The organism is Escherichia albertii (genome assembly GCF_028622335.1).
Classification (GTDB): domain Bacteria; phylum Pseudomonadota; class Gammaproteobacteria; order Enterobacterales; family Enterobacteriaceae; genus Escherichia; species Escherichia albertii.
Map to the genome: position 1 here is coordinate 4321886 of NZ_CP117568.1, position 230686 is coordinate 4552571.

The 230686-nt window shown below is 48.8% G+C and carries 237 protein-coding genes, 12 tRNA genes, 4 pseudogenes and 1 riboswitch (2 of these 254 cut by a window edge); of the genes and pseudogenes, 139 read left to right on the top strand and 114 right to left on the bottom strand.

What is annotated here, in order from left to right; translation table 11 throughout:
- The 7 genes in view from citT to citC are tightly spaced (at most 49 nt apart) and all read right to left on the bottom strand, a layout consistent with a single transcriptional unit that may run on beyond the window.
- On the bottom strand, nucleotides 1–339 hold the 5' end (the start) of the coding sequence (citT, locus tag PS053_RS20780) for a citrate/succinate antiporter CitT (protein ID WP_000050330.1). Its footprint begins 1125 nt before the window's first position; 339 of the gene's 1464 nt are visible here — the first part of the coding sequence; it begins with the start codon at nucleotides 337–339; its stop codon lies off the left edge, out of view.
- Between the two features lie 49 nt (nucleotides 340–388).
- Nucleotides 389–1267 carry a triphosphoribosyl-dephospho-CoA synthase CitG gene (gene citG, locus PS053_RS20785; RefSeq protein ID WP_256879115.1) on the bottom strand — a complete coding sequence of 293 codons (879 nt, stop codon included), beginning with the start codon at nucleotides 1265–1267 and terminating at the stop codon, nucleotides 389–391.
- Nucleotides 1242–1793, bottom strand: a complete 552-nt coding sequence (gene citX, locus PS053_RS20790) for a citrate lyase holo-[acyl-carrier protein] synthase (RefSeq protein ID WP_256879114.1) — start codon at nucleotides 1791–1793, stop codon at nucleotides 1242–1244. The genes citG and citX overlap by 26 nt, the downstream gene beginning before the upstream one ends.
- A 3-nt stretch (nucleotides 1794–1796) precedes the next feature.
- Nucleotides 1797–3329, bottom strand: coding sequence for a citrate lyase subunit alpha (gene citF, locus PS053_RS20795; protein WP_059217332.1), 1533 nt, complete (start codon nucleotides 3327–3329; stop codon nucleotides 1797–1799).
- A 10-nt stretch (nucleotides 3330–3339) separates the two neighbouring features.
- The gene (citE, locus tag PS053_RS20800; RefSeq protein WP_002430219.1) at nucleotides 3340–4248 is read right to left on the bottom strand and encodes a citrate (pro-3S)-lyase subunit beta; all 909 of its coding nucleotides are present in this window, start codon (nucleotides 4246–4248) and stop codon (nucleotides 3340–3342) included.
- Nucleotides 4245–4541, bottom strand: a complete 297-nt coding sequence (gene citD, locus PS053_RS20805; RefSeq protein ID WP_000695077.1) for a citrate lyase acyl carrier protein — start codon at nucleotides 4539–4541, stop codon at nucleotides 4245–4247. Before citD ends, citE begins: the two co-directional genes overlap by 4 nt.
- Before the next feature lie 14 nt (nucleotides 4542–4555).
- On the bottom strand, nucleotides 4556–5614 hold the full coding sequence (citC, locus tag PS053_RS20810) for a [citrate (pro-3S)-lyase] ligase (protein ID WP_000467726.1): 1059 nt from the start codon (nucleotides 5612–5614) through the stop codon (nucleotides 4556–4558).
- Between the two features lie 370 nt (nucleotides 5615–5984).
- On the opposite strand from citC, the gene dpiB reads away from it, so the two are divergent.
- Nucleotides 5985–7643: a sensor histidine kinase DpiB gene (gene dpiB, locus PS053_RS20815; protein ID WP_000938915.1), complete on the top strand. Its 1659-nt coding sequence runs from the start codon at nucleotides 5985–5987 to the stop codon at nucleotides 7641–7643.
- On the top strand, nucleotides 7612–8292 hold the full coding sequence (dpiA, locus tag PS053_RS20820; RefSeq protein ID WP_000126508.1) for a two-component response regulator DpiA: 681 nt from the start codon (nucleotides 7612–7614) through the stop codon (nucleotides 8290–8292). The genes dpiB and dpiA overlap by 32 nt, the downstream gene beginning before the upstream one ends.
- Nucleotides 8293–8333: 41 nt before the next feature.
- On the opposite strand, the gene dcuC is transcribed toward dpiA, so the two are convergent.
- Nucleotides 8334–9719: an anaerobic C4-dicarboxylate transporter DcuC gene (gene dcuC, locus PS053_RS20825; RefSeq protein ID WP_000955048.1), complete on the bottom strand. Its 1386-nt coding sequence runs from the start codon at nucleotides 9717–9719 to the stop codon at nucleotides 8334–8336.
- A gap of 571 nt (nucleotides 9720–10290) precedes the next feature.
- Between dcuC and pagP the strand changes: the two genes are divergently transcribed.
- Nucleotides 10291–10851: a lipid IV(A) palmitoyltransferase PagP gene (pagP, locus tag PS053_RS20830; RefSeq protein ID WP_010341819.1), complete on the top strand. Its 561-nt coding sequence runs from the start codon at nucleotides 10291–10293 to the stop codon at nucleotides 10849–10851.
- 174 nt (nucleotides 10852–11025) lie between these two features.
- Nucleotides 11026–11235: a transcription antiterminator/RNA stability regulator CspE gene (gene cspE, locus PS053_RS20835; protein ID WP_000034825.1), complete on the top strand. Its 210-nt coding sequence runs from the start codon at nucleotides 11026–11028 to the stop codon at nucleotides 11233–11235.
- 53 nt (nucleotides 11236–11288) lie between these two features.
- On the opposite strand, the gene crcB is transcribed toward cspE, so the two are convergent.
- The gene (crcB, locus tag PS053_RS20840) at nucleotides 11289–11672 is read right to left on the bottom strand and encodes a fluoride efflux transporter CrcB (protein ID WP_000939756.1); all 384 of its coding nucleotides are present in this window, start codon (nucleotides 11670–11672) and stop codon (nucleotides 11289–11291) included.
- A gap of 92 nt (nucleotides 11673–11764) precedes the next feature.
- Here crcB and PS053_RS20845 point away from each other — a divergent pair, with 92 nt between their 5' ends.
- Together PS053_RS20845 and tatE are read left to right on the top strand one after the other, a co-directional pair.
- Entirely contained in the window at nucleotides 11765–12553 is a 789-nt protein-coding gene (locus PS053_RS20845) for a deaminated glutathione amidase (protein ID WP_000959112.1), read from the top strand.
- Between the two features lie 128 nt (nucleotides 12554–12681).
- A complete protein-coding gene (gene tatE / locus PS053_RS20850; protein WP_000503930.1) occupies nucleotides 12682–12885 on the top strand; it encodes a twin-arginine translocase subunit TatE in 204 nt (67 codons plus the stop codon).
- Between the two features lie 98 nt (nucleotides 12886–12983).
- On the opposite strand, the gene lipA is transcribed toward tatE, so the two are convergent.
- From lipA to PS053_RS20935, 17 genes are all read right to left on the bottom strand, one after another.
- Nucleotides 12984–13949: a lipoyl synthase gene (lipA, locus tag PS053_RS20855; RefSeq protein ID WP_000042623.1), complete on the bottom strand. Its 966-nt coding sequence runs from the start codon at nucleotides 13947–13949 to the stop codon at nucleotides 12984–12986.
- A 208-nt stretch (nucleotides 13950–14157) separates the two neighbouring features.
- Nucleotides 14158–15111 carry a YbeF family transcriptional regulator gene (locus tag PS053_RS20860; protein WP_001063765.1) on the bottom strand — a complete coding sequence of 318 codons (954 nt, stop codon included), beginning with the start codon at nucleotides 15109–15111 and terminating at the stop codon, nucleotides 14158–14160.
- 253 nt (nucleotides 15112–15364) lie between these two features.
- On the bottom strand, nucleotides 15365–16006 hold the full coding sequence (gene lipB / locus PS053_RS20865) for a lipoyl(octanoyl) transferase LipB (protein WP_000284046.1): 642 nt from the start codon (nucleotides 16004–16006) through the stop codon (nucleotides 15365–15367).
- 99 nt (nucleotides 16007–16105) lie between these two features.
- Entirely contained in the window at nucleotides 16106–16369 is a 264-nt protein-coding gene (gene ybeD, locus PS053_RS20870) for a DUF493 family protein YbeD (protein WP_000850550.1), read from the bottom strand.
- Between the two features lie 108 nt (nucleotides 16370–16477).
- Complete coding sequence (gene dacA / locus PS053_RS20875) at nucleotides 16478–17689, bottom strand: D-alanyl-D-alanine carboxypeptidase DacA (RefSeq protein ID WP_001092088.1); 1212 nt, start codon at nucleotides 17687–17689, stop codon at nucleotides 16478–16480.
- 139 nt (nucleotides 17690–17828) lie between these two features.
- A complete protein-coding gene (gene rlpA, locus PS053_RS20880; RefSeq protein ID WP_256879113.1) occupies nucleotides 17829–18917 on the bottom strand; it encodes an endolytic peptidoglycan transglycosylase RlpA in 1089 nt (362 codons plus the stop codon).
- Nucleotides 18918–18927: 10 nt separating this feature from the next.
- Nucleotides 18928–20040: a peptidoglycan glycosyltransferase MrdB gene (gene mrdB, locus PS053_RS20885; RefSeq protein WP_000131720.1), complete on the bottom strand. Its 1113-nt coding sequence runs from the start codon at nucleotides 20038–20040 to the stop codon at nucleotides 18928–18930.
- Between the two features lie 2 nt (nucleotides 20041–20042).
- Complete coding sequence (mrdA, locus tag PS053_RS20890) at nucleotides 20043–21944, bottom strand: peptidoglycan DD-transpeptidase MrdA (protein WP_000776186.1); 1902 nt, start codon at nucleotides 21942–21944, stop codon at nucleotides 20043–20045.
- 30 nt (nucleotides 21945–21974) lie between these two features.
- Nucleotides 21975–22442, bottom strand: a complete 468-nt coding sequence (gene rlmH, locus PS053_RS20895; protein ID WP_000776104.1) for a 23S rRNA (pseudouridine(1915)-N(3))-methyltransferase RlmH — start codon at nucleotides 22440–22442, stop codon at nucleotides 21975–21977.
- Between the two features lie 3 nt (nucleotides 22443–22445).
- Nucleotides 22446–22763 (bottom strand): ribosome silencing factor, encoded by a 318-nt coding sequence (rsfS, locus tag PS053_RS20900; RefSeq protein ID WP_001161664.1) that lies wholly within the window; start codon nucleotides 22761–22763, stop codon nucleotides 22446–22448.
- A 259-nt stretch (nucleotides 22764–23022) separates the two neighbouring features.
- Nucleotides 23023–23634 carry an adenosylcobalamin/alpha-ribazole phosphatase gene (locus tag PS053_RS20905; protein ID WP_256879112.1) on the bottom strand — a complete coding sequence of 204 codons (612 nt, stop codon included), beginning with the start codon at nucleotides 23632–23634 and terminating at the stop codon, nucleotides 23023–23025.
- Nucleotides 23635–23656: 22 nt separating this feature from the next.
- Nucleotides 23657–24298, bottom strand: a complete 642-nt coding sequence (gene nadD / locus PS053_RS20910) for a nicotinate-nucleotide adenylyltransferase (RefSeq protein WP_025237398.1) — start codon at nucleotides 24296–24298, stop codon at nucleotides 23657–23659.
- 1 nt (nucleotide 24299) lies between these two features.
- The gene (gene holA, locus PS053_RS20915) at nucleotides 24300–25331 is read right to left on the bottom strand and encodes a DNA polymerase III subunit delta (RefSeq protein WP_000620508.1); all 1032 of its coding nucleotides are present in this window, start codon (nucleotides 25329–25331) and stop codon (nucleotides 24300–24302) included.
- Nucleotides 25331–25912 carry an LPS assembly lipoprotein LptE gene (lptE, locus tag PS053_RS20920; RefSeq protein WP_044708600.1) on the bottom strand — a complete coding sequence of 194 codons (582 nt, stop codon included), beginning with the start codon at nucleotides 25910–25912 and terminating at the stop codon, nucleotides 25331–25333. Before lptE ends, holA begins: the two co-directional genes overlap by 1 nt.
- A 14-nt stretch (nucleotides 25913–25926) precedes the next feature.
- Nucleotides 25927–28509 (bottom strand): leucine--tRNA ligase, encoded by a 2583-nt coding sequence (leuS, locus tag PS053_RS20925; protein ID WP_256879111.1) that lies wholly within the window; start codon nucleotides 28507–28509, stop codon nucleotides 25927–25929.
- Between the two features lie 127 nt (nucleotides 28510–28636).
- A complete protein-coding gene (locus tag PS053_RS20930; RefSeq protein WP_000415276.1) occupies nucleotides 28637–29647 on the bottom strand; it encodes a LacI family DNA-binding transcriptional regulator in 1011 nt (336 codons plus the stop codon).
- Between the two features lie 138 nt (nucleotides 29648–29785).
- Nucleotides 29786–30838, bottom strand: coding sequence for a mannitol dehydrogenase family protein (locus PS053_RS20935; protein WP_149477305.1), 1053 nt, complete (start codon nucleotides 30836–30838; stop codon nucleotides 29786–29788).
- 243 nt (nucleotides 30839–31081) lie between these two features.
- On the opposite strand from PS053_RS20935, the gene PS053_RS20940 reads away from it, so the two are divergent.
- From PS053_RS20940 to PS053_RS20955, 4 genes are all read left to right on the top strand, one after another.
- Entirely contained in the window at nucleotides 31082–32842 is a 1761-nt protein-coding gene (locus PS053_RS20940) for a class I mannose-6-phosphate isomerase (protein WP_256879110.1), read from the top strand.
- Nucleotides 32836–33960, top strand: coding sequence for an AGE family epimerase/isomerase (locus PS053_RS20945; protein ID WP_256879109.1), 1125 nt, complete (start codon nucleotides 32836–32838; stop codon nucleotides 33958–33960). The genes PS053_RS20940 and PS053_RS20945 overlap by 7 nt, the downstream gene beginning before the upstream one ends.
- A 47-nt stretch (nucleotides 33961–34007) precedes the next feature.
- Nucleotides 34008–35618 (top strand): alcohol dehydrogenase catalytic domain-containing protein, encoded by a 1611-nt coding sequence (locus PS053_RS20950; RefSeq protein ID WP_131109376.1) that lies wholly within the window; start codon nucleotides 34008–34010, stop codon nucleotides 35616–35618.
- A gap of 83 nt (nucleotides 35619–35701) precedes the next feature.
- On the top strand, nucleotides 35702–37579 hold the full coding sequence (locus tag PS053_RS20955; protein ID WP_085456086.1) for a PTS fructose transporter subunit IIABC: 1878 nt from the start codon (nucleotides 35702–35704) through the stop codon (nucleotides 37577–37579).
- 41 nt (nucleotides 37580–37620) lie between these two features.
- Here the strand turns inward: PS053_RS20955 and PS053_RS20960 are convergent.
- Nucleotides 37621–37887 (bottom strand): annotated as a pseudogene (locus tag PS053_RS20960) (HPr family phosphocarrier protein); the annotation flags it as partial.
- Between the two features lie 190 nt (nucleotides 37888–38077).
- On the opposite strand from PS053_RS20960, the gene PS053_RS20965 reads away from it, so the two are divergent.
- Together PS053_RS20965 and PS053_RS20970 are read left to right on the top strand one after the other, a co-directional pair.
- Entirely contained in the window at nucleotides 38078–38560 is a 483-nt protein-coding gene (locus PS053_RS20965; protein WP_024164991.1) for a zinc ribbon-containing protein, read from the top strand.
- Nucleotides 38561–38649: 89 nt separating this feature from the next.
- Nucleotides 38650–39609 (top strand): hypothetical protein, encoded by a 960-nt coding sequence (locus PS053_RS20970; protein ID WP_137651202.1) that lies wholly within the window; start codon nucleotides 38650–38652, stop codon nucleotides 39607–39609.
- Nucleotides 39610–39677: 68 nt separating this feature from the next.
- Here the strand turns inward: PS053_RS20970 and PS053_RS20975 are convergent, their stop codons facing one another.
- Complete coding sequence (locus PS053_RS20975) at nucleotides 39678–40661, bottom strand: tetratricopeptide repeat protein (RefSeq protein WP_256879108.1); 984 nt, start codon at nucleotides 40659–40661, stop codon at nucleotides 39678–39680.
- Between the two features lie 162 nt (nucleotides 40662–40823).
- Between PS053_RS20975 and PS053_RS20980 the strand changes: the two genes are divergently transcribed.
- Both PS053_RS20980 and PS053_RS20985 read left to right on the top strand, forming a co-directional pair.
- Nucleotides 40824–41531 (top strand): DUF1266 domain-containing protein, encoded by a 708-nt coding sequence (locus tag PS053_RS20980; protein ID WP_256879107.1) that lies wholly within the window; start codon nucleotides 40824–40826, stop codon nucleotides 41529–41531.
- Nucleotides 41528–42955 (top strand): J domain-containing protein, encoded by a 1428-nt coding sequence (locus tag PS053_RS20985; protein ID WP_059256992.1) that lies wholly within the window; start codon nucleotides 41528–41530, stop codon nucleotides 42953–42955. The genes PS053_RS20980 and PS053_RS20985 overlap by 4 nt, the downstream gene beginning before the upstream one ends.
- Before the next feature lie 10 nt (nucleotides 42956–42965).
- On the opposite strand, the gene PS053_RS20990 is transcribed toward PS053_RS20985, so the two are convergent.
- Nucleotides 42966–43520, bottom strand: a complete 555-nt coding sequence (locus PS053_RS20990) for a tetratricopeptide repeat protein (RefSeq protein WP_059218899.1) — start codon at nucleotides 43518–43520, stop codon at nucleotides 42966–42968.
- 103 nt (nucleotides 43521–43623) lie between these two features.
- Here PS053_RS20990 and PS053_RS20995 point away from each other — a divergent pair, with 103 nt between their 5' ends.
- Both PS053_RS20995 and PS053_RS21000 read left to right on the top strand, forming a co-directional pair.
- The gene (locus PS053_RS20995) at nucleotides 43624–44331 is read left to right on the top strand and encodes a DUF1266 domain-containing protein (RefSeq protein ID WP_000356527.1); all 708 of its coding nucleotides are present in this window, start codon (nucleotides 43624–43626) and stop codon (nucleotides 44329–44331) included.
- The gene (locus PS053_RS21000; protein ID WP_256879106.1) at nucleotides 44328–45779 is read left to right on the top strand and encodes a J domain-containing protein; all 1452 of its coding nucleotides are present in this window, start codon (nucleotides 44328–44330) and stop codon (nucleotides 45777–45779) included. Before PS053_RS20995 ends, PS053_RS21000 begins: the two co-directional genes overlap by 4 nt.
- Before the next feature lie 92 nt (nucleotides 45780–45871).
- Here the strand turns inward: PS053_RS21000 and hscC are convergent, their stop codons facing one another.
- The 6 genes and pseudogenes from hscC to gltI form a co-directional block, all read right to left on the bottom strand.
- The gene (gene hscC / locus PS053_RS21005; protein WP_256879105.1) at nucleotides 45872–47542 is read right to left on the bottom strand and encodes a molecular chaperone HscC; all 1671 of its coding nucleotides are present in this window, start codon (nucleotides 47540–47542) and stop codon (nucleotides 45872–45874) included.
- Between the two features lie 84 nt (nucleotides 47543–47626).
- Nucleotides 47627–48562, bottom strand: a pseudogene (rihA, locus tag PS053_RS21010) (pyrimidine-specific ribonucleoside hydrolase RihA).
- Between the two features lie 117 nt (nucleotides 48563–48679).
- Complete coding sequence (gene gltL, locus PS053_RS21015) at nucleotides 48680–49405, bottom strand: glutamate/aspartate ABC transporter ATP-binding protein GltL (protein ID WP_000631374.1); 726 nt, start codon at nucleotides 49403–49405, stop codon at nucleotides 48680–48682.
- Nucleotides 49405–50079 (bottom strand): glutamate/aspartate ABC transporter permease GltK, encoded by a 675-nt coding sequence (gene gltK / locus PS053_RS21020; protein WP_000272828.1) that lies wholly within the window; start codon nucleotides 50077–50079, stop codon nucleotides 49405–49407. Before gltK ends, gltL begins: the two co-directional genes overlap by 1 nt.
- Nucleotides 50079–50819, bottom strand: coding sequence for a glutamate/aspartate ABC transporter permease GltJ (gene gltJ, locus PS053_RS21025; protein WP_000020943.1), 741 nt, complete (start codon nucleotides 50817–50819; stop codon nucleotides 50079–50081). The genes gltK and gltJ overlap by 1 nt, the downstream gene beginning before the upstream one ends.
- Before the next feature lie 169 nt (nucleotides 50820–50988).
- A complete protein-coding gene (gltI, locus tag PS053_RS21030) occupies nucleotides 50989–51897 on the bottom strand; it encodes a glutamate/aspartate ABC transporter substrate-binding protein GltI (protein WP_002430214.1) in 909 nt (302 codons plus the stop codon).
- A gap of 456 nt (nucleotides 51898–52353) precedes the next feature.
- Here gltI and PS053_RS21035 point away from each other — a divergent pair, with 456 nt between their 5' ends.
- On the top strand, nucleotides 52354–54231 hold the full coding sequence (locus PS053_RS21035; protein WP_256879104.1) for a rhomboid family intramembrane serine protease: 1878 nt from the start codon (nucleotides 52354–52356) through the stop codon (nucleotides 54229–54231).
- Between the two features lie 126 nt (nucleotides 54232–54357).
- On the opposite strand, the gene lnt is transcribed toward PS053_RS21035, so the two are convergent.
- From lnt to miaB, 5 genes are all read right to left on the bottom strand, one after another.
- Nucleotides 54358–55896: an apolipoprotein N-acyltransferase gene (gene lnt, locus PS053_RS21040; RefSeq protein ID WP_059270442.1), complete on the bottom strand. Its 1539-nt coding sequence runs from the start codon at nucleotides 55894–55896 to the stop codon at nucleotides 54358–54360.
- 24 nt (nucleotides 55897–55920) lie between these two features.
- Entirely contained in the window at nucleotides 55921–56799 is an 879-nt protein-coding gene (gene corC / locus PS053_RS21045; RefSeq protein WP_001278609.1) for a CNNM family magnesium/cobalt transport protein CorC, read from the bottom strand.
- 89 nt (nucleotides 56800–56888) lie between these two features.
- The gene (gene ybeY / locus PS053_RS21050) at nucleotides 56889–57356 is read right to left on the bottom strand and encodes an rRNA maturation RNase YbeY (protein ID WP_256879103.1); all 468 of its coding nucleotides are present in this window, start codon (nucleotides 57354–57356) and stop codon (nucleotides 56889–56891) included.
- Nucleotides 57353–58393 (bottom strand): PhoH family protein, encoded by a 1041-nt coding sequence (locus PS053_RS21055; protein WP_002430212.1) that lies wholly within the window; start codon nucleotides 58391–58393, stop codon nucleotides 57353–57355. Before PS053_RS21055 ends, ybeY begins: the two co-directional genes overlap by 4 nt.
- A gap of 327 nt (nucleotides 58394–58720) precedes the next feature.
- The gene (gene miaB / locus PS053_RS21060) at nucleotides 58721–60145 is read right to left on the bottom strand and encodes a tRNA (N6-isopentenyl adenosine(37)-C2)-methylthiotransferase MiaB (protein ID WP_000162730.1); all 1425 of its coding nucleotides are present in this window, start codon (nucleotides 60143–60145) and stop codon (nucleotides 58721–58723) included.
- 145 nt (nucleotides 60146–60290) lie between these two features.
- Here miaB and ubiF point away from each other — a divergent pair, with 145 nt between their 5' ends.
- Nucleotides 60291–61466, top strand: coding sequence for a 3-demethoxyubiquinol 3-hydroxylase (gene ubiF, locus PS053_RS21065; RefSeq protein ID WP_204628675.1), 1176 nt, complete (start codon nucleotides 60291–60293; stop codon nucleotides 61464–61466).
- Between the two features lie 153 nt (nucleotides 61467–61619).
- Here the strand turns inward: ubiF and PS053_RS21070 are convergent.
- From PS053_RS21070 to PS053_RS21100, 7 genes are all read right to left on the bottom strand, one after another.
- A tRNA-Gln gene (locus PS053_RS21070) sits at nucleotides 61620–61694 on the bottom strand.
- Nucleotides 61695–61726: 32 nt separating this feature from the next.
- Nucleotides 61727–61801: transfer RNA gene (locus PS053_RS21075), tRNA-Gln, on the bottom strand.
- 48 nt (nucleotides 61802–61849) lie between these two features.
- A tRNA-Met gene (locus PS053_RS21080) sits at nucleotides 61850–61926 on the bottom strand.
- Between the two features lie 15 nt (nucleotides 61927–61941).
- A tRNA-Gln gene (locus tag PS053_RS21085) sits at nucleotides 61942–62016 on the bottom strand.
- A 34-nt stretch (nucleotides 62017–62050) separates the two neighbouring features.
- Nucleotides 62051–62125 (bottom strand) — tRNA-Gln (locus tag PS053_RS21090).
- 104 nt (nucleotides 62126–62229) lie between these two features.
- Nucleotides 62230–62314, bottom strand: a tRNA-Leu gene (locus PS053_RS21095).
- A gap of 7 nt (nucleotides 62315–62321) precedes the next feature.
- Nucleotides 62322–62398 (bottom strand) — tRNA-Met (locus PS053_RS21100).
- A 320-nt stretch (nucleotides 62399–62718) separates the two neighbouring features.
- Here PS053_RS21100 and PS053_RS21105 point away from each other — a divergent pair.
- On the top strand, nucleotides 62719–63156 hold the full coding sequence (locus tag PS053_RS21105; RefSeq protein ID WP_137650016.1) for a hypothetical protein: 438 nt from the start codon (nucleotides 62719–62721) through the stop codon (nucleotides 63154–63156).
- A 41-nt stretch (nucleotides 63157–63197) separates the two neighbouring features.
- On the opposite strand, the gene asnB is transcribed toward PS053_RS21105, so the two are convergent.
- The 5 genes from asnB to nagB form a co-directional block, all read right to left on the bottom strand.
- The gene (asnB, locus tag PS053_RS21110) at nucleotides 63198–64862 is read right to left on the bottom strand and encodes an asparagine synthase B (RefSeq protein WP_000337077.1); all 1665 of its coding nucleotides are present in this window, start codon (nucleotides 64860–64862) and stop codon (nucleotides 63198–63200) included.
- Between the two features lie 402 nt (nucleotides 64863–65264).
- A complete protein-coding gene (gene nagD, locus PS053_RS21115) occupies nucleotides 65265–66017 on the bottom strand; it encodes a ribonucleotide monophosphatase NagD (RefSeq protein WP_000153134.1) in 753 nt (250 codons plus the stop codon).
- A gap of 47 nt (nucleotides 66018–66064) precedes the next feature.
- Nucleotides 66065–67285 carry a DNA-binding transcriptional regulator NagC gene (gene nagC, locus PS053_RS21120; RefSeq protein WP_059214634.1) on the bottom strand — a complete coding sequence of 407 codons (1221 nt, stop codon included), beginning with the start codon at nucleotides 67283–67285 and terminating at the stop codon, nucleotides 66065–66067.
- An 8-nt stretch (nucleotides 67286–67293) separates the two neighbouring features.
- Complete coding sequence (nagA, locus tag PS053_RS21125) at nucleotides 67294–68442, bottom strand: N-acetylglucosamine-6-phosphate deacetylase (RefSeq protein WP_256877958.1); 1149 nt, start codon at nucleotides 68440–68442, stop codon at nucleotides 67294–67296.
- Nucleotides 68443–68504: 62 nt separating this feature from the next.
- Nucleotides 68505–69305 carry a glucosamine-6-phosphate deaminase gene (nagB, locus tag PS053_RS21130; RefSeq protein ID WP_001237072.1) on the bottom strand — a complete coding sequence of 267 codons (801 nt, stop codon included), beginning with the start codon at nucleotides 69303–69305 and terminating at the stop codon, nucleotides 68505–68507.
- A gap of 332 nt (nucleotides 69306–69637) precedes the next feature.
- Between nagB and nagE the strand changes: the two genes are divergently transcribed.
- The 4 genes from nagE to PS053_RS21150 all read left to right on the top strand — a co-directional run bounded on the left by nagE (nucleotide 69638) and on the right by PS053_RS21150 (nucleotide 75758).
- Nucleotides 69638–71584: a PTS N-acetyl glucosamine transporter subunit IIABC gene (gene nagE, locus PS053_RS21135; RefSeq protein ID WP_256921746.1), complete on the top strand. Its 1947-nt coding sequence runs from the start codon at nucleotides 69638–69640 to the stop codon at nucleotides 71582–71584.
- A gap of 266 nt (nucleotides 71585–71850) precedes the next feature.
- A complete protein-coding gene (glnS, locus tag PS053_RS21140) occupies nucleotides 71851–73515 on the top strand; it encodes a glutamine--tRNA ligase (RefSeq protein WP_001287168.1) in 1665 nt (554 codons plus the stop codon).
- A 454-nt stretch (nucleotides 73516–73969) separates the two neighbouring features.
- Entirely contained in the window at nucleotides 73970–75376 is a 1407-nt protein-coding gene (gene chiP / locus PS053_RS21145; protein WP_001258858.1) for a chitoporin ChiP, read from the top strand.
- A 49-nt stretch (nucleotides 75377–75425) separates the two neighbouring features.
- Nucleotides 75426–75758 carry a ChiQ/YbfN family lipoprotein gene (locus tag PS053_RS21150; protein WP_000733570.1) on the top strand — a complete coding sequence of 111 codons (333 nt, stop codon included), beginning with the start codon at nucleotides 75426–75428 and terminating at the stop codon, nucleotides 75756–75758.
- Nucleotides 75759–75856: 98 nt separating this feature from the next.
- Here PS053_RS21150 and fur read toward each other — a convergent pair whose 3' ends face one another.
- The 5 genes from fur to ybfF all read right to left on the bottom strand — a co-directional run bounded on the left by fur (nucleotide 75857) and on the right by ybfF (nucleotide 78459).
- A complete protein-coding gene (gene fur, locus PS053_RS21155; RefSeq protein WP_000131702.1) occupies nucleotides 75857–76303 on the bottom strand; it encodes a ferric iron uptake transcriptional regulator in 447 nt (148 codons plus the stop codon).
- On the bottom strand, nucleotides 76296–76382 hold the full coding sequence (gene uof / locus PS053_RS21160; protein ID WP_001406816.1) for a fur leader peptide: 87 nt from the start codon (nucleotides 76380–76382) through the stop codon (nucleotides 76296–76298). Before uof ends, fur begins: the two co-directional genes overlap by 8 nt.
- A 209-nt stretch (nucleotides 76383–76591) precedes the next feature.
- A complete protein-coding gene (gene fldA / locus PS053_RS21165) occupies nucleotides 76592–77122 on the bottom strand; it encodes a flavodoxin FldA (protein WP_002430210.1) in 531 nt (176 codons plus the stop codon).
- A 139-nt stretch (nucleotides 77123–77261) separates the two neighbouring features.
- Nucleotides 77262–77555 carry a LexA regulated protein gene (gene ybfE, locus PS053_RS21170; protein WP_002430209.1) on the bottom strand — a complete coding sequence of 98 codons (294 nt, stop codon included), beginning with the start codon at nucleotides 77553–77555 and terminating at the stop codon, nucleotides 77262–77264.
- Nucleotides 77556–77694: 139 nt separating this feature from the next.
- A complete protein-coding gene (ybfF, locus tag PS053_RS21175; RefSeq protein WP_059226940.1) occupies nucleotides 77695–78459 on the bottom strand; it encodes an esterase in 765 nt (254 codons plus the stop codon).
- A 184-nt stretch (nucleotides 78460–78643) separates the two neighbouring features.
- On the opposite strand from ybfF, the gene seqA reads away from it, so the two are divergent.
- Together seqA and pgm are read left to right on the top strand one after the other, a co-directional pair.
- The gene (seqA, locus tag PS053_RS21180) at nucleotides 78644–79189 is read left to right on the top strand and encodes a replication initiation negative regulator SeqA (RefSeq protein WP_002430208.1); all 546 of its coding nucleotides are present in this window, start codon (nucleotides 78644–78646) and stop codon (nucleotides 79187–79189) included.
- 28 nt (nucleotides 79190–79217) lie between these two features.
- Nucleotides 79218–80858 carry a phosphoglucomutase (alpha-D-glucose-1,6-bisphosphate-dependent) gene (gene pgm / locus PS053_RS21185; protein ID WP_025237380.1) on the top strand — a complete coding sequence of 547 codons (1641 nt, stop codon included), beginning with the start codon at nucleotides 79218–79220 and terminating at the stop codon, nucleotides 80856–80858.
- Nucleotides 80859–80915: 57 nt separating this feature from the next.
- On the opposite strand, the gene potE is transcribed toward pgm, so the two are convergent.
- The 9 genes from potE to kdpF all read right to left on the bottom strand — a co-directional run bounded on the left by potE (nucleotide 80916) and on the right by kdpF (nucleotide 92866).
- Entirely contained in the window at nucleotides 80916–82235 is a 1320-nt protein-coding gene (gene potE, locus PS053_RS21190) for a putrescine-ornithine antiporter (RefSeq protein WP_000075813.1), read from the bottom strand.
- Nucleotides 82232–84430: an ornithine decarboxylase SpeF gene (speF, locus tag PS053_RS21195; RefSeq protein ID WP_256879101.1), complete on the bottom strand. Its 2199-nt coding sequence runs from the start codon at nucleotides 84428–84430 to the stop codon at nucleotides 82232–82234. The genes potE and speF overlap by 4 nt, the downstream gene beginning before the upstream one ends.
- Before the next feature lie 307 nt (nucleotides 84431–84737).
- A complete protein-coding gene (gene speFL, locus PS053_RS21200) occupies nucleotides 84738–84842 on the bottom strand; it encodes a leader peptide SpeFL (protein WP_107164369.1) in 105 nt (34 codons plus the stop codon).
- A 258-nt stretch (nucleotides 84843–85100) separates the two neighbouring features.
- Entirely contained in the window at nucleotides 85101–85778 is a 678-nt protein-coding gene (gene kdpE, locus PS053_RS21205) for a two-component system response regulator KdpE (RefSeq protein ID WP_000186095.1), read from the bottom strand.
- Nucleotides 85775–88459: a two-component system sensor histidine kinase KdpD gene (gene kdpD / locus PS053_RS21210; RefSeq protein WP_059218905.1), complete on the bottom strand. Its 2685-nt coding sequence runs from the start codon at nucleotides 88457–88459 to the stop codon at nucleotides 85775–85777. Before kdpD ends, kdpE begins: the two co-directional genes overlap by 4 nt.
- Nucleotides 88452–89024: a K(+)-transporting ATPase subunit C gene (gene kdpC, locus PS053_RS21215; protein WP_059225210.1), complete on the bottom strand. Its 573-nt coding sequence runs from the start codon at nucleotides 89022–89024 to the stop codon at nucleotides 88452–88454. Before kdpC ends, kdpD begins: the two co-directional genes overlap by 8 nt.
- Before the next feature lie 8 nt (nucleotides 89025–89032).
- Complete coding sequence (gene kdpB / locus PS053_RS21220; protein WP_256879100.1) at nucleotides 89033–91081, bottom strand: potassium-transporting ATPase subunit KdpB; 2049 nt, start codon at nucleotides 91079–91081, stop codon at nucleotides 89033–89035.
- Nucleotides 91082–91103: 22 nt separating this feature from the next.
- The gene (gene kdpA / locus PS053_RS21225; RefSeq protein WP_256879099.1) at nucleotides 91104–92777 is read right to left on the bottom strand and encodes a potassium-transporting ATPase subunit KdpA; all 1674 of its coding nucleotides are present in this window, start codon (nucleotides 92775–92777) and stop codon (nucleotides 91104–91106) included.
- Complete coding sequence (gene kdpF / locus PS053_RS21230) at nucleotides 92777–92866, bottom strand: K(+)-transporting ATPase subunit F (protein WP_059217307.1); 90 nt, start codon at nucleotides 92864–92866, stop codon at nucleotides 92777–92779. The genes kdpA and kdpF overlap by 1 nt, the downstream gene beginning before the upstream one ends.
- A 310-nt stretch (nucleotides 92867–93176) precedes the next feature.
- Here kdpF and PS053_RS21235 point away from each other — a divergent pair, with 310 nt between their 5' ends.
- The 7 genes from PS053_RS21235 to phrB all read left to right on the top strand — a co-directional run bounded on the left by PS053_RS21235 (nucleotide 93177) and on the right by phrB (nucleotide 97782).
- Nucleotides 93177–93383 (top strand): YbfA family protein, encoded by a 207-nt coding sequence (locus PS053_RS21235; protein WP_000424924.1) that lies wholly within the window; start codon nucleotides 93177–93179, stop codon nucleotides 93381–93383.
- Between the two features lie 176 nt (nucleotides 93384–93559).
- Entirely contained in the window at nucleotides 93560–94003 is a 444-nt protein-coding gene (locus PS053_RS21240; protein ID WP_059234206.1) for a hypothetical protein, read from the top strand.
- Between the two features lie 128 nt (nucleotides 94004–94131).
- Nucleotides 94132–94854 carry a hypothetical protein gene (locus PS053_RS21245; RefSeq protein WP_256879098.1) on the top strand — a complete coding sequence of 241 codons (723 nt, stop codon included), beginning with the start codon at nucleotides 94132–94134 and terminating at the stop codon, nucleotides 94852–94854.
- A gap of 2 nt (nucleotides 94855–94856) precedes the next feature.
- Nucleotides 94857–95324 carry a hypothetical protein gene (locus tag PS053_RS21250; RefSeq protein WP_001188052.1) on the top strand — a complete coding sequence of 156 codons (468 nt, stop codon included), beginning with the start codon at nucleotides 94857–94859 and terminating at the stop codon, nucleotides 95322–95324.
- A 41-nt stretch (nucleotides 95325–95365) separates the two neighbouring features.
- Nucleotides 95366–95773, top strand: a complete 408-nt coding sequence (locus tag PS053_RS21255) for a contact-dependent growth inhibition system immunity protein (protein WP_059251773.1) — start codon at nucleotides 95366–95368, stop codon at nucleotides 95771–95773.
- Between the two features lie 84 nt (nucleotides 95774–95857).
- Nucleotides 95858–96367 carry a YbgA family protein gene (locus PS053_RS21260; RefSeq protein ID WP_001076026.1) on the top strand — a complete coding sequence of 170 codons (510 nt, stop codon included), beginning with the start codon at nucleotides 95858–95860 and terminating at the stop codon, nucleotides 96365–96367.
- Nucleotides 96364–97782: a deoxyribodipyrimidine photo-lyase gene (gene phrB / locus PS053_RS21265; RefSeq protein WP_256879097.1), complete on the top strand. Its 1419-nt coding sequence runs from the start codon at nucleotides 96364–96366 to the stop codon at nucleotides 97780–97782. Before PS053_RS21260 ends, phrB begins: the two co-directional genes overlap by 4 nt.
- 147 nt (nucleotides 97783–97929) lie before the next feature.
- On the opposite strand, the gene dtpD is transcribed toward phrB, so the two are convergent.
- The gene (gene dtpD / locus PS053_RS21270) at nucleotides 97930–99411 is read right to left on the bottom strand and encodes an MFS transporter (protein ID WP_204619325.1); all 1482 of its coding nucleotides are present in this window, start codon (nucleotides 99409–99411) and stop codon (nucleotides 97930–97932) included.
- 271 nt (nucleotides 99412–99682) lie between these two features.
- Between dtpD and ybgI the strand changes: the two genes are divergently transcribed.
- Genes ybgI through nei form a run of 5 tightly spaced genes read left to right on the top strand, consistent with a single transcriptional unit; the run spans nucleotide 99683 to nucleotide 103582 of the window.
- Nucleotides 99683–100426 (top strand): radiation resistance protein YbgI, encoded by a 744-nt coding sequence (gene ybgI / locus PS053_RS21275; protein ID WP_000798860.1) that lies wholly within the window; start codon nucleotides 99683–99685, stop codon nucleotides 100424–100426.
- A 22-nt stretch (nucleotides 100427–100448) separates the two neighbouring features.
- On the top strand, nucleotides 100449–101105 hold the full coding sequence (gene pxpB / locus PS053_RS21280) for a 5-oxoprolinase subunit PxpB (RefSeq protein ID WP_001188363.1): 657 nt from the start codon (nucleotides 100449–100451) through the stop codon (nucleotides 101103–101105).
- Complete coding sequence (gene pxpC / locus PS053_RS21285; RefSeq protein ID WP_207610475.1) at nucleotides 101099–102031, top strand: 5-oxoprolinase subunit PxpC; 933 nt, start codon at nucleotides 101099–101101, stop codon at nucleotides 102029–102031. Before pxpB ends, pxpC begins: the two co-directional genes overlap by 7 nt.
- Complete coding sequence (gene pxpA, locus PS053_RS21290) at nucleotides 102021–102755, top strand: 5-oxoprolinase subunit PxpA (RefSeq protein WP_000687105.1); 735 nt, start codon at nucleotides 102021–102023, stop codon at nucleotides 102753–102755. Before pxpC ends, pxpA begins: the two co-directional genes overlap by 11 nt.
- Nucleotides 102756–102790: 35 nt before the next feature.
- Nucleotides 102791–103582: an endonuclease VIII gene (gene nei, locus PS053_RS21295; RefSeq protein WP_025237366.1), complete on the top strand. Its 792-nt coding sequence runs from the start codon at nucleotides 102791–102793 to the stop codon at nucleotides 103580–103582.
- On the opposite strand, the gene PS053_RS21300 is transcribed toward nei, so the two are convergent.
- From PS053_RS21300 to PS053_RS21325, 6 genes are all read right to left on the bottom strand, one after another.
- A complete protein-coding gene (locus PS053_RS21300; RefSeq protein WP_059274877.1) occupies nucleotides 103579–104625 on the bottom strand; it encodes an AbrB family transcriptional regulator in 1047 nt (348 codons plus the stop codon). The genes nei and PS053_RS21300 overlap by 4 nt on opposite strands.
- 148 nt (nucleotides 104626–104773) lie before the next feature.
- Nucleotides 104774–105835: a fimbrial protein gene (locus PS053_RS21305; RefSeq protein ID WP_099588143.1), complete on the bottom strand. Its 1062-nt coding sequence runs from the start codon at nucleotides 105833–105835 to the stop codon at nucleotides 104774–104776.
- On the bottom strand, nucleotides 105832–106563 hold the full coding sequence (locus PS053_RS21310; protein WP_000222976.1) for a fimbrial biogenesis chaperone: 732 nt from the start codon (nucleotides 106561–106563) through the stop codon (nucleotides 105832–105834). Before PS053_RS21310 ends, PS053_RS21305 begins: the two co-directional genes overlap by 4 nt.
- Before the next feature lie 13 nt (nucleotides 106564–106576).
- Nucleotides 106577–109018: a fimbria/pilus outer membrane usher protein gene (locus PS053_RS21315; protein WP_370649603.1), complete on the bottom strand. Its 2442-nt coding sequence runs from the start codon at nucleotides 109016–109018 to the stop codon at nucleotides 106577–106579.
- Between the two features lie 56 nt (nucleotides 109019–109074).
- The gene (locus tag PS053_RS21320) at nucleotides 109075–109644 is read right to left on the bottom strand and encodes a fimbrial protein (protein ID WP_001275018.1); all 570 of its coding nucleotides are present in this window, start codon (nucleotides 109642–109644) and stop codon (nucleotides 109075–109077) included.
- Nucleotides 109645–109931: 287 nt separating this feature from the next.
- Nucleotides 109932–110636 (bottom strand): FadR/GntR family transcriptional regulator, encoded by a 705-nt coding sequence (locus PS053_RS21325; RefSeq protein ID WP_000004199.1) that lies wholly within the window; start codon nucleotides 110634–110636, stop codon nucleotides 109932–109934.
- Nucleotides 110637–110863: 227 nt separating this feature from the next.
- Between PS053_RS21325 and PS053_RS21330 the strand changes: the two genes are divergently transcribed.
- The 9 genes from PS053_RS21330 to PS053_RS21365 are packed head-to-tail and all read left to right on the top strand — an operon-like array spanning nucleotide 110864 to nucleotide 117679.
- On the top strand, nucleotides 110864–111550 hold the full coding sequence (locus PS053_RS21330; protein WP_044713556.1) for an RraA family protein: 687 nt from the start codon (nucleotides 110864–110866) through the stop codon (nucleotides 111548–111550).
- Between the two features lie 12 nt (nucleotides 111551–111562).
- Nucleotides 111563–112576: a zinc-binding alcohol dehydrogenase family protein gene (locus tag PS053_RS21335; RefSeq protein WP_000646086.1), complete on the top strand. Its 1014-nt coding sequence runs from the start codon at nucleotides 111563–111565 to the stop codon at nucleotides 112574–112576.
- An 11-nt stretch (nucleotides 112577–112587) separates the two neighbouring features.
- A complete protein-coding gene (locus PS053_RS21340; protein WP_256879094.1) occupies nucleotides 112588–113343 on the top strand; it encodes an SDR family NAD(P)-dependent oxidoreductase in 756 nt (251 codons plus the stop codon).
- Between the two features lie 14 nt (nucleotides 113344–113357).
- Entirely contained in the window at nucleotides 113358–113669 is a 312-nt protein-coding gene (locus tag PS053_RS21345; RefSeq protein ID WP_054412717.1) for a UxaA family hydrolase, read from the top strand.
- Nucleotides 113669–114139 (top strand): UxaA family hydrolase, encoded by a 471-nt coding sequence (locus tag PS053_RS23095; RefSeq protein ID WP_337960444.1) that lies wholly within the window; start codon nucleotides 113669–113671, stop codon nucleotides 114137–114139. The genes PS053_RS21345 and PS053_RS23095 overlap by 1 nt, the downstream gene beginning before the upstream one ends.
- The gene (locus tag PS053_RS21350; protein WP_337960445.1) at nucleotides 114064–114852 is read left to right on the top strand and encodes a hypothetical protein; all 789 of its coding nucleotides are present in this window, start codon (nucleotides 114064–114066) and stop codon (nucleotides 114850–114852) included. The genes PS053_RS23095 and PS053_RS21350 overlap by 76 nt, the downstream gene beginning before the upstream one ends.
- 27 nt (nucleotides 114853–114879) lie before the next feature.
- Complete coding sequence (locus PS053_RS21355; protein WP_044714287.1) at nucleotides 114880–115848, top strand: C4-dicarboxylate TRAP transporter substrate-binding protein; 969 nt, start codon at nucleotides 114880–114882, stop codon at nucleotides 115846–115848.
- A gap of 59 nt (nucleotides 115849–115907) precedes the next feature.
- Nucleotides 115908–116369, top strand: coding sequence for a TRAP transporter small permease (locus PS053_RS21360; RefSeq protein WP_054412727.1), 462 nt, complete (start codon nucleotides 115908–115910; stop codon nucleotides 116367–116369).
- Nucleotides 116369–117679, top strand: coding sequence for a TRAP transporter large permease (locus PS053_RS21365; protein ID WP_054412714.1), 1311 nt, complete (start codon nucleotides 116369–116371; stop codon nucleotides 117677–117679). Before PS053_RS21360 ends, PS053_RS21365 begins: the two co-directional genes overlap by 1 nt.
- Before the next feature lie 45 nt (nucleotides 117680–117724).
- On the opposite strand, the gene gltA is transcribed toward PS053_RS21365, so the two are convergent.
- Both gltA and PS053_RS21375 read right to left on the bottom strand, forming a co-directional pair.
- Complete coding sequence (gene gltA / locus PS053_RS21370) at nucleotides 117725–119008, bottom strand: citrate synthase (RefSeq protein WP_000785819.1); 1284 nt, start codon at nucleotides 119006–119008, stop codon at nucleotides 117725–117727.
- Nucleotides 119009–119213: 205 nt separating this feature from the next.
- Nucleotides 119214–119321, bottom strand: a complete 108-nt coding sequence (locus tag PS053_RS21375) for a hypothetical protein (RefSeq protein ID WP_123057725.1) — start codon at nucleotides 119319–119321, stop codon at nucleotides 119214–119216.
- A 381-nt stretch (nucleotides 119322–119702) separates the two neighbouring features.
- On the opposite strand from PS053_RS21375, the gene sdhC reads away from it, so the two are divergent.
- From sdhC to sucD, 8 genes are all read left to right on the top strand, one after another.
- Nucleotides 119703–120107 (top strand): succinate dehydrogenase cytochrome b556 subunit, encoded by a 405-nt coding sequence (gene sdhC, locus PS053_RS21380; RefSeq protein ID WP_000263355.1) that lies wholly within the window; start codon nucleotides 119703–119705, stop codon nucleotides 120105–120107.
- Nucleotides 120101–120448 carry a succinate dehydrogenase membrane anchor subunit gene (sdhD, locus tag PS053_RS21385; protein WP_054412709.1) on the top strand — a complete coding sequence of 116 codons (348 nt, stop codon included), beginning with the start codon at nucleotides 120101–120103 and terminating at the stop codon, nucleotides 120446–120448. Before sdhC ends, sdhD begins: the two co-directional genes overlap by 7 nt.
- A complete protein-coding gene (sdhA, locus tag PS053_RS21390; RefSeq protein WP_000775547.1) occupies nucleotides 120448–122214 on the top strand; it encodes a succinate dehydrogenase flavoprotein subunit in 1767 nt (588 codons plus the stop codon). Before sdhD ends, sdhA begins: the two co-directional genes overlap by 1 nt.
- A gap of 15 nt (nucleotides 122215–122229) precedes the next feature.
- Nucleotides 122230–122946 carry a succinate dehydrogenase iron-sulfur subunit SdhB gene (gene sdhB / locus PS053_RS21395; RefSeq protein ID WP_001235263.1) on the top strand — a complete coding sequence of 239 codons (717 nt, stop codon included), beginning with the start codon at nucleotides 122230–122232 and terminating at the stop codon, nucleotides 122944–122946.
- 455 nt (nucleotides 122947–123401) lie between these two features.
- The gene (gene sucA, locus PS053_RS21400; protein WP_001181485.1) at nucleotides 123402–126203 is read left to right on the top strand and encodes a 2-oxoglutarate dehydrogenase E1 component; all 2802 of its coding nucleotides are present in this window, start codon (nucleotides 123402–123404) and stop codon (nucleotides 126201–126203) included.
- 14 nt (nucleotides 126204–126217) lie between these two features.
- Nucleotides 126218–127432, top strand: coding sequence for a 2-oxoglutarate dehydrogenase complex dihydrolipoyllysine-residue succinyltransferase (gene odhB / locus PS053_RS21405; protein ID WP_054412706.1), 1215 nt, complete (start codon nucleotides 126218–126220; stop codon nucleotides 127430–127432).
- 275 nt (nucleotides 127433–127707) lie between these two features.
- Entirely contained in the window at nucleotides 127708–128874 is a 1167-nt protein-coding gene (gene sucC / locus PS053_RS21410) for an ADP-forming succinate--CoA ligase subunit beta (RefSeq protein ID WP_001048618.1), read from the top strand.
- Nucleotides 128874–129743: a succinate--CoA ligase subunit alpha gene (gene sucD, locus PS053_RS21415; protein WP_000025461.1), complete on the top strand. Its 870-nt coding sequence runs from the start codon at nucleotides 128874–128876 to the stop codon at nucleotides 129741–129743. The genes sucC and sucD overlap by 1 nt, the downstream gene beginning before the upstream one ends.
- 97 nt (nucleotides 129744–129840) lie before the next feature.
- Here sucD and PS053_RS21420 read toward each other — a convergent pair whose 3' ends face one another.
- A complete protein-coding gene (locus tag PS053_RS21420) occupies nucleotides 129841–130617 on the bottom strand; it encodes a hypothetical protein (protein WP_059218915.1) in 777 nt (258 codons plus the stop codon).
- Between the two features lie 962 nt (nucleotides 130618–131579).
- The gene (locus tag PS053_RS21425; RefSeq protein ID WP_256879093.1) at nucleotides 131580–132524 is read right to left on the bottom strand and encodes a hypothetical protein; all 945 of its coding nucleotides are present in this window, start codon (nucleotides 132522–132524) and stop codon (nucleotides 131580–131582) included.
- Nucleotides 132525–133328: 804 nt separating this feature from the next.
- On the opposite strand from PS053_RS21425, the gene cydA reads away from it, so the two are divergent.
- The 17 genes from cydA (at nucleotide 133329) to pnuC (ending at nucleotide 145287) form a co-directional block, all read left to right on the top strand.
- The gene (gene cydA, locus PS053_RS21430) at nucleotides 133329–134897 is read left to right on the top strand and encodes a cytochrome ubiquinol oxidase subunit I (RefSeq protein WP_010331061.1); all 1569 of its coding nucleotides are present in this window, start codon (nucleotides 133329–133331) and stop codon (nucleotides 134895–134897) included.
- Between the two features lie 15 nt (nucleotides 134898–134912).
- Nucleotides 134913–136052: a cytochrome d ubiquinol oxidase subunit II gene (gene cydB / locus PS053_RS21435; RefSeq protein WP_000568264.1), complete on the top strand. Its 1140-nt coding sequence runs from the start codon at nucleotides 134913–134915 to the stop codon at nucleotides 136050–136052.
- A gap of 14 nt (nucleotides 136053–136066) precedes the next feature.
- Nucleotides 136067–136180: a cytochrome bd-I oxidase subunit CydX gene (cydX, locus tag PS053_RS21440; protein ID WP_000270282.1), complete on the top strand. Its 114-nt coding sequence runs from the start codon at nucleotides 136067–136069 to the stop codon at nucleotides 136178–136180.
- Complete coding sequence (ybgE, locus tag PS053_RS21445; protein ID WP_000034600.1) at nucleotides 136180–136473, top strand: cyd operon protein YbgE; 294 nt, start codon at nucleotides 136180–136182, stop codon at nucleotides 136471–136473. The genes cydX and ybgE overlap by 1 nt, the downstream gene beginning before the upstream one ends.
- Nucleotides 136474–136622: 149 nt before the next feature.
- Nucleotides 136623–137027: a tol-pal system-associated acyl-CoA thioesterase gene (gene ybgC / locus PS053_RS21450; RefSeq protein ID WP_001098384.1), complete on the top strand. Its 405-nt coding sequence runs from the start codon at nucleotides 136623–136625 to the stop codon at nucleotides 137025–137027.
- Nucleotides 137024–137716, top strand: a complete 693-nt coding sequence (gene tolQ / locus PS053_RS21455) for a Tol-Pal system protein TolQ (RefSeq protein ID WP_000131314.1) — start codon at nucleotides 137024–137026, stop codon at nucleotides 137714–137716. Before ybgC ends, tolQ begins: the two co-directional genes overlap by 4 nt.
- Nucleotides 137717–137719: 3 nt before the next feature.
- Nucleotides 137720–138148, top strand: coding sequence for a colicin uptake protein TolR (tolR, locus tag PS053_RS21460; protein WP_000090089.1), 429 nt, complete (start codon nucleotides 137720–137722; stop codon nucleotides 138146–138148).
- A gap of 64 nt (nucleotides 138149–138212) precedes the next feature.
- Nucleotides 138213–139508: a cell envelope integrity protein TolA gene (gene tolA / locus PS053_RS21465; protein WP_149450681.1), complete on the top strand. Its 1296-nt coding sequence runs from the start codon at nucleotides 138213–138215 to the stop codon at nucleotides 139506–139508.
- A 108-nt stretch (nucleotides 139509–139616) separates the two neighbouring features.
- A complete protein-coding gene (tolB, locus tag PS053_RS21470) occupies nucleotides 139617–140909 on the top strand; it encodes a Tol-Pal system beta propeller repeat protein TolB (RefSeq protein ID WP_000806390.1) in 1293 nt (430 codons plus the stop codon).
- Between the two features lie 34 nt (nucleotides 140910–140943).
- Complete coding sequence (pal, locus tag PS053_RS21475) at nucleotides 140944–141471, top strand: peptidoglycan-associated lipoprotein Pal (RefSeq protein WP_002430199.1); 528 nt, start codon at nucleotides 140944–140946, stop codon at nucleotides 141469–141471.
- A 9-nt stretch (nucleotides 141472–141480) separates the two neighbouring features.
- A complete protein-coding gene (gene cpoB / locus PS053_RS21480; protein WP_000097556.1) occupies nucleotides 141481–142272 on the top strand; it encodes a cell division protein CpoB in 792 nt (263 codons plus the stop codon).
- Nucleotides 142273–142436: 164 nt separating this feature from the next.
- Nucleotides 142437–142512, top strand: a tRNA-Lys gene (locus PS053_RS21485).
- A 45-nt stretch (nucleotides 142513–142557) separates the two neighbouring features.
- Nucleotides 142558–142633: transfer RNA gene (locus PS053_RS21490), tRNA-Val, on the top strand.
- A 2-nt stretch (nucleotides 142634–142635) separates the two neighbouring features.
- Nucleotides 142636–142711 (top strand) — tRNA-Lys (locus tag PS053_RS21495).
- Between the two features lie 167 nt (nucleotides 142712–142878).
- Complete coding sequence (locus tag PS053_RS21500; RefSeq protein ID WP_000829609.1) at nucleotides 142879–143346, top strand: DUF5680 domain-containing protein; 468 nt, start codon at nucleotides 142879–142881, stop codon at nucleotides 143344–143346.
- A 140-nt stretch (nucleotides 143347–143486) separates the two neighbouring features.
- Nucleotides 143487–144530: a quinolinate synthase NadA gene (nadA, locus tag PS053_RS21505; RefSeq protein ID WP_059259065.1), complete on the top strand. Its 1044-nt coding sequence runs from the start codon at nucleotides 143487–143489 to the stop codon at nucleotides 144528–144530.
- A gap of 37 nt (nucleotides 144531–144567) precedes the next feature.
- On the top strand, nucleotides 144568–145287 hold the full coding sequence (pnuC, locus tag PS053_RS21510; protein ID WP_000345385.1) for a nicotinamide riboside transporter PnuC: 720 nt from the start codon (nucleotides 144568–144570) through the stop codon (nucleotides 145285–145287).
- Here pnuC and zitB read toward each other — a convergent pair.
- Nucleotides 145284–146219 (bottom strand): CDF family zinc transporter ZitB, encoded by a 936-nt coding sequence (zitB, locus tag PS053_RS21515; RefSeq protein WP_000951306.1) that lies wholly within the window; start codon nucleotides 146217–146219, stop codon nucleotides 145284–145286. The genes pnuC and zitB overlap by 4 nt on opposite strands.
- A 500-nt stretch (nucleotides 146220–146719) precedes the next feature.
- On the opposite strand from zitB, the gene aroG reads away from it, so the two are divergent.
- Nucleotides 146720–147772, top strand: coding sequence for a 3-deoxy-7-phosphoheptulonate synthase AroG (aroG, locus tag PS053_RS21520; protein ID WP_001109221.1), 1053 nt, complete (start codon nucleotides 146720–146722; stop codon nucleotides 147770–147772).
- Nucleotides 147773–147938: 166 nt separating this feature from the next.
- On the opposite strand, the gene gpmA is transcribed toward aroG, so the two are convergent.
- A complete protein-coding gene (gene gpmA / locus PS053_RS21525) occupies nucleotides 147939–148691 on the bottom strand; it encodes a 2,3-diphosphoglycerate-dependent phosphoglycerate mutase (protein ID WP_001295305.1) in 753 nt (250 codons plus the stop codon).
- A 477-nt stretch (nucleotides 148692–149168) separates the two neighbouring features.
- On the opposite strand from gpmA, the gene PS053_RS21530 reads away from it, so the two are divergent.
- The 7 genes from PS053_RS21530 (at nucleotide 149169) to PS053_RS21560 (ending at nucleotide 155480) form a co-directional block, all read left to right on the top strand.
- Complete coding sequence (locus PS053_RS21530) at nucleotides 149169–149483, top strand: PTS sugar transporter subunit IIB (RefSeq protein WP_001035187.1); 315 nt, start codon at nucleotides 149169–149171, stop codon at nucleotides 149481–149483.
- Between the two features lie 68 nt (nucleotides 149484–149551).
- The gene (gene chbC / locus PS053_RS21535) at nucleotides 149552–150910 is read left to right on the top strand and encodes a PTS N,N'-diacetylchitobiose transporter subunit IIC (protein WP_044716445.1); all 1359 of its coding nucleotides are present in this window, start codon (nucleotides 149552–149554) and stop codon (nucleotides 150908–150910) included.
- Nucleotides 150911–150989: 79 nt separating this feature from the next.
- Nucleotides 150990–151805 carry a transcriptional regulator ChbR gene (gene chbR, locus PS053_RS21540; RefSeq protein WP_000406937.1) on the top strand — a complete coding sequence of 272 codons (816 nt, stop codon included), beginning with the start codon at nucleotides 150990–150992 and terminating at the stop codon, nucleotides 151803–151805.
- Between the two features lie 61 nt (nucleotides 151806–151866).
- A complete protein-coding gene (locus PS053_RS21545) occupies nucleotides 151867–153210 on the top strand; it encodes a 6-phospho-beta-glucosidase (RefSeq protein ID WP_256879092.1) in 1344 nt (447 codons plus the stop codon).
- Nucleotides 153211–153221: 11 nt separating this feature from the next.
- Entirely contained in the window at nucleotides 153222–153980 is a 759-nt protein-coding gene (gene chbG, locus PS053_RS21550) for a chitin disaccharide deacetylase (RefSeq protein WP_044710173.1), read from the top strand.
- A gap of 449 nt (nucleotides 153981–154429) precedes the next feature.
- The gene (locus tag PS053_RS21555; protein ID WP_000564892.1) at nucleotides 154430–155017 is read left to right on the top strand and encodes a hypothetical protein; all 588 of its coding nucleotides are present in this window, start codon (nucleotides 154430–154432) and stop codon (nucleotides 155015–155017) included.
- A 4-nt stretch (nucleotides 155018–155021) separates the two neighbouring features.
- Nucleotides 155022–155480 carry a DUF3592 domain-containing protein gene (locus tag PS053_RS21560; RefSeq protein ID WP_107192153.1) on the top strand — a complete coding sequence of 153 codons (459 nt, stop codon included), beginning with the start codon at nucleotides 155022–155024 and terminating at the stop codon, nucleotides 155478–155480.
- 218 nt (nucleotides 155481–155698) lie between these two features.
- On the opposite strand, the gene galM is transcribed toward PS053_RS21560, so the two are convergent.
- From galM to modE, 6 genes are all read right to left on the bottom strand, one after another.
- A complete protein-coding gene (gene galM, locus PS053_RS21565; RefSeq protein ID WP_000931385.1) occupies nucleotides 155699–156739 on the bottom strand; it encodes a galactose-1-epimerase in 1041 nt (346 codons plus the stop codon).
- Nucleotides 156733–157881 (bottom strand): galactokinase, encoded by a 1149-nt coding sequence (galK, locus tag PS053_RS21570; RefSeq protein WP_000053404.1) that lies wholly within the window; start codon nucleotides 157879–157881, stop codon nucleotides 156733–156735. Before galK ends, galM begins: the two co-directional genes overlap by 7 nt.
- A gap of 3 nt (nucleotides 157882–157884) precedes the next feature.
- Nucleotides 157885–158931 (bottom strand): galactose-1-phosphate uridylyltransferase, encoded by a 1047-nt coding sequence (gene galT / locus PS053_RS21575; RefSeq protein WP_000191534.1) that lies wholly within the window; start codon nucleotides 158929–158931, stop codon nucleotides 157885–157887.
- A gap of 9 nt (nucleotides 158932–158940) precedes the next feature.
- Nucleotides 158941–159957, bottom strand: coding sequence for a UDP-glucose 4-epimerase GalE (gene galE / locus PS053_RS21580; protein ID WP_001265429.1), 1017 nt, complete (start codon nucleotides 159955–159957; stop codon nucleotides 158941–158943).
- 259 nt (nucleotides 159958–160216) lie between these two features.
- Nucleotides 160217–161689 (bottom strand): molybdate ABC transporter ATP-binding protein ModF, encoded by a 1473-nt coding sequence (gene modF, locus PS053_RS21585; protein ID WP_000096828.1) that lies wholly within the window; start codon nucleotides 161687–161689, stop codon nucleotides 160217–160219.
- Between the two features lie 67 nt (nucleotides 161690–161756).
- On the bottom strand, nucleotides 161757–162545 hold the full coding sequence (gene modE / locus PS053_RS21590) for a molybdenum-dependent transcriptional regulator (RefSeq protein ID WP_001147453.1): 789 nt from the start codon (nucleotides 162543–162545) through the stop codon (nucleotides 161757–161759).
- A gap of 128 nt (nucleotides 162546–162673) precedes the next feature.
- On the opposite strand from modE, the gene acrZ reads away from it, so the two are divergent.
- From acrZ to modC, 4 genes are all read left to right on the top strand, one after another.
- On the top strand, nucleotides 162674–162823 hold the full coding sequence (gene acrZ, locus PS053_RS21595) for a multidrug efflux pump accessory protein AcrZ (protein ID WP_000891515.1): 150 nt from the start codon (nucleotides 162674–162676) through the stop codon (nucleotides 162821–162823).
- Between the two features lie 166 nt (nucleotides 162824–162989).
- Entirely contained in the window at nucleotides 162990–163763 is a 774-nt protein-coding gene (modA, locus tag PS053_RS21600) for a molybdate ABC transporter substrate-binding protein (RefSeq protein ID WP_000113009.1), read from the top strand.
- On the top strand, nucleotides 163763–164452 hold the full coding sequence (gene modB, locus PS053_RS21605) for a molybdate ABC transporter permease subunit (RefSeq protein WP_000604028.1): 690 nt from the start codon (nucleotides 163763–163765) through the stop codon (nucleotides 164450–164452). Before modA ends, modB begins: the two co-directional genes overlap by 1 nt.
- A gap of 2 nt (nucleotides 164453–164454) precedes the next feature.
- Nucleotides 164455–165513 (top strand): molybdenum ABC transporter ATP-binding protein ModC, encoded by a 1059-nt coding sequence (modC, locus tag PS053_RS21610; RefSeq protein WP_000891703.1) that lies wholly within the window; start codon nucleotides 164455–164457, stop codon nucleotides 165511–165513.
- On the opposite strand, the gene ybhA is transcribed toward modC, so the two are convergent.
- Entirely contained in the window at nucleotides 165514–166332 is an 819-nt protein-coding gene (gene ybhA / locus PS053_RS21615) for a bifunctional pyridoxal phosphate/fructose-1,6-bisphosphate phosphatase (RefSeq protein WP_025237343.1), read from the bottom strand.
- Between the two features lie 154 nt (nucleotides 166333–166486).
- On the opposite strand from ybhA, the gene pgl reads away from it, so the two are divergent.
- The gene (pgl, locus tag PS053_RS21620) at nucleotides 166487–167482 is read left to right on the top strand and encodes a 6-phosphogluconolactonase (RefSeq protein ID WP_256879091.1); all 996 of its coding nucleotides are present in this window, start codon (nucleotides 166487–166489) and stop codon (nucleotides 167480–167482) included.
- Between the two features lie 48 nt (nucleotides 167483–167530).
- Here pgl and PS053_RS21625 read toward each other — a convergent pair whose 3' ends face one another.
- Entirely contained in the window at nucleotides 167531–168487 is a 957-nt protein-coding gene (locus tag PS053_RS21625; RefSeq protein WP_000679979.1) for a LysR family transcriptional regulator, read from the bottom strand.
- 195 nt (nucleotides 168488–168682) lie between these two features.
- Between PS053_RS21625 and PS053_RS21630 the strand changes: the two genes are divergently transcribed.
- The 3 genes from PS053_RS21630 (at nucleotide 168683) to PS053_RS21640 (ending at nucleotide 173687) form a co-directional block, all read left to right on the top strand.
- Nucleotides 168683–169735: a 4-oxalomesaconate tautomerase gene (locus tag PS053_RS21630; protein WP_054411110.1), complete on the top strand. Its 1053-nt coding sequence runs from the start codon at nucleotides 168683–168685 to the stop codon at nucleotides 169733–169735.
- A 74-nt stretch (nucleotides 169736–169809) separates the two neighbouring features.
- Entirely contained in the window at nucleotides 169810–171243 is a 1434-nt protein-coding gene (locus tag PS053_RS21635; RefSeq protein WP_059223656.1) for an anion permease, read from the top strand.
- Nucleotides 171244–171425: 182 nt separating this feature from the next.
- A complete protein-coding gene (locus tag PS053_RS21640; RefSeq protein ID WP_256879090.1) occupies nucleotides 171426–173687 on the top strand; it encodes a hydratase in 2262 nt (753 codons plus the stop codon).
- Nucleotides 173688–174385: 698 nt separating this feature from the next.
- On the opposite strand, the gene PS053_RS21645 is transcribed toward PS053_RS21640, so the two are convergent.
- From PS053_RS21645 to PS053_RS21725, 17 genes and pseudogenes are all read right to left on the bottom strand, one after another.
- Entirely contained in the window at nucleotides 174386–175669 is a 1284-nt protein-coding gene (locus tag PS053_RS21645; protein WP_054411105.1) for a putative acyl-CoA thioester hydrolase, read from the bottom strand.
- A 134-nt stretch (nucleotides 175670–175803) separates the two neighbouring features.
- A complete protein-coding gene (locus tag PS053_RS21650; RefSeq protein WP_124866297.1) occupies nucleotides 175804–176871 on the bottom strand; it encodes a tyrosine-type recombinase/integrase in 1068 nt (355 codons plus the stop codon).
- Entirely contained in the window at nucleotides 176849–177067 is a 219-nt protein-coding gene (locus PS053_RS21655) for an excisionase (RefSeq protein ID WP_032236770.1), read from the bottom strand. Before PS053_RS21655 ends, PS053_RS21650 begins: the two co-directional genes overlap by 23 nt.
- Before the next feature lie 105 nt (nucleotides 177068–177172).
- Nucleotides 177173–177517, bottom strand: coding sequence for a hypothetical protein (locus PS053_RS21660; RefSeq protein WP_001281192.1), 345 nt, complete (start codon nucleotides 177515–177517; stop codon nucleotides 177173–177175).
- A 118-nt stretch (nucleotides 177518–177635) separates the two neighbouring features.
- Entirely contained in the window at nucleotides 177636–177878 is a 243-nt protein-coding gene (locus PS053_RS21665; protein ID WP_000457736.1) for a DUF4222 domain-containing protein, read from the bottom strand.
- A 74-nt stretch (nucleotides 177879–177952) separates the two neighbouring features.
- Entirely contained in the window at nucleotides 177953–178303 is a 351-nt protein-coding gene (locus PS053_RS21670; protein WP_001345188.1) for a DUF551 domain-containing protein, read from the bottom strand.
- Nucleotides 178300–178974 (bottom strand): ead/Ea22-like family protein, encoded by a 675-nt coding sequence (locus PS053_RS21675; protein ID WP_273774459.1) that lies wholly within the window; start codon nucleotides 178972–178974, stop codon nucleotides 178300–178302. Before PS053_RS21675 ends, PS053_RS21670 begins: the two co-directional genes overlap by 4 nt.
- Nucleotides 178971–179447 carry a hypothetical protein gene (locus tag PS053_RS21680; RefSeq protein WP_273774460.1) on the bottom strand — a complete coding sequence of 159 codons (477 nt, stop codon included), beginning with the start codon at nucleotides 179445–179447 and terminating at the stop codon, nucleotides 178971–178973. Before PS053_RS21680 ends, PS053_RS21675 begins: the two co-directional genes overlap by 4 nt.
- Nucleotides 179444–179599 (bottom strand): annotated as a pseudogene (locus tag PS053_RS21685) (DUF2737 family protein); the annotation flags it as partial. The gene PS053_RS21680 and the pseudogene PS053_RS21685, both read right to left, overlap by 4 nt.
- 5 nt (nucleotides 179600–179604) lie before the next feature.
- Nucleotides 179605–179886 carry a DUF5405 family protein gene (locus PS053_RS21690; RefSeq protein WP_000773123.1) on the bottom strand — a complete coding sequence of 94 codons (282 nt, stop codon included), beginning with the start codon at nucleotides 179884–179886 and terminating at the stop codon, nucleotides 179605–179607.
- Between the two features lie 19 nt (nucleotides 179887–179905).
- Complete coding sequence (locus PS053_RS21695) at nucleotides 179906–180202, bottom strand: phage anti-RecBCD protein (protein ID WP_273774462.1); 297 nt, start codon at nucleotides 180200–180202, stop codon at nucleotides 179906–179908.
- Between the two features lie 13 nt (nucleotides 180203–180215).
- Nucleotides 180216–180722, bottom strand: a complete 507-nt coding sequence (ssb, locus tag PS053_RS21700; protein WP_000098523.1) for a single-stranded DNA-binding protein — start codon at nucleotides 180720–180722, stop codon at nucleotides 180216–180218.
- A complete protein-coding gene (locus tag PS053_RS21705) occupies nucleotides 180719–181186 on the bottom strand; it encodes an HNH endonuclease (RefSeq protein ID WP_000018646.1) in 468 nt (155 codons plus the stop codon). Before PS053_RS21705 ends, ssb begins: the two co-directional genes overlap by 4 nt.
- Nucleotides 181187–181894: a Rad52/Rad22 family DNA repair protein gene (locus PS053_RS21710; RefSeq protein WP_000365284.1), complete on the bottom strand. Its 708-nt coding sequence runs from the start codon at nucleotides 181892–181894 to the stop codon at nucleotides 181187–181189. It lies immediately after the preceding gene.
- Nucleotides 181895–182158: 264 nt separating this feature from the next.
- Nucleotides 182159–183250, bottom strand: coding sequence for an RNA-guided endonuclease InsQ/TnpB family protein (locus PS053_RS21715; protein WP_273774466.1), 1092 nt, complete (start codon nucleotides 183248–183250; stop codon nucleotides 182159–182161).
- Between the two features lie 26 nt (nucleotides 183251–183276).
- Nucleotides 183277–183447, bottom strand: coding sequence for a hypothetical protein (locus PS053_RS21720; RefSeq protein ID WP_001183771.1), 171 nt, complete (start codon nucleotides 183445–183447; stop codon nucleotides 183277–183279).
- A 239-nt stretch (nucleotides 183448–183686) separates the two neighbouring features.
- The gene (locus tag PS053_RS21725; protein ID WP_265450807.1) at nucleotides 183687–184136 is read right to left on the bottom strand and encodes a hypothetical protein; all 450 of its coding nucleotides are present in this window, start codon (nucleotides 184134–184136) and stop codon (nucleotides 183687–183689) included.
- Between the two features lie 140 nt (nucleotides 184137–184276).
- Here PS053_RS21725 and PS053_RS21730 point away from each other — a divergent pair, with 140 nt between their 5' ends.
- Complete coding sequence (locus PS053_RS21730) at nucleotides 184277–184441, top strand: hypothetical protein (protein ID WP_000129979.1); 165 nt, start codon at nucleotides 184277–184279, stop codon at nucleotides 184439–184441.
- Here the strand turns inward: PS053_RS21730 and PS053_RS21735 are convergent, their stop codons facing one another.
- Together PS053_RS21735 and PS053_RS21740 are read right to left on the bottom strand one after the other, a co-directional pair.
- The gene (locus PS053_RS21735; protein ID WP_039020496.1) at nucleotides 184442–184735 is read right to left on the bottom strand and encodes a hypothetical protein; all 294 of its coding nucleotides are present in this window, start codon (nucleotides 184733–184735) and stop codon (nucleotides 184442–184444) included.
- 311 nt (nucleotides 184736–185046) lie between these two features.
- A complete protein-coding gene (locus PS053_RS21740; protein WP_213091065.1) occupies nucleotides 185047–185754 on the bottom strand; it encodes a LexA family transcriptional regulator in 708 nt (235 codons plus the stop codon).
- Nucleotides 185755–185833: 79 nt separating this feature from the next.
- Between PS053_RS21740 and PS053_RS21745 the strand changes: the two genes are divergently transcribed.
- From PS053_RS21745 to PS053_RS21930, 38 genes are all read left to right on the top strand, one after another.
- A complete protein-coding gene (locus tag PS053_RS21745; RefSeq protein WP_001535911.1) occupies nucleotides 185834–186064 on the top strand; it encodes a hypothetical protein in 231 nt (76 codons plus the stop codon).
- A 121-nt stretch (nucleotides 186065–186185) separates the two neighbouring features.
- On the top strand, nucleotides 186186–186482 hold the full coding sequence (locus tag PS053_RS21750; RefSeq protein WP_273774476.1) for a CII family transcriptional regulator: 297 nt from the start codon (nucleotides 186186–186188) through the stop codon (nucleotides 186480–186482).
- A gap of 32 nt (nucleotides 186483–186514) precedes the next feature.
- Nucleotides 186515–186661, top strand: a complete 147-nt coding sequence (locus tag PS053_RS21755) for a DUF2740 family protein (protein WP_000166207.1) — start codon at nucleotides 186515–186517, stop codon at nucleotides 186659–186661.
- The gene (locus PS053_RS21760; RefSeq protein ID WP_000067065.1) at nucleotides 186654–187514 is read left to right on the top strand and encodes a replication protein; all 861 of its coding nucleotides are present in this window, start codon (nucleotides 186654–186656) and stop codon (nucleotides 187512–187514) included. The genes PS053_RS21755 and PS053_RS21760 overlap by 8 nt, the downstream gene beginning before the upstream one ends.
- A gap of 107 nt (nucleotides 187515–187621) precedes the next feature.
- Nucleotides 187622–190528: a toprim domain-containing protein gene (locus PS053_RS21765; RefSeq protein WP_273774490.1), complete on the top strand. Its 2907-nt coding sequence runs from the start codon at nucleotides 187622–187624 to the stop codon at nucleotides 190526–190528.
- Between the two features lie 77 nt (nucleotides 190529–190605).
- Nucleotides 190606–191046 (top strand): recombination protein NinB, encoded by a 441-nt coding sequence (locus tag PS053_RS21770; RefSeq protein WP_000736913.1) that lies wholly within the window; start codon nucleotides 190606–190608, stop codon nucleotides 191044–191046.
- Complete coding sequence (locus PS053_RS21775; protein ID WP_001254221.1) at nucleotides 191043–191225, top strand: NinE family protein; 183 nt, start codon at nucleotides 191043–191045, stop codon at nucleotides 191223–191225. The genes PS053_RS21770 and PS053_RS21775 overlap by 4 nt, the downstream gene beginning before the upstream one ends.
- Nucleotides 191222–191392: a protein NinF gene (locus PS053_RS21780; RefSeq protein ID WP_113369279.1), complete on the top strand. Its 171-nt coding sequence runs from the start codon at nucleotides 191222–191224 to the stop codon at nucleotides 191390–191392. Before PS053_RS21775 ends, PS053_RS21780 begins: the two co-directional genes overlap by 4 nt.
- Entirely contained in the window at nucleotides 191385–191597 is a 213-nt protein-coding gene (locus PS053_RS21785; RefSeq protein WP_001286917.1) for a hypothetical protein, read from the top strand. The genes PS053_RS21780 and PS053_RS21785 overlap by 8 nt, the downstream gene beginning before the upstream one ends.
- On the top strand, nucleotides 191590–191880 hold the full coding sequence (locus PS053_RS21790; protein ID WP_000002243.1) for a DUF1364 domain-containing protein: 291 nt from the start codon (nucleotides 191590–191592) through the stop codon (nucleotides 191878–191880). The genes PS053_RS21785 and PS053_RS21790 overlap by 8 nt, the downstream gene beginning before the upstream one ends.
- Nucleotides 191877–192401, top strand: coding sequence for an HNH endonuclease signature motif containing protein (locus PS053_RS21795; protein WP_059240179.1), 525 nt, complete (start codon nucleotides 191877–191879; stop codon nucleotides 192399–192401). The genes PS053_RS21790 and PS053_RS21795 overlap by 4 nt, the downstream gene beginning before the upstream one ends.
- Entirely contained in the window at nucleotides 192402–192764 is a 363-nt protein-coding gene (locus PS053_RS21800; RefSeq protein WP_016248923.1) for a RusA family crossover junction endodeoxyribonuclease, read from the top strand. It abuts the gene before it with no gap.
- A complete protein-coding gene (locus PS053_RS21805; protein ID WP_033555237.1) occupies nucleotides 192761–192949 on the top strand; it encodes a protein ninH in 189 nt (62 codons plus the stop codon). The genes PS053_RS21800 and PS053_RS21805 overlap by 4 nt, the downstream gene beginning before the upstream one ends.
- The gene (locus tag PS053_RS21810; protein WP_001535924.1) at nucleotides 192946–193464 is read left to right on the top strand and encodes an antiterminator Q family protein; all 519 of its coding nucleotides are present in this window, start codon (nucleotides 192946–192948) and stop codon (nucleotides 193462–193464) included. The genes PS053_RS21805 and PS053_RS21810 overlap by 4 nt, the downstream gene beginning before the upstream one ends.
- Before the next feature lie 194 nt (nucleotides 193465–193658).
- Nucleotides 193659–194171: an HNH endonuclease signature motif containing protein gene (locus PS053_RS21815; RefSeq protein WP_000658765.1), complete on the top strand. Its 513-nt coding sequence runs from the start codon at nucleotides 193659–193661 to the stop codon at nucleotides 194169–194171.
- Nucleotides 194172–194224: 53 nt separating this feature from the next.
- Nucleotides 194225–194299 (top strand) — tRNA-Asn (locus tag PS053_RS21820).
- A 5-nt stretch (nucleotides 194300–194304) separates the two neighbouring features.
- Nucleotides 194305–194380 (top strand) — tRNA-Thr (locus tag PS053_RS21825).
- Between the two features lie 118 nt (nucleotides 194381–194498).
- A complete protein-coding gene (locus tag PS053_RS21830; RefSeq protein WP_000839574.1) occupies nucleotides 194499–194714 on the top strand; it encodes a class II holin family protein in 216 nt (71 codons plus the stop codon).
- Nucleotides 194714–195211 carry a lysozyme RrrD gene (gene rrrD, locus PS053_RS21835; protein WP_256879313.1) on the top strand — a complete coding sequence of 166 codons (498 nt, stop codon included), beginning with the start codon at nucleotides 194714–194716 and terminating at the stop codon, nucleotides 195209–195211. The genes PS053_RS21830 and rrrD overlap by 1 nt, the downstream gene beginning before the upstream one ends.
- Nucleotides 195208–195645, top strand: a complete 438-nt coding sequence (locus PS053_RS21840; protein WP_273774500.1) for a lysis protein — start codon at nucleotides 195208–195210, stop codon at nucleotides 195643–195645. The genes rrrD and PS053_RS21840 overlap by 4 nt, the downstream gene beginning before the upstream one ends.
- A gap of 202 nt (nucleotides 195646–195847) precedes the next feature.
- The gene (locus tag PS053_RS21845; protein WP_262933659.1) at nucleotides 195848–196444 is read left to right on the top strand and encodes a Rha family transcriptional regulator; all 597 of its coding nucleotides are present in this window, start codon (nucleotides 195848–195850) and stop codon (nucleotides 196442–196444) included.
- Complete coding sequence (locus PS053_RS21850) at nucleotides 196441–196644, top strand: hypothetical protein (protein WP_054413177.1); 204 nt, start codon at nucleotides 196441–196443, stop codon at nucleotides 196642–196644. Before PS053_RS21845 ends, PS053_RS21850 begins: the two co-directional genes overlap by 4 nt.
- A gap of 129 nt (nucleotides 196645–196773) precedes the next feature.
- Nucleotides 196774–197016: a DUF2560 family protein gene (locus tag PS053_RS21855; RefSeq protein ID WP_000807788.1), complete on the top strand. Its 243-nt coding sequence runs from the start codon at nucleotides 196774–196776 to the stop codon at nucleotides 197014–197016.
- 79 nt (nucleotides 197017–197095) lie between these two features.
- Complete coding sequence (locus PS053_RS21860; protein WP_256879311.1) at nucleotides 197096–197521, top strand: terminase small subunit-like protein; 426 nt, start codon at nucleotides 197096–197098, stop codon at nucleotides 197519–197521.
- Entirely contained in the window at nucleotides 197518–198930 is a 1413-nt protein-coding gene (locus PS053_RS21865) for a PBSX family phage terminase large subunit (protein ID WP_000200764.1), read from the top strand. The genes PS053_RS21860 and PS053_RS21865 overlap by 4 nt, the downstream gene beginning before the upstream one ends.
- Nucleotides 198931–198932: 2 nt before the next feature.
- Nucleotides 198933–201059, top strand: coding sequence for a portal protein (locus tag PS053_RS21870; protein ID WP_000852334.1), 2127 nt, complete (start codon nucleotides 198933–198935; stop codon nucleotides 201057–201059).
- A gap of 13 nt (nucleotides 201060–201072) precedes the next feature.
- On the top strand, nucleotides 201073–201957 hold the full coding sequence (locus PS053_RS21875; protein WP_000426729.1) for a hypothetical protein: 885 nt from the start codon (nucleotides 201073–201075) through the stop codon (nucleotides 201955–201957).
- An 11-nt stretch (nucleotides 201958–201968) separates the two neighbouring features.
- A complete protein-coding gene (locus tag PS053_RS21880; RefSeq protein ID WP_273774517.1) occupies nucleotides 201969–203240 on the top strand; it encodes a P22 phage gp5 family major capsid protein in 1272 nt (423 codons plus the stop codon).
- A 42-nt stretch (nucleotides 203241–203282) separates the two neighbouring features.
- The gene (locus PS053_RS21885; protein ID WP_000375637.1) at nucleotides 203283–203468 is read left to right on the top strand and encodes a hypothetical protein; all 186 of its coding nucleotides are present in this window, start codon (nucleotides 203283–203285) and stop codon (nucleotides 203466–203468) included.
- On the top strand, nucleotides 203443–203925 hold the full coding sequence (locus tag PS053_RS21890; protein ID WP_256879307.1) for a packaged DNA stabilization gp4 family protein: 483 nt from the start codon (nucleotides 203443–203445) through the stop codon (nucleotides 203923–203925). The genes PS053_RS21885 and PS053_RS21890 overlap by 26 nt, the downstream gene beginning before the upstream one ends.
- Nucleotides 203926–203933: 8 nt before the next feature.
- Nucleotides 203934–205352 (top strand): packaged DNA stabilization protein gp10, encoded by a 1419-nt coding sequence (locus PS053_RS21895; protein WP_273774519.1) that lies wholly within the window; start codon nucleotides 203934–203936, stop codon nucleotides 205350–205352.
- Nucleotides 205352–206053, top strand: a complete 702-nt coding sequence (locus PS053_RS21900) for a phage tail protein (protein ID WP_273774520.1) — start codon at nucleotides 205352–205354, stop codon at nucleotides 206051–206053. The genes PS053_RS21895 and PS053_RS21900 overlap by 1 nt, the downstream gene beginning before the upstream one ends.
- Nucleotides 206053–206508, top strand: a complete 456-nt coding sequence (locus PS053_RS21905) for a DUF2824 family protein (protein WP_000627630.1) — start codon at nucleotides 206053–206055, stop codon at nucleotides 206506–206508. The genes PS053_RS21900 and PS053_RS21905 overlap by 1 nt, the downstream gene beginning before the upstream one ends.
- 2 nt (nucleotides 206509–206510) lie before the next feature.
- On the top strand, nucleotides 206511–207203 hold the full coding sequence (locus PS053_RS21910; RefSeq protein ID WP_047662489.1) for a hypothetical protein: 693 nt from the start codon (nucleotides 206511–206513) through the stop codon (nucleotides 207201–207203).
- 10 nt (nucleotides 207204–207213) lie between these two features.
- Nucleotides 207214–208488: a DNA transfer protein gene (locus PS053_RS21915; protein WP_256909637.1), complete on the top strand. Its 1275-nt coding sequence runs from the start codon at nucleotides 207214–207216 to the stop codon at nucleotides 208486–208488.
- The gene (locus PS053_RS21920) at nucleotides 208488–210599 is read left to right on the top strand and encodes a DNA transfer protein (protein ID WP_256909638.1); all 2112 of its coding nucleotides are present in this window, start codon (nucleotides 208488–208490) and stop codon (nucleotides 210597–210599) included. The genes PS053_RS21915 and PS053_RS21920 overlap by 1 nt, the downstream gene beginning before the upstream one ends.
- Nucleotides 210600–210694: 95 nt before the next feature.
- Nucleotides 210695–211114 carry a peptidase associated/transthyretin-like domain-containing protein gene (locus PS053_RS21925; RefSeq protein ID WP_000821345.1) on the top strand — a complete coding sequence of 140 codons (420 nt, stop codon included), beginning with the start codon at nucleotides 210695–210697 and terminating at the stop codon, nucleotides 211112–211114.
- Nucleotides 211115–211158: 44 nt separating this feature from the next.
- Nucleotides 211159–211344, top strand: a complete 186-nt coding sequence (locus PS053_RS21930; RefSeq protein WP_000151196.1) for a hypothetical protein — start codon at nucleotides 211159–211161, stop codon at nucleotides 211342–211344.
- Here PS053_RS21930 and PS053_RS21935 read toward each other — a convergent pair.
- Genes PS053_RS21935 through PS053_RS21945 form a run of 3 tightly spaced genes read right to left on the bottom strand, consistent with a single transcriptional unit; the run spans nucleotide 211319 to nucleotide 212003 of the window.
- Nucleotides 211319–211528, bottom strand: a complete 210-nt coding sequence (locus PS053_RS21935) for a hypothetical protein (protein ID WP_016049822.1) — start codon at nucleotides 211526–211528, stop codon at nucleotides 211319–211321. The genes PS053_RS21930 and PS053_RS21935 overlap by 26 nt on opposite strands.
- Nucleotides 211525–211758: a hypothetical protein gene (locus tag PS053_RS21940; protein WP_000437781.1), complete on the bottom strand. Its 234-nt coding sequence runs from the start codon at nucleotides 211756–211758 to the stop codon at nucleotides 211525–211527. The genes PS053_RS21935 and PS053_RS21940 overlap by 4 nt, the downstream gene beginning before the upstream one ends.
- Nucleotides 211759–211760: 2 nt before the next feature.
- Entirely contained in the window at nucleotides 211761–212003 is a 243-nt protein-coding gene (locus tag PS053_RS21945) for an Arc family DNA-binding protein (RefSeq protein WP_000113456.1), read from the bottom strand.
- A gap of 93 nt (nucleotides 212004–212096) precedes the next feature.
- On the opposite strand from PS053_RS21945, the gene PS053_RS21950 reads away from it, so the two are divergent.
- The 4 genes from PS053_RS21950 to PS053_RS21965 all read left to right on the top strand — a co-directional run bounded on the left by PS053_RS21950 (nucleotide 212097) and on the right by PS053_RS21965 (nucleotide 215924).
- The gene (locus PS053_RS21950) at nucleotides 212097–212255 is read left to right on the top strand and encodes an Arc family DNA-binding protein (protein WP_001161119.1); all 159 of its coding nucleotides are present in this window, start codon (nucleotides 212097–212099) and stop codon (nucleotides 212253–212255) included.
- Nucleotides 212252–212476: a hypothetical protein gene (locus tag PS053_RS21955; protein ID WP_000868958.1), complete on the top strand. Its 225-nt coding sequence runs from the start codon at nucleotides 212252–212254 to the stop codon at nucleotides 212474–212476. Before PS053_RS21950 ends, PS053_RS21955 begins: the two co-directional genes overlap by 4 nt.
- 62 nt (nucleotides 212477–212538) lie before the next feature.
- Nucleotides 212539–213474 (top strand): phage antirepressor N-terminal domain-containing protein, encoded by a 936-nt coding sequence (locus PS053_RS21960; protein WP_273774522.1) that lies wholly within the window; start codon nucleotides 212539–212541, stop codon nucleotides 213472–213474.
- Between the two features lie 122 nt (nucleotides 213475–213596).
- Nucleotides 213597–215924 carry a phage head-binding domain-containing protein gene (locus PS053_RS21965; protein ID WP_273774524.1) on the top strand — a complete coding sequence of 776 codons (2328 nt, stop codon included), beginning with the start codon at nucleotides 213597–213599 and terminating at the stop codon, nucleotides 215922–215924.
- A 322-nt stretch (nucleotides 215925–216246) separates the two neighbouring features.
- Here PS053_RS21965 and PS053_RS21970 read toward each other — a convergent pair.
- Nucleotides 216247–216530 (bottom strand): annotated as a pseudogene (locus PS053_RS21970) (tyrosine-type recombinase/integrase); the annotation flags it as partial.
- Nucleotides 216531–216891: 361 nt separating this feature from the next.
- On the bottom strand, nucleotides 216892–217692 hold the full coding sequence (locus PS053_RS21975; RefSeq protein WP_256879298.1) for an alpha/beta fold hydrolase: 801 nt from the start codon (nucleotides 217690–217692) through the stop codon (nucleotides 216892–216894).
- Between the two features lie 356 nt (nucleotides 217693–218048).
- Between PS053_RS21975 and nleH the strand changes: the two genes are divergently transcribed.
- The 3 genes from nleH to PS053_RS21990 all read left to right on the top strand — a co-directional run bounded on the left by nleH (nucleotide 218049) and on the right by PS053_RS21990 (nucleotide 220343).
- Nucleotides 218049–218936 (top strand): type III secretion system effector kinase NleH, encoded by an 888-nt coding sequence (gene nleH / locus PS053_RS21980; RefSeq protein WP_273774525.1) that lies wholly within the window; start codon nucleotides 218049–218051, stop codon nucleotides 218934–218936.
- A 44-nt stretch (nucleotides 218937–218980) separates the two neighbouring features.
- Nucleotides 218981–219607, top strand: coding sequence for a T3SS effector NleG family protein (locus PS053_RS21985; RefSeq protein WP_001122176.1), 627 nt, complete (start codon nucleotides 218981–218983; stop codon nucleotides 219605–219607).
- Between the two features lie 79 nt (nucleotides 219608–219686).
- The gene (locus PS053_RS21990) at nucleotides 219687–220343 is read left to right on the top strand and encodes a PipA/GogA/GtgA family type III secretion system effector (RefSeq protein ID WP_050544000.1); all 657 of its coding nucleotides are present in this window, start codon (nucleotides 219687–219689) and stop codon (nucleotides 220341–220343) included.
- A 57-nt stretch (nucleotides 220344–220400) separates the two neighbouring features.
- On the opposite strand, the gene PS053_RS21995 is transcribed toward PS053_RS21990, so the two are convergent.
- Together PS053_RS21995 and bioA are read right to left on the bottom strand one after the other, a co-directional pair.
- Complete coding sequence (locus PS053_RS21995) at nucleotides 220401–220877, bottom strand: kinase inhibitor (RefSeq protein WP_000767387.1); 477 nt, start codon at nucleotides 220875–220877, stop codon at nucleotides 220401–220403.
- Between the two features lie 61 nt (nucleotides 220878–220938).
- Nucleotides 220939–222225, bottom strand: a complete 1287-nt coding sequence (bioA, locus tag PS053_RS22000) for an adenosylmethionine--8-amino-7-oxononanoate transaminase (RefSeq protein WP_010342335.1) — start codon at nucleotides 222223–222225, stop codon at nucleotides 220939–220941.
- Between the two features lie 86 nt (nucleotides 222226–222311).
- Here bioA and bioB point away from each other — a divergent pair, with 86 nt between their 5' ends.
- The 5 genes from bioB (at nucleotide 222312) to uvrB (ending at nucleotide 228514) form a co-directional block, all read left to right on the top strand.
- Complete coding sequence (bioB, locus tag PS053_RS22005) at nucleotides 222312–223352, top strand: biotin synthase BioB (protein WP_000951219.1); 1041 nt, start codon at nucleotides 222312–222314, stop codon at nucleotides 223350–223352.
- On the top strand, nucleotides 223349–224503 hold the full coding sequence (bioF, locus tag PS053_RS22010) for an 8-amino-7-oxononanoate synthase (RefSeq protein WP_054411097.1): 1155 nt from the start codon (nucleotides 223349–223351) through the stop codon (nucleotides 224501–224503). The genes bioB and bioF overlap by 4 nt, the downstream gene beginning before the upstream one ends.
- Nucleotides 224490–225245 carry a malonyl-ACP O-methyltransferase BioC gene (bioC, locus tag PS053_RS22015; protein WP_256879297.1) on the top strand — a complete coding sequence of 252 codons (756 nt, stop codon included), beginning with the start codon at nucleotides 224490–224492 and terminating at the stop codon, nucleotides 225243–225245. Before bioF ends, bioC begins: the two co-directional genes overlap by 14 nt.
- Nucleotides 225238–225918 (top strand): dethiobiotin synthase, encoded by a 681-nt coding sequence (gene bioD / locus PS053_RS22020; RefSeq protein WP_001042906.1) that lies wholly within the window; start codon nucleotides 225238–225240, stop codon nucleotides 225916–225918. The genes bioC and bioD overlap by 8 nt, the downstream gene beginning before the upstream one ends.
- Before the next feature lie 574 nt (nucleotides 225919–226492).
- Nucleotides 226493–228514, top strand: coding sequence for an excinuclease ABC subunit UvrB (gene uvrB, locus PS053_RS22025; RefSeq protein ID WP_000042513.1), 2022 nt, complete (start codon nucleotides 226493–226495; stop codon nucleotides 228512–228514).
- A 191-nt stretch (nucleotides 228515–228705) separates the two neighbouring features.
- Here uvrB and yvcK read toward each other — a convergent pair whose 3' ends face one another.
- Nucleotides 228706–229614 (bottom strand): uridine diphosphate-N-acetylglucosamine-binding protein YvcK, encoded by a 909-nt coding sequence (yvcK, locus tag PS053_RS22030; protein WP_204628639.1) that lies wholly within the window; start codon nucleotides 229612–229614, stop codon nucleotides 228706–228708.
- 264 nt (nucleotides 229615–229878) lie between these two features.
- A riboswitch (molybdenum cofactor riboswitch) is annotated at nucleotides 229879–230023 on the top strand.
- Between yvcK and moaA the strand changes: the two genes are divergently transcribed.
- A protein-coding gene (gene moaA / locus PS053_RS22035; protein ID WP_002430185.1) for a GTP 3',8-cyclase MoaA crosses the window boundary here: on the top strand, nucleotides 230011–230686 show its 5' portion. Its footprint extends 314 nt past the window's final position; 676 of the gene's 990 nt are visible here — the first part of the coding sequence; the start codon lies at nucleotides 230011–230013; the stop codon falls past the right edge of the window. It overlaps the preceding riboswitch by 13 nt.

The following is a 230686-nucleotide window of genomic DNA, read 5'->3' on the forward strand; positions in this document are numbered from 1 at the left end:
AAAGATAAATGCGCCAAATACCAGCCAGACGGTGGTACTGGAAAAACCTGCCAGTCCCCATTTCAGCGCTTGTTTTTGCGCATTAAAAGCGGGGTCAGCTAATTCTTTGGCATCAAATAGCAGGTAATTACTGCCAATAACGCAAATAGTGACTGCAATAAAACTGATCGCCGTTGCCGGGATTGGTTCGAGGATCATTCCGACAATCATTGCCACAAACACAGCGAAGTAATGCCATGCCTGCGGCGGCATGCCGTCAGGTACAGGGATAAGAAACATGACGCCCATCACCACCAGGGGCGCCAATAATTTCCATATATTATCTTTTGCTAAAGACATACGGGTTCTCCGACAATTTATATTTCCAAATTTATCAAGTGCTTAATTTTTAAATCTGCGCTAAAAACCAGGTAAGAATCAGTAGGTCGGCGCTACCGCCGGGACTGAGATTTCGTTCGATACACTCCCTGTCGAACTGGCGGAGATAATCGAGATCGGCGGAGGTTCGGATGCCTCCATTGTTTAATAGTGTTTGTGCCCGGCGCTGGAGCCAGCGCAGGCCACTCTCGCCGCCGCGCGATGCAACGTTGGTATCGCCGTTCATCGCCATCAGCAGCAGTAAGGTATCGAGCAATGCCAGTTCAGGATCTATCCCCTGATCCAGCAGAGTGAGGTAGTGCGGCAGGGCGTGGTTGATCACCAGCGGGTAACCCGCTTCGGCTTCACCGCGTGCGCCGGTAAGACCAAGCTGCTGGTATAAACGCTGGCCTGCCGTCAACTGTTGATTGTTGGTACGCAGTTCGCGCTCGGTCAGACCGCAGCAGAAACTTGCCGCTGTCGAACAAACGGTTTTGGGTGTTACCGGCTGGTTGAGTTGAAGTAAACGGCCAATCGCCGCGCATATCAGCCCTAAAGAAAAAATGCTGCCTTTATGGGTGTTCACACCCGCAGTAGCACGGAACATATCGCCTTCACAGGCCATACCAATTGGGCGTAATCCGCTGAGTACTGCTTCTGGCGCCATCTCTGCGCTACAGGCGCCAAATTCAATAAAACGCGGTAACCAGCTCTGAATCGCCAGCGCGCTACGATGAAAATCTTCCAGCGCCATATCTTTGTGCGCGCCGCAGTTAATACGATCCACCAGGCCAGGTTTTGGTGACAGATTGACTTCAGTCAGCATGGCGCGCCAGCCGAGCAGGGCGTAATCATCGATTAATGACGCAGCAAGCTTTGTGGTTTTAGTTGACGTTGCAGGCATCGACATCGTTCAGCAGCGCCTCCATACGGTTGAGTAAATCGGTCAGTTGATGGGTTTTCCCGCGCGCGCAAATAGCCGCGCTTTGCTCGCATAACAGACAACGGCGAGCGGGCAGTGAATAATCGCGACGGGAGAGAATTTCGCCTTCGGGCGTCAGGACATCGATATCCCACAAACGCCCGAGAGGATGGCTATGCTCAAGTTCAATAGTTGCGAGCTTGAGTTCACGGGCCGGAGCGGCAACGCTTAATAAGCCCTCCGGTCCGCTAGCGGAAACCCGTGCAGCCTGCTCCTGAATTTGCCAACCCTGTTTTGCGGCTAAAGCACACAGGGCAGTTACGCCATGATTAAAAATTCGGCGTGTTATCTCGCTGTCTTTAATCGGCCCAGGCGCAACCACGGTAAAGGAGACCAGTGGAACAGGATTGCGTTTGAGCCAGGCGTTTTGCCGTGTTTGCCTTTCATCCCGGCTGACGAGCAGCTCGGGAATAGAAACCGCATGATGGCTGGCGAGTTCAGGGAGCAGGTGCATGGTTTATTCCTTCACCTGATGCACAACATCAATCACCGAACCATCGCGGTAACGCACGACGGCAACAACGCGGTCGGTGAATTCAATCGGCTGTGGTTCGCCGGTCAGCAGACGCGCACGTTCACGCAGCCATTCAATGGAAACCACTTTAATGCCTGCTTCTTGTAGACGTTCTGCCAGCTCCGGGCGTGCCGGGTTTACAGCGATACCGTGGTCAGTGACCAGAATATCGACGCTGGAGCCTGGGGTGATGCAGGTCAGCACGTTATCCACCAGTGTCGGGATACGGCCACGTACCAGCGGCGCGACGATGATGGAAAGGGCAGAGGCGATTGCAGTATCACAGTGACCGCCGGAAGCGCCACGCAGTACGCCATCAGAGCCGGTCAGCACGTTGACGTTGAACTGGGTGTCAATTTCCAGTGCGCTCAACACCACTACATCGAGACGATCAACTGATGCGCCTTTAGAACCCCAGTTGGCGTACTGGTTAGCGCTGATTTCGATATGATTCGGGTTACGTGCCAGCGACTGCGCGGCCTGACCGTCAAAACTCTGTACGTCCAGCAGCTTACGGATTAGCCCTTTTTCATGCAGATCAACCATGGTGGCGGTGATACCGCCGAGGGCGAAGTCGGCGTGAATGTCGCGGCTACGCATTTTGTCTTCCAGGAAACGGGTTACCGCCAGCGATGCGCCGCCAGTCCCGGTTTGCATGGAGAAACCTTCTTTGAAGTAGCCCGAGTTGACAATCACATCCGCGGCGCTGCGGGCGATCAGCAGTTCGCGCGGGTTAGTGGTCATACGGGTTGCGCCCGCACCGATTTTTGCTGCATCGCCCACGCGATCAACTTTGACGATCAGATCAACCTGATCCTGTTTGATGCTGGCAGGATTGTGCGGGTAAGGCAGCAGCTCTTCGGTGAGCATTACCACCTGTTTTGCATTATCGGCATCAACCATTGCATAGCCGAGAGAGCCGCAGCAGGCTTTGCCGGTATAACCGTTGGCATTACCGAATTCATCACAGGATGGGACGCCGAGGAATGCCACGTCGATGTTCAGTTCGCCGCTCTGTACCAGATGCACGCGACCGCCGTGGGAGTGGATTTGTACCGGTTCAGCCAGCAGGCCCCGGGAGATTTCTTCCGCCAGCGGGCCGCGCAGACCGGAGGTATAAATGCGGGTGACCACGCCCTGACGAATATGCTCTACCAGCGGCGCATGGCAATCGCTCAGGGAACTGGATGCCAGGGTCAGATTTTTAAAGCCCATCTTCGCGATGACGTCCATCACCATATTGACGGTCAGGTCGCCGCCGCGGAAAGCGTGGTGGAAAGAGACGGTCATACCGTCCTGTAAACCAGAGCGACGAATCGCCTCTTCCAGGTTGGCGCATAGTTTGCGATCACGCGTTCTTTCTGCTTGATAAGTTTTCTTTGGCGAATTCTGGAAAGCGGCAAGATTGCATTCAGCGTGACGATTCCAGGCTGCTACCCGTTCTTGTCGTTGAGATTGTTCAATTTTCTGCGTCATTTGGATTGCCTTATTCTTCGCGGATGCCGGAAAGTTCTGCACGGGAGAGCACCAGACGGGCGCGATCGATAACCGGACCGTCAACCATCTTGCCGTTCAGAGAAACGACGCCGAGACCTTCGCGAGCGGCGGCTTCAGCGGCGTCTACGACGCGACGTGCGTGATCCACTTCTTTCTGAGTTGGCGCGTAGAGGTTGTGTAGCAGATCAATCTGACGCGGGTTGATGAGCGATTTGCCATCAAAGCCCAGTTGTTTGATATGTGCCGCTTCTTGCAGGAATCCCGCTTCGTTGTTGGCATCGGAATAGACCGTATCGAATGCCTGAATACCGGCAGAGCGCGCGGCCTGCAAAATGGAACAACGAGCGAACAGCAGTTCGGTCCCTTCTGGGGAACGCTCAGTGCGCAGGTTGCGCACATAGTCTTCTGCACCGAGGGCAATACCGATCAAACGCTCGGAAGCGTGAGCGATTTCCACCGCGCGAGTAATGCCCAGCGGAGATTCGATCGCCGCCAGTAGCCCCGTGCTGCCTGCTTCGCGACCGCAGGCTTTTTCAATACGCAGGATCTCTTTTTCGATATCCAGAACGTCCTGAGCGGTGTCGGTTTTCGGCAGACGCACAATGTCCGCGCCGCCGCGAACGACGGCTTCCAGGTCGTTAACGCCCCATTCAGAATCCAGCGCGTTAACACGCACGATAGTTTCAATATCGCGATACAGCGGGTGTTGCAGCGCGTGGTAAACCATGCGGCGGGCGGTGTCTTTTTCACGCAGTGCCACGGAGTCTTCGAGGTCGAACATCAGGGCATCTGCCGGGTAAATGAAGGAGTTGCTGACCATCGCGGCATTGGCGCCAGGTACGAACAACATGCTGCGGCGGGTGCGAGTTTTACGTTGTTGCAGCGAAGCGGAAATCATTGGCAATCCTCCCATGGCAGAGCCGGGATACCGCTGGCGCGCGCCAGCAGGGCTTCCAGTCGTGCACGTAAAATGCAGTCCAGTGCGCCTTTGTCATCGACATTTAGCTGTACGCCACGCACGTTATAGCGGGCGAGAACGTCAAGAATGGTGGTGCGAATCGCATCGCCAAACTGTTTCTCAACGCTGCTGTTGATTTGCAGATCGATATCCTGCGTATCGAGTGGGGCGATGCGTATCATCACATCCCCAGACTCAAGGGTGCCTGCGACGGCGGGCTGCTTTATTTTCATTTTTCACCTGTTTCTTATGCGGGGGTCTTTTGACGAACTGCCGCGTCCTGGCGGGAGTGCTCAAGCAGATTCTGCAGGTAGTGCAGCGTGGCTTCCGGGACCAGCGGCGCGATAGCCGTGAGATCGTTTTTCACCAGCAATTGACGTACCCTGGAAGCGGATATCGGTAACTCCTGGTAACGCAGCCGCTCAATTTCAACCAGTTCGATGGGCGGTGCGGGAATAGTCGGTGTTTCCAGCCAGTAGCGCATATCCTGGTTGTACTGGGCGGTAACGCGACAAAAGGGTTCAGTACCGACAAAACGGTGAGTTACGCCCAGTGCGGGGGCGAGGTACTGACGGAAAATCTTCAGATCAATTTCGGTATAACAGTGGTTAATAACGCTCTGCTCTTTAATGAAGTAGCAGGGGAACGTGGCGCGGGAGATGATGTACTCGGAACCGCGATGCACGGTTAGACGCGGAATATCGGCGGTGCCTTTTACTACCAGATTCAACCGATCTTCATAGGGGAAACGTGAAGAATCTTCTTTGACTAAAAACAGATGCAGCCAGTCGCATTGCGCCGCCGCTTGCTGAATCAGATAACGATGGCCATTGGTAAAGGGATTGGCATTCATCACGATGCAGCCGATTTTGCTCCCTTCATGACGAAACTTTTTCAGTGATTCGGCGTAGCGTTTCAGACGCGTGGCGCTGTTTTCCATTAACACCATCACTCCAGGAACGCGGGTCAGCGTGGAGAAACCGCACTGGTGGAACAGCGCCTCGTATTCAGTTTTGGTATAAATAAACAGATGCGTACAGTGTCGTTCATAGGCGAGATTTATCAGTTCAGTGGCTAATTTCAGTGCCAGTCCTTCTCCGCGAACTGATTTACTGATAGCGACGCACTTAATAATATTCCCGGCAATTCCTCCACAAGCGATGAGCTTTTCATTACGAGTTACGGTAATAAATACTTCGACGGTGGTGTCAACGCTCAAATCATTTTCATGTAGAAATTGCGTGATTTCCGCCATTCTTTTATTTTCTGAACGTTTTACGTGGGAAAAAGTATCATTGCCGAACATAATAAATAGTTTCCTGGAGGCATCTGTTGTTATCAAGTTGCAATGAATGTTGCGCAATGTTGCAAATTGATAACTTTTTATTTTCAGTCAGGAGAAAGGATTGCAAGCGAGATATTTCTGTTTCTCCTTTTTCCATACATCCTAAGGAGTATTGCACCGTGAAATTTTGATTTATTTCACATAGAGTTAGTGGTTTTTTATTTATTTAATGGTTTTAAGTTTTTTAATTAATGTAATTGCGAAATGACCCGTAGGTTTAATTGATTTAATGAATGAAATTTGCCACGATCATATTTAATGTTTATGGGTTCCGACTCAACATTTTAATTACATACGTCAAAGCGGTTCGGGGTAGCCCACAAGGAAAACAATGTTGCAGTTTAATGAGAATAAACAATTTGCTTTTTTCCAACGGCTGGCCTTTCCGTTGCGTATCTTTTTGTTGATTTTGGTGTTCTCGATATTTGTTATCGCTGCGCTGGCACAATATTTTACTGCCAGCTTTGAGGATTATTTAACGCTTCATGTTCGTGATATGGCCATGAATCAGGCAAAAATTATTGCCTCTAGTGACAGCATCATCACTGCAGTGAAAACGCGTGACCGCAAACGCTTAGCAACGATCGCCAACAAATTGCAGAAAGATACTGACTTTGACTATGTGGTGATTGGTGATCGTGACTCGATCCGCCTCTATCACCCTAATCCCGAGAAAATTGGTTATCCGATGCAGTTCACCAAACCCGGAGCGCTGGAGAAAGGAGAGAGCTATTTCATCACCGGCAAAGGGTCTATAGGTATGGCAATGCGCGCTAAAACGCCGATCTTTGATGATGATGGCAAAGTTATCGGTGTGGTATCTGTCGGTTATCTTGTGAGTAAGATTGATAGCTGGCGGGCCGAATTTTTATTACCGATGGCTGGCGTGTTTGTCCTGCTATTAGGCATTTTGATGCTGTTGTCCTGGTTTTTAGCCGCGCATATCCGCCGCCAGATGATGGGAATGGAACCGAAGCAAATCGCGCGCGTAGTTCGCCAGCAGGAGGCGCTGTTTAGTTCGGTTTATGAAGGGCTGATTGCGGTGGATCCACAAGGGCATATTACCGCCATTAACCGCAATGCAAGAAAGATGTTAGGGCTAAGCTCCCCTGGGCGGCAATGGCTGGGCAGACCAATCTCTGCGGTGGTCAAGCCTGCCGATTTCTTTACTGAGCAGATTGATGAAAGGCGCCAGGATGTCGTGGCGAATTTTAATGGTCTGAGCGTTATTGCTAACCGGGAAGCTATTCGTTCTGGTGATGATTTACTCGGCGCAATTATTAGTTTTCGCAGTAAAGACGAAATTTCCACTCTCAATGCGCAATTGACGCAAATTAAACAATATGTCGAAAGCCTGCGTACATTACGTCATGAACATCTCAATTGGATGTCGACGCTCAATGGTCTGTTGCAAATGAAAGAGTATGATCGCGTACTGGCGATGGTACAGGGAGAATCGCAGGCGCAGCAGCAGCTCATTGATAGCCTGCGTGAAGCATTCGCCGATCGCCAGGTGGCGGGGTTGCTTTTTGGTAAAGTGCAGCGCGCCCGTGAACTGGGGCTAAAAATGACGATTGTTCCCGGCAGCCAGCTTTCACAACTACCGCAAGGACTGGATAGTACCGAGTTTGCGGCGATTGTGGGCAACTTACTCGACAACGCTTTTGAAGCCAGTTTGCGTAACGATGAAGGGAATAAGGTTGTCGAATTATACCTGAGCGATGAAGGCGATGATGTGGTGATTGAAGTCGCCGATCAGGGCTGCGGTGTTCCAGAAGCATTACGCGACAAAATATTTGAGCAGGGTGTCAGTACGCGAGCTGATGAACCTGGTGAACATGGCATCGGGTTGTATCTGATTGCCAGCTATGTAGCGCGCTGCGGTGGTGTTATCACACTCGAAGAGAATGCTCCCTGCGGTACCTTATTTTCAATCTATATTCCGAAAGTGAAATCTAATGACAGCTCCATTAACCCTATTGATCGTTGAGGACGAAACGCCGCTGGCAGAGATGCATGCGGAATATATTCGTCACATTCCCGGCTTTAGCCAGATATTGTTGGCGGGGAACCTGGCGCAGGCCCGCATGATGATCGAGCGTTTTAAGCCGGGGCTTATCTTGCTGGATAACTATCTTCCTGACGGTAGAGGCATTAATTTGCTGCACGAATTAGTGCAGACACATTATCCGGGCGATGTTGTTTTTACCACCGCGGCCAGTGATATGGAAACGGTGTCTGAAGCCGTACGCTGCGGCGTGTTTGATTATCTGATCAAGCCAATCGCTTATGAGCGACTGGGGCAGACATTAACCCGTTATCGCCAGCGTAAGCACATGCTGGAAAGTATTGATAGCGCCAGCCAGAAGCAAATTGATGAAATGTTCAATGCTTATGCTCGCGGTGAGCCGAAGGACGATCTGCCGACCGGCATTGATGCGTTGACGCTAAACGCCGTGAGAAAACTGTTCAAGGAACCTGATGTACAACATACTGCGGAAACGGTGGCGCAGGCATTAACCATCAGTCGCACCACCGCCAGACGGTATCTCGAATATTGCGCCAGTCGCCATCTGATTATCGCCGAGATTGTTCACGGCAAAGTCGGTAGACCACAGCGCATTTACCACAATGGGTGACGTGAACATTGCCGGAGGAAGTACGCCTCCGGCATTAGTATTTATTTGCCAGTAACTGCGGCGGCTGTTCCTGGCACCATTAACTCAGTCGCAACGATAACAATCACCAGTCCGACAAGCACTGGTACAGAGGTGCGTTTAACGACTTCAAATGGCGAGATTTTCGCCATCCCGGCAACCGCAACGACCACGCCAGAAACGGGAGAAAGGGTACGGCCCAGGTTGGACGCTTGCAACATTGGGATAGTTAAATACGCCGGGTTAATGCCGGAAGAGTGCGCCAGTTTCGGGATCATCTCAACAAACGCATAAAACGGCGCATTGCCTGAACCGGTCGTGACCGCCGCCAGCATTGTCAGGATCACCAATACCAGCATCAGGATGATACTCGCCGAACCAAACGAGGTGGCGATAGAAATCAGACTTTGAATAAAGCCGATGGTGCTAAGCCCCTGAGCGAATACCCCAGCGGCAACCAGCAGCATAACTACGTTAGCGAAGGCATCGGCCATGCCGCGATAAGCCACTTCAAGGCCGGAAAAGACTTTTTGCGTATTAAAGCTACGAATAAACTCCAGAATGGAGGCAATCAGCATACAGATCACCAGAATAGTGATGATGTGCAATTGCGGGCCCCATTTGCCGTCAAAGATGAGCACGCCAATAATTGGTGTGAACGGCAGAATGGCGTAAAACGCCGGAGCAGTGGTGGTGATTTCGCTGACATCTAACATTTCGTGAGAGATGTGCTCTTTTTTATCCAGATAACGTTGCCAGAAAAAGTGGGCAATCGCCATGCCGATAATCGCGGCAATCGAGATAGGCAGTGTCGTTTTGAAGGCGAAGTCAATCAGCGACATTTCGGAAGCCTGCGCCGCCAGTACTACGTCACCTGATGTCGGTGCAAGAATAATCGCCGCCGGTGAAGCGCAGATAGCAGCAGCGGCACCACGGCTGATACCAACGTTTACCATTACCGGGAACAGGGTTGCCATCAGTAAAACACCCAGGCCGGTTGCAGAAGAGACTGCCAGTGACATCAGACAGGCGACAAAATAAGCGGCAATCATCAGCAAATAAGGGGAATTGATGTATTGCAGCGGTTTTGACGCCAGCTTGACAACCATATCGTTCGCGCCGATATGGGTCATGTAAGCGGCAAAGCCACACAGCATCATGATCATCATGCCGAGGTCGCCGCCGCGGCTCATCAGTAATATTTTAACGTATTCAACGATGTCTGTGGCGCTGTAGCCCGTTGATTCCTGGCTGGCAGGGAGAACTTTGTGCCCCATGATGGCACTGATGATCAGTAATAACAAACCGCCAACGAATAATACTCCGGTGGCGGAATACCCTTTAATGATGTAGCGAGCTACACCCACAATAACCACAACTCCAATAAGGAGTTCAATGAATGTCAGCATAATTTTTCCTGTCTCCAGGCCCCAAAGTAAATAATAAAAAATTCCTAAAAATTAAAGAAAAAATATGCCGAATAAATCAACAGCGAATGCTGATTGAAATCAATAAAAACCACCATTAACACATTGATGTTGCTGTTTTTATACCTGGATAACAAAATTCATTTTTATAGTTAGCAATTACAGTGTAACGATGTATATAAAATGATGATTTATTGAAATGCTTTTGTTAATGGTTTTAATATGTGTTCAAAAAACGATCTCTCGTAGGTGTAAACTGATAATGTAGGAAATATTTATTTATTGGTTGATTATTATATCTGGTTAAAAAATAAGTGAATTTTTATTCTTGTCTGCTGTTTTTTGTATCAGTGGGTTTTTTAAGTCAAGTTGTTTATTGGCGGGAGATATCGCTTAAATTTCCAGAGTAATCTGATAATATTATCTCTGAATTACCTTGCATAAATATATCAAACATTCAGATTATTCCTTATATTGGGTGCTGTTAAGGTTATGTTTATTTTAGCCAGGCTATGCTAAGAGCGGTTTTTTGATAAATATTTCGTGGTTACTAATGGGCACTAGCAAATATATTCCCGCATTTCTCTTTGTTTTTACTCAATTAGTCGGCGTTGGAGCTGCTTCTGCAGATACACCTCAGTGGTTGTCGACATTTAAAGAGAATGTTGCAGAAACATGGCAGCAGCCACAACATTATGATTTGTATATACCAGCGATCACCTGGCATGCGCGTTTTGCCTACGACAAAGAAAAAATCGAACATTATAACGAGCGGCCGTGGGGCGGTGGGTTTGGTCAGTCCCGGTGGGATGAAAAAGGTAACTGGCACGGCCTGTATGCAATGGCATTTAAGGATTCATGGAATAAATGGGAGCCCATTGCTGGATACGGTTGGGAAAGCACCTGGCGACCACTGGCGGATGAAAATTTTCATGTAGGTCTGGGATTCACCGCAGGTGTGACGGTGCGTGATAACTGGAACTATATACCGATCCCGGTTTTACTGCCGTTGGCTTCTGTAGGGTATGGCCCAGCGACTTTTCAGATGACCTACATACCTGGTACTTACAATAATGGCAATGTGTACTTTGCCTGGATGCGCTTCCAGTTTTGAGACAAATGACTTTTTGAAAAATTCTTAAAAAACAGTAAGTAAAGTAATTAACATCAAAAATAACGCGACTTTTATCACTTTTTAGTAAAGTTGCGCTGGACAAAGCGTACCACAATTGGTGTACTGGTAACCGACACAGCATTTGTGTCTATTTTTCATGTAAAGGTAATTTTGATGTCTAAGATTAAAGGTAACGTTAAGTGGTTTAATGAGTCCAAAGGATTCGGTTTCATTACTCCGGAAGACGGCAGCAAAGACGTGTTCGTACACTTCTCTGCAATCCAGACTAATGGTTTTAAAACTCTTGCTGAAGGTCAGCGCGTAGAGTTCGAAATCACTAACGGTGCCAAAGGCCCTTCTGCTGCAAACGTAATCGCTCTGTAAGATACGTCAGCAAGAATTCAAAACCCGCCTAATCAGCGGGTTTTTTTTGTTCTTCAGTGTGCGGTTGATGCCGAAAACAGCCAAAAAGCCAGCGCCGTCATGGCAAAAGACCCCAGCAGGTTAACGAAGACATTCAATAATGCCCAGCCGAAGCGTCCCTCCTGTAACAAAAATACGACTTCTGCCGAGAATGTTGAGAAGGTCGTTAGCCCTCCGCAAAAACCCGTGGTAATTAACACTTTCCACACTGGATCGATGTTAGTCATGCGGCTGAACCAGGCAAATCCCATTCCGATGATGAATGCGCCAATCAGGTTTGCTGCAAGCGTCCCTAACGGAATAGTCTGATGCAATGGGTTAAACCGCATACTTAACATCCATCTCGCCACGCTTCCCGTACCACCGCCAATAAAAACTGCTAAAAGGAGTTGTAACACTGCAAAATCCTGCTATTTGATTTGTATGAGTGATGAGTGTAACTCTGAATAATCGTCGTTGGCGAATTTTACGACTCTGACGGGAGGTGGCAATGCTGGTTGCTGCAGGACAGTTTGCTGTTACATCTGTATGGGAAAAGAATGCCGGGATTTGCGCTTCGTTAATGGCGCAGGCGGCGGAAAATGACGCCTCGTTATTTGTCCTGCCGGAAGCTTTGCTGGCGCGCGACGATTATGACCCGGATCTTTCGGTTAAATCGGCGCAATTTCTGGAGGGGGAATTTCTTGCATGTTTACTGCGGGAAAGTAAGCGTAACATGATGACGACCATTTTGACGATTCATGTTCCGTCAACGCCAGGGCGCGCATGGAATATGTTGGTGGCATTGCAGGCAGGAAAAATCGTCGCCCATTATGCCAAGCTTCATCTTTATGATGCGTTCTCAATCCAGGAGTCGCGCCACGTGGACGCCGGGGAAATGGTTGCTCCGTTACTGGAAGTCGAGGGCATGAAAGTGGGACTGATGACCTGTTATGATTTGCGCTTTCCTGAATTAGCGATGGCGCTGGCGTTACAGGGGGCGGAAATCCTGGTGCTTCCGGCAGCCTGGGTTCGTGGGCCGCTCAAAGAACACCACTGGTCAACATTGCTTGCTGCGCGTGCTCTGGATACAACCTGTTATATGGTGGCGGCGGGGGAGTGCGGGAATAAAAATATTGGGCAAAGCCGGATTATCGATCCCTTTGGCATGACTATTGCGGCGGCGGCAGAAATGCCCGCGCTGATTATGGCAGAAGTGACGCCCGAACGAGTTCGTCAGGTTCGCGCGCAACTTCCCGTCTTAAATAACCGACGTTTTGCGCCGCCGCAATTATTATGACGTTTTTTTATTCGGTGCTTGATTCACCTTGTTACAGATTGCTATTGTGTGCGCGCGTCGAATGACCGTTAATATTCTCTGGTCTTTAAGGCGCGTTCTGTTGCCAGTTTTATGTCAAGAAGGTATCTATGGGTGAGATTAGTATTACCAAACTGCTGGTCGTTGCGGCGCTGGTCGTTTTGCTGTTTGGGACTAAGAAGTTACGTACGCTGGGCGGAGACCTTGGAGCGGCCATTAAAGGGTTCAAGAAGGCGATGAATGATGACGATGCTGCGGCGAAAAAAGACGCAGACGTGGATCTTCAGGCTGAGAAGCTCTCTCATAAAGAGTGACGTGGCGAGCAGGACGCTCCCTCATAATCTTGTTCGATAAAAAAACCCGCTCAGATAGCGGGTTTTTTATTGGACAGATGTAAGCAATTGTTACTTGATTATTTTACTTCTATCCCTTTGGCCTGCAAATCGGCATGGTACGAGGAACGGACGAAAGGCCCACATGCAGCATGGGTAAAGCCCATCGCCAGCGCTTCGGCTTTCATTTCGTCGAACTCATCCGGGCTAACGTAACGTTGGACCGGCAGATGATGGCGGCTTGGCTGCAAATATTGCCCCAGCGTTAACATCGTCACACCATGGCGACGCAGGTCGCGCATCACTTCAATAATTTCTTCATTGGTTTCACCCAGACCTACCATCAGACCCGATTTGGTTGGGATCTCTGGATGCGCTTCTTTAAAGCGTTCCAGTAGCTTTAGCGACCAGTTATAGTCGGCGCCCGGACGAACCTGACGGTAGATACGTGGCACGTTTTCCAGATTGTGGTTGAAAACGTCAGGTGGTGTTGCGGTCAGGATATCCAGCGCACGATCCATACGACCACGGAAATCGGGCACCAGAGTTTCAATTTTTATTTCCGGGCTTTTCTCCCGGATGGCAGTAATGCAATCCGCAAAATGCTGGGCGCCGCCATCGCGCAGGTCATCACGGTCAACGGAGGTGATAACAACATAACGCAGTGCCATATCGGCAATGGTTTGCGCCAGTTTCATCGGTTCATTGGCATCAGGAGCTATCGGGCGACCGTGGGCGACGTCACAGAACGGGCAACGGCGAGTACAAATGGCGCCGAGGATCATGAAAGTTGCTGTGCCGTGGTTGAAGCATTCCGCCAGGTTGGGGCAAGAGGCTTCCTCGCAGACAGAATGCAGGCCATTTTTGCGCATTGCGGCTTTGATGCCCTGGATACGTGTAGAGTCCGCTGGAAGCTTGATTTTCATCCATTCCGGCTTGCGCAGCAGTGCTTCGCGCTCTGTTGCTACGTTTTTAACCGGGATAAGGGCCATCTTATCGGCATCGCGGTATTTAACACCGCGTTCCATCACAATGGGTTTACTCATAGCGTGCGTGTTCCAGTTGCGAATTACGAAGGAAAGCGTTTCAATTCAATAGATTGTTGTAATTATCAACTATTTTTGAATTAACGACTGGCAGTATATCATTGAAACAGACCTGAAAGCAGCCAAAGTGGTCGCGAAAATGTAAAATTGTTGTTGGTTTGTGCCATTTTATTGTCCTGTGCTGTGAATTCGATGTAACACTACTTTTTCAAAACGCATTTCGTATTACATCAATAACGCCCTCAAGTATGGGATCGCGCAAGCTGAATTTGTTGTAATGGACTGAGAAATCAATGCGTTCTTCGTTAAGAGCGGGAAAGGGGAGTTTCTCCAGTGGCCAACAGCGACTGAAGAGGGTGAAAAAGCGGCTGGGGATCATCGCTAACATATCACTATTCGCCACCAGCGCCGTAATGGTTAAAATATTGTAACTGGTAAAATTGATTTGTCGCTCAGGAAACATACTTTGTATCCGCTGACGTAGAACGCTGAAATTTTCTCCTTCAGGCAGCAGAAGGATATGCGCGGCCTGTTGGATTTTGCTCATGTCGCCCGTCGCGGTAAGAAGCGGATTTTCCTTTCGGCAAATTAATGTCATCTCATCCGTGAACAGGACATGGTGTTGAATAGCCCGATTTGAATACATCATGTTATCGATAATCAGATCGGTCTGAAACTGACTAAGCTGAAGCTCGGCATCATTAATCGACTGATTACGCAGTAATAGATGTGGATAGCGTGATTTAATCGCCCGGTAGATGGTGGGTAACACCAGCGCGCCGACAGAGGGTGTAGTGGCAATGGTTATTGTGCGCTGTTTATCATAACAGCCGTCAATATCCAGTGCGCCGAGGATGGATTCCAGCCCCTGACTGATATATTCATGCAAATGCATCGCAAAGGCAGTTGGTGCAACGCCCTGGCCTTTACGAATAAACAGCGGATCAGGGAATATAATTCTTAATTTCTGAATAGACTGGCTGATAGCCGAAGGTGTCAGATTAAGTATTTTTGCGGCATTAACGATACCCTTGTGTACATATACGGCCTCAAAAATAGTCAGGAGATTAAGATCGATATTTCTTAATGTTTTAAAAATTTGTGGTTTTCCTTCCGACGCCGTTTCGTTTAAACGAAATTCGTTTGAGTTATTATTATTCACGCACTTACCCCATTTTTATTTATAAATAATTGTAAAGAATACATTTATCATGCTTATTATTTAACTGGAACGCGCTTGTTTTGCCATCATTAACCATTTCAATAGGTTAATCAATGGGGTGAGTTACGGAGCAAGGCATGCCAACACGTTTCAGCGAGTGAAGAAGAAAATATACAAAGGATAAGGCGTTGTAAAGTATTAGCGAAATTTATAAGTGATGACCCAGTGTATTTTGGGCCATTTATGAGTTTAATTAAGCAGGGATATATTCTACGGCAGGATTATTTAGCAGGGCTAAAATATTTTTCAGTAAATGTGGCGAAATATTATCAGGCGTTGCGTCGCTCTTCCATTGTGATATTTTAGCCATTTCCATCCCAGCATAACCACAAGGGTTAATACGTAAAAATGGAGAAAGATCCATATTGACGTTTAATGCCAGGCCGTGGAATGAACAGCCGCGACGAATCCGTAAGCCGAGAGAACAAATTTTCTTTTTCCCAACATAGACACCCGGAGCATCGGCGCGAGGATGCGCTTTAATATCCAGTTCAGCCAGGGTATTCACCACTGTTTGTTCGAGCAAAGTCACCAGCTCACGTACACCCAGTTTGCGGCGTTTAAGATTAAACAGAACGTACATTACCTGCTGACCTGGACCGTGATAGGTTACCTGGCCACCGCGATCGCTCTGAATTACCGGAATATCGCCTGGCATTAAGATATGCTCGGCTTTCCCTGCCTGTCCCTGAGTAAATACAGGGTAGTGCTCTACAAGCCAGATCTCATCCAGGGTGTTTTCATCACGAGTATCGGTGAATTCATGCATAGCCTGAGAAACAGGCTCATAGGGTTGAAGGCCGAGCTGGCGGACAAGAATTTTATCCTGATACAAAACGGCGTCTCCGTAGAGAATGAGTAAAAGTGGAGAAAAAGTATATCACAGCGGGGAAAGGGGAGTTACCCGACCAGGGCCGGGTAACGGAGAGGCAAATTACAGAACCATGCGGACGATATCAATTTTGCCCAGTTCTTCGTACAGTGTTTCAACCTGCTCGATATGAGTGGCGTTGATAGTGATAGATACCGAGTGGTAGTTGCCTTTGCTGCTTGGTTTTACCGTTGGGGTGTAGTCACCTGGCGCATGGCGCTGTACCACTTCAACCACCTGATCAACCAGCTCAGGTAACGCCTGCCCCATAACTTTGTAAGTAAAAGGAGTAGGGAATTCAAGCAGTTCGTTAAGTTTGGTTTTCATGTCAGCTCCGGCGTAACGTAATTAAATAGCAACTCCCGCCAGAGGGCGGGAGTTTTTACTGATGCTTAGTATATGGGGACGGAAATCACACTTTCAAGTGTTCGAATTTTAGCCAAACCAGTGATGGAACATTAGCTTGATGTAATCAATGATTTTGCCGAAGAAGTTGCCTTCCGGGATTTCCTGCAATACAACCAGGGGACGTTGTTCGATAGTTTTACCGTCAAGCTGGAAATTGATGGTGCCAACGACCTGATTTTTTTGCAGCGGTGCGTGCAGTTCGCTGCTGTTCAGCACGTAGCTGGCTTTCAGATCTTTCATGCGGCCACGTGGAATGGTCAGATAAACGTCTTTATCTACGCCCAGAGAAGCGCGGTCAGAATTGCCAAACCATACTGGTTCAGAGGCGAACTCTTTGCCGACTTTCAGTGGGTTAACGGTTTCGAAGAAACGGAAGCCCCAGGTTAGCAATTTCTTACTTTCGGTTTCACGACCTTTGAAAGTGCGTCCCCCCATGACCGCAGAGATCAGACGCATCTGACCTTCTGTCGCGGAAGCCACGAGGTTATAACCCGCCTTGTCAGTATGACCGGTTTTGATGCCGTCGACATTCAGGCTGTTGTCCCACAGTAAACCGTTACGGTTTAACTGGCGAATGCCGTTAAAGGTAAACTCTTTTTCCTTATAAATAGCGTATTCGTTGGGAACATCACGAATTAACGCCTGACCGATCAGCGCCATATCACGCGCAGAGCTGTACTGGCCGTCAGCATCCAGACCGTGAACAGTCTGGAAGTGAGTGTTTTTCAATCCCAGTGCATTAACATAACTGTTCATCAGGCCAACAAAAGCGTCCTGGCTACCAGCAGCAAAGTCAGCCATGGCGACGCAAGCATCGTTACCCGATTGCAGGTTGATACCGCGGATCAACTGTGAAACGGGTACTTGCATACCCGGTTTGAGAAACATCAGTGAAGAACCTCTGAACACCGGGTTACCGGTGGCCCAGGCGTCATTACCGATGGTTACTAAATCAGTTTCTTTAAATTTACCCGCTTTCATTGCCTGGCCGATGACGTAACTGGTCATCATTTTGGTCAGGCTTGCAGGATCGCGCCGAACATCCGCATTCTGCTCGGCGAGCACTTTGCCGGAGTTATAGTCGATCAGGATGTAGGACTCAGCGTCGATCTGCGGAACACCCGGGATCATAGTTTTGATATTCAGGTCATCGGCATGTGCAGCAGAGATAAAGGCTGTGCAAAGAGCCGTGGTGAGCGCCAGGCGCTTCATGATACGAGCGGAAAAAATGGTATTCATGGTCTGAACTACGACATCCGTGATGGAATTAAAAAAAGTGCCCTACTATAGCAAATGCACCACCGCCAGGCATCTGACTTTCCGCGTGACTTTGTTAACGTCATTTACAGAAATTGACACTTCAGATGCCTGCTTTACGCTACTGCGCGGTGGTAATAAATGACTGTAATTGGGCTTCGGTTTGTAAACGTTGCTGCAAGGTACTGGCTTCAGCTTTGCTGGCAAACGGGCCAAGTTGAATACGCCAGACCGCGCCGTTTTGGGTCACGCGACCGGGTACGCCAAATTTTTTCCCCAGTTGCTGTTGATATTGCTGTGCTCGCGCCTGATCGCTAACGGCCCCAACTTGCACCATAAAGTTACCGCCGGCGGCTGGCGTGGCAGTCTGCGGGGTTACCATTGCTGGTGTTGTTGCAGGCGTTGTCGCCGGAGCAGTAACAACGGGCTGTGGAGCAGGTGTCGGTTCGCTGCCTTCCAGTACACCAGGCGCTAACGTTGTTGGCGCACCGAGGAAGCCGCTGCTGGTTACCGGCGCTCCGGTCGGATCTTCGCTTTTTAGCGTTGAGTTACTGACCGGAAGAATATCGCCTTGTGGAATCGACGCTGAATTAGCACCGCTGCCGCCGTTTAAGTCAGGAGGCGCAGGCAGAACGTAAGTCTGTTTGGCAACGGTTGTACAGGCCATGCCGGGGCCAGAAAGCGAACCATCCTGCGCGACAATAATCGGATCGATACGGACTTTGGTGTTGTTCGATGTATTCAGACGGTCGGCTGCCGCGCGTGAGAGAGAAATAACGCGATCGTTACCATAGGGGCCGCGATCGTTAATACGAACGACAACCATCCGACCGTTAGCCAGGTTAGTGATTCGCGCGTAGCTGGGGATTGGCAACGTTGGATGTGCCGCCGTCAGTTGCGTCGGATCAAACGCTTCGCCAGAGGCCGTCAGGTTGCTCCCGGGTTCGGCGTCATAAATAGCAGCAAGGCCCGCCTGGCTAAAGCGTGAAGGGTCCTGAACAATTTTGTAGCTTTTGCCATCGCGCTGGTAGTCCTGATTTGCCGTCGCGTTTAGCGGTTCGAAACGCGGTTCTGCCCCGCTAATTTCAACGACCGGGCCGTTACATACCGCAGGTTGCGGCACGCTTACCGTCTGTTGCTGACCATCATCGCTTGTACATGCCGCGAGCATTCCTGCCGCGATGCAGATCCCGAGCCACTGCTTACGCATTGCGCACCTCTTACACGCTTTTCGACAACATTTTCCTGTGGGTGTGGATTGACATCACAATCCCAAACCCTGCCATCAGCACAATGAGCGCCGATCCTCCATAACTGACCAGCGGGAGTGGAACCCCTACAACCGGCAGAATACCGCTTACCATACCAATATTTACGAAGACATAAACGAATAATATCAGCATTAAACCGCCAGCCATGACGCGACCAAAGGTGGTTTGCGCTCTGGCGGCAATCCACAATCCGCGCATGATCAGCAGAATATACAGAGCGAGCAGAATTAAAATGCCCACTAATCCCAGTTCTTCCGCTAATACCGCAAAGATAAAGTCGGTATGGCGTTCGGGTAGAAATTCAAGCTGTGACTGGGTGCCGTGCAGCCAGCCTTTGCCGCGTAATCCACCGGAGCCAATGGCAATTTTAGACTGAATAATGTGATAACCCGCGCCAAGAGGGTCTGATTCCGGGTCAAGCAGCATCATCACGCGCTGGCGCTGATAATCATGCATCAGGAAGAACCACAGAATGGGGATAAATGCTGCTACCAGTACCACTGCAACGCCAATCAAACGCCAGCTTAGACCGGAGAGAAAGAGGACAAACAGACCGGAAAGCGCGACGAGGATTGATGTGCCCAGGTCAGGCTGAGCAGCTACCAGCAACGTAGGCATGAAAATCAGCACCAGTGCGATAGCTGTATTCTTCAGTGACGGAGGGCAAACGTCGCGATTGATAAAACGCGCCACCATCAGCGGCACGGCTATCTTGGCGATTTCAGAGGGTTGAAAACGAACGATACCGAGATCTAACCAACGTTGAGCGCCTTTAGAGATGGCACCGAAGGCATCTACCGCCACCAGCAAAATAATACAAAGGATGTAGAGATAGGGCGCCCAACCTTCATAAACGCGCGGCGGAATTTGCGCCATAACAACCATAATCACCAAACCCATTGCGATCTGGCCGATTTTTCGCTCCATCATGCCAATGTCCTGACCGCTGGCGCTCCAGATAACCAGGGCGCTGTAGACCAGCAATGCCAGTAAGATAAGCAGCATGGTGGGATCAAGATGGACTTTATCCCAGAATGTTTTTTTATTCGGATTATCCGTCATGATTAGTGGTCCTCCGCTGCCGCAACAGCCGGGTTTTCCGCAGGCAAATCGGTGTTGTTATCGCCAAGCATAATGTGGTCAAGGATTTGGCGCATCAGCGTGCCGACTGCCGGGCCCGCACCGCCGTTTTCCAGAATCATGGCGACAGCCACCTGTGGATTGTTATACGGCGCAAATGCGGTCATCAGTTTGTGGTCGCGCAGGCGTTCGGCAATTTTGTGCGCATTATAGGTTTCGTTCGCTTTCAGGCCGAAAACCTGAGCAGTACCGGACTTCGCTGCAATTTTGTACGGTGCGCTGGCAAAATATTTATGTGCTGTACCGTTAGGGCGGTTAGCAACACCATACATACCGTCTTTTGCCAGTTCCCAGTAACCAGAATGGATATCGCCTACCGGCGGTTCGTGTGGTTGTACCCACGGTATTTGTTTACCGTTTTCTGCGGTGCTCTTCAGCAAATGTGGAACTTTCACGATACCGTCATTAATCAGGATCATCAGTGCCTTACTCATCTGGATAGGGGTCGCCGTCCAGTAACCCTGACCGATACCGACCGGAATGGTATCCCCCTGATACCACGGTTTTTTAAAGCGTTTTAGTTTCCATTCGCGAGTCGGCATGTTACCGGAACGCTCTTCTGCCAGATCGATACCGGTGTAATGGCCATAACCAAATTTACCCATCCATTCGGAAAGACGATCGATGCCCATATCGTAGGCCACCTGATAGAAGAAGGTGTCCGCCGATTCTTCCAGCGATTTCGTGACATTCAGGCGACCGTGACCCCATTTTTTCCAGTCGCGATAGCGCTTTTCCGATCCCGGTAACTGCCACCAGCCGGGGTCAAACAGAGTGGTGTTGCGCGTGATGACTCCTGCGCTCAATGCAGAAACGGCAACATACGGTTTAACCGTCGATGCTGGTGGATAAACCCCTTGTGTGGCGCGGTTTACCAGAGGGGTATTTGGGTCGTTCAGCAGTGCGGAATAGTCTTTGCTGGAGATACCATCGACAAATAAGTTGGGGTCATAACTTGGCGTGGAAACCAGTGCCAGCACGCCGCCTGTGCGCGGATCGGTGACCACCACTGCCGCGCGACTACCCGCCAGCAGTGTTTCAATATATTGTTGAAGCTTGAGATCCAGTGTCAGGTAAATATCGTGTCCGGCCTGCGGTGGCACTTCTTTTAACTGGCGGATAACACGCCCACGGTTGTTAACTTCAACTTCTTCATAACCGGTCTGACCGTGCAGCACGTCTTCATAGTAACGCTCAATCCCCAGCTTACCGATATCATGTGTTGCCGCATAGTTGGCCAGTTTACCGTCATTATTCAGGCGTTCGACGTCTTTATCGTTGATTTTCGACACATAGCCGATGACGTGCGTCAGCGCTGAACCATAGGGATAGTAACGACGTTTATAGCCCTTAACTTCGACACCCGGAAAACGGTACTGATTGACGGCAAAGCGCGCCACTTGTACTTCGGTCAGGTTAGTTTTCACCGGAATAGAGGTGAAACGGTGTGAACGCGCGCGCTCTTTTCGGAATGCAGCAATATCGTCATCGGTCAAATCGACCACGCTACGCAGGGCATCCAGCGTTTGCTGCACGTTGTCGACTTTCTCCGGCATCATCTCTATCTGGTAGATAGTGCGGTTGAGCGCCAGAGGAATACCGTTACGGTCATAGATAATGCCGCGACTGGGCGCGATGGGCACCAGCTTAATGCGGTTTTCGTTAGAACGGGTCTGGTAATCGGTAAAACGAACAATTTGCAGATTATACAAGTTGGCGATGAGCACGCCGGTTAGCAGCAAAATCCCCAAAAAGGCGACCAGCGCCCGGCGCACAAACAGCGCGGACTCTGCCGTATAGTCGCGAAAAGAGTTCTGTAGTTTCATCCGCTGCGTTTTCTACTCAAAGCTCCCTTATCACTCACGGTGATAAGGATGGTTGGTGGTGATGCTCCACGCCCGGTACAGACTCTCTGCAACCAGCACGCGAACCAGCGGATGGGGAAGGGTAAGCGCCGACAGCGACCAGCTTTGTTCCGCTGCCGCTTTGCAGGCAGGCGACAACCCTTCCGGCCCGCCAATCAGCAGACTGACGTCGCGACCATCGAGCTTCCAGCGTTCCAGTTCAGCGGCTAACTGCGGCGTATCCCAGGGCTTGCCTGGAATATCGAGGGTGACAATGCGGTTTTTGCCTGCGGCAGCCAGCATCTGCTCACCCTCTTTGTCGAGTATGCGCTTGATGTCCGCGTTCTTGCCGCGTTTTCCGGCCGGAATTTCAATCAACTCAAAAGGCATATCTTTCGGAAAACGACGCAGGTACTCGGTAAAACCGGTTTGTACCCAGTCCGGCATTTTCGTTCCCACGGCGACAAGTTGCAGCTTCACGCATTAACTCCAGAGTTTTTCCAGCTCATACAGGCGACGGCTCTCTTCCTGCATAACATGGACAATCACATCGCCCAGATCGACGACAATCCAGTCGGCGCTGTTTTCACCTTCTACGCCGAGCGGCAACAGCCCCGCTGCGCGAGACTCCTGAACCACATGATCAGCAATAGACATCACATGACGGCTGGATGTCCCCGTACAGATAATCATGCAATCAGTGATACTGGATTTACCCTGAACGTCTAAGGCGATGATGTCCTGACCTTTGAGGTCATCAATTTTGTCAATAACAAAATCCTGGAGTGCTTTACCCTGCAAGTTTTCCCCCTGGGTGAATCAAAAAGATAAAAATGGTCTGTCAGTATACCTGAACCAGAGGCAATTTCGGGACAATTGTCGCCGAATCGGCTGTTGAAAGTGGGCTATCATCCCATCCCACGCCGCAGATTGCATCGCCATTTTTGTAAAACAATTTCTACAACGTCATGCGTAACGGAAAAAGTCCGGCTGCGGAGAATATCAGCCTGTCCGGGGCTGTCAATGGTCGTTGCGGCTCACCCGTAAAAAAACAGAAAAGTCATTCATCGGCGCGCCAGACGGCTCGGTTATTGAGGACGCGTAGAGTAGCGAATGCATCATTGATATCAATGGCGCTCCAGCATCCCTGGTCGACACGAAAATGCCACATCGCCTCGGCTGACATGCCCAGTAAACGGGCAATTAACAGACTCAGCACTCCCTGATGACTGACGATCAATATATTCCGGTATTGCTGATATTCACTAAGCGCGGTGATAAAACGTTCCACTCGTTGCGCAAACGTCTGAAAACTTTCACCGTTAGTTGGGGCCGCATGCAGCCAGTCATTGCACCAGGCGTTATAATTTTCGGAATCTTCTTGCATGAGCTCGCGATGGTGCCGCATTTCCCAGTCGCCAAAAAACATTTCGTTGAGTTCAGGAATGGTTTGTACGCAGAGCTGACGGGAATCAAGAACCAGCCGCGCGGTATGTTGCGCGCGCTCCAGTTCACTGCACAAAACGGTATCAAAGGGAACATTTCGCAGTAGAGTATGCAGGTTTTTCGCTTGCTCAATACCGCGTGCCGTCAGTGGTGTTGGTGCATGACCACTGTACAGACCATCGATATTCGCTTGCGTTTCGCCGTGACGAATTAACCACAGTCGCATTGTTCTCTCCGCCTCGCTCGATTCAGCGATATAAACCTTGCTGGTTGATATAAGTCAGCACTGATTCAGGCAACAGATCTTCACACGGTTCGCCTTTTTCCAGACGTTCGCGGATGACTGTTGCTGAAATGTTAAACCATGGCGTTTCGGCGAGATAAATTTTCCCCGCAGGATGAAGATGCAACTCTTCCGGGTTGTGCGTTAAATGATCTTCCAGCCACTGCTGGTACTGCGGTTGTGCCATTTCAAGCGGATAACCAGGACGCCGACAGACAATCAAATGTGCATTGTCGAGAATCGTCTCGTATTCGTACCAGGTCGGAAATGTCAGCAGAGAGTCCTGACCAATAATAAACGCCAGCGGCGTATCGGGCCCCTGTTCCTGTCGCCATTCTTTTAACGTTTGTGCTGTGTACGACGGGGCATTACGTTTTAATTCCCGTTCATCAAGGGTAAACAGCGGTTTGTCGGCAATAGCCAGTTCAAGCATGTGCTTTCGCTGCGCACTGTTCGCTTCCGGTTGCGGCCGATGTGGAGGGACGTTGTTGGGGATAATCGTTACCCGCGTCAGACCAATCAGATTCGCCAGAGTTTCTACGGGTTTAAGATGACCATAGTGCACCGGATCGAAGGTGCCGCCAAACAGAGCCTGTAAAGATTTCATATCAACCGTCGATAAAAACGTCTGCCAGTGGTTTATGGCATAACAGGAGGGATAGCCCTTCCAGCTCTGCCCACACCGACTGACCGTAATCTTGTTTGAGGGTGAGTTCCGTTCGTGTCAGGAGTTGCACGGCCTGACGTAACTGCGGCTGACTTAAGCGATTTAACGCTTCACCGATCATGCCCCGGCGGTTCTGCCAAACGCGATGTTTATCAAACAATGTGCGTAATGGTGTATGGGCAGACTGGCGTTTCAGGTTAACCAACAGCAGCAGTTCACGTTGTAACGTGCGCAATAAAATAATCGGTTCGCTACCTTCCAGACGCAGTTGCTGAATAATATGCAACGCGCGCTTACTTTTGCCCATTAACAAAGCATCAACCCAATGAAAAGGGGTGAAATGTGCAGCATCATTCACCGCTTGCTCAACGCGCGGGAGCGTCAGTTTGCCGTCTGGCCAGAGTAGAGATAAACGCTCCAGCGCCTGTGCCAGCGCCAACAGATTACCTTCATAGCAGTAGCAGAGCACCTGATTCGCGGCATCATCCAGCTCTAAGTTGAGCTGTTTTGCCCGGGCTGCAACCCAGCGAGGAAGTTGGGCTTGCTCTGGTGTCTGACAGGTCACCTGTACGCTACGATTGACAAGCGCGGTGAACCAGGCGGCGTTTTCCTGCGTTTTACTCAATTTATTACCGCGCACGATCAACAGAAGATCGTCATGCAGCAGTCCGGTAAGCGTGAGAAGTTGTTCATTGATCGCCGCATTTGGCCCATTTTCCGGTAATAACAGCAACAGGGTTTGTCGACTGGCGAACAAGCTCATGGCCTGGCATAGCGAAAAGATCGCATTCCAGTCGGTGTTGGGATCAATGGTAAAAGTGTGGTGCTCTTCGAATCCTTGTGCGGCGGCAACCTGACGTATAGCGTCCTGGCTTTCCTGCAGCAACAGGGGATCGTTACCAAGAAGAAGGTACGCCGCGCGCAGCCCTTCATTGAGCTGTGCGCGGAGTTGTTCTGGGTACAACCGAATCATCAGTTACCCAGTGTGGTGGAGACGCGCGCAGGTGTTGCTGTGGTATCAGTTTCCGTTGTTGATGTCTCTTCGTCGGAACGGATATCTGCAGCACGGATGCTTGGCAGCTTACGAATTAGCTGTTCGGCGGCACGGTCATACATCTCTTTAACGATCATGTCCTGCTCGTTATCTTTCGCCAACGCCATTTGTGGGTTATCGAAGAACGAACGGAAGACTTTGGCGCTAATCGGATAGATATCACGACCAGGTATCAGCACCGTCGCATTGACCGTCATGATCATCTGATACTCTGCCGTTTGGCCGTTACGGAATACCGAGGCGGTATCTTTCGCGATGCTCACTTTGCCCAGACGCAGCGATGGTACATCTTTACGCATGGTGCTTTTATCGAGCAGCTCAACGCCATTCAGGCGTAACTGATTACGCACTGCACGGCTTAATGGCCCGTTCGGGTCGCCAGAGTCCAGGATCATGATCTTCATAGTGGAAGGAACCTGCGTGGTATCACGCAGATGCCAGCCACACCCGGCGGTGATTAACACCGCCAGAGATAACAACAATGTTGCCAGATATCGCACGCTTCCTCCCGCGCTTAGCCAACGACCAGATTGAGGAGTTTACCCGGTACGTAAATCACTTTACGCACGGTAACGCCATCAAGATATTTTGCTACCAGATGCTCCTGGCCAGCACGTTCGCGAACCTGTTCTTCCGTTGCATTTACCGGAACGGTGATTTTGGCACGGACTTTACCGTTAACCTGTACCACCACCAGCGTGGAGTCTTCGACCATCGCTTTCTCGTCTGCAACCGGCCATGGTGCGTTATCGATATCGCCTTCGCCTTTCAACTCCTGCCACAGCGTGAAGCAGATGTGCGGGGTGAACGGGTTAAGCATACGGACAACCGCCAGCAGCGCTTCCTGCATCAGTGCGCGATCTTGCTCACTATCGGTCGGTGCTTTCGCCAGTTTGTTCATCAGCTCCATAATCGCCGCAATTGCGGTGTTGAAGGTCTGACGGCGGCCGATATCATCGGTCACTTTAGCGATTGTTTTATGCACATCGCGACGCAGGGCTTTCTGATCTTCCGTCAGTGCATCAACGTTCAGCGCCGGAGCATCACCTTTCGTTGTGTGCTCGTAAACCAGTTTCCAGACACGTTTCAGGAAGCGGTTAGCCCCTTCAACGCCAGACTCCTGCCATTCAAGAGTCATATCTGCCGGAGACGCGAACATCATGAACAGACGAACGGTGTCCGCGCCGTAGCGTTCAACCATTTCCTGCGGGTCGATACCGTTGTTCTTCGACTTGGACATTTTGCTCATGCCGGTATACACCAGCTCATGGCCTGCCGCGTCTTTCGCTTTCACGATACGACCTTTCTCGTCGCGCTCAACGATAGCGTCTTTCGGCGATACCCAGTTACGCTCGCCGTTTTCGCCAACGTAGTAGAAGGCATCTGCCAGCACCATACCCTGACACAGCAACTGTTTCGCGGGTTCATCAGAGTTCACCATACCTGCATCGCGCATCAGTTTGTGGAAGAAGCGGAAGTAGAGCAGGTGCATGATGGCATGTTCAATACCACCAATATAGATATCAACCGGCAGCCAGTAGTTAGCCGCGTCGGAATCCAGCATTCCTTCTTTGTACTCTGGACAAGTGTAGCGTGCATAGTACCAGGAGGATTCCATAAAGGTGTCAAAAGTGTCGGTTTCACGCAGTGCCGGCATTCCGTTAACGGTGGTTTTCGCCCACTCAGGATCTGCTTTAATCGGGCTGGTAATGCCGTCCATCACCACGTCTTCCGGCAGAATCACCGGCAACTGGTCGTCAGGAGTCGGCATTACAGTACCGTCTTCCAGCGTCACCATCGGAATCGGCGCGCCCCAGTAACGCTGACGGGATACGCCCCAGTCGCGCAGGCGGTAGTTCACTTTACGCTCGCCAACGCCCATTGCAGTCAGTTTGTCGGCAATGGCGTTAAAGGCCGCCTCATGGTCAAGACCGTTGAACTCGCCAGAGTTGAACAGCACGCCTTTTTCAGTCAGTGCCTGCTGGGAGAGATCTGGTTCAGAACCGTCAGCCGCCAGGATAACCGGTTTGATGTTCAGGCCGTATTTAGAGGCAAATTCGTAGTCACGCTGGTCGTGACCCGGAACCGCCATGACTGCGCCGGTGCCATATTCCATCAATACGAAGTTTGCTGCCCAAACCGGAATTTCTTCGCCGGTTAATGGGTGAACAGCTTTAAAGCCCGTATCGACGCCTTTTTTCTCCATCGTCGCCATTTCTGCTTCGGCAACTTTGGTGTTACGGCATTCGTCAATAAAGGCCGCCAGTTCAGGATTATTTTCCGCCGCTTTCTGCGCCAGTGGGTGACCTGCCGCTACCGCCAGATAAGTACAGCCCATAAAGGTGTCCGGGCGGGTCGTATAAACGGTCAGCGTGTTGTCATAGTCGTTAACGTTGAAAGTGATTTCCACACCTTCGGAACGACCAATCCAGTTACGCTGCATGGTTTTTACGGTGTCTGGCCAGTGATCCAGTTTATCCAGATCGTTGAGCAGCTCGTCAGCGTAAGCGGTGATTTTGATAAACCACTGTGGGATCTCTTTACGTTCAACTTTGGTATCGCAGCGCCAGCAGCAGCCGTCGATAACCTGCTCGTTCGCCAGTACGGTCTGGTCGTTAGGGCACCAGTTGACCGCAGAAGTCTTCTTATACACCAGACCTTTTTTATACAGTTCGGTGAAGAACTTCTGTTCCCAACGGTAGTATTCCGGCGTACAGGTTGCCAGCTCGCGGCTCCAGTCATAACCAAAGCCCAGCATTTTGAGCTGGTTTTTCATATACGCGATATTGTCATACGTCCACGGTGCTGGCGCGGTGTTGTTTTTCACCGCTGCGCCTTCCGCAGGCAGACCAAATGCGTCCCAGCCGATTGGCTGAAGAACGTTTTTGCCCAGCATGCGCTGGTAGCGGGCGATCACGTCACCGATGGTGTAGTTGCGAACGTGGCCCATGTGTAGTCGACCAGAAGGATAGGGAAGCATAGACAGGCAGTAATACTTCTCTTTGCTCTCGTCTTCGGTTACTTCAAATGTGCGCTTCTCATCCCAGTGAAGCTGTACTTTGGATTCTATCTCTTCCGGGCGGTATTGCTCTTGCATGGCAGCCAGTGGTCCTGTTTTCAATACGGCTACAAATGTAGCGCTAGAGGTGGTTTTTCAGATCCGCATAGCATAGCCCAAACGTCCGCGCCAAAACAGCCTTTCGCAGGACATTAAATCAAATCCTTCAAGCCATTTGGGTTGAGTGACGCCAGTGAATATGGGCATGAAGCAGCGTTGTAGTGGGTGGTGATAGCCTATTTTCCAGACGTTCAAGGAGACGAGAGACGATTTGGTTCGTCAGTTCCGTAATTTGTACTTCCGCAGTGGTTAATGACGGAAGCCAGCCTTCAGCATCACTAAGGCCATCAAATCCAGTGACGGCAATTTCAGCTCCGACTTTTTTACCGGCAAATTGCAGGGCATTCATCGCACCAAATGCCACGATATCCTGATAACAAACCAGGGCAGTCACTGCGCTGTCTTGCTGTAGTAACTGGGTAGTCGTTGAGGCGCCAGCAGTCATGCTGGATGCACATTCCAGAATCCGTGACTCTTTCCATTTGATGCCGGAATCGTGGTGTGCGTCTTTCCACCCCTGAAGCCGCTGATGGCGAAGGCGAGAGTGCTGGCGTCCGCCAATAAAAGCAATGTGTTGGTGGCCATCATCAATTAACTGCTTTGTCAGATCCCAGGCCGCCTGATAATTATCGATACCAATATAATCATTATTGTTATTTCTGACGGGCCGTAAAAAGGTAATCGTTGGGCTTGCTTTGCACCAGTCGTCGAGATGTTGTGCGGTGGTATCCCAGGTCGGACAAAGAAGCACAGCTATTGCATTATGCCTTTTCATTAAATGCAGATAGCTTTGTTGGTTTTCGAGATTTTCATCAGAACACGCAAGGATAGTTGCATAGCCTAATGTGGCAAGCTGCCGGGTAATTTTAGAAATTAATTCGGTATAATAAGGATTACTAAGATCGTGGATCACTAACCCAATTATATTGGATTTATTACTGCGTAATGTGGCTGCGTTTTCATTATAAGTGTAATTCAGTTTTTTTATGGCCTCGAGAACGCGTTGGCGGGTTTTGGCTGAAACTTTACCTTCCCGATTGCTGAGCACATTGGAAACGGTGGCCGAAGAGACCTTTGCTAGTGCGGCAACATCTGACACTGTGGCACGTTTTTCCATGCTGCTACTCCGCTAAAATACCCACAAAGGCGCCGGGCGATGAAAATTCATTAGCACGGCGCACAAACAAGGGGGAAACGGTAGCAAAGCCGATAAAATTACGTCAAGGGCATTTTAGCGCTTCTCAGAAGACTATGCTTACGATATTTGTGCGGGCTCTTCCTGTTCCAGACGCTCAACAATTTCTGCAACATTGAGACTCGCAAGTGCCCGCTGTCGCGCCAGCTGCGGTTCTGATTGCGCATTTGCCCAGCCATTAATTAGCACATTTAGAAATGAGATCGCAGGCTGAATATCAACCCCACGCTGCTGTAATACCGTCAGAGGATAAATAAACCTTTCTGTAGGGCCGATTTTTTGCAGGAAATTTCGTGCGACGCTCTCCAGTGAACGTTTTATATGCGGATTACATAAGCGCAGGCGATGTTTTTCTGCCATCTTTTCGAGATAGTTCGCGTCAAGATGACATTCCTGGCATAAATAGAGTTTCATTAGTTGCATGTAGTTGTCCATCGCCAGACGAATTTCCTCGCTTTCTGCCGCCTGATATAAATATTGTTTTCCTGCCGCTAATCCCAGAAAACTAATACCGTCAGCATAGGTATTCACCAGAATTCGTTTTTCCTGAAATCGTAGGGTAATATTTTCAACCTGTTCAAATTTTTGCACTGTTGTCGCACCCTCCAGCTTCTGGATGCAGACAGTACCCCAGGACTCCGCTTCAATCAGCGTCGACGCAGGCCAGCAGGAAGAACAAATACGATCGACCATGCAATCAGGCAACCGCCAGCCGTCAGGATTGACGCCGCCTTCTTGCATCAGTTCGGCAAAAAAGCGCCCGCTGTATTCGATATTTTCACAGCAAATTAGCGTTTTGGGCGGCACATTTTTGAGTTGCTTTACAATGCGATGCAAATTTTCTTTTCTGACAGAGGTAGTGATAACGCTGGCGTGCTGTAACCATCCAGTTAGCTTTTCATCTGCCGGATGGAGAATATCTCTCAGATGAATGTGCTGTGTTTCTCTGGTATCGGTGAGCAGGAGGTCATAACCCTGACGTTCCCTGATACTGGCGAGTAGTTTTTCGTCGCTATCTATTGCTATCACATCAAATCCGCTTTCAATCAAAAGTGGAACGACAAGACCTCGACCTAATGCCCCCGCACCAAAATGCACTGCTATCGGTTTCATCACAACTCCTCCATAACGTGTTTATCGAGGTTATTCGATTTACCTGTTTTTTGTCATAAGGTGATAGTTATTTTGCGATAATCCTCACATTCCAGAGATGAAAAATAATATGAATTTTATTAATTATTTGATTTTTATTGACTTTTGCAATTAGTGTTGTTTTCAGCAATATTGCAATATCAGGCGGGTAACGATACTGTCCTCATCATGATAAGGTTAATCGATTAACTTTGAGGGGTCAGGATGAGCTATCTTTCACACACTGCTAACTATGAAAAATTTCCGGCTGTCAATGTTCCCGGCGAGGTGCAGACGTACCAGGGATGGCAGGAAATTAGAACGCACCTGGCAATGTTCCTGCCGGCAGGAGAGCGGCAAATAGTCACCATTGATTGCTATCCAGGCGTGGATAAACAGCAAATTAAACAGGCTTTGTGTCAGCATGAAACGTTTTCTCATGCTTACTGGGTTGACGTCGATGCGTGTTATCTCAGCGGTAGCGCTCTGCAAAACCGCTTGGCTGATACCCTGACAGATGACCGGGTTTTCGGAGTGATGAGTTGTGCGACGTTGTCAGACTATCTTCTGGCGGAACGCGTAGCAGAACAACGTCAGCAAATTGTCAGCCAGCCGGGCATTGTTGTTGTCATCGGGACCGGAGCCGCGCTTCTGATGCCGCCCGATGTGCTGATCTATGCTGACTATCCGCGATGGCAGCGTCAGCTTGACTGGCGTGCAGGTTCCAGCAACTGGCTGGTTGACAACGCTGATGATGACATCCTCCGAAAATACAAACAGGGTTTTTTCTGGGAGTGGCGAATTGCCGATCGCCACAAACGCTCGCTTTTTGACAACATGGATTTCTGGCTCGACAGCCTGAGCACACCTGTGGTCATGGTGGATCAGGCGGCTTTTCAGGCTGGGCTGGATGCTTGCTTGTGTACACCGTTCCGCTTAAATCCGTTCTTTGACCCCGGCGTATGGGGCGGCAAGTGGATGGAGGAGGTTTGTGAACTTCCGCCATCAGAGAAAAATTACGCCTGGTGCTTTGATGGCGTGCCGGAAGAGAACAGCCTGACACTTGACTACAATGGCATCCGGTTGACGATGCCATCGATAAACCTGGTACTGGCGCGGCCTATCCCGTTGTTGGGTGAGCGCAACTATGTCCGTTTTGGCGCGGAATTCCCGATCCGTTTCGACTTCCTTGACACCATGTCGGGTGGCAACCTGAGTTTGCAGGTTCATCCCTCCACTGACTATATTCAGCAACATTTTGGCATGCACTACACCCAGGATGAGAGTTATTACATCCTTGATGCGGGAGAGGATGCGAGCGTTTATCTCGGGCTGAAAACTGGTATCAATAAGCAAACGCTGGTGGATGCCATCGCTCAGGCGCAGGAAACTGGCGAGCTGGATGCTGAAGCTCTGGTTAACCGTTTCCCGGTGAAAAAACACGATCACGTGCTGATCCCAGCCGGAACAGTGCACTGTTCTGGCAAAGATGCGATGATCCTCGAAATCTCCGCCACCCCCTACATCTTCACCTTCAAATTGTGGGACTGGGGGCGTCTGGGCCTGGATGGTCGCCCACGCCCGGTACATCTTGCGCACGGCAGCCAGGTGATTCGCGAAGAGCGCGATACCGAATGGTGCCAGCGGCAGCTGCTTAATACCATCACGGTGCAGGAAGAAAATGTGGCTTACCGCTGTGAAAGAACCGGTTTGCACGAACTGGAATTTATTGACACCCATCGCTACTGGATCAGCCAATCTGTGAACCTCTCTACCGGCGGCGAATTCCAGATGCTTAATTTGATTGAAGGTCAGGAAGCACTGATCGAAAGCCTGGATCGGCAATTTGCGCCTTTCGTCGTGCATTATGCCGAAACTGTCATTATTCCGGCGGCGCTGCACAACTATTGCATTCGTTCTCCTTCCGGCACTGAGATTGGCGTGATTGTCGCCAGCGTGCGTCAGCAGGGAGGTAAAATATGCTAAAGCAAGCACAACAATTCACCCACTGGATGCGCCACGATGCATTGCCATGTTTTCTGCAACAGGGCGTGGTGAACCGCGACGGCGAGCAGTGCTTTGCTGAAACCGTTCCCGTTGCGCCAGGTATTATCCGTGCCCGCGTACAGACGAGGCAGTTGTACGTCTTTGCCCATGCTACCCGCACCGGCTGGATTGTGGCGGGCGATACCATTAATCGTATTATGGAAACGGGGCTACAGCATTTTCATAATGCGCAAGGGGCGTTTTACTTTTCTGATGGCAGCGATTCGACAGCCGGAAAGCTGAATACCTACGAGCAGGCGTTTGCGTTGCTCGCTTTCTCTGAACTCTGGGCGTTGACTGGCGATATTAAGATTCGCCAGCGGGCTGAGCGTCTTCATGACTGGATGCAGCAACACCTGACGCTGGAAGAGGGCGGTTATGCGCTGAATACCGAACGTCCAACACTCCTCAGTCAGAACCCGCATATGCACCTGTTTGAGGCCATGCTGTCATGGTGGGCGGCGACAGGCGATGCGCGTTGGGAGCAAGAGGCGCACAGGCTTTTCAGATTGTTCACTAGCCGTTTTTTCAGCCAGCAACAGCGTTGCCTGGTGGAGTTTTTCGCATCGGGATGGCGTCCTGATTTGCCGGAGTCGCGGCATATCGATCCGGGTCATCATCATGAATGGACCTGGCTGCTGTACGCGTATGAGAAGATGTCCGGCATCAACACTCTGGAGTGGCGAACAGCGCTTCAGCATTTTATTGCCGGCTGTGGCGACAACGCGCAGACCGGAGCTGTGATGAATGAAATCAATTTAGATAAAAGCCGTCATCGCGCCGCCAGTCGCCTCTGGTGCCAGACTGAACGTATTAAGGCCGATGTCGTCAACTGCCTGACTGTCGGACAGGCGGCGCTACCGACGCTGGAGCAGCATATTGCCGATATGTTGCGTCTGTATATTGAGAACGAAACTGCCGGGTTGTACTGCGATGAAATCAGCGAAACCGGTGAACGTATTAAGGCCGCATCTCCTGCATCAACGTTGTATCACCTGTATGTCGCCAGCCGACAGGTTGGCGAGGTGTTGCAGAAATTTAACGTGGGGAGAAGTTAATGAACATACCAGAGAAAAATAATTGCTGGGTTTTCCACGGACACGGGATGAATTCTTTCGGTGTAAATAACCTGCCGACGACGCTAAATATGCCCCGACCGGGGCCGCGCGAAGTACTGGCGCGGGTCGACGCATTCGCCATTTGCGCCTCAGACGTCAAAATGATCTCGATGGGCAATGATTATCCGCTGTTTAAGGGCCGTGATTTCAGTGTAAATCCGGCCATTCTGGGGCATGAACTTTCGCTAACCGTGGTAAAACCCGGCTGTGAAATGGTCGACGCGTGGCCGACAGGAACGCGATTAGGCGTCCAGCCGGATGTCTATCTTAACAATGAACGCTTCTGTATTGGGGTTAATGTCAATGGCGGGATGGCGGAATATCTGCTGCTGGGGGAGGAAGTATTTAGTTCCGATCACGGTAGCTGTGCGTTTGCGGTGGATGAGCGCTTGAGTCATGCGGCGGTCGCGCAGACCGAACCGCTGGCCTGCGTAGAGGCGGCATTTGTTCAACATTCCCGTCCATCAATGAAGCCCGATGGACGCGTGCTTATCTGGCTGGATACCGGGATCAATCGTAACTTTACCCTCGATATGCCTTTTGTCAGCAGCGATATTATCGTAGTCGGCATACCGGAGGTTTATCAGGAATATATCAGTGGGTTAGCCAATGATGAGGTGGTTTTCACCAGCGATCTGCCAGAAACGCTATTCGATGACATTATTATCCTCGGCAACCCGGATGACGCGACGTTGACAGCTATCAGCGAAAGAATGGCCGTTAACGGCCTGTTGTGTTGGTTGCCGCAAAGCGAACCGCAAAAATATGTCGCGATGGACGTTGCCAAAATTCATTACAACAAAGTGAATTTACTCGGCAGTTCGCAGCGCCGGTTATCTGACGCCTTCCGCGAAGAGAAATACCGCTACGATTATCATCCCGGCGGCGTATTAATCATCTCTGGCGGCGGTGGAACGATGGGGCGTATTCATTTGCAGCGTGCGCTAAAAAGCCCGTGCGCGCCTGCGAAAATTATTGTCACTGGCAACACGCGTACCCGCCTTGACCAGATGGCGCAGGATTTTTCAGCCATTATCGCCGCCAGCGATATAGAGGTGAATTATCTGGCCTTACAGGACTGTGTCGATTTTCGCGGTCAGCTTCGTGAATTAGTGGGAGAGCATGGTGCAACGGATATTATCGTTAGTGCACCCGGTATTGAGCCGATTGATGCCGTGGTGGAGTTTCTGGCCGATGACGGCATCTTGATCCTGTTTTCTGGTACTCGTTATGGGCTGTTCGGGAAGTTACCTTTAGGGTGGGTCGCATCTCGTAATGTCAGTATTACCGCCAGTAGTGGTTCATCTGTTGCTGACCAACTTCAGGTACTGGCAAAAATGAATCGCAATGAAGCTCTGCCCGATTTTAACGTCGCAGCAATTGGTGGGTTAATGGCGACAAAATCCGGGCTGGAGGCAGTAAAAGCAGGACGTTTTACTGGCAAAGTGGTGATTTATCCGCAATTAAAGCATCTGCCTTTATTACCGCTTAATGAACTTGGCAACTGGGACAGGCAATTAGGAGACTATGTGGTCCAGAATGGTTGGTCCCGGACGGCAGAACGGATGTTAGAGCATATTTATCATGGTAAGGAATAGTGTTGTTTCCTGAAAATAAATATATCCCCCCGGCAATAAGAAAAAACTCCGGGGGATAAATCAAAATAACGAGGACGCACGTAATGACACTCCAGGATTTGTTGTCACCATCACATATTATTCTCAATAAAAGCCCCTGCGATAAACAAGAGCTTTTTCATCAATTAGCCGATAAAATGGCGGTTGAAGGTTATATTGAAAATCAGGATAGCAATGTATTTATTCGAGGATTAAATGAACGCGAAGCGCTGTCCACCACAGGAATTGGCGATGGCATCGCCATTCCGCATGTAAAAAGTAAATTGATCAGCAAACCAGTTATTCTTTTTTTACGTTCAGATAGCGGTATTCCCTGGGATTCTCTGGATGATGAGCCTGTTTATCTTGTCTTTATGATTGCAGTACCGGAAAATGCCGAAGCGGACCATCTCAATATTTTAACTCGCTTATGTCGCTGGTTGATGGATGATGATCTACGTCTGGCGTTAATGCAGGCGCAGAATGAAAAAGAGATTGTTATTCTGCTGAAAAATAAAGACGCAGAGGAAGACGACAAAAAATCTACAGTGGAAGATACGCCACCCAACCGTTTCATCGTGGCGGTAACGGCCTGCCCGACCGGTATTGCCCATACCTATATGGCAGCGGAAAATCTGGAAAAGGCGGCGGTAAAACTTGGCTATCAGATTAAAGTAGAAACTAATGGTTCAGTTGGCGTAGAAAATGCGCTAACGGCAGAAGATATTCAACGGGCCGAAGCGGTCATTGTGGCAGCGGATACCAAGGTTAATATAGATCGTTTTGCCGGAAAACCGCTATGTTATACCAGTGTTTCTCGCGGTATTAAAGAACCAGAAATATTAATTAAAACAGCATTATCCGCACCGTGTTATCAGCCCGATGAACAAGATAAAACGGGGAATGCGCCTTCAGCAACACCTGGTGTTTATGCTTCGTTGATGAACGGCGTATCTAATATGCTGCCATTCGTGGTGGCGGGCGGCATATTAATTGCGATCTCCTTTTTCTGGGGAATTAATTCAGCCAATCCTGACGATCCCAGCTATAATTACTTTGCCAAAATCCTCAGTTCTGTAGGTGGAGCGGCATTTACTTTATTTATTCCGGTTATGAGCGGTTATATCGCTTACGCCATCAGTGATCGTCCTGCTTTTGCTCCTGGTATGGTCGGTGGTTTTCTGGCCAATACGGGGGGGAGCGGTTTTCTGGGCGCGATTCTGGCTGGTTTTATTGCCGGTTACACTATCAAACTGCTACGTCATGGATTGCGTGGATTGCCCAAATCCTTTGAAGGGATTAAACCGGTTTTACTCTATCCGTTGCTCAGTGTATTTATCGTCGGTTTCATTACTGTGGCGGTTGTTGGGCCCGTAATGGGCTATATCAACACTGGAGTCGTACATTTTCTTAATGATATTGGTTCGGCAAATAAAATTCTGCTGGGTTTTGTTATTGGTGCGATGCTGGCGGCGGATCTGGGGGGACCCATTAACAAGGCGGCCTATCTCTTTAGCGTCGGTGTTCTGGCGAGTGGCAATTATTATGTAATGGCGGCAGCGGTTGCCAGTGGGATGGTGCCATCGCTGGCGGTGGCATTGGCGGCAACGCTGTCGCGCGATAAATTTACCCAGAGTCAATGTGAAGCGGCAAAAGCTAATTATATCTTAGGGCTATCATTTATTGCTGAAGGGGCAATTCCCTTTGCAGCCAGTAATCCGCTGGTAATATTACCCTCGCTAATGGTTGGGTCTGGTATTGCGGGTTCGCTGGCGATGCTATTCAATACTACATATCCGGCACCACATGGTGGGGTATTTGTGCTGCCAGTGGTTGGAAATCCGATATTGTTTTTACTATCGACATTAATTGGTGTAATAATATCAACGGCGTTAATCTTGATATTTAAGAAGAAGTTAACGGACGAAGAGCGGATAAAATAAGTATATTTTCGGCCATCGTTAATTGATGGCCGCAGCTCTGTTTATTCTCCCAATCCATTTTCGATTTCTTTAGCAATTGTCTCAATAGCCTGTTGTGCATCTTCGCCTGTAGCAGTAAAACGCATGCAGTGTCCTTTTTTAACGCCCAGTGCGACAACCTTCATCATGCTACGCCCGTTAACGTTATCACCGCTGCCATTAAGATTAGATATCATAATTTCACTGGTGAATGTTTTAATTAATTTTACCAGGGCGGTTGCCGGGCGGGCATGTAATCCATGTTCATTAGGCAATATTATGTCTTGAGTATAAGAGATTTGTGTGGGCAACTTAATTCTCCTGATGTTTACAAGGGGGATATTTTATAAATATTATGCGCTGTAAAATATTTATTTCTATATCTTTATATGGTTTTATAAAATTCTGTGGGCTACATTGCAAATTGATAAGAAAAATAGTCTATTATTATAGTCAGTTAACGACCCGGGAGATGAGATGATGAACAAGGTTGCTCAATATTACCGTGAACTGGTGGCGTCATTAAGCGAGCGTCTGCGTAATGGTGAGCGCGATATCGACGCACTGGTAGAACAGGCGCGAGAGCGAGTAATAAAAACAGGGGAGTTAACGCGAACCGAGATCGACGAACTGACGCGAGCTGTCAGACGTGACCTGGAAGAGTTCGCTATGAGCTATGAAGAAAGCCTGAAGGAAGAGTCCGATAGCGTTTTTATGCGGGTGATTAAAGAAAGCCTTTGGCAGGAACTGGCGGATATCACTGATAAAACGCAGCTGGAGTGGCGCGAAGTGTTCCAGGATCTCAATCATCACGGGGTTTATCACAGCGGGGAAGTGGTTGGGCTGGGGAATCTGGTCTGCGAGAAATGCCACTTCCATCTCCCTATCTACACACCGGAAGTGCTGACGCTATGCCCGAAATGCGGTCATGACCAGTTCCAGAGACGCCCGTTCGAGCCGTAATAGTCTGATTTCGTACGCCGGTAGCGTTTTCTGTCGGTGTCCGTTTCTGCTGGAATAGGGAGTAATGGAATACATTCAGGAAAATCGACATGGGAAGGTTTCTTACTGGCGTATCATTGTTGTTACTTATTATCGGTAATGCATTTACCGTCGCAGCAGCAGAGGGAGAGTCTGAAACTCTTCCTCCCGTAGATTTACAAGCCATCGAATCGCTAGTCGAACGCTGGGATGATGTTCTCAGTAAACGCGATAACGCACAGCCTCAGTCCTTATACATGCCGCAGGTTGAGTGGTATGGTCAATCACTTTCCGCCCAGCAGGTCCTTGCTAATGAACAGGCGTTCCTGGCAAAAAATACCGATTTTTGCCAGTCCATTGTCAGTACATTAAATATCCAGCGTTCTTACGAGGATAAAAATATTGTGTTAGTGAGTTTTGTTAAACGCGCTGGCCTGACATATGAAAATGAGCAAAATTACCCGCAGGAAATACAGGTCACGAAAAGCGCCCTGGGCTGGCGTATTGTGAGTGAAACCGACGGCATTACGCTTGCAAATCAGAGTAAAGAAAAAAGTACTGATGTCGCGCGGGGCAAATTTGACGGTAAAAATAAAAGTTATGTCTGGATGCGCGAGGCCGATCCTCGTACGGGAGGAGCATGTTTGCCATACAGTAAATGTGATTGTTCTTTGTGGAGTAGCGATCCCCGGGTTTCTCCAATAATAATCACGCAATGCCTTATAGGTAATGTTGAGACGATTTCTGGGCTGGATAATAGTGGGCGCGATCGCGTTGTTGTCTCGCCGGAGTGGTGGAGCAGTGCTGAACGCGTCGTTTATGTTTTTGATATCCAGCAATATCAGTGGATTCGGGTTATGCCGGGATTTATGAAAAATCTCAATATTCAGGAGACTGCAACGGCAGCCGATTTATTACAACCTGATCCGCAGCATCCTGGTCAGGTTAAAGTGACAACGGCGTACTGGGATCTGGAAAAAGATGAGCTTCTTACCAAAGTGATTAATAAAAAATTGTGGGTGTTGGATTAGTTTATGTGTTTACAGAAACGAGTTGCCGGATGAAGTCGTGCTGACAACTCGTTGTCAAACTAATGGGCTTATTTTTTATCCAGTAAATCGTCAATCTCCCGGATTTCCTTACTGACATTCCTTATGCCGGATGACTGAACTTTACGGTATAAGTCGAGAGCCTGTCGGAGATCGGCAGGTCTTCCTTCTCCATAGTGGTACATAATTGCCAGGTTATACCAGGCGGCGGCGTTATTGCGCTCAGCGGCTTTCATAAACCAGTCAAAGGCGGTCTGATAATCCTTCTCAACACCGTGCCCATGTTTATACATATAGCCAATGTTAACGTAAGCGCTGATGCTCTCCTGGGCCGCAGCCTTCAGATACCAATACATCGCTTGCTTATAGTCCTGATCTACCCCTTCGCCCTCATTATATTTCCACCCAGTCTGAAATTGTCCGTGGCGACTCCCTTGCCGGGCGCTTTTTAGGTACCAGAATGCAGCGAGGGAAAAATTTTGCGCGATACCCTTTCCGTCGTCATAGAGATCGGCCAAATTTGCCTGTGCGGTTGCATTTCCTTGTAACGCAGCCTGTTTGTACCAAAAGAAAGCTTGAGTGTAATCCTGCGCGACACCTGAACCATTCTCATACATACGACCCAGGTTATTTTGTGCAAACCTCTGGCCGCGTTCTGCTCCTGTGCGATACCAGTACACAGCTTTTTCATACTCTTTTTTTAATACTTCAGACCAAATCCAGCCTAACTCGTTTGGTGCAAACGGGTGACTTTGATTTGCGGCCTTTTCTAACCAAAACAGTGATAGCTGATAGTCTTTTTTGTTGCTGGTCGGGTTTTTAAATCTTAGCCCGAGAAAATATTGCGCCTCACAGTGCCCTTGCTCTGCTGCCAGTTTTAGCCAGTGGAAAGATTTTTCATCATCGGACTCCCCGGTACGGTCGTTATTATAATAAATACCAAGAATATATTGGGCTTCGCTGTCTCCATTTTCAGCACGTTCAATGATTTCATTATGCGAAAGATTGTCGCAGCTACTTGATGAGTAAATCATTATCATTCCTTTATTGTCTCGAGCGAATCATATTATATCTCTATACATTGGTTTTTTGCTTCTTATTTATTTTGTGCGTATTATAGCGTGTCAAATAAGAATAAAACTAACTTTTTCAAAGTTGATTAAATAAGTTTAATGAATGTTTAAGGATGAAATATTATGGACATGGAGTCGCAAAATATACTTTTTGCACTTTCTACGCCAATGGAAGTGCGTAATGAATGCTGTTTACCTTCGCATTCATCGCCAAAAATGTATTCAGGAACACGCTTTTTTGATCTTTCGTCATCCTGGGGAATTGATGACCGCGAAGACCTGCTGCGGACAATTCATCGAATGATCGATAACGGCCATGCTGCACAGCTGGCTGGTTTTTATCATCGCTGGTTTCGTTATTCTCCATGCGAATGGCGTAGTTATACCAATGAACTGAATGAACAAAGTCAGGCTTACGCTCAGTTTGTCGCCAGCACTGCCGAATGTTGCGGTGAAGGCGGAATTAAAGCGTGGGATTACGTCCGTATGGGGTTTTTAAGTCGGATGGGCGTACTCAATAACTGGTTGAGCGAAGAAGAAAGCCTGTGGATTCAATCGCGCATTCATTTACGGGCGCTACGTTATTATATCAACTGGCGGCAATACTTTGCCGGTTATACCTTTGGCCGGCAATACTGGCAGTCTCCTGAGGATGATAATCTGCCGTTATTACGCGAAATCTTAGCCCGTAAAGAATACGACGATTTCGGCAATGATATGTTTTATCAATTAATTGCCAGTGACGATGCATATTACCCAACCCTACCCTGGCAACCACTGACTTATTACCCTGTTTGCCCTGAAACGCTTAAGGATATGAGCGACATATGAAAAATTGCTGGCAGATCCTCGATATAGCAGAAACGACAGATGTCGATATTATCCGCCGCGCTTATCTGGCGCTATTACCTTCTTGTCATCCAGAAACCGATCCACAAGGTTTTAAACAACTGCGTCAGGCCTATGAGGAGGCATTGCGATTAGCACAATCACCGTTAAAAAATAGTGCTGAGCATGAAGAAAATTCAGTGGCTGAACATGAAATTTTGCTGGCCTTTCGTGCATTGCTCGCCTCTGATCGTGAACGGTTTCAGCCATCGGCCTGGCAGCGATTCATTCAACAATTAAATTATTGCTCGATGGAAGAGATTGACGAATTGCGCTGGCCGCTGTGCATCATCGCCATGAATACTGTTTATATTTGCTACGATTGCCTTTCGTTGTTAGCCAAAAGATTGTGTTGGCAGCAGGAAGATAGCCAGGGCGCTGTTCATGAAGAGCAACTGGAGTCGTTTTTAGGTTCTCTTGCAAAGGGCAATATTTTTGATTTCCAGTCTATTTTGTATCTCCCTGCTGCGGTACAAAATACGGCGATCGATTTTTATCAGATGTTCGAGAGAATTTGGTTTTACCATCCAGACTGGCTGCCATCTTTTCTGTCGCAACATCACACAATGATTGTTCCAGACGACGTTGAACTGCATAAGAAATTACTGCGCTGGTACAGTTCAAGCCGCCTGGGAATACCTGAACTCATGGAATATGCCAGAGCATGGCGTAGGGCTGAACCCGATAACGAAGATGCTCGTTATTATGAATACGCGCAACGCGTCTATTGTGGAGAAGGCGAAAGCCTGTTGGCAGAACTTTGTGACTACTGGCGCGAGACTCCCTCTACCCAGGCAGATACATTAATGTTGCAATGGTGCCGTCAGCGTCGGGTGGATCATTACCCTCTTGTGGTCATGATGATTGAGGCGCGCGAACTGGTTGACGATTGGGGAAAGCCGCTACTTTATGTTCCCGGCGACAGTGCGCGTACGCGTTTTCATTTATATGAAATATTCAACGATGACAAGCTTTTTGCACCGGGGCGCTCCCTGGTCGAGATGATTTTACTCAAAGGGCATAAACCGCGATTAGTGCTTGCTGGCGATACACAACATCGTTTATGGCCATTATATTTAGTGGCGGAACAACTCGTGCAGGCCAGCCAACCTCCAGAAGAGCTGTTATTACCGATTATTACCCGCCAGGATGCAGAAGATCGTTGTCCTTTAGAAGCATTAATTATCCGTAGATTATTAATTCAGTCAGCAAATTTTGCCGGACAAAACAATATCGAACCTGTGACACGAACTCAGTCAATGCCTGCTGATGATGGTGGCTCTGGCTGCTCTGGAATAATCAAAATTATTTTCTACATTTTTATCTTTGCTGGCCTGTTAGGGAAAATTTTGCATCTGGTTGGTTGAGCCAGAAACTTTAATGTATGGGAAGTTCAGCCAGTAATTTTTCCGAATTTTTATAATGCTGATCTGCCGTCAGTGTCAACCATTTGCGGGCTTCGTAATTGTTGACATTAATACCTGTACCATTTCTGTAGATTAAGCCCAGCGTATATTGGGCATGAATATCGCCTTGCTCAGCCGCAAGTTTATACCAGATGATCGCCATGCGGGTATCGGGCCTGACGCCCAACCCTTTCAGGTAGATCCAGCCGAGTTTGCTTTGCGCTCGTGGATTCCCCTGTTCCGCTGATTGCTCATACCAGTATCTGGCCTGCGTATAATCGAGTGGTTTGCCATCACTGCCATGAAGATAAAACCCGGCAAGGCTATATTGCGATGTTGAGTGTCCATGAATAGCGGAAAGCTCGGTTGCCGCGGTAGCAAACGGTATGCCACCCGGCGAACTTAAATAAGTAAAGACATAATGGGCCATGGTTTTATCACGCAACGTTGTTTTCTTTGGCTGACTAATACAGGTGATGAAAGCAACTATAAATATTGCGAATATATAAAAGATTTTTTTGTTCATTTATGAATGCTTCGATTTTCTTTCTGTTTTGAAAGTATCAAGTTTATACTTACCTGAAATAAAAAAGTAGTCAACTAATGTACTAAACACGGATTATTAACAAATGGATAAGGACGAACAATATCTTCTGTTTGCGCTTTCTGCGCCAATGGAAATACTCAATCAGGGATGCAAACCCTCCCATGACTCACCCAAAATGTATACCGGAATAAAAGAGTTTGATCTCTCATCATCCTGGGGAATAAATAATCGTGATGATTTAATTCAAACTATTTATCAGATGACCGATGAGGGGCACGCAAATGATTTAGCTGGATTATACCTGGCCTGGCATCGTTCTTCGCCTGAAGAATGGAAAACATTAATTTCTGACGGTGCCGGGAGAGAGTTGATTTACATCCAGTTTGTTGAGCAAACCGCCATGTGCTGCGGAGAGGCCGGAATCAAAGCGTGGGATTATGTCCGTATGGGGTTTTTGTCGCGTGTTGGCGTGCTCAATAACTGGCTGACGGAAGAAGAGAGCCTGTGGCTGCAATCGCGTGTTTATGTACGGGCTCGACATTTTTATAACAACTGGGCGCACTATTTTGCTGCCTATTCGTTAGGGCGGCTTTACTGGCAATCCTCGCAGTGTGAAGACGACACTTCTCTACGCGAGGCGCTAACCCTGTGCAAATACGATAGCGCCGGGAGCCGGATGTTTGAAGAGCTGGTGGCGGGACGCGATCGCTTCTATGCCACGCTGCCATGGCGGCCATTAACCGTTCAGCCTGAATGCCCGGCAACGCTTAAGGATGTGAGCGACCTATGAAAACATGTTGGCAAATACTCGAAATTGAAAGCACGACGCAAACAGAGATTATTCGTCAGGCTTATCTTGCTCATTTACCTTTGTATCACCCGGAAAACGATCCGCAAGGGTTTAAAGAGTTGCGTCAGGCCTATGAAGAGGCGTTGCGGTGGGCGGTAAATCCAGACGAAAAAAATGCTGACAACGAGGAGGATCTCGCAGAAGAGCACGAGATACTGAAAGCGTTCAGAACATTACTGGTTTCGGAAAGCGAACGTTTTCAACCATCGGCCTGGCAGAAATTTATTCAGCAGTTGAATACCTACAACATGGAGGATGTCGATCAATTGCGCTGGCCTCTGTGCGTAATTGCCATGGAGTCGCAATATCTGTCACTGAATTGTGCATCGCTGCTGGCGGAGCGTTTGAACTGGTACGCGTTCAATGATGGCGAAGAAATGGATGAGGAAGAGCGGGAGGCTTTTCTTGAGGCCATTCAGTCAGGTGATTGTTTCGATTTCCTGAGTCTTCAGGAGTATCCCGTCGCATTGCAAAACCAGACCATCGAGTATTACTTCGCGCTGGAACGTTGCTGTCGTTACCATCCAGAGTATGTGATTCCGTTTTTAGCGATAGAAGGCCCATGGTTTGTTCCAGATGATGCGAAATTGCATCGCAAGCTATTGCGCTGGTATAGCTCGGTACAAACAGGTATGGCGGAACTGCTTCCTGTTGCTGAACAGTGGCAAGTGGAAGCCCCCGACAATGAAGATGCTCGTTATTATTATTGCGCGCAACGGCTGTACTGTGGCGAGGGGGAAAGCCTGATTGCCGATCTTTGTGCGTACTGGCAGAGCCATCCCTCCACGCAAGCGGATAATCTATTGCTGCAATGGAGTCAGCAACATTGCCCGGACTATTTCGCCCTACTGGTGATGGTTATTGAAGCGCGGAGTATGGTTGATGAGCAAGGTAAGTCGCTGAAATATGTTCCCGGTGAGAGCGCCAGGACGCGGCTGCTGTGGGTGGAAATTTTGCACAGCGGTAAATTATCGCCGTTAGGGCAATCATTTATCGAATCACTGTTTTACAAGCGCAAAGCATGGGCGTGGTGGAAATCGCGAGTAAATAGTGAGACAGAGGACGATTCGCCGTTGTTGGATCTGTATCGGGTTGCCGAGCAGGTTGTGCTGGAAGCGTTTCCGAAACAAGAAATGTTGGCACGTTTGAACGCACGACGGGAGCACGGAGATGCACATCCGTTAGAAGCGATTATCACCCGTATGCTGTTGACGAAAGTGAAGCTGGAACCGACGGACGAAGATGGCGGGGAGCCAATAGCTGAAAAAGCTGAAGAGAAGAATGATGAGAGTGAAAAAACACAGAGCATTGCCAGCATCATCAAAGTCAGCTTAACGGTTCTGGTAATAGGTTACGCGATCGGTAAAATCGTTATGTTGTTCAGTTAGATGCGAATGTTTGATGCGATGCTGGCGTATCTTATCCGACCAGCGAGCGAGTAGGCCGGATAAGGCGTTTACGCCGCATCCGGCAGCCGTGTTTAAGGGATCTCAATGGCCAAATAATCGCTCGCCCGTCGACGAACTTCATCGACGCGGGCCATATCGTTTGATTGTAGCGCTGCATCAAAGTCGGTGATCACCTGGCCAATTTCTTCTCGCTCGTCACCCAGCGCCCGCGCCCATAACTCTTCCAGTTTGGCTTTAAAGGTGCGGTTGATGAGCATATCGCGCGGATAAATTTTTAATGCAGATAACCGCGTCCGACTCTCTTCAATCTGCTGTGTACTTAACGTCACCGGACTGTGGTTGATCACTCTTGACTTAACGCTCCCGTCTTCCAGCAGCACATCAACTTCAAGCAACCCGTTGATGTCATAGCTAAAGCGAATATCGATAGACTGATAAGCCCCGGTTTTCTTCAGCGGAACATCGAAGTATTCCACCAAAATATTATTCTTAACTTTGTGGTTTTCCCCCTGATAGACATTAACCGTAATTGAATCCTGCTCCGGGTGCATGGTCGAATAAGTTTCCACACGCGACACTGGCACAGTCGTATTGCGTTCAATAATCGGCGAGAAAATGCCAGAAACGCCCTGGCGGTTTACTTCAACGCCTAAAGAGTAAGGGCAGATATCGGTGAGGATGACTTCTTCTATATCTTCGCTGCGTAAGCGGCAGGCGGCCTGGATTGCCGCGCCAAGGGCGACAATGGTACTCGGGTCATAACTTTGATATGGTAATTTGCCAAACAGACGCACGGCGATTCGCTGTACCAACGGCATTTGCGACGCGCCGCCAACCAGGACCAGACTGTCAATTTGGCCTGGTTTCAGGCGTGCGTCGCGCAACGCCTGCTCAATGGGGACACGCAGGCGGTTGAGCAACGGTAACCACAAATCTTCCAGTTCGTTCTCGTAAAATTCGCATTCCCGCGTTTCATCCTGATACTGCCAGTGAATGCACAGTGGCGATTGGTTGCTGCATTTTGCTGCTTCCACACAGGCATACAGGGTTGCCAGCTCACTCTCATTGAGTGTGTTTTTTGCTATTGCGACGCGTTTTAAAACCTCATCTACAAGCATGTGGGTAAAATCTTCGCCACCGAGGAAGTTATCGCCCGCGGAGGCGTGAACTTCAATCACCGGAGTGGCGTATTCGAGAACCGTAACGTCAAACGTACCGCCACCAAGATCGAATATCAGTGAGCGGGTATTTTGTTGTGTGTGCAGACCATAAGCCATTGCGGCTGCCGTTGGCTCATTAATTAAACGCACGGCATTTAACCCAGCTAATTCGGCGGCTAAACGGGTGTGTTTGCGTTGTTCATCACTGAAATAAGCTGGAACAGAGATCACCACATTTTTAATTGGTTGTTGCAGGAATTCTTCGGCATCTTCTTTTAATGAGCGTAATACCAGAGAGGACAATTCCGGCGCATTGAATGTTTCACCGCCTAAACGCCAGTTGGTATTACTGCCCATCGCGCGTTTAAATAATGCTGCGGTTTTATCAGGATGCGACGTTCGCCGGGAGACTGCCGGCTTGCCGACCAGAATATGATTATTTTCATCCATGCTAATTATGGATGGCGTTAAATATTCACCGAATTTATTGGGAATTAATTGTGCAGCGCCGTCTTTCCAGACAGCAATTAAACTATTGGTGGTGCCGAGGTCGATACCAATGGCGAGTTCTGCATTATCCATTGCATTTACATCTTGAAGGAAAAAAGAGAGAACCAGAGTAAGACCACCACATTCTTATGTGGTGATCTTAATCAACTGCGGATATTAAGCGTAAAATTTCAGACGATCTGCCAGTAAATCAACAAAGCCCTGACGATCAACGTCGACCATTACGGTAGCATTCGGTTTATTGCCCGTCAGATAGTAATAATCAACAACCGTCATACCCTGGGTGTATTTACCTTGAGTTTCGACGCCGACCCAGCGTTCCACGGTCGTGAACAGTTCTGGTTTCAGCAGTCAGGCGATGGTGCATGGGTCATGCAGCGGTGCGCCGACAAAGCTCCATTTTTCGTCTTTGTGATATTCAAAGAAGAAATCCAGCAATTCGGCAACAATGGTTGAAATTGGGTTATCAATGGCGCGGAAACGCTCGGTATCTTCAACATAAATTTGCGCTTTGTGAGTAACATCCAGACCGGCCATCACCACCGGAATCCCGGACTGGAAGACAATTTCTGCCGCTTCCGGGTCCACGTAAATATTAAACTCAGCGGCTGGCGTCCAGTTACCGAGTCCCATTGCGCCGCCCATAATCACAATTCGGGCAATTTTGCTATGCAACTCAGGATGGCTATTAAGCAGTAAGGCGACGTTGGTTTGCGGTCCGGTAGAAACAATAGTGACAGGTTCAGCACTTTCGCGCAGTGTTTTTGCCATTAGTTCTACCGCCGTGCAATTTTGCGGTGCAAACGCCGGCTCCGGTAATGCCGGACCGTCCAGACCGCTTTCGCCGTGTACATTGTCTGCGATAATCAAATCACGCATGAGTGGTTTCACCGCGCCGCCAGCAACCGGAATATCGGTGCGGTTAAGTAAGGTCAACATGCGTAGAACATTGCGCAACGTCTTTTCAGGCGTCTGGTTTCCGGCCGAAGAGGTGATGGCTTTGACATCCAGTTCCGGTGAGGCGAGGGCGAGAACGATTGCGATAGCGTCGTCGTGACCCGGATCGCAATCCAAAATAATTGGCAGTGCCATTGTTGCTCCTTGTTGTGTGCTTCTTTGCGACAAGGGTAACGCCAGGATGTAACCGATACGAGGGGCGAAACGAGAAAGCGTGAGATGGCGCGCACTTGAGTATGCGCGCCAGAAGGATTAATGCAGTATTTTCGCGAGGAAGTCTTTTGCACGCTCCGATTTCGGATCATCAAAGAAAGCGTCTTTCGGCGAATCTTCGACAATTTTTCCCTCATCCATAAAGATAACCCTGTTCGCCACTTTGCGGGCAAAGCCCATTTCGTGGGTCACCACCATCATGGTCATTCCTTCGTTCGCCAGTTCGACCATCACGTCCAGCACTTCGTTGATCATCTCCGGGTCTAATGCTGATGTTGGTTCGTCGAACAACATTGCAATCGGGTCCATGCATAACGCGCGAGCGATCGCTACACGCTGTTGCTGACCACCGGAAAGCTGCGCCGGAAACTTATTGGCGTGTGCGGAAAGCCCAACGCGCTCCAGCAATTTCAGAGCCTTTTCGCGGGCGGGCGCTTTATCGCGTTTAAGCACTTTCACCTGTGCCAGCGTCAGGTTTTCGATAATCGACAGATGGGGGAACAGTTCAAAATGCTGGAACACCATCCCGACGCGGGAACGCAGCTTCGCCAGATCGGTTTTCTTATTGTTAACCATAATACCATCAACGGTGATTTCACCTTGCTGCACTGGTTCGAGACCGTTGACGGTTTTAATCAGCGTCGATTTACCAGAACCTGACGGACCGCAAACCACCACCACTTCGCCTTTTTTCACTTCGGTTGAGCAGTCGGTCAGCACCTGAAAGTGACCATACCATTTTGAAACATTCTTCAGGGTAATCATTATGCTGTCCTTCTTTTCAAGTAGCTGACCAACAACGATGCGCTAAGGCTAATAACGAAATAAACAAATCCGGCAAACAGGATCATCTCGACCTGCGTACCATCGCGCTCACCAATGGTTGAGGCGGTGCGGAAGAAATCGGCCAGAGATAACACATACACCAGCGAGGTATCCTGAAACAGTACGATGCCCTGAGTGAGCAGCAGCGGCACCATCGCGCGAAATGCCTGCGGAAGAATAATCAGTTTCATCGACTGCCAGTGGGTCATGCCGAGCGCCAGCGCGGCGCTCGACTGTCCACGGGAGATGCTTTGAATACCTGCGCGGATAATTTCTGAATAGTAGGCCGCTTCAAACATCGAAAACGCCACCATCGCAGAAATTAAACGGATATCGGTTTTTGGCGATAATCCCAGCACGTTTTGCAGAAAACCCGGCACAATCAGGTAAAACCACAACAGTACCATCACCAGTGGGATCGAACGGAACACGTTAACGTAGGCTTTGGCAAACCACGCAACGGGCGCAAAGCTGGACAAGCGCATCACCGCCAGCATCGTGCCCCACAAAATACCAATCACTACTGCCGTGACGGTGATTTTCAGGGTGATCACCAGTCCATCCAGTAGATAAGGAAGGGAAGGGACAATAGAACTCCAGTCAAACTCGTACATTATTTGCCTCCCATGTTGCCGGGCAGGCGAACTTTACGTTCAACCAGCGTCATCGCCAGCATGATAACCGCGTTAATCAACACATAAGCCAGTGTGATGGCGGTAAACGATTCCCAGGCGTGGGCCGAGTAATCGAGCAATTTACCGGCCTGCGCCGCCATATCCACCAGACCGATGGTTGACGCGATAGCGGAGTTTTTTACCAGGTTCATCATCTCGGAGGTCATCGGCGGGACGATAACACGATAGGCATTAGGCAGCAGCACGTAGCGGTAGGCCTGCGGCAGTGTCAATCCCATCGCCAGCGCGGCATTCTTCTGCCCTCGCGGCAGCGACTGAATTGCGGCGCGGACCTGCTCGCAAACACGGGCGGCGGTAAACAGCCCCAGACAGAGCATGGAAGAGAGGAAAAACTGAATATTAGGGTCCAGTTCCGCCTTAAACCACATGCCGATTTTTTCCGGCAGCAGCTCCGGGATCACCAGATACCAGGTAAAGAACTGGACGATCAACGGAACGTTGCGGAACAATTCGACGTACAACGTACCCAGACCGGAGAGAAAACGGTTAGGAACGGTGCGTAAAATGCCAAAAAATGAACCGACGAGGAAAGCGATAATCCAGGCGCAGATCGACAAAGCGATAGTGACCTGAAAACCGCTCCAGATCCAGCCGAGATAGGTGGTGTTGCCGAATGGGGCTTGTTGCAAAAAAATACCCCAGTTCCAGTCTATAGACATAAATCTACTCCAGAAAAAAGAGGGTAGCAGCGTTAACTGCTACCCTCGAAGATTGTTACTCAGCGTATTGCGGTTTTCAGGCCCGATGGGGAACGACCATCAGGCGTATAGTCTGTCCGTGCTACGTAACAATCGAGAGGGCTGGAATTTCCGCCCCTGGTTCTTGTAATTAATTCAGTGCCTTGTCATTCGGTTCTTTGAACAGCGCTTTCATTTCGTCTGACAGTTCGAAATTCATGTTCAGGTTTTTCGGCGGAATGGGGTTTTTGAACCACTTATCAAACCATTTTTCCGCTTCACCGGAGGTCTGCACCTGAACGATGGTGTCATCCATCAGTTTTTTGAACTGCGGATCGTCTTTACGCAACATGCAACCGTAGGCTTCCTGAGACTGCGGCTTGCCGACGATTTCCCAGTTACCCGGTTTCTTCGCTTTCGCCCGTTCACCGGCCAACAAGGCATCATCCATCATAAAGGCAACGGCACGACCGCTTTCCAGAGTGCGGAAAGAATCGCCGTGGTCCTTAGCACTGATAATGCGCATATTCATTTTTTGCTCTTCATTCAGTTTGTTGAGCAAAACTTCGGAGGTTGTGCCGGAAGTCACCACCACGGCTTTGTCTTTCAGATCAGCAAAATCTTTAATATCGCCGCCTTTTTTGGTCAGCAGGCGTGTACCGACCACGAAAATGGTATCGGAGAAAGCGGCTTGTTTCTGGCGCTCAAGGTTGTTAGTGGTAGAACCACACTCAAAGTCGAATGTGCCGTTTTGCAGTAGTGGAATACGGTTTTGTGAGGTGATTGGTATCAGTTTTACCTGCAGATCCGGTTTGTTGAGTTTCTTTTTCACTGCTTCAACAATGGCGTTGGAATAATCCTGCGAGTAACCCACCACTTTTTGCTGATTGTCGTAATAAGAAAAAGGCACCGAGGATTCACGATGCCCGACGACAATCACGCCGTTTTTGGCGATTTTGTCCAGAGTGCTGCCTGCTGCCGGGGCGGCATCTTCTGCCTGTGCCAGTCCTGCGGAAAGTGCCAGGGCCAGGATTGCTGTGGCAGGTTTACGTAATTGCATATCCAACTCCTTTATCTTCTGCGTTAATAACGCATGGATACCCGTTGTGAGTGTTTGTGTTGTTATCATCTGCAACTTTATTGTGCAGTGTTGTGTTTGCTAGGTAACATTTAGTTTGACTAAATGTAAAGATATTGCTGTTTTATTGTTTGGTTTTGCGAGATGCACCGCACCATTCCGAAGCAAAATTCTTAAAATGCACTCTTTTGGTGCTACCGATGGATTGTTATGGTGCAACCGGGTTGTACTTGCGGTTGATTTCATTGCTTACACAGTAAATAAAGCAACTTACATGCCAAAAAATACTTAGGGGTGGATTAATTACGATTGTAATTTCAGGCTGAAAAAGTCATATTTCGGACAGTGTTAGCTTTTCGGTATGGGACGTTTGCCGGGATGATAACTGCACACGGGAAAAATGCTTTTTTACCTGTCTTTTCAAGGAAGAATCACCTTATGTCTGCATCTTCGGTTAAGCCGTTAAATGTTCAATTACCCGCAATAACCCTGATCCTTTTTGCGCTGTGTGTTGGGATATTTTGTTACCTCGCACAATGGATGAGTTATGAAGAAGTCGATCAATCCGCACTCATCCATCTTGGTGCTAACGTTGCTCCTCTTACTTTGTCGGGTGAACCCTGGCGCTTATTGAGCAGCGTCTTTCTGCACAGTAGTTTTTCTCATTTGCTGATGAATATGTTTGCATTCCTGGTCGTGGGGGGAGTGGGTGAACGGATTCTGGGGAAATGGCGACTCCTGATTATCTGGTTCTTCTCCGGTATCTTTGGTGGACTCACCAGCGCCTGTTATGCATTGCGCGAAAGTGAGCAGATAGTCATCAGCGTTGGGGCATCCGGGGCAATTATGGGAATAGCTGGCGCTGCGATAGCAATACAGCTTGCTTCAGGTATGGGCACACACCATAAAAACCAGCGGCGAGTATTTCCTCTGTTGGGTATGGTGGCGCTGACACTGTTGTATGGTGCCCGGCAAACAGGAATAGATAACGCTTGCCACATTGGCGGCCTGATTGCGGGCGGCGCGTTGGGTTGGCTGAGTGCGCGTTTATCTGGGCAAAACCGGCTCGTTACGGAAGGCGGGATTATTGTTGTGGGCACTCTTCTTCTGACCGGGGCTATCTGGCTTGCGCAGCAGCAGATTGATGAATCAGTTTTACAGGTCAGGCAAAGCCTGCGTGAAGAGTTTTATCCGCAGGAGATTGAACAAGAGCGACGGCAAAAAAAGCAGCAGTTAGCGGAGGAACGAAATGCACTCAAAGAAACATTACCCGCTCCGGTAAGTCGTCAACAGGCCAGTGGTGATTTGCTCGCTGAGATTGCCGATATCCATGATATGGCGATCAGTCGGGATGGTAATACGTTGTATGCCGCAATTGAAGACACGAACAGCATTGTTGTTTTCGACCTTGGACAAAAGAAAATCCTGCATACCTTTACCGCGCCCATAGCGAAAGAAAAGTCAGTCAAACATTGTGGTGGCTGTAAAGATCAGGGCGTCAGATCGCTGACATTAAGCCCGGATGAAACGTTGCTTTATGCAACTTCATTTGAAGCGAATGCGTTATCGGTCATTAACGTGGCGACGGGCAAGATTATTCAGTCTATTACCACCGGCGCTCATCCTGACAGTCTCATCCTCTCACGCGATGGCACAAAAGCCTGGGTGATGAATCGCACCAGTAATAGTGTGTCAGCCATTGATCTGGTGGCTTATCAGCGTGTGGCGGATATCCCGCTGGAGAAATACGATGGGGCGGGGACGAGCGGTAAATTTGGGGCCTGGGTTATGGCACTTTCCCCGGATGAAAAAACATTACTGGTTCCGGGAATGGGCAGAGGTAACATTGCACGGATCAATACCATCACGCATCAGAACGAAGGCTTTCCCGCAGGTGATGCGCGTGGTGTCGTTTCTGCAATGGGATTCCGACCAAAAAATGGCGAGGTTATTTTTGCCGATAGCCAGGGGATTTCACGTATAAGCGTAGGGGATCAACAAGCCAGTGTTATGACGCAATGGTGTAGCAGGAGCGTTTATTCCGTTGAGGGTATTAGCCCGGACGGTCAGTATTTAGCGTTGGTATCATATGGCCTGGAAGGTTATGTCATCCTGCTCAATATTAATGCCGGACAGATTATTGGCGTTTATCCTGCCAGCCACGTTAATCATCTTCGTTTTTCAGCGGATGGTAGAAAGATATTTGTTATGGCGAAGAACGGGCTAATACAACTGGACAGAGAAAGCTCACTTGATCCCCTGGCAATTATTCGTCATCCCCAATATGGCGATGTGGCTTGTATCCCTGAACCGTAAGAAAAAGGGGCATGATAATCATGCCCCACAGCGTGTTGAGAAAGTACGCTTTATCCTACAAAATTACGTAAATTCAACATATTGCAAAAATTGCGTAGGCCTGATAAGCGTAGCGCATCAGGCACATTAACGTTTACGTGCTCGCAAACTCATCAACACAGCGGCAAAACCAAACAGTGCCGTCAGCACCCACAGCGGCCAGTTGCCGGTACGAGCGTACGGTGTGAGTCCGGTGGTCGGCGTCACGTTGGTGGTCAGTACCTGGCGAGTGAACTGCGGGATCATCGCCTGAATCTCACCCTGCGGACCAATCACTGCCGTAATGCCGTTATTGGTACTGCGCAGCAACGGGCGTGCCAGTTCCAGCGCACGCATTCGCGCCATCTGGAAGTGCTGCCACGGACCGATAGACTTACCAAACCACGCATCGTTAGAGATGGTCAGCAGATAGTCGGTATCCGGGCGGAAGTTATCGCGTACCTGCTCGCCAAGAATGATCTCGTAGCAAATCGCTGCGGTAAGCTGAATACCATTCAACGACAGCGGCGGCTGGATGTAAGGTCCACGGCTGAACGATGACATCGGCAGATCAAAGAACGGCGCTAACGGACGCAGAATTGACTCCAGCGGAACAAACTCGCCAAACGGCACCAGATGGTTTTTGTTATAGCGATCGGCTGATTCGTAGCTGTACGGCGCACCTTTACCCAGCGTGATGATGGTGTTGTAAGTATCGTAGCGGTTCTGCTTGTTGAGGCGCGCGTCGACAATTCCGGTGATCAGCGAGCTACCTTTCTCGCGCAACTCATTGTCCAGGGCTTTGAGGAATGGTTGCTGATTAATCTCCAGATCGGTAATTGCCGATTCAGGCCAGATAATCAGCGACGATTTGCCCATCAGCGGCGCCGTCGCGTTGTAGTAAATTTTCAGCGTATTAAGAAGCTGACCTTCGTCCCACTTCAGCGATTGCGGAATATCGCCCTGGACCATTGAGACCTGGATGGTTTTCTCCGGGTGTGGTGTAAACCACTGGATGTAACGCAGCGGGAAGGGGAGGACAAACAGGACAATGGCGGCGACCAGCGGACGCCAGTTGCGTTTTACCAGCGCCAGCGCCAGCAGGCCGCTGACCATCATCAGCAGGAAGTTAATGGCTTCCACGCCCATTATTGGCGCCAGCCCTTTTAACGGCCCGTCAATCTGGCTATAGCCGAACTGCAACCACGGGAAGCCGGTCAGCACCCAACCGCGCAGAAACTCAGTCATTTGCCAGAGAGCAGGGGCGGCAATCGCCACGCGTAGCCAGGTGGTTTTCGGCCATAGCCGCGCCAGCACGCCGGCAAACAACCCGGTATACAACGAAAGATATGCGGCCAGCAGTACCACCAGGAAGACATTAACTGGGCCGGGCATGCCGCCAAAGGTCGCGATACTGACATAGACCCAGTTAATACCAGTGCCAAACAGGCCAAATCCCCAGCAAAAACCGATAGCGGCTGACTGGAGCGGACGGCGGTTAAAGGTCAATGCCTGAAGCCCCATCAGCGAAATAATCGCCGCAGGCCAGACGTCGTAAGGAGAGAAGGCCAGCGTTCCGCAGGCGCCGAATAATAACGCCAGCAGCAGGCGAATGCGCTGGCGTTCAATTAATGAGGCAAAAGCCATGTAGTTTTATATCCAATATCGGTTTTATTCATCCAGCTTCGGCTGGGGTGAGTCATCCGGGATTTTGACATGAACCTGAATAATACGCCGACTGTCGGCCATCGCCACTTTGAACTGGTAACCGTCGATGTCGATGGTTTCACCGCGCGCCGGGAGATGCCCAAACGCCTGCATCACCAGACCACCGATGGTGTCAACCTCTTCATCGCTAAAGTGGGTGCCAAACGCTTCGTTGAAATCTTCAATGGAAGCCAGTGCGCGCACGGTCCAGGTGTGACGGCTAAGCTGACGGAAGTCGATATCATCTTCTTCGTCATACTCGTCCTCAATCTCACCAACAATCAGTTCCAGGATGTCTTCAATGGTCACCAGGCCGGAAACTCCGCCGAATTCGTCAATGACGATCGCCATGTGGTAGCGCTGAGATCGAAACTCTTTCAGCATCCGGTCTACGCGCTTACTTTCAGGAACGACAACTGCCGGACGTAACACTTTGTCCATGCTGAAGGCTTCAGCATCACTGCGCATAAACGGCAGCAAATCTTTCGCCATCAGAATCCCTTCAATGTGATCTTTGTCCTCGCTGATGACCGGGAAACGCGAGTGAGCGGACTCGATGATGACATCAAGGCATTCGTCCAGTGTCTGGTTGCGTTTCAGGGTAATCATCTGGGAGCGAGGGATCATGATGTCGCGAACGCGTTGGTCTGCGATGTCCATTACCCCCTCGAGCATATCGCGCGTATCTTCGTCGATAAGGTCGTTCTGCCCGGAATCACGGATCAGCGCCAGCAGTTCTTCACGGTTTTTCGGTTCACCGTGGAAAAGTTGGCTCAGTAACAGGGAGAAAAATCCCTTCTTGTTGCTTATCGTGTCACTACTGTGTGAATTGTCGTCGCTCATGGCGTCGTATGGGTTCTCATGTTAGTTAATCAAAACGCCGTTGTTAATCACCAACGGCAGGGACGTCTGCCAGTCAAATGTCTGGCAAGTTATTCTTTCTCGGCAATGTACGGATCCTCATAGCCCAGAGCAAGCATAATCTCTGTTTCGAGGGCTTCCATCTCTTCTGCTTCGTCATCTTCGATGTGATCGTAACCTAACAAATGCAGACTGCCGTGCACCACCATATGCGCCCAGTGCGCTTCCAGCGGCTTGCCTTGCTCCTGTGCCTCCTGCTCAACGACCTGACGGCAGATAACCAGATCGCCCAGCAGCGACATTTCCATGCCAGGCGGCACCTCAAACGGGAAGGAGAGCACGTTGGTCGGCTTATCCTTACCGCGATAAGTCAGATTAAGACAGTGGCTTTCGGCGGTATCGACCAGGCGAATGGTCACTTCCGATTCTTCCTGAAACTGCGGGATCACCGCATTCAGCCATGTCTGAAACTGGCTCTCTTCCGGCAGCCCGGAATTATCTTCACATGCCAGTTGTAAATCGAGGATCACCTGACTCATTTTTGTTCCTGTTCTTCGCGCTTGCGTTCTGCCGCCAGCGCCGCTTTACGTTTTTGTTCGGCTTCTTCCCAGGCTTCATAAGCGTTAACGATACGCGCCACCACCGGGTGACGAACCACGTCTTCGCTGTGGAAGAAGTTAAAGCTAATTTCTTCGACTTCAGCCAGCACTTCGATGGCATGACGCAGGCCTGACTTGGTGTTGCGCGGCAGGTCAATCTGCGTGACATCGCCGGTGATAACCGCTTTAGAGTTAAAACCGATACGGGTCAGGAACATCTTCATCTGTTCGATGGTGGTGTTCTGGCTCTCATCGAGAATGATAAACGCGTCGTTCAGCGTACGACCGCGCATATAGGCCAGCGGGGCGACTTCAATGACGTTGCGCTCAATCAGCTTCTCAACTTTCTCAAAGCCCAACATCTCAAACAGCGCGTCGTACAGCGGGCGCAGATACGGGTCTACTTTCTGGCTTAAATCGCCAGGCAGGAAGCCCAGTTTCTCACCGGCTTCGACCGCCGGACGGGTCAGCAAAATACGACGGATTTCCTGACGCTCCAGGGCATCAACTGCCGCAGCTACCGCCAGGTAGGTTTTACCCGTACCCGCCGGGCCAACGCCGAAGGTAATGTCATGGTCGAGAATATTGGCGATGTACTGCGCCTGGTTTGGCGTGCGCGGCTTAATTACGCCGCGTTTGGTTTTGATATTGACCGCTTTGCCGTACTCCGGCACGCTCTCCGCGCTTTGCTCCAGCACGCGCGCTTCTTTAATCGCAAGGTGGATTTGCTCAGGTTCGATATCCTGAATCTGACCACGCATCGGGGCTGTATCGACATACAGGCTGCGCAGAATGTCTGCCGCGGCGGTAACGCAAATCGGACGGCCAGTCAGCTTAAAGTGGTTATCGCGGCGATTGATCTCGATGCCGAGACGGCGTTCGAGTTGTTTGATGTTGTCATCAAACGGGCCGCACAGGCTCAACAGACGCGCATTGTCTGCTGGCTCCAGGGTAATTTCGCGAGTGTCTATGTTCAAACCGTTCCTCTTATCTGTATGCCGCCGGAAGCTGAACATTCACCGGCCTATAAGGAAATTATTCACGCCACAGGAAGAAGGCGCAAGCATTGCGATAAAGATGGGGATAACGAGAGAAAAAACAAGGCCCACCGGAACGGCGGGCCAGTGATTATTGACGAAGTGCGTGTTGTTCATGTCAGATGCGGCGTAAACGCCTTATCCGGCCTACAAATTCATGCGAATTCAATATATTGCTGGAATCATGTAGGCCTGATAAGCGTAGCGCATCAGGCAATTTGCGTTTGTCGTCAGTCTCAAAACTTACCAGATCGGCGGGCCTGAGAATTACGGCTGATAATAACCTACGCCGAGGTCGTTTTCTTTGCGAGTACGGGCAATCACCGATTCCGGTGTTTCTGCCACGCGCAGACCCATTTCATCTTCAGTACGCACCACTTTACCGCGCAGGGAGTTCGGGTAGACGTCGGTAATTTCTACATCGACGAATTTACCAATCATATCCGGCGTGCCTTCGAAGTTGACCACACGGTTATTTTCGGTTCGTCCTGAAAGCTCCATGATGTTCTTACGCGAAGTCCCTTCTACCAGAATACGCTGGGTGGTGCCGAGCATCCGGCGGCTCCATGCCATCGCTTGCTGATTAATGCGCTCTTGCAGAATATACAGACGCTGCTTCTTCTCTTCTTCCGACACGTCATCAACCATATCGGCGGCTGGCGTGCCCGGACGTGCGGAGAAGATAAAGCTGTAGCTCATGTCGAAATTGACGTCGGCAATCAGCTTCATCGTTTTCTCGAAGTCTTCGGTAGTTTCGCCAGGGAAGCCAACGATGAAGTCAGAACTGATTTGAATATCCGGGCGCGCCGCACGCAGTTTACGGATGATCGCTTTGTACTCCAGCGCCGTGTGGGTACGTCCCATCAGATTAAGGATGCGATCGGAACCGCTCTGTACCGGCAGATGCAGGAAACTCACCAGCTCCGGCGTGTCGCGATACACTTCGATGATATCGTCGGTGAATTCGATCGGATGGCTGGTGGTAAAGCGAATACGATCGATCCCGTCGATCGCTGCAACCAGACGCAGCAGATCGGCAAATGTTCCTGTGGTGCCGTCGTAGTTCTCACCACGCCAGGCATTCACGTTCTGACCGAGCAGGTTAACTTCACGCACGCCCTGAGCCGCAAGCTGGGCGATCTCAAACAGAATATCGTCGGAAGGACGGCTTACCTCTTCACCACGGGTGTAAGGCACCACACAGTAGGTGCAATATTTATTGCAGCCTTCCATGATGGAGACAAACGCGGTCGGCCCTTCGGCGCGCGGTTCCGGCAGACGGTCGAACTTCTCGATTTCCGGGAAGCTGATATCTACAACCGGGCTGCGGTTACCGCGTACGGAGTTAATCATCTCCGGTAGGCGGTGCAGCGTTTGCGGTCCGAAAATAATATCGACATAGTGGGCGCGCTGGCGAATGTGGTCGCCTTCCTGCGAAGCCACACAGCCACCGACGCCGATAATCAGGTCTGGATTCTTCTCTTTTAACAGTTTCCAGCGACCCAACTGATGGAAGACTTTTTCCTGAGCCTTCTCGCGGATTGAGCAGGTGTTCAGCAGCAGCACATCCGCTTCTTCCGCCACGTCGGTCAGTTGATAGCCGTGGGTGGCATCCAGCAGATCGGCCATCTTCGATGAATCGTACTCGTTCATCTGACAGCCCCAGGTTTTAATATGGAGTTTTTTGGTCATCGACTTGCTCTTGCGAAATAGTAGCCAGGAATGCAGGGCGCATAGTGTAATGCTTTGCTGCCGTTGTGACCAGTATGAGCGTTATCAGCCCTTGGGGGTAAAAATCCTGTAAACTTAAAGCATATTGCTAACAGGATGATTGACCATGACAAATCAACCAACGGAAATTGCCATTGTCGGCGGAGGAATGGTCGGCGGCGCACTGGCGCTGGGACTGGCACAGCACGGATTTTCGGTAACGGTTATCGAACATGCCCAGCCCGCGCCGTTTGTTGCTGATAGCCAACCGGATGTGCGGATCTCGGCGATCAGCGCGGCTTCGGTATCATTACTTAAAGGTTTAGGCGTCTGGGACGCGGTACAGGCTATGCGTTGCCATCCTTATCGCAAACTGGAAACCTGGGAGTGGGAAACGGCGCATGTGGTGTTTGACGCCGCCGAGCTAAAATTGCCGTTGCTTGGCTATATGGTGGAAAACACCGTCCTGCAACAGGCGCTGTGGCAGGCGCTGGAAGCGCATCCGAAAGTGACGTTGCGTGTACCGACTTCGCTGATTGCATTGCATCGCGACAATGATCTTCAGGTGCTGGAACTGAAGGGCGGTGAAGTGATCCACGCGAAGCTGGTGATTGGTGCCGACGGCGCAAATTCGCAGGTGCGGCAGATGGCGGGAATTGGCGTTCATGCCTGGCAGTATGCGCAGTCGTGTATGTTGATTAGCGTGCAGTGTGAGAATGATCCTGGTGACAGCACCTGGCAGCAGTTTACCCCGAACGGACCACGTGCATTTTTGCCGTTGTTTGATAACTGGGCATCGCTGGTGTGGTACGACTCACCAGCACGTATTCGCCAGTTGCAGAATATGAATATGGCGCAATTACAGGCAGAAATCGCCAAACATTTCCCATCACGTCTGGGTTATGTGACACCACTTGCCGCAGGCGCGTTTCCGCTGACACGTCGCCATGCGTTGCAGTATGTGCAGCCGGGGCTTGCACTGGTGGGCGATGCCGCGCATACCATCCATCCGCTGGCGGGGCAGGGGGTGAATCTTGGTTATCGTGATGTCGATGCCCTGATTGATGTTCTGGTGAATGCTCGCAGTCATGGGGAAGCATGGGCCAGTTATCCGATCCTCAAGCGTTACCAGATGCGGCGCATGGCGGATAACTTCATTATGCAGAGCGGTATGGATCTGTTTTATGCCGGATTCAGCAATAATCTGCTGCCGCTGCGTTTTGTGCGTAATCTCGGGTTAATGGCGGCAGAACGTGCAGGAGTGCTGAAACGTCAGGCGCTGAAGTATGCGTTAGGATTGTAGTTTCACAATATTGCCGGATGCATACCAACCGTAGGTCGGATAAGACGCGTCAGCGTCGCATCCGACATTGAAGGATAAGGCGTGTCAGTATCACATTCGACATTGAATATATGCAGAAAAGCAAAAAGCTCGCCGAAGCGAGCTTTTTTAATATGGCTGGGGTACGAGGATTCGAACCTCGGAATGCCGGAATCAGAATCCGGTGCCTTACCGCTTGGCGATACCCCAATTGTGCATTCAGCAAAGAACGCTTTTAAATTTGGCTGGGGTACGAGGATTCGAACCTCGGAATGCCGGAATCAGAATCCGGTGCCTTACCGCTTGGCGATACCCCAACAAATTGGTTTTTGAATTTGCCGAACTTGTTCGACACATTCAGAATTTGGTGGCTACGACGGGATTCGAACCTGTGACCCCATCATTATGAGTGATGTGCTCTAACCAACTGAGCTACGTAGCCAGATTGTTTCTTCGATGGCTGGGGTACCTGGATTCGAACCAGGGAATGCCGGTATCAAAAACCGGTGCCTTACCGCTTGGCGATACCCCAATAACCGGGCGGTGAACCGCTTACTCGAAGAAGATGGCTGGGGTACCTGGATTCGAACCAGGGAATGCCGGTATCAAAAACCGGTGCCTTACCGCTTGGCGATACCCCAACAAATTTCTTACAGAATGGAGAACTTCAAACTATATCATTGCCAGCCGAGGTGGCTAACTTACAGCCTGGAGATACCCCATCCGTACAACGCTTTCTGGTGAATGGTGCGGGAGGCGAGACTTGAACTCGCACACCTTGCGGCGCCAGAACCTAAATCTGGTGCGTCTACCAATTTCGCCACTCCCGCAAAAAGATGGTGGCTACGACGGGATTCGAACCTGTGACCCCATCATTATGAGTGATGTGCTCTAACCAACTGAGCTACGTAGCCATCTTTTTTTTCGCGATACCTTATCGGCGTTGCGGGGCGCATTATGCGTATAGAGCCTTGCAGCGTCAACCTCTTTTTCAAGGAAAATTGCGCGAAACTGACTGTTTGGTTAGGTTGCGAACAGCGTGGCGCTATATTCGTCAATTATTGTTTACTTTGTGTTTTTCTCTGCCGTTTCGTTGTGCAGGATGAAATTCGGAATTCAACAATGGTGCCGGGAAATTAATCTATGAAATACTGGCCCGTTGCAACAGGACAGGGCAGGGATCGCTACGCCTGCATCTCTGCCACCACTTCAGGCGATTTATTGAGGGAATAATATGCTGCGTTTTATAACTGCCTTGATGGGTGCTTTATTACTTATGCAATCTGCGTTTGCCGATACTACCCGACCAGAAATCGGTAAATATGTCTTTGGCTATCGTGGGCAGGAAGGGGCGATGGTGTGGGTGATGCGGATTGGTCCGAAAACGGCAAATGAAGCTCTCGTCCAGGTATCGCATGTTGATAATGACATTGATGGTCAGATTTTTCTCTGTAAAGTGAAAGCCTTACAGGAAGGTGAAAAATCCTATTCCACGGTAATTAAAGGTGAATCTTTTGAGTTGTTGCGTCTGAAAGGGGGGAATGGAAGCTTGCATATCCCTGATGAACAGGCAACCTGGTCAGTAGCTTACAGTAATGAGCTTTCTGACAGCGATGTGGCTAACCCGGAATATTTCCTCACTGCATATCAAAAGCAACTGGCGGGTAAATAATAGAAAATGCCCCAGATTTCTCCGGGGCAGTACCACTTTTCTTACTTATACGCCGACTGGTGAACACCAACCGCGCGACCAGATGGATCGTCCATTTTCTTGAACGCCTCATCCCACTCAATCGCTTTAGCGGAAGAACAAGCGACGGAAGGACCGCCTGGCACGCACTCAGCGGCGCTCGGAAGCGGGAACAGTTCTTCAAAGATCTCCCGGTACAGATACGCTTCTTTTGAGGTCGGCGTGTTGTACGGGAAGCGGAAGCGGGCAGTTTCCAGTTGCTGATCAGAAACCTGCTGCGCCGCCACTTCTTTCAGAGTGTCTATCCAACTGTAACCGACGCCATCGGAAAACTGCTCTTTCTGCCGCCAGGCCACGCTCGCGGGTAGATACGCTTCAAAACATTCACGCAGGATGTGTTTTTCCATCTTGCCGTTACCGCACATTTTATCCTGCGGGTTAATACGCATCGCCACGTCGAGGAATTTCTTGTCGAGGAACGGAACGCGCGCTTCCACGCCCCAGGCCGACATCGCTTTGTTGGCGCGCGCGCAGTCATACATATGCAGGGCCAGCAGTTTACGCACCGTTTCTTCATGCAGTTCTTTAGCGTTTGGCGCTTTGTGGAAGTATAGATAACCGCCAAACACTTCGTCAGAACCTTCACCGGACAGCACCATTTTAATGCCCATCGCCTTGATCTTACGCGACATTAAATACATCGGTGTTGAAGCGCGAATAGTGGTCACATCATAGGTTTCGATGTGGTAAATCACATCGCGGATGGCGTCCAGACCTTCCTGTACAGTGAAGTGAATTTCGTGATGCACTGTGCCCAGATGGTTTGCTACTTCCTGGGCTGCTTTCAGGTCTGGAGAACCCGGCAGACCTACAGCAAAGGAGTGCAGCTGCGGCCACCAGGCTTCAGAGCGTTCCTGATCTTCCACGCGACGGGCGGCATATTTTTTGGTAATAGCGGAAATAATTGAGGAATCCAGACCACCTGAGAGCAGCACACCGTAAGGCACATCAGACATCAGATGGCTTTTAACGGAATCTTCCAGTGCCTGACGCAGCTCGTTTTTGTCGGTCACGTTATCTTTCACCGCATCGTAGTCGAACCAGTCGCGATGATAATAAGAACGGATTTCGCCGTCCTGACTCCATAAATAGCTCCCCGCCGGGAACTCTTTAATCGTGCGGCATACTGGCACGAGGGCTTTCATTTCTGAGGCCACATACAGCTGACCGTGTTCGTCATAACCCATATACAGTGGGATGATCCCCAGATGGTCGCGACCAATCAGGTAGGCATCTTTTTCGCTGTCGTACAGGGCAAAAGCGAACATGCCCTGCAAGTCGTCGAGAAATTCCGGCCCTTTTTCCTGATACAGCGCGAGGATCACTTCGCAGTCAGACCCGGTCTGGAACTGGTAACGATCGCCATATTCGGCGCGTAAGGCCTGGTGGTTGTAGATTTCACCGTTTACCGCCAGTACGTGAGTTTTTTGTTGGTTGTAGAGAGGTTGCGCCCCCGCGTTAACGTCAACAATTGACAGACGTTCGTGGGCGAGAATGGCGTTATCGCTGGCATAAATACCGGACCAGTCCGGGCCGCGATGACGCATCAGGCGTGACAGCTCGAGCGCTTTCTTACGCAGCTCAACTGCGTCTGTTTTGATATCGAATACGCCAAAAATTGAACACATAACCTTCTCCGTTAACCTGGTATTTGTTGCTTGTTGTGTTTGCTTGTTTAAAAAAATGCCGCAAAGCAGCACTGTGCGCAAGCGATTTGGCGGTGGAAAAATAAAAAACGTAATGGCGATTGCTGATTGATGAAAAAGGATAGGGTGTGGTGGCGTATTTATTGATGGATCGATAATTTTTTGCGGGTTTTATTGAATGGATATATTTGGGGGGATAAGAAACCAAATTGCTGACAAAGTGCGCTTTGTTCATGCTGGATGCGGCATGAACGCCTTGTCTGGCCTACAAAAGCATGAAAATTCAATATATTGAAGGAGCTGCGTGGGCCTGATAAGCGTAGCGCATCAGGCTGTTTGGCGTTTGTCATCAATATCAACCACGCCCTGAGACGTGGTTGCTATTCAGATAACGTCGATTTCAGCGACCGACGGGTAAATCCAGCTGGGGCGGAACGGCATACTGTCGATATCGTCAAGCGACGAAACGCCGGAGAGTACCAGAATCGTTTCCAGACCGGCCTGGAAGCCCGCCAGAATATCGGTACGCAGGTTATCGCCGACAATCACCGTTTCTTCCGAGTGGGCCTGCATTTTGTTTAATGCCGCGCGGATGATCCACGGGCTGGGCTTACCAACATAGAACGGTTTACGCCCGGAAATTTTCTCAATGCCTGCACACAGTGCGCCACAAGCAGGATAAAAACCGCGTCCGTGGGTATCCGGGTTGGTCGCGATAAATCGTGCACCGTTAGCGACGAAATAGGCTGCTTTATGCATCATTTCCCAGTTATAGGAGCGCGTTTCGCCAACAATCACAAAGTCAGGATTCACATCGGTAATGGTGAAACCCGCTTTGTACAGCTCATGGATAAGCGCGCCCTCGCCCACCACATAGGCTTTCTTGCCTTCCTGGCGACGCAGGAAATCGGCGGTCGCCATCGCGGAGGTATAAAACACGCTGTCTGGCACATCGACACCAGCCGTGGCAAAGCGGTTCGCCAGATCTTGCCCGGTCTGCGAAGGATAGTTGGTCAGCAACACCAGCGGCAGGCCTTTATCCATAATCCCGTGCAAAAATTCCGCTGCACCCGGTACGGCGACATTATCGTGCATCAGCACGCCGTCGATATCGCAAATTACATTTTTAATGGTCATGGACTACCCAGAATATTGACAACAATAAGCGCCACTATAAAAGCACATTAATTTTCCAGCAAATGCTGGAGCAAAATACCGTTGAGCATGGCGCGTTTTACCAGCGCAAAAGCGCCGATTGCCGAGCGGTGATCCAGCTCAGAACGCACCACTGGCAGATTAGTGCGAAACGCTTTCAGCGCCTGGGTATTAATGCAGCTTTCAATAGCAGGGAGCAGCACTTTATCGGCTTCGGTTATCTCACCGGCAATGACAATTTTTTGCGGATTAAATAAGTTGATAGCAATGGCGATGGTTTTGCCCAGATGACGACCAACATACTCAATCACTTCCGACGCCAGGCTATCGCCTTTGTTCGCGGCTTTGCAGATAGTTTTGATGGTGCAGTCGTCCAGCGGTACACGACTCTGGTAGCCCTGCTTTAACAGATTCAACACCCGTTGTTCAATGGCAGCGTTGGCGGCGATAGTTTCCAGGCAGCCAAAGTTGCCGCAGTGGCAGCGTTCCCCCAACGGTTCGACCTGAATATGACCAATTTCACCGACGTTGCCGTTGCGACCGATAAAAATGCGCCCGTTAGAGATAATCCCGGCTCCGGTTCCGCGATGCACACGCACCAGAATGGAGTCTTCGCAATCCTGGCTTGCACCGAAGTAGTGCTCTGCCAGTGCCAGACTGCGGATATCGTGACCGACAAAACAGGTCACTTTAAAACGTTCTTCCAGTGCTTCTACCAGTCCCCAGTTTTCTACCTGAATATGCGGCATGTAATGAATTTTGCCGCTGTCCGGGTCAACAAGTCCTGGCAGGATCACGGAAATGGCGATCAGCTCTCGCAGCTTGCGCTGGTAGCTATCAATAAACTGAGCAATGGCATTCAGCAGGGCGTGTTCCAGCGTCTGCTGGGTACGTTCAGGCAGCGGGTAATGTTCTTCAGCCAGCACTTTGCTGCTGAGATCGAACAGGGTGATGGTGGCGTCATGACGACCAAGCCGTACGCCGATTGCGTGAAAATTGCGGGTTTCGGTGATGATGGAGATAGCGCGGCGGCCCCCGGTGGAGGCCTGCTGATCAACTTCTTTGATCAACCCGCGTTCGATAAGTTGACGCGTAATTTTAGTTACGCTGGCAGGGGCAAGCTGGCTTTGCTCGGCGATCTGAATTCGCGAGATTGGCCCGTACTGGTCAATCAGGCGATAAACCGCCGCGCTGTTAAGCTGTTTTACGAGATCAACATTACCTATCTGAGCTTGTCCGCCTGGTGTCATACTTTCTCTTATTGAGTTACGACCTCGTTGCCGTTAACGATGGTCTTAGTGATTTTAAAATCTGGTGTGAATGCGGTCAGGTTGGCCACTTTACCTTCGCCAAGAGTGCCGAGACGCTTTTCAACGCCAATGGCACGTGCCGGATAGAGCGTCGCCATACGTAAAACTTCATCCAGTGCGATACCGCAATGTTCGACCAGATTACGCACGCCTTCAATCATGGTTAAGGATGAACCGCTTAACGTGCCGTTCTCATCCACACAAAGCCCGTTACGGTAGTATATTGTTTTACCCGCAAAAATGAACTGTTCAATATTGGCCCCGGCAGGCGCAGTGGCGTCTGTAACCAGACACAGCTTGTCGCCTTTCAGGCGTTTGGCATTGCGAATATTGGCATAATCTACGTGCAGGCCATCGGCGATAATACCGCAATAAATGTCTGCCTCATCAAGAACTGCGCCCGCCAAACCCGGTTCGCGACCTGTAATATACGGCATCGCGTTGTACAGATGAGTGGCAAAGGTAATACCCGCGCGGAAACCGGCTTTTGCTTCTTTCAACGTCGCGTTGGAGTGACCGGCAGACACCACAATTCCGGCATTTGCCAGTTTGCTGATCACTTCTGCAGGCACCATTTCCGGCGCCAGAGTGACTTTGGTGATCACATCTGCATTTTCGCAAAGGAAATCAACCAGTGCAGCATCGGGCTTACGCACAAAATTCGGATTATGGGTGCCTTTTTTCACCAGATTCAGCCACGGACCTTCCAGATGCAGACCTAATGCCTGATTCGGATGTTTTGCCAGATACTCACGCATTACGTGCACGCCCTGTTTCATCAGGTCATCGCTGGTGGTGATGAGTGTCGGCAGATAGTTAGTACAGCCTGATTTCTCATTGGCTTTCTGCATGATTTCCAGCGTTTCCACGCTGACGGCTTCAGCGGTATCGTTGAATTGCACGCCGCCGCAGCCGTTTAGCTGCACATCGATAAAACCGGGGGAGAGAATGGCCCCGTTCAGTGAACGTTGTTCGATCCCTGACGGCAGTTCCGCTACCGGGCAGACGCTTTTAATTAAGCCATCAGCGATAACAACCGCATGGTCATCAAGAAATTCATGGCTGGTAAAAATCCGGCCCTGGGTTAATGCATACATTCCGACCCCCCGATTTCAAAAATAATATTGCCCTGAGCAAGATGTCAGGGCAGGGATAACAATTACAGACCTTTGATATTTTCTGCTTCTAATTCATTGAAATATCTTAAGGTCTTCACTTTCAGCTCCATGGTGGAAGGCTCATCGCATACCATGATGGCTTTTGGATGCAGTTGCAGGCAGCTAATGGTCCACATATGGTTAACACAACCTTCAACCGCAGCCTGTAACGCCAGCGCTTTCTGGCTGCCCAGTACCAGAATCATTACTTCTTCGGCATCCAGCAGTGTACCCACACCGACGGTCAGCGCATATTTTGGTACCTGATTTACGTCATTATCAAAGAAGCGAGAGTTAGCAACGCGGGTATCGTGGGTCAGGGTCTTGATACGGGTACGAGAGGCCAGAGAAGAAGCAGGTTCGTTAAATGCGATATGACCGTCGTTACCGACACCGCCCATAAACAGATGAATTTTTCCGTAAGAGCGGATTTTCTCTTCATACTGGCGGCACTCAGCGTCGATGTCCGGGGCATTGCCATTGAGGAGGTTAATGTTTTCTGCTGGAATATCAACGTGATCGAAGAAGTTACGGTGCATAAAGCTGTAGTAGCTCTCTGGATGCTCTTTCGGCAAACCGACATATTCGTCCATGTTGAAGGTGACAACGTGCTTAAAGCTGACCTGGCCTGCTTTATGCATTTCGACTAACGCTTTATAGGTGGTCATCGGCGTGCCGCCAGTCGGCAGGCCAAGCACAAACGGACGATCGGCAGTTGGTTTGAACGCATTGATACGATTGACGATATGGCGGGCAGCCCATTTGCCGACCTGTTCAGCGGTAGTCAGGGGGATCAGTCTCATTATTCACCTCAATAAGTAAAATGTAAGCCGTTGGCGGATTAGGCATCTTTAAGCGTAACCTGGATTTGCGCAGACAGGCGTCAATCCGACCTGATTTTTTGAATAATAAAATAAGTTTTCTGGTTTAGCCAGTAAAAGGGAGTGATGATAACGATATTTGGTGACAAAACTCACAAAAGACACGCGTTTAATTTGCGATACGAATTAAATTTTCACACACTCTGTAGCAGATGATCTAACAATCTGATTACAGAACATCGACAGTAAAAATTGCAGCAAAATAAAAAAACGGCTTTAAACGAGCCAAATAGGGGTCTCGTAGGGGGAATAAGATGAATATTTTAGGTTTTTTCCAGCGACTCGGTAGGGCGTTACAGCTCCCTATCGCGGTGCTGCCGGTGGCGGCGCTGTTGCTGCGATTCGGTCAGCCAGATTTACTTAACGTTGCGTTTATTGCCCAGGCGGGCGGCGCTATTTTTGACAACCTTGCGCTAATTTTCGCCATCGGCGTGGCATCCAGTTGGTCCAAAGACAGTGCAGGTGCGGCGGCGCTGGCGGGTGCAGTCGGTTACTTTGTGTTAACCAAAGCCATGGTCACCATCAACCCAGAAATTAATATGGGCGTACTGGCAGGTATCATTACCGGTCTGGTCGGTGGTGCAGCCTATAACCGTTGGTCTAATATCAAACTGCCGGACTTCCTGAGCTTCTTCGGCGGCAAACGCTTTGTTCCTATCGCAACCGGCTTCTTCTGTCTGGTGCTGGCAGCCATTTTTGGTTATGTCTGGCCGCCGGTGCAGCACGCTATCCATGCAGGCGGCGAATGGATCGTTTCCGCAGGCGCGCTGGGTTCCGGTATTTTTGGTTTCATCAACCGTCTGCTGATCCCAACCGGTCTGCATCAGGTACTGAACACCATCGCCTGGTTCCAGATTGGTGAATTCACCAACGCGGCGGGTACGGTATTCCACGGCGACATCAACCGCTTCTACGCGGGCGACGGCACGGCGGGGATGTTCATGTCCGGCTTCTTCCCAATCATGATGTTCGGTCTGCCGGGCGCGGCGCTGGCAATGTACTTCGCTGCGCCGAAAGAGCGTCGCCCGATGGTTGGCGGGATGCTGCTTTCTGTTGCGATTACCGCGTTCCTGACCGGTGTGACTGAGCCGCTGGAATTCCTGTTCATGTTCCTTGCTCCGCTGTTGTACCTTCTGCATGCATTGCTGACGGGTATTAGCCTGTTTGTGGCAACGCTGCTGGGTATCCATGCGGGCTTCTCCTTCTCTGCGGGCGCTATCGACTACGCGTTGATGTATAACCTGCCGGCAGCCAGCCAGAACGTCTGGATGCTGCTGGTGATGGGCGTTGTTTTCTTCGCTATCTACTTTGTGGTGTTCAGTGTGGTTATTCGCATGTTTAACCTGAAAACACCGGGTCGTGAAGACAAAGAAGACGAGATTGTTACAGAAGAAGCCAACAGCAATACCGAAGAAGGTCTGACTCAACTGGCCACCAACTATATTGCTGCAGTGGGCGGTACTGACAACCTGAAAGCGATTGATGCCTGTATTACCCGTCTGCGCCTGACGGTTAACGATTCTGCGCGCGTCAACGATGCAATGTGCAAACGTCTGGGCGCTTCTGGTGTAGTGAAACTGAATAAACAGACTATTCAGGTGATTGTCGGTGCGAAAGCGGAATCTATCGGCGATGCGATGAAGAAAGTTGTTGCCCGTGGCCCGATAGCGGCTGCGTCTGCTGAAGCTGTAACTGCAACCGTCGCTCCTGTAGTAAAACCGCAGGCCGTACCAAACGCGGTGTCTGTCGCGGAGCTGGTATCGCCGATTACCGGTGATGTTGTGGCGCTGGAGCAGGTTCCTGACGAAGCATTTGCCAGCAAAGCGGTGGGTGATGGTGTAGCGGTGAAACCGACGGATAAAATCGTCGTATCGCCAGCCGCAGGGACAATCGTGAAAATTTTCAACACCAACCATGCTTTCTGTCTGGAAACCGAAAAAGGCGCGGAGATCGTCGTCCACATGGGGATCGACACCGTAGCGCTGGAAGGTAAAGGCTTTAAACGTCTGGTGGAAGAGGGCGCGCAGGTAAGCGCAGGGCAACCGATTCTGGAAATGGATCTGGATTACCTGAATGCTAACGCCCGCTCGATGATTAGCCCGGTGGTTTGCAGCAATATTGACGATTTCAGCGGCCTTATCATTAAAGCCCAGGGCCATGTTGTGGCGGGTCAAACGCCACTGTATGAAATCAAAAAGTAATCAGCTTTATGCCTGATGCGATGCTGGTGCGTCTTATCAGGCCTACAAAAGCTCTGTGTAGGTTGGATAAGACGCTTAAGCGTCGCATCTAACAATGACACAGGAATGGCAAAAGCGGCGGATATCATCTTCGCCGCTTTTTTTTTCATCAATCATCCCCATAATCTTTGTCAGATTATCAATTTTAAAAAACTAACAGTTGTCAGCCTGTCCCGCTTATAAGATCATACGCCGTTATACGTTGTTTACGCTTTGAGGAATCCACGATGAGTGAGGCAGAAGCCCGCCCGACTAACTTTATTCGTCAGATCATCGATGAAGATCTGGCCAGTGGTAAGCACACCACAGTACATACCCGTTTCCCGCCGGAGCCGAATGGCTATCTGCATATTGGTCATGCGAAATCTATCTGCCTGAACTTTGGGATCGCCCAGGACTATAAAGGTCAGTGCAACCTGCGTTTCGACGACACTAACCCGGTAAAAGAAGATATCGAGTACGTTGAGTCGATCAAAAACGACGTTGAGTGGTTAGGTTTTCACTGGTCTGGTAACGTCCGTTACTCCTCTGATTATTTTGATCAACTCCACGCCTATGCGATCGAATTGATTAATAAAGGCCTGGCATATGTCGATGAGCTGACGCCAGAGCAGATTCGCGAATACCGTGGCACCCTGACGCAGCCGGGTAAAAACAGCCCGTACCGCGATCGTAGTGTTGAAGAGAACCTGGCGCTGTTCGAAAAAATGCGCACCGGTGGTTTTGAAGAAGGTAAAGCCTGCCTGCGCGCGAAAATCGACATGGCGTCGCCGTTTATCGTGATGCGCGATCCGGTGCTGTACCGCATTAAATTTGCTGAACACCACCAGACCGGCAACAAGTGGTGCATCTACCCGATGTACGACTTCACTCACTGCATCAGCGATGCGCTGGAAGGTATTACACACTCCCTGTGTACGCTGGAGTTCCAGGACAACCGTCGTCTGTACGACTGGGTTCTGGACAACATCACCATTCCTGTTCATCCGCGCCAGTACGAATTTTCGCGTCTGAATCTGGAATACACCGTGATGTCCAAGCGTAAGCTGAACCAGTTGGTGACCGACAAGCACGTAGAAGGCTGGGATGACCCGCGTATGCCGACCATTTCCGGTCTGCGTCGTCGTGGTTACACTGCGGCTTCTATTCGTGAGTTCTGCAAACGCATCGGCGTGACCAAGCAGGACAACACCATTGAGATGGCGTCGCTGGAATCCTGCATCCGCGAAGATCTCAACGAAAACGCCCCGCGCGCAATGGCGGTTATCGATCCGGTGAAACTGGTTATCGAAAACTATCAGGGCGAAGGCGAAATGGTCACCATGCCGAACCATCCGAACAAACCGGAAATGGGTAGCCGTCAGGTGCCGTTTAGCGGTGAGATTTGGATCGATCGCGCAGATTTCCGCGAAGAAGCCAACAAGCAGTACAAGCGTCTGGTGCTGGGTAAAGAAGTGCGTCTGCGTAATGCTTACGTGATTAAAGCGGAACGCGTGGAGAAAGATGCCGAAGGCAATATCACCACCATCTTCTGTACCTACGATGCCGATACTTTAAGCAAAGATCCGGCAGATGGTCGTAAAGTGAAAGGCGTTATCCACTGGGTAAGCGCGGCACATGCGCTGCCAGTTGAAATTCGCCTGTACGACCGTCTGTTCAGTGTACCGAACCCAGGGGCTGCGGATGATTTCCTGTCGGTGATTAACCCGGAATCGCTGGTGATCAAACAGGGCTTTGCTGAACCGTCGCTGAAAGATGCGGTAGCGGGTAAAGCATTCCAGTTTGAGCGTGAAGGTTACTTCTGCCTCGACAGTCGCCATTCCACTACGGAGAAACCGGTATTTAACCGCACCGTGGGTCTGCGTGATACCTGGGCGAAAGTCGGCATGTAATTTGAAGTATTCATAGGCCGGATAGGGCGTTTACGCCGTATCCGGCATGAACAAAACGCACTTTATCAACAATCCAAAACGCCGCGTTCTGCGGCGTTTTCTCTATTTTTCCTCGCAAATTAATACCGTGTCGTTATTTATTCATAAATAAAATTAGCAACTAATGATATATACATGTTGAAAATGTTATTGCCTTAATTCAACGTAAATCCTCGTATTTCCCTCTATATACTTTTTTATAACGAACTTAAGCCTTGTAACAAAAAACATCAAAATATGTGCGGTTGCTCATGTTCTTACATTCTCGTTACAGAAAGAGATTGATAATTCGCGTCGCGAAAAATAGTCTGTCCCTGTAGTCGGCGAGACCTTTCTCAACGCTACTTTTTTAATTTTTATTTTTTTCGCTGTTCACCTTTGGTGCAGCAATTTATACGTCAAAGAGGATTAACCCATGCGTACGTTTAGTGGCAAACGTAGTACGCTGGCGCTGGCTATTGCCGGTGTTACAGCAATGTCGGGCTTTGTGGCAATGCCAGAGGCTCGCGCCGAAGGATTCTTCGAAGATTCAACCTTAACCGGCGGTATCTATTACTGGCAGCGTGAACGTGACCGTAAAGATGTTACCGACGGCGACAAATACAAAACCAACCTTTCTCACTCCACCTGGAACGCTAATCTCGATTTTCAGTCTGGCTATGCCGCTGATATGTTCGGTCTGGATATTGCCGCGTTTACAGCGATTGAAATGGCGGAAAACGGCGACAGCTCTCACCCGAACGAAATCGCGTTTTCAAAAAGTAATAAAGCCTATGACGAAGACTGGTCCGGCGATAAAAGCGGTATAAGTCTGTATAAAGCGGCGGCTAAATTTAAATACGGTCCGGTGTGGGCGAGGGCAGGTTACATTCAGCCAACTGGTCAAACGCTGTTAGCGCCGCACTGGAGTTTTATGCCAGGCACCTATCAGGGGGCGGAAGCTGGGGCTAATTTTGATTATGGCGATGCTGGTGCGTTGAGTTTCTCTTACATGTGGACCAACGAATATAAAGCGCCGTGGCATCTGGAAATGGATGAGTTTTATCAGAACGATAAAACCACCAAAGTCGACTATCTGCACTCCCTTGGCGCGAAGTACGACTTCAAAAATAATTTCGTACTGGAAGCGGCGTTTGGTCAGGCGGAAGGCTATATCGATCAGTATTTTGCTAAAGCCAGCTACAAATTTGATATCGCCGGTAGCCCGTTAACCACCAGCTACCAGTTCTACGGTACACGCGACAAAGTTGACGATCGCAGCGTCAACGATCTTTATGACGGTACAGCATGGTTGCAGGCGTTGACCTTTGGCTACCGGGCGGCTGATGTCGTCGATTTACGTCTGGAAGGCACCTGGGTTAAAGCCGACGGTCAGCAGGGATACTTCCTGCAACGTATGACTCCAACCTATGCTTCCTCTAATGGTCGCCTGGATATCTGGTGGGATAACCGTTCTGACTTTAACGCCAACGGTGAAAAAGCGGTCTTCTTCGGCGCGATGTATGACCTGAAAAACTGGAATCTTCCTGGCTTCGCCATCGGCGCTTCTTATGTTTACGCATGGGATGCTAAACCCGCGACCTGGCAGAGTAACCCGGATGCGTACTACGACAAGAACCGGACTATTGAAGAGTCTGCGTACAGCCTGGATGCGGTCTACACCATTCAGGACGGTCGAGCCAAAGGCACGATGTTCAAACTGCACTTCACCGAATACGACAACCACTCCGACATCCCAAGTTGGGGTGGTGGTTACGGCAACATCTTCCAGGATGAGCGTGACGTGAAATTTATGGTGATCGCACCGTTCACTATCTTCTGATGCCAGACGCGGCAGGCATTTTGCCTGCCGCCCGTTTGAGGAGTTCGCTATGAAAAAATTAATTCTCATCGCCATAATGGCATCGGGGCTGGTGGCCTGCGCGCAGTCGACAGCACCAAAGGAAGATAGCCATCTGAAAGAAGCTTACAGCGCCTGTATCAATACCGCGCAAGGTTCGCCGGAAAAAATTGAAGCCTGTCAGAGCGTGTTAAACGTACTGAAGAAAGAGAAACAACATCAACAGTTTGCCGAACAAGAAAGTGTTCGCGTGCTGGATTATCAGCAGTGCATTCAGGCAACGCAAACCGGTAATGACCAGGCGGTGAAAGCCGATTGCGATAAGGTCTGGCAGGAAATTCGCAGTAATAACGCTACGCAGTAAAAACTGAAAAGCGAGGGCTGTCACTCTCGCTTTTTCTTGTTTCCCTTGTATCAAAAAGCCAACCCGCAGGTTGGCTTTTCTCGTTCGTTCAGGCTGGCTTATTTGCCTTCGTGCGCATGCTCATCTTCGCGGCAATCGCCTTCGGCGCAGTGACCGTAAAGATAGAGGCTATGGTTAGTCAGGCGAATGCCATGTTTCGCGGCGATTTCACGTTGACGCGCTTCGATGGAATCATCACTAAATTCGATAACCTTGCCGCAGTCGAGGCAGATCAGGTGATCGTGGTGGTGTTGCTGGGTCAGTTCAAATACGGATTTGCCGCCTTCAAAATTGTGGCGGGTGACGATACCTGCGTCGTCAAACTGGTTCAGTACGCGGTATACCGTAGCCAGACCAATTTCTTCACCCATATCGATCAGACGTTTGTACAAATCTTCCGCACTGACGTGATGGTTGTCCGGCTCCTGAAGAACTTCCAGGATTTTCAAGCGTGGAAGCGTTACTTTCAGGCCAGCTTTCTTTAGGGCGGTATTGTTATCAGTCATGCGGAATCTGTCCTGTTACTAAGCGGTTCACTTCATTAGAAGAAGTGACAGAATTTGCTCTTGAGATAATGCGTATCATTATAGAATTGCCACGCCTAAATGAAAACTACAAGTCCCTGGCAAATATTGTTAATAAAAACGTGGCACAGCTTACACTTATATCGGCAAGGCCACTTGAATACCGGGACATTGTACAGGTACAACGGCAAAAGTTACAAATTTGTAGCAATTATTTCGATTGGCATTACCTATTAATACGGCGTAGATATTGGTCTACGCCGCATCACATCAGGCATTGATAATTTCGTCGAGATGTAACTCTTCAGAAATTTGTTTTACCCATTTTTCTACGCGCTCGGCGGTCAGTTCCGGTTGACGGTCTTCGTCGATAGCCAGACCGACGAAGTGGTCATCATCTACCAGACCTTTCGATGCTTCGAAATGGTAGCCGGCAGTTGGCCAGTGACCGACGATAGTCGCGCCGCGCGGTTCGATGATGTCGCGGATGGTGCCTAACGCATCGCAGAAATATTCTGCGTAATCTTCCTGGTCGCCACAACCAAACAGCGCAACCAGTTTACCATTGAAATCAATCTCTTCGAGAGTTGGGAAAAAATCGTCCCAGTCACATTGCGCTTCGCCGTAGTACCAGGTTGGAATGCCCAGCAGCAGAATGTCATACGCTTCCAGATCTTCTTTGCTGCTTTTTGCAATGTCATGGACATCGGCAACGTCTTTACCAAGCTGTTTTTGAATCATTTTTGCGATATTTTCGGTATTACCGGTGTCGCTGCCGAAAAAGATGCCAGTGATAGCCATGAGTGAAATAACCTCTTGAAACTTATTGAAATGGGGGTGGTAAATTGCCCACGGATAAAGGCAATCATAGCAGAACAGGCAGTCTTGCGGAATCAGCAAACTTGCAGGACTGCACACTGTGCTACACGAAAATGGAAATTTAAACGATGCCCTGGCTGCGCAGCGCTGCCAACTGCTGCATCAATATCTCTTCGATCAGTTCGCTACGACTCATATTACGCGATTCTGCCAGCTCGTTCAGCGCCTCGACAGCCTCCGTGTTCAGCTTCAGTTCGACACGCTTAAGACCACGTACTTTGTCGCGTTTTAGCTGGTTGCGCTTATTAATACGCAGCTGTTCATCGCGCGAAAGCGGATTGGTTTTCGGTCGTCCCGGTCGACGCTCGTGCGCGAACAGATCTAATGTCGTACGGTCCGTTTGTTCTTTGGCCATGATCTTGGTGACTTCGGGGGAAACAATCAGCCAGGCGCTTGCCCGGATGGATAGCGCGCCATAATACAACAGCGTGAGGAGTCTCGCCAACGCCCACGCGCGGAAAGCCGCGCGGGCGCTGGGTTTTTAATCAGTTATGCTAATCATTGAGATAGCGACGGATGGCGCGCAACACCGCATCCGGTTTTTCTGCGTGTACCCAGTGACCCGCGCCTGCAATCACATGCGCCCGTGCCTGTGGAAATTGTGCCAGTAAATCAGCTCGATACTGTTCGGTGACATACGGCGAGTTGCCGCCAGGAATAAACAGCGCAGGGTGGTCCCACGCCGGAATTTTCTCCCAGCCAACAATATGTGGATATTGATCCCACAGTACCGGCACATTAAAGCGCCATTCGCCATCAACGTAAGATTTCAGCAGAAACTGAATGACTCCTTCTTCATTCAGATGCTGGCGCATCACTGCCGCTGCCTGCTGGCGTGTTTGCGCGTCGGATTCACTGACCGCATTGATGGCCGCGAAAATCTCATCGTGACGGCGTACGTGATAGTTGACCGGCGCGATATCAATCGCCACCAGTTTATCGATGCGATCGGGAGCCAGTGCAGTGAGCGCCATTACCGCTTTACCGCCCATTGAGTGACCAATAAATGTCGCCTTATCGATCTGCAACGCATCCAGGGTATCAACAAGATCCTGGGCCATCGCCGGGTAATTCATCACCGGATCTCTCAGCGAAAGACCATGGTTACGCATATCAACCTGGATGATATTGTGATCGTCTATCAGATCGCGAGCCAGTACGCCAAGATTGTCGAGGCTGCCAAACAGGCCATGGACGAGGACAATGGGAGAATTATTGTGCTGGTTTTGTGCAGTTTGCGCGCGGATATTCAATTTCATGGCAAAGTTCTTTTTTTCGCTCTGTCGGGTTAGGGTATTATGTTGACCATTGTGCCACAGGGCTGCAACAAATACGGGTTACTCCGATTTTTTCTGCATGCCAGGCTTGACGCTATCCGCTGCCGGGATTTATTCGTATACTCCCGGCAACTTGTATTCAGCTAAGACACCGCACTGGATTAAGATGAAAACGATTGAAGTTGATGATGAACTCTATAGCTATATTGCCAGCCACACTAAGCATATCGGCGAGAGCGCATCCGACATTTTACGGCGCATGTTGAAATTTTCCGCCGCATCACAGCCTGTTGCTCCGGTGACGAAAGAGGTTCGCGTTGCGTCACCTGCTATCGTCGAAGCGAAGCCGGTCAAAACGATTAAAGATAAAGTTCGCGCCATGCGTGAACTTCTGCTTTCGGACGAATACGCCGAGCAAAAACGCGCGGTAAATCGCTTTATGCTGCTGTTGTCTACACTATATTCTCTTGACGCCCAGGCGTTTGCCGAAGCAACGGAGTCGTTGCATGGCCGCACGCGCGTTTACTTTGCGGCAGATGAGCAAACGCTACTGAAAAATGGTAATCAGACCAAACCGAAACACGTGGCAGGCACGCCGTATTGGGTGATCACCAACACGAACACTGGCCGTAAATGCAGCATGATCGAACATATCATGCAGTCGATGCAATTCCCGGCGGAATTGATTGAGAAGGTTTGCGGGACAATTTAAAACAACGTTGCAGACAAAGGACAAAGCAATGGCAATCCACAATCGTGCAGGCCAACCTGCACAACAGAGTGATTTGATTAATGTCGCCCAACTGACGGCGCAATACTATGTACTGAAACCAGAAGCAGGGAATGCTGAACACGCGGTGAAATTCGGGACCTCCGGTCACCGTGGCAGTGCAGCGCGCCATAGCTTTAACGAGCCGCACATTCTGGCGATAGCCCAGGCGATTGCCGAAGAACGTGCGAAAAACGGCATCACTGGCCCTTGCTACGTGGGTAAAGATACCCATGCTCTGTCTGAACCTGCGTTCATTTCCGTCCTGGAAGTACTGGCAGCAAACGGTGTTGATGTCATTGTGCAGGAAAACAATGGCTTTACACCGACGCCTGCCGTTTCCAATGCCATTCTGGTTCACAACAAAAAAGGTGGCCCACTGGCAGATGGTATTGTGATTACGCCGTCCCATAACCCGCCGGAAGATGGTGGTATCAAATACAACCCGCCAAATGGCGGTCCGGCTGATACCAACGTCACCAAAGTGGTGGAAGACAGAGCCAACGCACTGCTGGCGGACGGCCTGAAAGGCGTGAAGCGTATCTCCCTCGACGAAGCGATGGCGTCCGGTCATGTGAGAGAACAGGATCTGGTGCAGCCATTTGTGGAAGGCCTGGCGGATATCGTTGATATGGCCGCGATTCAGAAAGCAGGTTTAACGCTGGGTGTCGATCCGCTGGGGGGGTCCGGTATCGAATACTGGAAACGTATTGGCGAGTATTACAATCTCAACCTGACCATCGTTAACGATCAGGTTGATCAAACCTTCCGCTTTATGCACCTCGACAAAGATGGCGCGATCCGTATGGATTGCTCCTCTGAATGTGCGATGGCGGGCCTGCTGGCGCTGCGTGATAAGTTCGATCTGGCGTTTGCTAACGACCCGGATTATGACCGTCACGGTATTGTCACTCCGGCTGGGTTGATGAACCCGAACCATTATCTGGCGGTGGCGATCAACTACCTGTTCCAGCATCGTCCGCAGTGGGGCAAAGATGTTGCCGTCGGTAAAACACTGGTTTCTTCCGCGATGATCGACCGTGTGGTTAACGATTTGGGCCGCAAACTGGTAGAAGTACCGGTAGGCTTCAAATGGTTTGTTGATGGCCTGTTCGACGGTAGTTTCGGCTTTGGCGGCGAAGAGAGCGCGGGTGCTTCCTTCCTGCGTTTCGACGGTACGCCGTGGTCGACCGATAAAGACGGCATCATCATGTGTCTGCTGGCGGCGGAAATTACCGCAGTCACTGGTAAGAACCCGCAGGAACACTACAACGAACTGGCAAAACGCTTTGGTGCGCCGAGCTACAACCGTTTGCAGGCAGCGGCAACCTCCGCACAGAAAGCGGCACTGTCTAAGCTGTCGCCGGAAATGGTAAGCGCCAGCACTCTGGCTGGCGACCCGATCACCGCGCGTCTGACCGCAGCACCGGGCAACGGTGCTTCTATTGGCGGTCTGAAAGTGATGACAGACAACGGCTGGTTCGCCGCGCGTCCGTCAGGCACGGAAGACGCATATAAGATCTACTGCGAAAGCTTCCTCGGTGAAGAACATCGCAAGCAGATCGAGAAAGAAGCGGTTGAGATTGTTAGCGAAGTTCTGAAAAACGCGTAATTGCGTAAAGTAATAAAAAAGGGCGATCATTCGATCGCCCTTTTTTGCTTCACTTTATTAACCGTGTTTATTTTTCAGTTCAAAACGTGGTGATACCAGGCCATACAGCGTCCAGCCGAGGAAGGTCACGATGGAGCCATACAACATGGCTTCTTCCCCGGAGGAGTAGAGCGCATAGAAGCTGTACATTGCGCCAACAAAGGCAACAAAGTTAGCCACTTTCGCTTTAGCTGCCGGAACATTAGCTGCCTTCTGAATGATCACCAGTGCCGCCATCGACAGAATATACGGGATGATATTGGTCACCACAGCCAGATTAACCAGTACGTTGAACTGACTGTTCAACGACGGGCTAATCGTCATCAGCGCCAAACCAGTCTGGATAATCACAATGGTCAACATTCCCTGAACAGGTGCGTCCACTTTTGTTACACGAGAGAAGATTTTTGGAAAGTATCCCTCATCGGCGGAAGATTTAAACACCTGAGCAATGGTGAATTGCCATCCAAGCAGCGAACCGCAGCAGGACATCACCATCAGCGCCATAATCACTTTACCGACTACCGGTGTGAACATTTGCGCGAAGGCCAGACCAAACGGCGCGGTTGAATTTGCCAGTTCCATATTTGGCACAATCCCGGCAATTACGTTGGTGGAAACGATATAAATTACCGCCGCACCTAATGTACCGCCGAGTACCGCGATCGGCACGTTACGTTCCGGGTTTTCCACCACGTCGGCATTCGCACACGCCGACTCCAGACCAAGAAATGCCCACAGCGTCATGGCGATAGAAGAACCTACCGCGCTGAAGAACGGCGCATGATGTGGGTTCCATGAATCAACATAAAGCGTTGGACTAAACCAGAACCAGCCGATAATGCACAGGCCGATCACCGGGATAATGACCCCCCACACGGTAATGCTACTGATTTGCCCGGTAATGCGCGCGCCGCCAAAGTTAGCCACGGTACATACCCACAATACAGCAATAGTGGCAAGACCGATCTGGACTGGCGAGAGTGCGGCGCCAAACAATTCAGTACCGTAACCAACGGCGGAAATAGCAATGGCGACGTTGGCAATCAGCAGCGAGACGCCGTAGGTGTAGTTTGCCATGAAGTTGCCGGATTTACCGAAAGCATATTCGGCGTAACCGCCCATACCGCCTGATTTACGGCTATACATACCGCATTTTGCGAAGGCCCAGGCCAACGCCATTGAGCCCACCGCTGTTACCAACCAGGAGATAATCGAGATCGTCCCGACTTCTGCCAGTTTGGTCGGGAGCATAATGATCCCGGAGCCCATCATGTTGACCATCGTCAGTATGGTTAACTGCACGACGCCCATCTTGTTCGCTTTAGCCTGACTCATAATTTTTCCCCTTCTGACAGGGTGCCTTGCGCATCACGAGGCTTGATGACATAGCACCAGACTTGCTTACGTCCATCATGTTCTTCGATATAGACGCCCTGTAATTCCGGTGCAAAACCAGGCAGCAGGTTGATCCCTTCTTCCAGTGCGCTGAAGTAACGCAGAACCGCACCGCCCCAGACTTCACCAGGAACAACACACAGCACTCCCGGAGGATAAGGCAGGGCGCCTTCAGCAGCGATACGACCTTCTGCATCCGGCAGGCGAACCAGTTCCACCTCACCGCGCAAGTAGGCGTAGTTGGCTTCCTGTGGATTCATACAAACGCGTGGGAAGTGTTCTTTACGGAACATCTCTTTTTGCAGTTGTTTCACATTGTGGCGGGCATACAGGTCATGCATTTCCTGACAGAGCTGACGCAAGGTATAACCGGCGTAACGTTCTTCGTGCTGTTTGTAAATAGAAGGCAGCACTTCCGCCAGTGGAGCATCTGCTTCCAACAGTTTTTCGAAACGTACCAGCAAGGCGACAAGTTGCTGCAGTTTGGCCATATCCTCCGCCGGAGTTAGCAGGAAGAGAATGGAGTTCAGATCGCATTTTTCTGGAATTACGCCATTTTCGCGCAGGAAGTTGGCGAGAATTGTTGCCGGAACGCCAAACGCCTCATATTCGCCATTACGCGCATCAATACCTGGGGTCGTCAGCAGCAGCTTGCACGGATCGACAAAATATTGGTTTTCTGCGTAGCCTTCAAAAGAATGCCAGTGTTCTCCCGGGACAAACTGGAAGAAACGCAGGTCATTGGCGATTTCTCTGGTCGGATAAGATTGCCACGGTTTGCCATCGATCAGTTCAGGTACGAATGGGCGAATATGATGGCAGTTTTCGAGGATCAGTTTGCGGGCATCGATGCCATTTGCCACACACTCCATCCACATGTTGCGACCGCTTACGCCTTCATGCATTTTGGCGTTGACATCCAGCGCGGCGAACAATGGATAGAACGGGCTGGTAGAAGCGTGCATCATGAAAGCATTATTCATGCGTTTATGTGGCACATAACGCTGTTGCCCTTTGATGTGTCTGTCTTTTTTATGAATTTGTGATGTCTGGGAAAAACCAGCCTGCTGTTTATGTACCGATTGCGTAACCAGAATGCCCGGATCGTTTTCATTGAGCTCCAGCAGCAGCGGCGAACAGTCAGCCATCATCGGGATAAATTGCTCATAGCCGACCCATGCGGAGTCAAACAGAATGTAGTCACACAGATGACCAATTTTATCCACCACCTGACGGGCGTTATAAATAGTACCGTCGTAAGTGCCTAACTGAATAACGGCGAGACGGAAAGGACGAGCCTCTTTTGCTCGTTGCGGCGCGACTTCCGCGATCAGCTCACGCAGGTAACTTTCTTCAAAACAGTGAGCGTCAATACCACCGATAAAACCATACGGGTTACGTGCAGTTTCCAGATAAACTGGTGTTGCGCCAGCCTGTAGCAACGCACCGTGGTGGTTGGATTTATGGTTATTGCGGTCAAACAACACCAGATCGCCCGGCGTCAGCAATGCGTTTAAGACCACTTTATTAGAAGATGAAGTACCGTTTAAAACGAAATAGGTTTTATCGGCATTAAAGACTTTAGCTGCATGCTGTTGTGCAATACATGGCGCACCTTCATGAATCAGCAGATCGCCCATCGCCACATCAGCGTTACACAAGTCGGAACGGAACAGCGTTTCGCCAAAATACTCTACAAACTGATTTCCTGCCGGATGACGACGGAAAAATTCGCCGCCCTGATGACCGGGGCAGTCAAACGCACTGTTGCCCTGATTGACATAATCGACCAGCGCGCGGAAGAAGGGCGGGCGCAGTTGCGTTTCATAATGACGGGCAGCAGTTTCTAACTGACGACCGTAAAACTCTTTACGCGTTTCGCAACGTTCGAAGACACCAGAAATACGAGACAGATATTTTGCAGGTACTTGCTCTTCATTTTCCGTAGCAATAAAGACGGGAATGCCGTAACCGGTAGCGTCTATTTCATCGAGTTTTCCACGCTCAACATCATTGACCGATAAAACAATGGCGGCGACGTTAATATAACGGCTTTCGTCAATATTCACGCATGTACGTTGAGTGGAAAAATAATTCTGGCAAGAACGACTAACGGCAATTTTTAATTCTGACATTTTTCATCTCTCTAATTCAGGTAATAACAGGTCCTCAATTTCTCAAAAGAGAAATCGATAACGCCGGAAAAAAAGCAAAACATTCCCCCTGATAAATAAATCAGTTATTTGCTTTTTTGCAGATGCAATAACCCTGACCAGCCCGGTAACTGGCGATACTCTTCTCGTTCAGGTTGCGAAATAGCGCACTGAATTAATAAGAGTATAAAAGGGTTAGCAGTGTATGAGCACCAGGAGATACAGGCATTAACCTGCAATGCTTAAAAACAGGGAGACCTGTATGTTGAGGTGCCCTTTAGTCAGAAGACTAGCGGGCATTAAAGAAATGAAAGTCGAAACTATTACGATGGGAAAACTTCATAATATGAGTTGTCCGCCTTATATGAGGCATGGCGCGATTATTATTTTCCATTTTCCTTTACCTTTTTCTGTATTAGTTGAAGGTAAGATTATTCTATCCAGGAAATAGCCAGAATCTGTGAAGGAGATCAACAAAAAATGATTACGTCTGAAACAATAAGCCATCAAATATAAATTGCGCCATGGTGTCCTTATATTGTTATTTAAATGTTGTAATTTTCGCTTTATATTTTCGCTAAGAAAACAAGCCTGCTAAATAATATTCTTAACAGGCCTGGTGATTATTCAGGCGTGTTTAATGAATATGCATTCACAGCATGAAACGATAGCCAATACCGGTTTCAGTAATGAAATGGCGGGGACGAGCGGGATCCTGCTCCAGTTTTTGTCGCAGGTGTCCCATATAAATACGCAAATAGTGACTGTGTTCGACAGCGTTTGGTCCCCACACCTGGTTGAGGAGCTGGCGCTGGGTGAGCACTTTTCCGGCGTTGTTGAGCAGCACTGCCAACAGGCGAAACTCGATGGGCGTTAAATGCACTTCTTCCTCGCCGCGGTGAATCAGGCGAGCAGCTAAATCGACGGTAACGTCGGAAAATGTCACTACCGGATCGGGCGCGGAGCTGGTTGAGTGGCGGCGTAACGCGACGCGCAGACGGGCCTGTAATTCGCCGATACCAAATGGTTTACTCAGATAATCATCAGCTCCGGCGTCCAGCGCGGCGATTTTGTCGCTCTCTTCACTGCGTGCGGAAAGGACAATTATCGGCACCGCGCTCCACTGGCGCAGATCGCGGATAAACTCAATCCCATCGCCATCGGGCAGACCGAGATCGAGAATAATCAAATCCGGCTTACGGGTCGCGGCTTCCAGCAATCCACGTTGCAGCGTTTCAGCTTCATAGACACGCATTCCGTCGCCTTCCAGCGCCGTGCGCAGAAAGCGACGAATAGCCTGTTCATCTTCAACAATCAGAACGTTTGTCACATATCCTCATGAAATTCTTCAAGTTCAGGAGCGGTTTGCTGGGGAAGTGTAACACGAAAACAGGCGCCGCCTTCCGGTCGGTTGAACGCGGTAATCGTGCCGCCGTGTACATCCACTATCGCCCGGCAAATTGCCAGCCCAAGCCCGACTCCCGGCACCGCCGACTCTTTATTTCCCCGGGCAAACTTATCGAAAATGGTCTGTTCCTTTCCTTGCGGAATACCAGGGCCGTTATCCCAGACATCCAGTTGCAGCCGATCGCCAGCCACATGGGCGTCGATACCAATTTTGGCCTGCGCGCCTGCGTATTTCACCGCGTTCTCCAGCAGATTAATCAGCACTCGTTCAAACAGTGGCCCGTCGACGTGGATTAAGGTCAGCGGTTCTGGCAGAGAAAGGTTGATGGGCGATGATAAACCCGGTTCCAGCATTTGCAGCGCGCTACCAACCACTTCTTCCAGCGTTAACCATTCTTTCTTCAAATTAAAGCCGCCAGACTGAATTCGCGCCATATCCAGCAAATTATTCACCAGTCGGGTGGTGTTCAGCACATGCTGGCGAATTTCGCTGGCCTGGCGGGCGTGCGGTGATCCTTCGCTTGCCAGATCGAGCGTCAAGATTTCTGCCTGCCCGAACAATACCGTAAGCGGGGTGCGCAAATCATGAGACAGCGCCGCCAGCAGGGCGTTGCGAATTTGTTCGCGTTCGCTTGCCATCCGAGCCTGTTCTTCACTGGCGGTTAGCGTCAGGCGCTCCAGCGCATTGGCGACCAACAGGCTAAAGGTTTCCAGCAGACGCTGTTGTTCCGGGATCATCAGTTGACGCAGATTTCCTGGTTCTACCACCACCAGCCCGTAAGTTTTCTCGCCGCTTTTTAACGGCAAAATCTGGTACGGTACACCGGGTAACGTGTCGGTCCCCGCGCCCGCAGGCAGGCCTTTATCAAAACTCCAGTGGGCGATAGCCTCGTCCCATGGCGTCATCCCCTGTGGATGCGTCAATGGCTGCAATCTACCATCGTCATCGGGTAACAACACCTGGCTGCGGGCATGAAACGTGGAGGCAATAAACTGTTCGCTGGTGGCGGCGATGTCCTGCGGACTTCGCCCAACGGCCAGTGCTTTTGACATTTCATACAGATGCCGCGTGCGTTGCTCGCGGTAACGAGCTACCCGCGCCTGATAACGCACGCCAGCGGTAAGATTCCCGATCACCAGCCCGACGGTTAACATCACCGCAAAGGTCAGTAAATACTGGACGTCAGAGACGGCGAGTGTCCCGCGTGGGGCAATAAAAAAGAGGTCGAAACTCAGTACATTAATGACGGTGGCAACCACTGAAGGCCAGCGACCATAAAACAGCGCGACTACGACTACGCCCAGCAGATACAGCATTACAAGGTTGGCGGCATCAAACGCCACCAGCCACTGCATGGCAATTAAGGTGATAACGGCGCATAACGCGGCGGCAACGACACACCCCTGAATCTGTACTCGCCACTTATCTTTAAAAGAGCGGCTATCCGGCGCGTGATTAAGATTGCGGGTCGGTGGTTCATCAAGCGCGACCAACACTTGATCGAGATCGGGGGCGATGCGCGCCAGTCGGTCAGCAAAAGTTTCCCGGCGCCACCAGCGACGCGAGGCCGGGCGACCGAGAATAATTTTACCGAGATTATGTTCCCGGGCATAACGTACTACGGCTTTTTCTTCTGCCGGGTCAGAAAGCGTTGCCGTCTCAGCGCCTAACTCCTGTGCCAGACGCAGGGCGCTGAGAATTGCCCGGCGTTTTTTCTCCGGTAAGCGGTGCAGGGCAGGGGTTTCAACATACACTGCGTGCCAGACGCTTCCCAGTCTTGACGCCAGTCGTGCTGCCGCCCGGACCAGTTTTTCGCTGCCCGTATTGTGCCCGATGCATAAAAGAATCGCGTCACGCGTGTGCCAGACTTTCTCTTCACCAGGACGACCTCGCCAGGCGCGCATTTGCTCATCTACGCGATCGGCAGTACGGCGCAGTGCCAGTTCACGCAGGGCGATCAGATTGCCTTTGCGGAAAAAATGCTCAATGGCGCGTTCCGCCTGTCCGGCAATATAAACCTTGCCTTCTTTCAGCCGTTGTCGCAGATCGTCCGGGGGCAAGTCCACCAGCACTACGTCGTCGGCGGCATCGAAAAAAGGATCGGGCACGGTTTCCCGCACCTGAATCCCGGTGACGCCGCTGACCACATCGTTAAGGCTTTCCAGATGCTGAACGTTGACAGTGGTGAAAACATCAATTCCTGCTTCCAGCAGCTCTTCGATATCCTGCCAGCGTTTAGGATGACGGGAACCTGGCGCATTACTGTGCGCCAGCTCGTCCATTAAAATCAGCGCCGGGCGACGGGCGAGGGCGGCGTCGAGATCAAACTCACTGATATGCCGCCCACGATGCGCCTGGCGTTTTAGCGGCAGTACTGCCAGCCCTTCCAGCATGGCGGCAGTATCTTTACGTCCGTGGGTTTCCACCACGCCAACCACAATATCCAGCCCTTGCGCCCGCAGTCGCTGGGCTTCTGCCAGCATCGCCCAGGTCTTCCCGACGCCCGCACAGGCACCAAAGAAAACTTTAAGCTTTCCCCGATGCGGCGCGGCAGTTTGTTCCAGCAGACGGTCGGGATCGGGACGTAAGGGTTCATTATTCATCAAGCTTATCCAGCGCCAGATTGAGTTCGACAATGTTGACGACCGGCTGGCCGATATATTTCACCAGCGGTTGTTGGCTGTATTTTGCGACCAGTTGCGTGAGCTGTTCAACGCCGAGATTACGCGCTTTCGCCACGCGTGGGATCTGCCAGGCCGCCGCTTGCGGGGTAATGTTATTGTCCAGTCCGCTTGCCGACGCCGTCACCAGTTCAACCGGAACGTTCATGCTGGCATCCGGGTTAGTGGCCCGTAACGCGGCGACGCGTGCGGCTATTTGTTTATCCAGCTCTGGGTTACTGACTGCCAGATTGCTCCCGCCAGAAGCCTGTGGATTATAGGGCATTTCTGCCGTTGCCGACGGGCGACCATGAAAATAGCCGTTGCCAGTAAAATTCTGCCCGATTAACGCTGAACCGCGAACCGTATTACCTTCACGAATCAACGAGCCGTTGGCCTGCCAGGGAAACCACCATTGCCCCAGCGCGGTGGTTAGCAGCGGATAAACACCGCCAGTAATCAGTAACAGAAAGAGAAATGTCGATAATGCCGGACGTAATCCACGCATGGTAAACCTCACACCAGACCGCAAACGGTCAGCAGTAAATCAATGACTTTGATACCGATAAACGGCACCAGCAGCCCACCCAGACCGTAAATCCATAAGTTACGGCGCAACATGGCAGAAGCGGTAAGCGGTTTATAACTCACACCTTTTAACGCCAGAGGAATTAAAAAGACGATAATTAAGGCGTTGAAAATGACCGCGCTGAGAATGGCGGAGTCGGGCGAATGCAGGCGCATGATGTTCAGCGCATTTAACTGCGGATACGTTGCCGCGAACGCCGCCGGAATAATGGCGAAGTATTTCGCTACATCGTTGGCGATGCTGAAAGTGGTCAGCGAGCCACGGGTCATCAGCATCTGTTTGCCAATATGCACCACTTCGATCAACTTGGTCGGGTTAGAGTCGAGATCCACCATATTGCCCGCTTCTTTCGCCGCCTGGGTGCCGGAGTTCATCGCCACCGCGACATCTGCCTGCGCCAGCGCCGGAGCATCGTTGGTGCCATCGCCAGTCATCGCCACTAAACGGCCTTCTGCCTGATACTGACGAATCAACGCCAGCTTAGCCTCCGGTGTCGCTTCAGCGAGAAAATCATCAACGCCGGCTTCCGCCGCGATGGCGGCGGCAGTCAGACGGTTATCGCCGGTAATCATCACCGTTTTAATACCCATTTTACGCAGTTGCGCGAACCGCTCTTTAATACCGCCTTTGACGATATCTTTCAGCGCAATGACGCCCAGCACGCGGGAACCTTCTACCACCACCAACGGCGTCGCTCCCTGACGCGCAACCTGATCGACTTTTTGATCAACATCGGCAGGAAAGTGACCACCGTTAGCTTCAACATGGCGGCGAATGGCATCGACAGAACCTTTGCGGATCATACGATTGTCGATGTTGATCCCGCTCATCCGGCTTTGCGCAGTAAACGGTACAAAGGTGGCGTGAAGCGACTGCACATCGCGCTCGCGCAGGTTAAAACGCTGTTTGGCAAGGATCACAATACTGCGGCCTTCCGGCGTTTCATCGGCTAGTGAAGACAGTTGCGCGGCGTCGGCCAGCGTTTTTTCCTCTACGCCCTGCGCGGGGATAAACTCCGATGCCTGACGGTTACCGAGGGTGATGGTGCCGGTTTTATCCAGCAGCAGGACATCAACGTCGCCCGCCGCTTCAACTGCACGTCCGCTGGTGGCGATAACATTGGCACCGAGCATCCGGCTCATCCCGGCGACGCCGATAGCCGACAACAAGCCGCCGATAGTGGTTGGGATCAGACAAACCAGCAGCGCCACCAGTACTGTTACGCTGACCGCGTTACCACCCCAGGCGGTAAATGGCCACAACGTTGCAGTTGCCAGTAAAAAGACGATGGTCAGAGCAATCAGCAGGATAGTCAGGGCAATCTCGTTCGGTGTTTTGCGTCGCTGTGCGCCTTCCACCATCGCGATCATCCGATCCAGAAATGTCTCACCGGGGTTAACGCTGCACTCAATCACCAGCCAGTCAGAAAGAATACGCGTGCCGCCAGTGACGGAGGCAAAATCGCCGCCGGATTCACGGATCACTGGTGCCGATTCCCCGGTGATGGCGCTCTCATCGACCGATGCGCCACCTTCAATAACTTCACCATCACAGGGGATAATATCGCCTGCTTCTACCAGCACGATGTCACCTTTACGCAGTTGATCGGCAGGAACGTTGTCCGCCACAGCGCCATATTTCGGTTCGCGCAGCTTGCGGGCAAAGGCGGTTTTTTTCACTCCTTTCAGACTGTTGGCCTGTGCTTTACTACGGCCTTCTGCCAGCGCCTCGGCGAAATTCGCGAACAGCACCGTGACCCACAACCAGCCACTAATAGCCGCACTAAACAGCGCATTGCCAGGCATCGCGCCGCTTGCCATCGCGATGCTAATACAGGTGGTCAGCAAACTGCCGATCCAGACGATAAACATCACCGGATTGCGCCATTGCGCCTGCGGGTTTAATTTTTTCATCGCTTCTTTCAGCGCCTGAACGACAAGTGTTGGTTCGAATAGCGCCAGTTGTTTACGACTCATATTCAGTGCTCACTCAATATCATCAGGAGAGATATTCCGCCACCGGACCAAGCGCCAGGGCAGGGATAAAGGTCAGTGCGCCAACCAGCAACACAGTGCCGATCAACAGGCCAATAAATAGTGGGCCGTGCGTTGGCAGCGTACCGGAGCTGGCAGGTTGGCTCTTTTTACTCACCAGCGAACCGGCAATTGCCATCACCGGGATAATCACCCCAAAGCGACCGACGAACATGCAAAACGCCAGTAAACAGTTCCAGAATGGAGAGTTGGCGCTTAATCCGGCAAAGGCGCTGCCGTTGTTGTTCGCAGCGGACGACACGGCGTATAGCACTTCACTGAAACCATGCGGACCTGGGTTGAGCATGGCGCTACGTCCGGCGTCAGTCATCATTGCCAGTGCGGCACCGAGCAGTACCAGCGCCGGGCTGACCAGAATCGCCAGCGCAGTCAGTTTCATCTCGCGCACGTCGATTTTTTTACCCAGATATTCCGGCGTACGACCAATCATCAGCCCGGCAATAAACACCGCCAGCAGGACGAACAGCATCATGCCGTAAAGACCAGAACCGACACCGCCGAATACCACTTCACCAATTTGCATCAACCACATCGGCACCATGCCGCCGAGAGCGGTAAACGAATCATGCATCGCAATCACCGCGCCGCAGGAAGCCGCTGTGGTCACGACCGCAAACAGGCTACTGACCAGCACGCCGAAACGGCTCTCTTTACCTTCCATATTGACGCTGCTGTCTGCGCCGAGCGCCAGCAGATGCGGGTTACCCTGAACTTCCGCCCACATCACCACGGCCACGCAGATGACAAAAATCACTGACATCGCCCACAGCAACATGCGCCCCTGACGACGATCGCCCGCCACTTCGCCAAAGGCAAAGCACAGCGCTGTTGGGATCAAGAAGATCGCCAGCATTTGCACGAAGTTGGTCAGTACGGTCGGGTTTTCAAACGGATGCGACGAGTTGGCATTAAAAAAACCACCGCCGTTAGTTCCGAGCATTTTGATTGCTTCCTGAGAAGCTACCGGACCCATTGGTAACAGCTGTTGCGCTCCTTCAATGGTCGTCACAGCCTGATAAGGCAGAAAGTTTTGCAGTACGCCTTGTTGAATAAAAAACAGTGCGATCAACAACGCTACAGGAGCTAACACCCATAACGTAATGCGTAGCAGATCAACCCAGGCATTACCGAGCGTGCTCATGCTCTGGCGGGTAAACGCACGGATAAGGGCAAAAATCACCGCAATCCCGCTGGCGGCAGAAAGAAAGTTTTGCACCGTTAAGCCCGCCATCTGGCTGAAATAGCTCAATGTGGTTTCACCACTGTAAGCTTGCCAGTTGGTATTGGTAACAAAGCTGACGGCGGTATTGAGTGCCAGATCCCACGACAGCCCCGGCAACTGTTGCGGATTAAGCGGCAGATAGTGCTGACCGAGCAACATAAAAAACAGCACCGCCAGCCCCAGCATATTCAGGCTGAGAATGGCAGAGAGATACTGCTTCCAGTTCATCTCACGGTCAGAGACGCCAAGTATACGAAAGAGTACGCGTTCAACGCCCGCTATACCGGGAAGAGGAATGTTATTAATCAGCCGCGCCAGCCCGCTACCTAAAGGACGCGCCAGTACCATCAGCACCAATAAAAACGTAGCTATCAGTAAGAACCCTTGCGCAGCCATCAGAACGTCTCCGCATTGATCAGGGCATAAACCAGATAACCCAGTAGTAAGAACACCAGCAATATGCCGGTTATCACGCCTGCACTCACAGTGCACCTCCCGTGGCCTAAAAGTGATACTGGAAGAGTAGAATCCTGGCTGCAAAGATTTCGCAAAAATCCGCGGACGGGGTGTAAAAAAAGTATAAAAATGGCAAAAGCCATTATTTAACTAATGATTAGTATTAAATTAACGTTTATGTAACTTAATTACGGAGTGAATGTAAATAAACTATCAATAGGTAAAATTAAGTGGTCGGATGAGTAGTAAAATTACACAAAAGGCGGTACTATTTTCATCAGAGAAACAGATTCATTTTTCCGGTGCTATTCACCGGGTAGATAAAAGGGGGAGAAAAGTATGGAACTCTACAGAGAATATCCAGCCTGGCTTATCTTTTTACGCCGTACTTATGCGGTTGCGGCGGGCGTTCTGGCGCTGCCTTTCATGCTTTTCTGGAAAGACCGTGCCCGCTTTTACAGCTACCTGCATCGCGTCTGGTCGAAAACCAGCGATAAACCGGTGTGGATGGATCAAGCCGAAAAGGCAACTGGTGATTTTTACTGATTGCTGAGTTTTGAATACATTGAAAACCGCTAGTGGAAACGCTGGCGGTTTTTTGTTTTGCTGACAGAAATTGTCACAATAAGAGGTATTTTAATGGGGTGCAATGTACTATATGGCATACTCTATGTATCTAATAGTGACTACACCACGATACAAATCGTTGAGGAGCAACCAGTATGGCCGAATGGACTGGCGTTATGTATGGCTTTTATTCAAACAAGTCAATAGCTGAAGTATTTCCCTTATGGATAGAAAAATCATCACATATAAATTATAAAGTACAAAGAGATTTTTATCGGGATACGGACTTCCTCTTTTGCTACAAAAATGATGAAATGAATAATTACCATCTTGAATATGGTTATAATTTAGATCTTAATGGTGAAGGGTGTTTTGGTATTGAGGCAAAACGAACGAAATTAAATGGCATTGCTACGCTATTTGAATTTGAGAACGATAGTGATTTTGAACCTTATGATATAAATTTACATTTGGATGATATTTTTTATTATGTTCTTGTATTACCTGATTCAATTGAAAACTCTTCTTTTTGTAAGAAGGTGCATGAAATGTTTGTTAATGTTTTGAATGGGAAAGGGCATGACGAACAATTGGGTTGATTTGATGCGGTGTCAATGGGGTTGACTATAATTGAATAACGTCATCCATAAAATAAATAACTTTGACGATGTTAGTACATGAAAAATGTATATAGTTGGGGAATAGAAATAAGAGGACTAATGAGAATATGGATACGACGTTACTTAACGCGTTGGATACCAGTGGACGCGATAAATTTGAAAGAGTAGTAAATACCTTGCAGGGCGATGTTTCTGCTGTAGCGGCAAGATTAACTATCGATCCACGCTTACGCCTTGAATACTCAAGGCGCATCAAAGAAATGTCTTCAGACTTACGGGCAAAAGCGACTGCTGGTGTGATTTCATGGGAAAAAGCTGCACGAGAAGCTCAGGAAACCCGAAATTTGATAATGGAAATGGTGAGATCGCGTAGTACACCTCTTGGTCGAGCAATGGATGAACAACTGAAATCAGAGGGGAAAACGCTCAACGAGTTAGTAGCTAAAAAAGCTAAATCCCTGTTTGGCCCTCAGGCAAACTTTAATAGCCTCTCTGAAATACAAAAAAATGAAATATACGCGGGTATAGTGGAATCTGCGGGCAAGTCCAATCCGCAAGTGAATATGAAAATGATGCAGCTCTCCCGTTTAGGAAAAGGACTAGTCGTTCTCTCGATAGCAATTTCTGTTTATGAAATTTATACCGCTGACGATAAGATCTCCGAATCGGGGCGGCAAATAGCGATAAATAGTGCAGGTATTGCCGGAGCTGTCGCAGGCGGCGCGATGGCAGGATTGATGTGTGGTCCAGGTGCACCTGTTTGCGTACTTATTGGCGGCTTTGTCGGCGGTGCACTTGCCGCATGGGAAATGGGGCGCTTGTGGAATTGATTATGCAACAGGTTAATTCGATATCGTTGGTCAAGGTTCACAAAGCGACTGATTTATCTCAGGCTCAGTCTGACGTTGTGCTCAATGGCAATAACACAGGTATTATTGTACCAGGGCAAATACTGGAAGCGGCAATTCAGGTTAATGACCAGCGTTATATCCTTTTTCTGACGGATGACGTTATTTTTGAGGAATCACTGACAATTGTCCTTATCGATGTTAACGATGGAGTTAAAGAGACCGTACGTTTGGGTAATGAGTATGCGACGGGAAGTTTTGAGGGATTATCCGTTACAGCGGATAGCATCAATTTCAGATTCATTGGTGATTCTCTCTGGACAATCCAAACCGTTGACTCACCATGCTTGACGCTTCCTTTTGGTTCAGATCCGAAAGGTGTGAAACGAGAAGCCAGACTGAAAAAATACATGACAATTTCGGTCATCCCTGCACCTGAGCAAACTCGCTGATGTTATTTCAGAAAAATTATAGCAAACAAAGGCACTATAAATTGAAAAATAAAGAAACCCTAAAACAGATTTATCACCTGCAACATGATTCATTCGCTTTCAAAAGTGGTTTAATAAACTGGTATAACTCTTTATTGGATAAAACACCGGATGAACTGGATGAAAATGATATTGCCAAAATGCTTCGTCAGAATATCTTACCGGCGCTTGCTGTACAAAAAGCAATTGAGATGATAGAGATTAATCTTATGGTGGGCTATTTATATGATGGGGAGCTATTGCTGGTATTGAGTAATCTCATCGGGAGTAACTATTTTCCTTCTTTGCAGTTACTGAAATTAAAAAATATCATCAATAATTTTGATGACAACATGTTAAACGTTGCTGCCATGAGTGATGAAGAAAAGAAACTATTTATCGCTACTATGAACTTTATTATGAATAATTGAATTTGTTTACCGAATTCATTTATTCGTTTCGTTTTTTCAATACTGCCGTCTACACTTACTCCTGTAAACCGTTCAGGAGCAGTAATGAATCAGCAACGATTTGATGAAAGCACCCTTATCCGTATCTTCGCCCTTCATGAGTTACATCGACTGAAAGAACATGGGTTAACGCGCGGGGCGCTCAACAATTATCACAGCCGCTATAAACTGGTATTTCTGGCTCATTCCCAACCGGAGTACCGCAAAATCGGCCCGTTTGTGGCTGATATTCATCAGTGGCAAAGTCTGGATGATTTTTACAACGAATACCGCCAGCGCTTAATTGTTTTGCTTTCTCACCCTGCCAACCGACGTGACCACACCAACGTTTTGATGCACGTTCAGGGTTATTTTCGCCCCCATCTTGATTCCACAGAACGTCAGCAGTTGGCGGCGCTTATCGACAGTTATCGGCGTGGCGAGCAACCGCTTCTTGCGCCGCTGATGCGTATCAAACACTATATGGCGCTTTATCCTGATGCCTGGCTTTCAGGGCAGCGTTATTTCGAACTTTGGTCGCGTGTTATTCACTTGCGCCATGCAGGAGTTTTATGACTACCCATCTGGTCTGGTTTCGCCAGGATTTACGTCTGCACGATAATCTCGCGCTGGCTGCCGCCTGTCGCAATTCGTCTGCACGCGTGCTGGCGCTGTACATCGCTACACCACGCCAGTGGGCGGCACATAGCATGTCGCCGCGTCAGGCTGAATTTATCAATGCGCAACTGAACGGACTACAAATCGCGCTGGCGGAAAAAGGTATTCCTTTATTGTTCCGTGAAGTGGATGACTTTGCCGCCAGTGCCGAAATAGTTAAACAGGTGTGCGCGGAAAATCGTGTTACCCATCTGTTTTATAACTATCAGTATGAGGTGAATGAGCGGGCGCGGGATGTGCAGGTTGAGAGAGCGCTGCGTAACGTGGTGTGTGAAGGATTTGATGACAGCGTGATCCTGCCGCCTGGCGCGGTGATGACCGGCAATCATGAGATGTATAAAGTTTTTACGCCTTTTAAGAATGCCTGGCTGAAACGGTTACGGGAAGGGATGCCGGAGTGCGTCGCTGCGCCAAAAGTTCGGAGTAGCGGATCAATAGATCCCGCGCCATCTATTACGCTGAATTACCTTCGTCAGTCTTTCGATACCGCGCATTTCCCGGTGGAAGAAAAAGCGGCGATTGCACAATTACGCCAGTTTTGCCAGAACGGCGTGGGGCAGTACGAGCAACAGCGAGATTTCCCTGCAGTGGAAGGCACCAGCCGTTTGTCCGCCAGCCTGGCAACGGGCGGGTTATCGCCTCGTCAGTGTTTGCACCGCTTGTTGGCGGAACAGCCGCAGGCGCTGGAAGGCGGGGCTGGTAGCGTCTGGCTTAATGAGCTGATATGGCGCGAGTTCTATCGTCACCTGATAACGTATTACCCCACGCTGTGTAAACATCGTCCGTTTATTGCCTGGACGGATCGTGTGCAGTGGCAGAGTAATCCCGCCCATTTAAAAGCCTGGCAGGAGGGAAAAACCGGGTATCCGATTGTCGATGCCGCTATGCGCCAGCTTAACAGCACTGGCTGGATGCATAACCGTCTGCGGATGATTACTGCCAGTTTTCTGGTGAAAGATTTGTTGATCGACTGGCGGGAAGGCGAGCGGTATTTCATGTCACAACTGATTGATGGTGATTTGGCGGCGAATAATGGCGGCTGGCAGTGGGCGGCTTCTACCGGAACCGATGCTGCGCCGTATTTTCGTATTTTCAACCCGACAACGCAGGGCGAGAAATTTGACCACGAAGGCGAGTTTATCCGCCAGTGGCTACCGGAACTGCGCGATGTACCAGGGAAAGCGGTGCATGAACCGTGGAAATGGGCACAGAAAGCAGGCGTGAGGCTGGATTACCCAGAACCGATTGTCGATCACAAAGAGGCAAGGCTGCGAACGCTGGCAGCGTATGAGGCGGCGAGGAAAGGGAAATAACAGACGCGTCAGGCAATCGTGTCCAGATGCCGGATGCGGCGTGAACGCTTTATCCGGCCTGGCAAATAGTGCAAATCCAATATATTGCAGGGCCATCCAGGCCTGATAAGACGCGTTAGCGTCGCATCAGGCATCGGTGTGGGTCTATTAAGATTCCAGTGCCAGCGTACGGTTTCTGAATTTCAGCGCCTGATATAACCAAATCATCAGTACCAGGCCGACGCAGGCCAGCGCACCCCAGGTGATTTGATCAAATACTTCAATATACGCATTGATGGAGTAGTTGATCGCCCCGGAAGCATCAAACGAAGATTGTGATGTCTGGTCGGCAATTACGCCTGCCAGATAGTTGGCAATTGCGCCCGACAGCAGCATATAAATACCGGTTAATACGCCAGTTACACCGGGGATTTCAATGCGCGTAATTTGCGACATGGCAACCGGGTCGATAAACAGTTCGGCAAAGCCCATCACCGCCAGCCCCAGCACCATCAACGGCAGGGAAGAGTGACCATACATCGCTGACCAGCGGGCGCTCAGGGCCAGAATGCAGAATCCGGCGCTCATCAGGCCGAGCCCAATAGCGAATTTTCCCCAGATTCGAACGGTACGATTTCCCGCGACACTCTCTTTAACCACCCACGCCAGGAACACACCGCACAGCATGACCGCGAAGGCATTAATCGACTGGAACATCGCCGTAGGAACGGTATAACCGAAAATATCGCGGTTAACGAAGCGGTCGATATAGAGACTAATGGAGCTACCGCCCTGTTGTGCAAACGCCCAGAACAACATGCTGAAGAAAGTGAGGGTCACAATCAGCCCCAGCTCTTTACGCTGTTTCTGGTTTTCTGCTTTGCGATAAATTTTCGCCAGTACGCCAAGGCCAATAATAGTGGCGATAATCAAGGCGTAAACCGACCACTCTTTCCAGAACAGTACGGTAATTAGCGCAGGGGTTGCGACCAGCAGTACCAGCAGCCATCCCCAGTTTGGCAGAAGAAAGTTTGTCGCGCGCAGTACCTCTTTGTTAACGCCGCGGGTATGAGCAAAATGACGATTGCCACATAAGAAAATGACCAGGCCCGCGATCATACCAACAGCCGCCAGGCCAAAACCCATCGCCCAGCTATACTCTTCCTGGGCGTAACCACAGGCGATAGGTGCGATGATAGAGCCGACATTACCCGCCGCATACATCAGCGAAAAACCGCCATCGCGACGTGGATCGGTCGGTTCGTAAAGCTCGCCTAGCAGGCAACTGACGTTAGATTTAAACAAACCATAGCCGCAGACAATAATCGCCAGCGACAGATAAAGGAACGTTGGATGGATCTCACTGGCCCCCAGTACCAGATGCCCAATCGCCATCAACAACGCTCCCAGCATTACAGCCATTCGGTTGCCGAGAACTTTATCTGCCAGGAAACCTCCGAGGATCGGCGTGACATACACCAGCGAACAGTAGGCGCTGAATAACGCGTAAGCATGGGTATCGTTGTATTTCAGTTGGTTAGTGAGGTAGAGAATGAGCAGGGCGCGCATGCCATAGAAGCTAAAATATTCCCAAATTTGCAGTGCGACGACGTAGTAAATAGCGCGTGGTTGTGATGCTTGTCTATTCATGATGTATCCAGGGGGTGAATGCAACGCAGTCAGAATAATGTGCTGTGTGCGTGTGTTTCCTTAAAGTTATAACTTTGATACAGATCTGATTGTTTATGCAATATGCTGTCTGATTGCATAAATATACATGAAGTATGACGTGGTGAGATAAACAATTTGCGCCTTTTGGCAGTGGCTTTGTTTCTTAATATGTCAAAAGATTGGCTATCGACGAACAGGCAAGGTAACGCTATGTTAACGGAGTAGCTATCAGAATACAGAAGGCGCGATGATGAAAAACACCGAACTGGAACAACTGATTAACGAAAAACTGAACAGCGCGGCGATTAGCGATTACGCGCCGAATGGTTTGCAGGTGGAAGGCAAAGAGACGGTGCAAAAAATCGTCACCGGCGTCACTGCCAGCCAGGCACTGCTCGATGAAGCGGTTCGCCTGGACGCTGATGCGGTCATTGTGCATCACGGTTACTTCTGGAAAGGTGAATCCCCGGTGATTCGCGGCATGAAGCGTAACCGTTTAAAAACGTTACTGACGAATGATATCAACCTCTATGGCTGGCATTTGCCGCTGGATGCACATCCAGAATTGGGTAATAACGCACAACTGGCGGCATTGCTGGGCATGACGGTAATGGGTGAAATCGAGCCGCTGGTACTGTGGGGCGAATTGACGATGCCTGTGTCGGGGCTGGAACTGGCCTCCTGGATTGAAGCGCGGCTGGGGCGTAAGCCGCTGTGGTGCGGGGACACCGGACCGGAATTGGTACAGCGTGTCGCCTGGTGCACTGGTGGCGGGCAAAGTTTTATCGATAGCGCCGCACGTTTTGGCGTGGACGCGTTTATTACTGGTGAGGTTTCAGAACAAACTATTCATTCGGCCCGTGAGCAGGGACTGCATTTTTATGCGGCGGGTCATCACGCTACTGAACGCGGCGGAATTCGTGCCTTAAGTGAGTGGCTGAGCGAAAATACCAATCTGGATGTGACCTTTATTGATATTCCAAATCCGGCATAATGAATAATCAGAGGGAACAAAAGTGCAACGAGCGCGTTGTTATCTGTTAGGTGAAACGGCGGTCGTGCTGGAACTGGAGCCGCCGATAACACTGGCTAGCCAGAAACGTATCTGGCGGCTGGCCCAGCGTCTGGTCGATATGCCGAACGTCGTTGAAGTTATTCCCGGCATGAACAATATCACGGTGATTTTGCGTAACCCTGAATCACTGGCGCTGGACGCCATTGAGCGTTTGCAGCGTTGGTGGGAAGAGAGCGAGGCGCTGGAACCGGAGTCGCGTTTTATCGAAATTCCCGTTACTTACGGCGGCGATGATGGGCCGGATCTGGCTGTGGTTGCTGCGCATTGTGGGTTGAGCGAAAAACAGGTTGTCGAACTGCATTCCTCCGTAGAATACGTGGTCTGGTTCTTAGGTTTTCAGCCGGGGTTTCCGTATCTCGGGAATTTGCCGGAACAACTGCATACCCCGCGGCGCGCTGAGCCGCGCCTGATCGTTCCGGCGGGTTCCGTAGGCATCGGCGGGCCGCAAACCGGCATTTACCCCGTGCCAACGCCCGGCGGCTGGCAATTAATTGGTCGGACATCGTTGAATCTGTTTGATCCAACGCGTGACGAACCCATCTTGTTGCATCCGGGAGATTGCGTGCGCTTTGTACCGCAGAAGGAGGGGATATGCTGAAAATCATTCGTGCGGGTATGTACACCACGGTGCAGGATGGTGGTCGTCACGGTTTTCGTCAGTCGGGCGTCAGCCATTGCGGTGCGCTGGATATGCCCGCGTTACGCATTGCGAATCTGCTGGTCGGTAATGATGCCAACGCACCCGCACTTGAGATAACGCTCGGTCAGTTAACGGTTGAATTTGAAAGCGATGGCTGGTTTGCCCTAACAGGTGCAGGCTGTGAAGCGCGGTTGGATGATAATGCCGTGTGGACTGGCTGGCGCTTGCCGGTGAAAGCGGGCCAACGTTTAACGCTTAAACGTCCGCAACATGGTGTACGTAGTTATCTGGCAGTGGCGGGGGGGATTAATGTTCCGTCAGTGATGGGGTCATGCAGTACCGATCTGAAAGTGGGTATTGGCGGGCTGGAAGGGCGTTTACTGAAAGATGGCGACCGACTTCCTGTCGGGAAAGCCAGGCGCCAGTTTATGGAGGCGCAGGGCGTTAAACAGCTACTGTGGGGTAACCGTATTCGCGCCTTGCCGGGACCGGAATATCATGAATTTGATCGTGCCTCTCAGGAGGCATTCTGGCGTTCGCCCTGGCAACTGAGTCCGCAAAGCAACCGGATGGGCTATCGCTTGCAAGGGCAAATTTTAAAACGGACCACTGACCGGGAGCTATTATCCCACGGATTGCTGCCCGGTGTTGTGCAAGTGCCACATAACGGGCAACCGATTGTACTGATGAATGATGCGCAAACCACCGGTGGTTATCCGCGTATCGCCTGCATTATTGAGGCTGATATGTACCATTTGGCGCAAATTCCGCTTGGTCAGCCGATTCACTTTGTCCAGTGCTCGCTGGAAGAAGCATTGAAAGCGCGTCATGATCAGCAACGATACTTCGAACAGTTAGCGTGGCGGCTGCACAATGAAAATTGATCTGAACGCCGATCTTGGCGAAGGCTGCGCCAGCGATGCTGAATTGTTAACGCTGATTTCCTCAGCCAATATTGCCTGTGGATTTCACGCAGGCGATGCGCAAACTATGCTGGTAAGCGTGCGTGAAGCGTTAAAAAACGGAGTGGCGATTGGCGCCCACCCGAGTTTTCCTGACAGGGAAAATTTTGGCCGCAGCACCATGCAACTGGCGCCGGAAACGGTTTACGCCCAGACGCTGTACCAGATTGGCGCGCTGGCTGCGATTGCCCGTGCGGAAGGCGGCGTAATGCGTCACGTCAAACCGCACGGTATGTTGTATAACCAGGCGGCGAAAGACGCACAACTGGCAGACGCCATCGCCAGAGCGGTTTATGCCTGTGATCCGACGCTGATCCTCGTTGGGCTGGCGGGGAGCGAGTTGATTCGCGCAGGCGCGCGATATGGTCTGACAACGCGTGAGGAAGTGTTTGCCGATCGCGGATACTTGGCTGATGGCTCGCTGGTACCGCGCAGTCAGCCGGGGGCGTTGATTGAAAACGAAGAACAGGCGCTGATGCAAACGCTGGAGATGGTGCAAAACGGTAGAGTTAAAAGTATCTCCGGGGAGTGGGCGAAGGTGACGGCACAAACTATCTGCCTGCACGGCGACGGCGAGCACGCGCTGGCATTCGCCCGCCGGCTACGATCTGCATTTATCGAAAAAGGGATTATTGTCGTAGCATAATCCCACTGAATAAAGAATGAAAAAAGGATATCACCATGCCTGAAGGCCCGGAAATCCGCCGCGCAGCGGATAACCTGGAGGCGGCGATCAAAGGTAAGCCACTGACGGATGTCTGGTTTGCCTTCCCGCAGTTAAAACTTTATCAATCACAACTTATTGGTCAGCATGTCACCCATGTGGAAACGCGCGGTAAAGCATTGTTGACTCATTTTTCCGATGGCTTAACGCTCTATAGCCACAACCAGCTTTACGGCGTCTGGCGAGTGGCAGATACCGGCGAAGAGCCGCAGACCACGCGTGTATTGCGGGTAAAACTGCAAACTGCCGACAAAACGATTCTGCTTTATAGCGCCTCCGATATTGAGATGTTGACGGCAGAACAATTGACGGCGCATCCGTTTTTACAGCGAGTCGGACCGGATGTACTGGACCCGAATCTGACGTCGGAAATGGTGAAAGAGCGGCTATTGTCGCCGCGTTTTCGCAACCGTCAGTTTGCCGGATTACTGCTCGACCAGGCGTTTCTGGCGGGGTTGGGGAATTATCTGCGCGTGGAGATCCTCTGGCAGATTGGTTTAACCGGCAGGCATAAGGCGAAAGATCTCAATGCGCAGCAACTGGATGCGCTGTCACACGCGCTACTTGATATCCCGCGTCTTTCTTATGCTACGCGCGGTCAGGTTGATGAAAACAAACATCACGGCGCGTTATTTCGTTTTAAGGTTTTTCATCGTGACGGCGAACAGTGTGAACGGTGCGGCAGTACTATTGAGAAAACGATGCTCTCATCGCGCCCATTTTATTGGTGCCCTGGTTGTCAGCGCTAATGCGAACGCTTTGGCGCGTACGTTGAAATAAACCGCGCAATGGCAGGTCCCGTCAGCAAGACGCTGAACAGGCGCAGGGTCTGCATCGCCATAATCAATGCCATATCGGCATTACTACCCGCAGCGATAACCGCTACTGTATCCAGCCCTCCGGGGCTGGTGGCGAGATAGGCGGTCATAAAATCAATATGCATAAACCGGGTCAGCCCCCATGCCATTGCGGCGCAAATAGCCAGTAGAGCAAAAATTGACAACAGGATTTGCGGTAGTGGGCGTAAGGCTCGTAGCAAGATTTGTTTATCGAAACCGAGGCCAATTCTCCAGCCAATCGCCATATAAGCTATCGTCAGCAGCCATTCTGGAAGTTCAATAGTCATGACATCGCCAGACTGGAGCAGCGCGCCTGCCAGCATTGGAATGAGCATTGTGCCAGACGGAATACGTAGCAGGCATCCCATTGTCCCGGCTATCACGGCGAGCAAGATGGTATACAAGAGATGAATACTGACAGGTGGGAACCAGACGATTTGTTGATTCATCGATTCCGCGTTATCGCCCAGCATCGTGCGCGTTACCAGTACTGCTGCACCTGCGACAAACAATACTCGCAAATACTGCATAAATGCTACCAGACGAATATCTGCGCCATAATCCTGCGCCATGGCGACCATTGCCGCGGCGCCACCAGGGGAAGAGCCCCATGCGCCAGTATTTCCGGGCAGTGAGCTATAGCGCACCAATAACCAGCCCACAATAGCGCTGGCGAGTAACGTCACCAGTAAAATAGCTAATACAATTGGCCAGTTAACCGCCAGCGTCGTGAGAATCGAACCGGTCAGGTTTTGTGCAATCATGCAGCCAAGAATGGCCTGCGCGGCGAGAAAAGCGGAGCGGGGGAGTTGCAGGGGGATACCGCGCATACTGAAGATGATCCCGGCGATCATCGGACCAAGCAAGAGGGCCGCCGGGAGATGCAAACCAAGAAAGCCAATAGACAGGAGAAGTGACAGCACACATAACATTCCCCACGGTAATATTGGCATTCTTTGCTCCCTGATTAAACTGTCTTTGGTGTATCAGTGCAGCATAAAGAAAAAGAGATGTAGAAAAAATAACAGGAATCAATGAAATTATAAATTCGCATACTTGTTAAGCCGACACTCCATTTTTGTGTTGATGAATTGAGACGAATTAATTGTAATTGATTTTAAATAATACAACCGTTTCAAAAGGGCCAGTGCGAATAGTTGCGCCAGCGACTGTTGAGATTTCAGCGGTATATCTTTTTTCGTAAATCAACATATCGCTGGTGAAATCGGCATATTCTGTATATTTGTTAAACACATAAGGTTGATTGTTTTCATCCAATAGACGTAGTTGTAAGCCGTTACCGATCAATAACGCTTTATCATTTTCTGTCAGAGTTTCATCTGTATAGAAAGAAGAGGAAACTTTGAAACCATCGGTACATGTACCACTTTGGTTTTTAGTGGTTTTTATGCTGAATGTGCGAGTCATACTACGCAGGCGAATATCCTGATCGCTAAATGTGCCGAAATCAATTACCTGATTTGGCGGTGTGATTGCGAAGTTAACGCTACAGTCCAGCACACGGATATTATTAAGGCCATTAATATGATATTTCAGATTTTTGGCGTCCGCTCCTTCATTAATCCCCCCTTTGCCATCAAACTGAACAATCACATAATCGCTCAAAGGACTTTGGTAGTCGTGAGGAGGCATTTCACGAACTTTTACATAGAGTCGCATTCGGGCGATAAATGAACGATATTGATGAATATTATTGGGATCTTTGCTGCACAATTTATCTTGCCAACCCATCTCTGTAATTTCTTGCGGGGTGTATTGGGTGATCTTTGTGCTGTCAATACATTGATTTGTGTCAATCTTGTTTTTACCGAGGCTTGAATCATAATCAATGCCATTGTAGGTGACGCCGAGTTGGTAATAACGATCCTGGATGCCTGGATAAGGATTTACCCAGGCATAAACATCCTCTGATGAGAAATCCCCGTTAGTATTGTTGTTACAATAGACGGGGATTTTAATGTCATCTGATTCCCAAATTTTATCCCCTGGTTTAGCGCTACTGGGGACAGCAAAAGCGTTGACCGTTTCAAATTTCTCTGTCGCGCCCCCGGATGTTCCAAAATAGCAGTCCAGCGCCAGTGCTGTTTTCAATGGTACGAAGGCAAGCAGGAATAAGAAAACAAGTCTCTGCCAGAAGATCATGGTTTCACCTCTTCCGGTGTCAGCGTGCAAATTGTCTGACAGGATAAGTGGGTCATGCGTAGGGCGCCGTAGTCATCCATATATCCCAAATAAAAATGGTTGCCGGAATAACCTGACGTATGTACTGGAGTACTACTGAAGGGAGCAATCATTGTACTTTGAAAACCAGGCAACACGCCGTTTTTATTTTTTCCCAGATAGGCGATGGTCAGGAAATAAGGTGTAGGGTTCTGTAACGTCAGCGTTTCTCCTTGCTGTGTTGCTTTCATTTGCAACTCAACGCGATCTCCCATCTTTTTACGCAAAGACGCGGGCCGCCAGAACAGTTTTATGCGGCTTTGAATTGCGATTTGTAATTGGGCGGCATCCTCTGCTTTTTCCGGTGCCGGGGGAATTTCCCGTAGATTATAATAAAATAACGTTTCACGGTCGGTAGGAAGCTGAGCGGATGCAGGCTGTTTAACTATTCTCACTTGTGAAATAGCGCTGGGGTTGATGCGTTGAATCGGTGGTAGGGCAACGAGATAATCGTCGGTCTTGTTGCCTTTCTCATCTTCAATCCAGGAATACGCCAGGTAAGGATCTCCGGGGCTTTTATTTTCAATTTTTACACTACTGGCTTTTTCATTACCATTAAACACTACGCGAGTACGATCGGGTTGTAGCGCTGCATGACTGCACAGCGTTGCCGCCAGAAAAAACAGTGGAATTACACGATAATATGTCATCTCTTTTCCTTAATTAATGACAGGGTAGCAACAGTCGTTGTGAGATATTCTCCAACACTTCAGGAAGGGTGATCTGACACATGTTATTTCCCCATAAGACAATAAGTTGTTGCCCGGCATTTATCCCACTAATCCAGGCGTGTCCTTCTTCACTGACCATGCCGACTTCTGTTTGGTTATCTTTATGGCGAATTACCGCACCAAGTGGCGGCGTATTGCCGGCTTGATCGCGAATGATCACATTAATCTCTTTACCTGCGCGGGATGCCAGACTTTTGTAACCAATTGCACCCTCAGTCCAGGTTTCTCTGACGGTATTTTCACTGACGGTCACCCCATCAGGGAGATCATCCATATTGACGGCGATGGTTGTTGGCTGGTAACTGGATATCATTGGCACCACGGCGTAACCGAAGGTATTTGTATAATCGTCATTTCCGTCTATCGGAATACCCGCAATTCCGTTAGTGCTCACCATTAAACGTGGTTCATTCGCTGTTGCGCGACGATGGAAGGCCGCTCCCTGGGAGGTTGCGGTAAAAGAACCGCTCCAGCTGGTACTGAGTGACCGATAGTCATCCACGGCGTAATTACCTGACAGATCCCACTCGCCAGCCGAGGCGGTGTGAGTGTAATTAGCACTGAATTGAGCGCCATAGTCGGGTTTATTACTTTCAACGCCAGAAGCAATGCCCCAGGTGTTGTGTGAGTCCGAATAATCATTCCAGCTTACCCGATGTGATGTTGTTTCGCTGTTTTGCATGTCATAACTCAGACGCGTGCTCTCGCCAATGGGAAGTGAAATGGAGATATAGATCTGGTTGTCATTGCCGCTGTCCTGGTAGTGCGTAGTGTTGTAAGCGGTAGTCAGGGAGATATCTTTCCAACGACCTACATCAAAGTTGAACCCCGCGCTGATATTGGCGGTGGTTGTAGAATCGTCGTTCCACCAACTTTGTCGAAGCACGCTCATACTCAGATTCATATTGAGTAGTGATATGGGCTGGCTGGCAGTAAGGCTAATGGTCTGTTTTTCATCATCGGTATCTGCATTGTTATACTGGTGATCGATAAAATTGGCGTAACTATGAAAATGGCGATCGGAAAAACGGTAGGCCGATAACGACATTACGCTGTCAGTCGCGTCAAAGCGTTTAGAGTAGTTCACACGATAGCTGGAACCCGTTTCTTCGGTGTTGCCAGTAAACTGACTATTGGCGCGGGTGATATCAAACGAGATGGCTCCCAGCCATAGCATATTTTGCCCAATCCCCAGCGCGACAGAACGGTAATTTTCACCAGACAGCAAAATACCGCCATAGAGCGAGGTATTGGACAACATCCCCCAGGAACCTTCGCTGCTTAAAAAAGTTTCATCTGCAACATGGTGAGAGAGTGATGGGCGGGCGCGTCCAGTGGCGATACTGTAACGCAGTTGACCCTGACGTGTTAAAAAAGGCGTAGATGCGGCTGAAACCTGAAATGAGTTTACCCGACCATCTTCTTCCGTCACCTTGACATCCAGTGTTCCCTGAACCGACTGGTTTAAATCAGTAATGATGAAGGGGCCTGGAGCGACTTTTGTCTGGTAAATCACGCGCCCTGCGTAGCTGACGGTGACGGTCGCATGTGTCTGCGCCATACCGTTGATTTGTGGCGCATAACCGCGTAGCTCCCAGGGTAGCATTCGATCATCGCTACTCAGTTCAGCGCCGGTATAGGAAAAACCATCAAAAATACTTGAACTTAGATCGCTTTCACCTAACGTCAAACGAGCGCCCAGTGTGGGCAATGGTCGAAACAGATAAGTTCTGGCGATCGAACCTGTACTTTTATGTTGGTTGTCTGTTTGTGTTTGTTCGTATTGATAATCGCTACGTAAGCGCCATGATTGTACATTCAGCCCTGCTGTGCCATACGTGTTGATATTGTTGGATTTATCCCCTTCCGTATGGCGATAGGCGCTGGCAAAAAGATTATAATCCAGAATAAATCCAGGGATGCCTGCGTCCCAGGTTTCAGGAGGTGTCCAGTTTTGTGAATGCCATAACAACCATGCCTGAGGAATAGTTATATTTAGTTGTTGATTGACTTGATCAAAAAGAAAAATAATATCCGGGCGGGAAGAAAAATCCACACACCCTTTTACATCTTTTAGTGAATGGCGGACGTCTTCTGTTAATCCAAGGGAATTAGCTAGTTCAGTCGGTATACAAGGCTGAGTTGTATCGCCTGTTTGTTGCCAGCGAATTGTTTTTCCTGCACTGATTTTATTATTGTTGACTGTTATCGCAACAAAATAATCACCGGGGGCGATGGCGGCGGGGTCTTTCAGCAAAGAATAATCGACGCTGTTACGCATGGATTTATCTAACACATTAAGGTTAAATTCAACGGCGATAACAGACGATGTATTAAAAAAAATAATAAACAACAGTAACCGACGAATATTCACAGCATCCATACCTGATATTCATGACAGGCGGTCAGAGACCGCCCGAAAACTGTCAATTATTTATAAGTCAAAACATACGTTGCATTGGCTGTGACGGCGCCTGCTGTTACTGCTGTACCGCTATCTACCTGTTGCATCCAGGCATAAGCGACTAAATCCATGCCACTGGCTGCTGGATTCAGAGTAATATCTGGATTTGCTTGCCCTAAGGTAACTGGGTTGTGATCCTTATCGAACAGCATTACCCCAACGCCAGTAGCCCCGCCTGTAGTGGTATTAGCCAGCATTGGCGTGCCCATTACCGTTTTTGCAGCGCTATCAAAGGTAATTGTAACTTTGGTAAGTGGAGAACCCGTACCATCATCTGAATTGGGGATATCGCAATTGATTAAGCGAATAACGATTCTTTTCTCTGTCGAGTGCCCGGTGTCGTTAATCTCTGTTGTTCTTACGTTACCTAATTCAATATCTTGGTTTATATCATCAGGATGGATATCACAAGGAGCGCTGCTCACTGTACCGGTGAAATGAAGCTCACCAGATCCGCCATCGACATCAGCATACGCTGCAGACGTCATCAGAAGGGCGACGGAAAACCCAAGCAAACTTTTCTTTAATGCGGACATGACTAAAATCCCTCTTAATAAAATGTTTCCAGACAGATTATCATTAGAAGGCAAAACAGGTTCAAGTTAAATAGATGAATGGTCTTTTTTCGGAATATATAAATAATAAATTTGGATGGTTAGTGTTTTATTATTTGTTTGATGAATAATATCTTTAATATGCAACACCACAAATTTCGGCCAGATTCGTTATTTTTACCATCATCATGATTTTCTATTTTCGTATAATGTAAATAATTCAACACTGTACTCGCGAGATATCGATGATATCCCGCGGTTACTCGTTGTTAGTGATTAATTAGCGCACTTACCGGGCTGTCAAAATGTGATTTCATCGCCTGAGTGGCAGTTTCAACATCTCTGGCACATACCGCGTCGCAAATCATTTGGTGAAGTTTGATGATTTTTTGTCCGTATTCTTTCTGATCGCTTTGTGCATTCAACCCTTCCAGAATGGATTGCCGTAGTTGTTGGTGCAAAGCTTGCAACAACATCATAAATAATGGATTTTTCGAGGCGACAGCCAGTAGCTGGTGGAAACGGATATCATGAGTGATAAAGCTTTCAACGTCGTCGAATTGTTCACGGATTTGCGCCATTTCGGCACGCAGGTTGGCAAAATCTTCCTCTTCACCGTTGCGGGCCGCCGCTTCCACGACGCCCAACTCTAACCAGCGGCGTACTTGCAGGATTTGCTCTGTCGTTACCTGCTCTGTAGCCAGCGCAAAACCGAATACTACTCGTAATACTTCATCATCAAACTTTTTGATTCGCGGGACTTTGCCACTGTGCGTTTCCAGAATGCCCAGCGCGGCAAGAGAGCGATAGGCTTCACGTACAATTCCCCGACTGACTCCCAGTTTTTGAATTAATTGCACTTCGCTGGGAACCGGCATTCCCGGCGTTAGCTTCTGTTCGGAAATCAGATTGAGAATATGATTTTTGACCTGTGACGATAACGTTACGTTGGTCAATAACGCGCTCTCACTCATTTTTGCTCCTGTTGTTCTGTTTTCTGGCGAGCTGGTCCGCGTCCGACATATTTTCTTCAGATTTTTTGATTATCGCCAGATCGCCTGTGCTATGGGATCACATTTTGAGTGAAAGAGTGGCGAAGAAATAGCGAATACACAACTTTTTCGTGACGGCCTTCGCAGTATCGAGCGTTTTTTATCCTTACCCTGTAAACCTGTTAAACAGGATTACAGGATAGGAAGTCATGTGGAAGAGTGATAACGAACTTTTTACGTTAATGAGAACTCGTCTGTTCACTGCCGTAGTTGGCGATATTCTCGATACGCTGGGGTATATGCATCAGTTTGTTTCGCCAGCGATCAAGCCGCTGGAAGTCAATATGGTGGTGGCAGGCCGGGCGATGCCGGTTCTGGAATCAGATGTGTATGAAACCAAATCTTCGTCAGGTAAGACAGCGATTGGTGAAAAACCGTTCGGTATCATGTTTGAAGCGCTTGATGCCCTCAAAGAGAACGATGTTTACATCACTACTGGCAGTTCATTGCGTTATGCCCTGTGGGGCGGACTGATGTCTACCCGTGCCATGCACCTGAAAGCAGCTGGCGCGGTGCTTGATGGTTATGCCCGCGACTCTGCTGAAATTATTGAACTCCATTTTCCCACCTTTTGTCATGGCACCTACGCGCAGGATCAAGGTCCGCGGGGGAAAGTTATTGATTTTAACGTGCCGATTGAATTTCACGGTGTACAGGTTAATCCGGGCGATATCGTGTTTGGCGATCGCGATGGCTTACTGATCATTCCTCAGAGTGTTGAGAAGGAAGTCATCACTCTGGCGCTGGAAAAAGTGACCACCGAAAGCGCAGTTCGCAAAGCCATCAGCGGCGGTATGAGTACGGTACAGGCCTTTGAAACCTTCGGCGTAATGTAAGGAGAGCAACGAATGAAGGCATTAACCATTGAGCAGGGAAGTCAGACGCGATTTGTGGATATCGCCGAACCTGTCTGCGGTAAAGGCGAAGTGTTACTCAATGTTGAGCGTGTTGGACTATGCGGCTCGGATCTTAATACCTGGCGAGGACTAAATCCGCTGGTTAAGTACCCCTGTATACCCGGACATGAAATTGGCGGCACGGTACTGGCAACTGGCGATCTGGCGGGGGCAATCAAGCCGGGGGACCGGGTGGTTGTGCTTCCATGCACGGAATGTGGTGTGTGCAGTTCCTGTCTGAATGGTCGTCCCAATGCTTGTAAAAATAATCAAACGCTTGGCGTGCAACGTCAGGGGGGAATGGCACAACAACTAACAATGCCAGCACATAAAGTCATTGTCTGTAATGCCTTAACTGTCGATGAGTTAGCGTTGGTGGAACCGCTGGCTGTGGGATTACACGCCGCCAGACGCGCACAAATTAATGTGGGTGAGTGGGTGGCTGTTATCGGTTGCGGGGTCATTGGCCTTGGGGCGATAGCTGCGGCATCTGCAATGGGCGCGCGAGTGATAGCGATTGATATCGACGATCGTAAACAAAACATTGCCCTGGCATGTGGTGCAAGGCGGTTTCTTAATTCGCAGCAAAGCGATGTTGTCGCGGAACTGGCGCAACTAAATGATGAGCGTGGCCCGGACGTGGTCATTGAGGCGGTGGGAAACCAGCAAACCATTGAGCAATCCGTTGATCTGGCTGCTTTTAGTGGACGGGTGGTTTATGTCGGTTATGCCAAAAAACCAGTGAGTTATCAGAGTGCAACCTTCCTGATGAAAGAACTGGATATCCGTGGTTCCCGAAATGCCACCGTGGCTGATTTTCGCGCTGTGCTGGCGTTAATGGAATCAGGTCGTTATCCGGTAGAAAAGCTGGTCAGCGCTCACTATCCGTTGGATCAGGCCGGTCGTGCTTTCAGTGACTGGGCAAATGATCCCGGTGCGTATACCAAAATCCTCATTGACCTTTAAGGAACGACGGCATGAATGCTTTTTCATTACAAAACAAAACGGCTTTGATTACAGGGGCAGCAAGTGGGCTTGGGCTGGCGATGGCGAAATGCATGCTTGTCAGCGGTGCGAAGGTGATTATTGCGGACATGAATGCAGAACTGGCCTGTTTGACGGCACAGACGCTGGGGATAAATGCGAGCTGGGTCGAGATGGATGTGAGAGAGACCGCAACCACGCAGGCAAAAGTGGATGCGCTTATTAATGAACACGGAGCTATCGATATTCTTGTTAATAACGCAGGGAATCACTGCAAAAAGCCGATTGAAGAAATGAGCGTCAGTGATTTTGAATCTGTGCTTGATGTTCACGTAGTTGGCGCATTTGCGTTAACTAAAGCCCTTGTACCGCATATGAAACAACGTGGCCACGGTTGTGTTCTGTTTACTGCCTCTATGACCTCGTTTCTTGGGCAACCGCTGGTTACCGGCTACAGTGCAGCAAAATCAGCCTATCTTGGCATGATTCGCGGTATGACCACTGAACTTGCCGTTCATGGGATTCGCGTCAACGGTATTGCGCCAGGCTGGATCGATACGCCGATGCTGCGTAAAGCCATTGAAGGTGATGATGAACGCCGCAACAAAATTCTTGGTCGGACACCGATGAAAAAATTCGGTAAGCCAGAAGATATTGGCTGGGCAGCCGTTTATCTGGCATCAGATGCGGCAGCGTTTGTCAGTGGCCAGGTGCTGGTGGTTGATGGCGGCGCATTGATTGGCTTCTGATTGACGGAGAAATTATGCGCAAACGAGCGTTAAAACTTCATGCCAGTGACAACTGCGTGGTTGCGCTGAATGATATCGCCTGCGGCGATATCGTCTGGTGGGACGATGGCGAAATGGTGGCGAGCAATGGCGCAACTTTGGGTCACAAGCTGGCCTGTGAGGTGGTGAAACACGGTGATTCAATTGTGAAATATGGTGCTGTTATCGGACACGCTACCCGTGATATCGCCATAGGTGAACATGTGCATTCCCATAACCTCACCAGCAATGTCATTGCTATCTTTCATCATGATGATGCCGGATATCAGTCAGAGGAAAAAACATAATGGAAGGTTATGTACGGCAAAGTGGCCAACCGGGTATCCGTAATACAGTGCAGGTGATCTTTATGGTGGAGTGCGCCAGCCATGTTGCTAAAGAGATTGCCAGAGCGTTTTCTTGTCACGATGTGCAGTATTTTGGTTTTTCTGGCTGTTATCCCAGCGATTACGGCTATCGGTTGGTTAAAAATTTAGCGACTCATAGCAATGTGGGTGGGGTGCTGCTGATCTCTCTGGGGTGTGAGAATTTTGATCGCCGCCGCCTGGAGCAGGAAATCATGGAGAGTGGGCGACCGTGCCATACGTTGGTCATTCAGGAAAATAAAGGGACTAGCAACACCATTACGCTGGGTAAACAACGAGTCACTGAAATGCTGGAGCAGTTAGCGCATACACCGCGTTGTGCATTGAACTGGAGGGCACTATTTGCGGGGGGTCTGATGGCACCAGTGGTATCACGGGCAATCCGGCTGTAGGGCGTGTCTTTAACCGTCTGCTGGAGAAAGGGGCAACCTGCATTTTCGAAGAAAGTGGTGAGCTGCTTGGCTGCGAGCGGCATATGATGTCGCGTGCGGGCAGTGCGCAGGCACGGGACGCTATCGAAGCGGCAATGACAAAAGCAGAACGTTATTACAGTCTGATGGGACTGGGGAGTTTTTCCAATGGCAATGCTGAAGGCGGCTTAACTACGCAGGAAGAAAAATCCCTCGGTGCTTATACAAAATCCGGTGATGGTCATATTGCGGGTGTTATTTTACCGACACAACAAGCGCCATTTCCTGGACTTTGGTTAATGGACGTTGTACCCGACGGAGAACCGCGTTTTGGATATCCGAATATTAATGATTCCTCTGAAGCACTGGAATTAATCGCCTCTGGTTGCCATCTGGTTTTATTTACAACCGGACGTGGTTCGGTTATTGGTTCTGTTATCGCACCGATTATTAAAGTGTGTAATAACCCGCAGACGTGGGAACATTTATCTGACGATATGGACGTTAATGCCGGACGTGTAATTAGCGAAGGTGCAACACTCGACAATATTGCAGACGATATTATGCAGGCGATTGAAAGTGTTGCAAACGGCCAACATTGCGCCGCAGAACGGCTGGAGCATCAGGAGTTTGTTTTAACATATAAAGCATTTGATTACAGTACAAGCGCAGTCTGTCGGGCAGATCCCCGTTAATCGATAAAGCTCATACAGGTAATAACAATGAAAAAATTACTGGTACCATTTTTATTTCTTTTCGCTTTATTCAGTCCGCAGCTATACGCTGCACCGGTTACCATTAAAGTCGCCTATGAAAGTAACCCCGGAGAACCTGCGGATACAGTAGTAAAATACTGGGCAGACCTGGTGAAGAAGGAGAGTAATGGAGATATTGTTTTTGAGCTTTATCCCAGCTCACAGTTAGGTTCTAAACAGGATATTACTGAACAGGCACTGATGGGGATGAATATTATCACTATTAGTGATGTCGGTTTTCTGACTGATTATGATGCGGATCTGGGGATATTATTCGGGCCTTATTTAACTGACGATCCGCAGAAACTGTTTGCGATTTATGCCAGTGACTGGTTTAAACAAAAAGAACAGAAACTGCGGGAAAAAGGTGTGCATATTGTCATGAGTAACTATCTGTACGGTACCCGACAGATCATTGCTAAAAAACCGATTCGTACACCTGAAGATCTGAAAGGAATGAAGATTCGCGTGCCGAATAACGTCATGCAGATTAAAGCTATTGAGGCAATGGGTGCGACACCAACGCCAATGCCGTTGGGGGATGTTTATCCGGCTTTGACTCAGGGGATGATTGACGGTGTGGAAAATCCGGTTTCGGTGTTGTATGGGCAAAAACTACACGAACAGGCGAAATATCTGTCGATGGTGAATTATTTAACTAATACATCATTGTGGTTAGGCGGTGAGGCGTTTTTCAGCACGTTGACGCCAACACAGTTAGAGATTATTCATAAAACAGCGTATGACGCCGGTCTTTATAGCCAGAAAATCACTGCTGAGCAGGATGCGGCAATGTTGAAAGCTATGCAGAAACAAGGTGTGGAAATTATTTATCCTGACGTAGCGCCTTTCAGAGAAAAAGCGCTTAAGGTATATCAGCAATTTCCAGAATGGACACCAGGACTCTATGACACTATTCAGCAACAACTGAAATAGCTTCACGGTATAAGGACAGGTCGGTGTTTCGGCACCGACTATTAAGAGCCGAGGTGTTTATGCGTCTTTTAGGGAAAATGGTCGAAGTTGCTGCGGTATTAACGCTCTTTTTATTGGTGATAATAACTATTGCTGCAGTAATAATGCGCTACTGCTTTAATATGCCATTACAGTGGACAGAGGAATTTTCAGGTTTATTAATGATTTGGGTGGTAATGTTTGGTGCTGTTGTTGCCGAGCGAGATAATACTCATTTGTCGATTCCCTTTTTAGCTGATGCGCTGACACAACGCAGGCAACGCGTATTAACACTATTTGTCTCACTGATATCTATTCTTTTATTGATTATTATGGCCTGGTCGGCGTGGAAGTTAGCTGCCGGGACAGCGTTTAAAACCACACAAATATTAAAAATATCCTGGTTCTGGATTGATATAGCCGTCACGATTGGCGCTATTGGTATTGCTTGTTTTACCACTTTACGTCTGATAAAGAAAACGCCACACAAGGAAGGTGAATAATGAGCGTATTGCATGAATTACTGGCGGGAAGCTGGCTGGATAATTGGTTGATGATCATTCCGCTTATGTTCATCTGTTTATTTATCAATATGCCGGTATGGCTGGCGATGTTTTGCGGCATTCTGGTTTATTTCCTCTGTTATTCAAATGTGCCGCTGATGGTTGCAATCCAGCGATTAATTGCCACAACGCAAACGCCGTCGCTGCTGGCAATCCCATTTTTTATCTTATTAGGCACCTTAATGAGCTATACCGGTATTGCCGCGCGTATTTTACAAATCGCCAACGTGTTGATTGGCAGAATGCGCGGCGGACTGGGGGGCGCAAATATTCTGGTCAGCACCATGATGGGCGGCGTCAGCGCCTCTAATCTGGCCGATGCAGCTATGCTCTCGCGCATGATGGTGCCGGAGATGGAACAAAAAGGCTATTCCCGCGGCTTTGCTGCAGCGATAACGGCCTGTGGTTCGCTGATAACGCCGATTATTCCTCCGGGTATTGCGCTGATCCTGTATGGACTGGTGGCGGATGTTTCTATTGGTTCCATGTTTATGGCCGGGATCCTGCCGGGTCTGTTGTGTTCTGCTATGTTGATTGTAACCGTATGGCTGGTGGCGATTCGTCGTGGTTTAAAACCTTCCAGCGAACACTGGCCAAAACCAAAAGAAGTGTCAGTGGCGTTAGTACAGGCGTGGCCTGCATTATTTCTGATTGTTGCGGTTATCGGCGGCATTCGGGCAAATATTTTCACGCCGACGGAAGCCGGGGCAGTGGCGGTATTATTGGTTATGTTTATTGGTTTTGTGATTTATCGCGAACTGAAAATTAGCCATGTATTTACTGCGTTATCTGAGACGGCGCGATCCACAGCATCGGTGATGTTAATTATCATGGCGAGTGCGGCACTGGGCTGGATATTTTCTCTGGAGCGCGCAGGTGTAACGGTTGCCGGGTTTGTGACCTCCCTGACCGATAATAAATACGTCTTTTTATTGATTATTAATATATTACTGCTGGTGCTTGGCATGTTTCTTGAGGGCAGTGCCATCCTGCTGATATTAGTACCGTTGCTCAAGCCTGTGGTGGCACACTTTGGCATTGATCCAGTACATTTTGGCATCATCATGATTCTCAACTTATCGTTAGGAACATTATCGCCACCTGTTGGAACGGTGATGTTGCTGGTGTGTAATACGGTACAGGTTTCTGTAGGGCAATTTATGCGTGAAGCGGTGCCATTACTGATAAGTCTGATTTTACTGCTGTTGGTAATTACCTATATTCCGGCAATATCGTTACTGTTGGTGTAGAAATAAAAACCCTGCGTGAATACGCAGGGTTTGGGAGAATCATTTTTACTTCTTAATATCCGACTTAAAGTCGCGCTGTGTGTAGCCGGTGTACAACTGACGCGGACGGGCGATTTTCATTCCTTCGCTGTGCATTTCGCTCCAGTGAGCGATCCAGCCAACGGTACGCGCCATAGCGAAGATAACGGTGAACATCGAAGACGGAATACCCATCGCTTTCAGGATGATACCGGAGTAGAAGTCGACGTTTGGATAGAGTTTCTTCTCGATAAAGTACGGGTCATTCAGGGCGATGTTTTCCAGCTCCATAGCCACTTCCAGCAGGTCATCTTTCGTACCCAGCTCTTTCAGTACTTCGTGACAGGTCTCACGCATCACGGTGGCACGCGGGTCGTAGTTTTTATATACACGGTGACCGAAGCCCATCAGACGGAAAGAGTCATTCTTGTCTTTCGCACGACGAACAAATTCTGGAATATGAGCAACCGAACTAATTTCTTCCAGCATTTTCAGGGCTGCTTCGTTAGCGCCGCCATGAGCGGGCCCCCACAGCGAAGCAATACCTGCGGCGATACAGGCAAACGGGTTCGCGCCAGAAGAGCCAGCGGTACGCACGGTTGAGGTAGACGCGTTTTGTTCGTGGTCAGCGTGCAGGATCAGAATGCGGTCCATCGCGCGTTCCAGAATTGGATTGACTTCATACGGTTCACATGGTGTAGAGAACATCATGTGCAGGAAGTTTCCGGCGTAGGAGAGGTCATTACGCGGATAAACGAACGGCTGGCCGATAGAATATTTGTAACACATCGCTGCCATGGTCGGCATTTTCGACAGCAGACGGAAGGCGGCGATTTCACGGTGGCGTGGATTGTTTACGTCCAGCGAGTCGTGATAGAACGCCGCCAGTGCGCCAGTAATTCCGCACATCACCGCCATCGGGTGCGAGTCTCGACGGAAAGCGTGGAACAGACGGGTAATCTGTTCGTGGATCATGGTATGGCGGGTCACCGTTGTTTTGAACTCGTCATACTGTTCCTGAGTCGGCTTTTCACCATTCAACAGGATGTAACAAACTTCCAGGTAGTTAGAATCGGTCGCCAGCTGATCGATGGGGAAGCCGCGATGCAGCAAAATACCTTCATCACCATCAATAAAAGTAATTTTTGATTCGCAGGATGCGGTTGAAGTGAAACCAGGGTCAAAGGTGAACACACCTTTTGAACCGAGAGTACGGATATCAATAACATCTTGACCCAGCGTGCCTTTCAGCACATCCAGTTCAACAGCCGCGTCCCCGTTGAGGGCGAGTTTTGCTTTTGTATCAGCCATTTAAGGTCTCCTTAGCGCCTTATTGCGTAAGACTGCCGGAACTTAAATTTGCCTTCGCACATCAACCTGGCTTTACCCGTTTGTTATTTGGCTCGCCGCACTGTGAGAGAGGAGAAAACCAGGGTACAGAGCTCTGGGCGCTTGCAGGTAAAGGATTCATTGATGACGAATAAACGGCGAATCAAGTACTTAGCAATCCGAATTATTAAACTTGTTTATCACTAATAACTGTCCCGAATGAATTGGTCAATGCTTCTACACTGTTACATAAGTTAATCTTAAGTGAAATACTGACTCCATAACTTTTACGCATTATATGCTTTTCCTGATGATGTTTGTAACAACTTTGTTGAATAATTGTCAAATCAGATGATTGAAAATTAAATAAATGTTGTTATCGTGACTCAGATCACTGTTTCAGATAAAACCAGACAAACTATATGTAGGTTAATTGTAATGATTTTGTGAACAGCCTATACTGCCGCCAGGTCTCCGGAATACCCTGCAATCCCGAGCCACCCAGCGTTGTAACGTGTCGTTTTCGCATCTGGAAGCAGTGTTTTGCATGACGCGCAGTTATAGAAAGGACGCTGTCTGACCCGCAAGCAGACCGGAGGAAGGAAATCCCCGACGTCTCCTGGTAACAGAAAGTTATCCTCTGTGCCCGTAGTCCCCTGGGAATAATAAGAACAGCATGTGGGCGTTATTCATGATAAGAAATGTGAAAAAACAAAGACCTGTTAATCTGGACCTACAGACCATCCGGTTCCCCGTCACGGCGATAGCGTCCATTCTCCATCGCGTTTCCGGTGTGATCACCTTTGTTGCAGTGGGCATCCTGCTGTGGCTTCTGGGGACCAGCCTCTCTTCTCCTGAAGGTTTCGAACAAGCTTCCGCCATTATGGGCAGCTTTTTCGTCAAATTTATCATGTGGGGCATCCTTACCGCTCTGGCATATCACGTCGTCGTAGGTATTCGCCACATGATGATGGATTTTGGCTATCTGGAAGAAACATTCGAAGCGGGTAAACGCTCCGCCAAAATCTCCTTTGTTATCACTGTCGTGCTTTCACTTCTCGCAGGAGTCCTCGTATGGTAAGCAACGCCTCCGCATTAGGACGCAATGGCGTACATGATTTCATCCTCGTTCGCGCTACTGCTATCGTCCTGACGCTTTACATCATCTATATGATCAGTTTTTTCGCTACCAGTGGCGAACTGACATATGACGTCTGGATCGGTTTCTTCGCCTCTGCGTTCACCAAAGTGTTCACCCTGCTGGCGCTGTTCTCCATCTTGATTCATGCCTGGATTGGCATGTGGCAGGTGTTGACCGACTACGTTAAACCGCTGGCCTTACGCCTGATGCTGCAACTGGTGATTGTCGTTGCACTGGGGGTTTACGTGATTTATGGATTCGTTGTGGTGTGGGGTGTGTGATGAAATTGCCAGTCAGAGAATTTGATGCCGTTGTGATTGGTGCCGGCGGCGCAGGTATGCGCGCGGCGCTGCAAATTTCCCAGAGCGGGCAGACCTGTGCGCTGCTCTCTAAAGTCTTCCCGACCCGTTCCCATACCGTATCAGCGCAGGGCGGTATTACCGTTGCGCTGGGTAATACCCACGAAGATAACTGGGAATGGCATATGTACGACACCGTGAAAGGGTCGGACTATATTGGTGACCAGGACGCGATTGAATATATGTGTAAAACCGGGCCGGAAGCGATTCTGGAGCTGGAACACATGGGCCTGCCGTTCTCGCGCCTTGATGATGGTCGTATTTATCAACGTCCGTTTGGCGGTCAGTCGAAAAACTTCGGTGGCGAGCAGGCGGCACGTACTGCGGCAGCGGCTGACCGTACCGGTCATGCACTGTTGCACACGCTTTATCAACAGAATCTGAAAAACCACACCACTATTTTCTCCGAGTGGTATGCGCTGGATCTGGTGAAAAACCAGGATGGCGCAGTGGTCGGTTGTACCGCACTGTGTATTGAAACTGGCGAAGTGGTTTACTTCAAAGCCCGCGCGACTGTGCTGGCAACTGGCGGGGCAGGGCGTATTTATCAGTCCACCACCAATGCCCACATTAACACCGGCGACGGTGTCGGCATGGCTATCCGTGCAGGCGTACCGGTGCAGGATATGGAAATGTGGCAGTTCCACCCGACCGGCATTGCAGGTGCAGGCGTACTGGTAACAGAAGGTTGTCGTGGTGAAGGCGGCTATCTGCTCAACAAACATGGTGAACGCTTTATGGAGCGTTACGCGCCGAACGCCAAAGACCTGGCGGGCCGTGACGTGGTGGCGCGTTCCATCATGATCGAAATCCGCGAAGGTCGCGGCTGTGATGGTCCGTGGGGGCCACACGCAAAACTGAAACTCGACCACCTGGGTAAAGAAGTTCTCGAATCCCGTCTGCCGGGCATCCTTGAACTCTCCCGTACCTTCGCTCACGTTGATCCGGTGAAAGAACCGATTCCGGTTATCCCAACCTGTCACTACATGATGGGCGGTATTCCGACCAAAGTGACCGGTCAGGCGCTGACGGTGAACGAGAAAGGCGAAGATGTGGTTGTTCCGGGGCTGTTCGCGGTAGGTGAAATTGCCTGCGTATCGGTCCACGGCGCCAACCGTCTGGGCGGTAACTCACTGCTGGACCTGGTGGTATTCGGTCGTGCGGCCGGTCTGCATCTGCAAGAATCCATCGCCGAGCAGGGCGCACTGCGTGATGCCAGCGAGTCTGATGTAGAAGCGTCTCTTGAGCGTCTGAATCGCTGGAACAACAACCGTAACGGTGAAGATCCGGTGGCGATTCGCAAAGCACTGCAAGAATGTATGCAGCATAACTTCTCGGTCTTCCGTGAAGGTGATGCGATGGCGAAAGGGCTTGAGCAGTTGAAAGTTATCCGCGAGCGTCTGAAAAATGCCCGTCTGGATGACACTTCCAGCGAGTTCAACACCCAGCGCGTTGAGTGCCTGGAACTGGATAACCTGATGGAAACGGCGTATGCAACGGCTGTTTCTGCCAACTTCCGTACCGAAAGCCGTGGCGCGCATAGCCGCTTCGACTTCCCGGATCGCGATGATGAAAACTGGCTCTGCCACTCCCTGTATCTGCCTGAGTCGGAGTCCATGACGCGCCGAAGCGTCAACATGGAACCGAAACTGCGCCCGGCATTCCCGCCGAAGATTCGTACTTATTAATGCGGAGACAGGAAAATGAGACTCGAGTTTTCAATTTATCGCTATAACCCGGATGTTGATGATGCTCCGCGTATGCAGGATTACACCCTGGAGGCGGAAGAAGGTCGCGACATGATGCTGCTGGATGCGCTTATCCAGCTGAAAGAGAAAGATCCCAGCCTGTCGTTCCGCCGCTCCTGCCGTGAAGGTGTGTGCGGTTCCGATGGTCTGAACATGAACGGCAAGAATGGTCTGGCCTGTATTACCCCGATTTCGGCACTTAACCAGCCGGGCAAGAAAATTGTGATTCGCCCGCTGCCAGGTTTACCGGTGATCCGCGATTTGGTGGTAGACATGGGACAATTCTATGCGCAATATGAGAAAATTAAGCCTTACTTGTTGAATAATGGACAAAATCCACCAGCTCGCGAGCATTTGCAGATGCCAGAGCAGCGCGAAAAACTCGATGGGCTGTATGAATGTATTCTCTGCGCATGTTGTTCAACCTCTTGTCCGTCTTTCTGGTGGAATCCCGATAAGTTTATCGGCCCGGCAGGCTTGTTAGCGGCATATCGTTTCCTTATCGATAGCCGTGATACCGAGACTGACAGTCGCCTCGACGGTTTGAGCGATGCATTCAGTGTATTCCGCTGTCACAGCATCATGAACTGCGTCAGTGTCTGTCCGAAGGGGCTGAACCCGACGCGCGCCATCGGTCATATCAAGTCGATGTTATTGCAGCGCAATGCGTAAACCCAGTCCTGATAAGACGCGCAAGCGTCGCATCAGGCAACCAGAGCCGGATACGGCGTGAACGCCTTATCCGGCCTGCAAAAGGAATGCAGAAACCGTAGGCCTGATAAGACGCGCAAGCGTCGCATCAGGCAACCAGCGCCGGATGCGGCGTAAATGCCTCATCCGGCCTGCAAAAGGAATGCAGAAACCGTAGGCCTGATAAGACGCGCAAGCGTCGCATCAGGCAACCAGAGCCGGATGCGGCGTAAATGCCTCATCCGGCCTACAAAAGAATTGCAGGAAATCTTTAAAAACTGCCCCTGACACTAAGACAGTTTTTAAAGGTTCCTTAGCGGACGCAGAAAACACGACAAGTCCGCAACAAGTGAACCCCGGCACGCACATCTGATGTGAAATGTGCGTGGTAGTATCCACGGCGAAGTAAGCATAAAAAAGATGCTTAAGGGATCACGATGCAGAACAGCGCTTTGAAAGCCTGGTTGGACTCTTCTTACCTCTCTGGCGCAAACCAGAGCTGGATAGAACAGCTCTATGAAGACTTCTTAACCGATCCTGACTCGGTTGACGCTAACTGGCGTTCGACGTTCCAGCAGTTACCTGGTACGGGAGTCAAACCGGATCAATTCCACTCTCAAACGCGTGAATATTTCCGCCGCCTGGCGAAAGACGCTTCACGTTACTCTTCAACGATCTCCGACCCTGACACCAATGTGAAGCAGGTTAAAGTCCTGCAGCTCATTAACGCATACCGCTTCCGTGGTCACCAGCATGCGAATCTCGATCCGCTGGGACTGTGGCAGCAAGATAAAGTGGCCGATCTGGATCCGTCTTTCCACGATCTGACCGAAGCAGACTTCCAGGAAACCTTCAACGTCGGTTCATTTGCCAGCGGCAAAGAAACGATGAAACTCGGCGAACTGCTGGAAGCCCTCAAGCAAACCTACTGCGGCCCGATTGGCGCCGAGTACATGCACATTACCAGCACCGAAGAAAAACGCTGGATCCAACAGCGTATCGAGTCTGGTCGTGCGACTTTCAGCAGCGAAGAGAAAAAACGCTTCTTAAGTGAACTGACCGCTGCCGAAGGCCTTGAACGTTACCTCGGTGCAAAATTCCCTGGTGCAAAACGCTTCTCGCTGGAAGGTGGTGACGCGTTGATCCCGATGCTCAAAGAGATGATCCGCCACGCGGGCAACAGTGGTACCCGTGAAGTCGTTCTTGGGATGGCGCACCGTGGTCGTCTGAACGTGCTGGTGAACGTGCTGGGTAAAAAACCGCAAGACTTGTTCGACGAGTTTGCTGGTAAGCATAAAGAACACCTCGGCACGGGCGACGTGAAATACCACATGGGCTTCTCGTCTGACTTCCAGACTGATGGCGGCCTGGTGCACCTGGCGCTGGCGTTTAACCCGTCTCACCTTGAGATTGTCAGCCCGGTCGTTATCGGTTCTGTTCGTGCTCGTCTGGACAGACTCGATGAGCCGAGCAGCAACAAAGTGCTGCCAATCACCATCCACGGTGATGCCGCAGTCACCGGACAGGGCGTGGTTCAGGAAACCCTGAACATGTCGAAAGCGCGTGGTTATGAAGTTGGCGGTACGGTACGTATCGTTATCAACAACCAGGTTGGTTTCACCACCTCTAACCCGCTGGATGCCCGTTCAACACCGTACTGTACGGATATCGGCAAGATGGTACAGGCGCCGATTTTCCACGTTAACGCGGATGATCCTGAAGCCGTTGCCTTTGTGACCCGTCTGGCGCTCGATTTCCGTAACACCTTTAAACGTGATGTCTTCATCGACCTGGTGTGCTACCGCCGTCATGGCCACAACGAAGCCGACGAGCCGAGCGCAACCCAGCCGCTGATGTATCAGAAAATCAAAAAACATCCGACGCCGCGCAAAATTTACGCTGATAAGCTGGAACAGGAAAAAGTGGCGACGCTGGAAGATGCCACCGAGATGGTTAACCTGTACCGTGATGCGCTGGATGCTGGCGATTGCGTGGTTGCCGAGTGGCGTCCGATGAACATGCACTCTTTCACCTGGTCGCCGTACCTCAACCATGAATGGGACGAAGAGTACCCGAACAAAGTTGAGATGAAGCGCCTGCAGGAGCTGGCTAAACGCATCAGCACGATACCGGAAGCGATTGAAATGCAGTCTCGTGTTGCCAAGATTTATGGTGACCGTCAGGCGATGGCAGCCGGTGAGAAACTGTTCGACTGGGGTGGTGCGGAAAACCTTGCTTACGCCACGCTGGTTGATGAAGGTATCCCGGTTCGGCTGTCAGGTGAAGACTCCGGGCGCGGAACATTCTTCCACCGTCACGCGGTGATCCACAACCAGTCTAACGGTTCCACTTACACGCCGCTGCAACATATCCATAACGGCCAGGGGGCGTTCCGTGTCTGGGACTCCGTACTGTCTGAAGAAGCGGTACTGGCGTTTGAATACGGTTATGCCACCGCAGAACCACGTACCCTGACTATCTGGGAAGCGCAGTTCGGTGACTTCGCCAACGGTGCGCAGGTGGTTATCGACCAGTTCATTTCTTCTGGTGAACAGAAATGGGGTCGGATGTGTGGTCTGGTAATGCTGCTGCCGCACGGGTATGAAGGGCAGGGGCCGGAGCACTCCTCCGCGCGTCTGGAACGTTATCTGCAACTTTGCGCCGAGCAAAACATGCAGGTTTGCGTACCGTCTACTCCGGCACAGGTTTACCACATGCTGCGTCGTCAGGCGCTGCGCGGGATGCGTCGTCCGCTGGTCGTGATGTCGCCGAAATCGCTGCTGCGTCATCCGCTGGCGGTCTCCAGTCTCGAAGAGCTGGCGAACGGCACCTTCCTGCCAGCCATCGGTGAAATCGACGAGCTTGATCCGAAGGGCGTGAAGCGCGTAGTGATGTGTTCTGGTAAGGTTTATTACGATCTGCTGGAACAACGCCGTAAGAACAATCAACACGATGTCGCCATTGTGCGTATCGAGCAACTCTACCCGTTCCCGCATAAAGCGATGCAGGAAGTGTTGCAGCAGTTTGCTCACGTCAAGGATTTTGTCTGGTGCCAGGAAGAGCCGCTCAACCAGGGCGCATGGTACTGCAGCCAGCATCATTTCCGTGAAGTGATTCCGTTTGGGGCTTCTCTGCGTTATGCAGGCCGCCCGGCCTCCGCCTCTCCGGCGGTAGGGTATATGTCCGTTCACCAGAAACAGCAACAAGATCTGGTTAATGACGCGCTGAACGTCGAATAAATAAAGGATACATAATGAGTAGCGTAGATATTCTGGTCCCTGACCTGCCTGAATCCGTAGCCGATGCCACCGTCGCAACCTGGCATAAAAAACCCGGCGACGCAGTCGTACGTGATGAAGTGCTGGTAGAAATCGAAACTGACAAAGTGGTACTGGAAGTACCGGCATCAGCAGACGGCATTCTGGATGCGGTTCTGGAAGATGAAGGTACAACCGTAACGTCTCGTCAGATTCTGGGGCGCCTGCGTGAAGGCAATAGCGCCGGTAAAGAAACCAGTGCCAAATCTGAAGAGAAAGCATCCACTCCGGCGCAGCGCCAGCAGGCGTCTCTGGAAGAGCAAAATAACGATGCGTTAAGCCCGGCAATCCGTCGTCTGCTGGCTGAGCACAACCTCGACGCCAGCGCCATTAAAGGCACCGGAGTGGGGGGACGTCTGACCCGTGAAGATGTGGAAAAACATCTGGCGAAAGCCCCGGTGAAAGAGTCTGCGCCAGTTGCAGCCCCGGCGGCGCAACCAGTCCTGGCTGCTCGTAGCGAAAAACGTGTTCCGATGACTCGCCTGCGTAAACGTGTGGCAGAGCGTCTGTTGGAAGCGAAAAACTCCACCGCCATGCTGACCACGTTCAACGAAGTCAACATGAAGCCGATTATGGATCTGCGTAAGCAGTACGGCGAAGCGTTTGAAAAACGTCACGGTATCCGCTTGGGCTTTATGTCCTTCTACGTGAAAGCGGTAGTTGAAGCCCTGAAACGTTACCCGGAAGTGAACGCTTCTATTGACGGCGATGATGTGGTTTACCACAACTATTTCGATGTCAGTATGGCGGTGTCTACACCGCGTGGTCTGGTGACGCCGGTTCTGCGTGATGTCGATACTCTCGGCATGGCAGACATCGAGAAGAAAATCAAAGAACTGGCGATTAAAGGCCGTGACGGCAAGCTGACGGTTGAAGATCTGACCGGTGGTAACTTCACCATCACCAACGGTGGTGTGTTCGGTTCCCTGATGTCTACGCCGATCATCAACCCGCCGCAGAGCGCAATTCTGGGTATGCACGCTATCAAAGATCGCCCGATGGCGGTGAATGGTCAGGTTGAGATCCTGCCGATGATGTACCTGGCGCTGTCCTACGATCACCGTCTGATCGATGGTCGCGAATCCGTGGGCTTCCTGGTAACGATCAAAGAGTTGCTGGAAGATCCGACACGTCTGCTGCTGGACGTGTAGTAGTTTAAGTTTCACCTGCACTGTAGACCGGATAAGACAATATTGACTTCTCCGGCAATCGAAGCCTGATGCGACGCTAATGCGTCTTATCAGGCCTACGGTGATCACCAATGTAGGTCGGATAAGGCGCTTACGCCGCATCCGACAAGCGATGCCTGATACGACGCTTAATGCGTCTTATCAGGCCTACGAGTGATCGACAGTACCCGGACGCGATACGTCATATTCGGTCTACGGTTTAAAAGATAACGATTACTGAAGGATGGACAGAACACATGAACTTACATGAATACCAGGCAAAACAACTTTTTGCGAGCTCAGGCTTGCCAGTGCCGGTAGGTTATGCCTGTACTACTCCGCGCGAAGCAGAAGAAGCCGCTTCAAAAATCGGTGCCGGTCCGTGGGTAGTAAAATGTCAAGTTCACGCTGGTGGCCGCGGTAAAGCGGGCGGTGTGAAAGTGGTAAACAGCAAAGAAGACATCCGTGCTTTTGCAGAAAACTGGCTGGGCAAGCGTCTGGTAACGTATCAAACAGACGCCAGTGGTCAACCGGTTAACCAGATTCTGGTTGAAGCGGCAACCGATATCGCTAAAGAGCTGTATCTTGGTGCCGTTGTCGACCGTAGTTCTCGCCGCGTGGTCTTTATGGCTTCCACCGAAGGCGGCGTGGAAATTGAAAAAGTGGCGGAAGAAACTCCGCACCTGATCCACAAAGTCGCGCTTGATCCGCTGACTGGCCCGATGCCGTATCAGGGACGCGAGCTGGCGTTCAAACTGGGTCTGGAAGGTAAACTGGTTCAGCAGTTCACCAAAATCTTCATGGGCCTGGCGACCATTTTCCTGGAGCGCGACCTTGCGCTTATCGAAATTAACCCGCTAGTCATCACCAAACAGGGCGATCTGATTTGCCTCGATGGCAAACTGGGCGCTGATGGCAACGCACTGTTCCGTCAGCCTGAGCTGCGCGAAATGCGCGATCAGTCGCAGGAAGATCCACGTGAAGCACAGGCTGCACAGTGGGAACTGAACTACGTTGCGCTGGACGGTAACATCGGTTGTATGGTTAACGGCGCAGGTCTGGCGATGGGTACGATGGACATCGTTAAACTGCACGGCGGCGAACCGGCTAACTTCCTGGACGTTGGCGGTGGCGCAACCAAAGAACGTGTAACCGAAGCGTTCAAAATCATCCTCTCTGACGACAAAGTGAAAGCCGTTCTGGTTAACATCTTCGGCGGTATCGTTCGTTGCGACCTGATCGCTGACGGTATCATCGGCGCGGTAGCGGAAGTGGGTGTTAACGTACCGGTCGTGGTACGTCTGGAAGGTAACAACGCCGAACTCGGCGCGAAGAAACTGGCTGACAGCGGCCTGAATATTATTGCAGCAAAAGGTCTGACGGATGCAGCTCAGCAGGTTGTTGCCGCAGTGGAGGGGAAATAATGTCCATTTTAATTGATAAAAACACCAAGGTTATCTGCCAGGGCTTTACTGGTAGCCAGGGGACTTTCCACTCTGAACAAGCCATTGCATACGGCACCAAAATGGTTGGCGGCGTAACCCCAGGTAAAGGCGGCACCACCCACCTTGGCCTGCCGGTGTTCAACACCGTGCGTGAAGCCGTTGCTGCCACTGGCGCTACCGCTTCTGTTATCTACGTACCAGCGCCGTTCTGCAAAGACTCCATTCTGGAAGCTATTGATGCAGGCATCAAACTGATTATCACCATCACTGAAGGTATCCCGACGCTGGATATGCTGACCGTGAAGGTGAAACTGGACGAAGCGGGAGTACGCATGATTGGCCCGAACTGCCCTGGCGTAATCACTCCAGGTGAATGCAAAATCGGCATCCAGCCGGGGCACATTCATCGCCCAGGTAAAGTGGGTATCGTTTCCCGTTCCGGTACGCTGACCTATGAAGCGGTTAAACAGACCACGGATTACGGTTTCGGTCAGTCGACCTGTGTGGGTATCGGTGGCGACCCGATCCCTGGCTCTAACTTTATCGACATCCTCGAAATGTTCGAAAAAGATCCGCAAACCGAAGCGATCGTGATGATCGGTGAGATCGGCGGTAGTGCAGAAGAAGAAGCGGCGGCGTACATCAAAGAGCACGTTACCAAGCCAGTTGTGGGTTACATCGCCGGTGTGACTGCGCCGAAAGGTAAACGTATGGGCCACGCTGGGGCCATCATTGCCGGTGGTAAAGGGACTGCGGATGAGAAATTCGCTGCCCTGGAAGCCGCAGGTGTGAAAACTGTTCGCAGCCTGGCTGACATCGGTGAAGCCCTGAAAACTGTTCTGAAATAAATACCTGTAATAAGAAATAGCCCTCGCTGCTTCCCTCTACAGGAATGGCGAAGGGCTGTCGGTTTCGACATGGTTGGCCATCTTATGATGGCCTTTTTTATTTCAACATAATGCTAATGCCTGCATAGATTGTGAACTGCGGCTGATAATCCCCGCTGTGCGCAACGGTCCACTGAGGCTCGATAAAACTGTTCACAATATAGTTGCCAATCGGCATAGCACGACCAATCCCCAACCCCGCCGGGATATAATAATCGTCCGTTTTCACATTCCACGTCCATGTTCCGCTGGAACGCAAAAACCAGCCTTTGGACATTTTGTAGATCAAAAACGGTTGCAGAGTGGCTGTCTCAACGTGGTTTCTGTCATTATCGCCAGTGAAACTTTTCTGCCACTGTATCAATGCTCCCCGCAGCCAGCGAGGCGTCGTATCGACGACCACTGCGGCCAGCCCAGCTTGCCACTGTCCGGTACCCAATTCATCCTGAGCGGCGCTGTTAGCGGTCAGAAGCGGCCCAATTCCTAATTTAATGCCTTGTTGCTTAAGCAGAAAAATATCAAACAAGTTGATATCGCCGATGCCGCTGTCGTAGCCGCCAGTAAGTTGCGGGCGGGTGGAGATCGGTACTGTTAAGCGCATGATCTGTGGTACGGGGATCAGATCGCCCCCGGAAATCGGTACAGTGGCGCGCAGCAGCATATCGTTAGTATGTTGATCGCTGTTATAGAGACCAGGCGTGTAATAGTCCTGCACAGCAAAAGAGGTTGCCAGATGTAGCGGGTTATTAGCTTTATCAACCGCATCTTCGGCGAAGCTGCAGGCAGGAAAGCAGATAAGGCAAGCTGTGAATGTTTTTGCAAGTAAGTCGGGCATAAGAGGTCCCTGGTTAATGGCAGTATATCTCCCTGAATGAACGGAGATTCTGGCAGTTTTGCAGAGAAAAAATGTGGCCTGGCCCCAACTATGCGTTATTGGTTATTATTTGCTTGCTTATTATGTTTCTGGAAATGACAACGCCACATTCATAATTGATGTGCATAAACGTTTGATGCCTGAGTTAATGAAGCGATGTTGCTTGTGCAGGAACGTTGCCGCCTTTTGCGCAAGTAAGCAAATGCAGGGAGTTTATGTTGTGACGAGACGAATATAAGATAAAAATGCAGAATCTTGCAGACCTCTGTTGCTATAAAGGATGTCAATTGTGTATACCACTTTGTAGAACGCCCAATATATATTCTTCTGGAAGAGTATTTTTATATTTTATTGTAAGCATATTTTTTACCTCATGTATTTAACCTGGTTGCTCCATCATCATCATGGATGATGAAATAGATATATGTGTAAATGATAATATAACATTGCTCTGGCATAAATAATTAAAGTTATTCCTTTAAATGCTACTATTTATCAGTATGTTATGGTGGCGGTAGCGTGTTTGCATTATGGGCTATTACGCTAATGCTTAGCAGCAGAAAAATATTTCCTCAGATAATTAAATTGCTGACATCTTGCAATATCATCATATTCATATGTTCAAATGAGAAAATATTTTGCCAACAATATCACTTTTTCTAAAAGTTAAATTAAGCATATTGATTTTGTGAGCGTCGGGTGTAATGAATGCCAGACATTCGTTCAGATAAGTCAGGTCATCGTTCGAATGCCACAATGAATGGAGAATATTAAATATTTACTTTTTTGGGAGTATATTTTTTAACAGTAGAAACATTGTAAGAGAGTTGCGATGGTTTCATTATTTGAACTTCACCTTGATTAATAAAAATCAATCCCCTGATATTATTTATCATTATTTGACGAAGGGGATGCACAGGAAATTAAAGTATTTTAGTCGCATCGGTTAGTTGATCAATAACGATTGCTATATTGGTAAACATGGCGAAATAGCGATACTGACTCGGGATAGATTTATTAAAGATAAAATGCTCAAAGGTATTATTTGAAAAGTAAAGGAAAAGTGTTACTGATTCATCAGGATAAAGATGGAAATGTATCTGGTTACCAGACGTAGGTTCTATCAGAGACATTGAATCGTTGCCCGTAATATACCTGCAACTATCGTGAATGCTACGCTCACACTTCAGCAGTGGCCTCATGATTTCTGTGTATTCTTCTAATGTTAATATATTAAAATCAATTTTCATTTGAAGGAAATGGAAAAGTGTTTGTATCTCTTTTTCTGTGACGAATTCTTTTATTTTAACTGGGAAGTAATTGGGAACCAGAAACTGAGGATCTAATCTACTTTGTTGTGTTGTGCAAATAAATTTGAACATTAATTCAGGATCAAGCATTAAATTGATTACATATTGGTGCTTTGTTTCAAAAATTATTGTTTGTATCAGGTTAAATAAATTTATTTCGTCATCAGAAAATAAAAGACATTGGCCATAGCTGTCATATGTTTTATCATTGTAAACAGAAATGGCTATTTTTTCTGGGGTGTCAATATTATATTCCAAAGCCAGATAGTTGCCTTTTTCATCGTGATTGGTTTCTAAATTATTTGGATTAATTACATGAAGTGTTTTTAATGCTGATTCGATAAGCTGTTGACTCTCGGAGGTGAATGATTTTCGCTGCGGTGTATAAAGCGTATCAATTCCAACAGTTATACGATGTGGGTCAAGGATTGCTGCAATTATCTTTATTGCCTGCACTGTGGTGGGTAATGTCGTTAGATCCTTATCTGTTTTTAGAGGCTCATTAGATGACCAACCAGAGAAGCGATTGATAACAGAACTGATATTATCAGGATTCATAGCTGCAACCTTATTGTCATTAAACGAGGCGCTGAGCGTACTCGGCTATGGAAAAAGGAACTTGCAAAAATCGCTCATTTTTTGCGTTTCTCTGGCGAAAGTCGCCTATGTTCAACAAGAAAAACCGCCTGCGTTTAACTATACCCATCCAATTTATCTCTTCATGTGATTATTCCTGAGAAAACAATAACGTAATGAGGTTATGTTGTTGCTCATAAAGAAAACAATCAATTAACTTTGATAAAAATATGTTATGTAATTTGGCAACAAATTGGCTACTCTAATCCATTAGTATTATACAAAGTCGACAAGGCTATCATGTTAAGTAAAACACTGGTTTTTTATCTATATATTGTCATGCCGCTAATTGTGCAACATTTATTATTTACATCAATTTAACAAAAATACCACCTATGATCTATCATCTATACATAATTAACATGTTTGGTTGATTTTGATGTAAATCAATTTTTAATTCTTGAAAAAAATCTGCAAAACGCGATAAATTGTCATAGATCAAATTGGTGATGTGGTGATAATTTCACTATAAATTGATCGCTGTCGAAAAATGCAAATTTGTTCAATAAAAACCTGTTTATTGTAAGGATTTTGCGGCGTAATATATTTGTGGGATCAATTTGGTTTATTTATTAACATATTTGTAACTTTTTATCATTGTCTTTTCCTCTTTTGATGAAATGGCAACGATAGGGGCGAGCAAATAAATTTCTATTGGGGCATGCGTGTGACCCTTTCTAACGGGGTTCACTCTCGGAGTCTTCATGCGATGAGCAAGGAGTCATGATGTTAGATATAGTCGAACTGTCGCGCTTACAGTTTGCCTTGACCGCGATGTACCACTTCCTTTTTGTGCCACTGACGCTCGGTATGGCGTTCTTGCTGGCCATTATGGAAACGGTCTACGTCCTTTCCGGCAAACAGATTTATAAAGATATGACCAAGTTCTGGGGCAAGTTGTTTGGTATCAACTTCGCTCTGGGGGTGGCAACCGGTCTGACCATGGAGTTCCAGTTCGGGACTAACTGGTCTTACTATTCCCACTATGTAGGGGATATCTTCGGTGCGCCGCTGGCAATCGAAGGTCTGATGGCCTTCTTCCTCGAATCCACCTTTGTAGGTCTGTTCTTCTTCGGTTGGGATCGTCTGGGTAAAGTTCAGCATATGTGTGTCACCTGGCTGGTGGCGCTCGGTTCAAACCTGTCCGCGCTGTGGATTCTGGTAGCGAACGGCTGGATGCAAAACCCAATCGCGTCAGATTTCAATTTTGAAACCATGCGTATGGAAATGGTGAGCTTCTCCGAACTGGTGCTTAACCCGGTTGCTCAGGTGAAATTTGTTCACACTGTGGCCTCTGGTTACGTTACCGGCGCGATGTTCATCCTCGGTATCAGTGCATGGTATATGCTGAAAGGTCGTGACTTTGCCTTCGCAAAACGCTCCTTTGCTATCGCTGCCAGCTTCGGTATGGCTGCTGTGCTGTCTGTTATCGTTCTGGGCGATGAGTCTGGTTACGAAATGGGCGATGTGCAGAAAACCAAACTGGCTGCTATTGAGGCCGAGTGGGAAACTCAGCCTGCGCCTGCCGCCTTTACTCTTTTTGGTATTCCAGACCAGGATGAGCAGACGAACAAATTTGCGATCCAGATCCCTTACGCACTGGGGATTATCGCAACACGTTCCGTAGATACTCCGGTTATTGGCCTGAAAGAGCTGATGGTTCAGCATGAAGAACGCATCCGTAACGGGATGAAAGCATATTCTCTGCTTGAGCAACTGCGTTCTGGTTCTACCGACCAGGCCGTACGTGACCAGTTTAATAGCATGAAGAAAGACCTCGGTTACGGTCTGCTGCTGAAGCGTTATACGCCGAATGTGGCCGATGCGACTGAAGCGCAGATTCAACAGGCAACTAAAGACTCCATTCCTCGTGTAGCGCCGCTGTATTTTGCGTTCCGTATCATGGTTGCGTGTGGCTTCCTGCTGCTGGCAATTATCGCGCTCTCTTTCTGGAGTGTAATCCGCAACCGTATTGGCGAGAAAAAATGGCTGCTGCGCGCTGCGTTGTACGGTATTCCACTGCCGTGGATTGCTGTAGAGGCGGGCTGGTTCGTGGCTGAATATGGTCGTCAACCGTGGGCTATCGGTGAAGTGCTGCCGACGGCAGTGGCGAACTCGTCTCTGACCGCTGGCGATCTCATCTTCTCGATGGTGCTGATTTGCGGCCTGTATACCCTGTTCCTGGTGGCAGAATTGTTCCTGATGTTCAAATTTGCACGCCTCGGCCCAAGCAGCCTGAAAACCGGTCGCTATCACTTTGAGCAGTCTTCCACGACTACTCAGCCGGCACGCTAAGACAGGAGTCGTCAAATGATCGATTATGAAGTATTGCGTTTTATCTGGTGGCTGCTGGTTGGCATTCTGCTGATTGGTTTTGCAGTTACTGATGGCTTCGACATGGGGGTGGGCATGCTCACCCGTTTCCTCGGTCGTAACGACACCGAGCGTCGAATTATGATTAACTCCATTGCCCCGCACTGGGATGGTAACCAGGTTTGGCTGATCACTGCAGGCGGCGCGCTGTTTGCCGCCTGGCCGATGGTCTATGCTGCTGCGTTCTCCGGCTTCTATGTCGCGATGATCCTGGTGCTGGCGTCTTTGTTCTTCCGTCCGGTCGGTTTTGATTACCGCTCCAAGATCGAAGAAACCCGCTGGCGCAACATGTGGGACTGGGGCATCTTCATTGGTAGCTTCGTTCCGCCGCTGGTGATTGGTGTGGCGTTCGGCAACCTGCTACAGGGTGTACCGTTCAACGTGGATGAATATCTGCGTCTGTACTACACCGGTAACTTCTTCCAGCTGCTTAACCCGTTCGGCCTGCTGGCTGGCGTGGTGAGCGTAGGGATGATCATTACTCAGGGCGCGACCTACCTGCAAATGCGCACTGTGGGCGAATTGCACCTGCGTACCCGTGCAACCGCTCAGGTGGCGGCACTGGTGACTCTGGTGTGCTTCGCACTGGCTGGCGTATGGGTGATGTATGGTATCGACGGTTATGTCGTGAAATCGACAATGGACCATTACGCAGCCTCTAACCCGCTGAATAAAGAAGTGGTGCGTGAAGCTGGCGCATGGCTGGTTAACTTCAACAACACGCCGATTCTGTGGGCGATTCCGGCGCTGGGTGTGGTTCTGCCGTTGTTGACTATTCTGACTGCACGTATGGATAAAGCCGCGTGGGCGTTTGTGTTCTCCTCCCTGACACTGGCTTGCATTATCCTGACTGCGGGTATTGCAATGTTCCCGTTTGTGATGCCGTCCAGCACCATGATGAATGCAAGTCTGACAATGTGGGATGCAACTTCCAGCCAGCTGACGCTTAACGTCATGACATGGGTTGCGGTGGTTCTTGTACCGATCATTCTGCTCTACACCGCCTGGTGTTACTGGAAAATGTTCGGTCGTATCACCAAAGAAGATATTGAACGTAACACCCATTCTCTGTACTAAGTAAGGAGCTAAAAATGTGGTATTTCGCATGGATTCTGGGAACGCTTCTTGCCTGTTCGTTTGGGGTAATCACCGCGCTGGCGCTTGAGCACGTCGAATCAGGCAAAGCCGGTCAAGAAGACATCTGATGAGTAAGATTATCGCAACCTTGTATGCGGTAATGGACAAGCGCCCCCTGCGGGCGCTTTCCTTCGTGATGGCGCTTCTGTTAGCAGGATGTATGTTTTGGGACCCATCACGTTTCGCCGCGAAGACCAGTGAGCTGGAAATCTGGCATGGTTTATTGCTGATGTGGGCCGTGTGCGCCGGCGTTATTCACGGTGTGGGGTTCCGTCCGCAGAAGGTTCTTTGGCAAGGGATTTTTTGCCCATTGCTTGCCGATTTTGTGCTCATCGTCGGGCTGATTTTCTTCTTCTTTTAAATCAGAATTCTCTCCAAAAATTTATGGGCCATTAAAGGTCCATAAATTTTTACGCTCCCTTAACTTGCTCTCATTCCCAAACCTCATTCGCACGCGTATAGTAGCAGCGTTTAAAAGCTCTAACTTTTGTTGCATTACCGGGATGTAAAGTGAATACAACGCTGTTTCGATGGCCGGTTCGCGTCTACTATGAAGATACCGATGCCGGTGGTGTGGTGTACCACGCCAGTTACGTCGCTTTTTATGAAAGAGCACGCACAGAGATGCTGCGTCATCATCACTTCAGCCAACAGGCGCTGATGGCTGAACGCGTTGCCTTCGTGGTGCGTAAAATGACGGTGGAATATTACGCACCCGCGCGGCTCGACGATATGCTCGAAATTCAGACTGAAATAACATCAATGCGTGGCACCTCTTTGGTTTTCACGCAACGTATTGTCAACGCCGAGAATACTTTGCTGAATGAAGCAGAGGTTCTGGTTGTTTGCGTTGACCCACTCAAAATGAAGCCTCGTGCGCTTCCCAAGTCTATTGTCGCGGAGTTTAAGCAGTGACTGACATGAATATCCTTGATTTGTTCCTGAAGGCAAGCCTTCTGGTTAAACTTATCATGTTGATTTTGATTGGTTTTTCAATCGCATCCTGGGCCATTATTATCCAGCGGACCCGTATCCTTAACGCTGCGGCACGCGAAGCCGAAGCGTTTGAAGATAAATTCTGGTCTGGAATCGAACTTTCCCGCCTCTACCAGGAAAGCCAGGGAAAACGAGATAATCTCACGGGCTCGGAACAAATATTTTACAGTGGGTTCAAAGAATTTGTGCGTCTGCATCGAGCCAACAGCCATGCGCCGGAAGCGGTAGTAGAAGGTGCATCGCGTGCGATGCGTATTTCTATGAACCGTGAACTGGAGAATCTGGAGACGCACATCCCGTTCCTCGGCACGGTAGGTTCCATTAGCCCGTATATCGGTCTGTTTGGCACCGTTTGGGGGATCATGCACGCGTTTATCGCCCTTGGTGCGGTGAAGCAGGCAACATTGCAAATGGTTGCCCCTGGTATCGCAGAAGCGTTGATTGCGACAGCAATTGGTCTGTTTGCCGCTATTCCAGCGGTTATGGCTTACAACCGTCTCAACCAGCGTGTGAACAAACTGGAACTGAATTACGATAACTTTATGGAAGAGTTTACCGCGATTCTGCACCGCCAGGCGTTCACCGTTAGCGAGAGCAACAAGGGGTAAGCCATGGCCAGAGCGCGTGGACGGGGTCGTCGCGATCTCAAGTCCGAAATCAATATTGTACCGCTACTGGACGTACTACTGGTGCTGTTACTGATCTTTATGGCGACGGCGCCAATCATCACCCAGAGTGTTGAGGTCGATCTACCGGACGCTACAGAATCGCAGGCGGTGAGCAGTAATGATAATCCGCCGGTCATTATTGAAGTATCCGGTGTCGGTCAGTACACCGTGGTGGTTGAGAAGGAGCGCCTGGAACATTTACCACCAGAACAGGTGGTGGCGGAAGTATCCAGCCGTTTCAAGGCTAATCCGAAAACGGTCTTTCTGATCGGTGGCGCAAAAGATGTGCCTTACGATGAAATAATTAAAGCGCTGAACTTGTTACACAGTGCGGGTGTGAAATCGGTTGGTTTAATGACGCAGCCTATTTAAGCATCTGCGTTTTCCTTGCTTGAAAGAGAGCGGGTAACAGGCGAACAGTTTTTGGGAACCGAGAGTGTCAAAGGCAACCGAACAAAACGACAAGCTCAAACGGGCGATAATTATTTCAGCAGTGCTGCATATCATCTTATTTGCGGCACTGATCTGGAGTTCGTTCGATGAGAATATGGAAGCTTCAGCCGGTGGCGGCGGTGGTTCATCCATCGACGCGGTAATGGTTGATTCAGGTGCAGTCGTTGAGCAGTACAAACGCATGCAAAACCAGGAATCAAGCGCGAAGCGTTCTGAAGAGCAGCTCAAGATTAAGGAGCGGCAGGCCGCTGAAGAACTGCGTGAAAAACAAGCTGCGGAACAGGAACGCCTGAAGCAACTTGAGAAAGAGCGGTTAGCCGCTCAGGAGCAAAAGAAACAGGCTGAAGAAGCTGCCAAACAGGCCGAGTTGAAGCAGAAGCAAGCGGAAGAAGCAGCAGCGAAAGCTGCGGCAGATGCTAAAGCGAAGGCCGAAGCGGATGCCAAAGCAGCCGCAGAAGCTGCGAAGAAAGCGGCTGCGGATGCGAAGAAAAAAGCAGAAGCAGAAGCCGCCAAAGCTGCAGCTGAAGCGCAGAAAAAAGCCGAGGCTGAAGCCGCTAAAGCTGCTGCTGCGCTGAAGAAGAAAGCAGAAGCGGCAGAAGCCGCAGCAGCTGAGGCAAGAAAGAAAGCGGCTGCCGAGGCTGCTGAGAAGGCTAAGGCCGAAGCTGAGAAGAAAGCTGCAGCAGAAAAGGCCGCAGCTGAGAAGAAAGCGGCTGCAGAAAAGGCGGCAGCTGAGAAGAAAGCGGCTGCAGAAAAGGCGGCAGCTGAGAAGAAAGCAGCGGCAGAGAAGGCGGCTGCTGAGAAGAAAGCGGCGGCAGAAAAGGCCGCCGCAGAGAAAAAAGCTGCGGCGGCAAAAGCAGCTGCTGAAAAAGCCGCTGCAGCAAAAGCTGCCGCGGAGGCGGATGATCTTTTCGGTGAGCTAAGCTCCGGTAAGAATGCACCGAAAACCGGTGGTGGGGCGAAAGGCAGCAATGTTTCCTCTACCGGGAGTGGTAATACTAAAAGTAGCGCATCAGGCGCTGAGATTAATGACTACAAGAACCAGATTGCTACGGCTATAGCCAGCAGGCTCAACGACAAGTCATTGTATGTCGGGAAAACGTGCAGATTGCATATCAAACTGACTACAGATGGCACTGTACTTAGCGTTGAGTCAGAAGGTGGTGATGAAGCATTATGCCGGGCCGCGCTTGTCGCTGTTAATCAAGCAAAATTGCCTAAGCCACCGAGCCAGGCTGTATATGAGGTATTCAAAGATGCTTCTCTGAACTTTAAGCCGTAAGCAGAGCTATAGCAGTAACAATGGTTTGTTCTGATAGTTTTGTGTATTTGAGTTTGTTAACCTTCTGCTAAATTATCCTGAGCTATCTGTTCGGATAAGGGAGATACGATGAAGCAGGCATTACGATTAGCTTTTAGTTTTTTAATACTATGGACTGCTGCAGTGCATGCGACAGTCAGTATCGATATTACTGACTGGAATGACTCTGCGCGCCCTATTGGCGTAGTTCCTTTCCAGTGGGCAGGACCTGGTGCGGCACCTGAAGATATTGGCGGCATCGTTGCTGCAGACCTGCGTAACAGTGGTAAATTTAACCCGTTAGACCGCGCTCGTCTGCCACAGCAGCCGGGTAGTGCGCAGGAAGTGCAACCTGCTGCATGGTCTGCTCTGGGCATCGATGCCGTGGTTGTGGGACAGGTTACTCCGAATCCCGATGGTTCTTACAATGTCGCTTATCAGTTGGTTGACACTGGCGGCGCTCCGGGTACAGTACTTGCTCAGAATTCATACAAAGTTAACAAACAATGGCTGCGCTATGCTGGCCATACCGCCAGTGATGAAGTGTTTGAAAAACTAACCGGCATTAAAGGTGCGTTCCGTACCCGTATCGCCTACGTTGTTCAGACCAACGGCGGTCAGTTCCCGTATGAACTGCGCGTATCTGATTACGACGGCTACAACCAGTTTGTGGTTCACCGTTCTCCACAGCCGCTGATGTCTCCGGCATGGTCACCGGATGGTTCTAAACTGGCATATGTCACTTTTGAAAGTGGTCGTTCCGCGCTGGTTATCCAGACGCTGGCGAATGGTGCAGTACGTCAGGTCGCTTCTTTCCCGCGTCACAACGGTGCGCCTGCATTCTCACCAGACGGTAGCAAACTGGCGTTCGCTCTGTCGAAAACGGGTAGCCTGAATCTGTATGTTATGGATTTGGCTTCCGGTCAGATTCGTCAGGTAACGGATGGTCGCAGCAATAATACCGAACCAACCTGGTTCCCGGACAGCCAGAACCTGGCCTTTACTTCTGACCAGGCCGGTCGTCCGCAGGTTTATAAAGTGAATATCAACGGTGGTGCGCCTCAACGTATTACCTGGGAAGGTTCACAAAACCAGGATGCGGATGTCAGCAGCGACGGTAAATTTATGGTAATGGTTAGCTCCAATGGTGGGCAACAGCACATTGCCAAACAAGATCTGGTAACGGGAGGCGTACAAGTTCTGTCGTCCACGTTCCTGGATGAAACGCCAAGTCTGGCACCTAACGGCACTATGGTAATCTACAGCTCTTCTCAGGGGATGGGATCCGTGCTGAATTTGGTTTCTACAGATGGGCGTTTCAAAGCGCGTCTTCCGGCAACTGATGGACAGGTCAAATTCCCTGCCTGGTCGCCGTATCTGTGATAATAATTAATTGAATAGTAAAGGAATCATTGAAATGCAACTGAACAAAGTGCTGAAAGGGCTGATGATTGCTCTGCCTGTTATGGCAATTGCGGCATGTTCTTCCAACAAGAACGCCAGCAATGACGGTAGCGAAGGCATGCTGGGTGCCGGCACTGGGATGGATGCGAACGGCGGCAACGGCAATGGCAACATGTCTTCCGAAGAGCAGGCTCGTCTGCAAATGCAACAGCTGCAGCAGAACAACATCGTTTACTTCGATCTGGACAAATACGATATCCGTTCTGACTTCGCTCAAATGCTGGATGCACACGCAAACTTCCTGCGTAGCAACCCGTCTTACAAAGTCACCGTAGAAGGTCACGCGGACGAACGTGGTACTCCTGAGTACAACATCTCCCTGGGTGAGCGTCGTGCGAACGCTGTTAAGATGTATCTGCAGGGTAAAGGCGTTTCTGCTGACCAGATCTCCATCGTTTCTTACGGTAAAGAAAAACCTGCAGTACTGGGTCATGACGAAGCGGCGTATGCCAAAAACCGTCGTGCGGTACTGGTTTACTAAGAGAATTGCATGAGCAGTAACTTCAGACATCACCTGTTGAGTCTGTCGTTACTGGTTGGCATAGCGGCCCCCTGGGCCGCTTTTGCTCAGGCGCCAATCAGTAGTGTCGGCTCAGGCTCGGTCGAAGACCGCGTCACTCAACTTGAGCGTATTTCTAATGCTCACAGCCAGCTTTTAACTCAACTCCAGCAGCAACTCTCCGATAATCAGTCCGATATTGATTCCCTGCGGGGGCAAATTCAGGAAAATCAGTATCAACTGAATCAGGTTGTAGAGCGGCAGAAACAGATTCTGTTACAGATGGATAGCCTCAGCAGCGGTGGTAGTACGACGCAGTCTACGGGCGGCGCTCAAAGCGGAGCGACTGCAACAACGACGCCAACGGCTGATGCAGGAACTGCAAACGCTGGCGCGGCAGTGAAAAGCGGCGATCCAAACACTGATTATAATGCGGCTATTGCGCTGGTGCAGGATAAATCTCGCCAGGATGATGCGATGGTGGCATTTCAGAATTTCATCAAAAATTATCCTGACTCAACTTACCTGCCAAATGCCAATTATTGGCTGGGACAGTTAAACTACAACAAGGGTAAGAAAGATGATGCTGCATACTATTTTGCTTCGGTGGTGAAAAATTATCCGAAGTCACCGAAGGCTGCTGATGCGATGTTTAAAGTTGGCGTCATCATGCAGGACAAAGGTGATACAGCAAAAGCGAAAGCCGTGTATCAGCAGGTTATCAGTAAATACCCTGGTACTGATGGCGCGAAACAGGCGCAAAAACGTCTGAACGCCATGTAATGCATACCCCGCGACCAGAAGTCGTGTTATTTCTGGTCGTGTCGTGTGAATCATAAGCAGTTGAGTGATCTGCATCGAAATTTTTGTTGCGCTCAAGTCTGAAATCAGTAATATATGCCGCCGTTGCCACGGGATATCAAGCAAACCGAAAGCAACGCTAAAGTGGGTCGTTAGCTCAGTTGGTAGAGCAGTTGACTTTTAATCAATTGGTCGCAGGTTCGAATCCTGCACGACCCACCAATCGTAAAGATTGAAGCAGTAGTTAGTAGTATCCAGCGTAGTATCGGGTGATTAGCTCAGCTGGGAGAGCACCTCCCTTACAAGGAGGGGGTCGGCGGTTCGATCCCGTCATCACCCACCACCGGGTCGTTAGCTCAGTTGGTAGAGCAGTTGACTTTTAATCAATTGGTCGCAGGTTCGAATCCTGCACGACCCACCAGTGTAAAAAGGCGCCCTAAAGGCGCCTTTTTGCTATATACGTCTTTTTGCATCCCCTCTTAAGACTCACCAGGATCGTTTTACTTTATAAGTACGGATTCGTTCTGTTATTTCGCAGAAAACGGGTTAAATATGCATATCTGCTAATAATTAGATGAGTGAACTTTTATGGCTGAGAATATTAAGCAATTCATTGATTTTCTTATCAAAGCTAAACAAAGCACGTATGCAAATTCCAATAGCGCAGTGATGACACTTGCACCACTTACTGGGGCAAAACTCCATGAATATGAACAAGGAGCGCTATTCTACAGGGACATTTATTACGGTTTTTTACAGTTTACTGGGCAGGAAGTTATTTATCAGAGAGAAACAGCGGTATGGTCTATGAGCTATTCCGGTAAATGTTTTCTGGATAAAGACTCAGAAAGTATCTACGGTTTTCTACGTCAGGCGCTATTGCAATCGACTCGGGATATGCCATTCCGTGGCCCATTTGAATTCAATAGCGAAAATGATCTGCGATATGTTAACTGCTATAGCGGCAACTTTGACTTTTTCAGTGGTGAAGAACAGATATGGCATAACAACATGTTAGCCTACAAGCTTTACTATTCAGGAGGGTGGGTAAACTAATCAGCCATCAAATAATAGGCCATGACATTTCCCTATCAATCGACTATCTTGTTTAGCATACAAAACAAACAAACCGATTATGGCAAGTTTTCACGCTTTATATCGGTTTAATAGTTAAGCTTATAAAACGAGATGGCAAAATGAGCGTGATGTTTGATCCTGAAGCTGCAATATATCCCTTCCCACCGAAGCCGACACCGTTAAGCATTGATGAAAAAACGCATTACCGTGAAAAAATAAAACGGCTGTTAAAAGAACGTAATGCGGTGATGGTCGCCCACTACTATACCGATCCCGAAATTCAACAACTGGCGGAAGAGACCGGAGGCTGCATTTCCGATTCGCTGGAAATGGCTCGTTTTGGTGCACAACATTCCGCGTCTACGCTGTTAGTCGCTGGGGTGAGATTTATGGGAGAAACCGCCAAAATCCTCAGCCCGGAAAAAACAGTGTTGATGCCAACCCTTCAGGCCGAATGTTCTTTAGATTTGGGATGCCCCATTGATGAATTCAACGCATTTTGCGATGCCCACCTCGATCGTACTGTCGTTGTCTACGCTAACACTTCTGCCGCGGTAAAAGCTCGTGCGGACTGGGTGGTGACTTCAAGTATTGCCGTTGAACTGATTGATCACCTGGATAGTTTGGGTGAAAAAATAATCTGGGCGCCGGATAAACATTTGGGGCGTTACGTGCAAAAACAGACTGGTGCAGACATCTTGTGCTGGCAGGGAACCTGTATCGTTCATGATGAGTTTAAGACTCAGGCATTAACCCGCTTGCAAAAACAGTACCCTGATGCTGCCATATTGGTGCATCCTGAATCACCACAATCCATCGTTGAGATGGCAGATGCGATCGGTTCAACAAGTCAGCTGATCAACGCCGCGAAAACGTTGCCGCACCAGCAACTCATTGTGGCGACCGACCGGGGTATCTTCTATAAAATGCAGCAGGCGGTACCTGATAAAGTACTGTTGGAAGCGCCAACCGCAGGTCAGGGCGCGACCTGCCGCAGTTGCGCACATTGTCCGTGGATGGCCATGAATGGCCTTCAGGCTATTGTTGAGGCGTTGGAACAGGGAGGAAGCAAACACGAAGTTCATGTTGAAGAAATGCTGCGAGAGAGGGCGCTGGTACCACTCAATCGTATGCTGAATTTTGCGGCTACACTACGTGCATAACTGACAATAAGGCATCACGCTACGCTTTGGGGGAAAGATGGATTTTTTTAGCACGCAGAACATTCTGGTTCATATACCGATCGGCGCAGGCGGTTACGATCTTTCATGGATCGAAGCGATAGGGACCATTGCAGGTTTACTTTGCATTGGACTCGCCAGTATGGAGAAGATCAGCAACTACTTTTTTGGTCTGCTCAACGTTACTCTGTTTGGTATTATTTTCTTTCAAATTCAACTCTATGCCAGTTTGCTGCTGCAGGTGTTTTTCTTTGCAGCCAATATTTACGGCTGGTATGCCTGGTCGCGACAAACCGGTCAGAATGAAGCTGAGTTGAAAATTCGCTGGTTGCCATTGCCGAAGGCTTTAACCTGGCTGACGATCTGCGTGGTTGCTATTGGTTTGATGACGGCATTTATCAATCCGGTATTTGCGTTCCTGACCCGCGTGGCGGTAATGATCATGCAAGCGCTGGGTTTACAGGTCGCTATGCCAGACTTACAACCGGATGCATTCCCATTTTGGGATTCATGCATGATGGTATTATCTATTGTGGCAATGATTCTGATGACGCGGAAATATGTCGAAAACTGGTTGCTGTGGGTCATCATTAACGTGATCAGCGTGGTGATTTTCGCATTGCAGGGCGTGTATGCCATGTCGCTGGAGTACCTGCTCCTGACTTTTATTGCTCTGAATGGCAGCCGGATGTGGATCAACAGCGCACGCGAGAGAGGTTCACGCGCGCTATCCCATTAATGGTGATGATGTGAATGGCCGGATGCTCCCTGGTTAAGGTGGCAATCCGGCCCGCGGCAAGGCTGGTACTCCATCTGGACGGTGGCGTGTTCAATCTGATAATGCTCCATCAGATAATGCTGGATCTGTTCCAACAAAGCGTCGTGATCGTGTGGTGGAATTACCTGTACATGCAACGTCATCAGCGGCTTCTCCCCCACCATCCATACATGCACATGATGCACATTGCGCACTTCCGGGATTTCCCTGCACATACGGCGCTTAAGTTCAGCTATATCCAGCGAAACTGGCGCACCTTCAAGTAATTCATTCACGCTATCTTTCAATAACCGCCAGGCGCTGCGCAAAACCAGAAGCGACACGAGGATAGAGAGAATTGGGTCGGCAGGCGTCCAGCCAGTCCAGATAATAATTAATGCGGCGACGATGGCACCAACAGACCCCAGCAGATCGCCCAATACATGCAGTGCCGCTGCACGTACGTTGAGATTTTTTTCTCCACTGCCGCGATGAAGCAACCAGAAGGAAAGCACATTTGCCAGCAGTCCAGCTACCGCAATCGTCATCATCATGCCGCCTTCGACCGGGCGCGGCATACGAAAACGCTCTATTGCCTCCCAGACAATCAAAATTGTAATTACCACTAATGCAATGGCATTCACAAACGCGGCGAGGGTGGTCAGCCTTAACCAGCCGAAAGTATGGCGAATGGTAGGTGGGCGACGAGAAAATTGTACGGCAAGCAGGGCGAAAAGCAGAGCCGCAGTATCAGTAAGCATGTGTCCGGCATCGGCCAGCAGGGCCAGAGAACCAGAAAGAAAACCGCCGATGACCTCTATTAACATGAAACCAGCGGTTACGCAGAAAGCATACAATAAGCGGCGAGCGTTATTATCTTCTGGCAAGTGTGAGGACGAATGTGAGTGTGCCATGACGAGTCATCCCTTAATTAATCTCACTTAACTTTATGACATCATACTGCTTTTAGAAGGGAAAAATTAAAAGGGAGGGATTTCACACTCTCAATATTGGCTATTTTGCAGAATTACTGCGTAGTATCGACTTCTGTTCGCGACCAGTGAAGGCTGAAAGGGGACTGAAACAATGTGGTTGTTCAGAGGATGTTCTTGTTTTTCTCGTTATGTCAGATAACGTTTTTCAACAGTACATAGGCTATTGAATGGCAGACAACGGCTTAAGATTTCAGTTAAAAGAATAAATCCAGCATATAATATTAAAAAATTAATAAACAGAGTATGTTTTGTTAGGCATTGTGAAATACAGGTCATTTTTCGCAACATTCTGGCGTTTTTCTTGCTAATTCCAGGATTAATTCGTTCATAGTGTAAGACCCCGTTTACACATTCTGACGGAAGATATAGATTGGAAGGATTGCATTCACCAAAATAAGTATGGCAACTCTGGAACAGACATGAATTATCAGAACGACGATTTACGCATCAAAGAGATCAAAGAGTTACTTCCTCCTGTCGCATTACTGGAAAAATTCCCCGCTACCGAAAATGCTGCCACTACAGTTGCTCATGCCCGTAAGGCGATCCATAAGATCCTGAAAGGTAACGATGATCGCCTGTTAGTGGTGATTGGTCCGTGTTCTATTCATGACCCCGTCGCGGCTAAAGAGTACGCAACTCGCTTGCTGGCGCTGCGTGAAGAGCTGAAAGATGAGCTGGAAATTGTTATGCGCGTCTATTTTGAAAAGCCGCGCACCACAGTGGGCTGGAAAGGGCTGATTAACGATCCGCATATGGATAACAGTTTCCAGATCAACGACGGTTTACGCATTGCTCGTAAATTGCTGCTTGATATTAACGATAGCGGCCTGCCAGCAGCGGGGGAATTTCTCGATATGATTACCCCGCAGTATCTCGCGGACCTGATGAGTTGGGGCGCAATTGGCGCACGTACAACAGAATCGCAAGTTCACCGCGAACTTGCTTCGGGCCTTTCTTGTCCGGTCGGATTCAAAAATGGTACTGATGGTACGATAAAAGTGGCTATCGATGCGATTAACGCTGCAGGTGCGCCGCACTGCTTCCTGTCTGTGACCAAATGGGGTCATTCGGCGATTGTGAATACCAGCGGTAATGGCGATTGCCATATCATACTGCGTGGCGGGAAAGAGCCCAACTACAGTGCGAAACACGTTGCAGAAGTGAAAGAAGGGTTGAACAAAGCAGGGTTGCCGGCGCAGGTGATGATCGATTTCAGCCACGCTAACTCGTCCAAACAGTTTAAAAAACAGATGGATGTTTGCGCCGATGTTTGCCAGCAGATTGCCGGTGGCGAAAAAGCCATTATTGGCGTGATGGTTGAAAGCCATCTGGTGGAAGGCAATCAGAGCCTGGAAAGCGGTGAGCCGCTGGCCTATGGCAAGAGCATCACCGATGCCTGCATTGGCTGGGAAGATACCGATGCTCTGTTACGTTCACTGGCGAATGCCGTAAAAGCACGTCGTGGATAAGGTTTAATTTTCGGATGCGCCACCAGAGTGGCTTATCTGGTGAATCACCGTAGGCCTGATAAGACGCGTAGCGTCGCATCAGGCAATGTGCTTTATTGTTAGCGATGAAAAATAAAAAAGCCGACTTACTTTCAGTCGGCTTTATCATTTGAAACAACGGCTACGCTTACTTCGCTTTACCCTGGTTGGCTACTGCCGCAGCTTTTGCCGCGATTTCGTCAGCATTACCCAGGTAGTAACGTTTCAGTGGTTTGAAGTTCTCGTCGAATTCATAAACCAGCGGTACGCCAGTCGGAATATTCAACTCAAGAATCTCTTCTTCGCTCATGTTATCGAGATATTTCACTAGCGCACGCAGAGAGTTACCATGGGCAGCGATGATCACGCGCTCTCCGCTCTTCATGCGCGGGAGAATAGTTTCATTCCAGTAAGGAATCACCCGGTCAATAGTCAACGCCAGGCTTTCAGTCAGCGGTAACTCTTTCTCGCTCAACTTAGCATAACGCGGATCGTGTCCCGGGTAACGTTCATCATCTTTAGTCAGTTCCGGCGGAGTCACCGCAAAACCACGACGCCATTGTTTCACCTGCTCGTCGCCATATTTTTCTGCGGTTTCCGCTTTGTTCAGCCCCTGCAACGCACCGTAATGACGTTCGTTGAGTTTCCAGGATTTCTCAACGGGCAGCCATGCCTGATCCAGTTCGTCCAGTACGTTCCACAGAGTATGGATTGCACGTTTCAGGACGGAGGTGTAAGCAAAGTCAAAGCTGTAACCTTCCTCTTTCAGCAGTTTGCCTGCTGCTTTTGCTTCGCTTACGCCTTTCTCAGACAGATCTACATCATACCAACCAGTAAAGCGGTTTTCTTTGTTCCACTGACTTTCGCCGTGACGAACCAGAACCAGCTTAGTTACAGCCATATACTTACTCCTCAAACCATTTTTTAATGATAATAATTCTCATTATATTGCCGATAGCCACACACGGCAATGCTTAGGTATAACAATAGCGAAAATGGTGATTCAATGTAAGTCAACTGTAAACAAATGATTGCATTTTGGTGTGGACTTGAGCATCTGGCGGAAAAAGTGCTACGGCCGCAGAAAGAATGTAAAGGGGTGACTAACTCTTTTGTACCATTCAGACATATAGCTACTACGTATTTTTATTAAAAATAAATTCACGTTATAAATAATTTAATTCCGTCATGTGAATCATCTAATTGATGGAAATGTGAAAGCAATCATATTTAAAGGTCAATTAAACGTAATTTATGACACTTATCTATTACCGGCTTTTCAGGTTAACAGGTAAGCTAGCAGTAATTGAGACATATCACCTATGTATTGAGGACGGTAAGCAATAACGCCTGATTAAAGGAATGAAAGGGGAAGGAAATGAATAAAAAAATTTATCTGTTTTGTTCAGCCGGTATGTCAACATCATTGCTGGTTTCAAAAATGCGGCAGCAGGCTGAAAAATATCAGGTGCCCGTATACATTGAGGCATTTTCTGAAACTTTCGCAGTAGCGAAAGGACCGGAGGCTGATGTCATTTTGCCTGGACCGCAAATTGCCTATTTGCGTGAAGATATTCAAAAATTATTACCCAATAAACCAGTAGAAGTCATTGATAGTCAATTGTATGGCAAGATTGATGGTTTAGCTGTATTAAAATTTGCAGTTGCTATTATTAAAAAATCATTAATTTAATTTTTCGTCAAAGAGTAATTTCATTTCATATAGCATCACGATGAACTCATTTTAAAGGGTGATCAAAAATGAACAGCGCCATAAATTCGCTGGAAAGAATAATTTTACCCTTCGCGGTAAAATTAGGTAAGCAGGTACATGTAAATGCAATAAAAAATGGATTTATTCGACTACTACCATTAACGCTTGTAGGAGCGTTATTTGTCCTGATCAATAATGTGTTTTTAAATTTTGGTGAAGGTTCTTTTTTCTGGTCACTGGGCGTTCGTCTGGATGCCGGAACCATAGCAACTCTCGACGGTTTAAAGACTACTGGCAACAGCGTGTATAACGGTACGCTCGGCATAATGTCTCTATTGACACCATTCTTTATTGGGATGGCATTGGCTGAAGAGCGCAAGGTTGATCCTATCGCCGCCGGTTTACTTTCAATTGCAGCATTCATGACAGTTACTCCATTCAGCGTCAATAATGTTGCGGCTATCGGCACTAACTGGTTGGGCGGCACCAATATTATTTCTGGTATTATTATTGGACTCGCAGTTGCAGAGATTTTCACCTTTGTAATGCGCAGAAAATGGATTATCACCTTACCGGCGAGCGTCCCTTCATCGGTGTCCCGTTCATTTAGCGCCTTGATTCCGGGCTTTATTATTCTATTGATTGCAGGCCTGATATCCTGGGGATTATCTCTGTTGGGTACGCATTTCCACCAGTTGATTATGAATAGTATATCCACGCCACTCGCCTCTTTAGGTGGTGTTGTCGGTTGGGCATATGTCATTTTGAATACGTTACTCTGGTTCTTTGGGGTTCACGGTGGCCTGGCGCTGACTGCATTAAATAGCGGAATAATGGCGCCGTGGGGAATGGAGAATATGGACATTTATACCCAGTATGGTTCGGTTGAGGCGGCACTGGCGGCAGGGAAAACATTTCATTTCTGGACGGGGCCAATGATGGAGTCATATGTCTACCTTGGCGGCACTGGTGCGACTCTGGGGTTAATTATTGCAATTTTTATTGCTTCACGCCGGGCCGACTACCGTCAGGTTGCGAAACTGGCATTACCATCAGGATTATTTGAAATTAACGAGCCGATCTTATTCGGTCTCCCAATTATTATGAATCCGATCTTGATGATCCCATTCGTTTTGATCCAACCTATTCTCGCAGCCCTGACTTTAATTGCGTATTCTTTGGGGTTGATTCCCCCATCAACCAACTTTGCTCCCTGGACAATGCCACCAGGATTAGGCGCTTTTTTTAACTCTAATGGCAGCGTCGCGGCATTAATTATGGCGCTATTCAACCTGGCAGTAGCGACTTTAATTTATTTACCGTTTGTTGTTATTGCTAACAAAGCACAGCATGAAATTGAAGAAGAGGAAAGTGAAGAGGATATTGCAGCAGCGTTAAAGTTTTAATCTTGCAATATTAGCAACGCTCCGACACAGGCGGAACGTTGCTTTAACCAGTCGGGCCATTTCACCGTAAGGATTGCGCATGGAGATTACAACGGTACATGAAAACCAGTTTCTTAATGGTCGTGATTTTTACATGTTTATTCTTGATAAGACAGAAAGTGTCAGCGGATTACATCAACACGAGTACTATGAATTTGTCATTGTATTAACAGGGCGGTGCTCTCAGGAAATTAATGGCAAAAGAGTTTCTCTGGAACGAGGCGATTTTATATTTATCCCCATTGGTTCATACCATCAAACATTTTATGATTCTGGAGTAACGAGGATATTAAATATGGGAGTAAATCGGCATTATTTTAATGAGCACTATGTAAAATATTTACCTTCACATTTTGTGGCTTCGCAACGATATCACATACATCATGACTTTTTAGCATTTATTGAATCAACAGTGTTTTCCTTAAATAATAATGAAAATAGCATAAGTGAATTTAATAAACTGTTAACTTTCTATATAGTTAATCATTTACAGCATAATCATAATGAAATACAGGATGCTGATATCCCTCGTTGGTTAACTCAACTAGTAAAAGAGATGCACAACAAGACATTGTTTGCAGAAGATGCTTTGCGCAATATGGTGATATTATCAGGTAAAACACAGTCATACTTAACTCGTGCAACCCGGCGCTACTATGGTAAAACGCCAGGACAGATTATTAATGATATACGAATAAATTTTTGTAAGAAACAACTGGAAACAACCAATTTCTCGGTGGCTGATATTGCCTATGATGCTGGATTTAATAGTCCGGGGTTATTTATTACAAATTTCAAAAAAGCAACGACGTTTACTCCTGGTTATTATCGTCGTCATGCCGGGAAAATGAGTTGAATATTTCCTGTTAGTTATCTGTTGTGGTTTCAGATAGTGATTCTAAATTAGTGGAGAGAATATGAAAAAGTTAAAAATAGTGACTATCGGTGGTGGTAGTAGTTATACACCAGAGTTGCTCGAAGGTTTTATCAAGCGTTATTCTGAATTGCCAGTTTCAGAGCTGTGGTTAGTTGATGTTGATGAGGGTAAAGAAAAACTTGATATCATCTACCAGCTATGCCAACGAATGGTTGCTAAAGCTGGTGTACCGATGACTATTTATAAAACGTTAGATCGTCGCCAGGCACTGCGTGATGCTGATTTTGTGACAACACAATTGCGCGTTGGTCAGCTAAAAGCGCGTGAACTTGATGAACAAATTCCTTTGTCACATGGCTATCTGGGGCAAGAAACAAATGGTGCAGGTGGGTTGTTTAAAGGATTACGCACCATTCCAGTGATCTTAGATATTATTAAAGACATTGAAGAAATTTGCCCGCAGGCGTGGGTGGTGAATTTTACTAATCCAGCAGGAATGCTTACCGAAGCAGTTTATCAGCATACGCAATTTAAACGTTTTATTGGGGTATGCAATGTGCCAATTGGCATGAAAATGTATATTCGCGATCTACTTGCAATACCTGAAGATAACGAAATTTCAGTTGATTTATTTGGACTAAATCATCTTGTTTTTATTAAAGATGTATGGGTGAATGGGCATTCCCGTTTTGATGAAGTTCTTGATAGATTAACTGCAAATAAAATAACGAGCAGTACTGTCAAAAATATATTTAGTTTACCATTTAATAGTGCATTTCTGCGTGGTTTAAAATTATTACCGTGTTCTTATTTGTTGTATTATTTTAAACATAAAGAAATGCTAGCGATTGAGCAGGGTGAGTTTTATAAAGACGGTGTGAGAGCGAAGATCGTCCAGCGGCTGGAAAAGAAACTTTTTGAACTTTATAAAGACCCCCATTTGGCAAATAAGCCGGAAGAACTCAATGAGCGAGGCGGCGCCTGGTATTCTGATGCCGCATGCGGAGTAATAAATGCGATTTACAACGATCAGCAAACTGAACATTATGTTAATGTTCCCCATCATGGGGTTATAGAAAATATTCCCGCAGACTGGGCTATAGAAGTGACCTGTATTCTGGGGCGAAATGGTGCCGTACCTCATCCACGAATTCACCACTTTGATGAAAAAGTTCTTGGTTTAATTCATACCATCAAAACGTTTGAAAGAGCAGCAGCACAAGCCGCACTGAGCGGAAAGCTGGATGATGCCATCCTGGCGCTGAATTTGAACCCGCTGGTGAATTCAGATGATGACGCTGAAATATTGGTCAAAGAACTGTTATTGGCGCACCAGCGTTATCTACCGCAATTTGCCGATGCGATAGCACAGTTAAAAGGATAATGGGGGGAGTTATGCAACGAGTGTTGATTATAAATGCGGATGATTTCGGCCTAAGTCCGGGGATAAATTACGGCATCATCGATGCTCACCGCCGTGGAGTGGTGACCTCCACTACTGCAATGATGACAGCGGATGCGATTGAACATGCTGCGCAGGTGTGTGTTGATGTTCCTTCACTGGCGATCGGGTTGCACTTTGTTTTGAGTTACGGTAATCCTCTGACAATGATGACATCGCTGCAACGGGACGGGAAACTGGGTAAATGGGTATGGGATGCCGCCCGTGATGGCCTCCTTGCAGAACAGGAAGTGGAAAATGAATTAGAAGCGCAATATCAAAAGTTTATAGCGTTATTTGATCGTGCTCCTACACATATTGATAGCCATCACCACGTTCATTTTATTCCTCAGGTTTGGCATGTCGTTTCTCAATTCGCCCAACAAAAAGGACTGCCTGTACGCTTCGATCCAGAGGCCGCTGCGCCGCAAGGAATTACCCGAGAAAATGTTATCTCAACGGAGGGGTTTTCTTCGCATTTTTATGCCGATAATGCCTCACAAGCGAAATTTCTTCATCTGCTTGACGAATCTGCAGAGCGTGGTGAAGAGACGTTCGAGCTGATGTGTCATCCCGGATTTGTCGATCGGATCGTACAGCAGAGTGCATACTGTTTCGAAAGACTGGTGGAGCACGAGATTTTGACGGCTGAAGCCTTACGTTGGGAAATTGCTGAAAGAGGATATCGGCTGGGGGCTTTTAACGATATTTAACGAAATAAGCGCCTCTGTAGAGGAGGCGCAGCGTTTATTTAGCAATAAACTGATTTCAGCCTGCCATGAAGAGTTCCATTTTCAGTTATTGACAGATACTCATCGTCTAAAGTTTTCAACTTATGGTTACGCACATCGATCTGTTTACTGCAAAAGGTAGGAGTGATAATTCTATATCATTATGGCTATTTTGCTTTTATGGAATTATCGGTAAAGAAACCTTGACTTATTTTCATGATGAATTGTTTGCATTTTTTCAGTCGTGTACTGAATGAGATAAATTAAATCGCAATTTATTTTTTTTGATAAAACTCAGAAAACCTCCAGATTTACAGTTTAGTGAGGAATATTTATTACCAGCTTCTCAGGTGAAAATGGTAACCTGTCCGTAAACAAGACAAAAAATACTCAAATCGGGTTGATAGTCGACAATTAAAAAAGGCGTGACGATGATCGATTTTTTAGTGTCCTTTATTGTTTTTATTTGCGTCATACTGCCTTCAGTTATTGCTTTTGGTTTATTCTCTTTTCGCTATATAAAAATGATGCGAGTCATTTGTTTTTCTGGTGCTGTTATTTTATTTATTATTGGAGGATGTGTCTTTTTTCATTATGAATATGGCATAACTCACCGAGGTGTTAGGGTTCAGGGAACTATTATTGATCGCCATGTCTGTATCGATAAAACACTTCGAGGCCCTGTTAATACAGGATATTGTGCAAACCTTAGTTATCTGGATAATCAACAACGGCGACATACTATTGCTCTTCCATTCCAGAAAACGGATTATGCTTACTTTAATCATGCTGTCATTGTGTATGATCGTAATGATCCTGAACAATGGCGAATTACTAGTCTTGATAATAAGATAATAAAAATTGATAAATTTAATTCAACGTTATTAATTTATTCTCTTGTTTTATTAATGTGGGGCGGAATATTACAACTTACTATTGACTCTCCGTTTGGAAAGAAAAATCAGGGTGGAAATCTATTAAAAGATATTTCTTTACTTCTCTCATATATTCGAAGGTAACATTGTGTCGATAATATTTCATCCTGTTATTCGGAGATTATGCTTTATTTTGGCAATAATATTATTCGCTATAGGGGGATATCAGGAATATCAATATAGCGATGGATTGATTAATAATGGAGCCATCGTGTCTGGCGTTATCTTTGAGCGTGAGCGTGTTTCTCATAGACTGCCAAAACGCGATGATTATCGGGCTAAGGCTCGTTATACGGATGAGCAAGGTAATAGTCATGTCATATCTCTTACCGCAAGTGGTACTGATTATGCTTACCATTCGGCGATTACTGTTGTATATGATCGCGAGAGACCTGAACATGCTAAAGTTATCAAACTGGATAATAATGATGTAAATATGGGGGATGGGCATCATATTGACGAATGGACTATTAGTATAGCCCTTTTCATATGGAGCATATGCGCTCACATCTTCAGAGAGTGGCCTGCAGCAGATAAAAATAGTTAGAGTAATTGAACCGCCGATTCTTATAGCATTATTTTAGTTAATTACACGCCTGATTTATTTTGTATATGCAGGAAATAACAAAACACGTGTGTTTGCTATTTATACGTTTTCGTTACGTCAAATGGCATGTAACTCGATAAAAATCGTGCCATTTATCCCAGACGCTAAAACCATAAAAGCGCCCCGTGACGTTAATTGGGGCGCTTTATATAACAGCATTATTCAGCAATAAACTGATATTCCGTCAGGCTGGAATACTCTTCGCCTGGGCGTAAGAAGCAGTCTGGTTGCGGCCATTCAGGATGGTTTGGGCTGTCCGGCAGAAATTCGCTTTCCAGCGCCAGGCCTTGCCAGTCGGCGTAAGGTTCGATTCCCCGCGACGGTGTACCGCCGAGGAAGTTGCCGGAATAAAATTGCAGGGCAGGTGCGGTGGTGTAGACCTTCAGTTGCAATTTTTCATCTGCTGACCAGACATGCGCCGCCACTTTCTTGCCATCGCCTTTGGCCTGCAACAAGAATGCGTGATCGTAACCTTTCACTTTGCGCTGATCGTCGTCGGCAAGAAACTCGCTGGCGATGATTTTTGCACTGCGGAAATCAAAAGACGTTCCGGCGACAGATTTCAGGCCGTCGTGCGGGATACCGCCTTCATCTACCGGTAGATATTCGTCCGCCAGAATCTGCAACTTGTGATTACGCACGTCAGACTGCTTGCCGTCGAGGTTGAAATAGACGTGATTAGTCATATTCACCGGGCAAGGTTTATCAACGGTGGCGCGATAAGTAATGGAGATACGGTTATCGTCGGTCAGACGATATTGTACCGTCGCGCCGAGATTACCCGGAAAGCCCTGATCGCCATCATCTGAACTCAGGGCAAACAGCACCTGACGATCGTTCTGGTTCACAATCTGCCAGCGACGTTTGTCGAAGCCTTCCGGGCCGCCGTGCAGCTGGTTAGCGCCCTGACCTGGCGAAAGCGTCACGGTTTCGCCGTCAAAGGTGTAGCGGCTATTGGCGATACGGTTGGCATAACGACCAATAGAGGCCCCCAGAAATGCGGCCTGATCCTGATAGCATTCCGGGCTGGCGCAGCCGAGCAGCGCCTCGCGGACGCTGCCATCGGAAAGCGGAATACGGGCTGAAAGTAAAGTCGCACCCCAGTCCATCAGCGTGACTACCATCCCTGCGTTGTTACGCAAAGTTAACAGTCGGTACGGCTGACCATCGGGTGCCAGTGCGGGAGTTTCGTTCAGCACTGTCCTGCTCCTTGTGATGGTTTACAAACGTAAAAAGTCTCTTTAATACCTGTTTTTGCTTCGTATTGCTCAGCGACAGCTTGCTGTACGGCAGGCACCAGCTCTTCCGGGATCAGCGCGACGATACAGCCGCCAAATCCGCCGCCGGTCATGCGCACGCCGCCTTTGTCGCCAATTACCGTTTTGACAATTTCCACCAGAGTGTCAATTTGCGGCACGGTGATTTCGAAATCATCGCGCATAGAGGCATGAGATTCCGCCATCAACTCACCCATACGTTTCAGGTCGCCTTTCTCCAGCGCGCTGGCAGCCTCAACGGTGCGAGCATTTTCCGTCAGAACATGACGTACGCGTTTGGCCACGATGAGATCCAGTTCATGCGCTACAGCGTTGAATTCTTCAATAGTGACATCGCGCAGGGCTGGTCGCTGGAAGAAATGTGCGCCGGTTTCGCACTGTTCACGACGAGTATTATATTCACTGCCAACCAGGGTACGTTTGAAGTTACTGTTGATGATAACTACCGCCACACCTTTCGGCATAGAAACGGCTTTGGTGCCCAGTGAGCGGCAATCGATCAACAAGGCATGATCTTTCTTGCCCAGCGCGGAAATTAGCTGATCCATGATCCCACAGTTACAACCAACAAACTGGTTTTCTGCTTCCTGACCGTTAAGCGCAATTTGGGCACCGTCCAGCGGCAGATGATAAAGCTGCTGCAATACGGTTCCGACCGCCACTTCCAGCGAAGCGGAAGAGCTTAATCCGGCGCCCTGCGGCACATTGCCGCCGATCACCATATCCACGCCGCCGAAATTGTTGTTACGTAGTTGCAGGTGTTTCACCACGCCACGGACGTAATTAGCCCATTGATAGTTTTCATGAGCGACGATGGGCGCATCAAGGGAGAACTCATCAATCTGATTTTCATAATCAGCCGCCATCACGCGAACTTTACGGTCATCTCGTGGTGCACAGCTAATGACAGTTTGATAATCAATTGCGCAGGGCAGAACGAAACCGTCGTTGTAGTCGGTGTGTTCACCAATAAGATTCACGCGCCCAGGCGCCTGAATGGTGTGAGTGGCAGGGTAGCCAAATGCGTTGGCAAACAGAGATTGTGTTTTTTCTTTCAGACTCATTTCTTACACTCCGGATTCGCGAAAATGGATATCGCTGACTGCGCGCAAACGCTCTGCTGCCTGTTCTGCCGTCAGGTCACGCTGGGTTTCTGCCAGCATTTCATAGCCGACCATAAATTTACGTACGGTGGCGGAGCGCAGCAAAGGCGGGTAAAAGTGCGCGTGCAACTGCCAGTGTTGGTTCTCTTCACCATTAAACGGCGCGCCGTGCCAGCCCATGGAGTAGGGGAAAGAGCACTGGAAGAGGTTGTCATAACGACTGGTCAGCTTTTTCAACGCCAGCGCTAGATCGCTACGCTGGGCGTCGGTCAAATCGGTGATCCTCAGAACGTGGGTTTTCGGTAACAGCAATGTTTCAAACGGCCAGGCTGCCCAATAAGGTACAACGGCTAACCAGTGTTCTGTTTCAACAACGGTGCGGCTACCGTCTGCCAGTTCACGCTGGACATAATCCACCAGCATCGGGGATTGTTGTGCTGCGAAATATTCTCTTTGCAGGCGGTCTTCACGTTCGGCTTCGTTAGGCAGGAAACTGTTTGCCCAAACCTGACCATGCGGATGTGGGTTAGAGCAACCCATTGCCGCACCTTTGTTTTCAAACACCTGCACCCACGGATAGGTTTTTCCCAGCTCTGCGGTTTGCTCCTGCCAGGTTTTGACGATTTCCGTCAATGCCGCAACGCTGAGTTCCGGCAGCGTTTTACTGTGATCCGGTGAAAAGCAGATCACCCGGCTGGTGCCGCGTGCGCTCTGGCAACGCATCAGCGGATCGTTGCTTTCCGGGGCGTCCGGCGTGTCGGACATCAGTGCCGCAAAGTCATTGGTAAAAACATAAGTCCCTGTGTAATTGGGGTTTTTATCGCCCGTGACCCGCACATTACCCGCGCAAAGGAAGCAATCTGGATCGTGCGCAGGCAACACCTGTTTGGCTGGCGTTTCCTGCGCCCCCTGCCAGGGGCGCTTAGCGCGATGCGGTGAAACCAGAATCCATTGCCCGGTGAGCGGGTTATAGCGGCGGTGTGGATGATCAACGGGATTAAATTGCGTCATGGTCGTTCCTTAATCGGGATATCCCTGTGGATGGCGTGACTGCCAGTGCCAGGTGTCCTGCGCCATTTCATCGAGTGTGCGCGTGACGCGCCAGTTCAGTTCGCGAGCGGCTTTGCTGGCATCTGCCCAGTAGGCAGGGAGATCGCCCGCACGACGCGGTGCAAAATGATAGTTAACCGGTTTGCCGCACGCTTTGCTGAAGGCGTTAACCACATCCAGTACGCTGCTGCCTACGCCTGCACCGAGGTTGTAGATGTGTACGCCAGGCTTGTTCGCCAGTTTTTCCATCGCTACAACATGACCGTCCGCCAAATCCATTACATGGATGTAATCGCGCACGCCAGTGCCATCTTCGGTCGGATAATCGTTACCAAAAATAGCCAGAGATTCGCGGCGGCCTACGGCAACCTGGGCAATGTACGGCATCAGGTTATTCGGAATGCCTTGCGGATCTTCGCCCATATCGCCCGACGGATGCGCGCCAACCGGGTTAAAGTAGCGCAGCAGGGCAATGCTCCAGTCTGGTTGCGCTTTTTGTAAGTCAGTGAGGATCTGTTCTACCATCAGCTTGCTTTTGCCATATGGGCTTTGCGGCGTGCCGGTAGGGAAGCTCTCAACGTAAGGAATTTGGGGCTGATCGCCATAAACGGTGGCGGAGGAGCTGAAAATAAAGTTTTTGACGTTAGCGGCGCGCATGGCGCTAATCAGGCACAGAGTACCGTTGACGTTGTTGTCGTAATACTCCAGCGGTTTTTGTACCGACTCGCCAACGGCTTTCAGCCCGGCAAAGTGGATCACTGCGTCGATGGCATGATCGTGCAGGATCTCGGTCATCAACGCTTCGTTACGGATATCACCTTCAACAAATGTCGGATGCTTGCCGCCTAAACGCTCGATAACAGGCAGTACGCTGCGCTTACTGTTACAGAGATTATCAAGAATGATGACATCATGACCATTTTGCAGTAATTGCACACAGGTATGACTTCCAATGTAACCGCTACCACCGGTAACCAGAACTCTCATAATTCGCTCCATTAGGCTTATGGTATGAAATAACCATAGCATAACAAAGATGCGAAAAGTGTGACATGGAATAAATTAGTGGAATCGTTTACACAAGAGTTTTGTCTTGTTTTATGCGCGAATAAACGATTATAAAACAGAGGGGTTATGAATGATTGCGCTTTTTATCTGAAAAAAAGACACCTTTTCCTGTCTACAAGCATCGAACCGTAGACCGGATAAGGCGCTTACGCCGCATCCGGCAGACAGCATTATCGACTCAATTTATTTTTGTCAGCGCGTAGCGATAGTGGTCGCCGTTCGGCACGAACTCCAGTCGATGGGTGATGCAGGCTGGCGCATCTTCGGCATGGTGAGAAACGAACAACAACTGCGTTTCACCTTCGCTAATCAGCACATCAACAAAACGGCGGATAAGCTGGCGATTGAGCGGATCAAGCCCCTGCAATGGTTCATCGAGAATAAGCAAAGTCGGATGCTTCACCAGTGCGCGGACGATCAGCGCCAGACGTTGCTGCCCCCAGGAAAGACTATGGAAAGGTGCGTCTGCGGTGCGTTTATTAATGCCGAGAATGTCCAGCCACTGCTGCACTAGCTTTTGCTGGCGATCCGAAACGGCCTGATAAATGCCAATAGAATCAAAATAACCGGAAAGGATCACGTTGCGCACAGTCGTGCTGACCCGATAATCCAGATGTAGATTGCTGCTGACATAACCGATATGTTTTTTGATATCCCAGATGGTTTCGCCACTGCCGCGACGTCGTCCGAAAAGCGTCAAATCGTTGCTGTAACCTTGCGGATGGTCGCCAGTAATCAAGCTTAATAACGTCGATTTTCCCGCGCCATTTGGCCCGACAATTTGCCAGTGTTCGCCGGGATTCACCTGCCAGCTAAGGTTGTTAAGGATGGGGCGATCATTATAAGAAACCACGCCGTTGTTTAGCACAATGCGCGGTTCGCTGGCGGGTAAGCCGTGGCGCGCTGATGGCTCATCCGATTCCGGCAGTTGCACACCATCAAGTTGCTCGCTGTGCGCCAGTTGCGCGATAAGCGCCTGCTGGAGCAGACCTTCTTTAGCACCGATTTCTGTTAATGTGCAATCCACCAGTACGCCCGCAAACTGGACAAATTCCGGGATCTCATCGAAGCGATTGAGTACCAGCACCAGAGTGAGCCCTGCCTGATGTAATGAAGCGAGTAATTCTGCCAGTTGCTGACGTGAGGCTACGTCAAGGCCATCGAACGGTTCATCAAGAATCAATAAATCAGGAGCAGACATCAGTGCCTGGCACAAAAGGGCTTTGCGCGTCTCGCCAGTAGAAAGGTATTTGAAGCGTCGGTTGAGAAGGGAGGTAATACCGAATTGCTGCGCCAGTTGCCTGCAACGCTCAGCATCCTTAACGGTATCCTGAATAATCTCGGCTGTGGTACGCCCGGTGTCATCTTCGTCAGGGCCCAACATATCGGTATTATTCCGCTGCCATTCGTCGCTGATGAGTTTTTGCAATTGCTCGAAAGAAAGGCGAGTAATATGAGAAAACAGGCTTTGCCGTTCGCCTTTCAAAAGCGGAAGTTCACCCGCCAGCGCCCGGGCCAGCGCCGACTTCCCGCTTCCATTCGAACCGACAAACGCCCAACTATCACCCGCGTTTAACATTAGCTGATGCAATTGCAGCGTTTTTGTGTCGCCAAGACGAAACGTGCCTTGCAAAATTTGCAACGATGACATTTTATATCCCATTTTTTGCAGCGATTACTGACAGGGATACGTTTTTAATAACAAATTGTCAACACACTTAGCACAGTGTAGCGATAATCACGCTGTCGGCGTTAAAGTAAGCAGTAACATTTTGTCCTTGCTCAAAAGAAGCTGCTTCATTTACCGGCACCGTGGCGCACAGCGTTTGCCCGTCTGGCAGCGTCATCAATACTTCACACTGTTCCGCACCGCGTTCAATATGACTGATAATACCCGGTAACTGGTTGTCGGCTCCCTGAGCTACGGCGTCATTCTGAGTAATGCTCACCCACGGCGCCTTCAACAGAACCAATACTTCTTTGCCTTCATCCAGCCCCAGGCGTGCGCCGCTTTGTGCGGTAATCGCGACTTTCAGGCGCGTTTTACCATCGGCCAGCAATACATCAACATGTTGTTGAACATCATCATGATCGCGGGCGGTGATAGTGCCGAACCACTGGTTACGGGCGCTGGTTTGCAGTGAAAAACGAGAGATAGCCGCCAGCAGGCTATTGAGGGGCAGGGCGTCATCATCACTTAAGACATCAAAGGCTTTTTGTTGGATCTGGGCGAGCAGATCGTAAAGCTGGATCAGCCGCTGACCATAACGGGTCAAGACCGCACCGCCGCCGCCTTTTCCGCCCGTTGCGCGTTCAACCAGCGTATGCTCACTTAACTGATTCATCTCGTTAATGGCATCCCACGCGCTTTTATAGCTGATACCGGCATCTTTCGCCCCCTGGCTGATAGAACCAGAAAGCGCAATGTGTTTTAGTAGCGAGATGCGGCGCGGGTCGGCAAACAGTTTTTGTTGAAGCTTAAGGGTGAGAAGAATTTCGGCCTGCATAACTATGTCCTGGCAAAAGTCTTATTGTGACGGAAAATGAACGCTACGCAAAGCTGACCGCACAAAAGGGGAGTGCTTTTCTGTGCTTAGCGGTTAGAATAGTCACAGGACTATATCTGGAGTTGACCATGTTAGAGTTATTAAAAAGTCTGGTATTCGCCGTAATCATGGTACCTGTCGTGATGGCCATCATCCTGGGTTTGATTTACGGTCTTGGTGAAGTTTTCAACATCTTTTCAGGTGTTGGTAAAAAAGACCAGCCTGGACAGAATCATTGATTCCATGAATGCCCGCTGAGTCGGGCGTTTTCTTTTTATCAACCTCCTGCTTTTCCTGCCGATATTTTTTCCTCTCTACCTCACAAAGGTGAGTAATAACTACTGGGAAAATTCCGAACTTGCCGTTATATTGGCACCTACATAACGTTAAATAAAGGGGTTACAAATGGCTCGTAAATGGTTGAACCTGTTTGCCGGGGCGGCGCTTTCTTTCACTGTCGCTGGCAACGCGTTGGCGGACGAAGGTAAAATTACAGTTTTTGCGGCGGCGTCACTGACTAATGCGATGCAGGATATTGCCACGCAATATAAGAAAGAGAAGGGCGTGGATGTGGTTTCTTCTTTCGCCTCTTCTTCTACTCTGGCCCGTCAGATTGAGGCGGGTGCACCTGCAGATCTGTTCATTTCTGCCGATCAGAAATGGATGGATTATGCAGTCGATAAGAAAGGGATCGATACGACCACGCGCCAGACATTACTCGGCAATAGTCTTGTTGTGGTGGCCCCGAAAACCAGTGCGCAGAAAGATTTCACCATCGATAACAAAACTAACTGGACCTCTCTACTGAATGGCGGTCGTCTGGCTGTTGGCGACCCGGAACATGTTCCGGCCGGTATTTATGCGAAAGAAGCGCTGCAAAAGCTGGGCGCATGGGATACGCTCTCTCCAAAACTGGCTCCGGCGGAAGATGTGCGCGGGGCGCTGGCGTTAGTAGAACGTAACGAAGCGCCGTTGGGCATTGTTTATGGTTCTGACGCGGTGGCCAGCAAAGGGGTTAAAGTCGTTGCGACCTTCCCGGAAGATTCCCATAAAAAAGTGGAATATCCGGTGGCTGTTGTGGAAGGTCATAATAACGCGACAGTGAAAGCATTTTACGATTATCTGAAGGGGCCGCAGGCTGCGGAAATCTTTAAACGTTACGGATTTACAACTAAGTAATGATACTGACCGATCCAGAATGGCAGGCGGTTTTACTAAGCCTGAAAGTTTCTTCCCTGGCTGTGCTGTTTAGCCTGCCGTTTGGGATCTTTTTTGCCTGGCTACTGGTGCGTTGCTCGTTTCCAGGCAAAGCTCTGCTCGACAGCGTGCTGCATTTACCACTGGTATTGCCGCCAGTGGTTGTCGGCTATTTGCTGTTGGTTTCCATGGGACGGCGTGGATTTATCGGCGAACGTCTTTATGACTGGTTTGGCATTACCTTCGCGTTTAGCTGGCGCGGTGCGGTTCTCGCAGCCGCAGTTATGTCCTTTCCGTTGATGGTGCGGGCGATTCGTCTGGCGCTGGAAGGCGTTGATGTCAAACTGGAACAGGCTGCAAGAACGCTGGGGGCCGGGCGCTGGCGAGTCTTCTTCACCATTACGCTACCGCTGACGTTACCGGGAATTATCGTCGGTACAGTATTGGCTTTCGCTCGCTCTCTTGGCGAATTTGGCGCAACAATTACCTTTGTTTCAAACATTCCTGGTGAAACGCGTACCATTCCTTCTGCTATGTATACCCTTATCCAGACCCCGGGTGGGGAAAGCGGTGCGGCGAGGCTATGCATTATCTCTATTGCGCTGGCGATGATCTCCCTGTTGATTTCGGAATGGCTGGCAAGAATCAGCCGTGAACGGGCGGGACGATAATCATGCTGGAATTGAATTTTTCCCAGACGTTGGGCAACCATTGCCTGACGCTTAATGAAACGTTACCCGCTAACGGGATCACCGCTATATTTGGGGTGTCCGGGGCTGGAAAAACTTCTCTGATTAACGCCATCAGCGGGCTGACTCGTCCGCAAAAGGGGCGGATTGTCCTTAATGGTCGGGTATTAAATGACGCAGAAAAAGGCATCTGCCTGACGCCGGAAAAACGCCGTGTTGGCTATGTTTTTCAGGATGCGCGACTGTTTCCGCATTACAAAGTACGTGGCAATCTGCGCTATGGCATGGCGAAAAGCATGGTTAGTCAGTTCGATAAGCTGGTGGCGCTTTTGGGCATAGAGCCGTTACTTGACCGTTTACCGGGCAGTCTTTCCGGGGGCGAAAAACAGCGTGTGGCGATTGGCCGGGCATTGCTGACGGCACCGGAATTACTGTTGCTGGATGAACCACTGGCTTCGTTGGATATTCCTCGAAAACGCGAATTGCTGCCTTATTTGCAGCGTTTGACACGGGAAATCAATATTCCGATGCTCTATGTCAGCCATTCGCTGGATGAAATTCTCCATCTGGCGGACAGGGTTATGGTGCTGGAAAACGGTCAGGTAAAAGCGTTTGGCCCGCTGGAAGAAGTGTGGGGCAGTAGCGTAATGAATCCGTGGCTACCAAAAGAGCAGCAAAGCAGCATTCTGAAAGTGACAGTACTGGAGCATCATCCACATTACGCAATGACCGCGCTGGCGCTGGGCGATCAGCATTTGTGGGTCAATAAGCTCGACGAACCGCTGCAAGCTGCGCTACGCATCCGCATTCAGGCTTCCGATGTTTCTCTGGTACTCCAGCCGCCGCAACAGACCAGTATCCGTAACGTTTTGCGCGCAAAAGTCATTAATAGCTATGATGATAATGGTCAGGTAGAAGTGGAGCTGGAAGTCGGCGGTAAAACGCTGTGGGCGCGAATAAGCCCGTGGGCCAGGGATGAACTGGCAATCAAACCTGACCTGTGGCTATACGCGCAAATTAAAAGTGTGTCGATAACCGCCTGATTAAATCAGGTGACTATAAATGAACTGGGCAATGCTGTCGGTGGTGTTATCACCAATCACAATGTCGGCGCGCGCTTTTACCGCGTCATCGGCGTTGCCCATCGCAACGCCTGTACCCGCGGCTTCCAGCATACTGATATCATTAAAATTATCGCCGAACGCGACTACGTTCTCCATTGACCAGCCTTGCGCCTCAATCCATTTCGTCAAACGTTTACCTTTACTGTTGCCGCCGCGAGCAATATCGACCTGATCGTGCCAGGACCATTCACACTCAAGGCCAAGTTCATGTTCAACATGCTTACCAAAATGCTGCAATTGCGGTAGGTCATCGTGCGTCAGAGCGAATTTCCATATCGCATTAACGTGTTGCGCCGTTTCGGACAGAGAGGCAACCTGAGTAAACGTTGGGCGCTGTTCTGGCGGTAACGTCTGCGCCCAGTTAGAGGTGCGAATAACATGCCCGGTCGGATGCTCGTAAACCATCGCGTCATCCACATACATCAGACCGTGAATATGGTACTCATTCAGCATCTCAATAAGTTGTAAGGCCTTGTTGACGGGCATTGGGTCCGCTTCCAGCACGGTTTTTGCATGATAATCATACAAATAAGTGCCATTACAGCAAATAGCAGGTGTATCCAGCGCCAGTGCCTGATAAAAAGGATGAATAGCGACGTGATGGCGACCCGTGACGATAATCAATTGATAGCCTGCTTCGCGAGCGCGGGCAAGGGCTTCTATTGATGAGGGAAGCAAGGTCTTTTTTGGAGTCAAGAGGGTGCCGTCTAAGTCGAGAGCAATCACGCGTGTGGTCATGGCGTTTTCCAGATTAAGGTTAAGAATTTTCGTCTGGACGAATGGTACACCGATACCACTATTGGACAAAATTCTGCGTTTTAATTCAGCATTCACCGCCAAAAGCGACTAATTTTAGCTGTTATAGCCAGTTGCTAAATGCAAAGGAGCATTCATGAAGCAAACAGTTTATATCGCCAGTCCTGAGAGCCAACAAATTCACGTCTGGAACCTGAATCATGAAGGCGCATTGACGCTGACACAGGTTGTCGATGTGCCGGGGCAGGTACAGCCGATGGTGGTCAGCCCGGATAAACGTTTCCTCTACGTTGGCGTGCGCCCGGAGTTTCGCGTTCTGGCGTATCGTATTGCGCCGGACGATGGCGCACTGACATTCGCCGCGGAGTCTGCGTTGCCTGGTAGCCCGACGCATATTTCTACCGACCATCAAGGCCAATTTGTTTTTGTCGGCTCTTACAATGCGGGCAATGTAAGCGTAACGCGTCTGGAGGATGGCCTGCCGGTGGGCGTCGTTGATGTCGTTGAGGGACTGGATGGTTGCCATTCCGCCAATATTTCTCCAGATAACCGCACGTTGTGGGTTCCGGCATTAAAGCAGGATCGCATTTGCCTGTTTACCGTCAGCGATGATGGGCATCTGGTGGCGCAGGAACCGGCAGAAGTGGCTACCGTCGAAGGGGCTGGACCGCGCCATATGGTATTCCATCCAAACGGGCAATACGCATATTGCGTCAATGAGTTAAACAGTTCGGTGGATGTCTGGGAACTGAAAGATCCGCACGGCAATATTGAGTGTGTACAGACGCTGGATATGATGCCTGAAAGCTTCTCTGATACCCGCTGGGCGGCTGATATTCATATCACCCCTGATGGTCGTCATTTATATGCCTGTGACCGTACCGCCAGCCTGATTACCGTCTTCAGTGTTTCGGAAGATGGCTGCTTGTTGAGCAAAGAAGGCTTCCAGCCAACGGAAACTCAGCCGCGTGGTTTTAATGTTGATCACAGTGGTAAGTATCTGATTGCCGCTGGGCAGAAATCACACCACATTGCGGTATACGAAATTGTCGGCGAACAGGGATTGTTGCATGAAAAAGGTCGCTATGCGGTCGGGCAGGGGCCGATGTGGGTGGTGATTAACGCACATTAACCGCTGACCTGCGCATAATTTCCCGGAACGGCGTTTTCCGCTCCGGGATTATTCCCCCATCTCCTGTAAAGCGTGTTTCTGGCGTTCGACGATATTGGTCCACAGATTGTCTTTATCGTCAGTCCACAGATTAATCAGCAAAGCAAAAAAGCGTTCTGCTGCCGGAGACAGTACGGCATCTTTGCGGCGAATGATCCCCAATGTCCGACGAATAACCGGTTCTACCAGTGGGATACCAATAATAGAAGAATAGGGCGCATGAGGCATTGCCAGGCCCGGCAACGCCGAAATCCCCAGTCCTGCCTCCACCAGTCCTAATGATGTCGATAAATGACGCACTTCATAAAACCAGTCCAGTTTCCAGGGCTTGTCAGCCAGCTTTTGTTCTATTAATAGTCGGTTGCCGCTGGAGGAGCGCACGCCAATCATTTTGTAGCCCACCAGTTCTTGCCATTCCACCAGTTGCTTTTTGGCCAAAGGATGATCGCGTCGGCAGGCCAGCACAAACGGTTCGTTGACCAGAGGAGTGAAATCAATGGATGAATTTGTGATGTTGTTCATGTTTATACCAAAGTCAGATTCGTTACACAGCACCGACTCCATGCAATTATTCGTGCCTTGTTCCAGAATTCGCACTTTAATATTGGGATATAGCTCATTAAATTTTCCGATTGCCAACGGCAGGAAGTAAAACACGGCAGTCGGAATACAGGCTAATGTCACTATACCGCGACGATAAACATTCATATCTCGAATATTAAAAAGTGTCTCATCAAACTTTTTTATTAATTCCCTTGCTTCCGGGAGTAACATTTTTCCTGCTTTTGTTAACGTAACCTTGCGAGTTGTACGTTCAAAGAGCTGAATATGTAAATCCTGCTCCATCTTTTTTATTCTGCGTGTTAATGCAGGTTGCGTAATATTAAGCAATTTAGCGGCATTGTTAAATGAAGTGGATTCTGCCAGAGTGACGAATGCCTTCATACTTGATAATTCATGCTTCATTATTACTCCGGTAAATGGGCGTTATGATTTTTAGTGGTTCACGTATCTAATGAGGATTAAAAATTTTAACCGCAATTTGCCAAATTAAATTAATGAAAAAATGTTATTAATCGTGAAGCTAAAGTCATTAGCGCGGGTTTGCCCTTAATGTAACCATATCGCAATAAGTTATGTTTTTTAATTGAGGGCATTATTATGAAAAAAATACCCTGCGTGATGATGCGAGGTGGTACCTCGAGGGGCGCGTTCCTGTTAGCGGAACATCTACCCGAAGATCAAACGCAGCGCGATAAAATATTGATGGCAATTATGGGTTCCGGTAATGAGCTGGAAATTGACGGTATCGGCGGTGGTAATCCGCTGACCAGCAAAGTGGCTATTATCAGCCGTTCCTGCGATCCGCGTGCTGATGTTGATTATCTGTTTGCTCAGGTCATTGTCCATGAGCAGCGTGTCGATACCACGCCTAACTGCGGCAATATGTTGTCTGGCGTGGGGGCATTCGCGATTGAGAACGGTTTAATCGCCGCGATATCACCAGTCACTCGCGTGCGTATCCGTAACGTCAACACCGGGACCTATATTGAAGCGGATGTACAAACGCCAAATGGTGTCGTTAATTATGAAGGCAACGCCCGAATTGACGGCGTGCCGGGAACAGCCGCACCAGTAGCGCTCACTTTTCTGAATGCCGCAGGGACCAAAACGGGAAAAGTTTTTCCGACGGATAAGCAGATTGATTATTTTGATGATATTCCGGTGACCTGTATTGATATGGCCATGCCGGTTGTCATTATTCCCGCTGACTATCTGGGAAAAACAGGCTATGAATCGCCTGCGGAACTGGATGCTGATAAAACATTATTAGCCCGTATTGAATCTATCCGTTTACAGGCTGGTAAAGCAATGGGATTAGGGGATGTTAGTAATAAGGTCATTCCTAAGCCTGTAGTTATTTCGCCTGCGCAAAAAGGCGGGGCGATTAACGTCCGCTATTTCATGCCGCATTCCTGTCATCGCGCGCTGGCGATTACTGGTGCTATTGCCATTTCCAGTAGTTGTGCTCTGGAAGGTACCGTCACCCGACAAATTGCAGCTTCTGTGGGTTACGGCAATATCAATATTGAACACCCCAGTGGTGCGCTTGATGTGCATTTAAGTAATGAAGGTCAGGATGCCACAACTTTACGGGCATCTGTTATTCGGACGACCAGAAAAATATTTTCCGGCGAAGTTTATCTTCCCTGAAAAATTCTTTGTCGTGATAAGGACAATCAATAAAAGCCTTCTGTATTAACAATACAGAATGATCAGGATTTCAAATGAATAAAAAATCGATATGGAAGTTAATTCTTATATTAGCAATCCCATGTATTATTGGCTTAATACCAGCCCCGGCTGGGTTAAGTGAGCTGGCGTGGGTGCTTTTTGGTATTTACCTGGCGGCAATTGTGGGACTGGTCATTAAGCCATTCCCTGAACCGGTGGTATTGCTGATAGCCGTTGCTGCCTCAATGGTGGTAGTGGGTAACTTATCTGGTGGAGAATTTAAAACAACAGCCGTATTAAGCGGGTATGCCTCCGGTACTACCTGGCTGGTATTCTCTGCGTTCACTTTAAGCGCCGCGTTTGTGACCACCGGCTTAGGTAAACGTATCGCCTATTTGCTGATTGGTAAAATTGGTAACACTACGCTGGGACTGGGCTACGTTACGGTATTCCTCGATCTGGTACTTGCGCCGGCAACACCTTCCAACACCGCGCGTGCGGGCGGCATTGTGTTACCGATAATCAACAGCGTGGCGGTAGCTCTGGGGTCAGAACCGGAAAAAAGCCCACGTCGTGTTGGACATTACCTGATGATGTCCATTTACATGGTCACCAAAACCACCAGCTATATGTTCTTTACCGCAATGGCGGGGAACATTCTGGCGCTGAAAATGATCAACGACATTCTGCACCTGCAAATTAGCTGGGGGGGATGGGCGCTAGCCGCCGGATTACCGGGCATCATTATGCTGCTGGTCACTCCGCTGGTGATCTACACCATGTATCCGCCTGAAATCAAAAAGGTTGATAACAAAACGATTGCCAAAGCTGGTCTCAGTGAACTCGGACCGATGAAAATCCGAGAAAAAATGCTGCTGGTCGTCTTCGTGCTTGCATTGCTAGGCTGGATTTTCAGTAAGAGTCTGGGCGTTGATGAATCTTCTGTCGCTATCGTAGTTATGGCAACAATGCTGCTGCTTGGCATCGTAACCTGGGAAGACGTCGTTAAAAATAAAGGCGGCTGGAATACCTTAATTTGGTACGGCGGTATTATCGGTTTAAGCTCATTATTATCGAAAGTGAAATTCTTCGAATGGTTGGCTGAAGTCTTTAAAAATAACCTGGCATTTGATGGTCACGGCAATGTCGCCTTCTTCGTGATTATTTTCCTTAGCATTATCGTGCGTTATTTCTTCGCTTCAGGCAGTGCCTATATTGTTGCTATGTTGCCGGTATTTGCCATGTTGGCGAACGTCTCTGGCGCGCCGTTGATGTTAACCGCGCTGGCGCTGCTGTTTTCTAACTCCTACGGCGGCATGGTCACTCACTATGGCGGCGCAGCAGGTCCGGTTATCTTCGGCGTGGGCTATAACGATATTAAATCCTGGTGGTTAGTCGGTGCGGTACTGACGATATTAACCTTCCTGGTGCATATCACCCTCGGCGTGTGGTGGTGGAATATGCTGATCGGCTGGAACATGCTGTAAATATACTCGTCATACTTCAAGTTGCATGTGCTGCGTCTGCGTTCGCTCACCCCAGTCACTTACTTATGTAAGCTCCTGGGGATTCACTCGCTTGTCGCCTTCCTGCAACTCGAATTATTTAGAGTATATCCATTTATTATCTTTCTGCGCACTTTACGGTGCGCAGATATCTGGAGTTTTTGATGATTAAGTTATCTGATAAAGGCGTGTTTCTCGCCGGCAATAACGAGATAATTGCCGAAGAACATTATTCCGGTGAAATAAAAAAAGAAGATGCGAAAAAAGGGACTATTGCCTGGTCTATTCTCTCTTCCCATAACACGTCAGGGAGTATGGACAAACTCAAAATTAAGTTTGATTCCTTAGCTTCTCACGATATTACCTTTGTCGGCATTGTTCAGACTGCCAAAGCATCTGGCATGGAGCGTTTCCCGCTTCCCTATGTACTAACCAACTGTCATAACTCACTGTGTGCCGTGGGCGGTACCATTAATGGCGATGATCATATTTTCGGTTTATCGGCAGCTCAGCGTTATGGCGGTATTTTTGTGCCGCCGCATATTGCAGTCATCCATCAATATATGCGTGAGATGATGGCGGGCGGCGGCAAAATGATCCTCGGTTCAGACAGTCATACCCGTTACGGTGCGCTAGGGACAATGGCGGTTGGCGAGGGCGGCGGCGAGCTGGTAAAACAACTGCTCAATGATACCTGGGATATCGACTATCCGGGCGTGGTTGCGGTACATCTGACCGGAAAACCTGCGCCGTATGTGGGGCCGCAGGATGTGGCGCTGGCGATCATTGGCGCAGTGTTCAAAAACGGTTACGTCAAAAACAAAGTGATGGAGTTCGTCGGTCCGGGCGTTAGTTCGCTCTCTACCGATTTCCGTAATAGCGTTGACGTGATGACCACTGAAACGACCTGTTTAAGTTCTGTCTGGCAAACCGATGAAGAAGTCCATAACTGGCTGGCGTTGCACGGTCGCGGCCAGGATTACAGCCAACTTAACCCACAGCCAATGGCGTACTACGATGGTTGCATTAGCGTTGATTTAAGCGCCATCAAACCAATGATTGCGCTGCCATTCCACCCGAGCAACGTGTATGAAATCGACACGCTGAACCAGAACCTGACCGACATTCTGCGTGAGATTGAAATTGAGTCCGAACGCGTGGCGCACGGTAAAGCCAAACTCTCGCTGCTGGATAAAGTGGAAAACGGTCGCCTGAAAGTGCAGCAGGGAATTATTGCCGGTTGTTCTGGCGGTAACTATGAAAACGTTATTGCGGCGGCGAATGCGCTACGCGGTCAATCCTGTGGCAACGATACGTTCTCGCTGGCAGTCTACCCGTCATCGCAGCCGGTATTTATGGATTTAGCCAAAAAAGGCGTGGTAGCAGATTTGATTGGCGCAGGCGCAATCATCAGAACGGCGTTCTGCGGCCCATGTTTTGGCGCGGGCGACACGCCAATCAACAACGGTTTGAGTATTCGCCACACCACACGTAACTTCCCGAACCGCGAAGGCTCTAAGCCAGCTAATGGTCAGATGTCAGCGGTGGCGTTGATGGACGCTCGTTCTATTGCGGCGACTGCGGTAAACGGTGGCTATTTAACCTCGGCCAGCGAGCTGGACTGTTGGGACAACGTGCCGGAGTACGCCTTCGATGTAACGCCGTATAAAAACCGTGTTTATCAGGGCTTTGTGAAAGGGGCGACCCAGCAACCGCTGATCTACGGACCGAACATCAAAGACTGGCCGGAATTGGGCGCGCTGACTGACAATATCGTTCTCAAAGTGTGTTCGAAGATCCTCGACGAGGTGACCACCACCGACGAATTGATTCCTTCCGGTGAAACCTCTTCGTATCGTTCAAATCCGGTTGGTCTGGCCGAGTTTACCCTGTCGCGCCGCGATCCGGGCTATGTCGGCAGAAGTAAAGCGACCGCTGAGCTGGAAAATCAGCGTCTGGTGGGGAATGTCAGTGAACTGGCAGAGGTGTTTGCGCGTATTAAGCAGATTGCTGGTCAGGAAAATATAGATCCGCTGCAAACTGAAATTGGCAGCATGGTCTATGCGGTCAAACCGGGTGATGGTTCAGCGCGTGAACAGGCGGCAAGCTGCCAGCGCGTCATTGGCGGTCTGGCGAATATCGCCGAGGAATACGCCACTAAACGCTACCGTTCTAACGTCATCAATTGGGGGATGTTACCATTGCAAATGGCGGAAGCACCGACGTTTGACGTGGGGGATTACATTTATATCCCAGGTATAAAAGCGGCGCTGGATAATCCAGGTTCGACGTTCAAAGGTTATGTGATCCATGAAGATGTGCCGGTAACGGAAATCACGCTTTACATGGAAAGCCTGACGGCTGAAGAGCGCGAGATTATCAAGGCGGGGAGTCTGATTAACTTCAATAAAAACCGTCAGATGTAAAAAGCGCCGTGTGAATGTAGGTCACATTCGGCACACCTGTCGGATGCGATGCTGGCACATCTTATCCGACCTACAAATCGTATCGAACCTGTAGGCCGGATAAGGCATTCTCGCCGCATCCGGCACTTATTGTCGGATGCGATGCTGGCGCATCTTATCCGACCTACAAATCGCATCGGTCCTGTAGGCCGGATAAGGCGTTTACGCCGCATCCGGCACTTATTGTCGGATGCGATGCAGGCGCATCTTATCCGACTTACAAATCGCATCGGTCCTGTAGGCCGGATAAGGCGTTTACGCCGCATCCGGCACTTATTGTCGGATGCGATGCTGGCGCATCTTATCCGACCTACAAATCGTATCGAACCTGTAGGCCGGATAAGGCGTTTTCGCCGCATCCGGCACTTATTGTCGGATGCAATGCTGGTGCATCTTATCCAATCTACAAATCGCATCGGTCCTGTAGGCCGAATAAGGCGTTTACGCCGCATCCGGCACTTATTGTCGGATGTGATGCAGGCACATCTTATCCGACCTACAAATCGCATCGAACCTGTAGGCCGGATAAGGCGTTCTCGCCGCATCCGGCACTTATTGTCGGATGCGATGCTGGCGCATCTTATCCGACCTACAAATCGCATCGGTCCTGTAGGCCGGATAAGGCGTTTACGCCGCATCCGGCAATGAGTTAATAGCTCTTACTTCTTCGCCTCTGCAACCACTTTGCTACCCACGCCGCGGTTGTTGTACTCCCACATGCGGTTGTAGTTAGTGTCATTCAGATTGCGCTGTACATCGTCGCTATCATCAGTGCTGCCGGTATTACCCGCAAACGGACGATTAGAGATCACCGCATCAGCCCACGGTTTAGCTGTGTTAAAGCCTTCGTTAATGGCGCTATCACGAATCACCACCTGGCCGTTGGTATTGGCATCAACATCCAGCGAGCGACCCAACTGCGCGACGCCATCACCAGAAGCATTAAATCGGCTATTTACTGCCAGGAAACCGTAATAGATATTAGACAGCGTAGCTGGTGCAAACACATACGCTTCCTGCTGGGTACGGGAGTTCACCACGCGGAATTCAGTATTATCGAACACCACTGCGCCGCGACCAGAAACGATATCCACATCCCCTTCGATGTAGCTGTTAGTCACCAGCGTACGCGGCTGGCGGTTGGTTTCCAGACGGTTTTGCACGCCACTGTTAGTCACAAAGAAAGTATTCTGACGACCCAGAATATTGACGTTATTGATCTGTACTTTATCGCCATCAGTACGCAGAGCTACCGCCGGATGGTTGCCTGCATCTACGCTATCGCCCAGCGTGTTTTCGATGGTCAGATTTTGCAGTTGCAGGCCATTGTTTTGCGACCAGAAGACCGCAGAACACAGAACGCCGATACTGTTGCTGCGTTTGCTCTGGCAGCTATCGTACATATACCACGCTGGTTTACCTGGCATATATTTGCCGCGCGGGTTGACGTCATGACGCCAGTCGGCAGGGCTCATGCCGCCATCAAGGGAGAGTCCAATCTTCACATCAATCGGTTTTTCGCCTGTACCATAGACGGTGATTCCACCCGGAGCTGCAGGGACATACACCGTTCCCTGATACTCTCCAGGCATCACGGCAATATACTGGCGCTTATTGGTACGCTTGATAATTGCCGCATCTACCGCCGCCTGAATCGTGGTATGCGTTACACCTGGAGTACCCGCCGGGCCGACAACAAAGTCAGGTTGTGCAGGCAGGGTAATCGGCGAAGGATTCCACGCCGCAGCACCAGGCGTCAGGGATGAAAAATAGTGTTGAGCATCGAAATTCTGCGCTTCTTTTGCCGACAGAATCGGGCGAGAAGAAGTACCAGGCGCGGTTTGATCAGAAGGACGTTGATCGGGCGGTGTTGAGCTACAGGCGGTCAGCGTCACGCCAAAAGCCAGTGCCAGCGCCAGACGGGAAACTGAAAATGTGTTCACAGGTTGCTCCGGGCTATGAAATGGAAAAATGAATCCGTTGAAGCCTGCTTTTTTATACTAAGTTGGCCTTATAAAAAAGCATTACTTATCAATTTGTTGCAACGAACAGGTCACTATCAGTCAAAATAAAATCATTATTTGATTTCAATTTTGTCCCACTCCCTGCCTCTGTCATCACGATACTGTGATGCCATGGTGTCCGACTTATGCCCGAGAAGATGTTGAGCAAATTTATCGCTTATCTGCTTCTCATAGAGTCTTGCAGACAAACTGCGCAACTCGTGAAAGGTAGGCGGAGTCCCTTCGAAGGAAAGACCTGATGCTTTTCGTGCGCGCATAAAATACCTTGATACCGTGCCGGATGAAAGCGGTTCACGACGAGTAGATGCAATTATGGTTTCTCCGCCAAGAGTCTCTTTGCATTTATCAAGTGTTTCTTTCATTGATATCCCGAGAGCATCAACATGCAATGTTGTAGGAATGGCAATTTTTACGCCTGTTTTGCTTTGCTCGACATAAAGATAGCCATCTACGATATCAGACCACTTCATTTCGCATAAATCACCAACTCGCTGCCCGGTAACAACAGCCAGTTCCATTGCAAGTCTGAGCCAACATGGTGATGATTCTGCTGCTTGATAAATTTTCAGGTATTCGTCAGCCGTAAGTCTTGATCTCCTTACCTCTGATTTTGCTGCGCGAGTGGCGGTGACCGGGTTTGTTGTTATATGGCCTTCAGCTATAGCCTCTCGGAATGCATCGCTCAGTGTTGATCTGATTAACTTGGCTGATGCCGCCTTACCCTCGTCTATGTATCCATTGAGCATTGTCGCAATTTCTTTTGTGGTGATGTCTTCAAGTGGAACATCAGGTAGCTCCTTCCTTATTGCTTTAATTTTGCTCATGTAATTTATTAATGTCTTCTGCTTGATCCCTCTGCTGGAGAGGATTTTTTCGTAGCGATCAAGCCAAGCATGGAGAGTGATTGAGTCAGCGCCTTTAATCCTGCCAAGCAATGATTCGTGCCCGCTTTCGCTGAAAAGCTCAATGTTGGTGTGAATTGCTTCGGAAATTGCTACCCTCCTGTCTCTTCCCAGCCCAAACTCTTTTTTCGTCCTCGGGTCTCTATAGCAGTAATACCCGTTTCTTTCGTAGAGATTTGGCGGCAGGTCGCGCCGCTTATGGCTTCTCCTTCTTCCCATTTCTGATCCTCTTCAAAAGGCTACCTGTTACTGGTCGATTTAAGTCAACCTTTACCGCTGATTCGTGGAACAGATACTCTCTTCCATCCTTAACCGGAGGAGGGAATATCCTGCACTCGCGTACCCATCGACGAACTGTTTCAAGGCTTCTTGGGCGCCGCTGGCGTGCATTCCACTCCTGAAGTGTCAAGTACATCGCAAAGTCTCCGCAATTACACGCAAGAAAAGCCGCATTGATGCGGCGATGGTAGGTCTGGATATCATTGAGCCATAACAGGCCTCATCGAGTGTGAGGCTGTGGTTAGTCCTTTCGTAACTCGCTGATTCTCCTGTAAGTCTCTGGTGCTTTGTTTCCGTGTATCTTCATTTCAGACTTCAACAGAGCGACGAGGGAATCCCATTCGTTGAGGATGCCTTTGAATGCCGGAACGCGCTTTGCAACCTTGTCGAATGAATCTCTGATTTCTGGAATCTGCTCAACAAGTGCAACGCATCGCCGGAAGTCTGCTGCGTCATGTGGAGCGCCGAAGTGATGACCATAGATATTCTTTTTCAGTCCACATGCGATTGAGGCAAGAGTTGCGCTACTGATGCCAACATCGCCAGTCGATTGCCATTTCAAAACCTTCATAGCCAAATCTGACATTTCTTGTCTCCATAAAACAAAACCCGCCGTAGCGAGTTCAGATAAAAGAAATCCCCGCGAGTGCGAGGATTGTTATTCATTGCCGATATTCACCTTTATCGCGAACACCTTTACCGGTTTATCTCCTTTGCATGGCGCGTAATTTTTTCAGATGGTTCTCCTGCTCTGTTTCAGCCAGAATTTGTCGGTATTCCTGGTGATCGATCCGTTCAAACAGTTCATTAAAATCGTTTATTTTTACCGACTGTGTTCGCCCATCCATTCTTCTGTACAACACAGTGTTGTTTATGCAGCGAAGAATTTTTATCGGGTAGCCGGCGCTATCGGTGTATATCTGACCACGTTGAATCAGAGCGAACATTCCTTTATCCCCAGCGGAAAAGCGAATACAGAATAAATGCCACCGCGATTGCAACTCCTACAGCGGTGAATGCTTCAGGCCAATTCATCATTCACTCCCTGCGGCGGTTCTGGTAGCAGCATCCAGTACAAGGCGTTCCCTAACCACGATAAAGTGCCGTCGCTCAACTCCACGTATTCCTCTTGTACCTGTCCTGCCATATACTCACCGTGCTTTGAATAAATTAAAATCCAATCATCTTGAGCGGGCATTCGCTCACTACAGCTTATCCAACCACCCGGACTTACCGGAGAGTTGCCAGTCTTACGCATGGCAATCTCCACGATTTCAACCATATCTCCTGGCAGAATTTTACAAAGCTGGCCAAAGCGCCTCTGCTGCCTGGCATACTCGAGGATGTGCTCCAGTTTGGTTCGATTAATCATGATTTATCTCCCTTAAGCATGGCTGCACGGCAGGCGTTCCAGCCTCTCACCTCTGCAATAGCTGCAACAGCATCAACTGTGTACATGCTAAGAGGGTTAGGCATTGGTTTTTCTTCCGGTACTACTGGCGATGGCTGTTTGGCTTCTAAATCAGCAATTCTGTCAACTACGGCATCGACAGCATCTGAAAAACTGAAACAGTTACTCCACTCAGGCCTATCCCCGGTTGTTGCGAAGTACATATCAGCTAAAGCAGACTCAGCATGGTCACGCTCGTTAATGAGTTGCTCTTCGCTTTTCTCCAGTTCAGCAATACGTTTACTCCCATCCGAGATAACACCTTCGTAATACTCACGCTGCTCGTTGAGTTTTGATTTTGCTTCCTCAAGCTCAACACGCAGCTTCCCTACCGTTAGCGCAATTTCCTCGTTCTCCTGGTCGCGGCGTTTGATGTATTGCTGGTTTCTTTCCCGTTCATCCAGCAGTGCCAGCACGGTTTCTGGTCCGGCCAGAAATTTGAAGGCGTTGAGCGCATCAATATCCACACCGTAATCTTTAAGTTCCTGTTCACTTAACAAATCATCATCAGCTGGCAACATTAACAGGCGTTCCATTGCTGGAATTGCACGTTCCGCCACCTCACGCAGTGACTGGTAATTAATTTCGCTCACTGGTTGCCTCCTTTGCGAAGCAGTTCAGCAATACTTACGCATATCTCTGCGCCTCTAATCAGCCCCGGAACGTTCTTGTTTGGCCCAACTTCACCATCAACAAAATCAATCATCGCGTTACGAGCCATATCCACGCCCTGCGCCCGTACTTCAGCCAGGAAAGCATCGGTGGCTGGGGTGTCTGATTGCAGAGACTTTGCGCGATAGTCATTCCACCCTCTTGCATACATGGGATTAACTTGCACTCCATCTTTTACGCAATATGCCTGACCTCCACGGTTGATAACCTTGATTTCGTCCATAGCGCCAGACTTCATCCCCGCACTCTCCGCTGCCATCGCCGCGCACTTGGCCTCCGCTTCAGCAAATTTACGCACCAGATATTCAGCGTTTGTTTCGTTAACCTTTAAATCACTTGGGATGCATTTACCTTTCAGAAAACCATCCATCTCAATTAGTGACATTTGTTTCATTTCTTCCCACTCCGCCACATCGCATTCAGATATTTGTTGTCATTAACAGAACCGAAACTCTTTCTCTTAAGCAATTCCTCTCTCGATGGCATTGGCTTTACGCGTTGGCGAATAATCATTTCTGCCGGAAGAATGCCGGGATTGTATGCAAGTCATCTCATGATTTACTCTCCACGAACTGGTCAATAGCCATGCTAAGTGACACACCTAAAGTCTCGATATGCTGCTGAATATCCTGTAGCGTCTGCGCCTGAGATAACAGGATTTCACGGTTGCATAATTCTTTAACCAGATGCTCAAACTTGCTGTAATAACCGATACGACTTAGTGTTTCTTTCCCTGCATTCTCGCCTTCTTTGATAATTCCTCTTTCGCTAAGAATCAGGTCGTGTTTTGTTCCGGTAATAACGTATTTGCCGAGGTCGATGTTTAGCTTCATTGTTTTCATTGTTAATTCCTCAGTCATTACTGATAGCGCCATAGCGTGAGCGGTAATTACGCAGGCGCGGGTCGATATATTCATGGAAGTGGGTATATGTGGCTTTGCGGAATGGTCGGATTGATGTCTGGTCAATTCGCTCGCGTTCTTCTTTCTCTGCAAGCCATATACAGTGGCGAAATTCCTTTTCCTCTTTCGTTTCCTGCGGTAGAGACATTATTCGATCGTAGTTTTTTCTGAATTTATCCAGCACCTCCGATACGGAATTGCCGGAACAGCGGCGCGCGTCATCCGCACAATACAGAGGCGCTGGCATGATTTTCTCCTGATTAAATTGCGTGAATAGCGTGACGAGGGAAGGGGAGAGTTACTGGTGCAAAGGGTATATCGTCGTCAAAATCCATAGGTGGTTCGTTGTGTTGTGCTGGTGATGATTGCTGCTGTGGCTTCTGTGATTGCCTGCTGGCTGCTTGTTGTTTGCTGTCGCCAATGCCGCCAAGCATTTGCATCACGCCATTAATTCCGACATGAACCTCGGTTGTGTAACGGTCTTGTCCTGACTGGTCTTTCCACTTTCTGGTTCTCAGCATTCCCTCGAAATAAATCTGATCACCTTTTTTCACATACTGCCCCACGACCTCAGCCAGTTTCCCGGATACAGCAACACGATGCCATTCAGTCAATTCCTTTTGCTCGCCAGTATTTTTATCTCGCCATTGTTCTGACGTGGCTATTGTCAGGTTAGCGAACGCTGTTCCTGATGGTGAGTATCGAACTTCCGGGTCTTGTCCTACCCGACCAAGGATAATCACCTTATTTATCCCGCGAGAACTCATTTGCTCCACCTCTTGCCAGTTTTTATGTTGCTTATAATTGATTGAGATACACCCATGTCTTTTGCTATCTTGTACTGACTCTCTTTTTCAGAGAGTCTTTTCCTAATTTCTATAACCTGCCACTCTGTTAATTTTGCACCATGATGAGCATGACCTTTCTTGGCTCCACGATGCCTTCCTTTTGCTATCTTGTCGTCCATGTTTTCTTGCGCGCTACCTAAAAAGAGATGTTCAGGATTAACGCAGCATGGGTTATCGCATTTGTGGCAAACCATCTTCCCAGATGGAATGGGGGAGTGATAAAGCTCAAAAGCAACCCGATGAGAAAGCATTGTTACGCCAAAGGCTACAAATTTTGTGTATCCTCCTTTGTTTTTTGAATAGGTAGACTCCCAGCAACCTGTTGTTTCATTAACTTTGTAGCTGGACTCGAATCTTTTAATAATTCCGTCCAAGTGAGACATTTATGCCGCCTGTTTTAGTTCGTTAACTCTGATGTTCATTACCTGAACGCATTTAGCCTGCGCTTCCTCGTTGCCAGCCATTAATTGCCAGTCACGCTGATAACGCTCGATGAGTTTTTTCTTGTCAGTTTCTGTTGACGCATAATCGCTGAAGTCTTTCAGGATTTGCTCGCAGTCAACCGATGGAGATTTCTGGTTGGTATTTTCTGGTGATGGTTTGTTATCTGATGCTGGGATTGCCCAGCCTGGCAGCGATGGAGGGAGCCAGTAAAATCCTGTTCCATCCTTCAGTTTTGCCCTGTGCCACCCCTGCTTTTTATCGGGAGATGTTTGTGCGAAACCTTCCTCAAGGTTATACAGATACCGACCGATTCCCCACTGAACGGCAGCACGCTTCATTGCACCTGAACGACCACCTTTGACGGCTTCTACCTGCGTGTTTTCAGCAGCATCCCATTTGGTTACCCATTCGGAATCAATCTTGATTGATATGCCGCATTCAACGCCTCCGTTGTTGGGAATATCTCGGTATTCATTGCGCCATCCTGCTTTGCCGCAAACATCGTCTAGGCGTTTCATGATTGCCCGGTTCGTGACATAAGCCAGCACCATAGCCCACACCTTGCCATCGCGTGTTTTACCGCTTTGCTGTATTCGCCATTCGATATCTTCAGGGCTGAATGGCTCATCGAATTTGTTCAAATCCATAATTCACCTCAGAATGGACACGGCCCAAGGAAATAACGCTGATTTAATACTTCGACTCGGGACAAATTAAGGCATACCCGCATTCCTTCGCGGTCGCCATTATGGCGATACCAGAGAGCTTTCTGCGTGTACATGCGTCTCTGTAACTTGCTCTCCTTCACTGTGGTTGCAAGTGACATTAATATCTCCTTCGTTACCGATTAATTCTTTCATCTGACGAATGAATTCTTTGTCTGACCAGTTATCTTTGACATCCTCCACGCCCTAAAGGGCGTGGATTCCTCCTTCGAGACGGCGATGTCCCGCCGCGAGAATGTTCTTTGCCGCGTTTACGTCGCGGTCGTGGAGTTCACCACATTCCACGCAGATCCATTCTCTTATTCCAAGGCCTGCCCTACCCTTCGGACTACTGCAGCTAATAGCTCCGCAGCACGAGCAAGTCTGGGTGGTGTACGCTTCATCTACGACCTCAAAAACCACACTCCGCGCAATCGCTTTATACTGAATCTGATTTTTTAGCTGACACCAGCCGGCGTCGTAGATACTTTTTGCCAAATTTGTTTTTGATAACTTTTTACTGCTTACGTCGCCTACAAAAATAGCGGCGTATTTATTAACCAGCGCCGTAGAAAACTTATGGTGTGCATCTTTACGGCGATTTTTGATTTTTGCGTGGATAGCTCTAACACGTTTTTTATTATGGGCACGTTGAGCAATTTTTAATTTGCCTTCTAATTCACGATACCAACGTTTAGCCGGAAGTTTTTCACCATCCGAAGTGGTGGCAATGTCTTTCAGACCAAGATCGATACCCACGTCGGCAGTGCCTTTAGTTGGTTCGCATTCGTATTCAACTGCAACATTGAAATACCAGCGACCGCGCGCATCTTCTGCAAAGTTACCAGCACGGAATTTAAAGCCATTTAATCCATAGCTATCCCACACTTTGAAATAGTGCCCGGCAAACTTGATGCAGCCGTTTACCCATTTCACTTGAGCACCTTTGAACGGAACCCAACAAAGACTACGCCCAGCACCGCCACTTTTACGCCAGCGCAGCTTACTGCGTTTAAACTGTTTACGCGCTTTAGCGTGATGTTTTGAGATTTCCTGACAAGTAGCTGCTTGTATGTGGTATCCGCGCTCCTTTTGAATACCAGCAATGCGTTTATCTACGTCAAATTCAGTTAACCAAACTCTTTGTTTTGGTCCGTATTCGCTGACAGTGCTGTATTCAGCCGCAGTCATTTCATTGATAAAGTTAAAAACTTGGTTCACTTCAAAGGCCATCTGACGCAACAAGGAGGCGTGGCGGTCTTTGACGCGTACCTGCAATGTTTTAGTCTGAATAGCCATTTACTTGCTCCCCTTATTGGTAAAACTCATGGACGGCCTTGTTGTTTCAAAATATCCCAAAGCTTTTCGAGCAAACTTTTCATTCTTGGTTGTTTAAAGTCTGCTCCGGTTAAAATATTTTTTCGTGAATGCTGCACCGATAAAATCGGGTTGAAAGGGCGAACCGATGCCGCCCCTGCAATAGCGAACTGTTGCATAGGATGCTCCTTCTGTTTGATTGCATAACGAAAACGCCTCGAGTGAAGCGTTATTGGTATGCATATAAAAAAGCCCTCACACTGGAGGGCAAAGAAGATTTCCAATAATCAGAACAAGTCGGCTCCTGTTTAGTTACGAGCGACATTGCTCCGTGTATTCACTCGTTGGAATGAATACACAGTGCAGTATTTATTCTGTTGTTTATGCCAAAAATAAAGGCCGACTATGCGGCCTAAAATTACTTAACCAATGATGCTGCATATTCGATAAGGTAAAGCTTTGGGGCCAGCCAAATTTTTAACCAAGTCATATTGGTTACTACAGCAATAATAAAACTTACCCACAGAACAAAAACTGCAGCTAATGGTAAGATTAGAAAACTAATCTCACCGTTACTTTCCCAAATCATAGTCGGTTTGTATTTAGTCTTCCCCTTATCCCATGACCATCCTTCATCATCGAACTTACCAATTTCAACTTTTTGGCACTGTTTCTTCATAAACCAGAAAACCAGCGGGATTGTTAAAATGGCTATTAATGTTTTAATCAGACTGTCAACCATATTCCATAACAGCAACTGATGAACAACATCGGGAATCTGTGCCTGGCTAAATGAAACAGCCGCATCTATTCCATTACTGGCTTTTTGCAGTAGTTCTACGAGAATCTTGTTTGCTTGTTCTTCCATATATCACCTTAAATAGTGGATTGCGGTAGTAAAGATTGTGCCTGTCTTTTAACCACATCAGGCTCGGTGGTTCCTTCACTTTCCACAGTCAAAGGAAATGGGTAGACTGTTGTTTCCACAGTCAAAAGAAGGGCTTTGTTATGACAGATATTGTTAATCCTAAAACCAACCCACACGAAGCCGCTCAACAGATTATTGTTGAGCTTATCAGAGCCGGTAATCTTGCCCCTGGCATTGACGGAAAGCCAATCACAGTTGTTTATGAAAAAATTCTTGATGAGATTATCAGAATAAACAGTAAGTAATTAAGAGAACAAAATTTCGAATGCCTGGCGGATGGTTGCAGCATCTTCGTTCGCCAGTTTTTTTCGTTCATCTGATGACATCGATAACAATGCATTTCTCTCAATCAATGTAGCCAGCAGTTTAGATGCTATATTTTGAACGTCAGGACTTAATTCTAAGAATTTATTTCGACTACGTTCGAGAATAAGTTGTGTCGCAGGTGTATCTTTTAACTCAGATATTTTTATGTCCAATACATCAAGCATTTCTTTCGTTTTCTCAATTAGTAATTGTTCAATACATGAAATATCCATAATTACCTCGCTGTCAGTTGTTTTGATTTCCTGTAGCCTGCCGCGTAAAGAGCTTGTGTCACGAGATCGCTAACCCCGTATATAAAAACACTTCAATAACTATCAAGTTATGGAAATGTTCTTTTGTAGTGAGCAGCATTGCCGTTCATCCTGAACCCGCCGCGCTCCCGACGCATGGTTTAAAGACGCGCCGTTCGTCTATGGGCTTATGATGTACTTAAAGTTCATTAATGTAAAGTACCAATAGTACATTTTATTGGTATAAAAAGCTCACTACATCATAAGTTAGTGAACTTTAAGGAAATTTATTTTTATCCGAATCGCTTGTAATCGATTGACTGCCTAATGAGAACTTTGGCTAGAATGTGAAGTTGCTCTTCTTCACCTTCTTCTATGTACCATCGATCATAAGCGGCATTGTCAGAGATGACGGCAAGCCTGTTCTTTTGCATTTGCAGACGCTTAACATGCATTGTTTTTCCAAACACGAATACATAAATGCCATCGCCATCAAAACAGGTTATGGATACATCAACAAAGATCTCATCTCCCGGATTGATGGTTCCCTCCATGCTGTCACCGCGAACCGTGATGACTTTTACGCTTTCCTGTGGCCTTCCATTAAATAAAATTCTTGCCTGCTCGGTCGTATATTCAATTGCTCTTATCTTTTCTATAAATTCATTGGAAACCATGGTTCCTGGCCCGGCGCTCGCCTGAACATCCAATACATCAACACGATAAGAATCATTTGATCTTGATAGATGATTTACCGTGATACCGTCATCATCAGCATAGCCATGCAGATATGCCGCAGTGGTTCCCAGCACCGAAGCCAGAGATTCCATCTTGTCTTTTCTTGGTATTGACTCCCCGTTGAACCATTTACTAATGGCTTTTGGTGTGACCTTAAGCCTGACAGCTAAATCAGCCTGCCTACCATGCAAAGGTAATCCCGCTTTATCACAGGCCAGCGCAAGCCTCTGCGAGAAAGTTTCACGCTCTTTCTGTTGAACCATAAGTTCAACTATATTAGGTATTGACTGTACTATCAGTTCCGTCATAATATGAACCATAAGTTCACCACAGGAGAGAAGCATGAACGAAGTTACGTTTGGAGAAGTTATCAAATCCGTTCGAGTTTCTGTTGTGGCTGATGTTTGTGGACTTACGCCAAAAGCCATCTATAAGTGGCTTGAGCGTGGTTCTCTGCCGCGTACCGAGTTCACTGGTGAAACCGAATATGCGGATAAGATCGCCAAGGCATCAGGCGGCAAGTACTCAGCAGCACAGATTCGCCGTATCGGCAAACAGCAGTTTGTCATGTAATAAAAATGTACTTTTAGTACCGAACGGCCCGGTATACGGTCGGGTGCCCGGCGTGGTCAAGGATGACTGTCAATGGTGCACGATAAAAACCCAAATTATTTACCTATGGAGATAGTAAGAAATGACACAAGCAAGTTACAGCAAGCCAACACAGCGAGAAATTGATCGCGCAGAAACAGATTTACTTATCAACCTGTCAACGCTTACCCAGCGCGGTCTGGCAAAGATGATTGGCTGTCATGAATCGAAGATAAGCAGAACGGACTGGCGGTTTATTGCTTCGGTCTTGTGTGCTTTCGGAATGGCATCAGACATCAGTCCGATTAGCAGGGCTTTTAAGTATGCGCTTGATGGAATCACCAATAAAAAACGCCCGGCGGCAACCGAGCGTTCTGAACAAATCCAGATGGAATTCTGAGGTCATTACTGGATCAATCCACAGGAGTCATTATGACAAAACAACTCAGTCCTTACCAGGACAAAATTCACAAACACATACTACGTGATCGCTTCCTGTCCAGCTTCAAGCAGCCTGGTCGATTCCGGGCTGAGTTGGAAAAAGTGAAGCTGATGCAGAAGGAGAAAGGTCATGAGTAATCTTGCAACCGTAACACATTTAAGGCCTTCACAACGGCCTGTGGAGCGTCGTGTGGCAGAAGTTGAAGATGGTTATACCCGTCTTGCAAATGCCCTGTATGAAGAGCTTATCGGCGCAGATTTAACTAAAAATCAGAGCAAGGTTGCCCACGCCATATGCCGTAAAACATACGGCTACGGTAAAAAGATGGATCGCATCTCTGATAGTCAGTTAGCTCAAATTACCAGGCTGCCAAGACAGAAGGTAAACAAGGCCAAGAATGAGCTTATCGCGATGAAGGTTATCCTTCGCGAAGGCCAGCAAATCGGGCCTAACAAGAACATCGAAGAATGGCAAATCGAAGGGTGTCACTACTCTGGTGATAATGTCACTGCATTGGTGACAAAAAGTGTCACCAAAACGGTGACAGCGCTGTCACCAAAACAGGGACACACAAAAGAAACTATTACAAAAGAAAAAAGAAATAATAAAAACACTATGTCCGAAAGTGTTCGGACGGAGTGTGAAAAATCACCTGACCGTCACGAAGAAACCGACAAGGCATTCGAGGAAATATTCTGGTGTGCAGGCATGCGGAAAGCCGGGAAGAAAAACGCAGCTTCGGCATTCAGAACACAGTTCAGGGAATGGCGTAAAACTACCAGGGGTACCGCAAGCGAGTTTGCCACGATGCTGGCAGAAGACATCGCATGCAGGAATGGTAAGCAGTTCGGATTCGACAGGTTGTTACCATCGAGCTACCTGAACGGTCAGCGCTGGAACGACGAGAAGCCAGAAACTATTCAACCACAATCCAAACCATCATCCGCAATCACCGTATCGAAAACTGGCTACGTGTTTTTCGACAGGTGAACCATGAAATCAAAAATCAAATCGCTACTGGTCGCTGGTTATAACCACGGCTGGTTAAGTATTTCGTTTGTCGATTTCTGGTTTAAAAATCTCAATCTGAGGGAATCATGACGCCAAGTGAACTTAGCGACCTGCTTTGGGCGCAGGTTGACAGGGTGGCTCCGCACCTGCTGCCAAACGGCAAGAAAGAGGGGCATGAGTGGGTTGCCGGTAACGTCAACGGTGACAAGGGAAACAGCCTTAAGGTCAACCTTAGCGGCAAGAAAAAATGGGCTGATTTCGCTGAGGGAGACGGCGGTGACATGCTTGATTTGTGGATGGCATGTCGTGGAATTAACCTGCATCAGGCTATGCAGGAAGCGAAAGCATTTCTCGGTATCAAGGATGACGATCACCATTTCGATGCCAAACGTGAGAAAAAATTCTCCAGACCTGATCGCAAGAAAATCGCCCGCTACGTTACCAGAACAGAATCCCATCTTGAGTACCTGCAATCGCGTGGCATATCGCCAGAAGTCGTAAAGCGCTACGAGGTTGTCAGCGGCAAGGTGTGGAATGGAGAGCGAGAACTGGATGCTCTGGTGCTTCCGTACAAACGCGATGGTGAGTTGTTGCAGGTCAAGCGAATCAGCACTGAGCGCCCGGACGGGAAGAAAGTCATTATGGCAGAAGGTGATTGCGAACCTTGTCTGTTCGGATGGCAGGCTCTGGACGCTGGCGTGAGGGCGGTTGTACTTTGCGAAGGCGAAATTGATTGTATGAGCTATGCGCAATACGGCATCTCGGCGTTATCCGTGCCGTTTGGTGGCGGGAAAGGCGCTAAGCAACAGTGGATTGAGTTTGAGTATCACAACCTCGACAGGTTTGAGGAAATATTCATCTCGATGGACGTTGATGATGTTGGTCGTGAAGCCGCAAGGGAAATCGCAAGCCGACTCGGTGAACATCGTTGCCGTCTTGTTACTCTGCCGTACAAAGACATCAACGAATGCCTGATGAACGGTGTTACCGAGGATGAAATCTGGCAGTACATCGGCACGGCATCCTACTTCGATCCTGAAGAACTCTACAGCGCGCGAGAGTTTTACCAGGACACTATCAACGCTTTCTACGGCAAGCAGCAGTATCTGTTTAATCCACCGTGGGAATCTCTGGCAGATAAATTCCAGTTCCGTGAGGCAGAGTTGACGCTGGTCAATGGTGTGAACGGTCACGGAAAAGCCTGTCCACTTGATGAACCAATTCTGCTCGCTAATGGTGAATGGACTACTCACGGGGATGTAAAAATTGGCGATCAGGTGGCATCAGTAGACGGCAATCCGTCAACTGTCACCGGGATATTCCCGCAGGGTGTTAGAGATGTTTACCGAGTCACATTTGAAGATGGTCGTTATGTTGATTGCGCAGGCGATCACCTATGGGAGGTCACTAGTCGTGGATTCACGAAAGGCGAGAAGCGCCGCGTGATAGACACCTTCGAGCTGAAACGGTTGAGTGAAACGAAGAGGCACAAAAATGGCGTCAGGATACCCGAAATAACTGGTGACTTTGGCGACCACTCAGAGCCATTAGCATGGGTTATCGGCTCCCTTCTCGGGGATGGTAGTCTTAGCAATGGGAGCGTGAAGTTTTCAAACGTCGAGCCATACATGATCGAGCGTATGAAGGCTGAACTGCCTGATTACAACTTCTCTGGAGATGGTAAGGACTGGCTGATATCAACGGCGCGTGGTCAGGTAAATCCACTCATGGAGACCCTGCGAGTTTATGGACTAATGGGGTGCACAGCAAAAAACAAATTCATCCCTCGTGTGTTTTTTTCCGCAAACAAATCAACGCGTATAGGAATGCTGTGTGGTCTGCTTGAAACGGATGGTTATGTCGAGAAGGATGGAACGCTTGTTTTTTCCTCAGCAAGTGAAGAACTGCGTAATGGGGTTGTTCAACTGGTTAACTCACTCGGCGGTTCATGCCGGACGCGAGTTAAAACTGGCGTGACATACACATACAAGGGCGATAAGCGGCATGGGATGGATTCATATGAGGCAAGGATACGACTGACAAGGGAAATCAGGGAGGCCATCCGTTCACCACGACTCAATGGCAGATTAACTGCGCATCGATTCGAGGGGTGTGGGGTATTCGTCAGGAATGTTGAAAAAATCGGCAATGCAGAATGCTTGTGTATCATGGTCGATCACCCTCGCCACCTGTATGTAACCAGAGGATATGTGGCAACGCATAACACCGAGGTTGTCGGGCATATGGCACTTGAGGCAATGCGTCAGGGTGTGAAGACGTGCATCGCGTCACTTGAGCTGAAGCCTGGTATTCTCCTTAAGCGCCTTACCCGTCAGGCGACGTGCTGCAAGATGCCGCCAGTGCTGGAAATTGACTCTGCATTTAAATTTTATGACGAAAGACTTTGGGTGTTTGGCCTGACCGGAACGGCGAAAGCCGACAGGCTGATCGAAATATTCGACTACGCTCGCCGCCGATACGGCATCCAGTTATTCATCATCGACAGCCTGATGAAATGTGGCATAGGCGACGATGACTATAACGGGCAGAAGGCGTTTGTTGACTCGATTTGCGATTTCAAAAACAAAACAAACTCCCACGTCATTCTCGTTACTCACTCGCGAAAAGGTGACAGCGAAGAAAAACCAACCGGGAAAATGGACGTAAAAGGCTCTGGAGCGATAACAGACCTGACAGACAACCTTTTCATCATCTGGCGTAACAAGGCTCGCGAGAGAGCGTTACAGAGAGTTCAGAGTGGTGAAAAGATGTCAGAGAAGGACGAACAGCTACTGGCATCTCCGGCATCTGTTTTGATGCTTGAAAAACAACGTAACGGCGAAGGTTGGGAAGGTGGTGTCCCGTTGTTCCTTGACGAGCAATCGCACCAGTTCCTGCAACTTGAATCAGGATCGCCATATAGCTACATCGCCAATATGCCGAAATCGGAATATGACGAGGCGTGGCGACAGGAAAACGTGACGGAGTATTAAATGACCATCTACATTACTGAGCTAATAACAGGCCTGCTGGTAATCGCAGGCCTTTTTATTTGGGGGAGAGGGAAGTCATGAAAAAACTAACCTTTGAAATTCGATCTCCAGCACATCAGCAAAACGCTATTCACGCAGTACAGCAAATCCTTCCAGACCCAACCAAACCAATCGTAGTAACCATTCAGGAACGCAACCGCAGCTTAGACCAGAATCGAAAGCTTTGGGCTTGCCTTGGTGACGTCTCTCGTCAGGTTGAATGGCATGGTCGCTGGCTGGATGCAGAAAGCTGGAAGTGTGTGTTTACCGCAGCATTAAAGCAGCAGGATGTTGTTCCTAACCTTGCCGGGAATGGCTTTGTGGTAATAGGCCAGTCAACCAGCAGGATGCGTGTAAGCGAATTTGCGGAGCTATTAGAGCTTATACAGGCATTCGGTACAGAGCGTGGCGTTAAGTGGTCAGACGAAGCGCGACTGGCTCTCGAATGGAAAGCGCGATGGGGAGACAGGGCGGCATGAGACGACAGCGACGAAGTTTCACCGACATCATCTGCGAAAACTGCAAATACCTCCCAACGAAACGCTCCAGAAATAAACGCAAGCCAATCCCAAAAGAATCTGACGTAAAAACCTTCAATTACACGGCTCACCTGTGGGATATCCGGTGGCTAAGACATCGTGCGAGGAAAACAAGGTGATTGACCCAAATCGAAGTTACGAACAAGAAAGCGTCGAGCAGGCTTTAACGTGCGCTAACTGCGGTCAGAAGCTGCATGTGCTGGAAGTTCACGTGTGCTCAGATTGTTGCGCAGAACTGATGAGCGATCCGAATAGCTCAATGTACGAGGAAGAAGACGATGAGTGATTACCTGAAATGGTATCTCTGCCACCGCTGGTTAATTAAGTTTGCTGTAAAAGACTGGATGACAGCGGATGCCAACAAGCTTAAGCAAAGAAAAGACTATTACTACGCCAGAATGAAGGAAAACTACTGCTCAATTCGCACTCGCATATTTATTAAAAAAGACCTTCAGTCAATTCTTCAATTGCGAGGGAAGGTAAATGGCTAACCTACGCAAAGAAGCGCGCGGCAGAGAATGCCAGGTACGTATTTACGGCGTATGCAATGGCAATCCTGAAACTACAGTTCTGGCACATTACCGGATGGCTGGAATTTGCGGAACGGGAATGAAGCCTGACGACCTGATCGGCGCATGGGCTTGTAGCGCGTGTCACGATGAAATCGACCGACGCACCCATAATCTCGACAACAAAGACGCCAGACTTTACCACCTCGAAGGCGTGATCAGGACGCAGGCGATACTACTGAAGGAGGGGAAGATTAAGCCATGAACGGTAAAAGATATCCAACACAAAAAGAAATCAATGAATTGTATGAATATAATAGCGAAACAGGTTTGTTTATATACAAGAGAAGAGAAAGTGTAAGAGAGTGCTGGAATTCAACATATGCCGGTAAGATTGCTGGTTCTATAGATGAAAAAGGATACGTTCGTATATCTGTAAATAAAAAAGTTTGTCGAGCTCATAGAATCGCATGGATATCCTTTTATGGAAGTGAACCTGATGGGGAAATTGACCACATAAATGGAATTAAAAGCGATAACAGAATATGCAATTTGCGCGTTGTAGATGATAAACAGAACTCAAGGAACAGAAAAAAGCCTATTAATAATCGCTCTGGAGTAATTGGCGTTGCCTACTATAAGAAGAATAAAAAGTGGGGCGCATATATAAACAGTGATAATAAAAAGATATTTCTTGGATTATACGATGACATATCTCTAGCCGTTAATGCCAGAAAATTGGCGGAATCACGATTGGGCTATCACCATAATCATGGGAGAGGATAAATGGCAGAATACAGATTCACACTTCCGTACCCACCGTCGCTGAATACCTACTGGCGAAGACGGGGAAGCCAATACTACATCAGCGATAAAGGCCAGAAATACCGAAAAGACGTTCAGCAAATCATCCGCCAACTTAAGTTAGACATTTTCACCAAATCACGACTCCGCATCAAAGTCATCGCAGACGTTCCAGACTCCCGCCGCCGCGACCTCGATAACATCCTGAAAGGTTTACTCGACTCCCTTATCCACGCCGGATTTGCGGAAGACGACGAGCAATTCGATGACATTCGCGTAATTCGTGGTGTGAAAGTACCAGGTGGAAGGCTTGGAATAAAAATCACCGAACTGGAGAACGTATGAACGCCACAATTCAAACGATACCAGAGCTTCTTATCCAGACACGAGGCAATCAGACCGAAGTGGCGAGGATGCTTTCCTGCGCAAGAGGAACAGTGCTCAAGTACAACCGAGACAGCAAAGGCGAGCGTCACGTAATAGTTAACGGCGTCCTGATGGTCACGCCAGGCACAAAGGGAAGACGATGAGCATAAGAGAGCTAAACCTCACCAAAGAACAGCACGAGTGGCTGAATGGCTGGCTTGAACTGTGGGGCGCATGGGTTTATTCAGGTCGTCTTGAAAAGCGCATGAGCAGCGTAATAGCGAAGTTCATGGAGAGCGTAGAGCCGGGAAGAGTTATGACAAGGCCAATGTGCAATGATGATGATGGAATGTTGATTTCTCAGGTCGTCGATTCCGTCATGTACATTGACAAAAAAGCCTTTGGCATCCTCCTCAGCTACTACGCTCATGGTTCATCTAAGCGAGCAATTGCATCCTACTATCACGCGACTGCAAAGCCACGCAAGATGTGTGGACGTGGTGGCGAGGGATGGAGAAAACCTTCACTGGCAACCTGTAGAAACGAAATTGACGATATCCTGAAAGCGTCATTATTTGTTTTGTACCAACCAATGCAAAATGCTTTCAAAATGCGTAAACGTGTTGAGAAAGTTAAGCATGTTGCTGTTAAAAACCTTGACATGCAATTATCCATTTAGCCATAATATTCACATATGCCGCTGCTTTTGCATTCAGCAACCATCACAAGCCCACCTCCTGTGGGCTTTTTTGCATTCGCGTGCAATCAAAACAAGAGTCTTAGTGATATGGGCCTGAGATATGGTGGTGGAAACATCGCTCCGCTCTTGGCTGTCATATCTACGCGAACAGGCTCTATCCCTAAGGTAAAGCGATGAAAGAAATAAAATTAACGCCAGAAATGGTGCTTTCTGTTGTTGATTACAATCCATCATCAGGCGACTTTCACTGGAGATGGAGGCAGGGGAGAGAGAGGACCACTTTGACATGGAACTCTCGTTTTGCTTTCAAGAAATGCTCATCAATAAATTCTGATGGGTATTTAATGATTATGATTAATGGTAAAGCATACCCTGCTCACAGACTGGCATGGTTGATTGTTTATGGCACCATGCCCGATGGTTTTATTGATCACATCAACAGGGTAAGAACAGATAACCGGATATCAAATCTTCGTCTTGTCACTCATTCCGAAAATATGCAAAACAGGAAAATTCAGAAGAATAATAAATCTGGATACCGTGGCGTGTCTTGGGATGCTAAGTACGGGAAATGGAGAGCAAGAATTAATGCGTCTGGAAAGTGTATTAACCTTGGATACCATGACACTGCCGAACTTGCCGCTGCGGCTTTTGAGGCAGCCAGAATGAAATATCATACCGTTTAAAGATGTAAGCTGCCGTTAGTGACTCTTAAGTTGCAACGGTGGCTTTTTTATTTGGGTCAGTCGTATAAAGGTCATTACGGAAGGCTGTTAACCTTCTTATCGTGGTTCGAGTCCACGCTGTCCCGCCAAATATGCTGGTTTAGCTCCAATGGTAGAGCAGTCGCCTTGTAAGCGAATGTGTAGCGGTTCAAGTCCGTTAACCAGCACCATAACTGAGCCGTAGCCACTGGCTATCCTGAATTCATCAGTGATAGTTACGCTGCGGCCTTCTTTTTTTCCCTTCCCAATATAAGAACTACGCAATCCGTTACTGGCGGAGGCGTTGCTATGAAATCAATGGACAAAATCTCAACTGGCATTGCCTACGGAACATCCGCTGGTAGTGCGGGATACTGGTTTTTGCAGTGGTTGGATCAGGTCAGTCCGTCACAGTGGGCTGCGATTGGAGTGCTTGGAAGCCTTGTGTTGGGTTTTCTCACTTATCTGACAAATCTGTATTTCAAAATCAGAGAAGACAGACGAAAGGCTGCGAGAGGTGAATAATGCCTCCATCATTACGAAAAGCCGTTGCTGCTGCTATTGGTGGCGGAGCTATTGCTATAGCATCTGTGTTAATCACTGGTCCGAGTGGTGACGATGGTCTGGAAGGTGTCAGCTACATACCATACAAAGATATCGTTGGCGTATGGACTGTATGTCACGGACACACTGGAAAAGACATCATGCTCGGTAAAACGTATACCGAAGCAGAATGCAAAGCTCTCCTGAATAAAGACCTTGCCACGGTCGCCAGACAAATTAACCCGTACATCAAAGTCGATATACCGGAAACAATGCGCGGCGCTCTTTACTCGTTCGTTTACAACGTGGGCGCTGGCAATTTCAGAACATCGACGCTTCTTCGCAAAATAAACCAGGGCGATATCAAAGGCGCATGTGATCAGCTACGGCGTTGGACATACGCTGGCGGTAAGCAATGGAAAGGGCTGATGACTCGCCGTGAGATTGAGCGTGAAGTCTGTTTGTGGGGGCAGCAATGAGCAGAGTAACCGCGATTATCTCCGCTCTGGTTATCTGCATCATCGTCTGCCTGTCATGGGCTGTTAATCATTACCGTGATAACGCCATTACCTACAAAGAGCAGCGCGATAAAGCCGCATCCATTATCGCTGACATGCAGAGGCGTCAACGTGATGTAGCAGAACTCGACGCCAGATACACAAAGGAGCTTGCTGATGCTAACGCGACTATCGAAAGTCTCCGTGCTGATGTTTCTGCTGGTCGTAAGCGCCTGCAAGTCGCCGCCACCTGTGCAAAGTCAACGACCGAAGCCAGCAGCATGGGCGATGGAGAAAGCCCAAGACTTACAGCAGATGCTGAACTCAATTATTACCGTCTCCGAAGTGGAATCGACAGGATAACCGCGCAGGTTAACTACCTGCAGGAATACATCAGGACGCAATGCCTGAAATAATTTTTTTTGCAAATCACAAAGTCAATTTAATGAGCCTCGCGATGCGGGGCTTTTTTTACATCTGAATTTCACAGCGTATCGCAGCGCGTAACAATCCCGAGTCTTTCAGAAAGCTGAGCCTGAGAACTGCCGTATAGGTGAGGACCTCTCGGGGACGGCTTTTCTGTGCGAACAGGCTCAACTTTCTAAAGGAAATACCGACATGAACAAATCATTAACCGTTCTTCCTTCTGGCGAATACCCGACCATGAGCAGTCTTGAGATGGTGGATTACATTAATGCTGATCGGAAATCCAAAGCGGAGGCGGAGGGGCTTGCGTTCCCCTGTAAGAAATATCGCAAACTCGAACACCGCAGTTTCATGAAGAAAGTACCCAAGGTCCTCGGGGATGCAGCTGCAAAATTTTTTGCAACTGATACCTATATCAACGGAACAGGTGGTGTTGTGGAGAGGGATATTTACAATTTTCCCAAGCGTGAAGCTTGCCTCATGGCAATGAGCTACAGCTATGAGCTTCAGGCGCAGGTGTATGACCACATGACTGAGCTTGAGAGGGGGAAGGACATTAACCTTCTCGATTTCTCTGGCCTGACCGATATGGCAATCAGCGAAATGCAAAACCGTGTCGCGGCTGCTGAGAAGTTCTCATTTGAAATGCACGGTCAAGCAGGTAGCGCTCTCATGACTCGTCGGAAGAAAGAGAAGAAGGCCATTAAAAAGGCTGAGCAGCTTGTGAAGGATCTGATTCAGTTCAAGCTATGTGACATGGGGGATTTCCCTGATGGTAAACCAGCATGACTCCGATTGATTTCATACATAAAAATGTAACAACCGAGTTAATAAAGTTTGGATACGACCAAAACGCGGCTATGACTGGCGCTGACATGGCGGTGGAACATTACCGCCGTTGTTCACAAGCCAGCAGAAAAGGCCGAATTTTCGATGACTGCCTGTACATTGCAAAACAGTGGGCAGGTAAACAGAAAGGGAAAAAATGACAGTCTGAGAGCCACTTTCACAACGGCTCTCCATTACAAAGCCCATCTACTGGTGGGCTTGATAATGGCTTATACCCTACACGGGATAACTTAACTGATATCCCTTTTAACGGATAAACGGAGCCAACAATGGCAGAGATTATTCCCATGACTGAAGAACAGAAATTCCAGTTAGAGATTTATAAACTGGTCATGAACCAGAACGCAGCCGCAGAGGAAGCATTTCAGTTCATTGGCACTGACGAGCTGAAGCTTGAGCTATTCAAAATTCACTTCCAGTCGGGTGGCGCTAATTCAGATATCACGACCCGCACTATCGAAGCGGTGCGTAAATCGAAGGAAGCGTTAGACCTGTTCACTACCGGAGCGTAAACATGGCAACTCAAGGTTTCGACAACCCATCCAAATTCCGCGATGAATGGGATAAGCAAGCAGAAGGGAAATAATCAATATGGCGACTGAGAAAAAGAATGTCGGTCGCCCTTCGGATTACCTGCCGGAGGTGGCTGATGATATCTGTGCGCTGCTTGCCTCCGGGGAAAGTCTGGTTAAGGTTTGCAAGCGCCCCGGCATGCCAGCAAAGGCTACTGTATTTCGCTGGCTGTCAGAGCATGACGAATTTAGAGACAAGTACGCGAAGGCAGCTGAGGCGCGAGCTGATTCTATTTTCGAAGAGATATTCGAAATTGCTGACACTGCGATTCCAGATGCTGCAGAGGTGGCAAAGGCAAGACTTCGCGTTGATACACGCAAATGGGCGTTGGCCCGAATGAATCCCCGTAAGTATGGCGACAAGGTAACTAACGAGCTTGTCGGCAAAGACGGCGGCGCAATCCAGATTGAAACATCACCGATGAGTACTCTATTCGGAAAATGACCTCGATTAATCCTATCTTTGAACCGTTCATTGAGGCGCATCGCTACAAAGTCGCCAAAGGCGGTCGAGGTAGCGGTAAGTCATGGGCAATTGCGAGGCTGCTTGTTGAAGCGGCGCGTCGGCAGCCAGTGCGTATTCTCTGCGCTCGTGAACTGCAAAACAGTATCAGCGATTCGGTAATCCGGTTGCTTGAAGACACCATAGAGCGGGAAGGGTATTCGGCTGAGTTTGAAATTCAGCGTTCAATGATTCGTCATCTCGGAACGAATGCTGAATTCATGTTCTACGGCATAAAAAACAACCCGACTAAGATTAAATCGCTCGAAGGCATTGATATCTGCTGGGTGGAAGAAGCGGAAGCGGTAACAAAGGAATCGTGGGATATCCTGATACCAACCATCCGCAAGCCATTTTCCGAAATATGGGTGAGCTTCAACCCGAAAAACATCCTCGACGATACCTATCAGCGATTCGTAGTAAACCCTCCCGATGATATTTGTCTGCTGACGGTGAACTACACCGACAACCCGCACTTTCCTGAAGTTCTCCGTCTGGAGATGGAAGAGTGCAAACGCAGAAATCCGACACTGTATCGTCACATCTGGCTTGGTGAGCCGGTAAGCGCAAGTGATATGGCAATCATCAAACGTGAATGGCTTGAAGCCGCAACCGATGCGCACAAGAAACTAGGATGGAAAGCGAAAGGCGCGGTTGTCTCTGCTCATGACCCATCAGATACAGGGCCAGATGCTAAAGGTTATGCATCGCGTCACGGTTCGGTAGTTAAGCGCATTGCTGAAGGTCTGCTGATGGACATCAACGAGGGTGCTGACTGGGCTACTTCGCTGGCGATTGAAGACGGCGCTGACCACTACTTGTGGGATGGCGATGGTGTCGGTGCAGGGCTACGCAGACAGACAACGGAAGCGTTCTCCGGCAAGAAAATCACCGCCACGATGTTCAAGGGTAGCGAATCGCCATTCGATGAAGATGCACCATATCAGGCCGGAGCATGGGCCGATGAAGTCGTACAGGGCGACAACGTTCGCACTATTGGCGATGTGTTCCGCAATAAGCGAGCGCAATTCTATTACGCGCTGGCTGACAGGCTGTATCTGACATATCGGGCGGTTGTTCACGGTGAGTATGCAGACCCCGACGACATGCTGAGTTTCGACAAAGAAGCGATAGGCGAGAAGATGCTGGAGAAGCTGTTTGCAGAACTGACGCAGATTCAGCGCAAATTCAATAACAACGGGAAGCTGGAGCTTATGACTAAGGTCGAAATGAAGCAGAAGCTCGGTATTCCATCTCCTAACCTGGCTGATGCGCTGATGATGTGTATGCATTGCCCGGCATTGGTCCGCGAAGAAACTGAAATATACGTTCCCTCATCCTCCGGTTGGTAAACATGGCAGAGACATTAGAGAAAAAACATGAGCGGATCATGCTCAGGTTTGACCGCGCCTATTCTCCACAGCAGGAAGTGCGCGAAAAGTGCATTGAAGCTACGAGGTTTGCTCGTGTCCCCGGAGGTCAATGGGAAGGAGCAACGGCGGCTGGAACTAAGCTTGATGAGCAGTTCGAGAAGTATCCTAAGTTTGAAATCAATAAGGTTGCAACTGAACTTAACCGCATCATTGCAGAATACCGCAATAACAGAATCACCGTTAAGTTTCGTCCTGGTGACAGAGAGGCAAGCGAAGAGTTAGCCAATAAATTAAATGGTCTGTTCCGTGCTGACTACGAAGAAACTGATGGCGGTGAGGCTTGCGATAATGCATTTGACGACGCTGCTACTGGTGGTTTCGGTTGCTTCCGTTTGACGTCGATGCTGGTCAATGAATACGACCCCATGGACGATCGTCAGCGTATTGCTATTGAACCAATATACGACCCGTCGCGCTCTGTGTGGTTTGACCCTGACGCTAAGAAGTACGACAAATCTGACGCGTTGTGGGCGTTCTGTATGTATTCGTTGTCACCTGAAAAATATGAGGCTGAATACGGAAAGAAACCTCCTGCTTCTCTGGATGTAACGTCTATGACCAGTTGGGAATATGACTGGTTTGATGCAGATGTTATTTACATAGCGAAGTATTACGAAGTTCGTAAAGAGTCTGTTGACGTCATCAGTTATCGACATCCAATCACTGGAGAGATTGCAACATACGACAGTGATCAGGTTGAAGATATTGAAGATGAACTGGCAATAGCTGGATTTCAGGAAGTGGCAAGGCGCTCAGTGAAGCGCCGTCGTGTGTATGTATCCGTAGTGGATGGTGATGGTTTCCTTGAGAAACCTCGACGTATTCCTGGTGAGCATATCCCCCTCATCCCGGTTTATGGAAAACGCTGGTTCATTGATGACATTGAGCGTGTCGAAGGACATATTGCAAAAGCAATGGATCCACAGCGTTTGTATAACCTTCAGGTATCAATGCTGGCTGATACTGCAGCGCAAGACCCCGGTCAGATCCCTATAGTTGGCATGGAGCAAATTCGTGGACTTGAGAAGCACTGGGAGGCTCGCAACAAGAAACGACCAGCGTTCTTGCCTTTGCGCGAAGTGAGAGATAAATCTGGCAACATTATCGCTGGAGCTACCCCGGCAGGATATACACAGCCTGCGGTTATGAATCAGGCATTGGCTGCATTACTACAGCAAACAAGTGCAGATATTCAGGAGGTTACAGGCGGCAGTCAGGCCATGCAGCAGATGCCAAGTAATATTGCTCAGGAAACGGTTAACAACTTGATGAACAGAGCCGATATGGCTTCGTTTATCTATCTGGACAATATGGCGAAAAGTCTTAAACGCGCTGGTGAAGTATGGCTGTCAATGGCGCGTGAAGTGTACGGTTCAGAACGTGAAGTGCGCATCGTTAACGAAGATGGAAGTGATGATATCGCTGTCCTGAGCGCACAGGTTGTTGACAGGCAAACAGGGGCTGTTGTTGCGTTAAATGACCTTTCTGTCGGTCGATACGATGTGACGGTTGATGTTGGACCAAGCTACACAGCACGACGTGATGCAACGGTTTCTGTACTGACAAATGTCCTTAGCTCTATGCTTCCAACAGACCCAATGCGCCCGGCAATTCAGGGTATTATTCTGGACAATATCGATGGCGAAGGCCTTGATGACTTCAAAGAGTACAACCGAAACCAACTACTGATATCTGGTATTGCAAAACCACGCAATGAGAAAGAGCAGCAGATTGTTCAACAGGCGCAAATGGCAGCACAAAGCCAGCCAAATCCTGAAATGGTTCTCGCTCAGGCGCAAATGGTAGCAGCGCAGGCAGAAGCGCAAAAAGCAACTAACGAAACTGCTCAAACTCAAATCAAAGCATTTACTGCCCAGCAGGATGCGATGGAGAGTCAGGCAAACACTGTCTATAAACTGGCTCAAGCCAGAAACATCGATGACAAAGCAGTGATGGAGGCAATACGCCTTCTGAAAGATGTCGCCGAGTCACAACAACAGCAATTCCAGTCACCACCACAGTCACCGGCAGACTTAATGCCGAGTTAACCAGGAGTAATCAATGGAAAACGAACTGATCATCGACGGTCAGGTTATTGACCTGTCTGAAACACAGGAAAATGCAGAAGAAACCATCATCCAAACAGAGTCACAGCCTGAGAATGAAAGCCAGGATGACAACGGAAAAGAGATGGCAACTGATCCTGAAAAAACCGAAGAGACACCAGAAGATTACGCCTTGCGTATTGGTGATGAAGAAATTCAGCTTAACGCTGACGATGATGATCACATTGACGGGCAACCTGCACCGCAATGGGTGAAAGATCTTCGCAAAGGCTTCAAAGAAACACAGAAAGAAAACCGTGAGTTGCGCCGCCAGCTTGAGGAAGCATTAGCCAAGCCTGCGGAACATCAGCAACCACAACCAGACGCTATTCCACCAAAACCGACTCTTGAGTCGTGTGATTATGACGAACAGGCGTTTGAACAGGCATTGACTGATTGGCATGAGAAAAAAGGCCGTGTCGAACAGCAGCAGCAACAAAAACTACGTCAGCAACAGGAATACCAACAGCGTTTCCAGCAAAGGGTAGAAGCGCATAAACAACGGGCAGCCAAACTTCCTGTGAAAGATTATCAGGAAATGGAGGCCATTGTTCTTAGTGAGCTACCACCAATTCAGCAGGAAATCATCATTCACTGTGCAGACGAAGGCTCTGAACTACTCGCCTATGGCTTAGGTAAGAGCCAGCAATTACGCCAGCGTGTAGCCGCTGAGACAGATCCAATTCGCGCAGCATTCCTCTTGGGGCAGATTAGCAAACAGGTAAGCCTTGCTCCAAAACCAAAGAAAGCCATCAAGCCAGAGCCGGAAGTACGTGGTGGCGGTGCTGATGCGAAACAAGACGAATTCAACAAATTATGCCCCGGCGCAAAAATCGAATAAGGAAAAGATAAATGCCTAACAATCTCGACAGTAACGTCAGTCAAATCGTTCTGAAAAAATTCCTTCCGGGTTTTATGTCAGATTTAGTTCTGGCGAAAACCGTAGACCGTCAGTTGCTGGCAGGTGAAATCAACTCCAGCACTGGCGATAGCGTTAGCTTTAAACGTCCGCATCAATTCTCATCCCTCCGTACTCCCACTGGTGATATTTCAGGGAAAAATAAAAACAACCTGACCTCAGGTAAAGCTACGGGGCGTGTAGGTAACTACATCACTGTTGCTGTTGAATATCAGCAACTGGAGGAAGCGATCAAGCTTAACCAACTGGAAGAAATTCTCGCGCCGGTTCGCCAGCGAATCGTTACCGACCTTGAAACAGAGCTTGCTCACTTCATGATGAATAACGGTGCGTTGTCACTTGGTAGCCCCAATACTCCAATCACCAAATGGTCTGATGTTGCGCAGACGGCATCTTTCCTGAAAGACCTCGGCGTTAATGAAGGTGAAAACTATGCTGTAATGGATCCATGGTCTGCACAGCGACTTGCTGATGCGCAGACTGGTTTGCACGCTTCAGATCAATTGGTTCGTACTGCATGGGAGAATGCACAGATCCCAACCAATTTTGGCGGCATTCGCGCACTGATGTCTAATGGGCTTGCCTCTCGTACTCAGGGGGCATTTGGCGGAACACTGACAGTCAAAACACAGCCAACTGTTACCTATAACGCAGTTAAAGACTCATACCAGTTCACTGTAACATTGACCGGAGCGACAACCAGCGTTACAGGTTTCCTGAAAGCTGGTGATCAGGTTAAATTCACCAATACCTACTGGCTGCAACAGCAGACCAAACAGGCGTTGTATAACGGAGCCACACCAATTAGCTTCACTGCAACGGTTACTGCTGATGCTGATTCAGACGGCAGTGGCGATGTGACGGTTACGCTTTCTGGTGTTCCGATTTATGACACTACAAACCCGCAGTACAACTCTGTAAGTCGTCAGGTAGCGGCAGGCGATGACGTATCTGTAGTAGGCACTGCTAGCCAGACAATGAAGCCAAACCTGTTCTATAACAAGTTCTTCTGTGGACTTGGCTCTATCCCACTGCCGAAACTGCACAGTATTGATTCTGCTGTTGCAACATATGAAGGTTTCTCCATCCGCGTACATAAATACGCAGATGGCGATGCCAACGTGCAAAAAATGCGCTTCGACTTACTGCCTGCATATGTGTGCTTTAACCCTCACATGGGCGGTCAGTTCTTCGGTAATCCGTAATAACAAGGGGCTTACGCCCCTTTTATGTTTTAAGGAAACAATATGGATCGCATGAGTGTATTCCTTGCCGCAGATAACGAATCCGGGCATGTACAGGCCGTTATCGCAGAAAAAGACTTCCAGTTTTTCGAAAAGTTGGGCTTTGTTGCCTCAGTTGATGAATTGAAACCGACCAGTAAGCGAGGTCGTAAGGCGGCAGACAATGGCAACAGTACTGACAAAGGGTGAGATCGTCCTTTTTGCGCTTCGTAAGTTTGCTATTGCTTCTAATGCATCGCTGACTGATGTTGAGCCGCAATCAATTGAAGATGGTGTAAATGATCTGGAAGATATGATGTCCGAGTGGATGATTAACCCCGGCGACATTGGTTACGCTTTCGCAACTGGAGATGAGCAGCCATTACCAGATGATGAGTCAGGTCTTCCAAGAAAATACAAACACGCAGTAGGCTATCAGTTATTGCTGAGAATGCTATCTGATTACAGCCTTGAACCAACTCCGCAAGTTCTCAGTAACGCCCAACGCTCATATGATGCCTTGATGACCGACACTCTGGTTGTTCCTTCAATACGACGACGTGGAGATTTTCCTGTAGGACAGGGTAATAAATATGACGTGTTCACATCTGACCGATATTATCCAGGCGATCTCCCTCTGATTGATGGCGATATCACAAACGCATAGGTGAATAAATGCCTATTCAGCAACTTCCGCTTATGAAAGGTGTCGGCAAAGACTTCCGAAACGCCGACTATATCGACTATCTGCCAGTGAATATGCTGGCTACACCCAAAGAAATCCTGAACAGCAGCGGATATCTTCGCTCATTCCCGGGCATTGCCAAACGTTCTGATGTGAACGGTCTATCTCGCGGCGTCGAGTACAACATGGCGCAGAATGCTGTTTATCGCGTGTGTGGTGGCAAGTTGTATAAGGGCGAAAGCGAGGTCGGTGATGTTGCCGGAAGTGGTCGCGTATCAATGGCGCATGGTCGGACATCACAGGCGGTAGGCGTTAATGGTCAACTGGTCGAGTATCGCTATGATGGCACGGTTAAAACCGTCTCAAACTGGCCTACAGACAGCGGATTCACGCAGTATGAGTTAGGTTCTGTTCGTGACATTACGCGCTTACGCGGGCGTTATGCGTGGTCAAAAGACGGTACAGATTCATGGTTTATCACTGATCTTGAAGACGAATCACATCCTGACCGATACAGCGCACAATATCGTGCCGAGTCTCAGCCGGACGGCATCATCGGTATCGGGACATGGCGAGACTTCATCGTCTGCTTTGGTTCATCGACTATTGAATATTTCTCCCTTACTGGCGCAACCACCGTTGGTGCTGCTTTGTATGTCGCACAGCCATCACTGATGGTGCAAAAAGGCATTGCCGGGACTTACTGCAAAACGCCGTTTGCTGACTCGTATGCATTCATCAGCAATCCGGCAACAGGTGCGCCGTCTGTATACATCATCGGCTCCGGTCAGGTGTCACCAATCGCCAGCGCGAGCATTGAGAAAATCCTCCGCTCCTACACTGCTGATGAACTGGCTGATGGTGTGATGGAATCGCTGCGATTTGATGCTCATGAGTTGCTGATTATCCACCTTCCGCGCCATGTTCTCGTGTACGACGCATCTTCAAGCGCCAATGGTCCGCAATGGTGTGTGTTGAAAACTGGCCTGTATGACGATGTGTACCGCGCTATCGACTTCATTTACGAAGGCAATCAGATAACGTGCGGCGATAAGATGGAATCGGTGACCGGGAAATTGCAGTTCGATATCAGCAGTCAGTATGGTCTTCAACAGGAACACCTGCTGTTTACTCCGTTGTTCAAAGCGGATAACGCCAGAGTTTTCGACCTTGAAGTTGAATCTTCAACTGGCGTTGCGCAGTATGCTGACCGCCTGTTCCTCTCTGCAACTACTGACGGCATCAATTACGGGCGTGAGCAGATGATTGAGCAGAATGAACCGTTCGTTTACGACAAACGCGTTTTGTGGAAGCGTGTCGGGCGAATCAGGAAAAATGTCGGCTTCAAATTGCGCGTTATCACGAAGTCACCTGTCACTCTGTCTGGCTGCCAGATAAGGATTGAGTAATGGCGGATTCGAATCTCAATGTGCCGGTAGTCATTCAGGCTACACGACTCGATACATCAATCCTTCCACGCAATATATTCAGCCAGTCTTACCTGCTGTATGTCATAAATCAGGGAGCTGATGTCGGCGCAATTGCCGGGAAGGCAAATCAGGCTGGTCAGGGCGCTTACGATGCTCAGGTAAAAAACGATGAACAGGACGTCGAACTGGCAGATCACGACGCAAGAATCACCGCAAACACAAAAGCGATAAATCTCCTTGAGGTCAGGTTAACAACCGCCGAAGGGAAGATAGTCGTACTGCGTAGCGATGTTGATTACTTGCTGGATGAGGTTATCGATATTCAGGCGCATCTGATCACTGTTGACCAAAGACTGGATGGCGTAGAAAGCGATGTATCTGACATTAAGAGTGATTACGTATCGAAAACCGTAACCGAATCGCAGTCTCTTGCGTCACCGCTGGATGTAAAAACATCATATTCAGTTGATGGAATTCAGGTCGTTGGAGCAAGGCAGACCGGATGGACTGCAGCCACAGGTACGCCACTTCTTGGCTCATTCAACGCAAACCAGTCATACACTGTCGGCACTACGTACACGCAATCCGAAGTCGCAGCTCTCGCTACAGGTTTGCAGCAGGCGCGGCAGCGTATTCTGGCGCTTGAAACGGCACTTAGATTACATGGGCTGATTGACTGATGATTACATTCAAACCAACGCGAAACATCGACCTGATCGAAGCAGTCGGAAATCACCCTGACATTATCGCCGGGAGCAATAACGGTGATGGATACGACTACAAACCTGATTGCCGTTACTTTGAGGTGAACGTGCACGGGCAGTTTGGCGGCATTGTTTACTATCAGGAGATTCAGCCGCTGACCTTCGATTGCCACGCCATGTACCTGCCAGAGGTTCGTGGATTCAGCAAGGAAATCGGGCTGGCGTTCTGGCGATACATTCTGACTAACACCACCGTTCAGTGCGTCACATCGTTCGCCGCACGCAAATTCCGCCACGGGCAGATTTACTGCGCAATGATTGGCCTTAAGCGTGTCGGAACCATCAAGAAATACTTTAAAGGCGTGGATGACGTGACTTTTTACAGCGCCACACGCGAAGAACTAATCGACTTCCTGAATCACGGGAGATAGCCATGTTATATGCATTTAAGCTGGGCAGAAAACTGCGCGGCGAGGAACCTTATTGCCATGAAAAAGGCGGGAAAGGTGGCAGTTCTGATAAAAGCGCAAAGTATGCCGCAGAAGCCCAGAAGTATGCCGCAGACCTGCAAAATCAGCAGTTCAACACCATCATGAACAACCTGAAGCCGTTTACTCCTCTGGCTGATAAGTATGTCGGCAGCCTCGAGAACTTATCGTCTCTGGAAGGGCAAGGTCAGGCACTTAACCAGTATTACAACTCTCAGCAGTACAAAGATCTTGCTGGTCAGGCTCGCTATCAGAGTCTGGCGGCAGCGGAAGCAACAGGTGGATTGGGTTCCACTGCAACCGGTAATCAGTTAGCAACAATCGCACCAACGCTTGGTCAGCAATGGCTATCTGGTCAGATGAACAACTACCAGAATCTGGCAAATATTGGTCTTGGCGCACTGCAAGGTCAGGCAAACGCCGGGCAAACATATGCCAACAATATGAGTCAGATTTCGCAGCAAAGTGCGGCTCTTGCAGCGGCAAATGCCAACAGACCATCAGCAATGCAATCTGCTATTGGCGGAGGTGCGTCTGGTGCTATTGCTGGGGCCGGACTTGCGAAATTAATTGGTTCATCAACTCCGTGGGGGGCTGCGATCGGCGGCGGTCTTGGTCTGCTTGGCTCGTTGTTTTAAGGGGTAATCAATGGCTACGTGGCAACAGGGTATTAATTCTGGTGGTTTTCTGGCTGGCATCGGTACGCAAAATGAGAATGCGCCAAAGGCAAGCGACATTAACGCAACGCTTGGTCTGATCCGCGAAAACAATGAACTGGCTCGCTCAGGTGCAAATAACATTGGTCTGACCGCGTTACGTGGTCTGGCTGGAGTTGCTGATATTTACAATCAGGAACAGCAACAGAAAGCTATTAGTGCGTTCAATAAGGTTCACGCTGATGCATGGGCTTCTGGTGATCCATCGGGACTATTTAAGTTTGCCCAGGAAAATCCAGCGTTTGTTGCACAGGCACAACAGGCGTTTTCCGGTCTTAATGATCAGCAACGCAACGATATGGGCGATTTAGCCATGAGGGCTAACGTCGCTCTTTCTCAGGGACCGGAAGCCTACAGTAAATTCATTACTGACAACAAGGACAGGTTAAATCGCGTTGGTGCTAATGCTGACTGGATGATTCAGACAGGTATCCAGAATCCAGAGCAGCTATCACACATGCTGACTACTATGTCTCTCGGTGCGCTTGGACCAGAAAAGGCGTTTGCTGTTCAGGATAAGATGGTTGGTCGCCAGCAGGAGCAGCAAAGAATTAACGAAACAATCCGTAATAATGACATGACAAATGCCAGAGGGTGGGCAAGCAACAATATTGCGCAACAAAATGTCAATCTTCGTCGGATGGAATTAGAGGACAAGAAATACGACAGACTCATCGCAAATGAAACTAATGCCTTAAAACTTGCTGAATTGCAGGACAAGAGATTGCAGAATCAGCAAGCTATGGAGCAGGCAAAGCGAGATAAGGCTGATGCGTACAACTCTGGAATGGATAATCTTTCCAGAACGATAGAGACGGCTACAAAAGTTCTTAATAGCCCGGGTTTCACGGGATATTTCGGAACAAACCTAAACCCACTATCGAGTAGATTCATTCCAGGAACAGAGGCTGCTGATACAGAAACTCTGGTTGACACACTGAAATCTCAGGGATTCTTATCTGGCATTCAGCAGATGAAAGGGATGGGGGCTTTAAGTAATGCCGAGGGGCAAAAGGTAATGGATGCTATTGGTAGTTTGTCCCCAAATCAGTCTGAAAAATCAGCCAGAGCAGCTATCAAAACAATCATAAAAACCACTGAGATGGCTCAGAAACGTATGCAACAGAAATACGGGAAGGACATACAACCGTCTCAACAGCAGCTTTCTGATGATGACCTGATTAATAAATATCTCGGAGGGCAGTAATGGCCTATAGTCGTGAACAGTTGATGACGGCGTTAAGGAATGCTGATGCTGCCGGCGATACTGAGGGAGCACGTCGCATTGCTCAGATGCTGTCTTCTGATGATCAATCCACTCAAAACCAATCGCAGCCAGAAGAACAATCTCTGGTAGGAAAAGCTACTGACTGGCTCACTGGTGGTCAAAGTGCAGGGCAAATTGCAGAACAGGCTGGTCGTGGTCTGGTAAACATACCATTTGACGTATTGCAGGGTGGCGCAAGTCTGATTAATGCAATCAGCCAGGGGCTTGGTGGTCCAAAGGTTTTGGATGATGTTTATCGCCCTGTCGATCGACCTACAGACCCTTACGCGCAAGCCGGTGAAACAATTGGTGGGTATCTCCTGCCAATTGGCACAGCGGCAAAAGCTGTTGGAGCGACAGCAAAGCTCGCTGGAGATATCGGTTCCGCAGGAAACATGATTGCAGGTTCTCTTGCTGATGCTGCAAATCAGGAGGGCGACTTTGCACAAAATGCTGCCATTAACGGTGGTATCAATATTGGTGCTCAAGGCGTTCTTTCAGGTGTCGGGCGCGTTATTGCGCCAAGAGTTTCACAGGCTCTTGGTGGTGCAGCACTGAATTCTGCTAATGATGTTTCCAGGATGGCAAAGTCAGGTGCTGGGCGTCAGTCAATTGCCAGTCAGGCCGCTAATGTGTCCGAAGATGTAGCAAAAGCGGCTGAGTCTGCTGGAATTGATATAAACGCATTAACACCAGGAATGCGATCTGGAAGTCGTGGAATTGCACAAGCCGAAGGCGCATTGGCATCAACACCAGGAATTGTTCAGGATGCCCATCAGGCAGCATTTAACGAAATATCATCAAAGTTAAGTCGAAACCTTGATGAATTTGGGGCCGCATCTGGAACGGCATCAGAAAAAAGTGCGGCTATAAAACAAAGGATTCTTCAAAATCTTGATCAGATGAAGGATGCCGAGCGCGCGGCATGGGATGACGTGCGGTCAACAATGCCAAATCAAAAAGCAAGAATGCTAAATGGTAATGCCGTTATTCAGGCAGAGAGATCTGCTGGCATACCGCTTACTCCTGAAATGAAACAGTTTGTTCAGGCAAACAATCAAGGTGGAGTAACATTTGATGGCATGAAAGCATGGAGAGCGAAATTTGCTGATGCTGAGCAAAAATATAAGCGTAGCGGAGAGGCAAATGCGGCAAGGAGAGCAGGGGAAATACGCCGGGCAATTACTGATGATATGCGCACAATGGCGGAAAACGGCGGATTTCTTGATGACTGGCAAAAAGCTAATGATCTGTCTAAAGCGAGGCTATCCGCACAAGAGAGTGCAGAGTCTGTTTTTGGGCGTGATTTGGCAACAGATGCACTGATTACGAATGGAGTAAAATCCCTTCAATCATCGTCAGCTAAAGGTCTTAATGGTCCTGCTGGGTTCCATTCTATGATCCGCGCGCTGCCAGAATCAGAGCGTGTTCCTGCTATATCATCAATGTTGCAAGATGCTATCTCGCATGGTGTACGTGGTGGCAAAGCTGATGCAGCAGGAATTAACCATATCGCAGGGATACTTACCCCACAAAATGTAAAAGCCATTAGCAGATATTCCTCAGAACTCGGAAGAATTGCTGATGCATATGGCACTCTTGCAAGAGCAGCAGTGAAACCTCAGCAGTATATTGAAAGAACAGGGAGAACTGCCAATGTACTACGCGATCTGGATGCCGGTTTATCCAACGTCACATCAACAGTGTTAAATGCAATTGCCAACTCAACATCAGGTGCCATTGTTGGTGGAGCAGGAGGGGGCATTGCAGGCGCTGCCGCAGGTGCTTTAGTTGGCGCCGGGTTAAAAGGTGCTGTATCTAAAATTGCCACCACGCGTAGCGGCCGATATGCGATAGAGAAAGCAGTTCAGGAAGCCACGAAAGCAGTAAGAGCTGGCGGAAGTAAAGAAGCATTAGCGGCGGCGGAACGCAGATTTATGGCAAATAAGGCCGCCGTAAAAGCAATTCGCGATGCACTAGGAAACGAAGAGTTCCAGCGTTTGTCGAGGGCTGGGATTGTGGCATCGCTAAGCGGAATGACACAGGAGTAATTAGTCGTCCACGGATGGATTGATCTTATCTCGTGCTTCACATTTGAATAGTTTGTCATTAGGATGTTTCCGGTTTTTTAGATATGGAAATTGATATGAAGAGGATTATTAGCGTCGTTGCTGGCGCTATCATGTTATCTGGGTGCGCAACTATTGTTGGTGATGAAACGCAACTTGTGCAAGTGAACAGCAATCCTTCTGGTGCGAGCTTTAAGGTAAAAGATGAATCAGGTGTGATTGTTGCGCAAGGTAAAACTCCACAAGGAGTAACTCTTGCCAAGTCAGATGGTAGTTATTTTGGCAAAAAGAGCTACCAGATCACTATGGAAAAGGATGGGTACGAACCAGTTACCCTGCCAATCAAAGCCAATGCTAATGGTTGGTATATTGGTGGAAACCTTGTGTTTGGTGGGTTAATTGGTTGGCTTGCTGTTGATCCATTTAATGGTGGGATGTATACCTTGAAGCCAAAAGAGGCAAACGCATCTCTTATACCTTCCACGAAGCAAGATTAAGAAATGAAACCCACCGTCAGGTGGGTTTTTTATAAGGAGAAATCATGACCATAGAAGAACGCCTGAACAACATTGAGTTGAATCAAACCCTGCTTGACCAGCGACTTTCAGATCTTGAGCTTAAAGATCTAGATGCGCAAATATCAGAAGCAGAAGCCAAGCTCTCCAGCTTAAACCACCGCAAGAAGCAAATCCGCAACAGAATTACTCAGGGACGCGGAAGCTGTTGAGGTGGGATGCTAGGTCTCTATCGTTAAAATCAAGGCTGCTAATCATTTCATTGTAAATGGCGTTTTTATCTTCCATTGGCAGTCTTGAGTAAACCAGACACAGAGCATATTTCAGGGAGTTTAGCTCCTTCTCTAATTCTTCCTTGCTTGACGTTTTTGACTTAATAAGCTGTTTTTTATTCATTTTGCATCCTTACGATTCACATCTTTTGGTAGATACTTGTGAATTGGCCAATCCATGAACGCAAGCGCGAGCCACGCCACCACGTTAAAGCCAGGGATTGTTAAACATACAGCCATCTTCCAGTCAAAACCGGCCTTTTTGGATATTTTTAACGCAGGTATAAAAAAGATAAAAACGAAAAAAATCACCATAATAATCAATGATAATGGCGACCCTTGTTGTTGCTCCATGGTTATCCTCCATCTCTTACACGTTTTAACACATCAATAGCTACATCAAACGCCTCTTGCTCAGACTTTGTCAGGATTCGACTACTTGAAGGTATTAGCTGCCCTTTATGAATTTTTATCCATAGTTCGATAGCTGAAATAATCTCTGCGTTTATCGAGCGGCGATTTGTTGCAGCAATATGCGTAAGTTGCTGTTTTATCTCATCAGGCATTCTTACGTTGAATTGTGGATCATTTCTAGCCACGTCGTTCTCCTTTTATTTGTTGACATGCTAGAACGGTAGTAGTACGCTTTCAATAGTAGTACGGTACTATCAATGAGTGAAATGGAGTTGAATATGCAAGGTGCAAGAAAAATGCCTCAGTTCAATTTGCGGTGGCCTAAAGAAGTATTGGATTTGGTGCGCAAGGTAGCTGAAGAGAACGGGCGATCTGTTAACTCTGAGATTTACAAGCGAGTGTTGGACAGCCTGAAGAGAGAGGGGATAACGGTATGAAGGTATCTTATATAGATTGCGACTTCTGTCATGCATCCACATTGACAGATAAAGAAGCTGTTATGTTCACTAATATTGACAGGAAAGCTATTGGTTATCGAGAAGTCCACATCTGTAATAAGTGCATTGTTGATGCTTGGGAAGCACTAAACGGTAAAGATAAGAATTTTTATCTCAGAGCAACTGTAGAAGGTAGGCACTTTAAAGAAGTGAAAAGTTGAAGCCCCAACTGCGGTAACAGTCAGGGCTTCGGTTGTCGGTAAATCCTTGGAGAAAAACCAACATGAATAGTATAGCAATTTTAGAAGCAGTGAACACCTCTTACGTACCATTCAACGGTCAGCAAATTATCACCGCCATGGCTGCCGGAGTTGCATATGTTGCGATGAAGCCAATCGTTGAAAACCTTGGAATGAGCTGGTCAACGCAGCAAACAAAACTCATGAAGCAGATTAGCAAATTCAACTGTGTTCATATGAACATGGTTGCCGCTGATGGGAAGCTTCGTAAGCTACTCTGCCTTCCTTTGAAGAAGTTAAATGGATGGCTGTTCAGCATCAACCCTGAGAAAGTTCGTGCTGACATCCGTGATAAACTGATTCAGTACCAGGAGGAATGCTTTAGCGTGCTGCATGACTACTGGACTAAAGGCCATGTAGTTAACCCACGCAAAGCTAAAAAGGCGTTGCCGGGTAAAATTACCACTGAACAGCAGGAAGCCATTAAACAACTCGTCATGAGTCGCGGTCAGTCTCTGCCAAAAGAAAAACAGGCGAAGGCGATGATCACCATGTGGTCGTCGCTGAAATCCCATTTTGGATGTTCGTACAAAGAAATCAGTGAGGAGCAGTTTACCGAAGCACTGTCACTTGCAGCTCGAGTTCCGCTTGAAGGCGAGTTCATTGGCAAGCAAGAAGAGTTACCAGCGCCAAAACTGGATATTAACTTCCCGATTTCATGGTTTTCTGAAAATGCACCTTACGCCATTATCAGGCAGCAATGCGGTGATACTGTTGCTCTTGACCGCAGCGCACTCGTTGAATGCAGTCCGGCGTATAAACTAATCGATATTCTGACAAAAGCGGGGTATGACGTTTCAGCAGTAAGAGCCGAGCTAAAAGCACTTCGCCATTTTATGGCTGAGCAAAGCTGGGCACTTAAAGAGATAGCTTCATTCGCAGCGATACGTGATAGAGCGTGCCACTCAATTAAACTTTAACTACCTGCACGAAAAGTGTAGGTCAATAACCAACGCAACGACCCAGCTTCGGCTTGGTTTTTTTATGCCCAAAATTCACCGTAGCCACGCTGCGGCGATTCCTTGTATCTGGAGCAAATTAAATGACAGACATTACAGCCAATGTTGTAGTGAGTATGCCTTCGCAACTCTTCACTATGGCGCGTTCTTTTAAAGCCGTAGCTAATGGCAAAATTTATATCGGAAAAATTGACACTGACCCGGTAAATCCAGAAAACCAGATCCAGGTTTATGTGGAGAACGAAGATGGCTCTCATGTTCCTGTTTCGCAACCAATCATCATTAACGCTGCTGGATATCCGGTATATAACGGACAGATTGCCAAGTTCGTAACTGTGCAAGGTCATTCTATGGCTGTGTACGATGCATATGGGGCGCAGCAGTTCTATTTTCCGAATGTGCTGAAGTATGACCCTGATCAGCTTGAGAAGAGGCTTGCTTCTGGAATGGATGATGAAGGTGATGCACTGATTGGCGTTAAGCAACCATACCCAAATACGGTGTTTCGCACACAGCATGGTTTAAATGCGGATTATGTGAATGTAAAAGATTGGGGTGCTAAAGGTGATGGAGTAACTGATGACACATCCGCAATTGAGGCTGCATGGTTGGCGGTAACATCAAAAGGTAGCAAATACTTTGCACAGCACCCAATTGGTGAGAGTATACTTAATTGGGCGAGCATCAATGGACCTAAACTTTATTTCCCTGCCGGACGATATATATATCGTGGTAACGGTCTAACTCTGAACGATACTGTAAATCAGGTGCCTTTTGTAGCCATAAAGGGAGAGTCGAAATCATCAGTAGAAATATGGCTTGATGGAGATATGTATCTGGTTAACTCTGATGTTAACCCATATCTTATTGATGTATCAGATTTTAAGGTTTATGGCGGGCTAGGGCTTTTGAAGTTCACGTCTGTAGCGAAAAATCAAGTCCAACTATCCAAGATTGAGAACATCCTTTTCACGGCGTTTAGGGAGTGCGCTATAGGCCTTAGCTCTCAGGACTGGCCGAATACAAAATTAAGAGATTTGCAGTTTTACCCTCGTTCCGGGTATCAGACTATATGCATCATGATGTCTGGTTGGTGCGCCAACTCAGAAATAATTGGTTGCGAATTTGGGCTGGCTGAAGGGGGAGGCGTTTATTCATATGGCATCAAACTTAACATAGCTGCAGCAGATGAAGGCGGGTATCGAGGACCTACCACACCCATTCTAATTGCCGACAACAGTGTATACCGCAGAAATAGTGTTGATGGCTCTGCATCAGTATGGATTGTTCCAAACCCATCCACTAATGATAATGCTGGTCGTGCCGTGGTGTTCCGAAACAATAAATGGGGAGCAGAGAATGTCAATTCCAATTCTTATCATATATTAATAGCTGATGAGTCGCCGACAGGGTCGTGGGGAGGTGCGAAACGCCACCTTACTAATAAGTCATCAGGTTATATTCGTGGTTTGCTTTTTGATAAAAACAATGTTCGTTTCGAGTCTAACGCGACTCAGCCGCCATACATTGCCTCATTTACTCCGCATGTCCAGGGTTTAGTATGTGAGGATATCGTTGACAATGCTCTGCCTGTTCTAATGATGGAGTATAGGGGAGGGATGGTTTATGCGGACTTTAACCCTCAAGACTGTGATAATCTTTTTTCTACTCGTTATTGGCTTGCTCCAACATCAATCAACTATTCAGGCGCACCAGTTAGTTATGTAACAAACTTCCCGGCAACAGCAAGGGTGATTGACGAGAAGAATTACCTGAATATGTCATGCGGAACAGCCTTTCCAGGTGAAAGTAGCGTTACCTATCGAAACCTTATGACATTATTAGACTCAGCGTCAGGTACTGTTAACGGAGCCTCGAAGACAGTTATCGATAATAGTATAGGCGTACCTTCTGAAGCAGTTTCTTTAGTATTTGCATCAAATATTGGTAGGATTACATACCCTCTAAAATCATGGGATGCAAATCGAATCATCTGGATCGAGGTAGAGCTTTCTCGCGGTGATACCAACCCCATGTCCAGTGTAACTGTTGAGGTAGTTGAGTCTGATACTGTCAGGTTTGTCAGGAGATATTTAAACATTACGCCAGAATGGAGGCTTTATCGTATCCCAATTTCTTTGCCAGCAGGCTCAACTGTCGCCAATCTGCGCATTGTTGGCAGTGGTTATGCAACATCCGCCACAACTGTGAAAATTGGTAGGGTTGCCGCTTATCATGCTTCTGAGCCGATAAATACAGGTCATGCTCGTAGTATAGGTAGCGCATGGAATAGCCAGCACCTGGTTATGGGAGGCTATCATCTTTGGGTAGATGGGGCCGGTCTATTGAGGATTAAAAACGGAGTTCCTACAAGCGGCACAGATGGTGTGATTGTAGGAACTCAGTCTTAACAAAGCCGCACGGATGCGGCATAAATTAGCACTTTGATTTGTCAAACCAAAAAACTGGCGCAAGAGGACAAAAATCTCCTTGCGCCAGTGCTCTGTTACAGGTCACTAATACCATCTAAGTAGTTGATTCATAGTGACTGGATATGTTGTGTTTTGTAGTATTATACAGTCTGTTTTTTAGACTGAATATATTGTAATATGTTGATATTATTTGTTTTTACAGTTTCGTATTCAACTTTTTTATACTAAGTTGGCCTTATAAAAAAGCATCGCTTATCAATTTGTTGCCACAAACAGGTCACTATCAGCCAAAATAAAATCATTATTTGATTTCAATTTTGTCCCCCTCTGCTTTTGTCATCACGATACGGTGATGTCATGGTGTCCGACACATGCCCGAGAAGGCGCGGTGTAAACTTATCGCTTATCTGCTTCTCATTAGAGTCTTGCAGAAAAACTGCACAACTCGTGAAGGGTAGGCGGAGTTCCTTAGAAGGAAAGACCTGATACTTTTCGTGCGCGCATAAAATACCTTGATACCGTGCCGGATGAAAGCAGTTCACGACGAGTAGATGCAATTATGGTTTCTCCATCGGACATCTCTTTAGTATTTAATCAGGCGTTAATGATGTGGCCCTGAAACGACTAGCTGTGCTCGCCATTATCAGTGGCGATGTGGAAACGCCCCCGGGCGAAGCCGTGTATTACGGCATGGACGCCCGATATAACGGGTACGGTCAACTCCTGTACGAAAACACTATCGACAAAAGATCACCTCAAAAGTGCAGCGATCAACAGCACAGCAAAAACGGCGTAGACGAATGCAAAATGTTCGGAAACTGACTTTCAAAATGGGCGTTGACCGTCAGGAAAACGTATCAGTTATAGTGTGGATCACGTTGGTACATCCTGAGTAAAAATTTACGCCCGCTATTATTTGGCGAGCGTAAGACAGCTAAAATATCTTTTAGATATGTTGAGAATGGTTGCTATAGGTGGTTTCAGTTAACCAGTCATTAATTATGCGGTTTACCTCATTTGCGTGAGTGATATTTAGTGCATGATGAGCGTCGGGTATAACTTCAAGTTTAGAATGATTAATCATTTTTTGCATTTTCATGGCTTTCTCCAGGGGGATGCCTGAATCACTGGAACCATGAATAATCAATGTTGGGGTATCTATGTTATGTATTTTATGTGAGATGTTGTCGCGCTCGAGCATTGCATTCATGGCTAATTTAATATTTTCAGGTTTATGCTGCAGCCATATCTCTCGCCATTTTTCGGCTTCAGGCTTATTATTACCGAAAAATATTGGCAATAAAGACGAAATGATATTCTCTTTTATGGTTGGAACCTGCCAACCATTGCATAGTTCAATATAATTGGATGCGATGTCGGGAGGATCTTGTTCAGCCTGTGTTGCAATCAGTATTAACCCTGCCAGACGCTCTGGGTGTGACAATGCAAAGCGTAATGATATATATCCTCCCATGGACATTCCACCCAGGATAAATTTATCAAGGTGTAAAAGATCTGCAATTTTTAATATATCATTGACTATATCATAGAGCGAGTATGGTTCTATCTGATCTGTGTTTATGTCGAACCCACGGACATTAATACAAATAATTCTGTGCTTTTCTTTGAGTGCATCAACCTGATATGTAAACATATTGCTATTCATGAAAAAGCCATGAACCAATACGATGGGGGGATTCAACCTGTTTGTTTCAGAGTATCCAGAATCAGTAAATTGATATTTCATACAATCTCCATGTTTGTATTGCCAGTATATCATATTGCCATGATAAGAAAGTTATGATTTAACTGATACAATCGTACACTTATACCTGATAAGCTCACGGGATACAACAATTATTAATGTTATAATGTGTGTTTTTAATGAATTTAATTTTCTTTTTTTTTGAAAAAACAATTTGTTTTTGTGGTTTTGTTTTTAGGTTAAGGCGAGTAATTTTTTATTAATAAAACTAATTTGTAGAGAAATAATATAGTATGACGAGTTCACAGAAACAGGAGTTAATATTCGGTTTTTGTTGTCATGTACGGGGGATATTTGTTAAGAAAGTAAATGTGGATTTATTGTTAAGGTAGAGACGTATGTTATCACCAGCACTTATCAATTTGGGATGTTCATGGAATTCTTTAACCAGAAATCTGACTACGCCTGATAATAGTGTTTTATCCTCTGTAAGGGATGCTGCCGCACGCTCAGATAATGGGGCGCAAGTTAAGGTAGGTAACAGAACATATCGTGTAGTTGTAACGGATAATAAGTATAGTGTTTCAAGGGAAAGCAATAGTGGTTGTTTTACTAATATGCTACATAGACTGGGGTGGCCTAAGGGAGAGATTAGTAGAAAAATTGAGGTTATGTTGAATGCATCGCCAGTGAACAGAGGAGCAGAAAGGAGCTCTGTTCATTCGAAAATGCCTGATTTACCTCCAGTGGATTATATGCAGCCAGAGTTACCACCCGTGGACTATAATAACCCGCCAGCGCCAGGTAGTGTCATTGGTAAAGGTGGTAATGCCGTAGTATATGAAGATCTGGCTGATAAAACAAAAGTTCTGAAGATGTTTACTACACCTCAGGGGCCTGAAGAGGTCACTCTCGAAATTGCTTGTTTCAACAAATATTATGGCGCCGGGAGTGCAGAGAAAATATGCGATGATAATGGCGATACTATTGGTATTAGAATGAAAAAAATAGATGGGCAATCGCTTTTGGATATTAAGTTATTACCCGCACAGGCCGAACAGGCTATTTACGATATGTTTGACAGGCTGGAACAAAAAGGAATTCTTTTTGTTGCTACTACAGAAACAAATGTTTTATATGATCATGTTAAAAATGAATTTAATCCAATAGATATCTCCTCTTTTAATATTTCTGGTTCGCAGTCACCGAGAGAAATGCGAGATCTGCAAGCTTATTATGGAGGGAGGCAAGATCTCATTAATGAGGTATTAAATAGAATTCCATAATATTTAACCGAGAAAGATATAAAATAAATCAGGTAATTTTTATTATGCCGATAAACTTAACACCCTATTTAACTCCCGGTGGACTATTGGGAGCAATACCTCAGAATACACTGTCTGAGATACGAACACAAAGCGCCAACGGAGGTGCTCAAATTCTGTTAGGCGCGACGATAGTTACTGTACGTCCTGTCTTTTTGGGTTTCTTTATGGGAAGTGTTAGCCCGGCAGGATTGTCTGAAGGGGCTTTCCGGGCAGCATTGAGTAATATTGAGCAGATCGAACGTAATCTCAATAATGGTCTCTCTGGTCGCGAGGTTTTGGAAAGTATACCTCGCCCTTCTGTTCCGCCGCCTCGCCCTTCTGTAATGCAGTCAGGGCTGTTGTTAGATAAGATAAATAAATGCGCATTTCGTGTTGACGCGGCATCCCTGAAAGGACCGGAAGATGTGCTAACATGTCCGATTACATTATGTATACCTGAAGATGGTGTTTTTATGAAAAACGCTGGTAACTCAAGTATATGTACTTTATATGATAAAGCATCATTAGAGCATCTTGTTAATACAAATGCACCTCATCCGCTGAGTAGGGAGTCAATAACAGTATCAATGATTGTGGAAAGAGATAAATGTAATTTTGATTTTCAAAGACAATGTTTTATTGCTAAATAACATTAGATTTGTATTGTAATTGAGGGTTTAATGATTAAATCTGTATTTTAATGTATTTTTCTTAAATGAGATCATAAGTGTGTTTCCTGTTTCATCTACTGTACCACATAACTGGAACTGTCATTCTGCTGAGTGCGCGCCCTTTCCTGATATTCCTGAGCACGCAGACGCGCCATCACCGGTGCGTCTTTCTTATGATAAAATTGCGACGAATAGTGATTTTAAATTAAATCCAGAATGTTTAGCTGAATATTTCATTTCTGGTCCAGGAGGGATTGATCCTGATATAGAAATTGATGATGATATTTATGCTGAGTGTTATCAGCGTTTATCGGAAATTCTGGAGGATGCTTATACTCAAAGTGAGACATTTCGTAGATTGATGAATCATGCTTACGATAAAGAATTGTACGATATTGAACAACGTTGGTTATTGGGGGCAGGGGAAGCCTTTGGTGCAACAATAACACCAGAGCAACTTTCTGTATCTGAAGGAAGAAAAGTTATTTGCCTCAATTTGGATGAAGACAATAATGGGGACAATCCTGAGTATTATGAAAGCAATGATGGTCCAAAACCTTTTGATACTGAGCGTTCTTTTATGCACGAAATCGTACATGCTCTGACTCATCTTGAGGATAAGGAAGATAATCATCCAAGAGGTCCAGTTGTTGAATATACGAACATAATCCTTAGAGAGTTGGGGAATCAGTCTGCTCCGAGGATTATTTACTGAATAAAGAATGATATTGCAGGCAAAAGCCAGATGGCACAGCACCATCTGGCGGAGCACTTAGCTGAACATTGCAGTAATTGATGCGCTGGCAAGAGAGTGGAAATGGACATTGAACCCGACCATCGCGCCACTGGCGCCTTCATCGACATCAATACGTTCTACATCCAGCGCGTGAACGGTAAAAATGTAGCGGTGAGTTTCGCCTTTCGGTGGTGCTGCGCCGTCGTATCCCGTTTTACCAAAATCGGTACGTGTTTGCAGAACGCCGTCCGGGATTGCCACCAGTCCAGAGCCAAATCCTTGCGGCAATACACGGGTATCGGCGGGTAAGTTAACAACCACCCAGTGCCACCAGCCAGAGCCAGTTGGCGCATCCGGGTCATAGCAGGTGACGACAAAACTTTTGGTTCCCGCAGGAACGTCATCCCACGCCAGATGCGGCGAAATATTATCGCCATCGTAACCCATGCCGTTAAAGACATGACGATGCGGCAGCTTATCGCCATCGCGCAGATCATTACTGATGAGTTTCATGAACCCTCCTTTCTTGTTTGCAAAAAGTGTAGCCAGAAACCCTCACGCTGACTGCTCGTTATTAGCAAAAAAATGTTTCATCCTGTACTGCTCGATTTACCGCTGCGGTCAGGCGCTGCAACTGTTCCGGGCGAATAATATAGGGCGGCATCAGGTAGATAAGTTTGCCAAAAGGACGGATCCACACGCCTTGTTCGACAAAGAATTTTTGCAGGGCCGCCATATTCACCGGGCGAGTCGTTTCGACCACGCCTATTGCGCCCAGCACGCGGACATCGGCAACCAGTTCGGCGTTACGGGCTGGTGTGAGTTGCTCGCGTAGCTGCACTTCAATAGCCGCTACCTGCTGCTGCCATTTTCCTGATTCGATAATCGCCAGGCTGGCGTTTGCTGCCGCGCAGGCCAGTGGATTGCCCATAAAGGTTGGCCCGTGCATAAAGCAGCCGGCTTCGCCGTTACTGATGGTTTCAGCGACCTGACGCGTAGTGAGCGTGGCGGAAAGGGTCATCGTGCCGCCGGTTAAAGCTTTACCGAGGCATAAAATATCCGGCGCGATATCTGCATGTTCGCAGGCAAACAGTTTACCAGTACGACCAAATCCGGTGGCTATTTCGTCAGCAATCAGCAAGATACCTTCACGGTCGCACATTTTGCGGATTCGTTTTAACCATGCTGGATGGTAGATGCGCATCCCACCTGCGCCCTGGACAATCGGTTCAATGATCACCGCAGCGATTTCATGACGATGCGTCGCCATCAGGCGGGCAAAGCCCACCATATCGCGCTCATCCCATTCGCCGTCTATGCGGCTTTGTGGGGCCGGAGCAAACAAGTTTTCCGGCAGATAGCCTTTCCACAGGCTGTGCATTGAGTTATCTGGATCGCACACCGACATCGCGCCAAAAGTATCGCCATGATAACCATTGCGAAAGGTCAGAAAACGCTGACGCGCTTCACCTTTAGCCTGCCAGTATTGCAACGCCATTTTCATCGCCACTTCCACCGCTACGGAACCGGAGTCTGCGAGAAAAACGCACTCCAGGGGTTTTGGCGTCATCGTCACCAGTTTGCGGCACAATTCGATGGCTGGCGTATGGGTAATACCGCCAAACATCACATGTGACATAGCATCAATTTGCGACTTCATTGCTGCATTAAGCTGCGGGTGATTGTAACCGTGGATTGCTGCCCACCAGGACGACATACCGTCAACCAGGCGTCTGCCGTCAGACAAAATCAGCTCGCAACCTTCCGCACTCGCCACCGGATAAACCGGCAGCGGGGAGGTCATGGATGTGTATGGGTGCCAGATATGGCGTTGGTCAAAGGCAAGATCGTCCGTTGTCATAATCGACTTGTAAACCAAATTGAAAAGATTTAGGTTTACGAGTCTACACCGAATTAACAACAAAAAACACGTTTTGGAGAAGCCCCATGGCTCACCGCCCACGCTGGACATTGTCGCAAGTCACAGAATTATTTGAAAAACCGTTGCTGGATCTGCTGTTTGAAGCGCAGCAGGTACATCGTCAGCATTTCGATCCCCGTCAGGTTCAGGTCAGTACTTTGTTGTCGATAAAAACGGGGGCCTGCCCGGAAGATTGCAAATATTGCCCGCAAAGCTCGCGCTATAAAACCGGACTGGAAGCCGAACGTTTAATGGAAGTCGAACAGGTACTGGAGTCGGCGCGCAAAGCGAAAGCGGCGGGTTCGACGCGTTTTTGCATGGGCGCGGCGTGGAAGAATCCCCACGAACGTGATATGCCGTACCTGGAACAGATGGTGCAGGGGGTAAAAGCGATGGGCCTGGAGGCGTGTATGACGCTGGGCACGTTGAGTGAATCTCAGGCGCAGCGCCTCGCGAATGCCGGGCTGGATTACTACAACCACAACCTTGACACCTCGCCGGAGTTTTACGGCAATATCATCACTACGCGTACTTATCAGGAACGCCTCGATACCCTGGAAAAAGTGCGCGAAGCTGGGATTAAAGTTTGCTCTGGCGGCATTGTGGGCCTGGGCGAAACGGTGAAAGATCGCGCCGGATTATTACTACAACTGGCGAACTTGCCGACGCCACCGGAAAGCGTGCCAATCAACATGCTGGTGAAGGTGAAAGGCACGCCGCTGGCTGATAACGATGATGTCGATGCCTTTGATTTTATTCGCACCATTGCTGTAGCGCGAATCATGATGCCGACCTCTTACGTGCGCCTTTCTGCCGGGCGTGAGCAAATGAACGAACAGACCCAGGCGATGTGCTTTATGGCTGGGGCTAACTCGATTTTCTACGGCTGCAAGTTACTGACCACACCAAATCCAGAAGAAGATAAAGACCTGCAACTGTTCCGCAAACTGGGGCTAAACCCACAACAAACCGCCGTGCTGGCGGGCGATAACGAACAACAGCAACGTCTGGAGCAGGCGCTGATGACCCCGGACACTGACGAATATTACAACGCGGCAACGCTATGAGCTGGCAGGAAAAAATCAATGCGGCGCTCGATGCGCGGCGTGCTGCCGATGCCCTGCGTCGTCGTTATCCGGTGGCGCAAGGAGCCGGGCGCTGGCTGGTGGCAGATGATCGCCAGTATCTGAATTTTTCCAGCAATGATTACCTCGGCTTAAGCCATCATCCGCAGATTATCCGCGCCTGGCAGCAGGGTGCGGAACAATTCGGCGTCGGCAGCGGTGGTTCCGGGCATGTCAGCGGTTATAGCGTGGCGCATCAGGCGCTGGAAGAAGAACTGGCTGAGTGGCTGGGTTATTCACGGGCGCTGCTGTTTATCTCCGGGTTTGCTGCCAATCAGGCAGTCATTGCCGCGATGATGGCGAAAGAGGATCGTATCGTTGCCGACCGACTGAGTCACGCTTCATTGCTGGAGGCAGCCAGCTTAAGCCCGTCCCAGCTTCGTCGTTTTGCTCATAACGATGTCGCTCATCTGGCACGCCTGCTTGCTACCTCCTGTCCGGGGCGACAACTGGTGGTGACAGAGGGCGTATTCAGTATGGACGGCGATAGTGCGCCGCTGGCGGAAATCCAGCAGGTAACGCAACAGTGTAATGGTTGGTTGATGGTCGACGATGCCCATGGTACGGGCGTTATTGGAGAGCAAGGACGCGGGAGCTGCTGGCAGAATAAGGTGAAGCCGGAACTGTTGGTGGTCACTTTTGGCAAAGGATTTGGCGTCAGCGGGGCGGCAGTGCTTTGCTCCGATATGGTCGCGGATTATCTGCTGCAGTTTGCTCGCCATCTTATCTACAGCACCAGTATGCCGCCCGCTCAGGCGCAGGCATTACGTGCGTCGCTGGCGGTGATTCGTAGCGAAGAGGGGGAGGCTCGGCGCGAAAAGCTGGCTGATCTGATTACGCGTTTTCGTGCCGGAGTGCAGGGTTCGCCATTTACTCTCGCGGATTCTCACAGTGCCATTCAACCATTAATCGTCGGTGATAACAGTCATGCATTACGACTGGCAGAAAAGCTGCGTCAGCAAGGTTGTTGGGTCACGGCAATTCGCCCACCAACCGTACCGGCTGGCACCGCGCGGTTGCGTCTGACCTTAACTGCGGCTCATGAAACGCAGGATATTGACCGCTTGCTGGAGGCGTTACATGGCAACCGTTAATAAACAAGCGATTGCGGCGGCATTTGGTCGGGCAGCCTCACAGTATGAGCAACACGCAGAGTTACAGCGCCGTAGCGCTGATGCCTTACTGGCAATGCTCCCGCAGCGTAAATACGCCCGTGTGCTGGACGCAGGCTGTGGGCCGGGCTGGATGAGTCGTTACTGGCGCGAACGCAGTGGACAGGTGACGGCATTAGATATTTCTTCGCCGATGCTTGCGCAGGCACGTCAGCAAGATGCCGCAGATTACTATCTTGCAGGGGATATCGAATCCTTACCGTTGTCTTCTGCGACTTTCGATCTCGCGTGGAGCAATCTCGCCGTGCAGTGGTGCGCTGAATTATCCACGGCATTAGGCGAGCTTTATCGGGTGATACGCCCCGGAGGCGTAGTGGCGTTTACTACTCTGGTGCAAGGCTCGTTACCCGAGTTACATCAGGCATGGCAGGCGGTAGATGAGCGAACCCATGCAAACCGCTTTTTATCGCAAGCTGACATTGAATGGACGTTGAAAGGTTTTCGTCATCAGCATCGTCTTCAACCCATCACGCTGTGGTTTGATGACGCACTCAGCGCCATGCGTTCACTGAAAGGTATTGGCGCAACGCATCTTCACGAAGGGCGCGACCCGCGAATATTAACCCGTTCCCAGCTACAGCAACTGCAACTAGCTTGGCCGCAACAACAGAGGCGATATCCTCTGACGTATTATCTTTTTATAGGAGTGATTGTTCGTGAATAAACGTTATTTTGTCACAGGAACGGATACCGAAGTGGGGAAAACTGTCGCCAGTTGCGCACTATTACAGGCTGCGCGGGCCGTTGGTTACCGGGCTGCGGGATATAAACCAGTGGCTTCTGGCAGCGAAATGACTGTCGAAGGTTTACGCAACAGTGACGCATTGGCGTTACAGCGCAACAGCAGCCGACAACTGGATTATGCCATGATAAATCCTTACACCTTCGCAGAACCTACCTCGCCGCATATTATCAGTGCGGAAGAGGGGAGACCTATTGACCCGGCGGTTATGAGTGCGGGATTGCGCACGCTGGAAAAACAGGTTGATTGGGTGCTGGTCGAGGGGGCCGGAGGTTGGTTCACACCGCTTTCTGATGCCTTTACTTTTGCCGATTGGGTTATGCAGGAACAATTGCCAGTGATACTGGTGGTAGGGGTAAAACTCGGCTGTATTAACCATGCGATGCTGACTGCACAGGCTATACAACATGCCGGACTCACTCTGGCAGGGTGGGTGGCAAACGATGTGACGCCGCCAGGTAAACGTCACGGTGAATATATGGCCACGCTCGAAGAGATGATTCCCGCCCCGTTGCTGGGAGAAATCCCCTGGCTTAAGGAAAATCCAGAAAATGCACTAACCGGAAAGTACATCAATCTCACATCATTGTTGTAGCAATAAATTTGGTTGAATTGCGAGCAAGAACGTGCCTTCGATTGCCTGTAATTTAACCAATTAAATTCTAAAAAAATCACGAAAAAAATTTTACCTTCGCATCATGTGGTTAGTGTGGGAATTGCCCAGGCGGCGGAGGATACGGGCTGCAGGCAGTTATCCACTATTCCTGTGGATAACCATGTGTATTAGAGTTAGAAAACGCGAGGCAAGCGAGAGAATACGCGGCTTGCACGCAAATTGGCGCGAAAGAAGGCTTGGGGAAATATTTGTTATTTTTTAATTAGTTAGATAAAAGCAATGGCTGTCAGAAAAGAGACTGCTTTTGCCATAAATCTGTCATCAGTCATCTTGACAAATGTTAAAAAAACCGCCGTTTTGGGGATAAACCTGCAAACCTGGAGTTTTATCTTGTCACGGAGCAAATTTTACCCACATTCGACACCTTAGTTCACGGTGTAACAGAAATATTGTGGCGTGTAACTGTTTTTTTATCCAGTATAATTTGTTGGCATTATTAAGTACGGCGAGTAAAATTACATACCTGTCCGCCCACAGCCTCAGGTAGCGACTCATGAGTAAACCGTTCAAACTGAATTCCGCTTTCAAACCTTCTGGCGATCAGCCAGAGGCGATCCGACGTCTCGAAGAGGGGCTGGAAGATGGCCTGGCGCACCAGACACTGCTCGGCGTAACTGGCTCTGGTAAAACCTTCACCATCGCTAACGTTATCGCTGATCTGCAACGTCCAACCATGGTGTTGGCGCCGAATAAAACGCTGGCGGCCCAGTTGTACGGCGAGATGAAAGAGTTTTTCCCCGAAAACGCGGTGGAATATTTCGTCTCCTATTATGACTACTATCAGCCAGAAGCCTACGTACCGAGTTCTGACACTTTCATTGAGAAAGATGCTTCGGTAAACGAACATATTGAACAGATGCGGCTTTCAGCAACCAAAGCCTTGCTGGAGCGGCGGGACGTGGTAGTGGTCGCGTCTGTTTCTGCCATCTATGGTCTGGGCGATCCCGATTCATATCTGAAGATGATGCTGCATCTGACGGTCGGCATGATTATCGATCAGCGAGCGATCCTGCGCCGCCTGGCGGAGTTGCAATATACCCGCAACGACCAGGCTTTTCAGCGCGGGACTTTCCGTGTACGTGGCGAGGTGATTGATATTTTCCCGGCGGAATCTGACGATGTTGCGCTACGTGTGGAATTGTTTGATGAAGAGGTGGAGCGACTGTCGCTTTTCGATCCGTTAACCGGGCAGGTTATCTCAACTATCGCGCGATATACCATCTACCCAAAAACACACTATGTCACTCCGCGTGAACGTATTGTGCAGGCGATGGAAGAGATCAAAGAAGAACTGGCTGACCGACGTAAAGTGCTGTTGGCGAATAACAAGCTGCTGGAAGAACAGCGTCTGACTCAACGTACCCAGTTTGATCTGGAGATGATGAACGAGTTGGGTTATTGCTCGGGCATTGAAAACTACTCACGCTTCCTCTCCGGCCGTGGACCTGGCGAACCGCCGCCGACCCTGTTTGATTATCTGCCTGCCGATGGGCTGCTGGTGGTCGATGAATCCCACGTCACCATTCCGCAGATTGGCGGTATGTATCGCGGCGACCGGGCACGTAAAGAAACCCTGGTGGAGTATGGTTTTCGCCTGCCGTCAGCGCTGGATAACCGTCCGCTGAAGTTTGAAGAGTTCGAAGCGCTGGCCCCGCAAACTATCTATGTTTCTGCGACGCCCGGCAATTACGAGCTGGAGAAATCCGGTGGTGATGTGGTAGATCAGGTGGTGCGCCCAACAGGCCTGCTCGACCCGATTATCGAAGTGCGTCCGGTAGCGACGCAGGTCGATGATCTGCTTTCGGAGATTCGCCAGCGTGCGGCGATTAATGAACGCGTCCTGGTCACGACGTTAACCAAACGGATGGCAGAAGATCTGACAGAATATCTGGAAGAACACGGCGAACGCGTGCGTTATCTTCACTCGGACATCGATACCGTCGAGCGTATGGAAATCATCCGCGATTTGCGTCTGGGCGAGTTTGATGTACTGGTGGGGATCAACTTACTGCGCGAAGGTCTGGATATGCCTGAGGTTTCGCTGGTGGCGATCCTCGATGCGGATAAAGAGGGCTTCCTGCGCTCTGAGCGTTCGCTGATTCAGACTATCGGTCGTGCGGCGCGTAACGTCAACGGTAAAGCTATTCTCTATGGCGATAAGATCACCCCGTCGATGGCGAAAGCGATCAGTGAAACCGAACGTCGTCGTGAGAAACAGCAACGCTACAACGAAGAGCACGGCATAACACCACAAGGTCTGAACAAGAAAGTGGTCGATATCCTGGCATTGGGGCAGAGCATTGCCAAAACCAAAGCGAAGGGGAGAGGTAAATCACGTGCGATTGTTGAGCCGGATAATGTGCCAATGGATATGTCGCCAAAAGCGTTGCAGCAGAAAATCCATGAGCTGGAAGCTCAGATGATGAAACACGCACAAAATCTGGAATTCGAGGAGGCTGCGCAAATTCGCGATCAACTGCATCAATTGCGAGAGTTGTTTATTGCCGCATCGTAACAGGATAGCGAAGAAGACTGATGACAAACGAAAAACAGCCTGATGCGCTACGCTTATCAGGCCTACATGATCTCTGCAATATATTGAATTTGCACGGTTTGTAGGCCGGATAAGACGTTCTCGTCGCATCCGGCATGAACAACGCGCGCTTTGTCAGCAATCTGAAGCCGGAATGTTCTTCCGGCTTTCCGTTAACCCAACGCCTGTAATGCTTTTTCCAGCGCGTTATGTAACAACTGGCGGTCATGACGATAGGGGATATCACTGGCTTCCAGTACGTCCTGAATCACTACCCTGTTGCTAACCGCAGAAACGTCCACTTTCGGCCCAACAATCACGGCGTCAATCACCTTCTTACCGACATATCGCTCCATAATCGCCAGCTTATTTTCCAGCTTTAGATTCGCTGCCGGCAAGCTTAACTCCCGCCCAAGATTACCGATATAAACCATCGGTGCTGGTGTGCGTCGTAACGCCTGCGCCATTTCCTCAAGCAACAGAATCGGCATCAGACTGGTATAAAAACTACCCGGCCCAATCAGAATCAGATCCGCCTCATTAATTGCATGTACAGCTTCACGTGTTGCGGGAACATTGGGGGTTAAGAGTAATTCCTGAATCGGCGTGGTTAACTGGTCGATATTGACCTCGCCGTAAACTTTATGTCCCTGATCATCAATCGCCATCAAATCAACAGGATGTTCCGACATCGGAATCAAATGCGCATCCACTTTCAGCAGATTACGAATCAAATTGATGGCTTCCAGAGGCCGCACGCTAAGGTGATCCAGCGCTTTTAACATTAAGTTTCCAAGGTTATGCCCGGAAAGCTCACCATTACCGCCGAAACGATATTCAAACATCGCAGAAGCGACACTAGGTTCAGTGATTAATTGATTGAGGCAGTTGCGCATATCGCCCCAGGCAATACCACCTTCTGAACGACGAATACGCCCCGTTGAACCACCATTATCAGTGGTCGTTACGATGCCCGTTAAACGAGACCCCAAAGATGAAAGCGATGAAAGAACGCGTCCGAGCCCATGCCCTCCGCCGAGTGCAACGACACGATCAAGATCAGCCAGCGTACGATTGCGCATATAGGTTCCTGAAGTCAGATTATCCGCGCTACAGTAGCGCAACTGGCAGGGAAACAGCAATTAACCTGCCAATATGGAGGATACAAATTATTATCTTCTACCTCTAAAGGGCGAGATGCGGTATGCATCCCTGATGATGTACATCAAAGTAAAACCCCTATTTTCCCTTATTCTGTAGCGAAATGGTCCGATCATGACGCTATATACATGATTACATAGCGAAAGTGTGAATGGTAAAAACTCCATTTACACGCTAATATCGGCATAACCACTAAACACTCTAGCCTCTGCACCTGGGTCAATTGATACGGTGCTTTGGCCGTGACAATGCTTATAAAGATTGCCACCAGGGCGAAGGAAGAAATGACTCCGCCTCCCGTATCTGGAAAGGTGTACATGGCTTCACAACTGACTGATGCTTTTGCGCGTAAGTTTTACTACTTGCGCCTGTCGATTACCGATGTGTGTAACTTTCGTTGCACCTACTGCCTGCCGGATGGCTACAAGCCGAGCGGCGTCACCAATAAAGGCTTTCTGACCGTCGATGAAATTCGTCGGGTTACGCGTGCCTTCGCCAGTCTGGGTACTGAAAAAGTGCGTCTGACAGGTGGTGAGCCTTCTTTGCGTCGCGACTTTATCGACATTATTGCCGCGGTGCGGGAAAACGACGCTATCCGCCAGATTGCGGTCACGACCAACGGCTATCGTCTGGAACGCGACGTGGCGAACTGGCGTGATGCCGGACTGACGGGAATTAACGTCAGCGTTGATAGCCTCGACGCCCGCCAGTTTCATGCGATTACCGGGCAGGATAAATTCAGGCAGGTTATGGCGGGAATTGATGCCGCATTTGAAGCCGGGTTTGAGAAGGTCAAAGTCAATACCGTGCTGATGCGTGATGTAAATCATCACCAGCTTGACACCTTTCTGAACTGGATCCAGCATCGCCCCATCCAGTTGCGTTTCATCGAACTGATGGAAACGGGTGAGGGCAGCGAGCTCTTCCGTAAGCACCATATCTCTGGTCAGGTTTTGCGTGACGAGCTATTGCGTCGCGGTTGGATCCATCAAC

Coding starts and splice junctions, on each gene's coding strand:
- citG (WP_256879115.1), bottom strand. CDS start 1,267: ATGTCGATGCCTGCAACGTCAACTAAAACCACAAAGCTTGCTGCGTCA.
- citX (WP_256879114.1), bottom strand. CDS start 1,793: ATGCACCTGCTCCCTGAACTCGCCAGCCATCATGCGGTTTCTATTCCC.
- citF (WP_059217332.1), bottom strand. CDS start 3,329: ATGACGCAGAAAATTGAACAATCTCAACGACAAGAACGGGTAGCAGCC.
- citE (WP_002430219.1), bottom strand. CDS start 4,248: ATGATTTCCGCTTCGCTGCAACAACGTAAAACTCGCACCCGCCGCAGC.
- citD (WP_000695077.1), bottom strand. CDS start 4,541: ATGAAAATAAAGCAGCCCGCCGTCGCAGGCACCCTTGAGTCTGGGGAT.
- citC (WP_000467726.1), bottom strand. CDS start 5,614: ATGTTCGGCAATGATACTTTTTCCCACGTAAAACGTTCAGAAAATAAA.
- dpiB (WP_000938915.1), top strand. CDS start 5,985: ATGTTGCAGTTTAATGAGAATAAACAATTTGCTTTTTTCCAACGGCTG.
- dpiA (WP_000126508.1), top strand. CDS start 7,612: ATGACAGCTCCATTAACCCTATTGATCGTTGAGGACGAAACGCCGCTG.
- dcuC (WP_000955048.1), bottom strand. CDS start 9,719: ATGCTGACATTCATTGAACTCCTTATTGGAGTTGTGGTTATTGTGGGT.
- pagP (WP_010341819.1), top strand. CDS start 10,291: ATGGGCACTAGCAAATATATTCCCGCATTTCTCTTTGTTTTTACTCAA.
- cspE (WP_000034825.1), top strand. CDS start 11,026: ATGTCTAAGATTAAAGGTAACGTTAAGTGGTTTAATGAGTCCAAAGGA.
- PS053_RS20845 (WP_000959112.1), top strand. CDS start 11,765: ATGCTGGTTGCTGCAGGACAGTTTGCTGTTACATCTGTATGGGAAAAG.
- tatE (WP_000503930.1), top strand. CDS start 12,682: ATGGGTGAGATTAGTATTACCAAACTGCTGGTCGTTGCGGCGCTGGTC.
- lipA (WP_000042623.1), bottom strand. CDS start 13,949: ATGAGTAAACCCATTGTGATGGAACGCGGTGTTAAATACCGCGATGCC.
- ybeD (WP_000850550.1), bottom strand. CDS start 16,369: ATGAAAACCAAACTTAACGAACTGCTTGAATTCCCTACTCCTTTTACT.
- dacA (WP_001092088.1), bottom strand. CDS start 17,689: ATGAATACCATTTTTTCCGCTCGTATCATGAAGCGCCTGGCGCTCACC.
- rlpA (WP_256879113.1), bottom strand. CDS start 18,917: ATGCGTAAGCAGTGGCTCGGGATCTGCATCGCGGCAGGAATGCTCGCG.
- mrdB (WP_000131720.1), bottom strand. CDS start 20,040: ATGACGGATAATCCGAATAAAAAAACATTCTGGGATAAAGTCCATCTT.
- mrdA (WP_000776186.1), bottom strand. CDS start 21,944: ATGAAACTACAGAACTCTTTTCGCGACTATACGGCAGAGTCCGCGCTG.
- PS053_RS20905 (WP_256879112.1), bottom strand. CDS start 23,634: ATGCGACTGTGGTTAATTCGTCACGGCGAAACGCAAGCGAATATCGAT.
- nadD (WP_025237398.1), bottom strand. CDS start 24,298: ATGAAATCTTTACAGGCTCTGTTTGGCGGCACCTTCGATCCGGTGCAC.
- holA (WP_000620508.1), bottom strand. CDS start 25,331: ATGATTCGGTTGTACCCAGAACAACTCCGCGCACAGCTCAATGAAGGG.
- leuS (WP_256879111.1), bottom strand. CDS start 28,509: ATGCAAGAGCAATACCGCCCGGAAGAGATAGAATCCAAAGTACAGCTT.
- PS053_RS20930 (WP_000415276.1), bottom strand. CDS start 29,647: ATGGAAAAACGTGCCACAGTGTCAGATGTTGCCGCACTAGCAAAGGTC.
- PS053_RS20935 (WP_149477305.1), bottom strand. CDS start 30,838: ATGAAACCGATAGCAGTGCATTTTGGTGCGGGGGCATTAGGTCGAGGT.
- PS053_RS20940 (WP_256879110.1), top strand. CDS start 31,082: ATGAGCTATCTTTCACACACTGCTAACTATGAAAAATTTCCGGCTGTC.
- PS053_RS20945 (WP_256879109.1), top strand. CDS start 32,836: ATGCTAAAGCAAGCACAACAATTCACCCACTGGATGCGCCACGATGCA.
- PS053_RS20950 (WP_131109376.1), top strand. CDS start 34,008: ATGAATTCTTTCGGTGTAAATAACCTGCCGACGACGCTAAATATGCCC.
- PS053_RS20955 (WP_085456086.1), top strand. CDS start 35,702: ATGACACTCCAGGATTTGTTGTCACCATCACATATTATTCTCAATAAA.
- PS053_RS20965 (WP_024164991.1), top strand. CDS start 38,078: ATGAACAAGGTTGCTCAATATTACCGTGAACTGGTGGCGTCATTAAGC.
- PS053_RS20970 (WP_137651202.1), top strand. CDS start 38,650: ATGGGAAGGTTTCTTACTGGCGTATCATTGTTGTTACTTATTATCGGT.
- PS053_RS20975 (WP_256879108.1), bottom strand. CDS start 40,661: ATGATTTACTCATCAAGTAGCTGCGACAATCTTTCGCATAATGAAATC.
- PS053_RS20980 (WP_256879107.1), top strand. CDS start 40,824: ATGGACATGGAGTCGCAAAATATACTTTTTGCACTTTCTACGCCAATG.
- PS053_RS20985 (WP_059256992.1), top strand. CDS start 41,528: ATGAAAAATTGCTGGCAGATCCTCGATATAGCAGAAACGACAGATGTC.
- PS053_RS20990 (WP_059218899.1), bottom strand. CDS start 43,520: ATGAACAAAAAAATCTTTTATATATTCGCAATATTTATAGTTGCTTTC.
- PS053_RS20995 (WP_000356527.1), top strand. CDS start 43,624: ATGGATAAGGACGAACAATATCTTCTGTTTGCGCTTTCTGCGCCAATG.
- PS053_RS21000 (WP_256879106.1), top strand. CDS start 44,328: ATGAAAACATGTTGGCAAATACTCGAAATTGAAAGCACGACGCAAACA.
- hscC (WP_256879105.1), bottom strand. CDS start 47,542: ATGGATAATGCAGAACTCGCCATTGGTATCGACCTCGGCACCACCAAT.
- gltL (WP_000631374.1), bottom strand. CDS start 49,405: ATGATTACCCTGAAGAATGTTTCAAAATGGTATGGTCACTTTCAGGTG.
- gltK (WP_000272828.1), bottom strand. CDS start 50,079: ATGTACGAGTTTGACTGGAGTTCTATTGTCCCTTCCCTTCCTTATCTA.
- gltJ (WP_000020943.1), bottom strand. CDS start 50,819: ATGTCTATAGACTGGAACTGGGGTATTTTTTTGCAACAAGCCCCATTC.
- gltI (WP_002430214.1), bottom strand. CDS start 51,897: ATGCAATTACGTAAACCTGCCACAGCAATCCTGGCCCTGGCACTTTCC.
- PS053_RS21035 (WP_256879104.1), top strand. CDS start 52,354: ATGTCTGCATCTTCGGTTAAGCCGTTAAATGTTCAATTACCCGCAATA.
- lnt (WP_059270442.1), bottom strand. CDS start 55,896: ATGGCTTTTGCCTCATTAATTGAACGCCAGCGCATTCGCCTGCTGCTG.
- corC (WP_001278609.1), bottom strand. CDS start 56,799: ATGAGCGACGACAATTCACACAGTAGTGACACGATAAGCAACAAGAAG.
- ybeY (WP_256879103.1), bottom strand. CDS start 57,356: ATGAGTCAGGTGATCCTCGATTTACAACTGGCATGTGAAGATAATTCC.
- miaB (WP_000162730.1), bottom strand. CDS start 60,145: ATGACCAAAAAACTCCATATTAAAACCTGGGGCTGTCAGATGAACGAG.
- ubiF (WP_204628675.1), top strand. CDS start 60,291: ATGACAAATCAACCAACGGAAATTGCCATTGTCGGCGGAGGAATGGTC.
- PS053_RS21105 (WP_137650016.1), top strand. CDS start 62,719: ATGCTGCGTTTTATAACTGCCTTGATGGGTGCTTTATTACTTATGCAA.
- asnB (WP_000337077.1), bottom strand. CDS start 64,862: ATGTGTTCAATTTTTGGCGTATTCGATATCAAAACAGACGCAGTTGAG.
- nagD (WP_000153134.1), bottom strand. CDS start 66,017: ATGACCATTAAAAATGTAATTTGCGATATCGACGGCGTGCTGATGCAC.
- nagC (WP_059214634.1), bottom strand. CDS start 67,285: ATGACACCAGGCGGACAAGCTCAGATAGGTAATGTTGATCTCGTAAAA.
- nagA (WP_256877958.1), bottom strand. CDS start 68,442: ATGTATGCATTAACCCAGGGCCGGATTTTTACCAGCCATGAATTTCTT.
- nagB (WP_001237072.1), bottom strand. CDS start 69,305: ATGAGACTGATCCCCCTGACTACCGCTGAACAGGTCGGCAAATGGGCT.
- nagE (WP_256921746.1), top strand. CDS start 69,638: ATGAATATTTTAGGTTTTTTCCAGCGACTCGGTAGGGCGTTACAGCTC.
- glnS (WP_001287168.1), top strand. CDS start 71,851: ATGAGTGAGGCAGAAGCCCGCCCGACTAACTTTATTCGTCAGATCATC.
- chiP (WP_001258858.1), top strand. CDS start 73,970: ATGCGTACGTTTAGTGGCAAACGTAGTACGCTGGCGCTGGCTATTGCC.
- PS053_RS21150 (WP_000733570.1), top strand. CDS start 75,426: ATGAAAAAATTAATTCTCATCGCCATAATGGCATCGGGGCTGGTGGCC.
- fur (WP_000131702.1), bottom strand. CDS start 76,303: ATGACTGATAACAATACCGCCCTAAAGAAAGCTGGCCTGAAAGTAACG.
- uof (WP_001406816.1), bottom strand. CDS start 76,382: ATGATACGCATTATCTCAAGAGCAAATTCTGTCACTTCTTCTAATGAA.
- fldA (WP_002430210.1), bottom strand. CDS start 77,122: ATGGCTATCACTGGCATCTTTTTCGGCAGCGACACCGGTAATACCGAA.
- ybfE (WP_002430209.1), bottom strand. CDS start 77,555: ATGGCCAAAGAACAAACGGACCGTACGACATTAGATCTGTTCGCGCAC.
- ybfF (WP_059226940.1), bottom strand. CDS start 78,459: ATGAAATTGAATATCCGCGCGCAAACTGCACAAAACCAGCACAATAAT.
- seqA (WP_002430208.1), top strand. CDS start 78,644: ATGAAAACGATTGAAGTTGATGATGAACTCTATAGCTATATTGCCAGC.
- pgm (WP_025237380.1), top strand. CDS start 79,218: ATGGCAATCCACAATCGTGCAGGCCAACCTGCACAACAGAGTGATTTG.
- potE (WP_000075813.1), bottom strand. CDS start 82,235: ATGAGTCAGGCTAAAGCGAACAAGATGGGCGTCGTGCAGTTAACCATA.
- speF (WP_256879101.1), bottom strand. CDS start 84,430: ATGTCAGAATTAAAAATTGCCGTTAGTCGTTCTTGCCAGAATTATTTT.
- speFL (WP_107164369.1), bottom strand. CDS start 84,842: ATGGAAAATAATAATCGCGCCATGCCTCATATAAGGCGGACAACTCAT.
- kdpD (WP_059218905.1), bottom strand. CDS start 88,459: ATGAATAATGAACCCTTACGTCCCGATCCCGACCGTCTGCTGGAACAA.
- kdpC (WP_059225210.1), bottom strand. CDS start 89,024: ATGCGTGGATTACGTCCGGCATTATCGACATTTCTCTTTCTGTTACTG.
- kdpB (WP_256879100.1), bottom strand. CDS start 91,081: ATGAGTCGTAAACAACTGGCGCTATTCGAACCAACACTTGTCGTTCAG.
- kdpA (WP_256879099.1), bottom strand. CDS start 92,777: ATGGCTGCGCAAGGGTTCTTACTGATAGCTACGTTTTTATTGGTGCTG.
- PS053_RS21235 (WP_000424924.1), top strand. CDS start 93,177: ATGGAACTCTACAGAGAATATCCAGCCTGGCTTATCTTTTTACGCCGT.
- PS053_RS21240 (WP_059234206.1), top strand. CDS start 93,560: ATGGCCGAATGGACTGGCGTTATGTATGGCTTTTATTCAAACAAGTCA.
- PS053_RS21245 (WP_256879098.1), top strand. CDS start 94,132: ATGGATACGACGTTACTTAACGCGTTGGATACCAGTGGACGCGATAAA.
- PS053_RS21250 (WP_001188052.1), top strand. CDS start 94,857: ATGCAACAGGTTAATTCGATATCGTTGGTCAAGGTTCACAAAGCGACT.
- PS053_RS21260 (WP_001076026.1), top strand. CDS start 95,858: ATGAATCAGCAACGATTTGATGAAAGCACCCTTATCCGTATCTTCGCC.
- phrB (WP_256879097.1), top strand. CDS start 96,364: ATGACTACCCATCTGGTCTGGTTTCGCCAGGATTTACGTCTGCACGAT.
- dtpD (WP_204619325.1), bottom strand. CDS start 99,411: ATGAATAGACAAGCATCACAACCACGCGCTATTTACTACGTCGTCGCA.
- ybgI (WP_000798860.1), top strand. CDS start 99,683: ATGAAAAACACCGAACTGGAACAACTGATTAACGAAAAACTGAACAGC.
- pxpC (WP_207610475.1), top strand. CDS start 101,099: ATGCTGAAAATCATTCGTGCGGGTATGTACACCACGGTGCAGGATGGT.
- pxpA (WP_000687105.1), top strand. CDS start 102,021: ATGAAAATTGATCTGAACGCCGATCTTGGCGAAGGCTGCGCCAGCGAT.
- nei (WP_025237366.1), top strand. CDS start 102,791: ATGCCTGAAGGCCCGGAAATCCGCCGCGCAGCGGATAACCTGGAGGCG.
- PS053_RS21300 (WP_059274877.1), bottom strand. CDS start 104,625: ATGCCAATATTACCGTGGGGAATGTTATGTGTGCTGTCACTTCTCCTG.
- PS053_RS21305 (WP_099588143.1), bottom strand. CDS start 105,835: ATGATCTTCTGGCAGAGACTTGTTTTCTTATTCCTGCTTGCCTTCGTA.
- PS053_RS21310 (WP_000222976.1), bottom strand. CDS start 106,563: ATGACATATTATCGTGTAATTCCACTGTTTTTTCTGGCGGCAACGCTG.
- PS053_RS21320 (WP_001275018.1), bottom strand. CDS start 109,644: ATGTCCGCATTAAAGAAAAGTTTGCTTGGGTTTTCCGTCGCCCTTCTG.
- PS053_RS21325 (WP_000004199.1), bottom strand. CDS start 110,636: ATGAGTGAGAGCGCGTTATTGACCAACGTAACGTTATCGTCACAGGTC.
- PS053_RS21330 (WP_044713556.1), top strand. CDS start 110,864: ATGTGGAAGAGTGATAACGAACTTTTTACGTTAATGAGAACTCGTCTG.
- PS053_RS21335 (WP_000646086.1), top strand. CDS start 111,563: ATGAAGGCATTAACCATTGAGCAGGGAAGTCAGACGCGATTTGTGGAT.
- PS053_RS21340 (WP_256879094.1), top strand. CDS start 112,588: ATGAATGCTTTTTCATTACAAAACAAAACGGCTTTGATTACAGGGGCA.
- PS053_RS21345 (WP_054412717.1), top strand. CDS start 113,358: ATGCGCAAACGAGCGTTAAAACTTCATGCCAGTGACAACTGCGTGGTT.
- PS053_RS23095 (WP_337960444.1), top strand. CDS start 113,669: ATGGAAGGTTATGTACGGCAAAGTGGCCAACCGGGTATCCGTAATACA.
- PS053_RS21355 (WP_044714287.1), top strand. CDS start 114,880: ATGAAAAAATTACTGGTACCATTTTTATTTCTTTTCGCTTTATTCAGT.
- PS053_RS21360 (WP_054412727.1), top strand. CDS start 115,908: ATGCGTCTTTTAGGGAAAATGGTCGAAGTTGCTGCGGTATTAACGCTC.
- PS053_RS21365 (WP_054412714.1), top strand. CDS start 116,369: ATGAGCGTATTGCATGAATTACTGGCGGGAAGCTGGCTGGATAATTGG.
- gltA (WP_000785819.1), bottom strand. CDS start 119,008: ATGGCTGATACAAAAGCAAAACTCGCCCTCAACGGGGACGCGGCTGTT.
- PS053_RS21375 (WP_123057725.1), bottom strand. CDS start 119,321: ATGCGTAAAAGTTATGGAGTCAGTATTTCACTTAAGATTAACTTATGT.
- sdhC (WP_000263355.1), top strand. CDS start 119,703: ATGTGGGCGTTATTCATGATAAGAAATGTGAAAAAACAAAGACCTGTT.
- sdhD (WP_054412709.1), top strand. CDS start 120,101: ATGGTAAGCAACGCCTCCGCATTAGGACGCAATGGCGTACATGATTTC.
- sdhA (WP_000775547.1), top strand. CDS start 120,448: ATGAAATTGCCAGTCAGAGAATTTGATGCCGTTGTGATTGGTGCCGGC.
- sdhB (WP_001235263.1), top strand. CDS start 122,230: ATGAGACTCGAGTTTTCAATTTATCGCTATAACCCGGATGTTGATGAT.
- sucA (WP_001181485.1), top strand. CDS start 123,402: ATGCAGAACAGCGCTTTGAAAGCCTGGTTGGACTCTTCTTACCTCTCT.
- odhB (WP_054412706.1), top strand. CDS start 126,218: ATGAGTAGCGTAGATATTCTGGTCCCTGACCTGCCTGAATCCGTAGCC.
- sucC (WP_001048618.1), top strand. CDS start 127,708: ATGAACTTACATGAATACCAGGCAAAACAACTTTTTGCGAGCTCAGGC.
- sucD (WP_000025461.1), top strand. CDS start 128,874: ATGTCCATTTTAATTGATAAAAACACCAAGGTTATCTGCCAGGGCTTT.
- PS053_RS21420 (WP_059218915.1), bottom strand. CDS start 130,617: ATGCCCGACTTACTTGCAAAAACATTCACAGCTTGCCTTATCTGCTTT.
- PS053_RS21425 (WP_256879093.1), bottom strand. CDS start 132,524: ATGAATCCTGATAATATCAGTTCTGTTATCAATCGCTTCTCTGGTTGG.
- cydA (WP_010331061.1), top strand. CDS start 133,329: ATGTTAGATATAGTCGAACTGTCGCGCTTACAGTTTGCCTTGACCGCG.
- cydB (WP_000568264.1), top strand. CDS start 134,913: ATGATCGATTATGAAGTATTGCGTTTTATCTGGTGGCTGCTGGTTGGC.
- cydX (WP_000270282.1), top strand. CDS start 136,067: ATGTGGTATTTCGCATGGATTCTGGGAACGCTTCTTGCCTGTTCGTTT.
- ybgE (WP_000034600.1), top strand. CDS start 136,180: ATGAGTAAGATTATCGCAACCTTGTATGCGGTAATGGACAAGCGCCCC.
- tolR (WP_000090089.1), top strand. CDS start 137,720: ATGGCCAGAGCGCGTGGACGGGGTCGTCGCGATCTCAAGTCCGAAATC.
- tolB (WP_000806390.1), top strand. CDS start 139,617: ATGAAGCAGGCATTACGATTAGCTTTTAGTTTTTTAATACTATGGACT.
- pal (WP_002430199.1), top strand. CDS start 140,944: ATGCAACTGAACAAAGTGCTGAAAGGGCTGATGATTGCTCTGCCTGTT.
- cpoB (WP_000097556.1), top strand. CDS start 141,481: ATGAGCAGTAACTTCAGACATCACCTGTTGAGTCTGTCGTTACTGGTT.
- PS053_RS21500 (WP_000829609.1), top strand. CDS start 142,879: ATGGCTGAGAATATTAAGCAATTCATTGATTTTCTTATCAAAGCTAAA.
- nadA (WP_059259065.1), top strand. CDS start 143,487: ATGAGCGTGATGTTTGATCCTGAAGCTGCAATATATCCCTTCCCACCG.
- pnuC (WP_000345385.1), top strand. CDS start 144,568: ATGGATTTTTTTAGCACGCAGAACATTCTGGTTCATATACCGATCGGC.
- zitB (WP_000951306.1), bottom strand. CDS start 146,219: ATGGCACACTCACATTCGTCCTCACACTTGCCAGAAGATAATAACGCT.
- aroG (WP_001109221.1), top strand. CDS start 146,720: ATGAATTATCAGAACGACGATTTACGCATCAAAGAGATCAAAGAGTTA.
- gpmA (WP_001295305.1), bottom strand. CDS start 148,691: ATGGCTGTAACTAAGCTGGTTCTGGTTCGTCACGGCGAAAGTCAGTGG.
- PS053_RS21530 (WP_001035187.1), top strand. CDS start 149,169: ATGAATAAAAAAATTTATCTGTTTTGTTCAGCCGGTATGTCAACATCA.
- chbC (WP_044716445.1), top strand. CDS start 149,552: ATGAACAGCGCCATAAATTCGCTGGAAAGAATAATTTTACCCTTCGCG.
- chbR (WP_000406937.1), top strand. CDS start 150,990: ATGGAGATTACAACGGTACATGAAAACCAGTTTCTTAATGGTCGTGAT.
- PS053_RS21545 (WP_256879092.1), top strand. CDS start 151,867: ATGAAAAAGTTAAAAATAGTGACTATCGGTGGTGGTAGTAGTTATACA.
- chbG (WP_044710173.1), top strand. CDS start 153,222: ATGCAACGAGTGTTGATTATAAATGCGGATGATTTCGGCCTAAGTCCG.
- PS053_RS21555 (WP_000564892.1), top strand. CDS start 154,430: ATGATCGATTTTTTAGTGTCCTTTATTGTTTTTATTTGCGTCATACTG.
- galK (WP_000053404.1), bottom strand. CDS start 157,881: ATGAGTCTGAAAGAAAAAACACAATCTCTGTTTGCCAACGCATTTGGC.
- galT (WP_000191534.1), bottom strand. CDS start 158,931: ATGACGCAATTTAATCCCGTTGATCATCCACACCGCCGCTATAACCCG.
- galE (WP_001265429.1), bottom strand. CDS start 159,957: ATGAGAGTTCTGGTTACCGGTGGTAGCGGTTACATTGGAAGTCATACC.
- modF (WP_000096828.1), bottom strand. CDS start 161,689: ATGTCATCGTTGCAAATTTTGCAAGGCACGTTTCGTCTTGGCGACACA.
- modE (WP_001147453.1), bottom strand. CDS start 162,545: ATGCAGGCCGAAATTCTTCTCACCCTTAAGCTTCAACAAAAACTGTTT.
- acrZ (WP_000891515.1), top strand. CDS start 162,674: ATGTTAGAGTTATTAAAAAGTCTGGTATTCGCCGTAATCATGGTACCT.
- modA (WP_000113009.1), top strand. CDS start 162,990: ATGGCTCGTAAATGGTTGAACCTGTTTGCCGGGGCGGCGCTTTCTTTC.
- modB (WP_000604028.1), top strand. CDS start 163,763: ATGATACTGACCGATCCAGAATGGCAGGCGGTTTTACTAAGCCTGAAA.
- modC (WP_000891703.1), top strand. CDS start 164,455: ATGCTGGAATTGAATTTTTCCCAGACGTTGGGCAACCATTGCCTGACG.
- ybhA (WP_025237343.1), bottom strand. CDS start 166,332: ATGACCACACGCGTGATTGCTCTCGACTTAGACGGCACCCTCTTGACT.
- pgl (WP_256879091.1), top strand. CDS start 166,487: ATGAAGCAAACAGTTTATATCGCCAGTCCTGAGAGCCAACAAATTCAC.
- PS053_RS21625 (WP_000679979.1), bottom strand. CDS start 168,487: ATGAAGCATGAATTATCAAGTATGAAGGCATTCGTCACTCTGGCAGAA.
- PS053_RS21630 (WP_054411110.1), top strand. CDS start 168,683: ATGAAAAAAATACCCTGCGTGATGATGCGAGGTGGTACCTCGAGGGGC.
- PS053_RS21635 (WP_059223656.1), top strand. CDS start 169,810: ATGAATAAAAAATCGATATGGAAGTTAATTCTTATATTAGCAATCCCA.
- PS053_RS21640 (WP_256879090.1), top strand. CDS start 171,426: ATGATTAAGTTATCTGATAAAGGCGTGTTTCTCGCCGGCAATAACGAG.
- PS053_RS21650 (WP_124866297.1), bottom strand. CDS start 176,871: ATGGGAAGAAGGAGAAGCCATAAGCGGCGCGACCTGCCGCCAAATCTC.
- PS053_RS21655 (WP_032236770.1), bottom strand. CDS start 177,067: ATGTACTTGACACTTCAGGAGTGGAATGCACGCCAGCGGCGCCCAAGA.
- PS053_RS21660 (WP_001281192.1), bottom strand. CDS start 177,517: ATGTCAGATTTGGCTATGAAGGTTTTGAAATGGCAATCGACTGGCGAT.
- PS053_RS21665 (WP_000457736.1), bottom strand. CDS start 177,878: ATGTTCGCTCTGATTCAACGTGGTCAGATATACACCGATAGCGCCGGC.
- PS053_RS21670 (WP_001345188.1), bottom strand. CDS start 178,303: ATGATTAATCGAACCAAACTGGAGCACATCCTCGAGTATGCCAGGCAG.
- PS053_RS21680 (WP_273774460.1), bottom strand. CDS start 179,447: ATGAAACAAATGTCACTAATTGAGATGGATGGTTTTCTGAAAGGTAAA.
- PS053_RS21690 (WP_000773123.1), bottom strand. CDS start 179,886: ATGAAGCTAAACATCGACCTCGGCAAATACGTTATTACCGGAACAAAA.
- PS053_RS21695 (WP_273774462.1), bottom strand. CDS start 180,202: ATGCCAGCGCCTCTGTATTGTGCGGATGACGCGCGCCGCTGTTCCGGC.
- ssb (WP_000098523.1), bottom strand. CDS start 180,722: ATGAGTTCTCGCGGGATAAATAAGGTGATTATCCTTGGTCGGGTAGGA.
- PS053_RS21705 (WP_000018646.1), bottom strand. CDS start 181,186: ATGTCTCACTTGGACGGAATTATTAAAAGATTCGAGTCCAGCTACAAA.
- PS053_RS21710 (WP_000365284.1), bottom strand. CDS start 181,894: ATGGATTTGAACAAATTCGATGAGCCATTCAGCCCTGAAGATATCGAA.
- PS053_RS21715 (WP_273774466.1), bottom strand. CDS start 183,250: ATGGCTATTCAGACTAAAACATTGCAGGTACGCGTCAAAGACCGCCAC.
- PS053_RS21720 (WP_001183771.1), bottom strand. CDS start 183,447: ATGCAACAGTTCGCTATTGCAGGGGCGGCATCGGTTCGCCCTTTCAAC.
- PS053_RS21725 (WP_265450807.1), bottom strand. CDS start 184,136: ATGGAAGAACAAGCAAACAAGATTCTCGTAGAACTACTGCAAAAAGCC.
- PS053_RS21730 (WP_000129979.1), top strand. CDS start 184,277: ATGACAGATATTGTTAATCCTAAAACCAACCCACACGAAGCCGCTCAA.
- PS053_RS21735 (WP_039020496.1), bottom strand. CDS start 184,735: ATGGATATTTCATGTATTGAACAATTACTAATTGAGAAAACGAAAGAA.
- PS053_RS21740 (WP_213091065.1), bottom strand. CDS start 185,754: ATGGTTCAACAGAAAGAGCGTGAAACTTTCTCGCAGAGGCTTGCGCTG.
- PS053_RS21745 (WP_001535911.1), top strand. CDS start 185,834: ATGAACGAAGTTACGTTTGGAGAAGTTATCAAATCCGTTCGAGTTTCT.
- PS053_RS21750 (WP_273774476.1), top strand. CDS start 186,186: ATGACACAAGCAAGTTACAGCAAGCCAACACAGCGAGAAATTGATCGC.
- PS053_RS21755 (WP_000166207.1), top strand. CDS start 186,515: ATGACAAAACAACTCAGTCCTTACCAGGACAAAATTCACAAACACATA.
- PS053_RS21760 (WP_000067065.1), top strand. CDS start 186,654: ATGAGTAATCTTGCAACCGTAACACATTTAAGGCCTTCACAACGGCCT.
- PS053_RS21765 (WP_273774490.1), top strand. CDS start 187,622: ATGACGCCAAGTGAACTTAGCGACCTGCTTTGGGCGCAGGTTGACAGG.
- PS053_RS21770 (WP_000736913.1), top strand. CDS start 190,606: ATGAAAAAACTAACCTTTGAAATTCGATCTCCAGCACATCAGCAAAAC.
- PS053_RS21775 (WP_001254221.1), top strand. CDS start 191,043: ATGAGACGACAGCGACGAAGTTTCACCGACATCATCTGCGAAAACTGC.
- PS053_RS21785 (WP_001286917.1), top strand. CDS start 191,385: ATGAGTGATTACCTGAAATGGTATCTCTGCCACCGCTGGTTAATTAAG.
- PS053_RS21790 (WP_000002243.1), top strand. CDS start 191,590: ATGGCTAACCTACGCAAAGAAGCGCGCGGCAGAGAATGCCAGGTACGT.
- PS053_RS21795 (WP_059240179.1), top strand. CDS start 191,877: ATGAACGGTAAAAGATATCCAACACAAAAAGAAATCAATGAATTGTAT.
- PS053_RS21800 (WP_016248923.1), top strand. CDS start 192,402: ATGGCAGAATACAGATTCACACTTCCGTACCCACCGTCGCTGAATACC.
- PS053_RS21805 (WP_033555237.1), top strand. CDS start 192,761: ATGAACGCCACAATTCAAACGATACCAGAGCTTCTTATCCAGACACGA.
- PS053_RS21810 (WP_001535924.1), top strand. CDS start 192,946: ATGAGCATAAGAGAGCTAAACCTCACCAAAGAACAGCACGAGTGGCTG.
- PS053_RS21815 (WP_000658765.1), top strand. CDS start 193,659: ATGAAAGAAATAAAATTAACGCCAGAAATGGTGCTTTCTGTTGTTGAT.
- PS053_RS21830 (WP_000839574.1), top strand. CDS start 194,499: ATGAAATCAATGGACAAAATCTCAACTGGCATTGCCTACGGAACATCC.
- rrrD (WP_256879313.1), top strand. CDS start 194,714: ATGCCTCCATCATTACGAAAAGCCGTTGCTGCTGCTATTGGTGGCGGA.
- PS053_RS21840 (WP_273774500.1), top strand. CDS start 195,208: ATGAGCAGAGTAACCGCGATTATCTCCGCTCTGGTTATCTGCATCATC.
- PS053_RS21845 (WP_262933659.1), top strand. CDS start 195,848: ATGAACAAATCATTAACCGTTCTTCCTTCTGGCGAATACCCGACCATG.
- PS053_RS21850 (WP_054413177.1), top strand. CDS start 196,441: ATGACTCCGATTGATTTCATACATAAAAATGTAACAACCGAGTTAATA.
- PS053_RS21855 (WP_000807788.1), top strand. CDS start 196,774: ATGGCAGAGATTATTCCCATGACTGAAGAACAGAAATTCCAGTTAGAG.
- PS053_RS21860 (WP_256879311.1), top strand. CDS start 197,096: ATGGCGACTGAGAAAAAGAATGTCGGTCGCCCTTCGGATTACCTGCCG.
- PS053_RS21865 (WP_000200764.1), top strand. CDS start 197,518: ATGACCTCGATTAATCCTATCTTTGAACCGTTCATTGAGGCGCATCGC.
- PS053_RS21870 (WP_000852334.1), top strand. CDS start 198,933: ATGGCAGAGACATTAGAGAAAAAACATGAGCGGATCATGCTCAGGTTT.
- PS053_RS21875 (WP_000426729.1), top strand. CDS start 201,073: ATGGAAAACGAACTGATCATCGACGGTCAGGTTATTGACCTGTCTGAA.
- PS053_RS21880 (WP_273774517.1), top strand. CDS start 201,969: ATGCCTAACAATCTCGACAGTAACGTCAGTCAAATCGTTCTGAAAAAA.
- PS053_RS21885 (WP_000375637.1), top strand. CDS start 203,283: ATGGATCGCATGAGTGTATTCCTTGCCGCAGATAACGAATCCGGGCAT.
- PS053_RS21890 (WP_256879307.1), top strand. CDS start 203,443: ATGGCAACAGTACTGACAAAGGGTGAGATCGTCCTTTTTGCGCTTCGT.
- PS053_RS21895 (WP_273774519.1), top strand. CDS start 203,934: ATGCCTATTCAGCAACTTCCGCTTATGAAAGGTGTCGGCAAAGACTTC.
- PS053_RS21900 (WP_273774520.1), top strand. CDS start 205,352: ATGGCGGATTCGAATCTCAATGTGCCGGTAGTCATTCAGGCTACACGA.
- PS053_RS21905 (WP_000627630.1), top strand. CDS start 206,053: ATGATTACATTCAAACCAACGCGAAACATCGACCTGATCGAAGCAGTC.
- PS053_RS21910 (WP_047662489.1), top strand. CDS start 206,511: ATGTTATATGCATTTAAGCTGGGCAGAAAACTGCGCGGCGAGGAACCT.
- PS053_RS21915 (WP_256909637.1), top strand. CDS start 207,214: ATGGCTACGTGGCAACAGGGTATTAATTCTGGTGGTTTTCTGGCTGGC.
- PS053_RS21920 (WP_256909638.1), top strand. CDS start 208,488: ATGGCCTATAGTCGTGAACAGTTGATGACGGCGTTAAGGAATGCTGAT.
- PS053_RS21925 (WP_000821345.1), top strand. CDS start 210,695: ATGAAGAGGATTATTAGCGTCGTTGCTGGCGCTATCATGTTATCTGGG.
- PS053_RS21930 (WP_000151196.1), top strand. CDS start 211,159: ATGACCATAGAAGAACGCCTGAACAACATTGAGTTGAATCAAACCCTG.
- PS053_RS21935 (WP_016049822.1), bottom strand. CDS start 211,528: ATGAATAAAAAACAGCTTATTAAGTCAAAAACGTCAAGCAAGGAAGAA.
- PS053_RS21940 (WP_000437781.1), bottom strand. CDS start 211,758: ATGGAGCAACAACAAGGGTCGCCATTATCATTGATTATTATGGTGATT.
- PS053_RS21950 (WP_001161119.1), top strand. CDS start 212,097: ATGCAAGGTGCAAGAAAAATGCCTCAGTTCAATTTGCGGTGGCCTAAA.
- PS053_RS21955 (WP_000868958.1), top strand. CDS start 212,252: ATGAAGGTATCTTATATAGATTGCGACTTCTGTCATGCATCCACATTG.
- PS053_RS21960 (WP_273774522.1), top strand. CDS start 212,539: ATGAATAGTATAGCAATTTTAGAAGCAGTGAACACCTCTTACGTACCA.
- PS053_RS21965 (WP_273774524.1), top strand. CDS start 213,597: ATGACAGACATTACAGCCAATGTTGTAGTGAGTATGCCTTCGCAACTC.
- PS053_RS21975 (WP_256879298.1), bottom strand. CDS start 217,692: ATGAAATATCAATTTACTGATTCTGGATACTCTGAAACAAACAGGTTG.
- nleH (WP_273774525.1), top strand. CDS start 218,049: ATGTTATCACCAGCACTTATCAATTTGGGATGTTCATGGAATTCTTTA.
- PS053_RS21985 (WP_001122176.1), top strand. CDS start 218,981: ATGCCGATAAACTTAACACCCTATTTAACTCCCGGTGGACTATTGGGA.
- PS053_RS21995 (WP_000767387.1), bottom strand. CDS start 220,877: ATGAAACTCATCAGTAATGATCTGCGCGATGGCGATAAGCTGCCGCAT.
- bioA (WP_010342335.1), bottom strand. CDS start 222,225: ATGACAACGGACGATCTTGCCTTTGACCAACGCCATATCTGGCACCCA.
- bioB (WP_000951219.1), top strand. CDS start 222,312: ATGGCTCACCGCCCACGCTGGACATTGTCGCAAGTCACAGAATTATTT.
- bioF (WP_054411097.1), top strand. CDS start 223,349: ATGAGCTGGCAGGAAAAAATCAATGCGGCGCTCGATGCGCGGCGTGCT.
- bioC (WP_256879297.1), top strand. CDS start 224,490: ATGGCAACCGTTAATAAACAAGCGATTGCGGCGGCATTTGGTCGGGCA.
- uvrB (WP_000042513.1), top strand. CDS start 226,493: ATGAGTAAACCGTTCAAACTGAATTCCGCTTTCAAACCTTCTGGCGAT.
- yvcK (WP_204628639.1), bottom strand. CDS start 229,614: ATGCGCAATCGTACGCTGGCTGATCTTGATCGTGTCGTTGCACTCGGC.